This is a genomic window from Nonomuraea recticatena, assembly GCF_039533245.1.
GTDB lineage: Bacteria > Actinomycetota > Actinomycetes > Streptosporangiales > Streptosporangiaceae > Nonomuraea > Nonomuraea roseola.
Map to the genome: position 1 here is coordinate 337,138 of NZ_BAAATE010000001.1, position 226,156 is coordinate 563,293.

206 protein-coding genes and 2 riboswitches (2 of these 208 running past the window's edge) are annotated in these 226,156 nt (G+C 70.7%); of the genes, 92 read left to right on the forward strand and 114 right to left on the reverse strand.

Going from position 1 to position 226,156, the window contains the following annotated elements:
* Positions 1 to 115: the 5' end (the start) of a hemerythrin domain-containing protein gene (locus tag ABFX50_RS01550; protein WP_346142589.1), read on the reverse strand. Its footprint begins 515 nt before the window's first position; only the first 115 of its 630 coding nucleotides appear in the window; its start codon is at positions 113 to 115; its stop codon lies off the left edge, out of view.
* Positions 116 to 185: 70 nt separating this feature from the next.
* Here ABFX50_RS01550 and ABFX50_RS01555 point away from each other — a divergent pair, with 70 nt between their 5' ends.
* Positions 186 to 995, forward strand: coding sequence for a MarR family winged helix-turn-helix transcriptional regulator (locus tag ABFX50_RS01555; RefSeq protein WP_346142591.1), 810 nt, complete (start codon positions 186 to 188; stop codon positions 993 to 995).
* Positions 996 to 998: 3 nt separating this feature from the next.
* On the opposite strand, the gene ABFX50_RS01560 is transcribed toward ABFX50_RS01555, so the two are convergent.
* The 12 genes from ABFX50_RS01560 to ABFX50_RS01615 form a co-directional block, all read right to left on the reverse strand.
* On the reverse strand, positions 999 to 1,919 hold the full coding sequence (locus ABFX50_RS01560; RefSeq protein ID WP_346142592.1) for a hypothetical protein: 921 nt from the start codon (positions 1,917 to 1,919) through the stop codon (positions 999 to 1,001).
* Positions 1,916 to 2,506 (reverse strand): hypothetical protein, encoded by a 591-nt coding sequence (locus ABFX50_RS01565; protein WP_346142594.1) that lies wholly within the window; start codon positions 2,504 to 2,506, stop codon positions 1,916 to 1,918. The genes ABFX50_RS01560 and ABFX50_RS01565 overlap by 4 nt, the downstream gene beginning before the upstream one ends.
* A gap of 61 nt (positions 2,507 to 2,567) precedes the next feature.
* The gene (locus tag ABFX50_RS01570) at positions 2,568 to 5,489 is read right to left on the reverse strand and encodes a hypothetical protein (protein WP_346142595.1); all 2,922 of its coding nucleotides are present in this window, start codon (positions 5,487 to 5,489) and stop codon (positions 2,568 to 2,570) included.
* Between the two features lie 318 nt (positions 5,490 to 5,807).
* Complete coding sequence (locus ABFX50_RS01575) at positions 5,808 to 6,200, reverse strand: pilus assembly protein TadG-related protein (RefSeq protein WP_346142597.1); 393 nt, start codon at positions 6,198 to 6,200, stop codon at positions 5,808 to 5,810.
* Between the two features lie 14 nt (positions 6,201 to 6,214).
* Positions 6,215 to 6,604: a TadE/TadG family type IV pilus assembly protein gene (locus ABFX50_RS01580; protein WP_346126128.1), complete on the reverse strand. Its 390-nt coding sequence runs from the start codon at positions 6,602 to 6,604 to the stop codon at positions 6,215 to 6,217.
* Positions 6,601 to 6,993 carry a TadE/TadG family type IV pilus assembly protein gene (locus tag ABFX50_RS01585; protein WP_346142599.1) on the reverse strand — a complete coding sequence of 131 codons (393 nt, stop codon included), beginning with the start codon at positions 6,991 to 6,993 and terminating at the stop codon, positions 6,601 to 6,603. Before ABFX50_RS01585 ends, ABFX50_RS01580 begins: the two co-directional genes overlap by 4 nt.
* 164 nt (positions 6,994 to 7,157) lie before the next feature.
* Complete coding sequence (locus tag ABFX50_RS01590) at positions 7,158 to 7,391, reverse strand: hypothetical protein (RefSeq protein WP_183650312.1); 234 nt, start codon at positions 7,389 to 7,391, stop codon at positions 7,158 to 7,160.
* Positions 7,391 to 8,311: a type II secretion system F family protein gene (locus ABFX50_RS01595; RefSeq protein ID WP_183650315.1), complete on the reverse strand. Its 921-nt coding sequence runs from the start codon at positions 8,309 to 8,311 to the stop codon at positions 7,391 to 7,393. Before ABFX50_RS01595 ends, ABFX50_RS01590 begins: the two co-directional genes overlap by 1 nt.
* Positions 8,304 to 9,161 carry a type II secretion system F family protein gene (locus ABFX50_RS01600; RefSeq protein ID WP_346142601.1) on the reverse strand — a complete coding sequence of 286 codons (858 nt, stop codon included), beginning with the start codon at positions 9,159 to 9,161 and terminating at the stop codon, positions 8,304 to 8,306. The genes ABFX50_RS01595 and ABFX50_RS01600 overlap by 8 nt, the downstream gene beginning before the upstream one ends.
* Complete coding sequence (locus ABFX50_RS01605) at positions 9,161 to 10,459, reverse strand: TadA family conjugal transfer-associated ATPase (protein WP_183650321.1); 1,299 nt, start codon at positions 10,457 to 10,459, stop codon at positions 9,161 to 9,163. Before ABFX50_RS01605 ends, ABFX50_RS01600 begins: the two co-directional genes overlap by 1 nt.
* Complete coding sequence (locus ABFX50_RS01610; protein ID WP_346142604.1) at positions 10,456 to 11,190, reverse strand: hypothetical protein; 735 nt, start codon at positions 11,188 to 11,190, stop codon at positions 10,456 to 10,458. Before ABFX50_RS01610 ends, ABFX50_RS01605 begins: the two co-directional genes overlap by 4 nt.
* Position 11,191: 1 nt before the next feature.
* Positions 11,192 to 11,869, reverse strand: a complete 678-nt coding sequence (locus ABFX50_RS01615) for a hypothetical protein (protein WP_183650327.1) — start codon at positions 11,867 to 11,869, stop codon at positions 11,192 to 11,194.
* Positions 11,870 to 12,107: 238 nt separating this feature from the next.
* On the opposite strand from ABFX50_RS01615, the gene ABFX50_RS01620 reads away from it, so the two are divergent.
* Both ABFX50_RS01620 and ABFX50_RS01625 read left to right on the forward strand, forming a co-directional pair.
* The gene (locus tag ABFX50_RS01620) at positions 12,108 to 12,329 is read left to right on the forward strand and encodes a hypothetical protein (RefSeq protein ID WP_183650329.1); all 222 of its coding nucleotides are present in this window, start codon (positions 12,108 to 12,110) and stop codon (positions 12,327 to 12,329) included.
* Positions 12,330 to 12,409: 80 nt separating this feature from the next.
* On the forward strand, positions 12,410 to 16,930 hold the full coding sequence (locus ABFX50_RS01625; protein ID WP_346142606.1) for an FtsK/SpoIIIE domain-containing protein: 4,521 nt from the start codon (positions 12,410 to 12,412) through the stop codon (positions 16,928 to 16,930).
* On the opposite strand, the gene ABFX50_RS01630 is transcribed toward ABFX50_RS01625, so the two are convergent.
* A complete protein-coding gene (locus tag ABFX50_RS01630) occupies positions 16,927 to 18,282 on the reverse strand; it encodes a hypothetical protein (protein WP_346142608.1) in 1,356 nt (451 codons plus the stop codon). The two genes, ABFX50_RS01625 and ABFX50_RS01630, sit on opposite strands and share 4 nt — an antisense overlap.
* The gene (locus tag ABFX50_RS01635; protein WP_346142610.1) at positions 18,282 to 18,662 is read right to left on the reverse strand and encodes a hypothetical protein; all 381 of its coding nucleotides are present in this window, start codon (positions 18,660 to 18,662) and stop codon (positions 18,282 to 18,284) included. The genes ABFX50_RS01630 and ABFX50_RS01635 overlap by 1 nt, the downstream gene beginning before the upstream one ends.
* Before the next feature lie 88 nt (positions 18,663 to 18,750).
* Here ABFX50_RS01635 and eccB point away from each other — a divergent pair, with 88 nt between their 5' ends.
* Positions 18,751 to 20,172 carry a type VII secretion protein EccB gene (eccB, locus tag ABFX50_RS01640; protein WP_346142612.1) on the forward strand — a complete coding sequence of 474 codons (1,422 nt, stop codon included), beginning with the start codon at positions 18,751 to 18,753 and terminating at the stop codon, positions 20,170 to 20,172.
* A gap of 265 nt (positions 20,173 to 20,437) precedes the next feature.
* On the opposite strand, the gene ABFX50_RS01645 is transcribed toward eccB, so the two are convergent.
* The 6 genes from ABFX50_RS01645 to ABFX50_RS01670 all read right to left on the reverse strand — a co-directional run bounded on the left by ABFX50_RS01645 (position 20,438) and on the right by ABFX50_RS01670 (position 25,036).
* Positions 20,438 to 21,190, reverse strand: a complete 753-nt coding sequence (locus ABFX50_RS01645) for a hypothetical protein (protein ID WP_346142613.1) — start codon at positions 21,188 to 21,190, stop codon at positions 20,438 to 20,440.
* A 2-nt stretch (positions 21,191 to 21,192) separates the two neighbouring features.
* On the reverse strand, positions 21,193 to 22,263 hold the full coding sequence (locus tag ABFX50_RS01650) for a hypothetical protein (protein WP_346142615.1): 1,071 nt from the start codon (positions 22,261 to 22,263) through the stop codon (positions 21,193 to 21,195).
* A 47-nt stretch (positions 22,264 to 22,310) separates the two neighbouring features.
* A complete protein-coding gene (locus tag ABFX50_RS01655; protein WP_346142617.1) occupies positions 22,311 to 23,819 on the reverse strand; it encodes a hypothetical protein in 1,509 nt (502 codons plus the stop codon).
* A 24-nt stretch (positions 23,820 to 23,843) separates the two neighbouring features.
* Positions 23,844 to 24,275, reverse strand: a complete 432-nt coding sequence (locus ABFX50_RS01660) for a hypothetical protein (protein ID WP_183650352.1) — start codon at positions 24,273 to 24,275, stop codon at positions 23,844 to 23,846.
* 78 nt (positions 24,276 to 24,353) lie between these two features.
* Entirely contained in the window at positions 24,354 to 24,713 is a 360-nt protein-coding gene (locus tag ABFX50_RS01665; RefSeq protein WP_183650355.1) for a WXG100 family type VII secretion target, read from the reverse strand.
* Positions 24,714 to 24,724: 11 nt separating this feature from the next.
* On the reverse strand, positions 24,725 to 25,036 hold the full coding sequence (locus ABFX50_RS01670) for a WXG100 family type VII secretion target (RefSeq protein WP_183650359.1): 312 nt from the start codon (positions 25,034 to 25,036) through the stop codon (positions 24,725 to 24,727).
* Between the two features lie 328 nt (positions 25,037 to 25,364).
* On the opposite strand from ABFX50_RS01670, the gene ABFX50_RS01675 reads away from it, so the two are divergent.
* The gene (locus ABFX50_RS01675) at positions 25,365 to 26,726 is read left to right on the forward strand and encodes a hypothetical protein (protein ID WP_346142619.1); all 1,362 of its coding nucleotides are present in this window, start codon (positions 25,365 to 25,367) and stop codon (positions 26,724 to 26,726) included.
* Positions 26,727 to 26,730: 4 nt separating this feature from the next.
* Positions 26,731 to 27,432: a hypothetical protein gene (locus ABFX50_RS01680; RefSeq protein WP_346142621.1), complete on the forward strand. Its 702-nt coding sequence runs from the start codon at positions 26,731 to 26,733 to the stop codon at positions 27,430 to 27,432.
* On the opposite strand, the gene ABFX50_RS01685 is transcribed toward ABFX50_RS01680, so the two are convergent.
* Entirely contained in the window at positions 27,429 to 27,872 is a 444-nt protein-coding gene (locus ABFX50_RS01685) for a YbaB/EbfC family nucleoid-associated protein (protein WP_183650368.1), read from the reverse strand. The genes ABFX50_RS01680 and ABFX50_RS01685 overlap by 4 nt on opposite strands.
* Before the next feature lie 588 nt (positions 27,873 to 28,460).
* Between ABFX50_RS01685 and ABFX50_RS01690 the strand changes: the two genes are divergently transcribed.
* From ABFX50_RS01690 to ABFX50_RS01705, 4 genes are read left to right on the forward strand one after another with little or no spacing between them, the layout of a single operon-like run.
* The gene (locus tag ABFX50_RS01690; RefSeq protein WP_183650371.1) at positions 28,461 to 28,736 is read left to right on the forward strand and encodes a hypothetical protein; all 276 of its coding nucleotides are present in this window, start codon (positions 28,461 to 28,463) and stop codon (positions 28,734 to 28,736) included.
* Positions 28,737 to 28,744: 8 nt separating this feature from the next.
* Positions 28,745 to 29,605, forward strand: a complete 861-nt coding sequence (locus ABFX50_RS01695) for a hypothetical protein (RefSeq protein WP_346142623.1) — start codon at positions 28,745 to 28,747, stop codon at positions 29,603 to 29,605.
* Positions 29,602 to 29,988 (forward strand): YbaB/EbfC family nucleoid-associated protein, encoded by a 387-nt coding sequence (locus ABFX50_RS01700; RefSeq protein ID WP_346142624.1) that lies wholly within the window; start codon positions 29,602 to 29,604, stop codon positions 29,986 to 29,988. The genes ABFX50_RS01695 and ABFX50_RS01700 overlap by 4 nt, the downstream gene beginning before the upstream one ends.
* Before the next feature lie 12 nt (positions 29,989 to 30,000).
* Positions 30,001 to 30,315 (forward strand): YbaB/EbfC family nucleoid-associated protein, encoded by a 315-nt coding sequence (locus tag ABFX50_RS01705; protein WP_346143032.1) that lies wholly within the window; start codon positions 30,001 to 30,003, stop codon positions 30,313 to 30,315.
* Positions 30,316 to 30,446: 131 nt separating this feature from the next.
* On the opposite strand, the gene eccD is transcribed toward ABFX50_RS01705, so the two are convergent.
* The gene (gene eccD / locus ABFX50_RS01710; protein ID WP_346142626.1) at positions 30,447 to 31,919 is read right to left on the reverse strand and encodes a type VII secretion integral membrane protein EccD; all 1,473 of its coding nucleotides are present in this window, start codon (positions 31,917 to 31,919) and stop codon (positions 30,447 to 30,449) included.
* A gap of 20 nt (positions 31,920 to 31,939) precedes the next feature.
* Between eccD and eccCa the strand changes: the two genes are divergently transcribed.
* The 3 genes from eccCa (at position 31,940) to ABFX50_RS01725 (ending at position 37,538) form a co-directional block, all read left to right on the forward strand.
* A complete protein-coding gene (gene eccCa / locus ABFX50_RS01715; RefSeq protein ID WP_346142628.1) occupies positions 31,940 to 35,911 on the forward strand; it encodes a type VII secretion protein EccCa in 3,972 nt (1,323 codons plus the stop codon).
* A gap of 179 nt (positions 35,912 to 36,090) precedes the next feature.
* On the forward strand, positions 36,091 to 36,396 hold the full coding sequence (locus ABFX50_RS01720; protein ID WP_183650389.1) for a hypothetical protein: 306 nt from the start codon (positions 36,091 to 36,093) through the stop codon (positions 36,394 to 36,396).
* A complete protein-coding gene (locus ABFX50_RS01725; protein ID WP_346142630.1) occupies positions 36,393 to 37,538 on the forward strand; it encodes a WXG100 family type VII secretion target in 1,146 nt (381 codons plus the stop codon). The genes ABFX50_RS01720 and ABFX50_RS01725 overlap by 4 nt, the downstream gene beginning before the upstream one ends.
* Here the strand turns inward: ABFX50_RS01725 and ABFX50_RS01730 are convergent.
* From ABFX50_RS01730 to ABFX50_RS01750, 5 genes are all read right to left on the reverse strand, one after another.
* Entirely contained in the window at positions 37,535 to 38,494 is a 960-nt protein-coding gene (locus ABFX50_RS01730; RefSeq protein WP_346142632.1) for a hypothetical protein, read from the reverse strand. The two genes, ABFX50_RS01725 and ABFX50_RS01730, sit on opposite strands and share 4 nt — an antisense overlap.
* The gene (locus ABFX50_RS01735; RefSeq protein ID WP_346142634.1) at positions 38,491 to 38,871 is read right to left on the reverse strand and encodes a hypothetical protein; all 381 of its coding nucleotides are present in this window, start codon (positions 38,869 to 38,871) and stop codon (positions 38,491 to 38,493) included. The genes ABFX50_RS01730 and ABFX50_RS01735 overlap by 4 nt, the downstream gene beginning before the upstream one ends.
* A 100-nt stretch (positions 38,872 to 38,971) precedes the next feature.
* On the reverse strand, positions 38,972 to 41,071 hold the full coding sequence (locus ABFX50_RS01740) for a protein kinase domain-containing protein (RefSeq protein WP_346142636.1): 2,100 nt from the start codon (positions 41,069 to 41,071) through the stop codon (positions 38,972 to 38,974).
* Between the two features lie 108 nt (positions 41,072 to 41,179).
* Positions 41,180 to 42,319: a type VII secretion-associated serine protease mycosin gene (mycP, locus tag ABFX50_RS01745; protein ID WP_346142638.1), complete on the reverse strand. Its 1,140-nt coding sequence runs from the start codon at positions 42,317 to 42,319 to the stop codon at positions 41,180 to 41,182.
* A 130-nt stretch (positions 42,320 to 42,449) separates the two neighbouring features.
* The gene (locus ABFX50_RS01750; RefSeq protein WP_183650405.1) at positions 42,450 to 42,722 is read right to left on the reverse strand and encodes a WXG100 family type VII secretion target; all 273 of its coding nucleotides are present in this window, start codon (positions 42,720 to 42,722) and stop codon (positions 42,450 to 42,452) included.
* Positions 42,723 to 42,843: 121 nt separating this feature from the next.
* Here ABFX50_RS01750 and ABFX50_RS01755 point away from each other — a divergent pair, with 121 nt between their 5' ends.
* The 4 genes from ABFX50_RS01755 to ABFX50_RS01770 all read left to right on the forward strand — a co-directional run bounded on the left by ABFX50_RS01755 (position 42,844) and on the right by ABFX50_RS01770 (position 47,918).
* The gene (locus ABFX50_RS01755; RefSeq protein WP_346142640.1) at positions 42,844 to 43,563 is read left to right on the forward strand and encodes an SDR family NAD(P)-dependent oxidoreductase; all 720 of its coding nucleotides are present in this window, start codon (positions 42,844 to 42,846) and stop codon (positions 43,561 to 43,563) included.
* Between the two features lie 48 nt (positions 43,564 to 43,611).
* Positions 43,612 to 45,357, forward strand: a complete 1,746-nt coding sequence (locus ABFX50_RS01760) for an acetyl/propionyl/methylcrotonyl-CoA carboxylase subunit alpha (RefSeq protein WP_346142642.1) — start codon at positions 43,612 to 43,614, stop codon at positions 45,355 to 45,357.
* A 72-nt stretch (positions 45,358 to 45,429) separates the two neighbouring features.
* Entirely contained in the window at positions 45,430 to 46,788 is a 1,359-nt protein-coding gene (locus ABFX50_RS01765) for a hypothetical protein (RefSeq protein WP_346142644.1), read from the forward strand.
* A gap of 158 nt (positions 46,789 to 46,946) precedes the next feature.
* Entirely contained in the window at positions 46,947 to 47,918 is a 972-nt protein-coding gene (locus ABFX50_RS01770; RefSeq protein ID WP_346142646.1) for a pentapeptide repeat-containing protein, read from the forward strand.
* 8 nt (positions 47,919 to 47,926) lie between these two features.
* On the opposite strand, the gene ABFX50_RS01775 is transcribed toward ABFX50_RS01770, so the two are convergent.
* Entirely contained in the window at positions 47,927 to 49,321 is a 1,395-nt protein-coding gene (locus ABFX50_RS01775) for an NAD(P)H-quinone dehydrogenase (RefSeq protein WP_183650417.1), read from the reverse strand.
* Positions 49,322 to 49,452: 131 nt separating this feature from the next.
* On the opposite strand from ABFX50_RS01775, the gene ABFX50_RS01780 reads away from it, so the two are divergent.
* Entirely contained in the window at positions 49,453 to 49,944 is a 492-nt protein-coding gene (locus ABFX50_RS01780; protein WP_183650420.1) for a gamma-glutamylcyclotransferase family protein, read from the forward strand.
* A gap of 63 nt (positions 49,945 to 50,007) precedes the next feature.
* Here the strand turns inward: ABFX50_RS01780 and ABFX50_RS01785 are convergent, their stop codons facing one another.
* Positions 50,008 to 51,300 carry an MFS transporter gene (locus ABFX50_RS01785; protein WP_312895645.1) on the reverse strand — a complete coding sequence of 431 codons (1,293 nt, stop codon included), beginning with the start codon at positions 51,298 to 51,300 and terminating at the stop codon, positions 50,008 to 50,010.
* Positions 51,301 to 51,411: 111 nt separating this feature from the next.
* On the opposite strand from ABFX50_RS01785, the gene ABFX50_RS01790 reads away from it, so the two are divergent.
* Genes ABFX50_RS01790 through ABFX50_RS01805 form a run of 4 tightly spaced genes read left to right on the forward strand, consistent with a single transcriptional unit; the run spans position 51,412 to position 56,108 of the window.
* Positions 51,412 to 52,371 carry an Lrp/AsnC family transcriptional regulator gene (locus ABFX50_RS01790; RefSeq protein ID WP_346142649.1) on the forward strand — a complete coding sequence of 320 codons (960 nt, stop codon included), beginning with the start codon at positions 51,412 to 51,414 and terminating at the stop codon, positions 52,369 to 52,371.
* Positions 52,368 to 53,672: a M20/M25/M40 family metallo-hydrolase gene (locus ABFX50_RS01795; protein WP_346126169.1), complete on the forward strand. Its 1,305-nt coding sequence runs from the start codon at positions 52,368 to 52,370 to the stop codon at positions 53,670 to 53,672. Before ABFX50_RS01790 ends, ABFX50_RS01795 begins: the two co-directional genes overlap by 4 nt.
* Before the next feature lies 1 nt (position 53,673).
* The gene (locus tag ABFX50_RS01800; protein WP_183650431.1) at positions 53,674 to 54,468 is read left to right on the forward strand and encodes a purine-nucleoside phosphorylase; all 795 of its coding nucleotides are present in this window, start codon (positions 53,674 to 53,676) and stop codon (positions 54,466 to 54,468) included.
* 20 nt (positions 54,469 to 54,488) lie between these two features.
* Positions 54,489 to 56,108 carry a phospho-sugar mutase gene (locus ABFX50_RS01805; RefSeq protein WP_346143034.1) on the forward strand — a complete coding sequence of 540 codons (1,620 nt, stop codon included), beginning with the start codon at positions 54,489 to 54,491 and terminating at the stop codon, positions 56,106 to 56,108.
* Between the two features lie 4 nt (positions 56,109 to 56,112).
* On the opposite strand, the gene ABFX50_RS01810 is transcribed toward ABFX50_RS01805, so the two are convergent.
* The 6 genes from ABFX50_RS01810 to ABFX50_RS01835 all read right to left on the reverse strand — a co-directional run bounded on the left by ABFX50_RS01810 (position 56,113) and on the right by ABFX50_RS01835 (position 61,368).
* The gene (locus ABFX50_RS01810; protein ID WP_346142652.1) at positions 56,113 to 56,937 is read right to left on the reverse strand and encodes a MerR family transcriptional regulator; all 825 of its coding nucleotides are present in this window, start codon (positions 56,935 to 56,937) and stop codon (positions 56,113 to 56,115) included.
* 60 nt (positions 56,938 to 56,997) lie between these two features.
* Complete coding sequence (locus tag ABFX50_RS01815) at positions 56,998 to 57,603, reverse strand: PH domain-containing protein (RefSeq protein ID WP_346142654.1); 606 nt, start codon at positions 57,601 to 57,603, stop codon at positions 56,998 to 57,000.
* A complete protein-coding gene (locus ABFX50_RS01820; protein ID WP_346142656.1) occupies positions 57,600 to 58,670 on the reverse strand; it encodes an adenosine deaminase in 1,071 nt (356 codons plus the stop codon). The genes ABFX50_RS01815 and ABFX50_RS01820 overlap by 4 nt, the downstream gene beginning before the upstream one ends.
* A gap of 161 nt (positions 58,671 to 58,831) precedes the next feature.
* Positions 58,832 to 59,191 carry a cupin domain-containing protein gene (locus ABFX50_RS01825; protein ID WP_183650439.1) on the reverse strand — a complete coding sequence of 120 codons (360 nt, stop codon included), beginning with the start codon at positions 59,189 to 59,191 and terminating at the stop codon, positions 58,832 to 58,834.
* 4 nt (positions 59,192 to 59,195) lie between these two features.
* Positions 59,196 to 59,828 carry an AMIN-like domain-containing (lipo)protein gene (locus tag ABFX50_RS01830; RefSeq protein ID WP_346142658.1) on the reverse strand — a complete coding sequence of 211 codons (633 nt, stop codon included), beginning with the start codon at positions 59,826 to 59,828 and terminating at the stop codon, positions 59,196 to 59,198.
* A gap of 130 nt (positions 59,829 to 59,958) precedes the next feature.
* On the reverse strand, positions 59,959 to 61,368 hold the full coding sequence (locus ABFX50_RS01835) for an MFS transporter (protein ID WP_346142660.1): 1,410 nt from the start codon (positions 61,366 to 61,368) through the stop codon (positions 59,959 to 59,961).
* 87 nt (positions 61,369 to 61,455) lie between these two features.
* Here ABFX50_RS01835 and ABFX50_RS01840 point away from each other — a divergent pair, with 87 nt between their 5' ends.
* Positions 61,456 to 61,830: a MarR family transcriptional regulator gene (locus ABFX50_RS01840; protein ID WP_183650445.1), complete on the forward strand. Its 375-nt coding sequence runs from the start codon at positions 61,456 to 61,458 to the stop codon at positions 61,828 to 61,830.
* Positions 61,831 to 61,936: 106 nt separating this feature from the next.
* On the forward strand, positions 61,937 to 62,755 hold the full coding sequence (locus tag ABFX50_RS01845; protein WP_346142662.1) for an MOSC domain-containing protein: 819 nt from the start codon (positions 61,937 to 61,939) through the stop codon (positions 62,753 to 62,755).
* Positions 62,756 to 62,830: 75 nt separating this feature from the next.
* Here ABFX50_RS01845 and ABFX50_RS01850 read toward each other — a convergent pair whose 3' ends face one another.
* The 6 genes from ABFX50_RS01850 to ABFX50_RS01875 all read right to left on the reverse strand — a co-directional run bounded on the left by ABFX50_RS01850 (position 62,831) and on the right by ABFX50_RS01875 (position 69,688).
* Entirely contained in the window at positions 62,831 to 64,108 is a 1,278-nt protein-coding gene (locus tag ABFX50_RS01850) for a thymidine phosphorylase (RefSeq protein WP_346142664.1), read from the reverse strand.
* Positions 64,109 to 64,110: 2 nt separating this feature from the next.
* Positions 64,111 to 64,506 carry a cytidine deaminase gene (locus ABFX50_RS01855; RefSeq protein WP_183650449.1) on the reverse strand — a complete coding sequence of 132 codons (396 nt, stop codon included), beginning with the start codon at positions 64,504 to 64,506 and terminating at the stop codon, positions 64,111 to 64,113.
* Positions 64,503 to 65,801, reverse strand: a complete 1,299-nt coding sequence (locus ABFX50_RS01860; protein WP_346142666.1) for an ABC transporter permease — start codon at positions 65,799 to 65,801, stop codon at positions 64,503 to 64,505. Before ABFX50_RS01860 ends, ABFX50_RS01855 begins: the two co-directional genes overlap by 4 nt.
* Positions 65,798 to 66,940, reverse strand: coding sequence for an ABC transporter permease (locus ABFX50_RS01865; RefSeq protein ID WP_346142668.1), 1,143 nt, complete (start codon positions 66,938 to 66,940; stop codon positions 65,798 to 65,800). Before ABFX50_RS01865 ends, ABFX50_RS01860 begins: the two co-directional genes overlap by 4 nt.
* Positions 66,937 to 68,529, reverse strand: a complete 1,593-nt coding sequence (locus tag ABFX50_RS01870; protein ID WP_183650453.1) for an ABC transporter ATP-binding protein — start codon at positions 68,527 to 68,529, stop codon at positions 66,937 to 66,939. Before ABFX50_RS01870 ends, ABFX50_RS01865 begins: the two co-directional genes overlap by 4 nt.
* A gap of 85 nt (positions 68,530 to 68,614) precedes the next feature.
* Positions 68,615 to 69,688 carry a BMP family lipoprotein gene (locus tag ABFX50_RS01875; protein ID WP_346142671.1) on the reverse strand — a complete coding sequence of 358 codons (1,074 nt, stop codon included), beginning with the start codon at positions 69,686 to 69,688 and terminating at the stop codon, positions 68,615 to 68,617.
* Between the two features lie 316 nt (positions 69,689 to 70,004).
* On the opposite strand from ABFX50_RS01875, the gene ABFX50_RS01880 reads away from it, so the two are divergent.
* The 3 genes from ABFX50_RS01880 (at position 70,005) to ABFX50_RS01890 (ending at position 72,711) form a co-directional block, all read left to right on the forward strand.
* Positions 70,005 to 71,858, forward strand: a complete 1,854-nt coding sequence (locus ABFX50_RS01880; RefSeq protein ID WP_346142673.1) for a Xaa-Pro dipeptidyl-peptidase — start codon at positions 70,005 to 70,007, stop codon at positions 71,856 to 71,858.
* 296 nt (positions 71,859 to 72,154) lie between these two features.
* Positions 72,155 to 72,442 carry a type II toxin-antitoxin system Phd/YefM family antitoxin gene (locus tag ABFX50_RS01885; protein WP_192779756.1) on the forward strand — a complete coding sequence of 96 codons (288 nt, stop codon included), beginning with the start codon at positions 72,155 to 72,157 and terminating at the stop codon, positions 72,440 to 72,442.
* Positions 72,439 to 72,711: a type II toxin-antitoxin system RelE family toxin gene (locus tag ABFX50_RS01890; protein WP_346142675.1), complete on the forward strand. Its 273-nt coding sequence runs from the start codon at positions 72,439 to 72,441 to the stop codon at positions 72,709 to 72,711. Before ABFX50_RS01885 ends, ABFX50_RS01890 begins: the two co-directional genes overlap by 4 nt.
* Positions 72,712 to 72,916: 205 nt before the next feature.
* Here the strand turns inward: ABFX50_RS01890 and ABFX50_RS01895 are convergent, their stop codons facing one another.
* On the reverse strand, positions 72,917 to 74,149 hold the full coding sequence (locus ABFX50_RS01895; RefSeq protein ID WP_346142677.1) for a M20 family metallopeptidase: 1,233 nt from the start codon (positions 74,147 to 74,149) through the stop codon (positions 72,917 to 72,919).
* Between the two features lie 438 nt (positions 74,150 to 74,587).
* Between ABFX50_RS01895 and ABFX50_RS01900 the strand changes: the two genes are divergently transcribed.
* Complete coding sequence (locus tag ABFX50_RS01900; RefSeq protein WP_346142678.1) at positions 74,588 to 75,973, forward strand: peptide ligase PGM1-related protein; 1,386 nt, start codon at positions 74,588 to 74,590, stop codon at positions 75,971 to 75,973.
* On the opposite strand, the gene ABFX50_RS01905 is transcribed toward ABFX50_RS01900, so the two are convergent.
* Positions 75,945 to 76,154 carry an SCO4848 family membrane protein gene (locus ABFX50_RS01905; RefSeq protein ID WP_246452027.1) on the reverse strand — a complete coding sequence of 70 codons (210 nt, stop codon included), beginning with the start codon at positions 76,152 to 76,154 and terminating at the stop codon, positions 75,945 to 75,947. The two genes, ABFX50_RS01900 and ABFX50_RS01905, sit on opposite strands and share 29 nt — an antisense overlap.
* Positions 76,155 to 76,225: 71 nt before the next feature.
* Here ABFX50_RS01905 and ABFX50_RS01910 point away from each other — a divergent pair, with 71 nt between their 5' ends.
* On the forward strand, positions 76,226 to 77,362 hold the full coding sequence (locus tag ABFX50_RS01910; protein WP_183650469.1) for a D-alanyl-D-alanine carboxypeptidase family protein: 1,137 nt from the start codon (positions 76,226 to 76,228) through the stop codon (positions 77,360 to 77,362).
* Here ABFX50_RS01910 and ABFX50_RS01915 read toward each other — a convergent pair.
* Both ABFX50_RS01915 and ABFX50_RS01920 read right to left on the reverse strand, forming a co-directional pair.
* Positions 77,356 to 78,285, reverse strand: coding sequence for a YihY/virulence factor BrkB family protein (locus ABFX50_RS01915; protein WP_346142680.1), 930 nt, complete (start codon positions 78,283 to 78,285; stop codon positions 77,356 to 77,358). The two genes, ABFX50_RS01910 and ABFX50_RS01915, sit on opposite strands and share 7 nt — an antisense overlap.
* Before the next feature lie 120 nt (positions 78,286 to 78,405).
* Positions 78,406 to 79,629, reverse strand: coding sequence for an amidohydrolase family protein (locus tag ABFX50_RS01920; protein ID WP_346142682.1), 1,224 nt, complete (start codon positions 79,627 to 79,629; stop codon positions 78,406 to 78,408).
* Between the two features lie 59 nt (positions 79,630 to 79,688).
* On the opposite strand from ABFX50_RS01920, the gene ABFX50_RS01925 reads away from it, so the two are divergent.
* Positions 79,689 to 80,192: a MarR family transcriptional regulator gene (locus ABFX50_RS01925; protein WP_221241182.1), complete on the forward strand. Its 504-nt coding sequence runs from the start codon at positions 79,689 to 79,691 to the stop codon at positions 80,190 to 80,192.
* A gap of 98 nt (positions 80,193 to 80,290) precedes the next feature.
* On the opposite strand, the gene trpS is transcribed toward ABFX50_RS01925, so the two are convergent.
* A complete protein-coding gene (gene trpS, locus ABFX50_RS01930) occupies positions 80,291 to 81,298 on the reverse strand; it encodes a tryptophan--tRNA ligase (RefSeq protein WP_183650478.1) in 1,008 nt (335 codons plus the stop codon).
* A 14-nt stretch (positions 81,299 to 81,312) separates the two neighbouring features.
* Positions 81,313 to 82,623, reverse strand: coding sequence for a hemolysin family protein (locus ABFX50_RS01935; protein WP_346142685.1), 1,311 nt, complete (start codon positions 82,621 to 82,623; stop codon positions 81,313 to 81,315).
* 105 nt (positions 82,624 to 82,728) lie between these two features.
* On the opposite strand from ABFX50_RS01935, the gene galE reads away from it, so the two are divergent.
* Positions 82,729 to 83,688 carry a UDP-glucose 4-epimerase GalE gene (gene galE, locus ABFX50_RS01940; RefSeq protein WP_346142686.1) on the forward strand — a complete coding sequence of 320 codons (960 nt, stop codon included), beginning with the start codon at positions 82,729 to 82,731 and terminating at the stop codon, positions 83,686 to 83,688.
* A gap of 47 nt (positions 83,689 to 83,735) precedes the next feature.
* Positions 83,736 to 83,858 carry a hypothetical protein gene (locus ABFX50_RS01945; RefSeq protein ID WP_344835448.1) on the forward strand — a complete coding sequence of 41 codons (123 nt, stop codon included), beginning with the start codon at positions 83,736 to 83,738 and terminating at the stop codon, positions 83,856 to 83,858.
* A 102-nt stretch (positions 83,859 to 83,960) separates the two neighbouring features.
* On the opposite strand, the gene ABFX50_RS01950 is transcribed toward ABFX50_RS01945, so the two are convergent.
* The 3 genes from ABFX50_RS01950 to ABFX50_RS01960 all read right to left on the reverse strand — a co-directional run bounded on the left by ABFX50_RS01950 (position 83,961) and on the right by ABFX50_RS01960 (position 88,131).
* Positions 83,961 to 84,776 carry a COG1361 family protein gene (locus tag ABFX50_RS01950; protein WP_346142688.1) on the reverse strand — a complete coding sequence of 272 codons (816 nt, stop codon included), beginning with the start codon at positions 84,774 to 84,776 and terminating at the stop codon, positions 83,961 to 83,963.
* 243 nt (positions 84,777 to 85,019) lie between these two features.
* Positions 85,020 to 85,994 (reverse strand): malate dehydrogenase, encoded by a 975-nt coding sequence (locus tag ABFX50_RS01955; protein WP_183650489.1) that lies wholly within the window; start codon positions 85,992 to 85,994, stop codon positions 85,020 to 85,022.
* Positions 85,995 to 86,049: 55 nt separating this feature from the next.
* Positions 86,050 to 88,131 (reverse strand): serine/threonine-protein kinase, encoded by a 2,082-nt coding sequence (locus ABFX50_RS01960; RefSeq protein WP_346142690.1) that lies wholly within the window; start codon positions 88,129 to 88,131, stop codon positions 86,050 to 86,052.
* A gap of 217 nt (positions 88,132 to 88,348) precedes the next feature.
* Here ABFX50_RS01960 and ABFX50_RS01965 point away from each other — a divergent pair, with 217 nt between their 5' ends.
* On the forward strand, positions 88,349 to 89,479 hold the full coding sequence (locus ABFX50_RS01965) for a saccharopine dehydrogenase family protein (protein ID WP_346143036.1): 1,131 nt from the start codon (positions 88,349 to 88,351) through the stop codon (positions 89,477 to 89,479).
* Positions 89,480 to 89,496: 17 nt separating this feature from the next.
* Here ABFX50_RS01965 and ABFX50_RS01970 read toward each other — a convergent pair whose 3' ends face one another.
* Together ABFX50_RS01970 and ABFX50_RS01975 are read right to left on the reverse strand one after the other, a co-directional pair.
* Positions 89,497 to 90,528 carry a polysaccharide deacetylase family protein gene (locus ABFX50_RS01970; protein ID WP_346142692.1) on the reverse strand — a complete coding sequence of 344 codons (1,032 nt, stop codon included), beginning with the start codon at positions 90,526 to 90,528 and terminating at the stop codon, positions 89,497 to 89,499.
* A gap of 282 nt (positions 90,529 to 90,810) precedes the next feature.
* Positions 90,811 to 91,662, reverse strand: a complete 852-nt coding sequence (locus tag ABFX50_RS01975; RefSeq protein ID WP_346142694.1) for an SDR family NAD(P)-dependent oxidoreductase — start codon at positions 91,660 to 91,662, stop codon at positions 90,811 to 90,813.
* A 472-nt stretch (positions 91,663 to 92,134) separates the two neighbouring features.
* On the opposite strand from ABFX50_RS01975, the gene ABFX50_RS01980 reads away from it, so the two are divergent.
* Positions 92,135 to 93,058, forward strand: a complete 924-nt coding sequence (locus tag ABFX50_RS01980; RefSeq protein ID WP_346142696.1) for an RNA polymerase sigma-70 factor — start codon at positions 92,135 to 92,137, stop codon at positions 93,056 to 93,058.
* An 82-nt stretch (positions 93,059 to 93,140) separates the two neighbouring features.
* Here the strand turns inward: ABFX50_RS01980 and ABFX50_RS01985 are convergent, their stop codons facing one another.
* From ABFX50_RS01985 to ABFX50_RS01995, 3 genes are read right to left on the reverse strand one after another with little or no spacing between them, the layout of a single operon-like run.
* Positions 93,141 to 94,358 carry an NADP-dependent isocitrate dehydrogenase gene (locus ABFX50_RS01985; protein WP_183650500.1) on the reverse strand — a complete coding sequence of 406 codons (1,218 nt, stop codon included), beginning with the start codon at positions 94,356 to 94,358 and terminating at the stop codon, positions 93,141 to 93,143.
* A 51-nt stretch (positions 94,359 to 94,409) separates the two neighbouring features.
* A complete protein-coding gene (locus tag ABFX50_RS01990; protein WP_346126198.1) occupies positions 94,410 to 94,703 on the reverse strand; it encodes a DUF3017 domain-containing protein in 294 nt (97 codons plus the stop codon).
* Positions 94,700 to 95,821: a citrate/2-methylcitrate synthase gene (locus ABFX50_RS01995; protein ID WP_183650505.1), complete on the reverse strand. Its 1,122-nt coding sequence runs from the start codon at positions 95,819 to 95,821 to the stop codon at positions 94,700 to 94,702. The genes ABFX50_RS01990 and ABFX50_RS01995 overlap by 4 nt, the downstream gene beginning before the upstream one ends.
* Before the next feature lie 181 nt (positions 95,822 to 96,002).
* On the opposite strand from ABFX50_RS01995, the gene ABFX50_RS02000 reads away from it, so the two are divergent.
* A complete protein-coding gene (locus ABFX50_RS02000; RefSeq protein WP_183650508.1) occupies positions 96,003 to 96,644 on the forward strand; it encodes an FHA domain-containing protein in 642 nt (213 codons plus the stop codon).
* Here the strand turns inward: ABFX50_RS02000 and ABFX50_RS02005 are convergent.
* Both ABFX50_RS02005 and ABFX50_RS02010 read right to left on the reverse strand, forming a co-directional pair.
* A complete protein-coding gene (locus ABFX50_RS02005; RefSeq protein ID WP_346142699.1) occupies positions 96,565 to 97,728 on the reverse strand; it encodes an anhydro-N-acetylmuramic acid kinase in 1,164 nt (387 codons plus the stop codon). The genes ABFX50_RS02000 and ABFX50_RS02005 overlap by 80 nt on opposite strands.
* Before the next feature lie 6 nt (positions 97,729 to 97,734).
* Positions 97,735 to 99,258, reverse strand: coding sequence for a glycoside hydrolase family 10-like protein (locus ABFX50_RS02010; protein ID WP_346142701.1), 1,524 nt, complete (start codon positions 99,256 to 99,258; stop codon positions 97,735 to 97,737).
* Between the two features lie 140 nt (positions 99,259 to 99,398).
* Between ABFX50_RS02010 and ABFX50_RS02015 the strand changes: the two genes are divergently transcribed.
* Genes ABFX50_RS02015 through murQ form a run of 3 tightly spaced genes read left to right on the forward strand, consistent with a single transcriptional unit; the run spans position 99,399 to position 102,614 of the window.
* Positions 99,399 to 100,805, forward strand: coding sequence for a glycoside hydrolase family 3 protein (locus ABFX50_RS02015; RefSeq protein ID WP_346142703.1), 1,407 nt, complete (start codon positions 99,399 to 99,401; stop codon positions 100,803 to 100,805).
* Positions 100,802 to 101,662 (forward strand): MurR/RpiR family transcriptional regulator, encoded by an 861-nt coding sequence (locus tag ABFX50_RS02020; RefSeq protein WP_312895647.1) that lies wholly within the window; start codon positions 100,802 to 100,804, stop codon positions 101,660 to 101,662. The genes ABFX50_RS02015 and ABFX50_RS02020 overlap by 4 nt, the downstream gene beginning before the upstream one ends.
* Before the next feature lie 58 nt (positions 101,663 to 101,720).
* Complete coding sequence (gene murQ / locus ABFX50_RS02025) at positions 101,721 to 102,614, forward strand: N-acetylmuramic acid 6-phosphate etherase (protein ID WP_346142705.1); 894 nt, start codon at positions 101,721 to 101,723, stop codon at positions 102,612 to 102,614.
* A 10-nt stretch (positions 102,615 to 102,624) separates the two neighbouring features.
* On the opposite strand, the gene ABFX50_RS02030 is transcribed toward murQ, so the two are convergent.
* The gene (locus ABFX50_RS02030) at positions 102,625 to 103,476 is read right to left on the reverse strand and encodes a bifunctional methylenetetrahydrofolate dehydrogenase/methenyltetrahydrofolate cyclohydrolase (protein ID WP_346142707.1); all 852 of its coding nucleotides are present in this window, start codon (positions 103,474 to 103,476) and stop codon (positions 102,625 to 102,627) included.
* An 80-nt stretch (positions 103,477 to 103,556) separates the two neighbouring features.
* Between ABFX50_RS02030 and ABFX50_RS02035 the strand changes: the two genes are divergently transcribed.
* Genes ABFX50_RS02035 through cobM form a run of 3 tightly spaced genes read left to right on the forward strand, consistent with a single transcriptional unit; the run spans position 103,557 to position 105,876 of the window.
* Positions 103,557 to 103,940 (forward strand): pyridoxamine 5'-phosphate oxidase family protein, encoded by a 384-nt coding sequence (locus ABFX50_RS02035; protein WP_346142709.1) that lies wholly within the window; start codon positions 103,557 to 103,559, stop codon positions 103,938 to 103,940.
* Complete coding sequence (gene cbiE / locus ABFX50_RS02040) at positions 103,937 to 105,133, forward strand: precorrin-6y C5,15-methyltransferase (decarboxylating) subunit CbiE (RefSeq protein WP_346142711.1); 1,197 nt, start codon at positions 103,937 to 103,939, stop codon at positions 105,131 to 105,133. The genes ABFX50_RS02035 and cbiE overlap by 4 nt, the downstream gene beginning before the upstream one ends.
* A complete protein-coding gene (gene cobM, locus ABFX50_RS02045) occupies positions 105,130 to 105,876 on the forward strand; it encodes a precorrin-4 C(11)-methyltransferase (RefSeq protein ID WP_346142713.1) in 747 nt (248 codons plus the stop codon). Before cbiE ends, cobM begins: the two co-directional genes overlap by 4 nt.
* Here cobM and ABFX50_RS02050 read toward each other — a convergent pair.
* Positions 105,867 to 106,916 (reverse strand): cobalt-precorrin-5B (C(1))-methyltransferase, encoded by a 1,050-nt coding sequence (locus ABFX50_RS02050; protein WP_346142715.1) that lies wholly within the window; start codon positions 106,914 to 106,916, stop codon positions 105,867 to 105,869. The genes cobM and ABFX50_RS02050 overlap by 10 nt on opposite strands.
* Before the next feature lie 20 nt (positions 106,917 to 106,936).
* Between ABFX50_RS02050 and ABFX50_RS02055 the strand changes: the two genes are divergently transcribed.
* Positions 106,937 to 107,662: a cobalt-precorrin-6A reductase gene (locus ABFX50_RS02055; protein WP_346142717.1), complete on the forward strand. Its 726-nt coding sequence runs from the start codon at positions 106,937 to 106,939 to the stop codon at positions 107,660 to 107,662.
* A gap of 14 nt (positions 107,663 to 107,676) precedes the next feature.
* On the opposite strand, the gene ABFX50_RS02060 is transcribed toward ABFX50_RS02055, so the two are convergent.
* From ABFX50_RS02060 to ABFX50_RS02070, 3 genes are read right to left on the reverse strand one after another with little or no spacing between them, the layout of a single operon-like run.
* On the reverse strand, positions 107,677 to 109,242 hold the full coding sequence (locus ABFX50_RS02060) for a precorrin-2 C(20)-methyltransferase (protein WP_346143038.1): 1,566 nt from the start codon (positions 109,240 to 109,242) through the stop codon (positions 107,677 to 107,679).
* Between the two features lie 5 nt (positions 109,243 to 109,247).
* Complete coding sequence (locus ABFX50_RS02065) at positions 109,248 to 109,868, reverse strand: precorrin-8X methylmutase (RefSeq protein WP_346142719.1); 621 nt, start codon at positions 109,866 to 109,868, stop codon at positions 109,248 to 109,250.
* Entirely contained in the window at positions 109,865 to 111,127 is a 1,263-nt protein-coding gene (locus ABFX50_RS02070) for a precorrin-3B synthase (RefSeq protein ID WP_346142721.1), read from the reverse strand. Before ABFX50_RS02070 ends, ABFX50_RS02065 begins: the two co-directional genes overlap by 4 nt.
* Positions 111,128 to 111,184: 57 nt before the next feature.
* A riboswitch (cobalamin riboswitch) is annotated at positions 111,185 to 111,310 on the forward strand.
* A 108-nt stretch (positions 111,311 to 111,418) separates the two neighbouring features.
* On the opposite strand from ABFX50_RS02070, the gene cobN reads away from it, so the two are divergent.
* Positions 111,419 to 115,081 (forward strand): cobaltochelatase subunit CobN, encoded by a 3,663-nt coding sequence (gene cobN, locus ABFX50_RS02075; protein WP_346143040.1) that lies wholly within the window; start codon positions 111,419 to 111,421, stop codon positions 115,079 to 115,081.
* On the opposite strand, the gene ABFX50_RS02080 is transcribed toward cobN, so the two are convergent.
* Genes ABFX50_RS02080 through ABFX50_RS02105 form a run of 6 tightly spaced genes read right to left on the reverse strand, consistent with a single transcriptional unit; the run spans position 115,036 to position 120,733 of the window.
* The gene (locus ABFX50_RS02080) at positions 115,036 to 116,481 is read right to left on the reverse strand and encodes a cobyrinic acid a,c-diamide synthase CobB (RefSeq protein WP_346143042.1); all 1,446 of its coding nucleotides are present in this window, start codon (positions 116,479 to 116,481) and stop codon (positions 115,036 to 115,038) included. The two genes, cobN and ABFX50_RS02080, sit on opposite strands and share 46 nt — an antisense overlap.
* Before the next feature lie 8 nt (positions 116,482 to 116,489).
* Positions 116,490 to 117,092 (reverse strand): cob(I)yrinic acid a,c-diamide adenosyltransferase, encoded by a 603-nt coding sequence (gene cobO / locus ABFX50_RS02085; protein ID WP_183650542.1) that lies wholly within the window; start codon positions 117,090 to 117,092, stop codon positions 116,490 to 116,492.
* Position 117,093: 1 nt separating this feature from the next.
* Complete coding sequence (locus ABFX50_RS02090; RefSeq protein WP_346142723.1) at positions 117,094 to 119,169, reverse strand: VWA domain-containing protein; 2,076 nt, start codon at positions 119,167 to 119,169, stop codon at positions 117,094 to 117,096.
* Positions 119,166 to 119,765, reverse strand: a complete 600-nt coding sequence (locus ABFX50_RS02095) for a histidine phosphatase family protein (RefSeq protein ID WP_346142725.1) — start codon at positions 119,763 to 119,765, stop codon at positions 119,166 to 119,168. Before ABFX50_RS02095 ends, ABFX50_RS02090 begins: the two co-directional genes overlap by 4 nt.
* A gap of 5 nt (positions 119,766 to 119,770) precedes the next feature.
* Positions 119,771 to 120,532: a CbtA family protein gene (locus ABFX50_RS02100; protein WP_346142727.1), complete on the reverse strand. Its 762-nt coding sequence runs from the start codon at positions 120,530 to 120,532 to the stop codon at positions 119,771 to 119,773.
* Positions 120,533 to 120,541: 9 nt separating this feature from the next.
* The gene (locus tag ABFX50_RS02105) at positions 120,542 to 120,733 is read right to left on the reverse strand and encodes a CbtB domain-containing protein (RefSeq protein ID WP_183650554.1); all 192 of its coding nucleotides are present in this window, start codon (positions 120,731 to 120,733) and stop codon (positions 120,542 to 120,544) included.
* A gap of 31 nt (positions 120,734 to 120,764) precedes the next feature.
* Positions 120,765 to 120,893: riboswitch (cobalamin riboswitch) on the reverse strand.
* A 104-nt stretch (positions 120,894 to 120,997) separates the two neighbouring features.
* On the opposite strand from ABFX50_RS02105, the gene ABFX50_RS02110 reads away from it, so the two are divergent.
* Genes ABFX50_RS02110 through ABFX50_RS02120 form a run of 3 tightly spaced genes read left to right on the forward strand, consistent with a single transcriptional unit; the run spans position 120,998 to position 126,830 of the window.
* Positions 120,998 to 125,110, forward strand: a complete 4,113-nt coding sequence (locus ABFX50_RS02110) for a glycoside hydrolase family 38 N-terminal domain-containing protein (RefSeq protein WP_346142729.1) — start codon at positions 120,998 to 121,000, stop codon at positions 125,108 to 125,110.
* On the forward strand, positions 125,107 to 125,892 hold the full coding sequence (locus ABFX50_RS02115) for a DUF7158 domain-containing protein (protein WP_346142730.1): 786 nt from the start codon (positions 125,107 to 125,109) through the stop codon (positions 125,890 to 125,892). The genes ABFX50_RS02110 and ABFX50_RS02115 overlap by 4 nt, the downstream gene beginning before the upstream one ends.
* Entirely contained in the window at positions 125,892 to 126,830 is a 939-nt protein-coding gene (locus tag ABFX50_RS02120) for an ROK family protein (RefSeq protein ID WP_346142731.1), read from the forward strand. The genes ABFX50_RS02115 and ABFX50_RS02120 overlap by 1 nt, the downstream gene beginning before the upstream one ends.
* Here ABFX50_RS02120 and ABFX50_RS02125 read toward each other — a convergent pair.
* From ABFX50_RS02125 to purN, 3 genes are all read right to left on the reverse strand, one after another.
* Positions 126,790 to 126,972, reverse strand: a complete 183-nt coding sequence (locus tag ABFX50_RS02125; RefSeq protein WP_346142733.1) for a hypothetical protein — start codon at positions 126,970 to 126,972, stop codon at positions 126,790 to 126,792. The genes ABFX50_RS02120 and ABFX50_RS02125 overlap by 41 nt on opposite strands.
* Positions 126,973 to 127,137: 165 nt before the next feature.
* Positions 127,138 to 128,670: a bifunctional phosphoribosylaminoimidazolecarboxamide formyltransferase/IMP cyclohydrolase gene (gene purH / locus ABFX50_RS02130; RefSeq protein ID WP_346142735.1), complete on the reverse strand. Its 1,533-nt coding sequence runs from the start codon at positions 128,668 to 128,670 to the stop codon at positions 127,138 to 127,140.
* Positions 128,667 to 129,290 carry a phosphoribosylglycinamide formyltransferase gene (gene purN, locus ABFX50_RS02135; protein ID WP_183650568.1) on the reverse strand — a complete coding sequence of 208 codons (624 nt, stop codon included), beginning with the start codon at positions 129,288 to 129,290 and terminating at the stop codon, positions 128,667 to 128,669. Before purN ends, purH begins: the two co-directional genes overlap by 4 nt.
* A 76-nt stretch (positions 129,291 to 129,366) precedes the next feature.
* Between purN and ABFX50_RS02140 the strand changes: the two genes are divergently transcribed.
* Positions 129,367 to 129,786, forward strand: coding sequence for a hypothetical protein (locus ABFX50_RS02140; protein WP_346142737.1), 420 nt, complete (start codon positions 129,367 to 129,369; stop codon positions 129,784 to 129,786).
* Here ABFX50_RS02140 and ABFX50_RS02145 read toward each other — a convergent pair.
* The 3 genes from ABFX50_RS02145 to sucC all read right to left on the reverse strand — a co-directional run bounded on the left by ABFX50_RS02145 (position 129,783) and on the right by sucC (position 133,726).
* Entirely contained in the window at positions 129,783 to 131,369 is a 1,587-nt protein-coding gene (locus ABFX50_RS02145; protein ID WP_346142739.1) for a cell division protein PerM, read from the reverse strand. The two genes, ABFX50_RS02140 and ABFX50_RS02145, sit on opposite strands and share 4 nt — an antisense overlap.
* Before the next feature lie 300 nt (positions 131,370 to 131,669).
* Positions 131,670 to 132,545 (reverse strand): succinate--CoA ligase subunit alpha, encoded by an 876-nt coding sequence (gene sucD, locus ABFX50_RS02150; protein ID WP_183650574.1) that lies wholly within the window; start codon positions 132,543 to 132,545, stop codon positions 131,670 to 131,672.
* Positions 132,545 to 133,726 (reverse strand): ADP-forming succinate--CoA ligase subunit beta, encoded by a 1,182-nt coding sequence (sucC, locus tag ABFX50_RS02155; RefSeq protein ID WP_183650576.1) that lies wholly within the window; start codon positions 133,724 to 133,726, stop codon positions 132,545 to 132,547. Before sucC ends, sucD begins: the two co-directional genes overlap by 1 nt.
* Positions 133,727 to 133,946: 220 nt before the next feature.
* Between sucC and ABFX50_RS02160 the strand changes: the two genes are divergently transcribed.
* From ABFX50_RS02160 to ABFX50_RS02180, 5 genes are all read left to right on the forward strand, one after another.
* Positions 133,947 to 134,780, forward strand: coding sequence for a hypothetical protein (locus ABFX50_RS02160; protein WP_346142741.1), 834 nt, complete (start codon positions 133,947 to 133,949; stop codon positions 134,778 to 134,780).
* Positions 134,781 to 135,038: 258 nt separating this feature from the next.
* Entirely contained in the window at positions 135,039 to 135,869 is an 831-nt protein-coding gene (locus tag ABFX50_RS02165; protein ID WP_346142743.1) for a hypothetical protein, read from the forward strand.
* The gene (locus ABFX50_RS02170; protein WP_346142745.1) at positions 135,866 to 136,657 is read left to right on the forward strand and encodes a hypothetical protein; all 792 of its coding nucleotides are present in this window, start codon (positions 135,866 to 135,868) and stop codon (positions 136,655 to 136,657) included. The genes ABFX50_RS02165 and ABFX50_RS02170 overlap by 4 nt, the downstream gene beginning before the upstream one ends.
* Positions 136,658 to 136,766: 109 nt before the next feature.
* The gene (locus ABFX50_RS02175; RefSeq protein ID WP_346142747.1) at positions 136,767 to 137,558 is read left to right on the forward strand and encodes a hypothetical protein; all 792 of its coding nucleotides are present in this window, start codon (positions 136,767 to 136,769) and stop codon (positions 137,556 to 137,558) included.
* 24 nt (positions 137,559 to 137,582) lie between these two features.
* Positions 137,583 to 138,017, forward strand: coding sequence for a nitroreductase family deazaflavin-dependent oxidoreductase (locus ABFX50_RS02180; protein ID WP_346142749.1), 435 nt, complete (start codon positions 137,583 to 137,585; stop codon positions 138,015 to 138,017).
* Between the two features lie 75 nt (positions 138,018 to 138,092).
* Here the strand turns inward: ABFX50_RS02180 and pcrA are convergent, their stop codons facing one another.
* Entirely contained in the window at positions 138,093 to 140,342 is a 2,250-nt protein-coding gene (gene pcrA / locus ABFX50_RS02185) for a DNA helicase PcrA (protein WP_452464366.1), read from the reverse strand.
* A gap of 96 nt (positions 140,343 to 140,438) precedes the next feature.
* Between pcrA and ABFX50_RS02190 the strand changes: the two genes are divergently transcribed.
* Together ABFX50_RS02190 and ABFX50_RS02195 are read left to right on the forward strand one after the other, a co-directional pair.
* Entirely contained in the window at positions 140,439 to 141,140 is a 702-nt protein-coding gene (locus ABFX50_RS02190; protein WP_346142750.1) for a PIG-L deacetylase family protein, read from the forward strand.
* A 93-nt stretch (positions 141,141 to 141,233) separates the two neighbouring features.
* Positions 141,234 to 141,980, forward strand: a complete 747-nt coding sequence (locus ABFX50_RS02195; RefSeq protein ID WP_346142754.1) for an ABC transporter permease — start codon at positions 141,234 to 141,236, stop codon at positions 141,978 to 141,980.
* Here the strand turns inward: ABFX50_RS02195 and ABFX50_RS02200 are convergent.
* Genes ABFX50_RS02200 through ABFX50_RS02210 form a run of 3 tightly spaced genes read right to left on the reverse strand, consistent with a single transcriptional unit; the run spans position 141,922 to position 143,561 of the window.
* The gene (locus tag ABFX50_RS02200; RefSeq protein ID WP_346142755.1) at positions 141,922 to 142,602 is read right to left on the reverse strand and encodes a CPBP family glutamic-type intramembrane protease; all 681 of its coding nucleotides are present in this window, start codon (positions 142,600 to 142,602) and stop codon (positions 141,922 to 141,924) included. The genes ABFX50_RS02195 and ABFX50_RS02200 overlap by 59 nt on opposite strands.
* 9 nt (positions 142,603 to 142,611) lie before the next feature.
* Positions 142,612 to 142,875, reverse strand: a complete 264-nt coding sequence (locus tag ABFX50_RS02205; RefSeq protein WP_183650603.1) for a WhiB family transcriptional regulator — start codon at positions 142,873 to 142,875, stop codon at positions 142,612 to 142,614.
* A 35-nt stretch (positions 142,876 to 142,910) separates the two neighbouring features.
* Entirely contained in the window at positions 142,911 to 143,561 is a 651-nt protein-coding gene (locus tag ABFX50_RS02210; RefSeq protein ID WP_183650606.1) for a neutral zinc metallopeptidase, read from the reverse strand.
* 74 nt (positions 143,562 to 143,635) lie between these two features.
* Here ABFX50_RS02210 and ABFX50_RS02215 point away from each other — a divergent pair, with 74 nt between their 5' ends.
* Positions 143,636 to 144,268 (forward strand): response regulator transcription factor, encoded by a 633-nt coding sequence (locus ABFX50_RS02215; RefSeq protein WP_346142757.1) that lies wholly within the window; start codon positions 143,636 to 143,638, stop codon positions 144,266 to 144,268.
* A 6-nt stretch (positions 144,269 to 144,274) separates the two neighbouring features.
* Here ABFX50_RS02215 and ABFX50_RS02220 read toward each other — a convergent pair whose 3' ends face one another.
* The 4 genes from ABFX50_RS02220 to ABFX50_RS02235 are packed head-to-tail and all read right to left on the reverse strand — an operon-like array spanning position 144,275 to position 148,797.
* Complete coding sequence (locus ABFX50_RS02220; protein WP_346142759.1) at positions 144,275 to 145,750, reverse strand: glutamate-cysteine ligase family protein; 1,476 nt, start codon at positions 145,748 to 145,750, stop codon at positions 144,275 to 144,277.
* A gap of 21 nt (positions 145,751 to 145,771) precedes the next feature.
* Entirely contained in the window at positions 145,772 to 146,908 is a 1,137-nt protein-coding gene (locus ABFX50_RS02225; RefSeq protein WP_346142761.1) for an FAD-dependent monooxygenase, read from the reverse strand.
* A gap of 57 nt (positions 146,909 to 146,965) precedes the next feature.
* A complete protein-coding gene (locus ABFX50_RS02230) occupies positions 146,966 to 147,598 on the reverse strand; it encodes a response regulator (protein WP_183650615.1) in 633 nt (210 codons plus the stop codon).
* On the reverse strand, positions 147,595 to 148,797 hold the full coding sequence (locus tag ABFX50_RS02235; RefSeq protein WP_346142763.1) for an ATP-binding protein: 1,203 nt from the start codon (positions 148,795 to 148,797) through the stop codon (positions 147,595 to 147,597). The genes ABFX50_RS02230 and ABFX50_RS02235 overlap by 4 nt, the downstream gene beginning before the upstream one ends.
* A 112-nt stretch (positions 148,798 to 148,909) precedes the next feature.
* Between ABFX50_RS02235 and ABFX50_RS02240 the strand changes: the two genes are divergently transcribed.
* The 8 genes from ABFX50_RS02240 (at position 148,910) to ABFX50_RS02275 (ending at position 158,973) form a co-directional block, all read left to right on the forward strand.
* Positions 148,910 to 150,439, forward strand: a complete 1,530-nt coding sequence (locus ABFX50_RS02240; RefSeq protein ID WP_346142765.1) for a PspC domain-containing protein — start codon at positions 148,910 to 148,912, stop codon at positions 150,437 to 150,439.
* Complete coding sequence (locus tag ABFX50_RS02245; protein ID WP_183650624.1) at positions 150,429 to 150,638, forward strand: hypothetical protein; 210 nt, start codon at positions 150,429 to 150,431, stop codon at positions 150,636 to 150,638. The genes ABFX50_RS02240 and ABFX50_RS02245 overlap by 11 nt, the downstream gene beginning before the upstream one ends.
* Positions 150,639 to 150,692: 54 nt before the next feature.
* Entirely contained in the window at positions 150,693 to 151,175 is a 483-nt protein-coding gene (locus ABFX50_RS02250) for a (2Fe-2S)-binding protein (protein WP_183650627.1), read from the forward strand.
* Positions 151,172 to 153,562 carry a xanthine dehydrogenase family protein molybdopterin-binding subunit gene (locus ABFX50_RS02255; protein WP_346142768.1) on the forward strand — a complete coding sequence of 797 codons (2,391 nt, stop codon included), beginning with the start codon at positions 151,172 to 151,174 and terminating at the stop codon, positions 153,560 to 153,562. Before ABFX50_RS02250 ends, ABFX50_RS02255 begins: the two co-directional genes overlap by 4 nt.
* On the forward strand, positions 153,559 to 154,401 hold the full coding sequence (locus ABFX50_RS02260) for an FAD binding domain-containing protein (protein ID WP_346142770.1): 843 nt from the start codon (positions 153,559 to 153,561) through the stop codon (positions 154,399 to 154,401). The genes ABFX50_RS02255 and ABFX50_RS02260 overlap by 4 nt, the downstream gene beginning before the upstream one ends.
* Before the next feature lie 103 nt (positions 154,402 to 154,504).
* Positions 154,505 to 155,170 (forward strand): SRPBCC family protein, encoded by a 666-nt coding sequence (locus tag ABFX50_RS02265; protein ID WP_346142772.1) that lies wholly within the window; start codon positions 154,505 to 154,507, stop codon positions 155,168 to 155,170.
* Positions 155,171 to 155,251: 81 nt separating this feature from the next.
* The gene (locus tag ABFX50_RS02270) at positions 155,252 to 157,927 is read left to right on the forward strand and encodes a CDP-glycerol:glycerophosphate glycerophosphotransferase (RefSeq protein WP_346142774.1); all 2,676 of its coding nucleotides are present in this window, start codon (positions 155,252 to 155,254) and stop codon (positions 157,925 to 157,927) included.
* Positions 157,924 to 158,973, forward strand: coding sequence for a glycosyltransferase (locus ABFX50_RS02275; RefSeq protein WP_346142775.1), 1,050 nt, complete (start codon positions 157,924 to 157,926; stop codon positions 158,971 to 158,973). The genes ABFX50_RS02270 and ABFX50_RS02275 overlap by 4 nt, the downstream gene beginning before the upstream one ends.
* Here ABFX50_RS02275 and ABFX50_RS02280 read toward each other — a convergent pair.
* The 4 genes from ABFX50_RS02280 to ABFX50_RS02295 form a co-directional block, all read right to left on the reverse strand.
* Positions 158,958 to 160,004, reverse strand: a complete 1,047-nt coding sequence (locus tag ABFX50_RS02280; RefSeq protein WP_346142777.1) for a sulfotransferase family protein — start codon at positions 160,002 to 160,004, stop codon at positions 158,958 to 158,960. The two genes, ABFX50_RS02275 and ABFX50_RS02280, sit on opposite strands and share 16 nt — an antisense overlap.
* Entirely contained in the window at positions 159,997 to 160,818 is an 822-nt protein-coding gene (locus ABFX50_RS02285; protein ID WP_346142778.1) for a CDP-alcohol phosphatidyltransferase family protein, read from the reverse strand. The genes ABFX50_RS02280 and ABFX50_RS02285 overlap by 8 nt, the downstream gene beginning before the upstream one ends.
* A gap of 123 nt (positions 160,819 to 160,941) precedes the next feature.
* Positions 160,942 to 164,382, reverse strand: coding sequence for a bifunctional glycosyltransferase/CDP-glycerol:glycerophosphate glycerophosphotransferase (locus ABFX50_RS02290; RefSeq protein ID WP_346142780.1), 3,441 nt, complete (start codon positions 164,380 to 164,382; stop codon positions 160,942 to 160,944).
* Between the two features lie 259 nt (positions 164,383 to 164,641).
* A complete protein-coding gene (locus tag ABFX50_RS02295) occupies positions 164,642 to 165,337 on the reverse strand; it encodes a class I SAM-dependent methyltransferase (protein ID WP_346142782.1) in 696 nt (231 codons plus the stop codon).
* 293 nt (positions 165,338 to 165,630) lie between these two features.
* On the opposite strand from ABFX50_RS02295, the gene ABFX50_RS02300 reads away from it, so the two are divergent.
* From ABFX50_RS02300 to ABFX50_RS02320, 5 genes are all read left to right on the forward strand, one after another.
* Positions 165,631 to 166,689 (forward strand): DegT/DnrJ/EryC1/StrS family aminotransferase, encoded by a 1,059-nt coding sequence (locus tag ABFX50_RS02300; RefSeq protein ID WP_346142783.1) that lies wholly within the window; start codon positions 165,631 to 165,633, stop codon positions 166,687 to 166,689.
* Positions 166,686 to 167,717 (forward strand): Gfo/Idh/MocA family oxidoreductase, encoded by a 1,032-nt coding sequence (locus tag ABFX50_RS02305; protein WP_346142785.1) that lies wholly within the window; start codon positions 166,686 to 166,688, stop codon positions 167,715 to 167,717. The genes ABFX50_RS02300 and ABFX50_RS02305 overlap by 4 nt, the downstream gene beginning before the upstream one ends.
* Position 167,718: 1 nt before the next feature.
* On the forward strand, positions 167,719 to 170,304 hold the full coding sequence (locus tag ABFX50_RS02310; RefSeq protein ID WP_346142787.1) for a glycosyltransferase: 2,586 nt from the start codon (positions 167,719 to 167,721) through the stop codon (positions 170,302 to 170,304).
* Between the two features lie 206 nt (positions 170,305 to 170,510).
* Positions 170,511 to 172,094 (forward strand): glycosyltransferase family 2 protein, encoded by a 1,584-nt coding sequence (locus ABFX50_RS02315; protein WP_346142789.1) that lies wholly within the window; start codon positions 170,511 to 170,513, stop codon positions 172,092 to 172,094.
* Positions 172,091 to 173,374, forward strand: coding sequence for a nucleotide sugar dehydrogenase (locus ABFX50_RS02320; RefSeq protein WP_346142791.1), 1,284 nt, complete (start codon positions 172,091 to 172,093; stop codon positions 173,372 to 173,374). The genes ABFX50_RS02315 and ABFX50_RS02320 overlap by 4 nt, the downstream gene beginning before the upstream one ends.
* 2 nt (positions 173,375 to 173,376) lie before the next feature.
* Here the strand turns inward: ABFX50_RS02320 and ABFX50_RS02325 are convergent, their stop codons facing one another.
* Entirely contained in the window at positions 173,377 to 173,979 is a 603-nt protein-coding gene (locus tag ABFX50_RS02325; RefSeq protein ID WP_346142793.1) for an acyltransferase, read from the reverse strand.
* A 153-nt stretch (positions 173,980 to 174,132) separates the two neighbouring features.
* Here ABFX50_RS02325 and ABFX50_RS02330 point away from each other — a divergent pair, with 153 nt between their 5' ends.
* The 5 genes from ABFX50_RS02330 (at position 174,133) to ABFX50_RS02350 (ending at position 178,855) form a co-directional block, all read left to right on the forward strand.
* A complete protein-coding gene (locus tag ABFX50_RS02330) occupies positions 174,133 to 174,816 on the forward strand; it encodes a polysaccharide deacetylase family protein (RefSeq protein ID WP_346142795.1) in 684 nt (227 codons plus the stop codon).
* A 20-nt stretch (positions 174,817 to 174,836) separates the two neighbouring features.
* Positions 174,837 to 176,216 (forward strand): hypothetical protein, encoded by a 1,380-nt coding sequence (locus tag ABFX50_RS02335; protein ID WP_346142797.1) that lies wholly within the window; start codon positions 174,837 to 174,839, stop codon positions 176,214 to 176,216.
* A 10-nt stretch (positions 176,217 to 176,226) separates the two neighbouring features.
* Positions 176,227 to 177,405: an acyltransferase family protein gene (locus tag ABFX50_RS02340; RefSeq protein WP_346142799.1), complete on the forward strand. Its 1,179-nt coding sequence runs from the start codon at positions 176,227 to 176,229 to the stop codon at positions 177,403 to 177,405.
* Positions 177,406 to 177,523: 118 nt separating this feature from the next.
* Complete coding sequence (locus ABFX50_RS02345) at positions 177,524 to 178,249, forward strand: helix-turn-helix transcriptional regulator (protein ID WP_346142801.1); 726 nt, start codon at positions 177,524 to 177,526, stop codon at positions 178,247 to 178,249.
* Positions 178,250 to 178,318: 69 nt separating this feature from the next.
* On the forward strand, positions 178,319 to 178,855 hold the full coding sequence (locus tag ABFX50_RS02350; protein ID WP_346142802.1) for a hypothetical protein: 537 nt from the start codon (positions 178,319 to 178,321) through the stop codon (positions 178,853 to 178,855).
* A gap of 73 nt (positions 178,856 to 178,928) precedes the next feature.
* Here ABFX50_RS02350 and guaA read toward each other — a convergent pair whose 3' ends face one another.
* Both guaA and ABFX50_RS02360 read right to left on the reverse strand, forming a co-directional pair.
* Positions 178,929 to 180,479: a glutamine-hydrolyzing GMP synthase gene (gene guaA, locus ABFX50_RS02355; protein ID WP_379504739.1), complete on the reverse strand. Its 1,551-nt coding sequence runs from the start codon at positions 180,477 to 180,479 to the stop codon at positions 178,929 to 178,931.
* A gap of 51 nt (positions 180,480 to 180,530) precedes the next feature.
* Entirely contained in the window at positions 180,531 to 181,370 is an 840-nt protein-coding gene (locus tag ABFX50_RS02360; protein WP_346142806.1) for an SDR family NAD(P)-dependent oxidoreductase, read from the reverse strand.
* A 68-nt stretch (positions 181,371 to 181,438) separates the two neighbouring features.
* Here ABFX50_RS02360 and ABFX50_RS02365 point away from each other — a divergent pair, with 68 nt between their 5' ends.
* Positions 181,439 to 182,161, forward strand: coding sequence for an SDR family NAD(P)-dependent oxidoreductase (locus ABFX50_RS02365; RefSeq protein ID WP_346142808.1), 723 nt, complete (start codon positions 181,439 to 181,441; stop codon positions 182,159 to 182,161).
* Here the strand turns inward: ABFX50_RS02365 and ABFX50_RS02370 are convergent.
* Together ABFX50_RS02370 and ABFX50_RS02375 are read right to left on the reverse strand one after the other, a co-directional pair.
* A complete protein-coding gene (locus ABFX50_RS02370; RefSeq protein ID WP_346142810.1) occupies positions 182,158 to 183,654 on the reverse strand; it encodes a DUF885 family protein in 1,497 nt (498 codons plus the stop codon). The two genes, ABFX50_RS02365 and ABFX50_RS02370, sit on opposite strands and share 4 nt — an antisense overlap.
* On the reverse strand, positions 183,651 to 184,628 hold the full coding sequence (locus ABFX50_RS02375) for a LacI family DNA-binding transcriptional regulator (RefSeq protein WP_346142811.1): 978 nt from the start codon (positions 184,626 to 184,628) through the stop codon (positions 183,651 to 183,653). Before ABFX50_RS02375 ends, ABFX50_RS02370 begins: the two co-directional genes overlap by 4 nt.
* A gap of 92 nt (positions 184,629 to 184,720) precedes the next feature.
* Here ABFX50_RS02375 and ABFX50_RS02380 point away from each other — a divergent pair, with 92 nt between their 5' ends.
* Genes ABFX50_RS02380 through ABFX50_RS02390 form a run of 3 tightly spaced genes read left to right on the forward strand, consistent with a single transcriptional unit; the run spans position 184,721 to position 187,391 of the window.
* The gene (locus ABFX50_RS02380; RefSeq protein WP_346142812.1) at positions 184,721 to 185,950 is read left to right on the forward strand and encodes an MFS transporter; all 1,230 of its coding nucleotides are present in this window, start codon (positions 184,721 to 184,723) and stop codon (positions 185,948 to 185,950) included.
* Positions 185,951 to 186,649, forward strand: coding sequence for an alpha/beta fold hydrolase (locus ABFX50_RS02385; RefSeq protein WP_346142814.1), 699 nt, complete (start codon positions 185,951 to 185,953; stop codon positions 186,647 to 186,649).
* A 4-nt stretch (positions 186,650 to 186,653) separates the two neighbouring features.
* Positions 186,654 to 187,391 (forward strand): N-acetyltransferase, encoded by a 738-nt coding sequence (locus ABFX50_RS02390; RefSeq protein ID WP_346142816.1) that lies wholly within the window; start codon positions 186,654 to 186,656, stop codon positions 187,389 to 187,391.
* 67 nt (positions 187,392 to 187,458) lie between these two features.
* Here the strand turns inward: ABFX50_RS02390 and ABFX50_RS02395 are convergent, their stop codons facing one another.
* Genes ABFX50_RS02395 through ABFX50_RS02405 form a run of 3 tightly spaced genes read right to left on the reverse strand, consistent with a single transcriptional unit; the run spans position 187,459 to position 191,473 of the window.
* Positions 187,459 to 188,313, reverse strand: coding sequence for a PLP-dependent cysteine synthase family protein (locus tag ABFX50_RS02395; protein ID WP_346142818.1), 855 nt, complete (start codon positions 188,311 to 188,313; stop codon positions 187,459 to 187,461).
* Positions 188,310 to 189,956, reverse strand: coding sequence for an FAD-dependent oxidoreductase (locus ABFX50_RS02400; protein ID WP_346142820.1), 1,647 nt, complete (start codon positions 189,954 to 189,956; stop codon positions 188,310 to 188,312). The genes ABFX50_RS02395 and ABFX50_RS02400 overlap by 4 nt, the downstream gene beginning before the upstream one ends.
* Positions 189,953 to 191,473, reverse strand: a complete 1,521-nt coding sequence (locus ABFX50_RS02405; protein ID WP_346142822.1) for a succinic semialdehyde dehydrogenase — start codon at positions 191,471 to 191,473, stop codon at positions 189,953 to 189,955. Before ABFX50_RS02405 ends, ABFX50_RS02400 begins: the two co-directional genes overlap by 4 nt.
* 55 nt (positions 191,474 to 191,528) lie before the next feature.
* On the opposite strand from ABFX50_RS02405, the gene ABFX50_RS02410 reads away from it, so the two are divergent.
* From ABFX50_RS02410 to ABFX50_RS02420, 3 genes are all read left to right on the forward strand, one after another.
* Positions 191,529 to 193,457, forward strand: a complete 1,929-nt coding sequence (locus ABFX50_RS02410; RefSeq protein ID WP_346142823.1) for a protein kinase domain-containing protein — start codon at positions 191,529 to 191,531, stop codon at positions 193,455 to 193,457.
* 31 nt (positions 193,458 to 193,488) lie between these two features.
* On the forward strand, positions 193,489 to 195,567 hold the full coding sequence (locus tag ABFX50_RS02415; RefSeq protein WP_346142825.1) for a beta-propeller domain-containing protein: 2,079 nt from the start codon (positions 193,489 to 193,491) through the stop codon (positions 195,565 to 195,567).
* Positions 195,568 to 195,633: 66 nt separating this feature from the next.
* On the forward strand, positions 195,634 to 196,086 hold the full coding sequence (locus ABFX50_RS02420; protein WP_346142827.1) for a nuclear transport factor 2 family protein: 453 nt from the start codon (positions 195,634 to 195,636) through the stop codon (positions 196,084 to 196,086).
* A 3-nt stretch (positions 196,087 to 196,089) separates the two neighbouring features.
* Here ABFX50_RS02420 and ABFX50_RS02425 read toward each other — a convergent pair whose 3' ends face one another.
* Together ABFX50_RS02425 and ABFX50_RS02430 are read right to left on the reverse strand one after the other, a co-directional pair.
* Complete coding sequence (locus ABFX50_RS02425; protein ID WP_183650724.1) at positions 196,090 to 197,820, reverse strand: glycerol-3-phosphate dehydrogenase/oxidase; 1,731 nt, start codon at positions 197,818 to 197,820, stop codon at positions 196,090 to 196,092.
* A 34-nt stretch (positions 197,821 to 197,854) separates the two neighbouring features.
* On the reverse strand, positions 197,855 to 198,625 hold the full coding sequence (locus tag ABFX50_RS02430; protein WP_344835549.1) for a DeoR/GlpR family DNA-binding transcription regulator: 771 nt from the start codon (positions 198,623 to 198,625) through the stop codon (positions 197,855 to 197,857).
* A 104-nt stretch (positions 198,626 to 198,729) separates the two neighbouring features.
* Between ABFX50_RS02430 and ABFX50_RS02435 the strand changes: the two genes are divergently transcribed.
* From ABFX50_RS02435 to ABFX50_RS02455, 5 genes are read left to right on the forward strand one after another with little or no spacing between them, the layout of a single operon-like run.
* Positions 198,730 to 199,602, forward strand: coding sequence for an SIS domain-containing protein (locus tag ABFX50_RS02435; RefSeq protein ID WP_346142829.1), 873 nt, complete (start codon positions 198,730 to 198,732; stop codon positions 199,600 to 199,602).
* Positions 199,599 to 200,732: an N-acetylglucosamine-6-phosphate deacetylase gene (gene nagA, locus ABFX50_RS02440; protein ID WP_346142831.1), complete on the forward strand. Its 1,134-nt coding sequence runs from the start codon at positions 199,599 to 199,601 to the stop codon at positions 200,730 to 200,732. Before ABFX50_RS02435 ends, nagA begins: the two co-directional genes overlap by 4 nt.
* Positions 200,732 to 201,610, forward strand: a complete 879-nt coding sequence (locus ABFX50_RS02445) for a 1-phosphofructokinase family hexose kinase (protein ID WP_346142833.1) — start codon at positions 200,732 to 200,734, stop codon at positions 201,608 to 201,610. Before nagA ends, ABFX50_RS02445 begins: the two co-directional genes overlap by 1 nt.
* 8 nt (positions 201,611 to 201,618) lie before the next feature.
* Positions 201,619 to 202,440, forward strand: a complete 822-nt coding sequence (locus ABFX50_RS02450) for a class II fructose-bisphosphate aldolase (protein ID WP_183650732.1) — start codon at positions 201,619 to 201,621, stop codon at positions 202,438 to 202,440.
* A 32-nt stretch (positions 202,441 to 202,472) separates the two neighbouring features.
* The gene (locus tag ABFX50_RS02455) at positions 202,473 to 203,207 is read left to right on the forward strand and encodes a hypothetical protein (RefSeq protein WP_346142835.1); all 735 of its coding nucleotides are present in this window, start codon (positions 202,473 to 202,475) and stop codon (positions 203,205 to 203,207) included.
* An 11-nt stretch (positions 203,208 to 203,218) separates the two neighbouring features.
* On the opposite strand, the gene ABFX50_RS02460 is transcribed toward ABFX50_RS02455, so the two are convergent.
* The 3 genes from ABFX50_RS02460 to guaB form a co-directional block, all read right to left on the reverse strand.
* Complete coding sequence (locus ABFX50_RS02460) at positions 203,219 to 203,629, reverse strand: phosphotransferase (RefSeq protein WP_346142837.1); 411 nt, start codon at positions 203,627 to 203,629, stop codon at positions 203,219 to 203,221.
* Between the two features lie 116 nt (positions 203,630 to 203,745).
* Positions 203,746 to 204,864, reverse strand: a complete 1,119-nt coding sequence (locus tag ABFX50_RS02465; RefSeq protein ID WP_183660218.1) for a GuaB3 family IMP dehydrogenase-related protein — start codon at positions 204,862 to 204,864, stop codon at positions 203,746 to 203,748.
* Between the two features lie 8 nt (positions 204,865 to 204,872).
* Positions 204,873 to 206,357: an IMP dehydrogenase gene (guaB, locus tag ABFX50_RS02470; RefSeq protein ID WP_183650741.1), complete on the reverse strand. Its 1,485-nt coding sequence runs from the start codon at positions 206,355 to 206,357 to the stop codon at positions 204,873 to 204,875.
* Between the two features lie 418 nt (positions 206,358 to 206,775).
* Here guaB and ABFX50_RS02475 point away from each other — a divergent pair, with 418 nt between their 5' ends.
* Together ABFX50_RS02475 and ABFX50_RS02480 are read left to right on the forward strand one after the other, a co-directional pair.
* On the forward strand, positions 206,776 to 207,789 hold the full coding sequence (locus ABFX50_RS02475) for a helix-turn-helix transcriptional regulator (RefSeq protein WP_183650744.1): 1,014 nt from the start codon (positions 206,776 to 206,778) through the stop codon (positions 207,787 to 207,789).
* 28 nt (positions 207,790 to 207,817) lie between these two features.
* Positions 207,818 to 208,195: a DUF5319 domain-containing protein gene (locus tag ABFX50_RS02480; protein ID WP_183650746.1), complete on the forward strand. Its 378-nt coding sequence runs from the start codon at positions 207,818 to 207,820 to the stop codon at positions 208,193 to 208,195.
* Between the two features lie 106 nt (positions 208,196 to 208,301).
* Here the strand turns inward: ABFX50_RS02480 and ABFX50_RS02485 are convergent, their stop codons facing one another.
* The gene (locus tag ABFX50_RS02485) at positions 208,302 to 208,940 is read right to left on the reverse strand and encodes a sigma-70 family RNA polymerase sigma factor (RefSeq protein ID WP_221241973.1); all 639 of its coding nucleotides are present in this window, start codon (positions 208,938 to 208,940) and stop codon (positions 208,302 to 208,304) included.
* Between the two features lie 247 nt (positions 208,941 to 209,187).
* Positions 209,188 to 209,643: a nuclear transport factor 2 family protein gene (locus ABFX50_RS02490; RefSeq protein ID WP_183650749.1), complete on the reverse strand. Its 456-nt coding sequence runs from the start codon at positions 209,641 to 209,643 to the stop codon at positions 209,188 to 209,190.
* Positions 209,644 to 209,748: 105 nt separating this feature from the next.
* Between ABFX50_RS02490 and ABFX50_RS02495 the strand changes: the two genes are divergently transcribed.
* A complete protein-coding gene (locus ABFX50_RS02495; protein WP_346142841.1) occupies positions 209,749 to 210,681 on the forward strand; it encodes a GlxA family transcriptional regulator in 933 nt (310 codons plus the stop codon).
* Positions 210,682 to 210,952: 271 nt separating this feature from the next.
* On the opposite strand, the gene groL is transcribed toward ABFX50_RS02495, so the two are convergent.
* Both groL and groES read right to left on the reverse strand, forming a co-directional pair.
* The gene (gene groL, locus ABFX50_RS02500; RefSeq protein ID WP_346142843.1) at positions 210,953 to 212,575 is read right to left on the reverse strand and encodes a chaperonin GroEL; all 1,623 of its coding nucleotides are present in this window, start codon (positions 212,573 to 212,575) and stop codon (positions 210,953 to 210,955) included.
* A gap of 62 nt (positions 212,576 to 212,637) precedes the next feature.
* Positions 212,638 to 212,949 carry a co-chaperone GroES gene (gene groES, locus ABFX50_RS02505; RefSeq protein ID WP_043623565.1) on the reverse strand — a complete coding sequence of 104 codons (312 nt, stop codon included), beginning with the start codon at positions 212,947 to 212,949 and terminating at the stop codon, positions 212,638 to 212,640.
* 271 nt (positions 212,950 to 213,220) lie between these two features.
* Between groES and ABFX50_RS02510 the strand changes: the two genes are divergently transcribed.
* The 4 genes from ABFX50_RS02510 (at position 213,221) to ABFX50_RS02525 (ending at position 217,757) form a co-directional block, all read left to right on the forward strand.
* Complete coding sequence (locus tag ABFX50_RS02510; protein WP_312895654.1) at positions 213,221 to 214,393, forward strand: class I SAM-dependent methyltransferase; 1,173 nt, start codon at positions 213,221 to 213,223, stop codon at positions 214,391 to 214,393.
* Between the two features lie 161 nt (positions 214,394 to 214,554).
* Positions 214,555 to 216,135, forward strand: coding sequence for a hypothetical protein (locus tag ABFX50_RS02515; protein ID WP_346142846.1), 1,581 nt, complete (start codon positions 214,555 to 214,557; stop codon positions 216,133 to 216,135).
* Between the two features lie 93 nt (positions 216,136 to 216,228).
* On the forward strand, positions 216,229 to 216,465 hold the full coding sequence (locus tag ABFX50_RS02520; protein WP_346142847.1) for a hypothetical protein: 237 nt from the start codon (positions 216,229 to 216,231) through the stop codon (positions 216,463 to 216,465).
* Between the two features lie 218 nt (positions 216,466 to 216,683).
* A complete protein-coding gene (locus tag ABFX50_RS02525) occupies positions 216,684 to 217,757 on the forward strand; it encodes a WD40 repeat domain-containing protein (protein WP_346142848.1) in 1,074 nt (357 codons plus the stop codon).
* Positions 217,758 to 217,763: 6 nt separating this feature from the next.
* Here ABFX50_RS02525 and tsaD read toward each other — a convergent pair whose 3' ends face one another.
* From tsaD to ABFX50_RS02575, 10 genes are all read right to left on the reverse strand, one after another.
* Positions 217,764 to 218,795: a tRNA (adenosine(37)-N6)-threonylcarbamoyltransferase complex transferase subunit TsaD gene (gene tsaD / locus ABFX50_RS02530; protein WP_183650766.1), complete on the reverse strand. Its 1,032-nt coding sequence runs from the start codon at positions 218,793 to 218,795 to the stop codon at positions 217,764 to 217,766.
* Positions 218,788 to 219,219, reverse strand: a complete 432-nt coding sequence (rimI, locus tag ABFX50_RS02535) for a ribosomal protein S18-alanine N-acetyltransferase (protein WP_346131321.1) — start codon at positions 219,217 to 219,219, stop codon at positions 218,788 to 218,790. Before rimI ends, tsaD begins: the two co-directional genes overlap by 8 nt.
* Positions 219,220 to 219,230: 11 nt before the next feature.
* The gene (gene tsaB / locus ABFX50_RS02540; protein ID WP_183650769.1) at positions 219,231 to 219,875 is read right to left on the reverse strand and encodes a tRNA (adenosine(37)-N6)-threonylcarbamoyltransferase complex dimerization subunit type 1 TsaB; all 645 of its coding nucleotides are present in this window, start codon (positions 219,873 to 219,875) and stop codon (positions 219,231 to 219,233) included.
* A gap of 39 nt (positions 219,876 to 219,914) precedes the next feature.
* Positions 219,915 to 220,844 (reverse strand): phosphotransferase family protein, encoded by a 930-nt coding sequence (locus tag ABFX50_RS02545; protein WP_346142850.1) that lies wholly within the window; start codon positions 220,842 to 220,844, stop codon positions 219,915 to 219,917.
* 19 nt (positions 220,845 to 220,863) lie between these two features.
* Entirely contained in the window at positions 220,864 to 221,403 is a 540-nt protein-coding gene (locus ABFX50_RS02550; RefSeq protein ID WP_346142852.1) for a class F sortase, read from the reverse strand.
* An 11-nt stretch (positions 221,404 to 221,414) separates the two neighbouring features.
* Positions 221,415 to 222,113, reverse strand: coding sequence for a hypothetical protein (locus tag ABFX50_RS02555; protein ID WP_346142853.1), 699 nt, complete (start codon positions 222,111 to 222,113; stop codon positions 221,415 to 221,417).
* A 137-nt stretch (positions 222,114 to 222,250) separates the two neighbouring features.
* Positions 222,251 to 222,685, reverse strand: coding sequence for a tRNA (adenosine(37)-N6)-threonylcarbamoyltransferase complex ATPase subunit type 1 TsaE (gene tsaE / locus ABFX50_RS02560; RefSeq protein WP_346131323.1), 435 nt, complete (start codon positions 222,683 to 222,685; stop codon positions 222,251 to 222,253).
* Positions 222,686 to 222,708: 23 nt separating this feature from the next.
* Positions 222,709 to 223,758: an alpha/beta fold hydrolase gene (locus ABFX50_RS02565; RefSeq protein WP_183650781.1), complete on the reverse strand. Its 1,050-nt coding sequence runs from the start codon at positions 223,756 to 223,758 to the stop codon at positions 222,709 to 222,711.
* A complete protein-coding gene (gene alr, locus ABFX50_RS02570; protein ID WP_346142855.1) occupies positions 223,755 to 224,897 on the reverse strand; it encodes an alanine racemase in 1,143 nt (380 codons plus the stop codon). Before alr ends, ABFX50_RS02565 begins: the two co-directional genes overlap by 4 nt.
* A gap of 12 nt (positions 224,898 to 224,909) precedes the next feature.
* Positions 224,910 to 226,156: the 3' portion of an NAD(P)H-hydrate dehydratase gene (locus tag ABFX50_RS02575; RefSeq protein WP_346142857.1), read on the reverse strand. The gene runs 217 nt beyond the window's last position; only the last 1,247 of its 1,464 coding nucleotides appear in the window; the start codon falls outside the window, past its right edge; the stop codon is at positions 224,910 to 224,912.

A 226,156-nucleotide genomic window follows, 5' to 3' on the forward strand; every position in this document is an offset into this window, starting at 1 on the left:
GCAGGCGCCTCGGGTCGTCGTCGAGACGGGCGGTGAGCTTGGCCACGCGCTCCACGTCACGCCTGAGCGCGTCGTGCACCGCGAACATCATCGTCATGTCGAGTCGGTAGGTCATGAGCCGACCATAAATCTCACCTTCCCAACTGTCAACGTTCCAACTATCAACATGCTGATACGATCGGGCCGTGAACCTGTCCGACCTCGTCCAGCTCTCGCTCGGCAACCTGATGCGCCAGGCGTTCACGCTGTTCACGGGCGACTCCCGTTCGCGTGACTTCGTCGCGCTCGACGTCCTCGCCGACCAGGACGGCCTCTCGCAGCAGGACCTGTCCGAGCGGCTCGGCCTCAACAGGACGCTCATGGTGCGGCTCATCGACAGGCTCGAGGAGGCCGGCCACGTCACGAGAGCCCGCAACCCCCTCAACCGCCGCTCCTACGTGCTGAGCCTGACCGACAGCGGCCGCAGGGCGCTCGGCGAGATGCGGGAGGCGGCCTCGGCCCACGACGCCCAAGTCACCGCCGTGCTGACACCGGCCGAACGGCGAAGGCTCAACGAGCTGCTCGGCACGCTCCTGCCCGAGCCCTCACCGCTCCAGAGCACCGAGCACCTCGTCGCGCAGGCGCACTACCGGCTGCGCAGGCTCGGCGACGCGCAGCTGGCCGGCACGGGGCTACGCACCCGGCACTTCGGCCCGCTGGCCGGGCTCGACGCGCTGGCGCCCTGCCCGCAGCAGCAGCTGGCCCAGTACCTCAGGATCACCGAGCCGGCCGCGGCCGAGGTGGTCGAGGAGCTGGTCCAGGCCGGTCTCGTGGTCAGGGGAAGGGACCCGCACGACCGCCGCCGCTACGCCCTGGAGCTCACCGACCTCGGCAGGCAGCGCCTGGAGGAGGCCCGTGACGCGCAGATCACCATCCACGCCCGGGTCCGCGACCTGCTCGGCGGCCCCGAGCCAGAACAGGAGCTGCGCGAGCTGCTGAGGAAGCTCGTCGGGTGAGCGTCACGGCCGCCTGACCGTGCTCTGCACCTCGCCCACCGGCACGTCACGGGTGGCACCCACCTCCACGGGGTCGTAGGCGAACGGCACGACGTCGTCCTCCACCTCGACGGGCCAGACGGTGGTGACCGTCAGCACGTACACCTCGCGCGGCTGGTCGATCGAGGCGCGCAGGTACCGCACGCCGCAGGTGAACTCCCCGCCCCGCTGGTACGGCCGGCCCGACGCCCCGCAGTCCTCACGCACCTCGGCCCTGTCGGACGAGGTGCCCGCGTCGATCTTGATGTCCTCCAGCGACGCGGTGACGGTCGCGCTCATGATGCCGGGGATGGAGGCGGTGACCGAGCGCGTGGTCTCCCCCACACCCTCGAGCCACACCCAGGTCGGCAGGTTGACGTAGCTCTTGACGTCGGGGTTCAGCTTCACCTTCGGCTCGGGCACGGTCAGCGCGGCGCGGGCGATCTCCACCAGCTCGGCCAGCGTGATGCCGGCCGGCGGCGTCGTGCCCGGCGGCACCCATACGAACTGGTCGAGCCCACCCCAGCAGGCCCTGCCTCTCGCGTCGGCCTCGTTGTAGGCGGGCGTCCACCAGCGGCCCGGCTTGCCGATCTTGTCCTTGAACTGCTTGAGGAAGGCCTGGAACTGCTCCTCCGTGCCGTCGGGGTTCATCCTGAACCAGTAGGCCCTGACCTCCTCCTGGGTCCTGAGCATCTGGGAGGCGTCGGGGCCAGGCTCGTACCAGCAGGGGCGTTTGAGCTGGTAGCCGTCCGCCTTGCCGCCCTTGGCGCCGTTGCCGGTGATCACGATCTTGGAGTTCTCGAGGCGGACGCCCGCCGTACGGCCGTCCTGGAAGCCGTCGCCGCGCGGGCCTCCTGGATCGAGCAGCAGCAGACCCGCGGCGGCGACCGAGAACAGGCGGTTCATCTGGAGCACCCTTCCTTGCCGTGCCTGAAGTCCCTGACCCGCCACACCCCGTCGTCGCCCCTGCTCAGGACCATGGCCTGCAGGTAGGCCGCGCGGGTCCACGCGGGCTGGTCCGGTACGGCGACGCCGCCCCTGCCCGACAGCAGGCGCATGCGGGTCTCGTCCACGCAGGCGTTGACCTCGGCGCCGCCGTCCATGATCGCCGTGACGTTCATCGCGAAGACCCTCGCGGTGCCGCGCACCGACCTGTCCTCGAAGCTGAGCACCCAGTCCGTCGCCTCGCGCCCGCCGGGGTCGTCCACCCTCGACAGGTAGGACTCGTCGCCGGTGACGACGGCCCGCCACATGCCCGCGTAGATGTCGGTGAACGCCTTCAGCAGCTCGGCGTGGCGCGGATCGGTGACCACAGGCCTTTCCACCAGCACCTTCGTCTTCGGGCCCACCACGATGGACTCCGTCGCGGCAGGGCCGGCGACCGCCGTCGGAACGGCCTTCGCCCGGCCGGGGGTGAAGGGCCGATCGGCGCCGGCGCTCGTGCAACCCGCCCCGAGCAGGGCGGCGACCACCGGTGCGATCAGCCCTCGCATGCGGATCACGCTAGGGCTTCCCGTCTTTCGCGAGCCATGGAGATGCGGCTTTCGGTATGGGTCACGCTGACGACTCCCTGACCACGTGGATGCGCCACGAGGGCAGCAGCTCGTCGATGAGCGCCTCGGTCTCGGGGGCCATGCCTCCGCCGTAGGGGTGCGAGGAGGACCGCCGCGTCAGGCCCTCGACGACGGCGCGCAGCCGTACCTGGTCGCCGGTGGCGTGGGTGGCGCGCAGCAGGTCGCGCCAGAGGCCCTCGTCGTCGGCGGCCAGCAGCAGCCCCGCCCGTACGGCGGCCACCGCGGCGTCCGCCTCGCCGTGCGCCAGCCTGATCTCGCAGAGCCGGTGGGCGGCGTCGGCGACGGCCGCCGCCACGTCGTACTCCAGCTCGTCGGCGGCCAGCCACGCGTACCTCCCGCGCGGCCTGCCCGCCAGCAGCGGCCCCCTGACCAGGCCGAGCGCCTTCTCCAGCAGGACGGCTCTCGCGCTCTCGTCGCCGTGCGAGCGGCGCACCAGCTCGCGGAAGAGCGTCCAGTCGGTGCGGACCTCCGGGCCGAGCCTGAGCCGTCCTGCCTCGTCGGTGCGCAGGTGCTCCTCTCCCAGCCAGCGCGCGACCCTCGCGATCGTCGCGTCGCGCACCAGCGCCTGCACACCGCGCGGCCACAGCACGCCGCCGAGCACGACGGGGTGGACGCCGCCCTGATGCGTGGCCAGATACACCAGCAGCTCGGTGGCCAGCTCCATGCGCCCCTCCTCCATCGCCTCGGGGCCGACGACCTCGATCGGGCCGAGCAGCCTGATCTCGACGGCGGGCGGGTGGAGCTCCTCCAGGGGCTCGGGCTCGGGCATGGCCTCGCCTTCGTGGCGCTCCGCCGTACCGAACAGGTCGAGCAGGGCCTGGTAGTGGCGGCGGGGCAGCAGCTGCGCGGTCACCTCGAAGCCCAGCTCGGGGATGCGCGCGCGGCCCTCCTCGGTGATCTCCATCGTCCAGGTGGCGTGCGGCACCTCCCCCGTGACCACGAACCCCGCGGTGTCCCTGCGGGCCAGCAGCGCCAGCCTGCGCGCCTCCTCCTGGGTGGGGGCGACGGCGCTGAGCAGGTAGTGGGCCCGGCGCGACTGCCCGTTGACCCGCCCGGTGAGCACCTCCTGGCGAGGCGCGGCGCCCTCCTCCAGCTCCGGCAGGACCTCCGACAGGCTGCCCACGGACCTCACCCGCTCGGGTGCGATGGAGGTCAGCTCCTCGCCGAAGCCGACCAGCGTGACGCGCATCTCGTCGGACCACCTGTTGGTGGCCAGCTCGACGGCCAGCGCGGCCAGGGCGGCGGTGGTGTGCGGGCCGCGGATGTTGATCAGCCCGTGCGCCGCCTCCAGGTCGACGAGGACGCGGCCGCCTCCGTCGGTGCCCAGCGAGACCAGCCCCGGGTACGGCGCGCCGCCCGTCTGCTCCTGCAGGAGCCTGCCCTCGTGCGCGGCCAGCCGCCAGACCTGGCCGCCGTCCTGCGCCTCCCACGGCTCCGGCGCGTCGGGGCTCGGCGGATGGATCCACAGGTCGAGGGTCCTGGGCGACAGGTGGGCGGCGTAGACGGTGGGCGGCACCCTGTTCTGGGCGGCCAGCGCGGAGCCGAGCAGGCGCAGGCCGGTGTCGAGCATGCGGGCCCCCGGGGCGTCGGCGCCGAGACGGAGCGCCACCTCGGCGAGGGCGGCGTCGTCGCGGGGACGGGACAGGCGATGCCCGAAGGCGCGGTGCCAGAGCTGGCGACGCCGCCTGGCTCCGAGGGCGACCAGCAGCCCGGCGGCGGCCAGCGAGGCGCCTCCCAGGCAGTCGACCAGATCCAACCCCGGACTCTGCTCGGCCTGCCGCTCCTCCTCGGCCCGCTCAGCCTGCCGGTCGGCCTCGGCCCGCTCAGCCTGCCGCTCCGCCTCGGCTGCCTCAGCGCGCGCATCCCCCCGAGCCTGCCGATCTTCCTGGCCCTGTTCGTCCTCGCGCGCCCGCTCTGCCGCTTCCTTGACCGCCGCCGCCTTCTCGGCCGCCTCCGCCTCCTCGGCCTTCTCGGCCGCCTCCGCCGCCTTCGCCCGCTCGGCCTTCTCAGCCCGCTCTACCTTCTCAGCACGGTCGGCCTCGGCCTTCTCGGCACGGTCGGCCCGCTCGGCCGGGTGGGGTCGCTCGGTTGTGGTGACGCCTGTCTCGCCGTGACCCGGCTCCGCCGAGCGCGCCTCACCCTCCGACGCCCTCTCGGGCGGTCCAGGATGCTCCTCGAGCGTCTTCTCCCTGGGCTGTCCCGCCGGGACGATGTGCACGTTGATCGCGTCATCCGGCATGTCGAGCACCCACCCGGGCCTGATGAGGTCGGCCATGCGCAGGCGGGCGCCGTCCGGCTGCTCCTTGTACTGGTTCAACTGGAAGATCTCCGGATATCTCCGCCCATCACCCAGGCACTTCTCCGCGATCTCCCACAGGCTCTCGTGATGCCTGCCGTGCGGAGGCTGCACGGTGTAGACCTTCTTCGCCTTGTAGACCGTCGCCTCCTCTAGGACGACCGGCGCCGCATAGGCCACGGCGGTCATCGGGGGACGCGCGGGCGGCGCGGACAAACCGGCGATCGGCACGGCCACCGCCCCAGCCGTGAACAGCAGCAACACCGCCGACACCAGCCGGTTGGCCAGCGCCTGGGTCGCTCCTGACAGGGGCACGCGGGCGGGCATCCCCACCCTGCGGATCCCGCCGTACACCTCGACGATCACACACACGAACAATTGCAGCCAGGCCAGCCAGACCAGCAGCACCATGATCGCCACGACGGTGCTCGTGCCGACGTTGCTGGTCAGAATGTCGATGTCGAGCAGCTCGGGCGAGATCGGCGGTCCCGCCAGCGTCAGCAGCGCGAAGGGCACCCCACCGACGAGCGCCACCAGCACGACGAGCGCTCCCAGGCCGGCCAGGATGTCACCGGGCGTACGCCTGGCCGGGATCCGCACCGGCACCGCGCCGGGCCGCCTCCCACCCCGCCCGCTCCCTGCGGTACCGCCCCCGGGCCCCGCCTCTCTCGGCTTGGCCGGACGGGATGACGAAGGCTCTGTGGCGCTCGCGCGGCTCTCCGGCCGGCCGGCGGGAAGGCCGGTGCTCCACGGGGCGGTGCTGTACGGGCGCTGGGGCGTGGCCTGGTCTGCCGTACCCGCTGGTCGACGGGCAGGGTCGTCCGCGCGCGCGGGCTCTCGGGTCGGCATCGCCTCTCCCTCCTTCGCATCAAGCGTCGTCACCCGCGGGCCGCCGGGCCAGCGAGTGACGAGATTCGGTCTGGTTCAGCGGGCGTCCGGCGCGGCGGTGGCCTGTCCTTCCATCTCCGCGCCGGGAAAGCCCAGCGCGCCGAGGAAGAAGGCCTTCCAGCTGACCCTGACCCAGACCGTCACCTGGGTCTGCGCGCCGCCGACCTGGCAGTCGGCGGGCTTCACTTCGGTGGGCGAGTAAGCACGTACGATCTGTTCGGCGCGCGCGCACACCTCCTCCTGGCTCAGCAGGCGGGCCTGTCCGGTCTGGCGCAGGTACTCCACGTCGACGCGGTCCGCGCCCGCCCTGGCCGCCTGCTCGGCGACGTCCGCGGCGCGCAGCCTCGCGTTGATCGCCGCGCCGCCGTCCACGAGCAGGCCCGCGAGCAGGAACACCACGACGGAGAACAGCACCGTGAACACGGACATCGAGCCGCGCTCGTTCACTCCACCCTCCGGAACTGCTCCAGCGGCACGACCGACATGCCCGACATCTGCTTGACCGCGCCGAATCCCAGGAACTCCAGGTTCAGCTCGCAGGTCACCTCCGCCCTGACCTGCCCGCCCTCCTCCCAGGCGCTCCCTGCCAGCGAGATCCGCGGCGCGTCGCACTGCCCTTCCAGCGCGGCCTTCGCGCTCGCCTCCGCCGCGCCCTCCGCCCCTTCGAGCGTGCGCTGGACCGAGGCGGCCCTGGCGGCGTCCCTCGCCGCGCCGTTCACCTCGCCCTGCGCCTCGACCAGCCGTCCCGCGCCCACGAGGAACAGCAGGAACAGCAGGAAGATCGGCGCCAGCATCACCGTCTCCACAGCCATCGAGCCCCTGTCGGCGTTCATTGACAGTCGTCGCCTCCGTTGTCGGGACGGAAGCACTCCACGGGGCCGCCCGACGTGGCCGTGATCGTGAAGGTCAGCTCGGGGAGCAGCGGGATGACCTGCACGGCGCTGCCCGTCACCGTCACCCAGCGTTCATCGACCCCTCGGGGTACGGCTGTCGCCGCGGCGCCGTCGAGGATGCGGGGACCGATGGCCTTGGCGACGTCCTCGGCCCTGGAGACGGCCTCGTCCTGCCAGCTCGTCGAGTCGAACGGGGCCGACCTGGCGATCCTCGCGCCCTCCCTGGCGGCGGCGTCGGCCACCTGGCGGCCGTGGAACCACAGCGCCACCTGGACGATCAGCAGCACGACGGCGAGGACGACCGGCATGATCATCGCCAGCTCGACCACCGTGGCCCCTCGCTCCCGCGTCCCGCCGCCCACGGCTGCACGCCGAGGGAGGCCGGGCCCCACGGAGGCAGGCTCGGCTCCCTCGCCCACGGATGGAGGACGAGGGCTCCTCCGCACGCCTTCTATGGGAGAGAGGTCGCCGGTCAGGGCAGGTCTGGAGAGGGTCACTCGTTGCCGTCTCCCGAGCCGCCGCCCCCGCCGAAGCTGTTCTGGAGGTCGCTCTGCTTCTGCTCCACGAGCGTCTTGATGAGCGTCGCCAGCCCGAGCGCCACCCCCGCGATGATCGCGGTGATGATCACCCACTCGACGGCGGAGGCCCCACGCGTGGGGGCGGTGCGGGCGCGGTGCACGCGGACCCCCAGGTAGGCGGTCAGGTACACGATCCACGGATGGTTCATCACGACCCCAACATCTTCATAGCGGCGGGAAAACTGAGGAAGATCACGAACCCGGCGCACAGCAGGAGCTGGGCGACGAGCATGGACTGGGACCGCTCCCCTGCCCGCCCCTCGATCTCGGCGAGTTCGCGGCGGCGCAGGGTGGCGGCGCGGGCGGTCAAGGAGGCGCGCACCTTCGCGCCGTCGTCGGCCACCAGCCCAAGAGCGGCGGACAGGTCGCGCAGCTCGTCGACGTTGATCTCCTCGCCGAGCTGGCCGAGCGCCTGCCACGGGGTGATGCCCACGATCCTGGCCCCGCTGAGCGCGTCGCGGATGCGGGACATCGCCCAGTTGGGCGAGTCGCCGCTGACGGAGACGGCCATCATCAGCGCCTCGGGGACGCCGCGTCCTCCCGCGAGGTTCATCGAGACCAGGTCGAGGAAGGCGCCGACCACGTGGCGGAAGTCGCGCCGCTTGGCCGCCGCGTCGCGCCTGATCTGCAGGTCGGGCAGGACGAAGAACAGCAGCGAGACGGCCAGCGCCGCCCAGAAGGGGATGGTCAGCGAGACGCCCCACTCCATCAGCGCCAGCCACCCCGCCAGCAGGGGGAAGGCGAGCAGCCCCGAGGCGGCCAGCAGCGCCTTGGTGGCGAGGAAGCCCTCGAACGAGCGTCCGACCAGCGCCAGGTCGGCCCTGATCGAGCGGACCTCCCAGCCTCTCGCGGCGTAGAGCCTGGCCAGCCGTACGCCGAGGCCGCGGCGGAAGGCGCTGACCTCCTCGTCGGGGAGCACGAGCTGGAGCCTGGGAGCGTCGGTGTCCTCCCTGGCGGCGTCGAGCGCGATGAGACGGGCGACGAGCCCCGGCCTGGCGGGGAAGAGCGCCCTCGTCAGGAGGAACAGTCCGAGCCCGAGCACCCCGCCCGCCAGCACACCCTCAACCATGGGCACCTCCCGTGGGCGCGTCGAGACCGAGCAGCCTGGTCGGCTTGTCGAAGCGGGCCAGCCTGCGCATCCACGCGAACCCGGCCCCGAACAGCCCCGCCACCACCACGAGGACGGCCTGCCCCAGCCACGAGCGGTACTCGGCCACGTAGGAGGGGTTGAAGACGACCAGCGCGGCGGCGAAGCCGAGAGCGGTGAGCACGACGATCTGCACCGATCGGCGGGTGGAGCGGCGCTCGGCCTCGACCCTGCGGCGCATGTCGAGCTCTTCGCGGGCCGAGACGGCAAGGGCGCCGAGCACGTCCCGCAGGCCCGGGCCGCGCAGCCTGGAGTTGAGGATCAGCGCCGCGATGACCAGATCCGCCGAGGGGTCGTCGAGCTCGTCGGCGAACATCCGCAGCGCGTCGGGCAGGGCCATGCGCGTGTGCAGGCGGTCGACCATGGCGCGCAGGTGCGGGCGGAGCATGGGCGCCGCCGCCCTGATGGAGGAGGGGATGGCCTGCTCCAGGCCCGCCGCTCCCGCGATGGTGTCGCGCAGGGACTCGGTCCAGGCCGCCAGCCCCTCCAGCCTGACCATGGCCGCCCGCTCGGAGGCGGCTCCGCCCGACAGCCCTCGCCAGGCGAAGACGAGCAGCGCCGCGCCGACGGCGACGACGGGCCACTGCGTCACCGCGAGGATCACCGTGGCCAGGACCGCCGCGACGGCCGTACGGGTGGACAGGGTGCGCACGAGGTGGCGGGGGGCGGACTTCGGGCGGGGGCGCAGGCCGTAGAGGGAGAGCACGAGCAGGAAGAGGCCGCCGCCTGCGGCGGCGCCCGACAGCAGGGCCAGCGGGTCGATGCCGGTCATCACCAGGCTCCTGGGGCGTAGCCGTGCGGGGCGAGTTCCTCGAGGCAGGAGACGGGCGCGTGCGGTACGGCGGTGCCGTCGGCGCCCGGCGCGAAGATCTCGCTGGAAAGGACGCGCCCGTCGACCCCGTTCACCTCGCGCACGCTGGAGACGAAGCGCCGAAGGGTGCCGCCTGCCGCGTAGTCGTTGCGCTTCTCGATGAAGACCACGAAGTCGATGGCGCCCGCGATGAGCATGTGGGTGGCGTCGATGGGCAGCCGCTCGGCGGCCTGGAGCGCGTAGGTGGAGATGCGGTTGAAGACCTCCATGCTGGAGTTGGCGTGGATGGTGGACAGCGAGCCGTCGTTGCCCTGGGTCATCGCGTTCAGCATGGTGACGATCTCGTCGCCGAGGACCTCGCCGACGATCACGCGCGACGGGTTCATGCGGAGGGATCGGCGTACCAGCTCGGCCATGGTGATCTCGCCCTGTCCCTCGGAGTTGGGCAGGCGCTGTTCGAAGGCGACGACGTTCGGGTGGAGCTCGGGGAACTGGTCGAGGCCGAGTTCGAGCGCGCGCTCGACGGTGATCAGCCGTTCGTGGGCGGGGATCTCGTTGGCCAGCGCCCGCAGCAGAGTCGTCTTGCCCGCGTTGGTGGACCCGGCGATCATGATGTTCTTGCGGGCGGCGACGGCGGCGGTGAGGAAGCGCCCGACCAGCGGGGTGAGCGTGCCGTTGCCCACGAGGTCGGACAGGAACACCTTGCCGAGCCTGGCCCTGCGGATCGACACGGCCGGCCGTACGGTGACGTCCATGACCGCCGAGAGGCGCGAGCCGTCGGGCAGGCGCAGGTCGAGTTGCGGGTTGGCGGTGTCGAACGGCCTGCTGGACAGGCCCGAGTAGGCGGCCAGGATCTGGATGAGCTCGATCAGCTCCTCGTCGGACTCGGCGACGGGCTCGTGGGTGAGCTCCTGGCCGTCGGCGTAGCTGACGAAGACGCGGTCGCAGCCGTTGATGTCGATGTTCTCGACGTCGCCGTCGTCGAGCAGCGGCTGGAGGCGGCCGACGCCGAAGAGCGCGGCGTGGATCCCCGCCGCGAGCGCCTCCTCCTCTTCGAGCGTGGGCGGGGTACGGCCCGAGCCGATCTCTCCCCTGGCGAACTCCTCGAGCACCTGGGAGATCAGCGCGCGGGCGAACTGCCGTTCGTCCTCGCCCGTCATGGCGGGCAGGCCGTTGGCCTGGTCGAGGCGGCGCTGGTGGGACAGGCGGTCGCCGACCTCCTGGCGGAAGCGCTTGACCAGCGAGTGGTCGATGGTCATGGCACCCTCACCTGGGAGGAGAGCCGTCCTGCGAGCTCGCGGGCCGTACGGATGAGCAGGGATCGGTCGAGCCTGCCGCCCCACTGGCCGCGCAGCAGCTCGGCGCCCTTGGGGTCGTGGGCCAGCCCCGCCACGAAGGCGGCCTGTCCTCCCACGATCCTGCGCACCTCGTCGATGGAGGCGCGGTAGGTGCGGGGGTCGGCGATCACGACCACGCCGAGCTGCGGGCCCTTGGGCACGATCGCGAGGCGTTCGCGCAGGTGGGCGACGTGGTCGAGGCTGGCGCGGGTGAACAGCACGAGGAGTTCGGCCTCCGCGATCAGCTCGCCCACCTGGGGGTGGGCGCCGAGCCTGCCGCAGTCGGCCAGCACGTCGGCGCCTGGCAGGCCGGACAGCGCCCTTCCGAGCGGCCCCCACATCCAGGTCAGGCCCGCGGCCTGCTCGCCGTGGGTGAGCCCGGCCAGCACGTCGAGCCCGCCGATGATCTTCTGGGTGTGCTCGTGGATCTGGGCGGGCTCCAGCCCGCGCCTGGCGGTGGCGCCCAGGGTGAGCAGCCCTCTGCCGGGGTTCAGCATGCCGCCGTCGGCGGCGGGCAGCCGGTAGGCGAGGTCTCCGCCCGCCGGGTCGCACTCGGCCAGCAGGACGGCCCGGGGCCAGACCGCGCCGAGCGCGGTCGCCGCGGTGGTGACGCCGGGCGCCCCCTTGTCGGCGGCCAGGATGATCAGCGCCACGTCAGCGCGCTCCCGGCAGCTCGGCCACCGCGATCTCGCCGCCGGAGGCGTAGGCGGCGATCTGCGGCGAGACGGTCGAGTCGACGATGACGGTGATCAGCCCCGCCGAGCCCGTCCTGGTCGGCTCGCCCACGATGTGCACCAGGGCGTTGGGCGCCAGCACCCTGCTCTGCGCGCCCGACGAGCGTCCTGGCACGTGGATGACCTGCACCCTGTCGCCCTCGCGCAGCCCCGCGGGCGCCTGGCCCGGCTTGAGCGCGAGCCCGACCTTGGCCTTGCCAGGGCCGAGCTCCTGGCTCGCGGTCACGGTCATCTGGTCGGTGAGGAGGGTGCCGGGAAGAATGGTCGCCGCGGCGTAGGTCTCGATGACGGCGAACCGCCGCGACCATGCCACATAGGCGACTCCTGTATCGGCAATCTGCACCTCTTCGAGGGCATTGGCGGAGATCTTCTGCCCCCCGCCGATCTGTTGCACGACCCTGATCGCGGAAATGCGATCACCACTGCGCATGACGAGCAGCGTGGTCGCCAGCGCGCCACCGAGAATGAGGAGGACGGCCAGCGCGGCGAGCGCGGGTTTACGCTCGCGCGGGGGCACGGGAAGCTTGCGTGAGGTGCTGCTGGAGAGCACACCTGCGGGCCCTGCCGAGTTCACGGCAGGCTTTTCGCTGGTCCTCATAGGTGGGGGGCTCCCATGATGAATTTGCGGGAATTCAGGCCATTATGTGCATCTGATGACGCCTGACGAGGCCCAAATACGAGGACCAATGCTCCTTTCGCAGGTAGGAGCCTGTCAACCAGACCGGTTAATTAAAGCTGCTTGAATTGACTGCGTATTTGGTGATAGCGACCACATTGGTCACAGAATTCACAGAACTGTCACCCTGAACCTGTTCAAACTGTGGGATGCTTGCCGCATGGCCAGGCACAGCGGGCGCTTCGCCCGGTTTCGCCGTCGCTGGGTCGCGCGTCTCGCCGCGGCCCCCGCCACCTCCTGGACGGTGGGCAGGCTGCACAGGGCGGCCGCCAATCTGGTGGAGGTCACCGCCGAGGTGAACGCCTACGCGGGGCTGCTGGAGGAGAAGGCCGAGGAGCTTCGCGACCGCACGATGGAGGCCGGCCGCCGGCCCCCTTCCTGATACCGGTGTCGTCATCCGGGCGGCGGGCGCCGCGGTCACGCGTTAGCGTGGCGGCCGGTCCGACCCCGGAGGAGCGGCACATGCGGATCATGCTCACCGTCCTCGACGAGCGCGGCGATCGTGACGTCGTGATCGAGGGCGACCCGGGCACCACGGTCGCCAGGGTGGCCGAGGCGCTGGCAGGCCCGCCGGAGGAGCCGCTGGCCAAGGTGGTCCGCCTGTCCAGGAACCGCGCCCCCTACGGCCTCGGCGCCGAGCCCCGCATCCCGCGCCAGCGCGGCGAGACCCGCCTCTCGCCCGACAGGCGAGCGGGCAGGCACACCGGCCACCGCAGAACGAGCGACCCGCCCGCGGCGGCCTCCGACGACGGATGGGCGCACGGAGTCGGCGGTCTGGGCTTCGACGGGCCGACGGTGTGGCGCGACGGCCGTCCCGTCGACCCGAGGGCCCCGGTCAGAGCCGTCCTGCGCAACGGCGACAGGATCACCCTCCGCCCCCACCTCGCGAGCCTGACCCTGGTCGCCGAGCCCGGCGGCGTGGCCGAGGTGCGCGTCGTGGGAGGCCCGCAGGCGGGCTCGGTCCATCGCCTCGGTCTGGGCGTCCACGTGATCGGCGCCGACCCGAGCTGCGCGATCGCCGTACGCGATCCCTCGCTGGCCGCCGAGGCCGCGATCCTCCGCGTGACCCCGGAGTCGATCACGGTCGAACCGCCGAAGAGGAAGCCGCAGGAGCCTCCGCGCAGGAAGGCGAAAGGCCGATACGCCGAGGAACTCGACGAGCTGGCCCTGAGGGACACGCCCCCCATGGGGGAGCCCCCCGAGATCACCCTGGACGGCGAGCCCGTCACCGCGCCCGCCGACTGGCCCGAGCACGCCCTGCTGACGGCAGGCTCCTCGATCTTCACGCTGACCGCCATTGAACCCGCCGACGCGCATCTCGCCCCCCACCCCGACGGCGGGCTGGCCTACAACCGGCCGCCGAGGCTGCGCCGTCCCGATACCGCGCGCAGGTTCGAGGTGCCGCAGGAGCCGAGGCGGGCGGAGACGATGCGGCTGCAGCTGCTGGCCGCCCTGCTGCCCGCGGTGCTCGGCGTGACGATGATGCTGGTCACCGGCCAGTGGTACTACCTGCTCATCGCGCTCATGACACCGCTCATCATGCTCGGCCAGTGGTGGAGCGACCGGCGGCACGGCCGCAAGCAGCACAAGCGCTCCGTCAGGCAGTACAGGGAGGATCTGGCCGCCTTCCGCGAGGAGGTCGAGCAGGCCAGGAGGGACGACGAGCGGGCCCGCAGGGCCGCCGCGCCCGACCCGGCCGAGGTGCTGCTGACCGCCACGGGCCCACGCCGGAGGCTGTGGGAGCGCAGGATCCACGACGCCGACGCGCTCAGACTCAGGGTCGGCCTCGCCGACCTGCCCGCCGACCTGGAGTTCGACCAGCCGTACGAGAGCCCTGTCTGCAGGAAGGTGCCCGTGGCGCTGCCGATGCGACGCCTCGGCGTCGCGGGCGTGACGGGCGGGCGCGAGACGACGGCGGGACTGGTGAGCTGGATGGTCGCGCAGGCGGCCGCGCTGCACAGCCCGCGCGACCTGGCGATCGTGGTGATCTCCGCCGGCTCCGACGCGGAGGAGCGGTGGGGCTGGGCGCGCTGGCTGCCGCACTGCGCCCCGCACGGCGGCGAGGACTGCGTGGTGCTGGTGGGCGCCGACCCCGAGGCGGCCGCCAGGCGGGTGGCGGAGCTGACGGCGCTGATCGACGAGCGGCTCAACACCTCGATCCCCGACTTCGGCAAGGTCCCGACCGGCTGGGACGACCTGGGCGGTCCCGAGACCGACAAGCGGCCCTCCTACGACGAGCGCCCCTACGACGTGCTGGTCGTGCTCGACGGCGCACAGGTGCTGCGCGGGCTGCAGGGGATGCCGCAGGTGCTCAGGCAGGGCCCGCGAGCTGGCGTCTACACGCTCGCGGTGGACGAGGAGCAGCGGCTGCTGCCCGAGGAGTGCGAGACCGTGGCCGCCTGCGGCCTCGACGGCCAGGTACGGCTGCGCGGCGGCGGCCTCGACACGCTGGGCGCCGCCCTGACCGACCAGGTGCCGAACGAGTGGTGCGAGCGGCTGGCCAGAGCGCTCTCCCCCCTTCGCGACGTCTCGCGCGACGACCCGAACGGCAGCCTGCCTGAGGCGGTGCGCCTGCTCGACCTGCTGCACCCGCCCGTCCGGTGGGAGGCGCCGACCACCGAGGCGCTGCTCGGCGTCGGCCCCGAGGGCCCGTTCACCGTGGACCTGGCCAAGGACGGCCCGCACGCCCTGATCGCCGGCACGACGGGCGCGGGCAAGTCGGAGCTGCTCCAGACGCTGATCTGCGCGCTGGCCGCCCGCAACAGGCCCGACCAGCTGACCTTCGTGCTGATCGACTACAAGGGCGGCGCCGCCTTCAAGGACTGCGCCCGCCTGCCGCACACCGTGGGCATGGTCAGCGACCTCGACGGCCACCTCACCCAGCGGGCGCTGACCTCGCTGGCCGCCGAGATCAGGCGCAGGGAGCGACTCCTGCTCGACGCGGACGCCAAGGACATCGACGACTACCAGGGCACGCTGCCACGCCTCGTGCTCGTCATCGACGAGTTCGCCGCGCTGGTCGCCGAGCTGCCCGACTTCGTGGCGGGCCTGGTCGACATCGCGCGCAGGGGCCGCTCCCTCGGCATCCACCTGATCCTGGCCACGCAGCGTCCCGCGGGCGTGGTGACGGCCGACATCCAGGCGAACACCTCGCTGCGGATCGCGCTCAGGGTGACGGAGGCCGCCGAGTCCGCCGACGTCATCGGCATCCCCGACGCCGCGCACATCTCCAAGGCGACGCCAGGCCGCTGCTACGTCAAGCACGTGGCGGTGCAGGCCGCGAGGGTGGGCGGGCGCGCGCCCGGCGACGCGCAGGCGCGGCCGCGCGCGGTGGAGCTCGAGTGGGGGGCGCTGGGCAGGCCGCTGCCGCCCGCGCCTGAACCTCTCGAAGGGCTGGCGATCACCGACCTGGCGATCCTGGCCGACACGATCGCAGCGGCGGCGGAGCGGGCCGATGTTCCCGAGCAGCCGAGCCCGTGGCTGCCGCCGCTGCCCGCGCAGGTCGTCATCGGCGAACCCGAGGGCCTGGAGTTCGGGGTGACCGACCTGCCGTGGGCGCAGCGGCGCCGCCCGCTCGCGCTCGACCTGGAGCGCGGCGGGCACCTGCTGATCGCGGGGGCGGCGCGCAGCGGCAGGTCCACCGCGCTGCGCACGATCGCGGGCGCCATCGCCGCCACCGCGTCGCCCGCCGACGTGCACCTGCACGTCGTCGACTGCGGGTCGGGCGCGATGCTCCCCCTGGTCGCGCTGCCGCACTGCGGCGCGGTCGTCACCCGCGACCAGCTCGACAGGGTCGAACGGCTGCTCGCCAGGCTGCGCGAGGAGGTGGGCCGCAGGCAGCAGCTGCTGGCCGAGGCAGGACACGCCTCACTGGCGGAGTACCGCGCGGCGGGGCACAGGCTGCCGTGGCTGGTGCTGATGGTCGACAGGTGGGAGGGATACGTCGCGGCCTTCGAGGGCTACGACTACGGCAGGCTCACCGAGGCGCTGCTCCAGCTGCTGCGTGAGGGGCCCGCCGTCGGGCTGCGCGCGGTGGTGACGGGCGACCGCTCCGCGCTGCTCGGCCAGGTGTCCACCGTCTTCGACGAGCGGCTGATCCTGCGGCTGGCCGATCCCGCCGACTACGGCCTCGCGGGGCTGCCCGTCAAGGACCTGCCCGCCGCCATGCCGCCGGGCAGGGCGCTGTCCACGAGCGAGCACGGCGTGGTGGAGAGCCAGATCGCCCTGCTCGACCCCGATCCCTCGGGCCCCGCGCAGGTGGCGGCCCTGCAGACGCTCGCCCGCTCCCGTGAGCCGGAGGGCGAGCCCCCGCTGCGGGTCGACGCCCTGCCGATGCGCATCACGACGGCCCAGGCGCTCGAGCTCGGGCCCTCCGGCGAAGGCCCGCTGTGGGCGCTGCTCGGCGTCGGCGGCGACGCGCTGGCTCCGGTGGGCGTGGACCTGCTCGCCCACGGCCCCGGCGCGGTCATCGCGGGGCCCCCACGCTCTGGCCGTTCGTCGGCGCTGCTCACCGCCGCGCGCTCGCTGATCTCCTCGGGCACCCCCGTCGTCGCCGTGGTCCCCCGTCGCAGCCCGCTGCGCGAGCTGGAGGGGGCGCTGGCCGTCCTGGACGGCAACGGCGTGGGCCTGCGCGAGCTGCTGGACGGGCGCGAGCGCTACGTCGTCGTCGTGGACGACGCCGAGCTGATCAACCCCGACGGCCCGCTCGGCACGCTGCTGGAGGAGACCCTCAGAACCGGCAGGGACGGCGAGCACGGCCTGATCATCGCGGGCACGACGGGCGACCTGTCCACCGCCTACAGGGGCTTCGTGGCCGAGACGCGCAAGTCGCGCACGGGACTGCTGCTGTCGGTGCAGAGCCCCGCCGACGGCGACCTGTTCACCGTGCGGCTGCCGAGAGGCGCGGTGGGCGGGCCGCCCGGCAGGGGGCTGCTGGTGACCACCGGCACCGTGACCCCGATCCAGACGGCGCTGCCCGGCTAGATGCCGACCGTGGGACCATCGATCGCGTTGTGGTCGTTGGTGCCCCACACGTCGTCTTCCTCCATCAGCCAGGTTCCGTCTTCTTTCCTCCGCTCCTCCTGACCACCAGGGGCACCCGCGCCCATCGGGGGCATCATCGGCATACCGCCCATGCCCTGCGTGCTCGCGCCCCGCGCGCCCGCCTGGGTGGCCGACCCGTAGCCGCCGGATCCCATGCCCGTGGCGACTCCGGTCCCGTAGCCGGAGTTCGGTCCGGTACTCGTGCCGTTCCCTGTTCCCATGCCGTTCCCTGTTCCCATGCCGTTCCCTGTGCCCATGCCGGTCGGCAGCCCGGTCCTGGGGTCGATGGACTGGTTGTTCGGGAGGGTGTCGACATTCGGCGGCTGGAAGTCGGCCAGGTTGGTGGTGCGCGCGTCAGGTGTGTTCATACCGGAGGTGGGACCGGTGGGGATGTTCGGAATGGTGGTCCCGTTACCGCCTGGAGGAATGTTGGGGTACTGGGAGCCGTCGCCGCCCGGACCCGGGGGTATGCCAGGAATCTTGATTTTGTCGTCGCCGGACCCGGTCCCGCCCGACCCGACCCCGCCCGAACCCGTGCCGCCCGAACCCGTGCCGCCCGAACCCGTTCCGCCGGGGAAGGTGGAGTCCGGCCATGTCCCCGAGGAGCCGCCGTTCCCCGTCCCGAGGCCACCGGCGTTCGGGTCGTAGGAAGGGGTGTCGAAGGTGGGCGTCTTGACCCCGCCCGTGGGGATCGTGGGCGTTTTGATCGGAGGGGGAGGCACACTCGACGGCCCGATGTCCGGAAGATCCTCGCGCACCTCGTCGGGCAGGATGCTGTGAATCCGCTGGAGCTGGTTGTTGATCTCCTGCAGGTTGCGTTTGGCCCGATCCCTGTCCGACTCCCAGAAGTCCCCGCCATCGAAGGTGATGTCGCCGATGCTGTCGTCCCAGGAGGAGCCGTCGTCCCAGCCCCCGAAGCCCTTTCCGTTGTCAGGCATGTTGCCCATGACCGTCTCGCCGATCTGCTCGAGAGCCGTCCCGACGGCGTAGGTCTTGCCCGAGAGATCCCGCACGGTGACGTACAGCGCCCGCAGGGCCTGCTGCGCCTCCACGGACGGCTTGTCGCCCCAGACCTTGGCCATCGCGACAGCCGCGTCCAAGATCACTGTCATGGTGTCCGAAAGGATCTTACTGGCGCTCTTGTAGGCGTTGGCCGCCTTCTCGACACCCCGACGGGCGTCCGGCTGGCTCAGCCCGCTCATCACCGCCGAGGCGTGCTGGACCGTCGGCGTGTCCTTCAGGGTGAACTCACCGTTGACCTTGACCGGGTACTGCTTCGACTTGATGTCCATCAGACGCTCTTCGTGCCCGTGTTGGCCTGTTCGGTCCCGTTGTAGACGCCCGCGCCCGCGCGTACGAGGGAGAGCGCGGTGTCGTACTTCGAGTTGATCTCGCCGTAGACGTACATGATGAAGCGATGAGCCTCGGTGATGGTGTCGAAGACGGCATCACCGGCCTCCCAGCCCTGGTTCGGCGCCGGGTGGGTCACGATACCGCGGGTGCCGAGGTCCTGCATGGAGCCGACCTCCATGCCTCTCAGGCGTTCAAGACCGTCGCCCAGTGCCTTGGCGATGCCCTTGAGCTTGCCTGCGTCGTAATCGATCTCGCCAGGCTTCGGGTCGAGACCGGGCCACCTGTGTTCGACGGCCACCGGATCTCTTGGCTCTGCCATATGCCCACCTCCGTCATCGTGATCTCGACTGTAGTGGAACCTATCCAAGTCGTGTGGAAGTTGGACATAGGCTCCTATGCTGGCCTCCATGCAGACCCGCAAGGATCTCTACCAAGCCCACCGGTTGATGCTGCAACGCATGGGCATGGCCCTGCTCCAGGCCGAGCCGGACGTCGCCGAGTCCCCGATGCGCAGGCAGAACGTCGCGATGTTCTGCGGGCTGCTCATCGCGGTGCTGGTCGTCGCGGGGTTCGGGATCTGGGGTCTGATCAAGCCTGGCAACGCGACCAACCTCACCGATCCAGGACAGCTGCTGGTGGAGGAGAACACCGGCGCCGCGTTCGTCTACAGCCAGGAGCAGCGCAAGCTGCTGCCGGTGGCCAACTACGTCTCCGGACGGTTGCTGCTCGACAGCACCGACGTCCGGGTCCGCAACGTGACCTCCGCGTCGCTGGCGAGCTTCGACCGTGGCCCGACTGTGGGCATCCCCGGCCTGCCTAACTCCCTGCCGCCCAAGGAGAAGCTGGTCAAGGGCCCGTGGTCGGCCTGCGTCATGGACAACACGAACCCGGCCAGCGTCCGCAAGCAGTTCGTGTCGCTGGTGGGCGGCATCGACGTGGGCGGCAGGCCGCTCGGCGGTGACGCGATCGTGGTCGTGGACGCCCGCCGCAACGCCTACGTGATCCTGAACGACACGAAGATGCGAGTGCAGCCGGAGGGTGTGTTGGCGCTGGGGGCCGGCTCCCCCAGGCAGGTGCCCGCCGCCTGGCTGAACGCCATCCCCGAGGGTCCGGACTTCCGTGCGCCGCGCGTCCCCGGCCTGGGCAAGCGGACGAGGGGGCCCGACGGCAGGAGCGCGCGGCTCGGTCAGATCTTCACCACTCCGGGCATCGCGGGCGGTCCTACGAGGTGGTATGTCCTGGTCGCCGACGGTCTGGCGCCCATCACCTCGACCCAGGCGAACCTCGCGCTCTCCGACCCCAAGATCAAGGCGGTGTACGGCAACCGCCCCGCCGAGCCGATCGAGATCGACGCGGCCACCGCCAACAGCAAGCAGACGACGACGCAGAAGCACCTGATGGGCGGCGGCCTGCCCGCCTCGATGCCCAAGGTCATCACGGTGCCGGGAACGTCGCCACTGTGCTCGGTCTACTCGGAGACCGCGAAGGGCTCGGTCAAGGCGAAGCTGACGATCGGCAGCACGATCACCATCCAGCCCCCCGCGGTGACGGGCAGCGAGCAGTTCTTCGACCAGGTGATCCTCCCCGCCGGCGGGGCCGCGCTGGCGGGACTGCTGCCAGGGGAGAACCAGCTGAAGGCCATCAACACCTACGAGCTCATCACCGACCAGGGGCGCAGGTTCCCGCTGCACTCGGCCGACCAGGTCGGCAAGCTGGGCTACGACGCCGCCGATGTGACGCCGGTGCCCACCCACCTGCTCCACTCCATCCAGCCGGGCCCCACCCTCGACCCCGTCAAGGCGCTGAATCCTCTTGTGATCGGCCCGTAGCCGCAAGGAGGGCGCTCGCGCCCCCTGTTCGCGGCCGGCAGGCTCCTGGGCGGACACGCCCTCGGCGGCGTGGCGGCGTCCGGGTGCCCGAGCGAGTGCTGTGGGAACGGCTCTCCGTCGAACCATGATCGCTGAACGAGGGGCTCTCTGGGAGACCGCAGGCAAGGCGAGGGCCGGACGGGTCCAGGCGCCGAAGGTATACGACGTCGGCCGTGACCCGGTGGCCCGGTGGCCCGGTGGCCCGGCCCAGGCAGCGGCCGGGTCGCTACACCGGGAACGAGTCGGGAAGGCCCGTCCCCCCGGGCATGTTCTTGTTGCCGAGTATTTTCGGCGTGAGGCCACCCGAGTTCTTGTCGTACTGGAGCGCGAGACCGTCGAACGAGGGCATCGCCTTCATGTCCTGGAACTTCGCCGCCTGCTTCTGGCTGAGCGTCGAGGCGACCGAATAGATCCCCATGAGTGCGAAGCCTACGATCGTCAGCTTCTTGAGCGCTCCGGTGGAGATACGGCCGATCTGCGGGCCCACGGTGCTCGCGGCCGTCTCTCCCGCCACCACTCCTACCGGGCCTGCCGCCCACGTGGCGCGCATGAACACCGCCAGCGCGAGCATCGCGAGAGCGGAGGTCACGGCGAGGTAGGACCCCGCTTCGACCATCCCCTTGGGCGCGGCGGCGGCATCGCCCAAGCTGTCGCGGTAGAGGCCCTTCTTCTCCCACTCCTCGAGGAACTGGTCCAGGTTCTGCTTGAAGGAGTCCCAGGCGTCGCCCTCCCACTCGGCGCGTTCCTTCAGCTTCTTCTCGAGGTCGGCCAACGACTGGCGCAGGGCGGCGATCTCGGTCGTCTCCCCTCCCTTGTCGGCCGACTGATAGGAGTGCTTGCCTTTGTCCATCGGCTCGATGGGGCCGGCGCAGGCCCCGAACGCCAGCGGAACCGTCGCCGCCCACGCACGCCTGATCCAGATGGCGGCGCCGATCTGGACGCTGATCGCCATCAGGTACCGCTGCAGTGTGTGATCCATGCTCACACCTCGTGGGTCAGAGTCGGCGGGGCGATACCGTCCTGGTCCATCCAGACACCCTCTTCCTCGCGGAGTGCGTAGGTGTCGTTGTCCCTCTCCTTGTCGTCCGTCTGACCACCTGCGCCCATGGGCGGCATCATGGGCATCATCGGCATGCCGCCTGCGCCGCTGACACCGCGGGCGCTCAGGCCCGCGGCTCCGGCGCCCCCGATGCCAGAGCCCGTGCCCGTGCCCGTACCCGTCCTGCCGTACGACGTGCCCGGGTCGCCCGTATAGGTGGTGGGCACCTCGGGGGTGCGCAGGTTCGGCGTCTGCAGGTTCGGCTGCTCGTAGTTCGACAGCCCCGTCGACCTGGGGTCGGGCGTGTTCAGATCGGGGGTCTTGAGTTCCGGACTGTTGAGGTTGGGATCGTTGAGGCCGGGGGTCCTGAGATCCGGGCTGTTGAGGTCCGGGCTGTTGAGGTCCGGGCTGTTGAGGTCCGGGTTCCGCAGGTCAGGAGTCCTGAGATCGGGGGTCCGGAGGTTCGGGTCGGGCTGCCCGGGGTTCTTGAGGTTCGAGTCGTCGAGGCCAGGTACCTTCGGCGTCTGGAGGTCCGGCCTGTCGAAGCCAGGGGAGTTGATCGCCGGCGTCTTCAGATTGGGGTCAGGCGTGGAAGGACCGCCGAGGTTGCCCAGACCATCCGGGTTGCCCATGTTGCCGAGATTGCCCAGGCCGCCGAGATTGCCCACGTTGCCAAGGCCGCCGAGCTGTGAGGGGTCGATCCCGCCGGTCTGCTGGTAGCGGCTGTCGTCATCGGACTTGCGATAGTTGGCGTCGGCCAGCGTCAGCGCGGTCCGCCACGACTTGAGCACCTCCCCGGCCATTCTCGCGGTCTCGACGTCCTGGTCGCGAGCCTGGTCGTGGGCGCTCCCCACCTGCCTGATGGCCAGGGGGTAGTAGATGCTGATGCCGCCCGTCCGCGTGGCGAGCGTGTCAGCCGTACTCGCGTCGTCTTCGAGGCTGCCCGTCGTCGGCTTGAGCTGATCCTTGACGAAACGGATGCCGGAGGAGGGCCTGAAGTTCGCAGTCGACATGTTCGGAATCCCCGACAGGGGATTGTTCGCCGCGTTGGAGGAATCTGTCACGCCTCAGCCGTCCTGCCGATGAGATCCGTGGTCACCTCGTGTGCCGTGTTCCACGGGTCCCGGTCCTCCCGCAGGTCCGTCGAGTACGTGTTCTCCTCGCTCTCACCGCCGCCGATGGTGCCCCCCATGCCGCCCATCGGCATGAACGGCATGCCCGCGCCGAGCCCGCCACGCGTGGCCGCCGAGGTCATCGCGTTCGGGCCGCCGAGGGTGCCGCCGCCGATCACCGAGGGAACGCCAGGCGAGCTGCTCGTCGGCCCGACGAAGGTGTTGGGCATTCCGGGGGTGGTGGTGATGGTGGGCGTCATGGTGGTCGGGACCTGCCCGTACGGCGTCGAGGTCGGCATCGTCGTGGACGGGGGTGTGGTCGGCACGTACGAGGCCGTCTCGGTCTGACGGGAACTGTCGTTCTGGCCGATCACCGCCGGCGCGGTGCCGTCGTCTCCTCTGCCGTCGCCCGTACCACCGCCGGAGCCCGCCCCCGTCTCACCGTTGCCGCCGGGGGCGTTGGGGTCGGTGCCGGGGGCGTTCGGGTCGGTGCCGGGGGCGTTCGGGTCGGTGCCGGGCGGAGTGTCCCCACCAGGTGCGCCACCCGGTTTGTCAGGGTTTGTCGGGGTGGATCCGTCACTGCCACCGCCGCCGGAGCCGGTTCCGGGACCCTGGCCTGGACCTCCGGGACCCTGGCCGGGCCCGCCCGTGCCCGGCCTGTCGGCGCCGCCCGTACCGGGCCAGGTGTTGCCGGTGTCGAAGGTCGGCGATCCGCCGGGGTTACCGCCTCTGAAGGAGGACTGGTACCGGTCAGGGGACGAGTAGTTGGTCTGCTGGTATCCACCGTCCGCACTGGGCGGGGAGGGGATCTCCAGATCGTAGGAGACGTCGGTCGGCAGCAGGCTGTAGAGCCCGGCGATCTCCATGTTGAGATCTTCCAGGATCCGCCGCGCCTGCTCGTTCTGCTTCTCCTTGGCCGCGGCGTTCGGGTCCACGCCGGGCGCTGGGGGCGTGGTCGGCCCAGGGGCCGGAGTGGTGCTGGGCGCCGTGGTCGGAGCGCTGCTGCTGGGAGGAGCGGTCGGGGTGGTGGTGACCGTGGGTTTGGGCCCCGCGCTCGGCTGCGGCGTGGCCGGGGCCGTGGCGGCGTCCACCTTCCTGATGGCCTCAGGGAGGTGAACTGCGCCGTAGGCGTTGAGCTGGTCCGACACCCGCTTCATCTTGGTGGCCAGCTCGTCGCCCGTGGTGTCGAGCTTGTGCAACCCGGCCTGGAAGAGCGCGGCGGTGGGCCCACCCCACATCTCGCTCAGCGCCTTGGCCGCCGAGAGCAGCGACTCCCTGGCCAGACCGACCATCGATGCGGCGCTGGCGTAGGCGTCGGCCGCGCGCACGATGGCAGGGGCGTTGGTGTCGTTCAGCCACCCTTTGATCTGCTCGGCGGACGCGCCCCCCGCACTGACGTCGAGGGCTTCGCACCTGTCGGCGGCTTTGATCTGATAGGTGTTCGACTCGCTGGCCACACTGACCTTCCTCTTGCGCAGGCGTCAGCCGCCGTTGAAGCGGTTGCTCTTCTCGTACTCCACGGCATGGTCCTCGAGGGCCTGCACGACCTTCTCGAACGTCGAGACAAACTTCGCGTAGACCATCTCGAAGCCGACGCCGTTGCCGCCGGGGATGCTCGCTCCGCTCGTGCTCGTGCCGTCGGGACCGCCCGAGCCGACCGCGTTCGCGAACGTGGCCGCGGCGGGCCACGTTCCGATCTCGTCGCGGCTGATCCTGGCATGTCCCTGAACGCTCTCCATCGCCCCGGTCATGAACCGCTCACCCGGGATCGCCGGGCCGCCCATGCCCCTGCCGTTCATCACGGAAAGGACGCCGCGCATTTCCTTGGCGATCGCGCGCATCCGTTCGACGCTGAACTCGACGGTGTTCTCGTCGCCGTTCAGCCCCGGCCACCCGCCGTCAGGTCCTGCCATGATGCCCTTCCATACTCACGACGACGACAAATCCGGCCACCACCGGAAGCGGTGACCGGTAAGCCGACCAGAGCAGCCTCAGTACTGCGTCCACATGGCGGTGTTGTGCCGTTCGGCGATCTGGTAGTTCTCGTTGGCCTGGTTGACGTGCTTCTGGGCTGCCCCCAGCTCGGTGCGCATCTGCTCGGCCTGCCGGGTCCACTCGATCTTCTTCTGCTCGAAGAAGGCCTTAGCGCCACCGGCCCAGGCGTTCTGGTCGCCCGCCTGGTCCTGGCCGTCCCCGGTTCCCAGCACCAGCGCGAGGTCCCGCATGAGGTCGGTGGTGATCTGCTCGAACTTGTTCACCATCGCGACGAGGTCGCCACTGACGACGTCCATCGTCCCGAAATTGACCTTGACGCGGTCGCTCGCACCGACATCGTTGTGCGGACTGGGCATGGCGATCTCTCCTAGCGATTGATGAGGTTCTGGACGAAGGACGCGCCCTTGTTCTCGTCGTCGACGCGCGCGTAGGTCTGCGCGTTCGCGCCGAGCTTCTCGGCGACGCTCTTGAGGTCGTTTCGGACGACCTTCATGTTGTCGTCCCAGCCGATCATGGCCTCGCCGAAGGACTTGGCCGCAGCACCCGCCCAACCTGTCGCAAGGTTCTCACCGGTCAGAATGACGGCCTGGCGGAGACCTTCGATCTCCTCCTCCGCCTTCACCACGAGCAGCATGGCCCGTTCGATCTGGGATGCGCTCGCCTGATAGAACTCCGCCACCAGTACCTCCTGTGCCGTGTGGCTCCGAGCAGAAGCGGCGCCACCCCCGTTACGGCCTCTGCCGTCGATAGACGGGGAGCGATCACCGCATCAAACATCAAAGGGCACATAGGACCCCTGTCGCAACATAATCACCATGCACGCAGATCACAGATCGATCACATTGAGATGGCCCCCCGGCAAACCCGCAGGTAGTCGAATTGCATGCCATTGACCTCCGCTGTCGAGCCCGAGTCAACGCAGACAACGATCGGCCTCTCCTGCTGCCTGGAGTGTCCCGTCTTGAGCTACTGTTTCGGATCACTGAGTGCCGGGGGACGGAGGCCGGGTGAGCGAGCAACGCAGCATGGACAGCCTTCTCAACTGGGGGCTGCCCGCAGAACCTGATCGCTTACGGGACATCGACGACGCTCCACACGGTGGGGGCGACGGTGCCGTGCCGTTCGCCACCGCATCCGCCGATCCGGGAGGCTCGCCGACCGGCGACGCGGGTGACGCGCCCGTCACGGGGCCCACCGCACTCGCTGACGCGGAACCGACCTCCGTCGATCCCGCCCAGTCGGACGAGCCCGCGGACACCGAGCCGGGCTTCGTCGAACCGGAGGCGGCCGAGGGCGACCCCGAGTGGGATCCGTCCGACCGCGACGCGGACGCGGAGGAGGGGTTGGTCGCCGAGTCCGTCGAGGGCAGCGGCGACGCCGACATGGCCGACCTCGAGGGCGGCCTCAAGGACATCGATGACCCCGCCACCGGCGCCGACGACCAGGACGGCGACGGAGGCGGCGGCTCGGGCGAGCAGGACCAGGACGGTTCAGGGGGCGACGGCTCGGACCAGGCCCCGGGCGAGGTGCCCGGGCAGGAGGGCAGCGGCGACCCGACCGCTCCGGGCGGCGAGCAGGGCACCGGAGACGACAAGCCCGGGGAAGGCGACAAGCCTGGCGAAGGCGACAAGCCCGGCGAAGGCGATAAGCCTGGGGACGACAAGCCCGGCGAGGGTGACAAGCCTGGCGAAGGCGACAAGCCCGGGGACGACAAGCCTGGCGAAGGCGACAAGCCTGGCGAAGGCGACAAGCCCGGGGACGACAAGCCTGGCGAAGGCGACAAGCCTGGCGAGGGTGACGGGACCGGTGACGTCCCCGCTCCCGGCGGCGATTCCGGCATCCCCGATATCCCCGCCCCTGGCGGCGGGCCCAGCGGCGGTGGCGGGGGACCCTCCGGAGGTGGCGGGGGACCCTCCGGAGGTGGCGGTGGGCCCTCCGGTGGCGGCGGTGGGCCCTCCGGTGGCGGCGGAGGACCTTCCGGAGGGGGCGGAGGACCTTCCGGGACGGGCAGCAACGGCGACCAGGGCAAGGGCGACCAGGGCAAGGGCGACGGCGCCAACAACGGCGGCTACACCGAGGACAAATACGCCAGCGCCAAGGCCATCAAGAATGTGGCCCACATCGTGATCAACGAGGTCGCCCCCGAGCTGAGGAACGCGTTCAGCAAGGTCACGGGCAACAGGTCCGACCTGCTGATCTTCGGCGTGGCGGGCATCCCGCTGTCGGTGGGGCACGACCGGGCCCGCTCCGCGGCCTCCGACTACCTGACCGGAGGTGTCTCTCTGGTCAACCGTTGGGACACGGCGTTGCAGAAGTCGTCGCTCACCTGGAAAGACGCCGACGACAGCAGCAAGTACGAGAAGGGCTGAGCTCATGGACATGTGGATGGCCATGTACGTCGAGGGGATCGCCAGCAGCACGTTCGCCGCCTACCTCGCGCCGAGCAACGCGGCATTCGCCATCCCCTTGGCCATGGGCGCGCAGACCTGCAGCCCTGACGCGCAGGACACCCTCGCCAACGCGTGGGAGGAGTCGGTAAGCCATATGCGGACGGCGCTCACCGGGCTGGAAAAGGTCGACAAGAACGCCCAGATGCCCAAGGAGTGGAGCGCCGACGACCAGAAGGAGTTCCTCAAGAACGCCAAGGATCTGATCGCCGATGTGAACACCGACATTCGGATCAAGGAGTGCGCGCGTGACGTGTGCAGGGCATGCTCCACGGTGTCCAAGGGCGGAGCTGTCCTGTCGGCCACCGCGGGAACCACGATGCTGATCGCCGCCTACGCGGCCGCCGTGGCGGCGGCGGCACCGATGATCGGCACGCTGGCGAGCCGTATCGGGATGTTGGCGGTCTCCAACGGGGTTCTACGCGTGGTCAGCGGTGCCCTGAGCAAGAAAATGGTGATGATCGGCACTGCGGGCGCTGTCCTCTCGCTGGGCGAGGGATGGCTCCTCACGCAGCAGGCCCAGCTGAACAGCAAGGTCACCAACCCCGAGGGCGGCAAGCCGGACTTCAAGCAGGCGGAGAGCGGCTGGGAGAAGAAGCTGAACGAGAAGCAGACGGCGAAGGCCTAGAGGTCGAGGCGGCGGCGGATCTTGTCGAGCTCGCCCATCACGTCCTCGAACGTCCTGTTGTAGGCGGCCTCGGCGTTCTTCACCTGCTCCAGGGCCGCGTCGGGGTTGCTGATGAACTTCATGGGGTTCTCGTCCTCACCGAACATCTCGCCCATGGTCTCGTTGACCTGCCGCTGCAGGTCGGCCGTGGCCTCCTGGACGACAGCCTTGACCTTGTCCGCCAGCTCCCCCGAGCCCAGCCGCATCGCCTTCGGGTGCAGCTCGAGCATGGTCAGGCCGGCGCTGGTGTACTCGGCGGTGACAAGGCCGTCCTCGTCCTTCGCCTTGCCCACGAGCTCGGCCATGGTCTTCTGGACCTCCTCGACGCGGGAGAACTGCTCTTCCGCGGTCTTGAGGAGCTTGTCAATGTCGAGGTTCGCGAAGTCCCCGAAGTCCTGCACCGGCTACTCCATCCTGGAGGGGCAAACGACCAGCAACGTAGCGGTTGTCGGTTAACTCCGCAATCACGGGCGTTCGGCAAGGTCCCCCTCCGGCGCGATCCGCTTGACGTTCCGGCTGCCGGGGGCGCCCGCCCCCGGCCGCGGAGGGCCTCAAGGACGGTGGCGCCCCTGGCCGGCCCCGCGTGTGCGGGTATGAGTCCGATCGGCTGTTCCGAATCCAATGAATTGGTAATGCTTAACAATTGCCACAGGTACTCACGCGGTAAAAGGTCGATTCCGGCGCGCGCCACTCGGGGCGAAGTTAAGGCTCCGTGAATTCCTTCTTGACGTTGAGCGTCTAAAGGCAGGTCCGGGCGAAACAAAAAATACAATCGCCGCATGCCTGACGTCTTGCCGCCATCTACGAGTGCACCCCCATCTTCTGCGGTCAGTCCTTGCCCGCATACCCCCGCTTGCCCGCCTCCGACGTGTCTCCCGCCGGCCTTGCGCCCCCAGCTGCTCGCCACCTCCGGGAACGTCCCCTCGCGTCCGGTCGACCCCAGCGGGCCCAGTTCCCCCGCCGGCGGGTATGACACACATGCCGGCTTCGTGAGGAAGTTCGCCGGCACCATGGACAGCTCGGCGACCGGTGTCCACACACTCAAGGAGCACACCCCCGTCTTCGAGGGCTGGAACCTGGTCCCGCTCGCGGGCATCCCCATCGTCGGCCTGCCGTTCGTCGGCCGTTTCAACAACATCTCCCACACCTGGCGCGACAGCGCAGGCATCCTCGGAGGAGTCCTGGGCACCGACAGCGGCCAACTGTTCCACGCGGCCGACGTCTACATGGCGGCCGAACGGGCCGCAGCTGTCCCGAAGAAGTAACGGCAGCGATGTCAACCCCACCGAACGAGCCGCCGAAGATCTTCCTTCCCCGCGAGACTCCCCCGCCGGCATCCTCTCAGCAGCTTCACATCGCCAACCGCAGCGGCAACGTGGTGCGCGCCGTCACGGTCCAGCCCACCCCGACCCCGCGCACCGACCCGGGCTTCTACAAGCGCCTGATCAGCGGCCTCAACCCTCTGCGGCAGACCACCAGAGCCGCGATGGCCATGTCCGGGCTCGGGATAGCCGCGATCGCGCTGGACGTGGCGGCCACGCTCAACCTGGGCAACCCGTTCCTGTTCTACGACCGCCGCGAACGGTGGAAGGACATGGCCGGCCTGCTGGAAGGCAACAGGTCCGACCTGTGGCGTTCCTACTTCGACGACATCTCACCGCATTGGAAAGGGCATGCGGTCGAGATGCTCCAGCAGTACATCCGGTTCAACGTCAACGGCCTCTACAGCCAACTCGGCAAGATCTCCGGAGAAATGAGCGGCACCATGCAGTCGCAGTTCAAGGAGGTTTCCGAATACGACCTGTCGGTGTTCGGCCTGTACGCCACCTCGGCACCCATCCTTCGGACGCTGGCCACCATGAGCCTCCATCCCGTCGGCAGAGTGGCGCTGATGACTCAGGTCGGCGTCTTCATGAGCGCGACCGGCAACCTCGTCAAGCAGTTCGCGGACGTCTACTACACCTACGAAGGCGAACTCAACAAGCTGGAACTGAAACTCAACGACCTCAGAGGCGCCTTCTACCGATCCGGCAACCCCGCGATGGGCCCCCGCGATCTCAATATCTCACCCACCATCGGCGACGCCGCCCAGGTGAAGAAGAACTGGATCCCCGCGGGCAAGGAGAGCCCGTGAAAGACGCCGAGGCCTTCGCCCAGGGCAAGATCGGCGATCTCGACGGTCTGATGCGCGAGCTGGACGGCTGGGTCGGCTCCCTGACCGCGGCAATGGGCGACCTGGACGAGCAGAGGCTCGAAGGCACCGACCCCACACAGACGGTGCGCGCCGAAGTAGCGGGCACGGGCCGCCTTCTCACTCTGTCCATCGACAGCCAGAAGCTACGCGATCTCGACCACGTCGAGCTCGCCGAAGCCGTCCAGGAGGCGATCGTCGCCGCCCGGCTCGCCATCGGCGAGCGGCTGACCGATCTCATGCGAGACCTGGCCGGCCCGCAGGTCTCCACGGATGACAGCGACCCCTTGGCCCCCTACATCCAGAACGTGCTGAGGGAGGGATGACCGGTGCAGGAGATGGAAGCCGTCCAGGCGAAGCTCGACGACCTGATGGCACTGGCGGATCGGGCCGATGACATGGTTGACCAGTGGAGTATCCGCGAGTTCACCGCCAGCGCCGACGAGGGCCGCATCGTGGCGACCACCGACGCGCTCGGCAGCCTGCTCAAGCTCGACATCAACCCACTGAGCAGAAGACGGCTGGACGCCGTGGAACTCGCCGACGCGATCCTGACCGCGGTCGTCGCGGCAGAGGAGGCCGCGGCCACGTCCAAGGACGAACTGATGAACGGACTGAGGGCGGCCCAGCGGGCGATCGAGCGTCGCCACTGACGCCGTGGACGACGACCGGGGCCTGCGTCAGAGCCGCCAGGGCAGGCGCAGGACACCCGGAGATCGTGGGCCCGTCGGTCGACCGCGGCCACAGCGATCGATCGACGGGGCTGGGACGACTCTTGATCACATCAGCCTGACAGGCCGCGCACCCACGCGTAGACGTCGAGGACACCGAGTGCGAGCGGGAACAGCGCCGCGATCAACATGAGGTCCACGATGTCACCGGCGCGGCCCCAGAACGGCGACGGCTTGCCCGTGGGCAGCCACATCCCGAGTCCCGCGGCGATCAACGACACCCACAGCAGGCCCACGCCGACGGCGACGGCGGCGATGTCGCCCCTGCCGACGCTCAGCGACAGCCCCAGGGCGGCCAGCCCGCCCAGGCCGGCCACGAGCAACCAGATCCGCTGACCGAGCCCGTGGAAGACCCTGGCCCGCATGATCAGCGTCACCGCGAGGACCACGACCATGATCCTGGCGGCCCAGCCGCCGTCCAGGACGAGAAGGAAGAGCGCGCAGGCCGCCACCAGGCTCAAGCCGGCGATCAGACTCGTCACGTAGGACTGCGCCTTGGCGGTGCGCTCCTTGACCTGCGTGGCGTCGAGGTTCTGGTTGTCGCTGCGCAACTCCTCCGCGCTCGTCGGCATGGTGGGCAGCGGAAGCCTGGCCATCCTGAACGCCAGGGTGGGGAACAGAGGGGTGAAGGCCAGCAGCACGGTGGCCGCTACCGCCGCCACGCCCGCGGCGGGGATGCCCCAGATCATGACGACCGCCGCTCCGATCGCGCCGGTGACCGAGGCGATGGCCGTACCGAGGAATCCAGGCAGGCCGTCGGAGGTCAGCGTGCCGCCGAACGCGGCCACCAGCGCCGTGCAGGCGAAGGCTGCGAGCAGGTTCGGCGCGGCGACGCCCGCGCCTCCCGGCGCGAGCAGGCCCGCGAGGAACCCGTACGGCAGCGCGGCCCACCCGATCGGCGCGCCCACCGCCGAATCGCCGATCGCCCTCGACATGACCGCGCCCGTCACCACCAGCAGCAGCGCGAACACGCCCGCCACGATCGCCCTGATCGTCCACGGCGGCCCCGCGAGGAACAGCGCGAGCGCGCCCCCGACAAGCAGCGCGCACGCGGACGCGGTGCCCGCCAGGCGCGTATGGTCGGGTGTCCACTTGCCCGAGCCGTCCCTGACGCCACCCGCCACCACGTCGGCCACGTCGTCGTAGAGCGCGGTGGGCAGCACCGCTTCCCGCGGTCTCAGATAGAGCACCTCGCCGTCGAGTACGCCCAGCGCGCCGAGGCTCTGACCGATGTCGAGCGGGGGGCCGCCAAGGCGCTGCAGCATCCAGCCCGAGGACGCCGCGGCGTCGCCGCCCACTTCGTCCATCGCACGAAGCAGACCGGGCAGAACGTGCGGCAGCGGGATGTCCGCGGGCAACGCGAGATCGGCTCGTCTGCGCGGTCCCACGATTGTGACGTGGCACAGGGCCGGAATCGGAGCGGGCATCTGCGCGAGAGCGCCCTGCTGCATCGGGCCTTGAGGGGATGGTCCATGAGCAAGCGACTTCACAGAATGAACATATCGGGCAAGCGGAACGACCCGCATTGATGGTAAGAAATTGCCGTGTGAGCATCGTCATTGTGCGACGGCCCGAACGCCGTGCCAGTCCCAAGCCACCGCGTGGCGAGGTTCTGCTGGAATCTCCACCCGAGATCCCCGAGGTCCAGGGCCAGGGCTTCATGATGATCCTGACCTATCTGCCGATGATCGCAGGTGGCGCGGCGATGGGGCTGATGTTCACGGCGGGAGGCCACTCCAGCCCGCTCATGTACGTCGCCAGCGGCCTGTTCGCCTTCTCCATGGTGGGCATGACCCTCGGCCAGCTCGGCAGGCAGTCGGGCGAGCGCAAGCAACGGCTCAACGGCCTGCGCCGCGACTACTTCCGTTACCTGTCGCAGGTGCGCAGGAAGGCCCGCAGGGCGGCCAAGCAGCAGCGGGAGGCCCTGGAGTGGAGCGGCCCCGCACCCGACTCGCTCTGGTGGATCGCGATGGGCCCGCGCCTGTGGGAGCGTAGGCAGCGCGACCCCGACTTCGGCACCGTACGTCTCGGCACCGGCGTCCAGAAGCTGGCCATCCAGCTCGTCCCACCGGATTCCAAGCCCGTCGAGGACCTCGACGCGCTGACCGCCGGCGCGCTGCGCAGGTTCGTCAGGGCGCACGCGACGGTGTCCGAGCTGCCCGTCTCCGTGGCGCTCGGCTCCTTCGCCCGCATCAAGCTGTCGGGTGACCGCCAGGCGGTCCGTGACCTGGTCAGAGCGATGATCGCGCAGATGGTCGTCTTCCACTCGCCCGACGACCTGCGCATCATGATCTGTGCCGGCAAGGAGTCGATGCCGCACTGGGACTGGGTCAAGTGGCTGCCCCATGCTCTGCATCCCGAGCAGTCGGACCTGGCGGGCCAGGTGCGGCTGATGGCGGACGACCTCGCCGAGCTCGACCGGCTGGTCGGCGGCGACCTGAAGGAGCGGGCCAGGTTCAAGCCTGGCGCGCCCGCGGACGCGCTGCCGTACCACGTGGTGGTCGTGGACGGCGGGTACGTCCCGCACGACTCCCAGCTCGGCATGGACGCCATCCAGGGCGTGACCGTGATCGACCTGTCCGACGCCGCGGGAGTGGTGGAGGAGAAGGCGATGCTACGGCTGGACATCCAGCGCGACGCCTTCCACATGATCAAGCTCGACCACACCGGCAAGGCGACCAACACCCGGCTCGGCGAACCCGACGCGCTCGACTACCTGAGGAGCGAGGGCCTGGCCAGGCAACTGGCACCTCTCAGGCTGTCGTCCGCCGCCTCGGGCGGCGAGGCGCAGGACGTCCTCTCGATCAACACCACGCTCACCGACCTGCTCGGCGTGGGCGACCCGACCAGGCTCGACACCGAGCAGACGTGGCGGCCCCGCGCGGGCCGTAACAGGCTGCGGGTGCCGATCGGGCTGGGCGCCGACGGCCGCATGGTCGAGCTCGACATCAAGGAGTCCGCGCAGGGCGGCATGGGTCCGCACGGCCTGGTCATCGGCGCCACGGGGTCAGGCAAGAGCGAGCTGCTGCGCACGCTGGTGCTCGGCCTCGCTGTCACGCACTCCTCGGAGATCCTCAACTTCGTCCTGGTCGACTTCAAGGGTGGCGCGACCTTCCTCGGCCTCGAGTCGCTCTCGCACGTCTCCGCGGTCATCACCAACCTCGAAGACGAGCTGCCGCTGGTCGACCGCATGCACGACGCCCTGCACGGCGAGATGGTCCGCCGCCAGGAGCTGTTGCGCTCGGCGGGGAACTACGCCTCGCTACGCGACTACGAGCGGGCCAGGGAGCAGGGCGCGGACCTGGCGCCGCTGCCCACGCTCTTCGTCGTGCTCGACGAGTTCAGCGAGCTGCTGTCGGCCAAGCCCGAGTTCATCGACCTGTTCGTGATGATCGGAAGGCTTGGCCGTTCGCTCGGAGTCCACCTGTTGCTCGCCTCACAGCGTTTGGAAGAGGGGCGGCTGCGCGGCCTGGACACCCATCTGTCCTACCGGATCGGCCTGCGCACCTTCTCCGCCATGGAGAGCAGGGTCGTGCTGGGGGTCGCCGACGCCTACGAGCTGCCGTCCGCGCCCGGCAACGGTTACCTCAAGTTCGACACCACCGGCATGACGCGGTTCAAGGCCGCCTACGTCTCGGGCCCCTACACCGCTGACCCCTACCAGGCAGCCACCTCCTCGGGCAGTGGCCCCGTCCGCGAGGTCGTGGAGTACAGTCCCGCCTTCGTCCCCATCCCCGTGGTGGAGAAGCCGTCGAAGGAGCTGGAGCCGTCGGAGGACAAGACGTCGCAGACCAGCCTGCTCGACATCATGGTGGACCGGCTGCGCGATCGCGGCCCCGCCGCCCACCGCATCTGGCTGCCGCCGCTCGGCCAGCCGCCGACGTTGGCGCAGCTGCTGCCGCCGCTGTCGGTCACGCCCGAGCTCGGCCTGACGACCACCGGCTGGGCGGGGCGCGGCAGGCTCCACTCCGTCATCGGCATCATCGACAAGCCCTTCGAGCAGCGGCGCGACCCGTTCTGGCTGGACCTGTCCGGCTCGTCGGGACACGTCGGCGTGGCGGGCGGCACGCAGAGCGGTAAGAGCACGGTGCTCCGCACGATGATCGCCAGCATGGCACTCACCCACACCCCGCGCGAGGTGCAGTTCTACTGCCTCGACTTCGGTGGTGGGGCACTCGCGAGCCTCGACGGGCTCCCGCACGTGGGCGGCGTCGCCAGCCGCCTGGACGCCGACAGGGTCCGCCGTACGGTCGCCGAGATCGCCTCCCTGCTCCAACAGCGGGAGCGGATGTTCGGCGACAACGGCATCGACTCGATCGCCTCCTACCGCAGGATGATGGCCGAGGGCGAGATCGAGGGCGACGGCTGGGGCGACGTGTTCCTCATCGTGGACGGCTGGCTGACCGTCAGGCAGGAGTTCGAGTCGCTGGAGCCGACGATCACCGACCTGGCCGCGCGGGGCCTCGGTTATGGCATCCACATCGTGGCCGCCACCAACAAGTGGTCGGAGTTCAGGCCCGGCATCCGCGACCTGTTCGGCACCAGGATCGAGCTCAAGCTGGGCGACGCCTACGAGTCGGAGATCAACCGCAAGTCGGCGCTCGCCGTACCGGAGGGGGCTCCAGGACGCGGCCTCACCAAGGAAGGCATGCACTTCCTGTCCGCGCTGCCCAGACTCGACGGCGTGCAGAACGCCGAGGACGTCTCGGTGGGCCTGCGCGCGCTCGTGCAGGCGGTCAGGGAGGCGTGGCAGGGCCCTCCTGCGCCCGAGGTGCGGCTGCTCCCCTCGGTGCTGCCCGCCGAGCTGCTGCCCGGCCCCGACGAGACGGGACGGAAGGTCATCCCGGTCGGCATCGACGAGGCCACGCTCGCGCCCGTGCTGCTCGACCTGGAGTCCGACCCGCACTTCATCGTCGTCGGCGACACGGAGAGCGGCAAGTCGAATCTCCTGCGCCTCATCGCCGAGAGCGTGGTGGCCAGGCAGACTCCGCGCGAGGCGATGATGATCGTGATCGACTACCGCAGGTCCCTGCTCGACTCGGCGGCCACCGAGCACAGAATCGGCTACGCGGCGTCGAGCACCGCCGCCGCGGAGCTGATCAATGACGCCCGCCAGGCGCTGCTGAAGCGCCTGCCACCCGCCAACCTGACGTCCGAGCAACTGCGATCGCGCAGCTGGTGGCAGGGGTCCGACCTCTACATCGTGGTCGACGACTACGATCTGGTCGCCACCTCGAACAACCCCCTCGCGCCACTGGCCGACCTACTCCCGCAGGCCCGCGACATCGGCCTGCACCTGATCATGTCCCGACAGATGGGCGGCGTCGGCAGAGCGATGTTCGACCCGATCATCACCAAGATCAAGGACATGGCCAGCCCGGCGTTGGTCATGTCGGGCAACAGAGACGAGGGCTATGTCTTCGGAAACATCCGCCCGCAGCCGCTGCCGGTCGGCCGAGGCTTCTACGTCGACAGGAAGGCGGGCGCGCGACTGACGCAGACCGCCTACCTGCCATGATCGCGAGCCGGCGGGGCCGTGAACGTGTGCGCACGTCACCGTCCTGCCTGGCCCGCTCCTCGACCAGCTGCTCGGGTAGGGCGGGAGACGGCTCGTCGACCCGTCATCGCAAGCGCGACAAACTACCTGGCCGCTATGCTCGATCTTGTCCGTTTGAGCATCTCCGGGAGGCGTGGCCGGTGGCTGGTCTTGATGTCCACTTCCAAGCACTGGACGAGTGCGCGAGGGCGGCGAAGAACGCGAGCAAGGCGCTCGTGCCCGGCGACATGATGTCGCCCAGGAAGCTGCCACCGCTGCCGGGCAAACTGACCGACTCCACCGTCTTCGGCAGGCTCGACAACTCCCAGAGCCTGGCGATCGACATCGACAAGATCTGGCGTGATGTCCTCGGGACGGATCTCGGGCTGGCCAGAAGCAAACTGGGAGGCGTCGAGCGAGCGCTCGACAAGGTCGAGACGAACATCCGCGCGGCGGACAAGCCATGAGCGGCGCGACGCCGGGCGTCGACAAGCTGGACGCGCTCATCCACAAGGTGAACTGTGATCCGGCGGCCATCCGCACGATGGCCCAACAGTGGCGTGCGATCGCGAGCGAGGTCCTCGATGAGACGGGCAAGCTCGGCAAGGCCGTCACCGAGGTGGACAGGACCTGGCACGGCGACTCGGCCAACTCCTTCCAGAGCTACATGCAGAACTACGGCAAGGCGGGTGACGGCCTGCACGACGCGTTGGCGGGCTGCGCGAACGCGGTGGAGACGCTGGCGGGGACCCTGGAAACCGCCGAAGGCAAGGTCAGGTGGATCCGCGAGGACCTCATCACGCGGGCGGGACGGTATCGGGATGAGTGGGCCAAGCTGAACCCCGACGACCCGCAAGGAGTCAACAAGGGACTGGAGGAGATGGGCAAGAAGGCCGTCTCCGACGCCGAGGGCTGGGTCTCCAAGGCGAACACCGCTCTCAGCGAGGCCAAGACGGCCCTGACAGACGCGCTGAAGCTGAGGACGGTCACATACGAGAGCATCGGAGATCCTCTCCTGCGTGATTTCGTTCCCACCGACAACCGCACCACGTTGCAGTGGCGGCCCACGGATCTCAGCAGGTCCACCGAGCTGGCCGGGGCGAATCCGGCCGGCGGTGGCGGCGGTGGAGGAGCGGGGTACGGCGCAAGCGGAGGGTACGGCGGAGGCGGAGGCGTCTCCTCAGCGGGTGACGTGCCCGCCCCCCGCGCCCAGGTGGTCGAGTGGATCAAGGAAGCGCTGAAGGTCATCAGATCGCCGGAGATGGCCGGGATCATGCGCTCGCGCGGCATCGACGTGAGCGACCTCGACCCCAACGATCCCAAGGACATCGAGCGGATCTGGACGATCATCCATCACGAGTCAGGCGGCAACCCCAGCGCGATCAACAACTGGGACATCAACGCCAAGAACGGCGTGCCGTCACAGGGGCTCATGCAGACGATCCCGCCCACCTTCAACACCCACGCCCTGCCGGGGCACAAGCAGATCCTCGAGCCGGTCGACAACATCATCGCCGGCGTGCTCTACACCTACAAGAGATACGGTGACCTGGCCCATCACCCCGGCATCGCCTCCCTGGAGCGCGGCGGCGGATACCGGCCCTACTAGCGGCCAGGCAGCCATCCAGGCGGGAAGATCAGCGCCCGCAGGCCGTGTCCCTCGAGCTTTCCCTCCCACTCCTCGGGAGTGGTGGCGATCTGGCCGTCGACGCCGTCGGACAGGTTGTAGGCGGGCGTGTAGCCGAGCCCCGAACCCGCCAGTCGGGCGAACAGCTCCGTGACACGGCTGGACGGCAGGTTCCGCATCGGGAACTTGGCGGCATCGTAGCCCAGGACGTAACCGGTGTTGCCGGTCCAGATCCGCAGGAACTCGGCGGCGTTCTCCTTCGCCGGGCCGACCGGCTGACCGTGGGAGAGGTTGACCATGGCCTTGATGCCGACGGAGCCGCTCGCGTAGGCGACGCCGTCCACCGTCGCGTAGACGAGCGTGGTTAGTGCGTAGGCGGGAAACCCCGCGCTGAAGATCCTGGTCGCGTTCGCCCCGAAGAGGGCCTTGAGCAGCCGCGCCGTTTTGATCAGTTTGACGATCCTGACCGTGGCCACGACGTACAACCACGTCGTCATCGGCTGGAACATGACCATCCACACCAGCTGCAGCAGCTCGTTCTCGACCTCGGCGAAGCGGCGGCGCACGTCGTCGACGAGCTTGGCGTAGGCCGTGCACACGCAGGCGACGACCCGCAGGTCGGCCACGAAGGCGGCGGGCAGCGGCCTGATGTTGGTGTTGTAGACGGTGGCGAAGGAGTCGATCCCCGCTCCGGCGTTGTTCTTGACGACCGAGGCGTAGGCCTGGTCGGCACGGTGGGCGAGCCCGTTCCTAGGGTCCTCTCCGCCGTCGAGCGCGTCGGCGAGCTTGTTGAGGGACCGCGCGGCGCTGCGCAGCTTCTCCGGCGAGATCTCGGGGGCGACCACCCCCGCCCACACGCGCAGACCCACCAGCGTGCCGGCCGTGCCTGCCATGAACGCCATCATCAGCCGGTTGACGGGGAGGGCGGCGGCGATCACGGCAGGGGGCCCTTCGGCGTGAGGTCCTCGAGATCCTTCGGCCCGTAGACGGGAATGTCCTTGATCGTCAGATCGTCGGCGCTGGCCCAGTCGGCCACCGCCACGTTGTCCCGCATGGTGGTCAGCTTCTCGCCGACGTCATCGTAGGCCTCCCCGAACTGGCCGAGCAGCCCGAGCGTCTCGGCCTGCTTGGGCCGGTACCACGCTACGAACTGCTTGTCCGTCTCCTCCCCGATCGGCCAGTGCCCGAGCTCTTCCAGTTCCCTGACCGCCTGCGCCACCGCGGCGCGGAGGTCGGCGCCGATGTCCCTGAAGGCCGCGGCGGCGACGGTGTGGAGGTGGGCTAAGTCGAGGTCCAAAGATGGCTGTTCGCGCACAGAGTCTCCTGCGAAATGAATCGGGCGGATCACGCCTTTCGGTCATGATCCGCCCGATTCATTTCACCGAAGTTATCTGTGGTTACTTCCGCGTATCAGGTCATCCGCAGTTGTCAAAGCCAGAGCTGGTGCTGCCCTGAGCCGTGCTGCCGGAGAACTTCACGCAGCTGCCCTTCCCGTACGCCTTGGCGACCGCGTAGTACTTGTAGTCGCCGCTGTCGGTGGTAGCACCCTTGCCCTGAACTTCGAGGGTCGCGCTGACACGGGTCAACTGGCCGATGTTGGCGGTCTTCATCGTGACCACGCAGTTGTAGCCGGTGCTGTTGTTGTACAGCTGGTAGGTCGTGCCACCGGCGAAGGCCTGCTGACGCTGCACGTAGAACCCGCCACCGCACGCCTGGGCCGGCGTGTAGGGGTTGGTCTTCTCAGCGGGCGGCTCCGAAGGCTTCGTCGGAGTCGGAACCGCGGTCCGCGTCGGCGTCGGCGTCGGCTTGGGCTTGGGCTCGGCGGGCTTGGTCGGCTGCGGCTCCACACTCTTGGTCGGCTTGGGGTCGGCCGGCTTCGTCGTCGAGGGCGCCACGGTGGGCTGTTCAGGCTTGGGAGTCGGCGTGGGAGTCGGGGTCGGGGTCGGGGTGGGCTCCGGCTCCGGAGTCGGCTTCTTCTCCGGCTCCTCAGTGGGCTTCTTCTCCGGCTCCTGAGTCGGCTTCTTCTCCGGCGGAGATTCGGGCTCGCCCTCCCTCGTCTTACTGGGCTTCGCCTCCGGCTTGGGCGTCGGCTCGGCCGTCACCGTGACGGTGGGTGCCGACGAGGGGACCGGCGCGACCGTCGTGGGCGGCACGGCGATGTTCTGGGTCGGCACCGGCACCGGCGAAGGGACCGAAGTCAGTTCGGGCTGGGGCAGCAGGCTGTTCGGGTCGTCGGTCGGCAGCTCGAACGGCATGACGTCGGTCGACTCAGGTCCTGGCGTCTTGGCCCATGGGACCGTCACCTTGGCCTGGCCCTGCTGTGTGCCCGGGGGCTGCGGCTGTGAGACACCGCTGCCCGTGTCAGTGGCCGGCACGTCGCCCTTGGGGCTCGGCACGGACTCGGCGAGCTGCTTGCCCTCGGCCGCGACCGTGTTCAGGGTCGTGCTCGCATAGCGGTTGGCGCCCCACAGGCCGAGCGCGGAGATCAGCACGACCGCCGCCAGCGCGGCGACCAGGCCGATGGGGAACGGCCTGCGGGCAGGCGGCGGTCCCTGCGCGGGTACCGAGACGATCGGGTGAGGGCCGTGCGACGGCTCCTGCGGAGCCTCGGCCGGCGGCGGGCCCCATGCCGGGGCCGCGGCCTGCACGGGCGCCGTCTCGACGGGATCGGGCTCGGGGGTCCGGTACATCGGCAGCCTGAGCGTGCCCTCCAACGGCGGCGAAGGGTCAGGAACGATCACCGCGGGCGTGCCGGCGACCAGCTTGTCGGAGTTCTTGTCGCCAAGGAGCTGCAGCAACGCGGTATAGGTGGTCGGCCGCGTCGCCACCTCCTTCGACAGCGCCGCCACCACGACCCTGCGCAGAGGCTGAGGCAGCGGGCCGACATCGGGCTTCTCGTTGAGTACGGCCTGCGCCTCGTGCTCGAAGGGAGCGCGTCCCGTGGCGGCGTACACCACGGTCGCCGCCCACGAGAAGACGTCCGAGGGCGGGCCGTACCGCAGTTCCTTCAGCTGCTCGGGCGAGCGGTAGCCGAGCTCGCCCGCGGGCTCGCCGATCGCCGCGTCGGTCACCCTCGGGCCGTCCGGCCCGAGGATCACGTTGTGCGGGGTGAGGGCCCTGTGGGTCACGCCCGCCAGGTGCGCGGAGGTCAGCGCGGTGAGCACACCGACTGCCACCCGCTCCAGCGCGTCACCGCTGAGCGGGCCTTCAGCCTCGACGGTCTGGGCCAGGCTGCGGCCCTCGACGTGCTCGCGCACCACGTAAGGCCGGCCGTCCACGACGCCCACGTCGTACACGCGGGCCACATAGGAACTGGAGACGCGCTTGACGCTGCGCAGCCGGTCCAGGGTCTCGCTGTCATCCGCGGACTCGCCCGTCAGCGGCTTGATGACACGCAGTTCTCCGTCATCGGAGTCGCGCCCCAGGTACACCACGCCGCGCGGGCCCTCGCCCAGGCGTCCAACGATGGCGTAGTCATCAAAGCGCTCAGGGTCTCCTGGCGACACGGCGTCCATGACCCACCTTTCAACGACAAATGATGATCAGAGCACATTGAACCAAATCCGCCCCATGCGTCACGAGAGTTTCGGGACAGATCCTTACAGTTCACCGTCAAGTCGTAATCAATTAGGGCGTCCGGGGCGCCATCCCCTGCGCCTGCCCAGCGGCACGACCAGCCGCGCGGCCAGGATCACGCCCGCGAGCACCAGCGCGCAGGACGCCACCATCCCCGCCACGGTGATCGCCCGCCAGTCGACGGCCGGCGTCTTGGCGATGGCGCTCTCCGGCAGCGGGGGCGGTAGCGGAGGAGCCAGCTCCACCTGCTGGGACGGCAGCACCGCGGTGACCGCGAGCAACGGGTTGACGACGCCCGCACCCGTGCCGTTGCCGAGCGCGCCGTCGGCGGTCACCTCGACGCGCCGCCTTACCTGCTCCTGGTTGAGCTTGGGATAGCGAGAGCGAACCAGCGCGACCACCCCCGCCACGTACGGCGCGGCGAAGCTCGTCCCTCTCAGCTCGTCCATGAACAGCCCACCCGGCCACGTGCTGGTGATCTCCTGGCCCGGCGCCATGACGGCCACGTTGGACTTGGTGTTGGAGAACTCCGAGCGCTGGCCCTCGGGTCCCACCGAGCCCACCGAGAGCACACCCTCGTAGGCGGCGGGGAACTCCTTCTTCTCCTTGTCGCTGGGAGCGGAGTTGCCCGCGGCCGCGACGATCACGATGTCCTTGGACAGGGCGTAGTTGACGGCCGCCCTCAGATCGGGCTGGTCGGTGGTCTGGGTGGAGATATTGATCACGTCGACATTCATGTCGGCCGCTGCGGTGATGGCCTTCACGAGGATGGCGACGTCGCCCGTCGACTTGTTCGTCTGCTTGAGTGACACGAGCGTGACGGCGGGGGCGACGCCGTGGAAGGGAAAGTCGCTGCGGTACCTGCCCGCGATGATGCCCGCCACAGCGGTGCCGTGGCCCACGCAGTCGCCGTTGCCCGTGAAGCTGTAGTCGATCTCCTTGCGGAGCGGGATCAGCGGATGCTTCGAGTCGACACCGCTGTCGATCACCGCCACGGTGACGCCTTCGCCCCTGGTGAGCGGCCACACCCTCCGCGCGTCCATGCGGGTCTGGGCCCACGGTGTGGAGATCTCCGTCAGGCCCGGTTCGGGCTCGGGATCGCATCTGGCGGGGGCGGCTTCGGCGGCGAGCGGCACGAGCGTGATTGTCATCGCCAAGTTGACGGCGACAAAGACCCTTCCGATCATGGCGCCAGAGCCTAGCTTGTCCCGATATCAGACCAAAGTCCGTTCCCTCGAAGCTCGCCCGGCGTCAGCATGGTCCGGAAGTTCCCGGCCCGGCGCCCATTGAGGGAGCCGGGCCGGACGAAGGAGGGTGTCAGCGGGTGGCCGACTCGATGTTGCCGCGATAGGTGTTGATCACCCGGGCCGCTTCCTGCAGCTCCTCCGACATCCGCTGGAAGGCGGCCCTGTAGCTCTGCCACGCGCCGCCGAACCTGTCGGCCCCAGGCCCCGTCCACGCGGTGCCGACCTTGGCCGCCTCGCGGTCCAGCGCCGCCATGGTGCTGCGCACCGCCTCGGCCTGCTGGGTGAACTGGGTGGCCATCTGCTGCATCTCCGCAGGGTTGCCACCGAGCAAGTTGTGCGTCATGCGCTCCTCCAGATTCGACCGACGGGCGCCCTCACGATAGGCAGGCAACCCCGGCATCGCCCCGGGTTATGCCGAGCGGCTATGGTCGCCCAGAGGATTGTTCGGATAAAGGGGGACAACCATGCGCGAGGTTGTGGTCACCGGCGGAGGAACCGGCATCGGCTTCGCCATCGCCGCCGCGTTCGCCGGGAAGGGCGACAAGGTCACCATCACCGGCCGGCGCGAGCAGGTCCTGAGAGAGGCCGCCGACAAGCTGGGCGCGTCGTACGCCGTCTTCGACGCCGCCAGCCCCGTCGCCGTGCAGGAGGCGCTCGCCCACCTGCCCGCGACGGTCGACGTGCTGGTCAACAACGCGGGCGGCAACACCAACCTCGACCGGCAGAAGATCGAGAACGACCTGAAGGACCTGGCCGAGGCCTGGTGGGCGAACCTCAACGCCAACCTGATGTCGGCGGTCCTGGTCACCACCGCGCTGCTCCCCCGCCTGTCCAAGGGCGGCAGGATCGTCTCCATCGGCTCCATCGCCGCCCGCGGCACCGGTTCCGGCTCGTACGGCGCGGCCAAGGCCGCCATGGAGTCGTGGACCGCCGACCTGGCGGCCGAGCTCGGCTCCAAGGCGACCGCCAACGTCGTCGCGCCGGGCCTCGTCGTCGACACCGAGTTCTTCCGCGGGCGCCTCACGCCCGAGGGTGTCAGGCACCGCGTCGAGAGCACCCGCAACGGCCGCGCGGGCACACCGGACGACATCGCCGAAACCGTCCTGTTTCTGGCCTCCCCGGGTGCGGGCCATCTCACGGGGCAGGTCCTCCACGTGAACGGCGGCGCCTACCTCGGCAGGTAGCCGCCCCTAGACTCCTTTGCAGACCTGGTCGAGAAGGGAAAGACGTCGGTGCGGAAAGTTCTGATCGCCAATCGTGGCGAGATCGCCGTGCGGATCGCCAGGGCGTGCGAGGACGCCGGGCTCGCCAGCGTCGCCGTCTACGCCGAGCAGGACCTCGACGCGCTCCACGTCAGGGTCGCAGGCGAGGCTCACGCGCTCGGCGGCCGGTCGCCGGCCGAGACCTACCTCGACATCGCCAAGCTGCTGCGCATCGCCGCCGAGACGGGGGCGGACGCCGTCCACCCCGGTTACGGCTTCCTCGCCGAGAACGCCGGCTTCGCGCAGGCCGTCATCGACGCGGGCCTGACCTGGATCGGGCCCCCGCCCTCCGCCATCGCCGCGCTCGGCGACAAGGTCCAGGCCAGGCACATCGCGCAGAAGGTCGGCGCGCCCCTGGTCGCCGGCACCAAGGACCCGGTCGCGGGGGTCGAGGAGGTGCTCGCGTTCGCGAGCGAGCACGGCCTGCCCATCGCGATCAAGGCCGCGTACGGCGGCGGCGGCCGCGGCATCAAAGTCGCCAGGACGCTCGAGGAGATCCCCGACCTCTACGAGTCGGCGGTGCGCGAGGCCGTCACCTCCTTCGGCCGCGGCGAGTGCTTCGTCGAGCGCTACCTCGACCGGCCCCGCCACGTCGAGACCCAGTGCCTGGCCGACACGCACGGCAACGTCGTCGTGGTCAGCACCCGCGACTGCTCCCTGCAGCGTCGCCACCAGAAGCTCGTGGAGGAGGCTCCCGCCCCCTTCCTCACCCCCGAGCAGGTCGAGACCCTCTACACCAGCTCCAAGGCCATCCTGCGCGAGGCCGGTTACGTCGGCGCGGGCACCTGCGAGTTCCTCGTCGGCCAGGACGGCACGATCTCCTTCCTCGAGGTCAACACCCGCCTGCAGGTCGAGCACCCCGTCACCGAGGAGGTCGCGGGCGTCGACCTGGTGCGCGAGATGTTCCGCGTCGCCGACGGCGAGCCGCTGGGCTACGACGATCCGCCGCTGCGCGGTCACTCCATCGAGTTCAGGATCAACGCGGAGGACGCGGGCAGGAACTTCCTTCCCGCTCCCGGCACCCTGACCGCGATGCGCGCCCCCTCGGGCCCCGGCGTACGGCTCGACTCCGGCTACGAGGCGGGGATGACCGTCCCCCAGACCTTCGACTCGCTCATCGCCAAGCTCATCGTGACGGGGCGCACCCGCACCGAGGCGCTCGAGCGCTCCCGCAGGGCGCTGGCCGAGTTCGAGATCGACGGCATGCCGACGGTCCTGCCCTTCCACAGGGCCGTGGTCGCCGACCCCGCCTTCACCTCCGAGCCGTTCTCCGTCCACACGCGGTGGATCGAGACGGAGTGGGGCGGTGGCGTGGCGCCGTACTCGGGGGCCGTCGAGAGCGCCGAGCCCGCGGCGAGGGAGAGCGTGACCGTCGAGGTCGGCGGCAAGAGGCTCGAGGTGGTGCTGCCCGCGGGGTTCGCCGCGTCGGCGCCCAGGCCCACGGCGGGCAGGCCGTCGCGCAGGAGGGCGGGCGGCGCCAAGAAGGCGGCGGCCGGAGGCGACACGCTGGTCAGCCCGATGCAGGGCACGATCGTCAAGGTCGTGGTCGCCGACGGCGACACCGTGGCCGAGGGCGACACCATCGTCGTGCTCGAGGCGATGAAGATGGAGCAGCCGCTGACGGCGCACAAGTCGGGCACCGTCACGGGGCTGGCCGCGACCGTCGGGCAGACCGTCACCTCGGGGGCGGCCATCTGCGAGATCAAGGGCGCGTAGCGGGTAGGTTCGGAGGAGAGGAACTTCGCTGACCGCTCATTCGTCCTTAAGGACGAAGGAGGCTTGCTGCCAATGACCCATCCGCTGCGCCGGACGACGGCCGCGATCGCGGCACTGATCGCCGGTCTGTTCGCCGTTTTCGCGCTCTCGCCGGCCGCGTACGCCGCGGCCCCACCCGACGCCGCCTCAGTGATCTCCACCTGGAAGGGCGGGGACCCCCTCTTCGTGCAGTCAGGTTCGCCGCTCAGCTCCGACGAGCAGTCGGGGATCCGCGACGCGCTCAAGGGTGCCGACAACAAGGTCTACGCCGTGGCACTGCCCGACAACACGGTGCAGGAGTCAGAGCTGGGCGCCTATTTCACCTCGTTGGGCAAGGCCCTTGACGCGGCCGGCCGCCCGCTCGCCACCATTGCGGTGCTCGACGGCAAGACCCTCTTCGCCTCCTCCAGCCAGGTGAAGCAGAACTACGTCACCCAGATCGCCAAGCTCTCGGTCAACGCCAACCCCGGCGACGTCGTGGCGGGCATGGAGGACTTCACCAACCGCATCGACCTCGCCGTCGCGGGCAAGCGCTCGGCGCTCAACTCCGGCAGCAGCGCGGGGAGCGAAGGCTCCGGCACCGGCGCGCTGGTCGGCCTCGGCGCCCTGGCCCTGGTCGGCGGTGGCGGTTACTTCCTCTACTCCAAGAACAAGAAGAAGAAGCTCGAGGCCAGGCGCCAGGCCGAGCTCGCCGCGGTCAAGACCACGGTGGAGGAGGACGTCACGAAGTTCGGTGAGGAGATCACCGAGCTCGACAGCGACGTCAGGCTGGCAGGCGCGGGCGGCCAGAACATCACCGAGTGGCAGACCGCCCTCGACTCCTACGAGAAGGCCAAGGCACAGCTGGCCTCCGTGCAGCAGGCCGAGCAGGTCCGCGACGTCACCACGACGCTCGAGGACGGCCGTTACGCGCTGGCCGTGGTGAAGGCCAGGGTCAACAACCAGCCCGTCCCCGAGCGGAGGGCGCCCTGCTTCTTCAACCCGCAGCACGGTCCCTCGGTCCGCGACGTGCGCTGGGCCCCTGCCGGCGGCGCGCCCCGCGAGGTGCCCGCCTGCGCGGCCGACGCCATGGCGGTGGAGGGCGGTTACGACCCGCAGACCCGCCAGGTCATGGTCAACGGCCAGTACCGTCCCTACTACGACGCCGGGCCTGCCTACCAGCCCTACGCCTACGGCTACTACGGCGGCTTCGGCGACGTCATGACCATGATGTTCGTCGGCACCATGATGGGCAGCATGCTCGGCGGCGGCTTCGGCATGGGCGGCTACGGCGCCGGCTACGCCGACGCGGGCGCCGGTGACTTCGGCGGCGACATGGGCGGCGGCGGCTGGGGCGACATGGGCGGCGGCGGTGACTTCGGCGGTGGCGACTTCGGTGGCGGTGACTGGTAGCCACCCCCGCCTCCTGTCCTGAACGGAAGGGCCCCGGTGACTTCACCGGGGCCCTTTCGTCGTCCACGGCTCCCGGGCAGCGCGACGGGCCGCCGCGTTTGTAAGCTGAGGGCAAGATCCCGTCTGGCGGACCCATGGGCCAGCGTCAAGGAGGCCCTGTGCGCCGTCTGCTCCCCCTCACGCTCATCGCCGTCCTCACGGCGCTGCCCGCGCTGGTGTCCGTGGTCGTGACCACGCCGGCCGCGCACGCCCAGGCGGGGCCCTGCAGGGCGGCCGACAGGGTGAACCTGCGCGGGGCCGACTTCACCAACGGCCGCAGGTTCCCCGCCTCGTTTCGCTGCGCCGACCTCACGGGTGCGAAGCTCGACGGCGTCGACCTCACCCAGAAGGACCTGACGGGGGCCATCCTGCGCAAGGCCTCCATGAAGCAGACCGACCTCGGGCAGGTCACCGCGAAGTACGTCGACTTCAGGCAGGCCGACCTGCGCGGAGCCGACCTCGTGCAGATGCACGGTGACTACGCCGACCTGCGTGGCGCCAACCTCATCGACGTGGGCGCGACGCAGGTGCGCTTTCCCAGGGCCAACCTGAGCGGCGCCAAGCTCACCAGGGCCTATCTCGGCCAGGCCGACCTGACGCTCGCCAAGCTCGTCGACGCCGACCTCGTGGACGCCGAGCTCGGCCAGGCCAAGGCTCGCAGGGCCGACTTCACCAGGGCGAAGCTGCACGAGGCTCAGATGATCTCGATCGAGGCGCCCAACGCCGTCTTCCGCGACGCGGACCTGCGGGAGGTGCGCTTCAGCTCCGCGGAGATGGACGGGGCCGTCCTGATCGGGGCCGACGTCCAGGACGCCGACTTCACCTTCGCCGACGACCTCGATCTGACCGGCGCCCGCGGCACGCCGAAGAACGTCCCCGACGACGCGAAGGGCCTCGCCTCGCCCTCGCCCTCACCTTCACGTGATGCGACGGCTGAGTGGCCCGCCGCCTTCGACCCTCCGTCCACGCAGTCGGGGCTTCCCACCATCTCGCTGGGGTTGCTCCTGGTGGTCGTCGGCTCGGTCGGCCTGCTGGTCACCCTCACCCTGTGGGCCGCGGCGGCCCGCCGTCCTCCGCCCTACCGCGCCTGAGCGTGGCGTCAGATGCCGATGGCGGCGGTCGGCTGCATCAGGCGGCGCGCCGCCTCGGTGATGGAGCCGGACAGCGACGGGTAGACCGCGAAGGTGTGGGCCAGCTGGTCGACGGTGAGCCGCTGCTGCACGGCGACCGACACCGCGAGGATCAGCTCGGAGGCCCTGGGAGCCACCACGACGCCACCGAGCACGATGCCGGTGTGCGGGCGGCAGAACAGCTTGATGAAGCCGTCGTTGAACCCCTGCATCTTGGCCCTGGCGTTGGTCGACAGCGGCAGCTTGACGACGTTCGCCTCGATCTCGCCTGCCTCGATCTGCTTCTGCGACACGCCGACGGAGGCGATCTCGGGGTCGGTGAAGATGTTGGAGGCGACGGTGGCGAGGCGCAGCGGCTGCACCGCCTCGCCGAGCGCGTGCCAGACCGCGATGCGGCCCTGCATCGCGGCGACGGAGGCGAGCATGAGCACGCCCGTGCAGTCGCCGGCGGCGTAGACGCCGGGGGCGGAGGTGCGCGACACCTTGTCGACCTGGACGAACCCGCCCCTGTCGAGGGTCACCCCTGCCTCCTGCAGCCCGAGGCCCGAGGTGTTGGGGACCATGCCGACCGTCATCAGCGCGTGAGAGCCCTCGGCGGTGCGCCCGTCCTCCAGGGTCACCACGACCCCGTCCGCGGTGCGCTTGACCGACGAGGCGCGCGAGCGGCCCATGACGTTCATGCCGCGCCGCCGGTAGACCTCTTCCAGCACCTCCGCCGCGTCGGCGTCCTCGTTGGGCATCATGCGGTCGCGGGAGGAGACCAGCGTGACCTCGGAGCCGAGAGAGCGGTAGGCGCCGGCGAACTCGGCCCCCGTGACACCGGAGCCCACCACGATGAGGTGCTCGGGCAGCTCGTCGAGGTCGTAGAGGTGGCGCCAGGTGAGGATGCGCTCGCCGTCGGGCTCGGCGCCCGGCAGGATGCGCGGCGTGGCGCCGGTGGCGACGATCACGACGTCGGCCCTGATCGTACGGTCACCCGCCCTGACCACCTGCGGGTCGACCAGCCGGCCACGGGCCTTGATGATCTCGACGCCCTCGGCGGCGACCCGCGCGCCGATGTCGGCGGACTGCGCCTGGGCCAGCTCCTTCACCCGCTTGTTGACCAGCGGCATGTCGACCTCGGCCGAGCCCGCGTCGCCGTCGGCCCCGCCCGAGTAGTGCACGCCCAGCGAGGGCGCGTCGAGCAGCGCCTGCTTACGGACGGAGGTCGCGATCATCGTCTTGGACGGCACGCAGTCGGTCAGGACGCACGCGCCGCCTGGGCCGTCCTCTTCGACCATCGTGACCTGCGCACCCAGTTGCGCGGCCACCAGAGCCGCCTCGTAGCCGCCTGGTCCGCCACCGATGATCACGATCCTAGTCACGTGTCCCATTGTCCCGCATATGGAGAGGCGACAACGAACCGGTCCCCGCCCATGGCGATCGGAACGACGTCGGCGCTCCCAGGCGTGGCAGGATGGCGCGGTGGTGAGCACCACTTGGCGAGGAGTGTGAAATGGGACGACTTCCTGATTCGCCGCAGAATACGGGCGGAACCAGGCTCTACGCGGCCTATGGCTCGAACATGGATCCCAAACAGATGGCCATGAGAGCCCCCCACTCCCCCGTGCGGGGCGTGGGCTGGCTGCAGGGCTGGCGCCTGACGTTCTGCGGTGAGGACGCTCGCTGGGAGGGCGCCCTGGCCTCGATCGTGGAGGACCCCGACGAGCATGTCTTCGTCGTCCTGTACGACGTGCCCGAGTGGGACGAGTCGTCTCTCGACCAGTGGGAGGGCGCCAGCCGCGGTCTCTACCACAAGGTGCGGCTGCGCGTTCACACGCTCGACGGCGACGTCCTCGCCTGGTTCTACGTGCTCGACAGCTACGAGGGCGGCCTGCCCTCCGCGCGCTATCTCGGCATCCTGGCCGACGCGGCGGAGGTGGCGGGCGCTCCCGACGACTACGTCAAGGGCCTGCGCGGCCGTCCCTGCAAGTCGCTGGGCAGCTGACGTCGCGCGCCACGGTGCGCCTGGCCGTGTCCCGGGCGCACCGCATGATCAGCCGAGCGTCGATCAGCTCAGCGGCTGGTCCTTGGTCTCCTTCAGCGCGAAGACGTAGACCAGCGTGGAGACCAGCGCCAGGGCCGACATGTACCAGGGGAAGAGCCCCGAGTTTCCCGCGTCCTTGAGCGCGGTGCCGATCAGCGGCGCGGTGCCACCGAAGATCGCGACGGTCAGCGAGTAGGGGAAGCCCGCGCCCGACGCCCGCACCCTGGTCGGGAAGAGCTCGGAGTTCACCGCCGCCGAGATCGAGGTGAAGCAGCCGAGGAAGACCATGCCGATGAGCTGGATGGTCAGCAGGCTGCCGAAGGAGTTGGACAGCGCGCCGAGCATCGGCACCGGCAGCAGCGTGAAGGCCAGGCCGAAGGCGATCAGCATGGGCCTGCGGCCGATCCTGTCCGACAGCATGCCGAGCAGCGGCTGCAGCACCATGAAGAAGAGCAGGGAGATGGTGCCGACCTGCAGCGACATGGCGGGATCGAAGCCCACGTTCTGCTGGGCGTAGGTCGGCAGGAACGTCGTCCACGTGTAGTAGGCGACGGTGCCGGCCACGGTGATGCCGACGATCATGGCGGCCTTGGTCGGGTAGCGGACCAGGAACTCGAAGAGCTTCGGCCGTTCGGCCCTGCCCTCCTGGATCTCCTGCGACACGGCCGAGGTCTCGTCGGCGCCCTTGCGGATCCACAGGCCGACGAGGCTGATCACCGCGCCGATGACGAACGGGATGCGCCAGCCGTAGGAGGACATGTCGGCCTTGGACAGCATCGTGGCCAGCAGGGCGGCCAGGCCCGAGGCGAGGAGCTGGCCGATGGTCGTGCTGACGTACTGGAAGCTCGAGAACAGGCCGCGGCGGCCTGGAGGGGCCGACTCCACCAGGAAGGTGGTGGCGGCGGCGAACTCGCCGCCGACCGACAGGCCCTGGATGAGCCTGGCGAGCGTCAGGATGATCGGGGCCAGCACGCCGGCCGCCGCGTAGGTCGGGGTGACGGCCAGCAGCAGCGAGCCCGCGCCCATGAGGATGATGGTGAAGGTCATGGCGGCCTTGCGGCCGAACCTGTCGGCGAAGGAGCCGACCAGGAGCCCGCCGAGCGGTCGCATGAAGAATCCCACCGCGAAGATCGCGAAGGCGCTCAGCACGGGGACGAGGGGGTTGTCGTTCTCGGGGAAGACCTGGCTGGAGAAGTAGACGGCCAGGAACGAGTACGCGTACCAGTCGTACCATTCGACGACGTTGCCGACGCTTGCTGCCAAAAGCTGACGGCCCCGACTCCGGGGGATGCCGAGCGGCGAGCTGGTGATGGTCACCAGGGGGCTCCTTTGCTTCGGGTGCGGTGATGGCTTACTGTGCATCCGGACGACCGAAACAGTCAAATATCTATCAACATATTTACAAATCCGACATGGGGTCAGCTCGAGGTGGATGTTCTCGACCGGCGGCTTGTCGCCGCTCTGCAGGTCAGCCCGCGCGCGTCCTGGGGCGAGATCGGCAGGGCGGTGGGTGAGCACGAGCGCACGGTCGCCAGACGGCTTCAGCGGCTGATCACCGACGGCGCGGTCCAGGTCACCGCCATCTACGACGACCTGCGCTCGGGGCACGGCCGACCCGTCCACCTGCACGTCCAGGTCAGGGCGGGCATGTCGGCCATGGTGGCCGACGCGCTGGCCTCCAGGCCCGACACCCGCTCGGTCTACTCGGTGACCGGCGCGGCCGACATCGGCGCCGAGCTGGTGGCGCCCAGCAGGGCCGCGCTGCACGAGATCCTCAACGTCGAGGTGCACGGCATCGACGGTGTCGCGGGCACGCAGACGCAGGTGGTGCTGCACACCTTCCGCACGGTGGCCGAGTGGCACGCGCCGTACCTCACCGACGAGGAGATCGAGCTGCTGCGCCCGCCGCTGCCCGACGTCGTCCTGCCCGACCAGGACGGCCTGTCGCCGCTGGAGAGCGAGGTCGCCGAGCTGCTCGTCGCCGACGGCAGGATCGGCTTCACCTCGATCGCCGAGAGGACCGGTATCTCGGTGCCCACCGCCAGGCGCAGGGTCGCCTCGCTGCTGGAGCGGCGGGTGCTGCTGCTGCGGGCCGAGGTCGAGCCCTCGCTGCTCGGCCTGGACGTCGAGGCGCAGCTGTGGCTGCGGGTGCGCCCCCACGGCCTCGACCAGGTCGGCGAGACGCTGAAGAGACACCCGGGGGTCCGCTACTGCGCGGCCACCTCGGGCACCTACACCATGCTCGTCCAGGTGGCGGTGGCTCACGAGGCCGACCTCTACCGCTTCCTGACGGAGGTCGTCGGTCCCCTGGACGACGTGACCGACGTCAACGTCACCCTCATCACCCGGGCCTACAAGCGCGGGTTCCTACGCAAGGAGCACTCATGACCCCCGCCGAACTGGAAGTCGCCGAGCTCTGCGCCGAGCTGATCCGGGTGGACAGCAGCAACTACGGCGACGGGAGCGGCCCTGGCGAGCGCGCCGCCGCCGAGGTCGTCATGGCGCGGCTGTCCGAGGTCGGCGTCGAGGCGCACTACAGCGAGAGCGCCCCAGGCAGGGGCAACGTCGTGACCAGGATCGAGGGCAGCGACCCCTCGCTGCCCGCGCTGCTGGTCCACGGCCACCTGGACGTGGTGCCCGCCAACGCGGCCGACTGGAGCGTGGACCCGTTCGCCGGTGAGATCCGCGACGGCTACATCTGGGGCCGCGGCGCGGTCGACATGAAGGACATGGACGCGATGATGCTCGCGGTCCTGCGCCAGATGGTCCGCGAGGGCAGGCGTCCTCGCAGGGACATCGTGTTCGCGTGGGTCGCCGACGAGGAGGCCGGCGGCGTCTACGGCGCCAAGTACCTCACCGCCAACCACCGTGAGCTGTTCGACGGCGTCACCGAGTCGATCAGCGAGGTCGGGGGCTACTCCCTCGAGGTCGACCCCGACCTGCGCCTCTACCTCATCGAGACCGCGCAGAAGGGCCTGTCCTGGATGCGCCTGGTCGCCGACGGCACGGCGGGCCACGGCTCGATGCTCAACTCCAGCAACGCCGTGACCGAGGTGGCCAAGGCCGTGGCCCGCCTGGGCTCCCACGAGTGGCCGCTGACGCTCACGCCCACCGTGCGGCAGTTCCTCACCGAGGTGTCGGACGCCTTCGGCCTGCCCTTCGACCCCGAGAACCCGGCCCCCGTGCTGGACAAGCTGGGCCCGCTGGTCCGCTTCGTCGGCGCGACGCTGAGCCACACCACCAACCCGACCATGCTGAGCGCCGGGTACAAGGCCAACGTCATCCCCGGACAGGCCGAGGCGGTCGTGGACGGGCGCTTCCTGCCCGGCTACGAGGACGACTTCTTCAAGACCGTCGACGAGCTGCTCGGCCCGAACGTGCGCCGCGAGTTCGTGCAGCACGACATCGCGCTGGAGACGACGTTCGACGGCGCGCTGGTCGAGTCGATGATCGCGGCGCTGAAGGCGGAGGACCCGACCGCGCGGGCGGTGCCGTACTGCATGTCGGGCGGCACCGACAACAAGACCTTCTTCGCCGACCTCGGCGTGCGCGGGTTCGGATTCGTGCCGCTGCGCCTGCCCAAGGACATGGACTTCGCCGGCATGTTCCACGGCGTGGACGAGCGGGTCCCCGTCGAGGCGCTGCAGTTCGGCGTGCGGGTCCTCGACAGGCTGCTCCTAAACTACTGAGATGACCTATGTTCAGGCCCAGGAGGCCGCCGCCGCCCTGAGGAAGGCCACCGAGCTCGACGTCTTCGACGTGGCGCTCGTGATGGGGTCGGGCTGGGTGCCCGCGGCCGACGCGATCGGCGACACGCTCGTCGAGCTTCCGGTGACGGACCTTCCGGGCTTCAACCCTCCGGCGGTGGCCGGCCACGCGGGAAGGGTCCGCGTCGTGCGCACCCCCTCGGGACGGCACGCGCTGATCTTCCTGGGCCGCACCCACCTGTACGAGGGGCTCGGCGTCGACCCCGTCGTCCACGGCGTGCGCACCGCCCTGGCGGCCGGCGTGCGCACGGTCGTGCTGACCAACGCGGCCGGCGGCCTGCGCCCCGAGACGCAGAACGTCGGCGACCCCGTGCTGATCAGCGACCACATCAACCTGACCGGCGCCAACCCGCTGACCGGCGCGACCTTCATCGACCTCACCGAGGTCTACTCCAAGCGCCTGCGCGCCCTGGCGACCCAGGTGGATCCCTCGCTGGCCGAGGGTGTCTACGTGGCCTTCCGCGGCCCGACCTACGAGACGCCCGCCGAGATCCGCATGCTGCGCACGCTCGGCGGCGACATGGTGGGCATGTCCACGGTCCTCGAGGCCATCGCGGCCCGCGCGGGCGGCGCCGAGGTGCTCGGCATCTCGCTGGTCACCAACCCCGGCGCGGGGCTGGTCGGTGAGCCGCTCAACCACGAGGAGGTCCTCGAGGTCGGCCGCGCGACCGCCACCAGGATGGGCGCCCTGCTGGCCAAGGTGGTCGACAGGCTGTGAGCAGCGAAGCGGGCGCGACCATGAACACGAGCGCGAGAGAGCTCGCGCTGGCCTGGCTGGCCCAGGACCCCGACCCCGACACCAGGGCGGAGCTCTCCGCGCTCCTCGACGACCCTGAGGCGCTCCAGGAGCGCTTCGGGGCCAAGCTGGAGTTCGGCACGGCAGGCCTGCGCGGCGAGCTCGGGGCCGGCCCCAACCGGATGAACCGCGTCACCGTCATGCGGGCGGCGGCGGGCCTGGCCACGGTGCTCGGCCCCGGCCGGCACGTGGTGATCGGCTACGACGCCAGGCACAAGTCCGACGTGTTCGCCCGCGACACCGCCGCCGTGCTCACGGGCGCGGGGCTGCGCGCCTCGATCCTGCCGGGGCCGCTGCCGACGCCGGTGCTCGCCTTCGCCGTCAGGCACCTCGGGGCCGACGCGGGCGTCACGGTGACCGCCAGCCACAACCCGCCCCGCGACAACGGCTACAAGGTCTACTGGCGCGAAGGCTCGCAGATCGTGCCCCCTGTCGACAGCCAGATATCGGCCGCGATCGACGCGGCAGGACCTGTCGACCAGCTCCCCCTCGGCTCCTTCGAGGTGCTCGGCCCCGACATCGTCTCGGCCTACCTTGAGGCCGTCACCCGGCTGCCGCTGGGCGAGGAGCGCGACCTGCGCGTCGTCTACACCCCGCTGCACGGCGTCGGGGCGACGGTCTTCGGCGCGGCCATGCGGAATGCGGGCTTCCACGCCCCCGTCATGGTCGAGGAGCAGCGCGAGCCCGATCCCGACTTCCCGACGGTGGCCTTCCCCAACCCCGAGGAGCCCGGCGCGATGGACCTCGCGCTGGCCCTGGCGGCCAAGGTGGAGGCCGACCTCGTGCTGGCCAACGACCCCGACGCCGACCGGTGCGCGGTGGGCGTCCCGCTGGGCGACGGCACCTTCAGGATGCTGACCGGCGACGAGGTCGGTGGGCTGCTCGGCGAGCACGTGATCGCCCACACCTCCGGCGACCGGCTGGTGGCCACCACGATCGTCTCCTCGTCCCTGCTCGGCCGCATCGCCCATGCGTACGGCGTGCGGCACACCGAGACCCTCACCGGCTTCAAGTGGATCATGCGGGCGGGCGAGGGCCTGATCTACGGCTACGAGGAGGCGCTCGGCTACAGCGTCGGCGGCGCGCACGGCCTGCCCGTCCACGACAAGGACGGCATCGGCGCGGCCCTCACCGTGGCGGGCATCGCGGCGACGGCCAAGCTCGTCGGCCGCACGCTCCTCGACCTCCTCGACGACCAGGCCAGGCGCTACGGACTGCACGCCACCTCGCAGCTGTCCTTCCGCGTGGCGGACCTCAGTCTGATCTCCGACGCCATGGCGAGGCTGAGGGCCGCGCCCCTCGCGACCCTGGGCGGCAGGAGCGTCGAGGCGCGCGACGACCTGGCCGTCGGAGTGGGCGGGCTGCCGCCGACCGACGGCCTGCGCTACCGCCTGGCGGGCGGCGCGCGGGTGGTGGTGCGTCCTTCAGGCACCGAGCCCAAGCTCAAGTGCTATCTGGAGGTCGTCGTCCCTGTGACGGGCGAGGTGGCGGGGGCGCGCGCCGCCGCGGCGGCCGAGCTCGAGGCTCTCAAGGCGGATCTCGGGGCGGCCCTCGGCCTCTGACGCGTCAGGGTTTCGCGATCTCTATCTGCAGCTCGTGCACCCACTCGTCCAGGTCGGGCGGGCAGTGCAGGGACACCTCGCGGGCCAGGCCGAGCGCCTGGTAGCCGTTCTCCTCGATCCAGTGGGCGAGCGTCTGGAAGGTGGGGCCGACGCTCTCCATCGGCCCTCGGTGGATGATGGTGGCCGCGGCCTCGATGGGGGGCAGGTCCACGACGTCGAAGTCGTGGGCCTTGCCGTCGCCGATGTCGAGGTTGACGGGGAAGGTGGCGTGCACCAGCACCGTGCCGTCGTCCTCCGGCAGGTAGTAGGCGATGCCGGGCCCCTGCATCGGCACGCGCGCCGCCTCCAGCCTCTCGCAGATCTGCCGGTAGAGCGGCTGGATGACGGGGCCGATGTCCTCGGTGTCGTAGCTGGCCGCCCTGGCGCTGAGCTGGGCCACCCTGACCGGGGCGACCCTCTTCACGATGACCTCGTCGGTCCCCATGACACCCTCTCTTTCGATCGTCCTGAGCCTCGCCTCCACCCCTCGCAACCTGGTGAGGTCGGCGTTGATCCGCGCCTCCAACTGGGCGCGGCGCAGCCGTACCATGCCGTGCAGTTCCTCGGCGCTGACCTTGTCGTCGAGGATCGCGCTCACCTGGTCGAGGGTGAAGCCGAGATCCTTGAGCGCGACGACGCGGTTGAGCCTGGCCAGCTGTCCCGCCTGGTAGGAGCGGTAGCCGGTGACGGGGTCGACGTGCGCGGGGCGTAGCAGGCCGATGGCGTCGTAGTGGCGCAACATGCGCACCGACACGAGGCCCAGCCTGGCGAAGTCTCCGATGCTGAACATGACTCCCCCAGGTCTACGGCCTCACACGGTGTCAGGGTCAACGCCCCCGGCGTGAGGCGGTCAGGCGAGGACGGCGACGGCCACGAGGACCAGGGCCGCGGCGCAGGCCGCGAGGGCGTCGGGGGCCCAGGCGACGCGGACGTCACCGGGCTGCTCGCGGCGGCGCTTGGCGTTCTCGGCCCGTTCGGCGATCTGCTCGGCGACCCAGTCGGCGTGTGTCTTGCCCGCCATCGCCTCCTGCGCCGCCCGCTCTCCCTTGGAGAGCACGGGCTCGGTCTGGTAGCGCCCGCGCTGGGCTCGGGGATGGCCTCGGCGGTTCGCCCTGGCGCGTTCGCGCGCCGAGGCCTGCGGGGTCCAGGCGTGCAGGACCTTGTCACCGTGCGAGATGTTGATCGTGTGCGACACCTGCACGTCGTCGACCGACGCCCACGGCAGGAACGTGGTCCGCAGCGGGTTGCGCACCCGCAGTCCGTCGTCGGCCACCACGGTGGCGGGACGCAGCGCCGTGAGGTAGACAAGCGCGGTCAGCACGCCCAGGATCGCCCCCGCCACCAGCGACGACTTGCCGCTGTAGCGCAGGGTCAGGTCGAAGGCGTTGAACAGGACGAAGGCCACCCAGATCCAGCCGAGCACGAAGGCGGTCGACCCACGGAAGGTCTGCTTCATGCTTGCCACTTGAGCTGCGCGAACCCCGGTTTGATCACGCCGTTGATGAGCGCGAGCCGCTCGTCGAAGGGCAGGAAGGCCGACTTCATCGCGTTCACGGTGAACCACTGCAGGTCGTCCCAGCCGTAGTCGAAGGCCTCGACCAGCTTGGCGAACTCCTCCGACACGCTCGTGGAGCTCATGAGCCTGTTGTCGGTGTTGACGGTCACCCTGAAGTGCAGGCGGCGCAGCAGCCCGATCGGGTGCTCGGCGATCGAGGGCGCGGCCCCCGTCTGCAGGTTGGAGGTCGGGCACATCTCCAGCGGGATGCGCTTGTCACGGACGTAGGCCGCGAGCCTGCCGAGCTTGGCGGTGCCGTCCTCGGAGGCGGAGATGTCGTCGATGATGCGCACGCCGTGGCCGAGCCTGTCGGCGCCGCACCACTGGATGGCCTGCCAGATCGACGGCAGCCCGAACGCCTCGCCCGCGTGGATGGTGAACTGCGCGTTCTCCCTCTGGAGGTACTCGAACGCGTCGAGGTGCCTGGTGGGAGGGTAGCCCGCCTCGGCTCCCGCGATGTCGAACCCGACCACGCCGACGTCCCTGTAGCGCACGGCCAGCTCGGCGATCTCCATGGAGCGCGCCTGGTGCCGCATGGCGGTGAGCAGTGTGCCCACCTTGATGCCGGGGACCTGCCCGAACCCCTCCAGGACCGCTTCCACGACCTGGTCGAGGCTGAGGCCCGTGGTGGTGTGCTGCTCGGGGGCGTAGCGGACCTCGGCGTAGACGACGCCGTCGGCCGCCAGGTCCTCGGCGCACTCGGCGGCCACCCTGACCAGCGACTCGCGGGTCTGCATGACGCCGACGGTGTGGTCGAAGGTCTCGAGGTAGCGCACGAGCGACCCTGAGTCGGAGGCCTCTTCGAACCACTGCCTGAGGTTGTCGGGGTCGGTGGTGGGCAGCCGGTCGTAGCCCGTCTCGCGGGCCAGATCGACGATCGTCTCCGCCCGCAGACCACCGTCGAGATGGTCGTGGAGCAGCACCTTCGGCGCCCGGCGGATCTCGTCAGGGGTGGGTCGCTGGCTCATCTCGTCATCCTACCGCCACCAGCAAAAACACCGATCTTGCAAAGATTGCCAGAAAACCCCGCGAATCTCGTCGCCCCCTGGGGATCCGTCGCCTGGAGGTCGCGGGTTCCGCACCGCGATATGGGACCCCCTTGGCGATCGGGGGCCTGGCTCGCTCGGGGTTACTCGTCGGGGTCGCGGTTGGCGGTGTCGGGGGAGAACGCCGGCAGGCAGACCGCGACGTACTCGGCGCCCTCGGCGCCGACGCTGTAGCGGATCTTCTCGCCGGGCTCGGACACGAACGACTGGCCCGCCGAGACCTCGGTCGTCCCCTCGGCGTGCTCGATCACGACGCTCCCGCGCAGCACCACCGTGTACTCGGTGAACTCGGGCGTCTGCGCGGGCTCCTCCCAGCCGGGAGGCGCCGTCATGTGCGCGATGGAGACCGCCTCGTCACCGCTGTTCACGCGGCCGATGTGCTCGTCGATGACCTTGCCGCCCGGTACCGGGATCCGGGTCACTCCCTCGATCTTTCTCACCACGTGCTCAGTGTGCCACGTCGATCACGAGGCGGTGAGGAGAGGTCAGCTCGGCCACCGAGAACGGCGCGCGGTGGTCGAGCACGAGCCCGACGCCGACCACGCCTTCGAAGTCGCCGGTCTTCACCACGTTCTGTACGTTGCCGAGGCTCGCCTGGAAGATCGGGCCGCCGGTCCAGGTGGGCTTCCCCTCGTCGGTGTGGGCGTTGGCGGGCTTGAGCGTGACTTGGAGGTAGGCGCCGCCCCGCACGTCGATCGGCTCGCCCGAGCCGTCCTGGACCAGTTCGTCCACCCACCTGACGCTGTAGCTCGTGACGTCGCCGTCGAGGTCGATCACCACCCTGTCGAGCGGGCCGTGGTCGGCGAACCTGACCGTCTTGACCAGGACGGGCTCGCCCGGATCCCCCTCGACCTCGACGTCCTTGGTGCCGGTGGGCACGGGGAGCGCCGTGCCCGCCTGCCCGGGGGACGAGGAGGCGCCGCCCGGGCTGGGGCTCGTCCCGGTCACGCCGGGATGGGCCGCGCCGGTCGTGCCGGCGCCGCTGGACGACGAGCCCGCCCCGCCTGGTGCCTGGTTCGGCCCGCAGGCCACCAGGACGGCGAGGCAGCTCACGAGAGCGCCGACGCGCGAAAGCCGCATATCTCGTAGGTTCCCTGCTCGTGGAGGGCTCATGCGCCTGGCCGCCGAGCCATGCCGAACAGGCCTGTGACCGGCCGCACGCGCGAAGGCGCCGGGCCCCTCGGAAGGGAGACCGGCGCCCCGCGGCGAATCAGACCGTCTCGAGGACCTTGTCCTGGTCGCGCTCGACCGCGGGAACCCTGCGGAAGTTCAGCCCCGTGGCCGAGACCAGCAGCCCGACCACCGCCAGGATCAGCGGCACCATGATCGAGCTCTTGAGCGAGTCGATGGTGATGGCGCCGTCCGCGCCCGAGGTCAGCACCGCGGTGACCACGGCCAGCACGACGGCCCCGCCGACCTGGCCCGAGGTGTTGAGCATGCCCGAGGCCAGACCCTGCTCGTCGTCGTGGACCCCGTTGGTGGCCTGGATGTTGAGCGAGGGGAAGGACAGCGCGAACGCGATGCCCAGCAGCACCATGCCGGGCAGGACCAGCCCGCCCATGCTCGGGTTCTCGTCGATGCCGAGGAAGAAGGCGTAGCCTCCGGCCAGCGCGGCGGCGCCGATCACGATGAGCCTGGCGGTGCCGAACCTGTCGGCGAGGTCACCCATCTTGGTGGAGGTGATCGCCACCAGCAGGCCGGCGGGCAGGAAGGCGAGCGCGGTCTGCAGCGCCGACCAGTGCAGCAGGTTCTGGAAGTACTGCATGGCGGCGAACTGGAAGCCGATGTAGGAGCCCATCAGGATGACCAGTCCCAGGTTGGCCCTGACGATCGGGGCCGAGCGCAGCAGGCCGAGCCGTACGAGCGGGTGCTTGACCCTCAGCTCGGTGAAGACGAACAGGCCGAGCAGCGCGAAGGAGAGCACCAGGGAGCCGATCGTGCGCACCGACAGCCATCCGACCTCGGGCGCCTGCACGACCGTGAAGACCAGCAGCAGCATCGAGGCGGTGATGAGGACCGCGCCGACCAGGTCGTAGCCGCCTCCTGCCCGCTCCTCCTTCACCTTCGGCAGCACCTTGAGCGCGGCGACCAGCGCGATGATCGCGACGGGCACCGGCATCAGGAAGGTCCAGCGCCAGCCCAGCTCGGTCAGCAGGCCCGACAGCACCAGCCCGAGCGAGAAACCACTGGCCCCCGAGGCGGTGAAGATGCTCAGCGCCTTGTTGCGGGCGGGTCCTTCAGGGAAGGTCGTCGTGATGATCGACAAGGCGGCCGGCGCGGTGAAGGCCGCGGCCATGCCCTTCACGAAGCGGGCGGCGATCAGCAGCGCGCCGTCGTCGACGATGCCGCCGATCAGGGAGGCTGCCGCGAAGACCGCCAGCGCGGCCAGGAACACCCTGCGCCGGCCGAGAAGGTCGGCGGTCCTGCCCCCGAGTAGCAGAAGACCGCCGTACCCCAGTACGTAACCGCTGACAACCCATTGCAGAGAAGAAGGAGAAAGGCCCAGGTCCGCCTGGATGGAGGGCAGCGCGACACCGACCATCGACACGTCCAGGGCGTCAAGGAACATCACAGCTGAGAGCACGACGAGCGCGCCCCATCGAGCAGAAGTGGAGGACATGAAGACAAAGACTACATGCATCTGCATCTAATGCAACAGAATTTAATGCAGTTGCATAGGAGTTGACCGGATGGTATTCTCCGCGACATGAACGACGAGGCCGTGGTCGCTGCCTGGCACGACGTCCTGGCCAAACACGCGAAGACCCTGTGCGCCCTCGAGCGCGAGCTCGGCGACAAGTACGACCTGGGGGTCAGCGAGTTCGAGGTGCTCGACCGCATCGTCTCCAACGAGTGCAGGAAGTTCCGCGTGCAGGAGCTCGCCGACGAGGTGCACCTGAGCCAGAGCGCCCTGTCTCGCGTCGTCGCCCGCCTGGAGAAGGGCGGCCTGGTCACGCGCGGGGTGTGCGACATGGACCGCAGGGGCGTGTTCGTCTGCATCACCGACGAGGGCCGCGCCCGTCACGCCGCCGCCCTGCCGGCGCATCGCGCCGTCCTGAGCGCCGTCTTCGCGCCCGCCTGACACCTCACAGGCGTCGCGCCGTGGCCCGGGAGAACACCTGTCCGAGCGACACAGGACAGGCCCGTTCCTCCAGAATGGTCATGACACGCTGACGCGAGGAGGACGGATGGGCGAGATGCTGGGCACCGTGGAGGTTCTGCGCCGGTACCCCGTGAAGGGTCTGCTCGGCGAGGAGATCCCCGCCGTTGACGTCGCGGCGACCGGTCTCACGGGCGACAGGGGCCTCGCCCTGGTCGACGCCGAGACCGGCAAGGTCGCCAGTCCCAAGAACCCGCGCGTCTGGCGTGGCATGCTCGCCCTGTCCGCCGCCATCGACTCAGGCGGGGTCCGCGTGAGCCTGCCGGACGGCGAGAGCGTCCGAGCCGGCGATCCGCACGTGGACGAGGTGCTCTCGCGCGCCCTCGGCAGGAAGGTGACGCTCACCTCGACACCCCCCGAGAAGGCGGCGCTGGAGCGGGCGGTGCCCGAGGAGGTGCTCAGCGAGGGTGTGACGGCACGGGTGACCGTCCAGGAGAGCGTTCTGGGCGCGGGCTCGCCTCCCGGCACGTTCTTCGACTACGCGCCGCTGCACCTGGTGACCACCTCGGCCATCGCCGCCGCGGGCGTGGAGGCGGTGCGCTACCGCCCCAACCTCGTCATCCGTACGGCAGGCGAGGGCTACGTCGAGAACGGGTGGGCGGGCGCGGAGGTCGCGGTGGGCGAGGAGGTCGTGCTGCGGGTGACCGTGCCGACGCCGCGCTGCGCGGTTCCGACGCTGGAGCACGGCGCGCTGCCCCGCGACACCTCCGCCCTGCGCACGCCCGCCGCGCACAACCTGGTCGAGCCGCTGCCGGGCTACGGACCACGCCCGTGCGTCGGCGTCTACGCGGAGGTGCTGCGCCCCGGCCGGATCACGTCAGGCGATCAGGTCCGCCTCCTCGACTGACGCGGGCAGGCGCCCTGCCTCGCACGCCGACGTCCGCCTGCCGTCGGGGACGGACGGACGTCAGCGCCGCGCCGATCAGGCCGTGACGCGCTCGATCACCAGGGGCAGCAGGGCGGGGTCGCTCGCGGGGCCGACCTCGTAGGCGCCTTCCAGCGCCGCCAGAGCCCTGTCGAAGCGCGCGGTCTCGTCGGCGTGCAGCGTCATCAGCGGCTGCCCCTCCCGCACCAGGTCTCCCGGCTTGGCGTGCAGCATGACGCCCGCGCCGAACGACACCGGGTCCTCCTTGCGCGCCCTGCCGGCGCCCAGACGCCAGGCCGCGAGCCCCACGCCGTAGGCGTCCAGCCGGGTGAGCACCCCTGAGGCGGGACACGAGATGGTCATCGTCTCCGCCGCCCTGGGCAGGACGCCGTCGGGGTCGCCGCCCTGGGCGGAGATCATCCTGCGCCATGCGTCCATGGCCGAGCCGTCCTTCAACGCCTCGGCGGGATCCCTGCCCGAGACGCCGGCGGCGTCGAGCATCTCCCTCGCCAGCCGTACCGTCAGCTCCACCACGTCGGAGGGTCCGCCGCCGGCGAGCACCTCGACCGACTCGGCGACCTCGAGCGCGTTGCCCACCGCGAGGCCCAGCGGCCTGTCCATCGCCGTCAGCAGCGCGACGGTGCGCACGCCCGCGTCGGTGCCGAGCGCCACCATCGTGGTGGCCAGCTCCCTCGCGTGCGCGACGTCCTTCATGAACGCGCCCGAGCCGACCTTCACGTCGAGGACCAGCGAGCCGGTCCCCTCGGCGATCTTCTTGGACATGATCGAGGAGGCGATCAGCGGGATCGACTCGACCGTGCCCGTCACGTCGCGCAGCGCGTACAGCTTCTTGTCGGCCGGCGCGAGGCCCGAGCCCGCCGCGCAGACGACGGCGCCCGCGCTCCGCAGGACCGAGAGCATCTCCTCGTTGGACAGCGAGGCCCGCCATCCAGGGATGGACTCCAGCTTGTCCAGCGTGCCGCCGGTGTGACCGAGGCCGCGCCCCGACAGCTGGGGGACGTACGCGCCGCAGGCCGCCACCAGCGGGGCGAGCGGAAGCGTGATCTTGTCTCCGACGCCGCCCGTGGAGTGCTTGTCCGCGGTGGGCCTGTCGAGCGCCGACCAGTCCATGCGCTCGCCCGTGCGGATCATCGCCTGGGTCCAGTCGGCGATCTCGCGCCTGTCCATGCCGTTCAGCAGGATCGCCATGGCCAGCGAGGACATCTGCTCGTCGGCGACCTCCCCGCGGGTGTAGGCGCCGATCACCCAGTCGATCTGCTCGGTGCTGAGCGCGCCCTGGTCGCGCTTGGTGACGATGACCTCGATGACGTCCATGCTCAGGCCCCCCTGGACAGGTCGTCGGGACCGAAGGCGTACGGCAGGACGTCGCCCATCCGCCTGGGCCCGTCGGGCGTCTCGACCAGCAACTCCTCGCCGCCGAACTCGTAGAGCAGCTGGCGGCAGCGTCCGCACGGCATGAGCAGCTCGCCGTGGCCGTCGACGCAGGTGAAGGCGACCAGGCGCCCGCCGCCCGAGGCGTGCAGCGCCGAGACCAGGCCGCACTCCGCGCACAGGCCGAGGCCGTAGGAGGCGTTCTCGACGTTGCAGCCGGTGACGACGCGCCCGTCGTCGACCAGCGCCGCGGCGCCCACGGGGAACTTGGAGTAGGGCGCGTAGGCGTTCTGCATGGCCTGCGCGGCCTGGTCGCGAAGGGCGTCCCAGTCGATGCTCAATGCTGCTCCCCTCGGCGGTAGCGCACGCCGTCGGCCTTGGGCATCCGCAGGCGCTGCGAGGCGACCAGGAGGACCAGGAGCGTCAGGACGTACGGGGTGATGACGACGAGCTCGTTCGGCAGCTGGTCGACGGTCATCCACAGCCACATCAGGACGACCACGCCGCCAGCGGCGAAGGCCATGACGGTGTACTCCTTGGCGCCCGCGACAGCAGCGGCGGGCGTCTCGCGCCGCGACGAGAGCAGGCGCCTGATCCTGGTGCCGACATAGATGAGCAGCAGGATCGCGCCGAACAGGAAGAGGCTGGTCACGGCCGCTTTACTGCGCAGCTGCAGGCCGTCGGCGTAGCCGAACAGCGAGGCTCCCGCGGCGAGGCCGCCTGGACGCCAGTTGCCGAAGATCATGGCGGCGAGGCCGATGAAGCCACGGCCCTGAGTCTGGCCCTCGACGTACTTGGTGGTGAAGAAGACCAGGAACACGCCGCCGAGCCCGGCCAGCGCGCCGGAGATGACGGTCGCGACGTACTTGGTGAGGTAGACGTTGACGCCCAGCGACTCGGCCGCCCACGGGTTCTCGCCCGCCGAGCGCAGCCTGAGGCCGAACGCCGTCCGCCAGAGCACGAAGTAGGTCAGCGGGATCAGTGCGACGGCCACGATGACCAGGAGGCCCACGTCGTGGGTAAGGCCGCGCAGGATGCCGGCGACGTCGGAGATCAGGAACCAGTGCGTGCTCTCCAGGCTGCCGAGCCAGTCGGGCCCCGAGGAGAACAGCGGCAGGCTGACCTCCGGAGCCTTGGACGACAGCGCGGGAGAGCCGGTGATGCCCGCTCCAGCCTCGGCGGCCGGGGTGCCCTCGGCGTACAGGACCTCCGACAGGAACCTGGTGACCCCGGGCCCCAGCAGGTTGATCGCGACGCCGCTGATGATGTGGTCGACGCCGAAGCCGACGGTGGCGATGGCGTGCAGCAGCCCGCCGATCGCGCCCGCGGCCAGCCCCGCCACCAGCGCGGCCTGCCAGCCCCACTGGTAGCCGGCCCAGCCGGCGAACCAGGTGCCGAGCACCATCATGCCCTCGAGGCCGATGTTGACGACGCCGGCCCGCTCGGCCCACAACCCGCCGAGGCCGGCCAGCCCGATGGGCACGGCCAGCACCAGCGCGACCTGGAAGGTGCTGGAGGAGGTGATGTCCACCTTCCCCGTGACGACCCTGACCAGGGAGAGCACCAGGATCAGCACCGCGACGGCGATGAGCGTCAGATGATACTTCCTGACCCTGCGAGCATCCAGAACGCTCATGCGCCCACCTCTACGCGGTTGGTCGTGGCCAGCTGGCGCGCGGCACGACGTTCCTCCTGGCGCAGCGCCATCCTGCCGGTGATCTCGTTGGCGATGACCACCAGCAGCACGATCGTGCCCTGCATGATCATGATGACCGAGGGCGGCACGTCGGCGAACTGCAGCGGCCCCTGCGCTCTGTCGAGGAAGCCGAACAGCAGCGCGGCGACCGCGATGCCGACCGGCTTGTTACGGCCGAGCAGTGCCACCGCGATGCCGAGGAAGCCGAGACCCGCCGTGAAGCCCGAGCCGAAGTTGTGGGTGCGCCCTAGTATCTCGGGCAGGCCGATCAGACCGGCGATCGCGCCGGAGAGCACCATCGCGGAGATGACCATCTTCTTCGGCCTGACGCCCGAGGCGAGCGCGGCGATGGAGTTGAGGCCGCTGGCCTTGACGTCGAAGCCGAAGCGGGTGCGCTCCAGCACCACCCACAGCACGATGCCGAGCACGATGGCCACGCCGAGGAAGCCCCACAGGCCCGCGCCCCTGGGAGCGGGCAGGCCGAACATCGTGAACACGAAGTTGAAGTTGGGGAACCAGCCCGTCTCGGGGATGTCGGCCGTCTGGGTCGTCAACTGGCCCTCGGGTCGGGGTCCCTGGAACGGGCCGCGCACCAGGAAGGCGGAGAGGCTGAGCGCGATGTAGTTCAGCATGATGGTCGAGATGACCTCGTTGACGCCCCTGCCGACCTTCATGAGGGCGGGGATCAGCGCGTAGAGGCCGCCGACGGCCGCCGCCACCACGATGATGACCGCGATCTGGATCGGCGCGGGAGCGGTGAAGGTCGCGCCCACGTAGGCGGCGCAGATGGCCGCGATGCGGTACTGACCCTCGACGCCGATGTTGAAGAGGTTCATCCGGAAGCCGACGGCCACCGCGAGACCCGCGATGAACAGGGGCACCGCCCTGTTGATCACGGTGGCGATGCCGCTGACCACGGAGGTGGAGTTCGAGCCGAAGTCGAAGAACGCGCCGAAGGCGGCGACGGGATCGGCTCCCGCGGCGAGAATCGCCACGCTGGAGATCGCCAGCGCCAGCACGATGGCGACGACCGCGCCGCCCACCGTCAGCAGCAGGCGATTGAGCCCTGCGGGCATCATGACCCTTCCTCGGTGATGGCGCCTGTCATGTAGCCGCCGAGCTGCTCTGGGGTGATGTCCGCGGGATCGAGCTCGGCGACCAGACGGCCCCTGAAGATCACCTGGACCGTGTCGGAGAGACCGATCAGCTCGTCGAGGTCGGCCGAGATCAGCAGGACGGCAAGCCCTGCGGCCCTGGCCCGGCGCAGGTGGTCCCAGATGGCCGCCTGAGCGCCGACGTCCACGCCTCTGGTCGGGTGGGCGGCGATGAGGAACGACGGCTCGCCGCTCATCTCCCTGCCGACGATCAGCTTCTGCTGGTTGCCGCCCGACAGGGCCAGCGCCAGCGTCTCGACGCTCGGCGTGCGCACGTCGTAGTCCTTGACGATGCGCTCGGTGTCGGCCTTGGAGGCCTTCCTGTCGATCCAGATGCCCTTGCGGGCGGGCTTCCTGGTCTGGTGGCCGAGCACTCTGTTCTCCCAGAGCGAGGCCTCCAGGAGCAGGCCCTGACGGTGCCGGTCCTCGGGGATGTAGCCGATGCCCGCCTCGCGGCGCCTGAGCGTGGTCCACGCGCTGATGTCCTCGGCGCCGAGCGTGATCCGGCCGTGCGCCTGGCGCATGCCCATGATCGCCTCGATCAGCTCGGACTGGCCGTTGCCCTCGACTCCCGCGATGCCGACGATCTCGCCCTTGCGGATCTGGAAGGAGACGTCGTCGAGCAGGAGGCGCTTGCCGTGCAGGAACTCGCGCAGGTCGGCCCCGCGGGGCAGCGGGCGGAAGCCTTCGGCCTCCATGGTGAGCCCCTCGACGCGGAGCTCGACCGTGTCGGTGACCGTGGACTCGCGGGTCTCGGGGGTGGGCAGCTCGCTGCCCACCATCATCTCCGCGAGCTCGCGGGCGCTGCCGACCTGGCTGCGGGGTACGGTCGCGACCGTGGTGCCCCTGCGGATCACGGTGATCTCGTCGGCGATGCTGAGCACCTCGTCGAGCTTGTGGGAGATGAACAGGACCGTCAGACCCTCGGCCTTGAGCTCGCGCAGGTTCTCGAAGAGCTCGTCGACCTCCTGTGGCACGAGCACCGCGGTCGGCTCGTCGAGGATGAGGATGCGGGCGCCCCTGTAGAGGACCTTGAGGATCTCCACACGCTGACGGTCGCCGACGCCGAGATCCTCGACCAGGCGGTCGGGGTCGACGCGCAGTCCGTGGGCCTCGGCCAGCTCCCTGATGCGCCTGCGCGCGCCCGCCGCGTCGAGGAAGCCGGCGGTCGTGGGCTCCGCTCCGAGGACGATGTTCTCGAGCACGGTCAGGTTGTCGGCCAGCATGAAGTGCTGGTGGACCATGCCGATGCCGGCCGCGATCGCGTCGCTCGGCGTGCGGAAGCTGACGTCCTGGCCGTTCACCCTGATCTGGCCCTCGTCCGGCTTCTGCATGCCGTACAGGATCTTCATCAGGGTGGACTTGCCGGCGCCGTTCTCACCGCAGATGGCGTGGACGGTGCCTGCCTCGATGGTGATGCGGATGTCATGGTTGGCGACGACGCCGGGAAAGCGCTTGGTAATGCCCTCCAGCTCGACGGCGGGTTTCGCCGGGGCGAGGGTGTCCGAGCTCATACGGTCTCCTGGAGAGCCGGGATAGAGCGAAGGCCCGGGGGGAGCGCCCCCGGGCCCTCAATGTCCTCTTGGGTGTTGTCCCAGACTACGGCTTGCTCGGAACGGTGATCTCCCCGTCCACGATCTTCTTCTTGGCGGCGTCGACCTGCTCCTTGATGTCGTCGATCTCGCCACCGGTGGTGGACAGGCCCACGCCGTCGACCTTGAGGTCGTAGACGTCGTTCTTGCCGCCCTTGGCGCCGCCCTGGAAGGCCTTGATGAACTGGAACACGCCGACGTCGACGCGCTTGATCATCGAGGTCATGATGACCGCCTGGAGGTCGGCCTCCTTGACCGTCAGCCGCTGGTCGGAGTCGACGCCGATGGCCTGCTTCTTGGCCGCGGCGGCGGCCTGGAAGACACCGGTGCCGGAGTCGCCCGCGGCCTGGTAGACGATGTCCGCGCCGTCCTGGTACATCTTCTCGGCCGCGATCTTGCCCTTGTCGGGGGCCTTGAAGCCGCTGAAGTCACCGTCGGGGGTGAGGTACTTGACGTCGACCTTGGTGTCGGGCTTGGTCGCCTTGACACCGGCAGAGAAGCCCGCCTCGAACTTCTTGATCAGGTCGTTCTCGACGCCGCCGACGAAGCCGACGTGGCCGGCCTTGCTCTTCAGCGCGGCCGCGACGCCCGCCAGGTAGGAGCCCTGCTCCTCGGCGAACAGCAGACCCGTCACGTTCGGGGCGTTGGAGGCGGAGTCGACGACCGCGAACTCGATGTCCGGGTACTCCTGCGCCGCCTTCTTGATGTCCTCGCCGTAGGCGAAGCCGACACCGATGATGGGGTTGTAACCCGCCTCGGCCAGCTGACGCAGCAGCTCGCCGCGGTTGGAGCCGTCACCCGCGGGGCTGAGGTCCTTGATCTCGGCGCCGAGCTCCTTCTGAGCCTGCTCCAGACCCGCGTAGGCGGCGTCGTTGAAGGACTTGTCGCCGCGACCGCCGACGTCGAAGGCGAGTCCGACCTTCAGCCCGCTGGCCTTCGCCGGCTCGCTGGCGGCACCCGTGCTCGGAGCCGCGGAGCTGCCTGCAGACGTGTTTCCGCCACCACCACATGCCGCGGCCGCCATGAGCATGGCACCAGCGACGGTGCCGACCGCAATCCTGCCGAATCGCTTGCTGAGCAAGTCGACTCCTTCCATTTCCCCGCCGTCCAACCTTCATCGCACGCGCGAAGAAACGCACGGCAACCCTGCACGGAAGATAGTTGTTTGGCCAGGACAGACCAAACCGGCACACAGGTCCGCAACCGCTCCGTTATCGACATCAGTCGCGTCTGTGACCTGGGAGCGGCGTCGAGGTGGCCTGACCTGCAGCTTATGTGCTCGCATAACCCGCCTCAACACACCTTTACCGAAGTTTGCCCCAAGTCAAGATCTTGCCGTCAAGCCGAAGATTTCGTTGTATGGCTAGAAATTTCGTATACCACCTGGAGCGCCCCCCATGCGCATGATCGTCATCCCGCTCACCGCCGCGTTACTCGCGGCAGCGGGCGCCGGGCCCGCCTTGTCCACCACCACGGGCCCGACCCAGCCCATCTACTCCCGCGCCGATGCGATCAAGCAGACCGTCTTCGTCGAGGTCGAGGGGGTCGACAGCGACCGCGACGGCAAGAACGACAGGGTGGCCGCCGACTTCCTGCGGCCCAAGGAGACCGAGACAGGGCTCAAGGTCCCGATCATCATGGAGTCGAGCCCCTACTACGCGGGCATCGACGGCACCATCCCCAACCACAAGGTCGACGTCGACGAGAACGGCAACCCGCTCCCGGGGGTGCTCGCCGCCGAGACCAAGACCGCGGTGGAGACCTTCCCCGGCTACTACGACAACTACTTCGTGCCCCGCGGCTACGCCGTGGCCAGGGTCGAGAGCCTGGGCAGCGGCAGGTCCACCGGCTGCCCGACCGTCGGCGACGCGCAGGAGAGCGCGGGCCCGAAGGCCGTCATCGACTGGCTGAACGGCAGAGCCAAGGGCTTCGACGCGGCGGGCAACCCGGTCAGCGCCCCGTGGTCCACCGGCAGCGTCGGCATGATCGGCGTCTCCTACAACGGCACGCTTCCCAACCAGGTGGCCGCCACCGGCGTCGAAGGACTCAAGACGATCGTCCCCATCGCGGCGATCTCCTCCTGGTACGACTACTACCGCGCCAACGGCGGCGTCCTGGCGCCCGGCGGGTACCAGGGCGAGGACGTCGACGTCATGGCGAAGGCCGTCCTCACCAGAGCGGGCAAGGAGATCTGCGCTCCGGTGATGGACGAGTTCACCGCCACGCAGGACCGGATCAGCGGCGACTACAGCGACTTCTGGGCCGCCCGCGACTTCCTCCACAACGCCGACAAGGTCAAGGCGAGCGTCTTCCTCGTCCACGGCCTCAACGACTGGAACGTCAAGACCAAGCAGGCCGCCCAGTGGTGGGAGGCGCTCAGCCGTCGCGACGTCCCGCGCAAGATCTGGCTGCACCAGGGCGGGCACGCCGACCCGTTCAACGTCAGGACCGTGGAGTGGCTGCGCCAGCTGCACCTCTGGTTCGACCATTGGCTCCACGGCATCGACACGGGCATCATGAACGAGCCGCGGGCCGACGTGGAGATCGGTCCAGGACAGTGGGGCCAGCACGCCTCGTGGCCGCTGCCCGGCGCCCACCCCGTGAAGCTCTGGCTGGGCTCGTCCTCCCGCCTGGGCCTGCTGCCGAGGCCGCTCTCCTCCCGCGAGTCGTTCGTCGACCAGAAGACCCGCACGGCCGAGCAGCTGGTCGAGTCGGCCCCCTCCCCCGACCCGAACCGCCTGGCGTACCTGACCTCCGCGCTGCCGACCGACGTCCGGATCTCCGGCACGCCCAGCGTCTCCGTGCGGGCCTCGCTGAAGGACGGCGCCTCGCCGTACCTGACGGCGCTGCTGGTGGACTACGGCACCGACACCAGGGCCAACGGACGCCTGGTGAACACCGGCCAGACCTACTGCTACGGACAGGCGGTGCCGGGTGAGAGCGGCTGCACGTCGCTGTACCGGCACGGGACGGCGTCGGCGCCTTACAAGATCGTCTCGCGTGGCTGGATCGACGTGCGCAACAGGCACAAGGCCGACAACACCCAGCCGATCAAGCCGGGCAGGGCATACACCTTCCGCTGGGACTTCCAGGCGCAGGACTACGTCTTCAAGAAGGGACACAAGATCGGCCTGGTGCTGATCTCCACGGACCACGACTACACGCTGCGCTACCCGGAGGGAACCAAGGTCGAGGTCACCCCCGGCCTGTCGTCCCTGGAGCTGCCTGTCGTCTTCGGCCGCCTCTCCTGACGGCTCCCCCGCTCACGGGCGCGGCCTCGCGCTGAAGGGCTCGGACTCCCTCACGGGGGAGTCCGAGCGACCTTCCTGCCCCGGCCGTCACGCTTCCGAACCTTGTGAGCGCCCTTCCGCATGGACAAGCGTCACTTCACGAGGTCTCCCTGACTCTTCTGCCAATTCAGCATCCGTCTCGTCGACGAATGGCAGCGCTCTGAGTCGCCCGGGCATCGTCAGAAACCTCTCCAGAAGTCGCCACCGTCTAGCCGGAGCTTTGGCCGATATTCGGGCCAGGAGGGTATTCTTGGCAGATGGAAATCATTCCGATCAGCGAAGCGAAGGACCGTCTGACTGAGCTTGCCGACAGAGCCGCTCGCGAGCACGATCACTTCACACTGACCCGGAACGGGCGGCCGCACGCCGTTATCGTCTCCGTGGCGGAATGGGAGTCCTTGCAGGAGACGCTGGAGATCCTCGCCGATCCAGAAATGCGGGCTGACCTGGTCGAAGCCGCGGCCGCTGAGGCTCGAGGCGATGTGACCACCGAGGAGGAGATGTCCGCCATCATGGCGGCCCGCCTCGGCAAGGCGAGCGCGTGAGCGACCGCTACACCATCCTCCTGGACCCACCGGCCCGCCGCGCGCTCGCCTCCGGTCTCCCCGAGTCCGTGGCGGCAGCAGCCTGGGAGCTGATCACCGGCGCTCTCGCGCGGGAGCCATGGCGGGTTGGCAAACCCCTTCAAGAGCCGTACGACGGATTGCATGTCGCCAGGCGGGGGACCTATCGCATTGTTTACCGGATCGATGAGGACAAGCACACCGTGGCGATCCAGACGATCAAACACCGTCGAGACGCCTACCGCCCATAGCGGTCCGCGCGCCGCATTGCGGCTGACTCGTGGTCGCACCCGAGATACTCCTCGGCCAGGCATTCCGATCCACCCCGACGGGCGCGACGACCGGGGGTCAGGGGGACGGAAGTCTCCCTGGCAGGAGGCTTGGGGAGCTTGGCTCCCCCCATCTGAGGAGTCCGAGCCCCCGACGCGCGAAGCGCGCCGAGCGAGGCCCGTGTCGTCAGATGAGCTCGGCCAGCGGTTCGGCGACCTGGCCCGGACGGTGACCCTCCCACAGGGCCGTCAGCGCCGTGGCCGCCATGAAGCGCACGCCGTGCCCGATGGCGCTCTCGTCCACGTCGAACGTGCCCTGGTGGATGTCGTGGTCGAGGCCGCCCGGCGACCTGGTGCCCAGGCGGGCGAAGGCTCCGGGGATCGACTCCAGGTACCAGGCGAAGTCCTCCCCGCCCAGCGACTGCTGCGTGGGGACCACCGCGCCCGCGCCGAGGGCGCGCTCGGCGGCCTCGGCGAGCATCTGGACGCTCTCCTCGTCGTTGACGACCGGAGGGACGCCTCGGGAGTAGTCCATGGTGGCCTCGACGCCGTACGCGCTCGCGACCGACTCCAGCAGCGCCTTGATGAGGTCGGGCGCCGCGTGCCAGGCCGCCTCGTCCAGGCAGCGGACGGTGCCCTCGGCGATGCCGTCGTCGGGGATGGCGTTGGCGGCCGAGCCCGCCTCCACGCGCCCCCACACCAGCGACAGCGAGGAGCGGGGGTCGACCCTGCGCGAGAGCGCGGCGGGCAGTTCGGTGAGGATCTTGGCGAGGGCGAAGACGAGGTCGGCGGTCAGGTGCGGGCGGGCCGTGTGGCCGCCGGGCCCGCTGACCCTGATGGCGAGCTTGTCGCAGGCCGAGGTGATGGGGCCGGCCTTGAGCCCGACCTGGCCGACGTCGACCCTGGGGTCGCAGTGCAGGCCGAAGATGCGGTCGACGCCGCTGATGCCGCCGTGGGCCATGACCTCGAGCGCCCCGCCGGGCAACTCCTCGGCGGGCTGGAAGAGCAGGCGCACCCGGCCTGGCAGCAGGCCCTCGCGAGCCTGCCTGGCCAGGAACATCGAGGTGCCGAGCAGGATCGTGGTGTGCACGTCGTGACCGCAGGCGTGGCAGACGCCCTGCACGGTCGAGCGGTAGGGCACGTCCTTCTCGTCGGGCAGGGCGAGGGCGTCGATGTCGGCGCGCAGCGCGATCGTCGGGCCGTCGCCGCTGCCGACCTCGCAGATGAGGCCGGTGCCGCGCGGGAGCACGGAAGGGTGCAGACCGGCCGCGGTGAGGCGGTCGGCGATCTTCTGGGTCGTACGGTACTCGGCGAAGGCGAGCTCAGGATGCATGTGCAGGTCGCGGCGGAACGCCACCAGATCCTGCTCGTTCTCCGCCAGGAACGCGTCGAGTTCCCCCCGCAGCTCACGTCCCCGCATTGCTCACCGTCCCGTCACGTGCGACAACGCCGTCGCACGGCTCATTGCGCCGTCTTTCCCTGTGCGATCACGCGATTCAGCTGCCCGGTCGGGGAAGCTGCCCGGTGAAGCGAATGCCACACACCCGCGTGCACCGGTGTCAGAGATCAGCGGGGTTGGCCATAAGCCCGATGGCGATGCCATCGACTGTATCTCCCCCGCCGCCCCTCTCGCGGACAACTACACCAAAAGTTGGGCTGGGGCATGCCCGTAACCGCAGGTCGTCACGGTACGTGAGCGGTTACCTGGTCCGGAAATAGTCACAACGGATCATTAAATTGTGACCCGATGTCGCTACCCCCAAACGTTGACCCCGTTCCAAATCCTGTTACCTCCGGTCCTGGTCATCACACTGCCGCGATGCATGCAAGTGAGAAGAATGCGTGTTTCACTCACTATATGATCACTAATATCCCGTTCGGGGAGAAGCATGCACGGTTGAGCATCTTCGAGCCGAGCGAGGGGACCCTGGTGGTCGTACCCTCGCTCTCCCTGCCGCAGGATGAACTCCGCCGCATCAAGGCAGCAAGGTGCTACGAGGAGCGTCTGCTCTTCCTCCTGCTGACCCTGCGGGAGCCGGGGATCTCGGTGGTCTACCTCTCCTCCGTGCCGATCCATCAGGAGATCGTCGACTACTACTTCGGCTTCCTGCCCGACCCGGACGACGCGGCCAGGCGGCTGCACCTCATCACCGTCGACGACCCGCACAGCCAGCCCCTCACCAGGAGCGTGCTGGACCGACCCGACGTGGTCGAGCGGATACGCGGCGTCATCGGCGACGACGCGTGGCTGGTGCCGTTCGTGATGAGCGACCTGGAGGAGGAGCTCGCCGCGTCACTCAACGTCCCCATCTACGGTCCGGCCATGTCGCTGGCCTACTACGGCTCCAAGAGCGGGGCCCGCGAGATCGGCACCGAGGCCGCGGTGCCGATGGCGCGCGGATTCGGCGACCTCTACACGATGGCCCAGATCGAGGACGCGGTGCTGTCGCTGCCGGGCGAGCGCGTCATGGTCAAGCTGAACGACGGCTACTCGGGGCTGGGCAACGCGATCGTGCCCAAGCACGACTGGAGCCGCACGGAGTTCTCGGCGGGCGCCGACGAGACCTGGACCGGCTTCGCCGCCAAGCTGGCCGAGCGGGGAGGGGTGGTCGAGGAGTTCATCGAGCACCGCCCGCTCTACTACCCCAGCGCGCTGGCCAGGATCACCCCAGGCGGCCACTACGACGTCGTCGCCACCCATGACCAGGTCCTGGACGGCCCCGTCTACCAGGGCTGCACCTTCCCCGCCAGGCCGGAGTACCGCGCAGAGGTCAGCGCGTCGGCCGAGAAGATCGCTGGACTGCTCGCAGGGCGCGGCGTGGTCGGCCTGTTCGGCATGGACTTCTTCGCGATGAAGACGGACGCGGGCTACGCGGCGCTGCTGTGCGAGGTGAACCTGCGCATCGGCGGCACCACGCATCCCTTCGGGGCCGCGCTGCTCACCACGGACGCCACGTACGACCCCTCGACGGGGCTGCTGATGCGCGGGGCGCAGCCGAAGTACTACACGGCCACGGACAACTGCTCGGCGGGGTGCCTGGCCGGCCGTACGCCTGGGGAGGTGGTGAAGATGGTCGAGGGGCTTGGCCTCGGCTTCGACCCCGTGCGCAGGACCGGCAACGTCCTGCACCTGCTCGGCGCCATCCCCGAGCACGGCAAGCTGGGCTTCACCACGATCGGCGACTCCAGGGAGGAGGCCGACGAGCTGCACGGCATCACTCGCCGCGCGCTCTGCGGCGACTGAGGCCTCGCCAGCCGATCAGCGCCAGCGCCACCCCCAGCACCAGGTTGACCGCGATCAGTATGCCGTGGACCACGTAGAAGCCCGTCGAATGCCCGTCGGCGAGGTTGAACCCAAGGTTGATCCACTCGAACATCATGAACGCGCCAACGATGATCAAGAATCCGGCGATCTTTCTCGACATGCTCATCTCTCAGTTTCCGGGCGGGTAGTGACGCCTCATGCGCTATGTGACGAAGCTACGCTGAGGTCGCTATGGGGACGAAACTGGTGCCGGTCGTGGCACTTCTCGCCGCGGTCGCTCTGGCAGGGCCCGCCTTCGCCGACCCGCCCGCCGTACCGGTGTTGGGGGGTGATCAGCTGGCGAGCAAGGGCCTGGTGGCGCCAGAGGGGGTGAAGGCGCCGCCGAAGACGAAGGCGACGTCCTTCGTCGTCGCCGACGCCGAGACCGGGCAGGTGCTCGCGGCCAGGAACCCGCACGGCCGCTTCCTGCCCGCCAGCACGCTGAAGGCGCTCACCGCGCTCAGCCTCATCCCCAAGCTCGACAAGAACCTCAAGATCAAACCCAGCAGGACGGCTGTCAACCAGGAGGGCAGCGCGGTCGGGCTCTCGGTCAAGACCACCTACACGGTCGACGACCTGTTCAAGGCGCTCATGCTCAGCTCGGGCAACGACGCGGCGATGGCGCTGGCCGAGGCGAACGGCGGGCTGGGCACGACGCTCGCCGACATGAACGCCGAGGCCAAGCGGCTGCAGGCCAACGACACGGTGGCCAAGACACCGAGCGGCCTGGACAAGCCCGGGCAGAGCAGCTCGGCCTACGACCTGGCGCTCATCGCCCGAGCGGGCCTGGCCAACCCCGACTTCCGCAGGTACGTCAGCCTCAAGTCCTCGCGCTTCCCCGCGCCGAAGGGCTACTACGAGATCGGCAACCACAACAAGCTGCTGTGGCGTTACAAGGGCATGGTCGGCGTCAAGAACGGCTGGACGTCCAAGGCGCTCGGCAGCTTCGTGGGCGCGGCCACGCGCGACGGTCACACGATCATCGTGACGATCATGCGGCATGAGGGCTACTTCTGGGAGGAGGTCGAGGACCTGCTCGACTGGGGGTTCGCGGCGCGGGCCAAGGGCCGTCCCGTGGGCAGGCTCGTGGACCCGCTGCCCGTACAGCCCGCCACCGAGCAGGTGAACACCACGGCGACGCCGTCGCCCGCGGCTTCCACGCGCGGCGCGCCCGTGCTCGACGCCGCGGCCTCGTCCCAGACCGGCACCAGCCGCATGGTCGGCTCCGTGGTCGTCGGCGCGGGTTTGCTGGGCGGCCTCGGCTGGCTCCTGTACGGCGTCCGCAGGCGCAGGGCGACCAGGCGGGCGGACGCCGAGGCCGATCAGTAGCTCCCGTCGGACGGCAGCGGCGTCGGAGAGGGCGGCGGGGTGAGCCCTGAGGTGGTGGTCCACGCGGCCACGTAGAGCGTGAGCCGCGCGGAGAAGTTGATCCACAGCAGCAACCCCGCCGTCACGGCGAACGTGCCGTAGACGGGGTTGCTCAGCGTGGTCGACAGCAGCAGCGTGGCCACCTGCTTCAGCACCCCGAACCCCACGGCTCCGAGCAGCGCCCCCTTGGCCAGCGTCCTGAACGGGCGGGCGGGCCTGGCCACCCAGCCCAGCACGATGAGGAACATCACCCAGTCGGCGCCGACGCTGCCCAGCAGGCCGACCCCCGCGAGCGTGAGCTTGGCGCCCAGCGAGGTCTCGACGCCGAGGAAGGTCGCCACGGTCGTCGTGGCCTGGGTGGCGAAGCCGCCGACCAGAGCCGAGACGATCATGGTCAGGCCCAGCATGATCAGCGTGGCCAGGTCGCGCAGCTTGCCCAGGAAGAAGTTGAGCGGCGGCGTGGTCGTCATCGAGATCTCGCGCAGCGCGCCGCGCAGCGCGTCGATCGCGCCCAGCCCCGCGTACAGCAGGCCGATCAGGCCGATCACGCCCGCGCTCGTCCTCGCCTGGGCGATCTGGTCGAGATTGAGCTGGTCGACCAGGCCGGGCAGCTGCTCGGCGATGGACTTCCTGAGCGCCTCCGAGATCTCGGGGCGCTCGGTCAGGACGTAGCCGAACACCGCGAAGGCCAGCGCGATGATCGGGAAGAGCGACAGGAACGCGAAGTACGTCACGGCCCCCGCGAGCCTGTCACCGTTCTGCAGCTGGTAGCGCTGGACGGTCCTGATCACGTGATCGACCGGGTGCCAGCGCACCCTCGACCGTTCGGTCGTCCGGCGCACCCGTTCCTTGACCGCGCTGACCCGGTCGACCCATGTGCTCATGACGAAAGCTTCTACCCGATCCCGCCCGGATACGGCAGGCGGCAGGGCCCTGTCGTGGCGAATCCATCCGTCCCGCGCGCGCTCCGGCCCCGCCCGGCCTGCCGCCGCACGGCGGCTGCCTCACCCGGCGACCAGCATGCCGTCCCGCTTCAGGACCCGGCCCGCCACCAGCACCGTGTCGACCGCGCTGGTGTCCGCGTTGAGCACCACCGCCCCGATCAGGTCCTGCGCACCGGCCATCGAGGGCGAGGAGGCCCGCAGGAGCTGCAGGTCGGCCTGCTTGCCGACGCGCAGCGATCCGGTGACCTCCGCCAGACCCACCACCTCGGCCCCCTCGATCGTCGCCATCCGCAGCGCGTCGCGGGTGGTGAAGCCCAGCCCCGCCGCGTCGGCCCTGCCCCGCTCCAACGCATGGACGGCCCGCATCATCGCGAACATGTCGCCTGGACCGCTGGTCACCGCGTCGGCGCTGAGCGAGGCAGGAACGCCTGCCGCCCTCGCCCTGCCGGTGACGGGATACCCGATCGCCAGCGCCATCTCGCTGAACGGCGAGACCGACACGCTGCCGCCGCTGCCAGCGATCCGCTTGAGGTGCTCGTCGGTGTAGTGGTTGGCGTGGATGTAGGTGGTACGAGGGGCGCCGAGGAAGCCGTGCGCGTCGAGGAAGTCCAGGCCGCGCCCGGCGCTCTCGACGCCGTGACCCCCCATGTGGACGCTCACAGGGACGTCGAGCTCCCTGGCCAGCCGCCATTCGCCGGCCGCCCGCTCGAGGTCGCCGAACTCGGGGCCGAACGCGGCGACCGCCATGCTCACGAGGTCTCCGGTGAGCGCCTCCCGGATGCGGCGTCCCTCGGGCGCCATCAGGCTCTTGTCCGCTCCGCCGTGACAGAAGCCGAAGACGGCCCTGACGCCGGAGGCGGTGAGCGCGTCGACGGCGGCGTCGGTGTGCTCGGGCGTGAACTGCACGTGTGACCAGTCGAGCAGGGTCGTGATCCCGCCGTGCAGGCACTCGCGCACGCCCGCCGCGATCCCCGCGTGGACGTCGTCGGGGGTGAGGCGCGGCGCCAGCTCGCCGAGCACGTGGGCCACGTAGTCACCGAGCGTGGTGTCGGGGGCGACAGCCCTGATCGCCGCCTGCCAGGTGTGCCGGTGGCTGTCCACGAACCCCGGCAACACGATCATGCCGGTCGCGTCGATCACCTCGATCCCCTCCGCGCCCAGGTCAGGCCCGACCGCGGCGATCCTTCCCGCCGTGACGAGCACGTCGACCTCGCCGAGCACGACGGGCTGCGGCTCGGTGTCGATGACGAGGCCGTTCTTGACGATCCATGAGTTGTTGTTCATTCGAAAAGCTTAAAAAAAAGCTTTTCAGAAAGCAATATGGATGCCGGTATCCTCGGAACGTGAACCAGGACGAGGTCGATGGGCTGGTGCCCCGCTGGCGGGAGGCAGGGCTCGCGCCGTCGCTCATCGCCAGCCTGGAGCTGAGCAAGCGGATGTCCCGCGTCAACGGGCTGTTCGAGCAGGCGGTGAAGGCCGAGCTGGCCGAGCTCGGGCTGACGTACGCGGAGTTCGACGTGCTCGCGGCGCTCGCCCGTACAGGGCCGCCACACCGGCTGAAGCCGAGCGAGCTGGCCCGCGCGCTCTTCCTGACCTCGGGCGGCACGAGCAACGTGCTGCAACGCCTGGCGGCCGCAGGCTACGTCGAACGCGAGGACGACAAGGGCGACGCCCGCAGCCGCTGGGTCCAGCTCACCGCCGAGGGCCTGCGCGTGGCGCACCTGGCTCTCGAGGGCTCCAGCCGCGCCCACACCGAGGCGATGGCCGGAGTTCCCGAGTCGACCCTCCGGCACGCGGCCGACGCTCTGCGCGAACTCACCCTGGCCCTGGGCCGCCGAGTCCGCTGACCACCCAGGGACCGCGGCCCTGCCCAGGGTCCGGTGAGCGAGTCGACGGATGACGCGCCCCCTGTGGGCGGCGCGTCATCGGAGCGGCCGGAGGTGGATCAGAAGGCGCGCGGCAGGAAGCCCACGCGGTCGCGAACCTGCGCCATGGTCTCGCGGGCCACCGCGCCCGCGCGCTCGGCGCCGATGGCCAGGAGCCTGTCGAGCTCGGCCTCGTCGGCGAGCAGCTTCTCCGTGCGCTCCCTGATCGGCGTGAACGATTCGACGACGACCTCGGCGACGTCCTTCTTGAAGGTGCCGTAACCCTGGCCCTCGTAGCGCGCGACCAGCTCGGCGATCGGAGTGCCGCTCAGCGCGGACTGGATGCGCAGCAGGTTGGAGATGCCCGGCTTGTTCTCCTCGTCGAACAGCACCTCCGAGCCCGTGTCGGTGACCGCGCGCATGACCTTCTTGCGCAGCGGCCCCGGCTGCTCGAGCACGTCGAGGATGCCGGCGGGCGAGGAGGAGGACTTGGACATCTTCGCCGTCGGGTCCTGGAGGTCGGTGATCTTCTCGACCTCCTTGAGGATGTACGGCTCCGGCAGGGTGAAGGTGTCGCCGAAGCGGTGGTTGAAGCGCTGGGCGAGGTCGCGGGTGAGCTCGAGGTGCTGCTTCTGGTCACCGCCGACGGGCACGCTGTTGGCCTGGTAGAGCAGGATGTCGGCGGCCTGCAGGATCGGGTAGGTGAACAGCCCGACGCTGGCCGCGTTCTCGCCGTACTTGGCCGACTTGTCCTTGAACTGGGTCATGCGGGCGGCCTCGCCCATGCCGGACAGGCAGATCAGCACCCAGGCCAGCTCGGTGTGCTCACGCACGTGCGACTGCACGAAGACGGTGGCGCGCTCGGGGTCGAGCCCGGCGGCGAACAGCTGCGCGGCGGCCACGCGGGTGCGGCGGCGCAGGTCGGCGGGGTCGGTGGGCACGGTGATCGCGTGCAGGTCGACCACGCAGTAGAAAGCGTCGTGCGTCTCCTGCAGCGTGACCCACTGACGGACCGCACCCAGGTAGTTGCCCAGGTGGAAGGAGTCCGCGGTGGGCTGGATGCCGGAGAGTACGCGAGGTCTGGCCATAGCCCGTAATTGTGTCAGGAATCCGGCTCAGGCGGCGACTCGATCAGCGTCCGGCGTTTCACCCTCACTCTGGAGATCCTGCGCCCGTCGAGCTCGGTGACGGTCAGGTCGAAGCCTGGGATTTCGACCTTCTCTCCGACGGCGGCCAGGTGCCCGAGGCCCGCCAGCACGAAGCCGCCCAGCGTCTCGTAGGGGCCGTTGGGCAGGTTGATGCCGGTCTCGGCGGCGAAGTCGTTGAGGTTGGTCAGGCCGTCGAGCTCGACCTCGCCCGCGGGCAGCGGGACGGGCGGCTCCTCGATGTCGTACTCGTCCCTGATGTCGCCGATCAACTCCTCGACCAGGTCCTCCAGGGTGACGATCCCCGCGGTGCCGCCGTACTCGTCGACGACGATGGCCAGGTGGTGCCCCTCGTCGCGCATCTCCGACAGCGTGGTGAGCAGGCGCTTGGAGGCGGGAACGAACTTGACAGGACGGATGGGCACGAGCCGGCTGATCGGCTCGATCTGCCCGGTGAGCACGGGGTCGAGCAGGTCCCTGACGTGGACGAAGCCCGCGATCTCGTCGTAGGAGCCGCGGTAGACGGGAAAGCGGGAGTGCGGCAGCGTCGCGGCCAGCACGGCGGCCTCGGCCAGCGGCGTGTCGGCCTCCATGAACTCCACCTCGGTGCGGGGCAGCATCACCTCGCGCAGCTGGCGCTTGCCTGCGGAGAACACCTCGGCGATGAGGTGCCGTTCGTCGGCCGTCAGGTCGGTGTGGCCGACGACCATGTCGCGCAGCTCCTCGGTCGTCATCTCCTCCCTGTCGGCGTGGGGGTTGCCGCCGAGCAGCTTGACGACGCCGTCGGTGGACTTCGACAGGGCCCAGATGACGGGCCTGGACAGACTGGCCAACCGGTCAAGGAAGGGCGCGACGACCAGGGACAGCCCCTCGGCCCGCTGCCTGGCCAGGCGTTTGGGCGCGAGCTCGCCGAGCACCAGCGACAGGTAGGAGATGGCCAGTGTCACCAGGACCAGCGCGACGGGCTGGGCGAGTCCTTGGGGTAGCCCCCAGCTCACGAGGGTAGGTTCGAGCTCGCCGGCCAGCCTGTCGGCGCCGAAGGCGGCCGACAGCATGGTGGCCACCGTGACGCCGATCTGCACGGCCGACAGGAAACGATTGGGGTCCTGGGCCAGCTTCGCGACCCTGGCGCCCCTGCGTCCTCGCTGTTCGAGCTTTCGGATCTGGCTCTCCCGCAGGGAGACCAGGGCCATCTCCGCCGCAGCGAAGAAGCCGCCGATCAGGATGAAGAGCAGGACGATGGCGCTATTGGCCGCAACGCTGTTCAACGAAGTGCTTTCGACGTAGTGATCTGCCAGCGTACCCGGCTCCAACCAGTCAGGCCGAGTATGCTGAAGCCGTACAAAATCAAACATGAACAAACAGAGGTGAACATGAAGCTTCTCGTCACGGGAGGCGCCGGGTACATCGGCAGCGTCGTCGCCGCGCAACTCGTCGAGGCGGGGCACGAGGTGACCGTCCTTGACGACCTGTCCACCGGGCACGCCGACGCCGTGCCCGCCGGCGCCCGGTTCGTGCACAGGTCCATCACCGAGGTCGGCGACGCGCTCGACGGCGTGGAGGGCGTCCTCCACTTCGCGGCCAAATCGCTGGTCGGCGAGTCGGTGGAGAAGCCGGGGCTCTACTGGGCGCACAACCTCGGCGGCACGCTGGCGCTGCTGGACGCCATGCGCTCGCACGGCGTGTCGCGCATCGTCTTCTCCTCCACCGCCGCGACGTACGGCGAGCCCGAGCGCTCGCCCATCCTGGAGAGCGACCCGACCCGCCCGACCAACCCCTACGGCGCCTCCAAGCTCGCCGTCGACACCGCGCTGACCGCCTACGCCGGGCTGCACGGCCTCGGCGCGGTGAGCCTGCGCTACTTCAACGTCGCGGGCGCCTACACCGCCGCCGACGGCCGTGTCCTCCGCGAGCGCCACACCGTCGAGACTCACCTCATCCCCAACGTCCTCAAGGTCGCCACCGGCGAGCGCGAGTCAGTCAGCGTCTTCGGCACCGACTACCCGACGGCCGACGGCACCTGCGTGCGCGACTACATCCACGTCGCCGACCTCGCCAGGGCGCACCTGCTCGCGCTGTCCGCCTGCACCCAGGGCGAGCACAAGATCTACAACCTGGGGAGCGGCACCGGCTTCTCCGTCCAGGAGGTGATCGAGGTCTGCCGTGAGGTCACCGGGCATCCCGTCCCCGCGGTGGTCGGTCCCCGCCGCGCGGGCGACCCCGCCGTGCTGGTCGCCTCCTCCGACAAGATCCAGCAGGAGCTGGGATGGAAGGCCGAGCGCGCCTCGATCCGGGACATCGTGGCGGATGCCTGGAATGCGCTCACCCGATGAGCCAAAATATGCTGAGATAGCGAAATGTGAGGACCTTTTCACAGAAGGTGTTGTTCGCTCTCGCGATCGTGCTCGGCTGCAGCCTGACCGCCGCCGGGGTGGTGTTCGCCACGACGGAGCCCACCTCGGCGACCAGGCAGGCGCCCACGTGCGCGCCCAAAGCCAGCTGAAAGCGTGCTCCTGCCCTGACGCGGGCCCTGGCAGGTCTCTCGCCCCCTCCTGCGCGCCTCGGCCGCGGACTGTTCGTCACCGTCAGCGTCGTCCTGCTCCGGTCAGCGCACGGCGATGCGCATCCTGGCCTGGTTGTCGGCGGGACGGCGGTCGCCCAGCCGTGACGAGCGCACGACGGCCGTGGTCTCCAGCGGCCTGCGCGGGGCGCGGAAGGCGAGGGTGAAGCGCACCTTCCGCCCCGACGCCACGCGGCCGAGCGCGCACACCACCTGACCCGCGCCACCGCCGCATCTCGCGCCCTCGGCCGCCATCAGCCGCGCGCCGCCCGTCGTGAAGGAGACCTGGGCGTCGCGCACCGCCCGAGGGCCGCGGTTGCGGACCGTGGCCGCCATGGACAGGCGCCGTCCCCGTTCGGGACCGCTCGTGAGCCGCACCCCCAGATCCGCTCCCGGGTCCACGCGCGTGCCGAGCGTCACGTCGTTGTCCAGCGGGTCGCCGTCCTCGACCGCGGAGGAGATGTGCGCGGTCAGGCGCAGCGGACCTCGCGCGCCCGACCTGACGATCCCGTGGATCGTCACCCCTCCGTTCGCTCCCACGATCACGTCCGTCTCCGAGGGGCAGATCACCTCGCTGACCGTACGGCCAGGGCGGCACGTCGCCACGTCGACGCCCAGGACGTCCACCTCCGGAGGCACGTTCACCCTCAGCACGGGAAGCACGGCGTCGCCGGGGCCGTCGTTGCGCACCTGGACCCTGTAGGTGATCAGCTGTCCTGGCTGGGCGACGGACGGGCTGGCCGACACCGTCACGGACAGGTCGGCCCTGCCCCATTCCTCGTCGGCTCGCGCTGCTGTCTGGCCTGCCAGCACCGCCACACCGACCATGCCGGCGAGTACCCTCGCCGGTACGCGTCCCATGCCCACCAGTCCCCCGTAGCCTCGGTTCCGGCCGCCCATTCTTCCGTCCTGACCTGGGCAAACAGCTCCACCGACACGCACGGTCCCGAACCCGGGCGATCTTCGTGGCGGCCCCTGGACGACGTCGGGGCCCAGCGGGACGTCCTCGACGTACCCGGGCGGGGCGAGCGGGCTCTCAGACCGCGCTCAACGCACGAAGGCGGGGCCCGGTCATGGGCCCCGCCTTCGCCGTAGGAGAGTGAGCTAGATCAGACCGAGCTCACGCACCGCGTCGCGCTCCTCGATCAGCTCGGCCACCGAGGCGTCGATGCGCTCGCGGGAGAACGCGTCGATCTCCAGACCCTGGATGATCTCCCACCTGCCGCCGACCGAACGGACGGGGAAGGAGGAGATGATGCCCTCGGGCACGCCGTACGAGCCGTCGGACGGGATCGCCGCGGAGGTCCAGTCGGTGCCGTTGACCCAGTCGTGGACGTGGTCGATGGCCGCGTTCGCCGCGGAGGCGGCCGAGGAGGCGCCACGGGCCTCGATGATCGCCGCGCCGCGCTTGGCGACGGTCGGGATGAAGGTCTCGCGCAGCCACTCGGGGTCGACCTGCTCGGCGGCGACCTTCCCGCCGACCTCGGCGTGGAACAGGTCGGGGTACTGGGTGGCCGAGTGGTTGCCCCAGATGGTCATGTTCCTGATCTCGGTGACCGGCACCTGGAGCTTGGCGGCCAGCTGCGACAGCGCGCGGTTGTGGTCGAGGCGGGTCATGGCGGTGAAGCGCTCGGCCGGGACGTCGGGCGCGTTCTGCTGGGCGATGAGCGCGTTGGTGTTGGCCGGGTTGCCGACCACCAGGACCCTGATGTCGTCGGCGGCGTGGTCGTTGATCGCCTTGCCCTGGGGGCCGAAGATGCCGCCGTTGGCGCCGAGCAGGTCGCCGCGCTCCATGCCGGCCTTGCGCGGCATGGCGCCGACCAGCAGGGCGACGTTCGCGCCCGCGAAGGCGACGTTGGGGTCGTCGGTGATCTCGATGCCGGACAGCAGCGGGAAGGCGCAGTCGTCGAGCTCCATCGCGGTGCCCTCGGCCGCCTTCACCGCCTGCGGGATCTCCAGCAGGCTCAGCTTGACCGGGACGTCGGCGCCCAGCAGCTGGCCCGAGGCGATGCGGAACAGCAGGGCATAACCGATCTGTCCGGCGGCTCCGGTGACGGTTACCTTGACGGGCGCGGCCATGGCCTTCCCCTAACTCAGAAGAATCGAATCGTGACGTCTGGATGTTACTCGCTCGTCATCCACAGGGTTCCATCACGGGTACCCTCAGGTCCGCCCTGAAGTCGACATTGCTGAAATGGGTGGCGACGAGCTGGCCGATCACGTTGTTCGTGATGAGCTCGGAGATCGCGCCCTTGACGGCCTCGCAGGTGCGCACGTCGCCCTGCTTGATGCCGACGGCGTAGCGCTCGTCGCTCAGCGTGGCGCGCAGGATCCGGTAGCGGGCGTTCTCCCTGTTGGCGAAGCCCGCCAGCAGCAGGTCGTCGCCCGAGACCGCGTCGACCTTGCCCGCGGCGAGCAGCCTGATGCAGTCGGCGTAGTTCTCCGCGGTGACGGTGACCATGTCGACCATCTTCTGCACCTTGCCGACAGCGGTGCTGCGCTGGTCGCACAGCTTGCGGCCCTTGAGGTCGGCGGGCTTGAGGATCTTGCTGTCGCCGTCGCGCACGAGCACCGCCTGGTGGGCCACGATGTACGGCCCCGCGAACAGCAGGTCGCTGTCGTCGATGGAGTAGGTCGCCACCACAAGGTCGACCCGTCCGTCGGTCAGCGCGTCGGCCCTTTCGTCCCTGGGCAGGACCACGAAGGTGATGCCGCGCTCCTCGACGCCGAGCGCCTTGGCCACGCGCTTGGCCACGTCGATGTCGAAGCCGGAGAACGACCCGTCGGCCATCTGGTAGCCGACGCCGGGGACGTCGCCCCTGACCCCGATCGTGATCTTGCCGGTGGCCGCCGCCCTGTCGGCGACCGAGTCGCCGATGGGCGTCGGGTCGGGGCTGCGCTGGCTGCCCAGCGCGATCGGCCAGCCGTACTGCACGGCTGCCACCGCGAGCGCGGCGACCAGCAGCAGGGCGAGGATCAGCGCCACCCACGGCGTCACGGGCCTGCGGCGCCTGGCGGGAGGGACGGCGGTCGGCGGCTGGCTCAGGTACCGCTGCTCGCTCATGGGCTGCTGCACGGGCCCCGACTGCCCGCCGGGCGCCAGGTACTGGTCGGGCATGGAATGCCGGCTGGGCACGGCGTGCTGACCGGAGGCCGCGTGCGGATGGGCAGCCGGGTGCGGGTGGGCCGGCGTGTGCTGGTCGGCTGCCGGGTGCGGGCCGGCCTGCGCGTGCTGGTTGGGCACGGGCCGCAGCGCCTGGGCGGGGCGCTGGGCGGGCGGGCCCGTCGGTGCCTGCGCCCCGGACGGCTGGGCCGCGGTCGCGGGGAGGCGCGTCATCGGCGTGGTGTCGTCGCTGGCGATCTTCACGCCCTCGCTGAGGACGGCCGTGGAGGCGCTCGCCGTACGGGCCGGGTGACCGAGCAGGCGCAGCAGGATCTCGTCGGCCGAGGGCCGCTCTCGGGGGTCCTTGGCCAGCGCGGCGGCGGCCACCCCGCGCAGCGGCTCGGGCAGCGCGCTGACGTCGACCTCGTGGTTGAGGATGCGGTTGAGCACCACCGCGATCGAGTTGCCCTCGAAGACCGTCACACCCGTCGCCGCGTAGGCGATCGTCGCCCCCCAGGCGAACACGTCGGTGTAGGGCCCGATGTCGTCGCCCGCGATCTGCTCGGGCGCCATGTAGGCGGGCGTGCCGATCGCCCTGCTGGTGATCGTGCCCGTGGAGTCGATGATCCGCGCGATGCCGAAGTCGACCACCCTCGGCCCGTCGGCCGCGATGAGCACGTTGTCGGGCTTGAAGTCGCGGTGGACGATCGAGGCCTGGTGGATCGCGGTCAACGCGGTCGCGGTGCCGATCGCCAGCCGCTCGAGCGCCTGCCCCGACAGCGGCCCGTCGCCCTCGACGACGTCCCTGAGCGAGAGGCCGTCGATGTACTCGCTGGCGATGTACGGCGTGTTGCCCTCGAGATCGGCCTCGACCACGCGGGCCGTGCAGAACGAGGCCACCCGCTCGGCGGCCTTGAGCTCCCTCGCGAAGCGTGACCTGGCGATCGTGTCGCCGCTGAACTTCACGTGCAGCAGCTTGATCGCCGCACGCTCCCCCTGGCTGTTGGTCCCGAGGTAGACGATCCCCTGACCGCCCTCCCCGATGCGCCCGGACAGCGTGAACGAGCCCAGCTGGCTGGGATCGCCCGCCATCAACGGCGCGATCTGCGGCATGCGTCATCCCCACGTTGGCTTCTGCCTGACGACGCAAACTTTACGACGCTCAGGAACCTCCCAGGGAACCGTTAACCGTTCGTGACGTCACAGTTGGTCACGACACAGCCCCACGGCAAAGGCGTTTCATCACACCTCGTAGGCCTCGGAGTCATCGCCCGCGTCAATCGGCACCCCTGCCGCAGAGCTCTCGTCACGAGCGCCACAGAATGACATTCTGGAGCGCATGTACGACATCGTGCTGTTCGGAGCGAGCGGGTTCACCGGCGCGCTCACCGCGGAGTATCTCGCCGAAGCCGTGCCGCCCGGTTGCCGGTGGGCGCTGGCCGGGCGCGACCGCGCCAAGCTGGAGGCGCTCGGCCACGACGTCCCCCTCCTGCACGCCGACGTCGACGACCCCGCCTCCCTCGCCGCCCTCGCCGAGCAGGCGCGCGTGGTCGCCACCCCCGTCGGCCCCTACATCAGGTACGGCGAGCCGCTCGTCAAGGCGTGCGCGCGGGCCGGCACGCACTACGTCGACCTGACGGGCGAGCCCGAGTTCGTCGACAGGATGTTCGTCCGCTACGACGGCATGGCCAGGAGCACCGGCGCCAAGATCGTGCACGCGTGCGGCTTCGACTCCATCCCCTACGACCTCGGGGTCCTCCACACCGTCGACCAGCTGCCCAGCGGTGTCCCGCTCAAGGTCAGCGGCTTCGTCAGGAGCAACGGCAGGGCCTCGGGGGGCACCGTCCACTCCGCGGTGACGGCGATGTCCAGGGTCAGGCAGATGGCCGAGGCGGGCACGCAGCGCCGGTCGGCCGAGATCCGCCCGAAGGACCGCAGGGTCAGCTCCCTGCCGGGCGGGCTGCGCTACGTCGGCGGATGGGCGCTGCCCATGCCCACCATCGACCACCAGATCGTCGCCCGCTCGGCCCGCGCGCTCGATCGCTACGGGCCCGACTTCACCTACCGCCAGCACTTCGCGGTCAGGCGGCTGCCCACGGCGCTGGCACTGGCGGCGGGGGCGGGCGCGCTGGCCGTACTCGCCCAGATCCCCCCTGCCCGCGACTGGCTGATCGGCAGGATCGACGCGGGCGAGGGCCCGACGGCCGAGCAGCGCGCCAGGAGCTGGTTCAAGGTCACCTTCCTCGGCGAGGGAGGCGGCGCGCGGGTGGTCACCGAGGTCTCGGGCGGAGACCCCGGCTACGGCGAGACGGCCAAGATGCTCGCCGAGTCGGCGCTCTGCCTGGCCTTCGACGACGTGCCCGAGGTCGCGGGCCAGCTCACGACCGCCGTCGCCATGGGCAGACCGCTCATCGACCGCCTCCACCGCGCGGGCATCTCCTTCACCACCCTCCAGGCCTGAACCCGGATGGGCCGCCTCTAGTACGGCAGGGCCCGCGCGGCGAAGTCCTTGCGCAGGAAGGGCGCCTTGAACTTGGGGTAGGCCACTGTCGTGGGATCGCCGTCGGAGGTGTAGCGCTGGTCGGCGTTCTGGTTCAGCCAGTCGAGCCACGCCGTCGAGCAGAACTGCGCGCAGTCACCCTTCTTGTCCATGGCCCTGATCCTCGGGATGCCGAGCGGGTCGAAGTTCTTGTTGAACGGCGCGGGCGCCGGCGTGTACCCGGCGAGGAAGACTCCCGCGTGGTTGTAGGCGACGTCGCCGCTCTTGCCGCTGCGCGCCCAGTCCTTCTTGCGCGGCTGGTTGCCGTACGGCAGGGCGAGCGTGACGGGCGGCGCGCCGTCGAGCGCGGTGACCAGCTTCTGGCCCGCCGCGATCTCGTCGGCCACAGCCTTCTGCGGCTTGCCCGACAGGCTGTGGTGGTCGCGGGTGTGATTGCCGATGTCGAAGCCGTTCTGCTTCAGCCACAGCATCATCTGCGCCTGCTCCTCGGGCGCGGTCTTGCCGAACATGTCGCCGGTCACGTAGAAGGTGGCCGCGGCACGGAATCCGGGGTTGCGCTTGGCGACGTCCTGCAGGATCTGGACGGCGGTGCCCTGCTTGGGCTGGCCGAGCTCGTCCAGCGTGAGCTGCGAGGGCGAGGAGTCGTCGAAGGTCAGGACGACGGCGTGCTTGCCCGCCGGAATGTCGATCTTGCCGGTGGTGTACTCGGCGGCGGTGACGGGCACGTACCCGTCCTTGGCCAGGCGTTCGAGATCGGCCCTGAACTGCGCGGGGGTGCGGTCGTCCTGGGTGGTGGGCTTGTCGACCACCCGGTGGAACATGATCACGGGGATCTGGCCGAGCTCGTTGGCCTTCACCTTGGCCGCCGCCGCCACCTTGGCGGCCTTGGCCTGCCGCGTCGCCGCCGCGGTGTCCACCTTCGGCTTGGCGACCGTGGTGTCGGTCCCCGCACCGCCACAACCGGCGGCCAACGCGCCGATCACTACCAACCCTGCACCCAGCACCCGCATGAGAACCCCCGGAGATCGACTACGGAGTGCTCTTACCCCGATACACCATGTGAACGGCTCTTGCGTCGGTATGAAATCCGTCAGGCTCTCATGACATGCGAAAGGGCCGCCCTTGGACGGCCCTCGGACAAGGCAAGACGGTCATGAGCCGTACGGCCGGCGCCGGCCGTACGGCTCACGCGCTCACGACCACGAGCAGGGGAGCCCAAGCCACAGCCTGGGGGCGTGCATCGCGCAGGGAGGAACGACGAGGCTCAGGGCTCGAGAAGCTCGGACCGGGGGTCACCGATCTTCTTGATCGAGGTTGCCGTGGGCCTCGGCCGAAAGGTCCTGCCAGTCGGCCCAGGTCTTGAGCCGGTCGGCGTAGACCTGCTGGAGCATCGGGTAGAAGCCCAGCCCGAAGAGCACCCGCAGGGGCGGGTTGTCGGAGTCGACGATCTTGAGCAGCGCCTGGGCCGCGGCGACCGGGTCGCCGGCGGGCTGCTTGCCCGCGAACCCCGCGAGGCGCTGACGGAGGCCGTCGTAGATCGGGTTGGTCTCGGCCAGGTGGCCGTTGTTGAGTACATCGGGGTTCTTGCCGGACCTGGTGGCGAAGCCGCCGGGCTCGATGATGGTCACCTTGATGCCGAAGTCGGCGACCTCCTGGGCGAGGGCGTCGTTCAGGCCTTCCAGGGCCCACTTGGAGGCGTGGTAGGCGCCGCCGAGCGGCATCGAGAAGAGGCCGGCCGCCGAGGACAGCTGGATGATGTGTCCCGCGCCCTGCTCGCGCAGGTGGGGCAGCGCGGCCTGGATCACCCACACCGCGCCGAACAGGTTGGTCTCCATCTGGTCGCGCAGTTGCTGCTCGGTCAGCTCCTCGATCGCGCCGATCTGGGCGTAGCCGGCGTTGTTCACGACGACGTCGAGACGGCCGAAGTGTTCCTTGGCCCGCTTGACGCTGTCGAAGACGGCGGCCCTGTCGGTCACGTCCATCTCCAGCGGGAGCACCGCGTCGCCATGGGCGGCGACCAGGTCGTCGAGGCTTCCGGCGTTCCTGGCGGTCGCGGCCACCTTGTCGCCGCGGGACAGGGCGGCCTCGACGAAGTTACGGCCGAGGCCGCGGGACGAACCGGTGATGAACCAGACCTTGCTCATGATGTCTTCCCCTTCTTTCCTGCGGTGGCGGTTTTCCTCGTTGCCGTGTTCGGCTGCCACACCCCCTAGACGAGGCAGCCCGGCGAAGATGTGAGCCCCGCCGAGTGTGACCTGCGTCTCCCCCGCGCTCCTGGCATGGCCGTCGAAGGCGGCCACCGAGCGGGCAGCGGTGGCGGTCGTCCGGTCGTGGGCCGGCGGGTGGCCGAGCTCGTCTCGGGCTTCGTCCCAGGTGGCGCCGGCGATCCGCGCCGACCGCCTGCCCATCGATGTCACAGACGGCTGGGCTGTCTCGTCTCGGGTGGTGGAGACACACCGATGCGGGTCCTCAGGCGCCGGCCGGGCTGCCCGCCGGGGAAGCGGCAATGATAGGGATGACCGGAAGGCGTGGATTGTCCAACGCCAAGGTCGAGCGGAAGCTCGGCCGGCAGCCGCGCCACCTTTCGTGGCTGCAGGGGTTCAAGGAGGAGCCGGCGTGACCCGCACCGAGGAGTTCCAGGAGCTGCGCCCGCTGCTGTTCTCGATCGCCTACCGGATCCTGGGCAGCGTGAGCGAGGCAGAGGACGCGGTCCAGGAGACCTGGCTGCGCTACGAGGGCTCCCCCGCCGAGCCCAGGTCCGCCAAGGCGTTCCTGTCGGCCACGGTGTCCCGGATCTCGATCGACGTGCTGCGCTCGGCCCGCGTCCGGCGGGAGGAGTATGTCGGGCCGTGGTTTCCCGAGCCGCTGCTGGCCGACCCTTACGAGGATCCTGAGCGGTCGGCGGAGCTGGCCGACTCGGTGTCGATGGCGGCCCTGTTGCTGCTCGAGCGGCTCAGCCCGCTGGAGCGCGCGGTCTTCGTGCTGCGGGAGGTGTTCGCCTTCAGCTTCCGGGACATCGCCTCGGCGGTGGAGCGGTCGGAGGCGGCATGCCGCCAGCTCGCGGTGCAGGCGCGCCGCCACATGGACGAGGGCAGGCCCCGCTTCGAGGCCGACCGGCGCGAGCGCGACAGACTCGCCGTGCGCTTCTTCGACGCCATGAGGGAAGGGGACGTCGACGGGCTGCAGGAACTGCTGGCCGCCGACGTGCACATGGTCGGCGACAGCGGCGGCAAGGCCCCGCAGCTGGCCCGCCCCGTCATCGGCCTCGAGAAGGTGACCCGGATGCTCGCCGCGTTCATCCCGATGCTCGCCAGAACCGGCGGCATGATGGAGCTGCACGAGGTGAACGGCCAGCCGGGCGGGATCTTCCGCGACCGCGACGGCAGGGTCCTCAACACCTGGGCGCTCGACATCCTCGACGGGCGGATCCAGACGATCCGCACGGTGAACAACCCCGACAAGCTCGGCCACCTGGGCCCGGTGGGGGACGCCTGGGCGACCCTCCGCGAGGTGACCGAGGCCCGCCGGTCCGCGGACTGACCGCAAGAGGCCCTGAGACGGCCCCGGACATGCGAAACGGCCCCTACCTCGCGGAGAGACCGCGGGTAGGGGCCGTGTTCGACTAGAGAGACATCTTCTTCTTGAGGTTCTCGTCCAGCGCCGCCAGGAAGTCCTGGGTGGTGAGCCACTTGGCGTCGCCGCCGACCAGCAGGGCCAGGTCCTTGGTCATCTGACCGCTCTCGACGGTCTCGACGCAGACCTCCTCCAGCTTCTCGGCGAAGTCGATCACCGCGGGGGTGTTGTCGAGCTTGCCGCGGTGCTGCAGGCCACGGGTCCACGCGAAGATCGACGCGATCGGGTTCGTGGAGGTGGGGTTGCCCTTCTGGTGCTCACGGTAGTGACGGGTCACCGTGCCGTGAGCGGCCTCGGCCTCGACGGTCTGGCCGTCTGGGGTCATGAGGACGGAGGTCATGAGGCCGAGCGAGCCGAAGCCCTGCGCGACGGTGTCGGACTGGACGTCGCCGTCGTAGTTCTTGGCCGCCCAGACGTAGCCGCCCTCCCACTTCATGGCCGCGGCGACCATGTCGTCGATGAGGCGGTGCTCGTAGGTGAGCCCGGCGGCGTCGAAGTCGGCCTTGAACTCGGTCTCGAAGACCTCGGCGAAGATGTCCTTGAAGCGGCCGTCGTAGGCCTTCAGGATCGTGTTCTTCGTGGACAGGTAGACGGGGTAGCCGCGGTTGAGGCCGTAGCGCATGGACGCGCGGGCGAAGTCGCGGATCGACTCGTCCAGGTTGTACATCGCCATGGCGATGCCGGGGCCGGGGAAGTCGTACACGTCGATCTCGATCGGCTCGGAGCCGTCCTTCGGCGTGTAGGTGAGGGTGAGGGTGCCCTCGCCGGGGATCTTCAGGTCGGTGGCGCGGTACTGGTCGCCGAAGGCGTGACGGCCGACGACGATCGGCTTGGTCCAGCCCGGCACCAGGCGCGGCACGTTCGACATGATGATCGGCTCGCGGAAGATGACACCGCCGAGGATGTTACGGATGGTCCCGTTCGGGGACTTCCACATCTTCTTGAGGCCGAACTCCTCCACCCTGGCCTCGTCGGGAGTGATGGTCGCGCACTTGACGCCCACCCCGTACTTCTTGATGGCGTTGGCGGCGTCGATGGTGACCTGGTCATCGGTGGCGTCACGGTGCTCGATGCCGAGGTCGTAGTACTTCAGATCGACGTCGAGGTAGGGAAGGATCAACTGGTCCTTGATGAACTGCCAGATGATCCGGGTCATCTCGTCGCCGTCAAGCTCGACGACGGGGCCCTCTACCTTGATCTTGGGCATGCGTATGGTTCCCCTTCGTGAAAATATGGGTTGAGGTTATCTGAGGCGTGGTCACCGGCCGAAAAGGGCCAGGAGTTGCGCCTTCAAGTCGGGGTACTCGAGGAAGAGCGCGGTGACGACCAGCGCAGCTCCGAGCACCGCCAGCGTGGGAGCGTCAACGTTCTTCGTGCGTACGGCAAGCGCCCCGCCGTACCCTGCGAAACGAACGGCGGCCGCCACCAGGAGCACCGCTCCCAGCGCGAACCCGCCCCACTCGGCGTCGACCAGGAAGATCGCGAGCACGCCAAGAACCGCACCCGCCATCACCAGCGGGTACGGCCCCCAACGCTCAGCGGTTCGGTTCATCGCTCGTCAATAGGCTTCCACTTCTGTTCACGCTCTCCGATGTACTCACTGTCCGGCCGGATCAAACGGTTGTCCGCGTGCTGCTCGATCACGTGCGCGGTCCATCCGGACATGCGGCTGATCGAGAAGACCGGCGTGAACAGGTCGGTCGGGATGCCAAGGTAGTGGTAGACGGTGGCGGCGTAGAAGTCGACGTTGGGATAGAGGCTCTTGGTCTCGAAGACGACCTCCTCCATCTCCTTCGACATCCGGTAGTACGTGTCGTCGCCCGACCCGGCGGCCAGTTCCTCCGACATCTTGCGCAGGTGCGTGGCGCGGGGGTCCTCGGTCTTGTACACGCGGTGGCCGAAGCCCATGATCTTCTCGCCCGCCGCCAGCTTGTCGCGCACCGACTGGGCCACCTGGGACGGGTCGAGCGACTCCAGCGTCTTCATGACCTGCTCGTTCGCGCCGCCGTGCAGCGGGCCCTTCAGGGTGCCGATCGCGGCGACGATGGCCGAGTGCATGTCCGACAGGGTCGCGGCGCAGACGCGGGCGGCGAACGTGGAGGCGTTCATCGTGTGGTCGGCGTGCAGGACCAGGCAGGCGTCGAAGATCTCTACCTGGCGCGCGGTGGGCCGCTCCCCCGTGACCTGCAGCAGGAAGTTGCCCGCGATGCTCAGGTCGGGATCGGGGTCGGGAAGGCTCCCGCCCGAGCGCGCGGCGTGGTAGCGCGCGACAAGGAGCGGCTGCTGGGCGGTCAGGCGGGCGGCCTTGCGCAGGTCGGCCTCGGCCTCGATGGAGTCGCGGTCGGGGTCGTCGGCGCTGGCGAGGGAGACGAGCGTGCGCAGCGCCTCCATCGGTTTCTGCTTCTCGGCCACCTCGGAGATGTTGGCCGAGACCAGAGCGCCCAGCTCGCGACCCCTGACGAGCTCGGCGCCGTAGGCGGCCAGCTCGTCACGGGTGGGCAGCTTTCCCCGCTGCAACAGGTAGGCGGTCTCTTCGAACGTCGCGCGGCCCGCCAGGTCATGGATGTCGTATCCACGATAGAAGAGGCGACCGGCCTTGCCGTCGATGTCACTCAGCGCTGTGGACGCGGCTACGACATCGGCCAGGCCTTTTGTGGGCTTGTCCGCCATGTGTGTTTCCTCCGCTTATCTTCGTCCGAAGTCTACCCGTGAGCAGGTAAAACCGTCCGCAGAGGTCCAGACCAATTTCACGCCGGATTCTCCTTATGGCAAAGGCGATTCCGCATCCCTTCGTTTGGGTAAGCCGGAGCTGTAGTTACAGTAACGGCGGGCTACCTGGGGAGGAACTGCCGTGGAGGGGCCCTTCATACGCATCGAGGACACTGGCGAGGTGGTCCCGTTGCGTCCCGAGATCACGACCGTGGGGAGGGGCCGGGGCGTCGACATCCGGCTGACCGATCCAAGCGTGTCTCGGCTCCACGCTGAGTTCGTACGGCGCGGGCCGTACCTGTATGTCGTTGATCTGGGCCTGTCCCGCAACGGCACGCGGGTGAACGGGAGGCCGATCGCCCGGAGGGTCCTTGACGACGGCGACGTCGTCTCCTTCGGCGCGGCGCGCGGGCGCATCGGAGGAGTGCCACGAGAGGACTTCACACCGGAGGTCGAGCTCCGCAGGGCTGCCGCGCCCGAGCTGACCAGGCGAGAGGTCGACGTGCTCACGTCGCTGTGCAGGCCGGCCCTGTCGGACGAGGCGTTCGTCGCCCCCGCCACGGCGCGCGAGATCGCCGACGACCTGGTGGTGACCGAGGCCGCGGTCAAACAGCACCTGCTCAGGCTTTACCAGAAGTTCAGAATCCCTGAGGGCACCAACCGCCGCACGCGGCTGGCCAACGAGGTGGTGGCGCTCGGGCTGGTCAGGCCGACGCCGGTGGTGCCGCCCCAGCGTTCTGGAACGTCCCAGGAGAGCCAGCCCGCGGGTCGCCGAGCCTCCTGACCCGAACGGCGACCGGTGCTTCGGCGAGGGGTTCCGGCAGCCTGAGTGGTCCGGATCCCGGAGTGATGGTGCCGAGCACGCGCGGGCCCGACGCGCCCGTGCAGCTCGGCACCGTGGCCGCGAGACCGTGCGCGGTCAGCCAGCCGAACAGGGAGAAGGCGATGGCCTCCTTGGCGTCCGAAGGGATGCCGAGGGCGTCGCTCGGCACCAGCCGTGCCTTCGTCATGGCGGCGAGCATCCGCATCAGCGCCGGGTTGCGCACGCCGCCGCCCGACACGATGACGGTGTCGAGCGCGTGCCTGTCGATCTCGGCGGCGACCGTCCTGGCGGTCAGCGCGGTCAGCGTCGCCACGAGGTCGGCCTGCGGCAGGTCCGAGGTGACATAGCCGGGGGTGAACAGCTCCTTGCCCGTGGTCTTGGGCGGGTCCTGCCGGTAGTACGGCTCGGCCAGCAGCTCGGCGAGCAGCCGCTCGTCGACCGTGCCCGCCTCCGCCAGCGCGCCGTCCCTGTCGTACGGCGGGGCCGCCGCGTCGATCAGCGCGCAGGCGGGGCCGGTGTCATAGGCGGTCTCCGGCGTGGTGAGGTTCGCGATGCCGCCCAGGTTGAGCGCCCCGCCCCTGCCCTGCACTCCCTTGATGAGGAGCTGGTCGAGGTAGGAGACGAGGGGCGCGCCCTGCCCTCCTGCCGCCACGTCCCGCACGCGCAGGTCCGACACCACGGGCAGGCCGGTGCGCTCGGCGATCCAGGCGGGCTGGCCGAGCTGCAGCGTGCCGTGGACCCGTCCGTCGGAGACCCAGTGGAAGAGGGTCTGGCCATGCGAGCAGACCAGGTCGGCCGGGCCCGCCGAGAGCGCCGCCTCGGCGAAGGCCTGGCCGATGAGCGTGTCGAGCGCGCACACCTCGCCCATCGACACCGTCGCCGGCGGGAGTGCGGCCTTGACGCGGGCTCTCAGCTCGGCCGGGTACGGCCTCTCACCGGTGTGGGTGATCACTCCGGTGAGCGTGCCGTCCTCCATCGACCAGTCGACGATCGCGCTGTCGATGCCGTCGTGGGAGGTGCCTGACATGAGGCCGAGAACCCGCATACGGACCTACCTGACCTGTCGTCCGCGGCTGGGGCGGCTGGTCCTGCTGACCCTGTCGACCGCCACGGCGTAGTAGTGGTCACCCTTCTTACCCTCGGCGTCGGTCCAGCGCACGAGCCTGTCGCCGGGGATGACCGCCACGAGGTGACGGGCGTCGTCGAAGGCGTCAATCTCGTCGGCGGACCTGAAGATCGCGAACAGGAAGGGCTCGTGCCTGCCCGTCGCGACCAGGTGCAGTTCCACACCGCCCTGGACCCTGCGCACGTGGGCGATCACCGGCCGATGGGGCTTCTCGCCGTCGGCCAGCCTGGGCAGCAGGGGCGGGAGCGCGGGCCGCTGGTAGTGGTCGCGCACCGCGGTGCTGATCGAGCCGATGCGGTCGGCGCGCAGGTCGTTGGCGTTGTACCAGATGTCGCCGCCGATCTGCGGGTGCGACCTGTTGAGGGTCAGGTGCTTGGACAGCTCGGCGGGGTCCTGCCACTGCGGCGCCTGCGCGGGGTCGCCCGCCTTGTAGGCGGCCTGGCCGATCCAGAGCATCGTGCCGGTGCCGTCGGCCACGTTCGACCACCACGGGACGAGCTTGGAGTAGTCGGCGGGCGGCTGGCCGATGTACCAGTAGAGCTGGGGCGCGATGTAGTCGAGCCAGCCCTTCTTGACCCAGCCGCGGGTGTCGGCGTGCAGGTTGTCGTAGGACTGGCCGCCGTTCGTCTCCGAGCCGAGGGGGTCGCTGGCCTTGTTGCGCCAGATGCCGGAGGGGCTGATGCCCCACGCCACCTCGGGCTTGGCCTCGCGCACCCGCTGCTGCATCTCCGAGACCATCAGGTCGACGTTGTTCCTGCGCCACGTGGCCAGGTCGGGGAAGCCCGCGCCGTACGTGGCGAAGGTGGCCGCGTCGTCGAAGGCGGTGGTGTTCGTCGGGTAGAAGTAGTCGTCGAAGTGCAGGCCGTCGATGTCGTAGCGGGTCAGCGCGTCGAGCATCGCGTCCTGGCAGAACTTCCGGACCTCGGGGATGCCCGGGTTGTAGTAGAGCTTGCCGCCGAAGGGCAGGATCCACTCGGGATGCTGCCTGCCCGGGTGGGAGGGGTGCAGCTTGGAGGGGTCGGCCTGCATGGAGACCCGGTAGGGGTTGAACCACGCGTGGAAGGTGAGCCCCCGCTTGTGCGTCTCCTCCACGGCGAAACCGAGCGGGTCGTAACCGGGGTCCTGCCCCTGCACGCCGGTCAGATACTGCGACCACGGCTCGTACGGCGACGGCCAGAAGGCGTCAGCGGTCGGCCTGATCTGCACGAACACCGAGTTGAGCTTGCGCGAGACCGCCAGGTCGAGCCACGCCAGGTACTCCGCCTTCTGCTGCTCGGCGCTCAGCCCCGGCTTCGACGGCCAGTTGATGTTGACGACGGAGGCGATCCACATGCCGCGCATCTGTCGCAGCGGCGGCACGTAGTCGGGCTCGGCGAAGGCGGGCAGCGGGACGACCGAAGCGGCCGCGGCCAGAGCGAGACCCTTCAGGACGGTCCTTCTCGTGGGCATGGGGGGCGCCTCTCGGGGGGAGGTGGTTGTGTTCGAGGGCGACGATGGCAGAAAATTACCTTCAGATCAATAATCATGAAGGAAAATGCCGCCATGAGCAGACACCACTGTTTGGTCATGAGGCCCATGAAGGAGGTCTCGTGACTGACCTGTATCGACTCGCCATGGCGGTACTCCAGCCAGGCTTCGAGGGGACCACCGCCCCCGACTGGCTGAAGAAGGCGCTTTCCGACGGGCTCGGCGGGGCCGTGCTCTTCGCCCGCAACGTCTCCCCCGGCACCGCGGGACTGGTGGCCGAGCTGCGGGCGGAGAACCCCGCGGTGGTGGTCGCCATCGACGAGGAGGGCGGGGTCGTCACCAGGTTGGAGGCCCGCGAGGGCAGCTCCTTCCCCGGCAACAGGGCGCTCGGCGTGGTCGACGACGTGGCGCTGACCGAGCGGGTGGGCCGGCAGATCGGACGGCTGCTCGCCGAGACGGGCATCACACTCAATTACGCCCCCTCGGTGGACGTCAACGCCAACCCGGCCAACCCGGTGATCGGCATCCGCTCCTTCGGCCCGACCCCCGAGCTGGTCGCGCGCCACTCCGTGGCCTATGTCAAGGGCGTGCAGGCGGCGGGCGTGGCCGCCTGCGCCAAGCACTTCCCAGGACACGGCGACACCGTCGCCGACTCCCACCTGGAGCTGCCGACCGTGCACGCCTCGCTCGACCAGCTCTGCGCCCGCGACCTGCCGCCCTTCGAGGCGGCGATCAGGGCGGGGGTGCGCTCCGTGATGTCGGCGCACCTGCTGATCCCCGCGCTCGATCCGGAGGGGCCCGCGACGCTCAGCCGTACCATCCTGACCGGGCTGCTGCGTGAGGAGCTGGGCTTCGACGGGATGGTGGTCACCGACGCGATCGAGATGAAGGCCGTCGCGGCGATGTATCCCCCCGGTGAGATCGCGGTGCGCGCGCTCAACGCGGGCGTCGACGCGATCTGCGCGGGCCTGGTCACCGCGGAGGGCCTGTACGAGATCCGCGACGCGATCGTGGCGGCCGTCAGGGACGGCTCGCTGCGGGAGGAGCGTCTGGCCGAGGCCGCGGGCAGGGTCCTGGCCCTCTCGGAGTGGCACCGCGCGCAGCGGTCCGAGGTGGAGGCCGACGACGGGGCGGGGCTCGAGGCGGCGCGCAGGGCGCTCACCATCACGGGCGAGGCCAGGCTGACCACCGCGCCGCTCGTCGTGGAGGTCAACACCAGGCACAACCAGGCCATCGACCCCGACACGCCCACCGGGCTCGCCGCCGCGCTCGGCGAGCTGCTGCCGGGCACCACGCGCGTCGGCAAGCTCCCCTCCGAGCTGGGCGACCAGCCTGTGGTGCTGGTCATCCACGACGCGGCGCGCCACCCGTGGGTGCGGGAGACGGTGGCGGAGGCCGTACGGCGCCGCCCCGATGTGATCGTCGTGGAGACGGGCATCCCCGCCGAGCCCGCGGGCGCCACCTACATCGCCACGAACGGCATCTCCAAGGTCTCGGCCAAGGCGGCGGCCCAGTGGCTGACCCGATGAACGAGCCCGTGAACCCCGTCCTGCAGGTGCGGGCGGTGCTCCCTTCGCTCACCCCCGCGGCCCAGGCCATCGCCAAGATCATCCTGGATGACCCCGGCGTGGTCGTGCGCAGCACGATCACGGAGTTCAGCGCCGTCTCCGGCACGAGCGAGGCGACGATCGTGCGCACCGCCCGCGCGCTCGGCTACTCCGGCTACTCCCAGCTCCGCTTCGCGCTGGCGGGAGCGGTGGCCAGAGAGACGCCCGAGCGGCTGGTGCCGGGCGACCTCGGCCCCGACGACCCGCTCACCGACGTGATCGCCAAGGTGACCAGGGCGGAGGTCGACGCGCTGTCCGACACCGCCGAGCAGCTGGTGCCCGAACAGCTCGGCGAGGTGGTGGCGGCGATCGCCGCCGCGCGCAGGATCAACGTCTACGGCGTCGGCGCGTCGGGCCTGGTCGCGGCCGACCTGGCGCACAAGCTCATGCGCATCGGCCTGTCCAGCCATCCCTTCAGCGACGCGCACCTCGCGCTGACCAGCGCCGCGCTGCTGCGCGAAGGCGATGTCGTGGTGGCGGTGAGCTGCTCGGGCGAGACCACGGACGTGATCGTGCCGACCAGGACGGCGAAGGAGTCCGGCGCGCTGGCGGTGGCCATCACCAACAACCCCCGCTCGTCGCTCGCCCAGGTGGCCGACCACGTGCTGGTGTCGGCGGGGCGGGAGACCGCCTTCCGTCCTGGGGCGCTGGCCAGCAGGATCAGCCAGCTGCTGATCGTGGACTGCATCTTCGTCGGGCTCGCCCAGCGCACCTTCGACAGCTCCGAGACGGCTCTGCGGGCGACCAGGGAGGCGCTCAAGGTTTTCAGAACCCGATGAAGGAAATTTTCATCTATAGTCTTTGCTGATTAGATTTTCGCCATTCCACGGGGGAATCATGTTGCGCGATCTCGTCACCGAGCAGCAGCTGCCCGGCCTCGACGATCTCGACGGGCTCAGCACACTCGACCTGGTCAGGCGCATGGGCGAACAGGACGCGCTGGTCCCCACCGCGGTGGCGGGACAGTCGGCGCGGATCGCCGCCGCCGTGGACGCCGTCTCCGCGCGGATGCGGGAGGGCGGCAGGCTGATCTACCTCGGAGCGGGCACGGCGGGGCGCATCGGCATGCTGGACGCCAGCGAGTGCGGCCCCACCTTCGGCACGACGCCCGAGGAGGTGTTCGCGCTGATCGCCGGTGGCCCCTCGGCCTTCGCGGTGGCCGTGGAAGGGGCGGAGGACTCCGCCGCGCTCGCCGTCTCCGACCTGACGGAGGTCTCCCTGTCGGCCGCCGACGCGGTGGTGGGCATCTCGGCCAGCGGACGCACGCCGTACGCGGTGGGCGGCGTGCGGCACGCCAGGGCCCTGGGCGCGATGACCGTCGGGGTGGCCTGCAACGAGGGCTCCCCGCTCGGCGAGGCCGCGGAGATCGCCATCGAGGTGGTGGTGGGGCCCGAGTTCCTGACCGGCTCGACCAGGCTCAAGTCGGGAACGGCGCAGAAGCTGGTCTGCAACATGATCTCGACGTTGACGATGGTCAGGCTCGGACGCACGCACGGCAACCTGATGACGCACCTGGTGGCCTCGAACGAGAAGCTGTGGGCGCGCGCGCACGACCTGGTCTCGTCGATCACGGGGCTGCCGGACGCGGAGGTCGAACCCGCGCTGCAGGCGGCGGAGGGCTCGGTGCCGACGGCGGTCATCATGCTGCTGACCGGCGCCGACCCCGACCAGGCCCGCGAAGCCCTCGCCCGCACGTCGGGCAACCTCCGCGAGGCGCTGCGCTCCTTCTGATCCCGTACGGCTAGGCGAGGGAGCGCTCGGCCGCCTCCACCACGTTGGACAGCAGCAGGGCGCGGGTCATGGGGCCCACGCCGCCGGGGTTCGGGGTGAGGAAGCCCGCGACCTCGGCCACGTCCGCCGCCACGTCACCGGCGATCTTGCCGTCGACCCGCGACACGCCCACGTCGAGCACCGCGGCGCCCGGCTTGACCATGTCGGCCGTGATGAGCCCTGGAACCCCTGCCGCCGCCACGACGACGTCGGCGCGGCGCACGTGCGAGGCCAGGTCGGCGGTGCCCGTGTGGCAGAGGGTCACGGTGGCGTTCTCGCTGCGGCGGGTCAGCAGCAGGCCGAGCGAGCGCCCCACCGTGATGCCGCGCCCGACGACCACGACGTCGGCGCCCTTCAGCGGCACGCCGTACTCCTGGAGCAGCAGCACGATGCCGTGCGGCGTGCACGGCAGCGGCGCGTCGACCATGTGCACCAGGCGGCCGAGGTTGACCGGGTGCAGGCCGTCGGCGTCCTTGGCGGGGTCCATGCGCTCGAGCAGGGCCATGGTGTCGAGGTGCCTGGGCAGCGGGAGCTGGACGATGTAGCCGGTGCACGAGGGTGAGGCGTTGAGCTCGTCGAGAGCGCCCTCGACGTCGGCCTGGGAGGCGCTCTCCGGCAGGTCGACGCGGATGGAGGCGATGCCGACCTCCGCGCAGTCGCGGTGCTTGCCCGCCACGTAGATCTGGCTGCCGGGGTCGTCGCCGACCAGCACGGTGCCGAGCCCCGGGACGACGCCACGCTCCTTGAGCGCGGCCACCCGCGTGGTGAGGTCCGCCTTGATCTTGGCCGCGGTGGCCTTGCCGTCGAGTTTCGCTGCGCTCATGTCCCCCATCCTTCCAGAACGTCCCCGTGGGCCGGTCGCTACGCTGGCCCGTGCACGAGAAACGGACGGAAGGGGCGAAGGTGGATCTGGCCGCGCGGGGAGCGGAGTTCGCCGCATTCTGGCGGGAGCGGCACCTGTGCACGCTGACCACGGTCCGCCCCGACGGCACACCCCATGTGGTGCCGGTGGGCGCGACGCTCGACCTGGAGGCGGGGATCGCCAGGGTCATCACGTCGGGTCGCTCCCACAAGGCCCGCCTGGTCGCCGGCGGCGCCCTGGTCGCGCTCTGCCAGGTCGACGGGCGGCGCTGGTCCACCCTCGAGGGGACGGCCGTGCTGCGCACCGAGCCCGACCAGGTCGCCGACGCCGAGGCCCGCTACACCGCCCGCTACAAGCCGCCGCGTCCCAACCCCGACCGCGTGGTGATCGAGATCACGATCACGAACACCCTGGGCAACGTGTGATCACCGTCGTCGGCGTGGGCGCCGACGGCTGGGACGGCCTCCCGCCCGCCGCGAGGCAGGCGATCTCCGAGGCGGCCGTGCTGGTCGGCTCGGCCCGCCAGCTCGACCTCGTGCCCGGGACCGGCGCCAGGAAGGTGCGCTGGCCCTCGCCGCTGCTGCCTTCGCTGCCCGGCCTCGTCTCCGAGCCCGGCACCTGCGTGCTGGCCAGCGGCGATCCGATGTTCTTCGGCATCGGCGCGACGCTGGCTGGGACGGTCGGCCCGGAGAACCTGCGCATCCTGCCGCATCCCTCCAGCCTCTCGCTGGCCTGCGCGCGGCTGGCATGGCCCGTCGAGGAGACGCCGGTCGTCAGCCTCGTCGGCCGTCCGCTCGACGCGCTGCGCGCTGCCGTGCTGCCGGGGCGCAGGCTGCTGGTGCTCACGGCCGACGGGCAGGGCCCCGTCCAGGTGGCGGAGCTGCTGCGAGAGCACGGCTACGGCGCGAGCGTCCTGCACGTGCTGTCACGGCTCGGCTCGGCGGAGGAGTCACGGGTGACGGGCCTCGCCGCCGCATGGGAGGCCAAGGGCGAGGAGCTGAACGTGGTCGCCGTCGAGTGCGTGGCCGACCAGGGGACCGTGCCGCTGCCGCTGGTGCCGGGGCTGCCCGACGACGCCTTCGAGCACGACGGGCAGCTCACCAAGCGCGAGGTGCGCGCGGTCAGCCTGGCGCGTCTCGCGCCGCTGCCCGGCCAGTCGCTGTGGGACGTCGGCGCGGGGGCGGGCAGCGTCGCGATCGAGTGGATGCGCACCCATCCGTCATGCAGGGCGGTCGCGGTGGAGAGCCGCCAGGATCGCGCGGCCAGGATCGCGCGCAACGCCGCCGCGCTCGGCGTGCCCGGCCTGCGGGTGGTCACGGGCAGGGCGCCCGAGGCGCTGGAGGGACTGCCGACGCCCTCGGCGGTGTTCGTCGGCGGGGGCGCGACCCTCCCCGGACTGCTCGAGACCTGCTGGGCCGCCCTGCCGCGGGGCGGCAGGCTGGTGGCCAACGCCGTCACGCTGGAGTCGGAGTCCGTCCTGACCGGCTGGTACGGCAGGCACGGCGGCGACCTGGTCCGCCTGTCGGTCAGCAGGGCCGCCCCCGTGGGCGGCTTCACGGGCTGGCGGAGCATGATGCCGGTGACCATCTGGACAGCGACCAAGGAGAGCCGCACGTGACCGTCCACTTCATCGGCGCGGGCCCCGGCGCGGCGGATCTGATCACGCTTCGCGGCCTGCGGCTGATCGAGTCCTCCCCCGTGTGCCTGTACGCCGGTTCGCTGGTGCCAGGCGAGCTGCTGGAGTCGTGCCCCCAGGGCGCCCGCCTGGTCGACACGGCGAACCTCACGCTCGACGAGATCGTCGCCGAGCTCGCCGCCGCCCATGCCCAGGGGCTGGACGTGGCCAGGCTGCACTCCGGCGACCCTTCGGTGTTCAGCGCGATGGCCGAGCAGATGCGGCGGCTGGACGCGATCGGCGTGCCGTACGAGGTGGTGCCGGGGGTGCCCGCGTTCGCCGCCGCCGCGGCGACGCTGGGCAGGGAGCTGACCGTGCCAGGCGTCGGGCAGACGATCATCCTGACCCGCACGTCGGCACGGGCCACCCCGATGCCGCCGGGAGAGGACCTGACGACGCTCTCGGCGAGCGGCGCCACGATGGTGCTGCACCTGGCCGTCCAGCGGATCGCGCAGGTGGCGCAGGAACTCGTGCCCGGTTACGGGGCCGAGTGTCCCGTGGCGGTCGTGGCCAGGGCCAGCCGCGAGGACGAGCTGGTCATCAGGGGCACGCTCGCCGACATCGCCGCCAAGGTGAGCGAGGCGGGCGTGGTCAGGACCGCGGTGATCGTCGTGGGCAGGGTGCTGACCGCCACGCACTTCCCTGACAGCCACCTCTACTCCGCCGAGCGATGCCGTCAGCCGTGACGGCCCACGATCGTCCCCGCTCTGTCGATCACCACGACGTCCACCTCGACGGGCGCGCCGCGCAGCACTCCCGCCGCGGTGGCGTGGGCCCGCTCGGCCACCAGGTCACCCAGCGGCTCGCCCGCCTCCTCGGCCAGGCGCAGCGCGTGCAGGGCGGTGTTGGCGCCCCTGATGCGCTCGGCCAGCTCCGGCGCGGCGACCAGCCCCGCCAGCAGGCCCAGGTTCACCTGCGAGCGGCCCGAGTGCAGGTCGAGGTGGCCGTCGGCGAGCTTGGACAGCTTGCCCACGCCGCCCGCGATCGTCAGCCTGGGCACGGGGTGGCGGCGCAGGTACTTCAGCACCGCCCCCGCGAAGTCGCCCATGTCGAGCAGCGCGTCGTCGGGCAGGCCGTACAGCTCGGCCGCCACGCGCTCGGAGGTGCTGCCCGTGCACCCCGCCACGTGCGTACGGCCTGCGGCGATGGCCACGTCCACGCCCCTGCGGATGCTGTCGATCCAGGCCGAGCACGAGTACGGCACGACGATGCCCGTCGTCCCGAGGATCGACAGCCCGCCCAGGATGCCGAGCCTGGGATTCCAGGTGCGCCTGGCCAGCTCCTCACCGTGCTCGACGGAGATCTCCACCACGACGTCGCCGTGGCCGCCGATGGCCGCGATGTGCTCGGCCATCATGCGGCGGGGCACCGGGTTGATGGCGGGCTCCCCCACCTCCAGGGGCAGGCCCGGCTTGGTGACCGTGCCCACGCCCCGGCCCGCCGCGAACGTGACGCCGGCGCCGGGGGCGGCCTGCCGTACGGTCGAGGTGATCAGCGCGCCGTGCGTCACGTCGGGGTCGTCGCCCGCGTCCTTGACCACCGAGGCCGAGGCGAAGCCGTCGCCGAGCGACTCCCTGGCCAGCGCGAACGCCGGACGCTGGCCCTTGGGCAGGGTGATCGTCACAGGGTCGGGGAAGTCGCCGGTGAGCAGCGCCGTGTAGGCGGCCGCCGTCGCGGCGGTCGCGCAGGCGCCGGTCGTCCAGCCATGACGCAGTGGCGTGGTCATGCTTCGAGGATGGGGGACGCATGCGGAGGGTTCTGATCCTGGGCGGAACGGCGGAGGCGCGCGCCCTCGCGGCGGAGCTCTCCGGACGGGTCCACGTGGTGTCGTCGCTGGCGGGACGGGTGCGCGATCCCCGGCTGCCGGTGGGCGAGGTCCATGTCGGCGGTTTCGGCGGGGCCGAGGGGCTGGCGGCGTGGCTGTCCGCAGGGCGGATCGACGCGGTCGTGGACGCCACGCATCCCTTCGCGGCCAGGATGACCGCCTCGGCCGTGGAAGCCTGCCGTACCACCGGGACGCCCTTGCTGGTGCTGCGGCGGCCGGGATGGGCGCACAGGCCGGGATGGCGGCAGGCCGGCTCCCTGGAGGAGGCCGCGCGCCTGCTGCCCTCGGTGGGCAGCAGGGTGTTCCTGACGACGGGACGGCGGAGCATGCCGGTGTTCGCCGGGCTGACCGACCTGTGGTTCCTGGCCAGATCGGTCGATCCCCCCGAGCCACCCATTCCCCGAAATTTCCTGATACTGCTGGCGCGCGGTCCGTACACGGTCGAGGGTGAGCGGGAGCTGATCCGCGCTCACGGGCTCGACGTGCTGGTCACCAAGGACAGCGGCGGCGCCCTGACGGTCGCCAAGCTCGACGCCTTCGAGGAGGCGGGACTGCCGGTGGTCGTGGTCCGCAGACCGCCGCTCCCCGAAGGCCTGGTGGCCGTGGAATCCGTGGCGGCCGCCGCGGAGTGGGTCCACGCGGTGTAGCAGGTTCCGGGGGTTCACGCCGGGTAGCGGCGCGGGGTGTAGACGGTGCCGCCGTCCGTCGCACGGGTGGTGGAGGAGCCGATGATGAGCAGGCAGCGCATGTCCACCTGCGAGGGGTCCAGCTCGCCGAGCGTGGTGACGGTGATCGTCTCCTGCGGGCCCCCGACGTCGCGGCCGATCACCACGGGGGTGGCCGGGTCGCGGTGCTCCATGAGCAGGTCGCGGGCGGCCCCCACCTGCCAGGTACGGCTGCGCGAGGCGGGGTTGTAGATCGCCAGCACCAGGTCGGCCCTGGCCGCGGCCCGCAGCCGGTCGGCCACCACCTCCCACGGCTTGAGCAGGTCCGACAGGGAGACCACGCAGTAGTCGTGCCCGAGCGGCGCGCCTGCCCTGCTCGCCACGGCGTGCGCGGCCGTCAGCCCGGGGACGATCCGCACGGGGACGCCGGGAAAGTCCTCCGCCGCCTCCAGCACGGCGCTCGCCATCGCGAACACGCCGGGGTCGCCCGAGGAGACGACGGCCACCCTGCGGCCTTCGCGGGCCAGCGACAGGGCGTGCGCGGCGCGCTCGGCCTCGACCCTGTTGTCGGTGCGGTGCCGGATCTGGCCCGGCCGCTGCGGCACCCTGTCCACGTAGGGGCCGTAACCGACCAGGTCGGTCGCCTCGGCCAGCACCTGGTGGGCCTCGGGGGTGAGCCACTGCTCGCCGGCGGGCCCCAGCCCGACCACGGCCACCCCCGCCCAGTCCCCCTCGCCACGCCCCTCGTCGCGGCCTGTGGAAAGCCCCGACGTTTCGTCGCGGCCTGCGGAAAGCCGCGGCTCGTCGCGGGTGCCGTCCGCGGAGAGCGCCGGCAGGTCGGCGCGCCTGCTGCCGCTGGGCAGCATCGCCAGGGAGAAGTAGGGAACGCTCGCAGGATCCACGTCCTTCAGGCGCTCGATCCGCTGGTTCGCCGTGGTCGCCCGCTCGACGTACCAGGCCTCGTCGAGCCGCCCGGCCTCCGCCAGGGCGTCCCTGACCTTCTCGAACGTCCGCCCCAGCTTGAGCACCGCCACCGAGTCCGCGCTCCTCAGCTTCTCGGCGATCACCTCGGCGGGAAGCGTGCCAGGCAGGACGGTCAGCGTCTCCTCGTGCTCCACCAGCGGACGCCCCAGCACCGCGGCGGCCCCCGCCACCGACGTGACCCCCGGCACCACCTCGGTCTCGTAGCGATGGGCCAGCCGCTTGTGCATGTGCATGTAGGAGCCGTAGAAGAGCGGATCGCCCTCGCACAGCACCACCACGTCCCTGCCCGCGTCGAGATGGGCCGCCAGCCGGTCGGCGCACTCGGCGTAGAAGTCGTCGAGCGCGCCCTGGTAGCCGCCGGGATGGTCGGTGCTCTCCGTGGTCAGCGGATACTTCAGCAGCTCCTCGGCCTGCCCCTCCCGCATGTACGGCAGCGCGATCGAGCGCGCGATGCTCCTGCCGTGCCTGGCGCTGTGATAGGCGATCACGTCGGCCTGGCCGATCAGCCTGGCCGCCTTTACCGTCACCAGCTCGGGATCGCCAGGCCCCAGGCCCACGCCGTACAGCCGTCCCGCCACCGTGTTCACTCCCGCTCACTGGCGATCGCGTTGACCGCGGCCGCCGCCATCGCACTGCCGCCCCTGCGGCCGTGCACCACCAGATACTCCAGGCCGCTGCTCGCCAGCGCCTGCTTGGACTCGGCCGCGCCGATGAAGCCCACGGGGATGCCGAGCACCGCCGCGGGCCGTCCCGCGCCCTCCTCGACCAGTTCGAGCAGCCTGAACAGGGCCGTCGGCGCGTTGCCCACCGCGACCACCGCGCCGTCGAGCCTGTCGCGCCACAGCTCCAGCGCCGCCGCGCTGCGCGTGGTCCCCATGCTCTCGGCCAGCGCGGGGACGCTCGGATCGCCGAGCGTGCAGACCACCTCGTTGTCGCGCGGCAGGCGGCTCCTGGTCACGCCGGAGGCGACCATCATGGCGTCGCAGAGGATGGGCGCGCCGTCCCGCAGCGCCCGCCTGGCGTCGGCGACGACCTTCTCCGAGTAACCGAGGTCGGCCACCAGGTCGGTCATGCCGCAGGCGTGGATCATGCGAACGGCCACCTGCGCGACGTCCTGCGGCAGACCGCTCAGATCGGACTCCGCACGGATGGTGGCGAACGAGCGCCGGTAGATCTCGGCGCCGTCACGGATGTAGTCGCTCACATGTCCCCTCTGGTCTCTGTCTTCTCTGTCTTCCTGCCGTGCCCGACCCGGTAGCCGGTCGGGGTGGCGACCACGTCGGCGACCTCCCCCTTCGGGCGCCCGCACCGCCGCTCACACCCGGCCCAGTGAACGAGGACATCGTCGGGGACGGCCGGCGTGGACGGCTCTCGTGTGCCCATGGCCCACCGCCTGGCATCACCTTGGACGTCGGCGAGCGACTTGGCGCACCCGGGACTCCCTGTGCAGGCGCTGAGCCCCGCCCAGGCAGTGCCGGACCCGGTGACCAGCCCCACCGTGGTGAGCTCGTCGGCGACCCGCTCGACGTCCTCGGGACGGAGGTCGGGAAGGACGGCCGTCCGCCAGGGCGTGACCCGCACCTCGTCGGCCACGTCGGCCAGCGCCCTGGCCTGGTCCGCGGAGAGCCGTCCGAGCGGGACCACCACCTCCAAAGCGACCCGCCCGTCCCGCTGCGGGACCACCCGCGCGTCCGGCGCCCGTAAGCTCGCGATCTCCCGGGAGGGACCGCCCGGTGACCCGCCCTCGTCCCTCGACGCGGCCGGCCCGCCGTGGAGCAGGCGGGAAGCGAGCAGGGCGGGGCCGTCGGGGAGGTCACCGACGCGCCAGGCCGTGCCGCCGGACAGCTCGAGGAAGGCCGAGGCGGCCGCGAGCATCGACGGGACCACCTCGTCCACGAGCACCGGGATCCCGGCCGTCGCCCCGCCGAGGTGGAGGAGGCCGCCGGAGGGCGAGGTGGCCAGAAAGGTCACGTCGGCGCCGATGGAGAGCAGGTCGCCCGTGCCGTCGTCGAGGGCGAAGAGGAACCGGCCCGACAGCCCGGTCAGCTCAGGGCTCGCGCACAGCCCCCGGTCCAGGGCCGTGACCAGCGGACGCACGTCCACCAGAGACGCCTCCACCCGCCCGGCCAGCGGCGAGGCGAGGATGTTGCGCACGCGCTCGTGCGTCTCCGACGGCAGCAGCCCCACTGCGGCGATCCGAGCGGCGAACGCCCCCGCCTCCGTCGCCGATGGAGCGTCGGCGGGGGGAAGGCCTCTGAGCTGGAGGTTGGCGCGGGAGGTCAGTTCGATGACGCCCGAGCCCAGCTCGGCGGAGCAGGCGGCCACCTCTCGCAGCTGGGTCGCGGACAGCGCGCCGCCCGGGATGCGGATGCGGGCGAGGGCGCCGTCCGCGGCGGTGTGGACCTGTAGCGCCCCTGGACAGGCGTCAGGGCGCACATGTCCGTAAAAGTCGGCTATGTCCACGGGGAGGATGGTAACCCGTCCAAAACCCTCTAGGCTGATCGCAGACGAGGGCGAACGGAGGAAGCCGGTGCGATGCCGGCGCGGTCCCGCCACTGTAACCGGGGAGCGAACCCCACCGAAGGCCACTGTCCGGCGACGGACGGGAAGGCCGGGGTGAGCGTCGATCCGGAAGCCAGGAGACTCCCGCTCTCGTGACACCCGCGACCGGGGCGAGGACCCCGAGGGAGGAGTTCCGCCGTGTCCGAGGCGACCCCCGAAACCCCGTCACAGGCGACCCCCGACGCCCAGACCCTGGTGCTGTTGCTCTCCACCTCCGACACCGACCTGCTGAGCGCCAGGGCGAGTGGCGCCGCGTACCGGCTGGGGAACCCCGCACGGCTGACACCCGAGGAGCTGCCCGCGCTCGTCGAGGGCGTCGACCTGGTGGTGGTGCGGCTGCTCGGCGGGCGCAGGGCGTGGGAGGAGGGCCTCGACCGGCTGCTCGCCGGCCCCAGGCCGGTGGTGGTGCTGGGCGGGGAGCAGGCGCCTGACGCCGAGCTGATGGAGCTGTCCACGGTCAGCGGCGGCACGTGTGCCGAGGCGCACGCCTATCTCGCCCACGGCGGCCCCGGCAACCTGGCCGAGCTGCACGCCTTCCTGTCGGACACGGTGCTGCTGACCGGGCACGGGTTCGCCGCCCCCGAACCGACGCCGACGTGGGGCCTGCTCGACGAAGAGCCCCGATCCGCCGCCGGCCTCCGCGAGGGGGGCGGTGCGGAGCGGCCCGTGGTGGGGGTGCTCTACTACCGGGCGCATCATCTGGCAGGGAACACCGCATTCGTCCGCGCTCTCTGCGAGGCGATCGAGGAGGCGGGCGGGCGCGCGCTGCCCGTCTTCTGTTCCTCGCTGCGTACGGCGGAGCCCGAGCTGCTGTTCGTGCTGGGACAGGCCGACGCGCTGGTGGTGACCGTGCTGGCGGCGGGGGGCAGCAGGCCGGCGACCGCAGGAGCCGGTGGCGACGACGCGGCGTGGGACGTCGGCGCGCTGGCCGAGTTGGACATCCCCATCCTGCAGGGCCTGTGCCTGACCACGAGCAGGCAGGCGTGGGAGGAGAACGACGACGGCTTGTCCCCGCTGGACGCCGCCTCGCAGGTGGCCATCCCCGAGTTCGACGGCCGGATCATCACGGTGCCGTTCTCGTTCAAGGAGGTGGATGAGGACGGCCTGACCGTCTACGTGGCCGATGCCGAGCGCGCGGCCCGCGTGGCAGGCACCGCCGTACGGCATGCGAGGCTCAGGCACGTCCCGAACGCCGACAAGAAGCTCGTGGTGATGCTGTCGGCCTACCCGACCAAGCACTCGAGGATCGGCAACGCGGTCGGCCTCGACACCCCCGCGAGCACCGTGAAGCTGCTGGCCAGGCTGGCGGAGGCGGGCTACGACCTGGGCGAGGGCCTGCCCGGCGTGGCAGGGCAGGACGGCGACGCGCTGATCCACGCCCTCATCGCTGCGGGCGGGCAGGACCAGGACTGGCTGACGGAGGAGCAACTGGCCGCCAACCCCGTGCGCATCCCCTCCGCCACCTACCTCGAGTGGTACGGCACGCTCCCCGAGGAGCTGCGCGAGGCGATGGAGCGGCACTGGGGCCCGCCGCCCGGCGAGCTGTTCACGCACGAGGGCGACATCGTCCTGGCCGCGCTCAGGGCGGGCAACGTCGTGGTTATGGTGCAGCCGCCCCGGGGGTTCGGCGAGAACCCGATCGCGATCTACCACGACCCCGACCTGCCGCCGAGCCACCACTACCTGGCCGCCTACCGGTGGCTGTCGGCGGAGTTCGGGGCGCACGCGATGGTGCACGTCGGCAAGCACGGCAACCTGGAGTGGCTGCCGGGCAAGTCGGCGGGGCTGTCGGCGGCGTGCGGTCCTGACGCGGCGCTGGGCGATCTGCCGCTGGTCTACCCGTTCCTGGTGAACGACCCCGGCGAGGGGACGCAGGCCAAGCGGAGGGCCCATGCCGTCCTGGTGGACCACATGGTGCCGCCGATGGCCCGCGCGGAGACGTACGGGGACATCGCCAGGCTGGAGCAGCTCCTCGACGAGCACGCCTCGATCGCCGCGATGGACCCGGCCAAGCTGCCCGCGATCAGGGCGCAGATCTGGACGCTGATCCAGGCCGCCAGGCTCGACCACGATCTGGGGCTGGCCGATCGCCCGCACGACGCGGAGTTCGACGACTTCCTGCTGCACGTGGACGGCTGGCTGTGCGAGGTGAAGGACGCGCAGATCCGCGACGGCCTGCACGTGCTCGGCGCCGCCCCCGAGGGCGCGACGCGGGTGAGCCTGGTGCTGGCCATGCTGCGCGCCCGCCAGATGTGGGCGGGCGCGCAGACACTGCCGGGGCTCAGGGAGGCGCTGGGTCTGGCCGAGGACGGCAGCGCGGGCCTGGGCGACGTGGACGCCGCCGAGGAGAGCGCCAGGGCGCTGGTCGAGGGCATGGAGGCCAGGGGCTGGGACCCCGCCGCCGCCTCCGAGGTGACCGAGTCGATCCTCGGCACGACAGGGCCTGCCGGCCTCTCCGAGCGGGATCCCACGCTCGGAGGAAAGCCGGGGGCGGGGCGGGAGACGGTGACGCGGATCCTGGAGTTCGCCGCCACCGAGGTCGTCCCCAGGCTGGCCAGGACGACCGACGAGATCGACCACCTCCTGCACGCGCTCGACGGCGGCTACGTCCCGGCAGGGCCCAGCGGCTCCCCGCTGCGCGGCCTGATCAACGTCCTTCCGACCGGCAGGAACTTCTACTCGGTCGATCCGAGGGCGGTGCCGAGCAGGCTGGCGTGGGAGACGGGCCAGGCGATGGCGGAGTCGCTGCTGGCCCGCTACCGCGCCGAGACCGGCGAGTGGCCGAGCTCGGTGGGGCTGTCGGTGTGGGGCACCAGCGCGATGCGCACGGCGGGCGACGACGTGGCGGAGGTGCTCTCGCTGCTCGGCGTGCGCCCGGTGTGGGACGAGGCGTCGAGGCGGGTCACCAGGCTCGAACCCGTGCCGCTGGAGGAGCTCGGCCGTCCGCGCATCGACGTGACGGTCCGCATCAGCGGCTTCTTCCGCGACGCCTTCCCGCACGTGGTGGCCATGCTGGACGACGCGGTGCGCATGGTGGCCGCCCTGGAGGAGCCCGCCGAGGACAACCACGTGCGCGCCCACGTCGCCGCCGACCTGGCGGGACACGGCGACGAGCGCAGGGCCACGATGCGCGTGTTCGGCTCGCGCCCCGGCGCGTACGGCGCGGGCCTGCTCCCCCTCATCGACAGCCGCAACTGGCGCGACGACGCCGACCTGGCCGAGGTGTACGCGGTGTGGGGCGGCTTCGCCTACGGCCGCGACCTGGACGGCGTGCCCGCCCGCCAGGACATGGAGAGCGCCTACCGCCGTATCGCGGTCGCGGCGAAGAACATCGACACCCGCGAGCACGACATCGCCGACTCCGACGACTACTTCCAGTACCACGGCGGGATGGTGGCGACCGTACGGGCGCTGACGGGCCGCGCCCCCGCGGCCTACGTGGGCGACAGCACCCGCCCCGACGCCGTGCGGACGCGCACGCTGTCGGAGGAGACCTCGCGGATCTTCAGGGCGCGGGTGGTGAACCCGAACTGGCTGGCCGCGATGCGCCGCCACGGCTACAAGGGCGCCTTCGAACTGGCCGCGACCGTCGACTACCTGTTCGGCTACGACGCCACCACCGGCGTCATCGCCGACTGGATGTACGACAAGCTCACCGAGGCGTACGTGCTCGACCCCGAGAACAGGGAGTTCATGGAGCGGTCGAACCCGTGGGCGCTGCACGGGATCGCCGAGCGCCTGCTGGAGGCCGCCGAACGGGGGATGTGGGAGCACCCCGACCCTGACGTGCTGCGCGACCTGCAGGAGGCCTACCTCAAGGCGGAGGGCGACCTGGAGGACGACACCAGCCGCTGAGCGGCGCTCGGCGTGCCGGCCCAGTGCAGGTGCAGGTAGGAGGCGGTCAGGAGCGGGTCGCCGTGGCCGTCTCCGCCGCCCTCCCACCGGAAGAGCGGCTCGCCGTCCGTGGTCACGGCCGTCCGGTGGAACTCGTGCCCCCTGTACGGCTCGCCCGCGCGGGTGAGCAGCGAGTCGCGGGTGGCGACGGCGTCGCGGTAGCCGAGGGTGAGCCTGGGCGTCATTTCCGCCTTCGCCGGGATTTTTCCGCACATGGTGTGGTCGTCGAGGCTCTCGCACAGGTACAGCAGCCCCGCGCACTCGACCGCGACAGGGCCGGGGAAGGCGGCGATCCGCCGCTTGAGCGGCTCGTTGGCGGCCAGGTCGGCGGCGTACATCTCGGGGAAGCCGCCGCCGATCACGACGCCCGCCGTCCCCTCCGGCAACGCCTCGTCGCGCAGCGGATCGAAGGTCGCCACCTCGGCCCCTGCCGCCTGGAGCAGCTCGGCGTGCTCGGCGTACCCGAAGGTGAACGCCGCGCCCCCGGCCACCGCGACCACCGGCCCGCTGCCGCGACCGCCTCGCGGCGCACCGGCCGAGGCCTCCGCCCGGCTGCCCCCGGGCACGTGCCCCGCAGCCTCGGGCACGCCCCCCGCAGCCTCGGGCACGCCCCCCGCAGCCTCGGGCATGCCCCCCGCAGGAGTGGCCAGCGCCTCGCCCGGGCTCCACGGCCGTCCGGGCAGCGCGGGAGCCGTCCGCGCGAGTCGTACCAGCGCCTCCAGGTCGCACGAGCGGGCCACCAGTTCGCCCAGCCTCTCCACCGCCGCCACCGCCTCGGCCTCACGCTCGGCGGCGGGGATCAGGCCCAGATGGCGCGAGGGCGTGGAGACGGCGTCGTCGCGTCGCAGCGCGCCCATGACCCGCACCCCCGCCGCGGCCAGCGCCGACCGGCACAGCTCCTCGTGCCGGTCGGAGCCCACCCTGTTGAGGATGACGCCGCCCACCCGCACGCGAGGGTCGAAGGTGGCGAACCCGTGCACGACGGCCGCCACCGACCTGCTCTGACGGGCGGCGTCCACCACGAGGACGACAGGGGCGTCCAGCAGCCTGGTGACGTGCGCGGTCGAGGCGACATCGGTGTCGCCCCTGCCGTCGAACAGCCCCATCACGCCCTCGACCACGGCGAGGTCCGCGCCGCGGGCGCCGTGCAGGAACAGCGGCCGCACCGTCGACTCGCCGGTCAGCCACGGGTCGAGGTTGCGGCCAGGCCGTCCGGTGGCCAGCGCGTGGTAGCCGGGGTCGATGTAGTCGGGGCCCACCTTGTGCGGCGAGACCCGCAGCCCGCGCGCCCGCAGCGCCGCCATGAGTCCCGTCGCCACGGTCGTCTTGCCGCTGCCCGAGGCGGGCGCGGCGATCACCAGGCGCGGCACTACCACTCGATGCCCTTCTGTCCCTTCTGGCCCGCGTCCATGGGGTGCTTGACCTTGCCCATCTCCGTCACCAGGTCGGCCACCGCGAGCAGCTTCTCCGGCGCGTCCCTGCCGGTGATCACGACATGCTGGCCGCCGGGACGGCCCGCGAGCGTCTCCACCACCTCGTCCAGGTCCAGCCAGCCCCACTTGAGCGGGTAGGTGAACTCGTCGAGCACGTAGAACCTGTAGGTCTCCCCCGCCAGGTCGCGCTTGATCTGCTCCCAGCCCTCGCGGGCGTCGGCGGCGTGGTCGTCCTCGGTGCCAGGACGCTGGATCCACGACCAGCCCTCGCCCATCTTGTGCCAGGTGACGGCGCCACCCTCGGCCGAGTCGCCGAGCACGCGCAGCGCCCGCTCCTCGCCGATGCGCCACTTGGCCGACTTCACGAACTGGAACACCCCGATCGGCCAGCCCTGGTTCCACGCGCGCAGCGCCATCCCGAACGCCGCCGTCGACTTGCCCTTGCCAGGGCCCGTGTGGACGATCAGCAGCGGCCTGTTCCTGCGCTGGCGGGTGGTGAGCCCGTCGTCGGGGACGATCTCCGGCTTGCCCTGCGGCATGTCAACCGGCCTTCCTGTAGTCGCGGATGAGGTCGTCCATCCCGTCGAGCGGGACGAGGTGGGCGCGCAGCCTCGCCGCGAGGCGTCCTGCCAGGCCCAGCCGTACGGGGCCGCTCTCGCAGTCGACGACGACGGCGGCCGTACCGGTGAGCAGGGCCGCGGCGCGGCCCACGTCGCCGCCCGAGGTGGCGCGCCCGTCGGTCACCACCACGAGCAGCGGTCTGCGGTCGGGGTCGCGCAGCCGCTCCACCCTCAGCATCTCGGCCGCGCGGGCCAGGCCCGCCGCCAGCGGGGTGCGCCCGCCCGTGGGCAGCGCGCGCAGCCGCGCCGCGCCCGCCTCGACCGACGAGGTCGGAGGGAGCGCCACCTCGGCGGCGGCGCCCCTGAAGGTGACCAGGCCGACCTTGTCGCGCCGCTGGTAGGCGTCCAGCAGCAGGCTCATGACGGCGGTCTTGACGGTGGTCATCCGCCTGCGGGCGGCCATGGAGCCGCTGGCGTCGACGACGAAGAGCACGAGGTTGCCCTCCCTGCCCTCCTTCACCGCCTCGCGCAGGTCCTCTCCTCGGACGAGCAGGCCGGGCCCGGTGCGTCCGCGCTCGCGCTGGTACGGCGCGGCGGCGGCGATCGTGGCGGTGAGGTGGAGCGAGCGGAGCGGGCCCTCGGGAACGCGCGCGCCGGTGGTGCGGCCGTGCGGGGTGCGCGCCCTCGACCGCCGCCCCGAGGCGCCGTCGCCGAGGCCGGGCACCTTCAGCCACGGCACCCGGTACGGCGCCGCCACACCCGCCACTTCCCCGCCCCCCTCGCCGGAGTCCTCCTCTCGGGGGGCTTCCGGTCGGGAGGGTCGGTCGCGGGAGGGTCGGTCGCGGGAAGACGCCTCCTCGCCGCCGGATCCGACGGCGTCGGCGCCACGCCGGTCACCCGAGCCGTCGCGCCCGCCCGACCCGTCGGAACCGTCCGAGCCCTCGGGCCCCTCAGCGCCCCGGGAGTCGTCGGGGCCGTGGGCGCCGTCGGGGTCTCGGGAGCCTCCTGGGCCGTCGTCGTCAGGGTTCTCGTCGTCAGGACTCTCGTCGCCGGAGGTCCTGGCCAGCAGGTCCTCCAGCAGCTGCTCGTCCAGCCCCGGCGCGTCGAAGGGGTCGCGCCTGCGCCGGTGCGGGAGCGACAGCCTGGCCGCCACCCGCACGTCCTGCGTGGTCACCACCGGTGAGCCCCGCCACGCCGCGTGCGCCACCGCGGCGTGCGCGGTGACCAGGTCGGCCCTCAGCCCGTCCACCTCGAAGGCCGCGCACACCTCGGCGATCTGGCGCAGCCTCGCGTCGGGCAGCTCCACCGAGGCCAGCCGCTCCCTCGCCGCCGCGATCCCCTCGGCCAGCGCCGCCTCCTGCGCGGTCCATCCGGCGGCGAAGCCGTCGGGGTCGGTGTCGTGGGCCATGCGCCGCCGTACCACCTCGGCCCGCTCGGCGGGGTCGCGCGAGGCCCGCACCTCGACGGTGAGCCCGAAGCGGTCGAGGAGCTGGGGACGCAGCTCGCCCTCCTCCGGGTTCATGGTGCCGACCAGCAGGAACCTGGCCGCGTGCCGGACCGAGACGGCCTCGCGCTCCACGTAGCAGGTGCCCAGGGCCGCCGCGTCGAGCAGCAGGTCCACGAGGTGGTCGTGCAGGAGGTTGACCTCGTCCACGTAGAGGACGCCCCTGTGGGCGGCCGCCAGCAGTCCTGGCTCGAACGCCTTGACGCCCTCGGTCAGCGCCCGCTCCAGGTCGAGCGAGCCGACCAGGCGATCCTCCGACGCGCCCACCGGCAGCTCCACCAGCGAGGCCGACCTGGTGACGGCCTGCTCGCCCGGCTCGTGCGGCCCGTCGGGGCACTGCGGGTCGGGCAGCAGCGGGTCGCAGGCGAAGCGGCAGCCCGCCAGCACGTCCACGGCGGGCAGCTGGGCGGCGAGCGCCCTGACGATGGTCGACTTGGCCGTGCCCTTCTCGCCCCTCACGAGCACGCCGCCCACGCGGGGCGAGACGGCGTTGAGCACCAGCGCCAGCTTGAGATCGTCGAGCCCGACGACGGCGCTGAAGGGATAGGTCACGAGGCGGCCTTTCGGTTGACGTATCCGATCCGCCACCCCTCGCGGGCGGCGGACAACTGGGTGAGGGAGAGCGGTGCGAGGTCGAAGGGGGCAGGATCGGCCCCGAGCGCGTGGCCGAGCGCGGCCCTGATGGCGCCCACGTCACAGACGACGACCGCCCTCCCCCGGCCGCCGCTCGCGCTTCGGCCGGCGCCGCTGTCGCCTTCCTGCTCGTACCGCTCGTCCAGCCAGCGCGCGACCCTCTCCGCCGCCGCCGAACGCGACTCGCCGCCGTGCGGCGCGGCGTCCCGGTCGGCCAGCCAGCGGGCGAAGGACTCGGGCTCCCGCACCGCGACCTCCTCGTACGGCAGGCCGGACCACCTGCCGTGGTCCTGCTCGGCCAGCGCCGCCACGACCACGGGCTCGAAGCCCATCGCCACCGCCGTCTCCCACGCCGCCCGTGCGGGCGACACGAACGCCGGCCCCGTCCCGAAGGAGCCGAGTGAGGCCGTGAGGCGCGCCGCCGCCTCCAGGCTCGACGGGTCGGCGCCCTCACTCCCCGAGGGGAAGCGCGCGCCGCGCATCCCTGGCGTGGAGGCGTGCCGGACGAACAGCACGCCGGTCAGCCGACCCGTGCCTTCGCGCGCTCGCCCGCCAGCGCGAACAGCGCGCCGAAGGCCGCCCAGAAGACCAGCTGGGTGCCGAGGGAGGCGACCCTGAAGTCCCAGAGCAACGAGGCGGGAAAGCCCGAGGGCACCTCGTCCACGGTGGGCAGCAGCACCCACGCGGCCACCACGGGGACCAGGAAGCACACGCCGCCGACCAGGCCGCGCGCCCACACCTCCTGGACGGTGACCCTGCGGGCGGCCGCGACGCCGATCGCGACGGAGGCGAGCCCGACGGCGACCATCACCACGTAGAGCAGGGTCCTGGCGGTGATGGTCTCCGGGTCGCCCACCGCGGGCGGGTTGGCCGGATATTTCAGGAAGGGGATGAGGACGATGGCGCCGAAGGCGGTCGCGGCGGCGGCGATCGCCAGCAGGGGCTCGGAGCGGGGTCCCACGCGACCGCGCAGCCCGGCGAAGGCGAGGGCGAACACGCCGCCCACCGCCACGCCGTACAGGCCGGTCGCGAGGAAGAGCCCGGCGCGCTGCACCGGCCTGCCGACCACGGCTCCCTCGCCGTGGTCATGCTCCGCCGGCGCCCCCGCCTCGTGCGAGTGCGGGGCCGACGCGCCGTCGCCGGGGGCGGCCGCCGCTGCGGCCTCCTCCAGCGCGATGGCGCTGTCGATGTGCGGCTCACCGGCGAGGAAGGCGAAGCCTCCGGCGACGAGTCCCGCGAGCAGCCCGACGAGCAGTCCCCTGACCAGCAGGGTTCTGATCACGGCCGGGCCTCAGTGGCACGGCACGCCGAGCAGGTGACGCCCGTCGTGCATCAGCTCGTGCAGGAACGTACCGGTCTGCGAGATCGCGCCGTTGTCCATCAGGACGAGGTAGGCGAGCAGCATCAGAACGGGCACGGCCAGCAGCCAGCGCGCAAGACGGTGGAGCGGAATCGGGTTCGCAGACGTGGACAGACCACTCATGTAGAGCCTCCTCAGGGATGACGCGTCCCGCTAGGTGAGGTCGCAGCGGTCAGGTGACCTGGCTCCCGAGGTTGTGGCCCCGGATACAGTGGCGCGTCCGCACCGGCATCTCACCGGATTTCCCCTGATTCGCCGCGAAATCTCCCGGAACGTATCTCTTCCTCCGGATCTCGTCAACATCGACGGCGCTTATGACAACGTTGCCATTGATCTTCCGAAGACCTAGGGTGACGGCGACAGAGCCCCGCTCCCAAGGGAGAGTCAGTGCCCGCACGTCTGTTGTCAGCCGAGTCGACCGACCTGTTCGTGGGGACGGAGGCACAGCCCCATCAGGTGTTGCGCGTCACCGCCGAGCAGGGCGAGCGCGAGGCCGAGGTGGTGGTGCGCGGCGAAGGGGTGGCCGTGGCGGGCCGCGCGGTGGTGCCGGGCGGGAACGCGACCGTCGTCGTCGAAGTCCCGCTGGCGGTGAGCGCCCTCCTGGGCTCGACGGTGCCGTGCGCCGTCTCCGCGGGTGACAACACTCTCACCGTGGACGTCACGGTCGAGGAGCCCGGCTGGACGATGCACATGGTGTCGCACTTCCACTACGACCCCGTGTGGTGGAACACACAGGCGGCCTACACCAGCCCGTGGGAGTTGCTCTCCGGCGACGCCACCACCAGGCCGCTGTGGGAGGGCAACGCTTTCGCGCTGGTCGAGGCGCACCTGGCGCTGGCCGAGCGTGACCCCGACTACAAGTTCGTGCTCGCCGAGATCGACTACCTCAAGCCGTTCTTCGACCTCCACCCCGAGCGCAGGACACAGCTGCGCCGCCTCATGGCCGAGGGCAGGGTCGAGCTGATGGGCGGCACCTACAACGAGCCCAACACCAACCTGACCGGCGCCGAGACCACGATCCGCAACATCGTCTACGGCATCGGCTACCAGCGCGACATCCTCGGCGGCGTGCCGCGCACCGCCTGGCAGCTCGACTCATTCGGCCACGACCCGCAGTTCCCCGGCTACCTCGCGGCGGCCGGACTGACCGGCAGCGCGTGGGCGCGCGGCCCCTTCCACCAGTGGGGCCCGATCAACAAGAACTTCGGGCAGGCGCACGCCGACGCCACGCTCATGCAGTTCCCCAGCGAGTTCGAGTGGATCTCCCCCTCTGGGCTCGGCGTCGTGACGCACTACATGCCCGCCCACTACTCGGCGGGCTGGTGGATGGACTCCTCCGCGACGCTGGAGGAGGCGTGCCGGGCGGTCCACGAGCTGTTCAGGGCGCTGAAGCCGGTCGCGGCGACCAGGAACGTCCTGCTGCCCGTCGGCACCGACTACACCCCGCCGAACAAGTGGGTCACCGAGATCCACCGGTCATGGGCCGAGCGCTACGTCTGGCCGCGGTTCGTGTGCGCGGTGCCGCACGACTTCTTCGCCGCGGTCCACGCCGAGGCCAGCGCCTTCAGCCCCCAGACGCGCGACATGAACCCGGTCTACACCGGCAAGGACGTCTCCTACATCGACACCAAGCAGGCCCAGCGCGCCGCCGAGGTGGCGGCGCTCGACGCCGAGCGGCTGGCCGCCTTCGCGTCGCTGCTCGGCCTTGGCCGCTACCCGCACGTGGCGATGGACAAGGTGTGGCGCCAGCTGGCCTACGGCGCGCACCACGACGCGATCACCGGCTCGGAGTCCGACCAGGTCTACCTCGACCTGCTCACCGGCTGGCGCGAGGCCTACGACCTGGCCGCGGACGCCCGCGACAGGGCCCTCGACGCGCTCGTGGCCCGGGTGGAGGCCGACGGCCGCGCCGTGGTGGTCGCCAACACGCTCTCCTTCGCCCGCGACGGCGTGGTCCGCGTGCGGCTGGAGCCGGGGCTGCGCGTCGACGCCCCTTCGGTCGCCGAGGACGGCACGCAGGTCTTCCTGGCGAAGGACGTGCCGTCCATGGGCTGGAGGAGCTTCCCTGTCGTCGCGGGTGAGGCCGAGGGCTGGACCTCCGTCGAGGGCCACACCATCGAGAACGGCCAGTGGCGTCTCACCGCCGACCCCGCGCGCGGCGGCGCCCTCACCTCCGTCCTGCGCGAAGGGCGCGAGCTCCTCACCGGGCTCGGCAACGAGCTGCGCCTGTACGACGAGTACCCCCAGCACCCCGACATGGGCGAGGGCCCATGGCACCTGATGCCCACCGGCCGCGTCGCCGCATCGGGCGACACCACCGCCGAGGTCAGGGCGCAGACCAGCCCGCTCGGCGCTCGCCTGGTCGTCACCGGCGCGCTCGGCGAGCTCACCTACGAGCAGACCGTCACGCTCGTCGCCGACAGGGTCGAGTTCGCCACCCGCGTCCTCGACTACTCGGGTGCCGACCGGCTGCTACGCGTGCGCTTCCCCGCCCACGTCCCCGGCGCGCTCCCCGTCTCCGACGTGGCCGGCGCGGTCGTGGGCAGGGGCTTCGCGCTGCCCGACACCGACGCGGCGGAGCATCCCTGGACACTGGACAACCCGGCCAACACGTGGTTCGGCCTGTCCTCCACCGCCAGGGTGGATCTCGGCGGCGCGGGGGCGCGCGCGATCGGCGTGGCCGAGATCGTCGCCGCCTCCGAAGCCGCGGCTCCCGAGGCCCGCGACCTGGTCGTGGCGCTGGCCAGGGTCGGCGTCACCGCGACCACCTCGACGGCGTCGGGCAGCAGGTACGGCTGGCTCGCCGTCGACTCCAACCTGCCCGACGTCCGGATCGTCCTGGGCGGGCCCGACGTGAACCCCCTGGCCGCCGAGCTGCTCGCGCGCAGCGACCCCGCCTACCTCGACGCGCTGAAGTCAGGCGCGAGCAGGGTGTGGGTGCCCGCGGAGCGGCCGCTGACCGAGGTGTGGCGGCCCAGCGCCGACCTGCGCGACGTGCGCGCGCTGCCCGCGCTGATCGTGGCCGACCCCGGCGACCCGCTGCTGGACGGCGCGGTCATCCGCGCCACCTGCCCGCTGGGCGAGGAGGTGCTGGAGGACAGGACGGTCGCGCTGCTCACCTACGGCCTGCCGGGCTTCGCCGTCGATCCCTCGGGGGCGCTGCACCTGTCACTGATGCGGTCGTGCACGGGGTGGCCCTCGGGGGTGTGGGTGGACCCGCCGCGCCGTACGACGCCTGACGGGTCGGGCTTCCAGCTCCAGCACTGGACGCACGAGTTCTCCTACGCGCTGGCGGCAGGCGACGGCGACTGGCGCGCGCTCGCGCTCCCCTCGGCGGGGCAGGAGTTCATCACCCCGCTGCTGCCGCGCGTGGTCTCCGCGCAGGACGGCGACCTGCCGCCCTCGCACTCGCTGCTGCGCGCGGACCCGCCTCGCGAGGTGCTGTTCAGCACGGTCAAGGCCACGGGCAACCCGCTGGCGCACGGCACGACGGCCTCCGGGGACGGCGTGACGATCAGGCTCGCCGAGTCCACGGGGCTGGGCACGAGCGCCGCGCTGCACTCGCCCGTGCTCGACCTCGGCGGCCTGACCACGTCGGACCTGCTCGAGACCCCCGGCGAGCCCGCCGACCCTGGAGAGCTGCGGCTCGCGGGCTCCGAGGTCGCCACCTTCCTGACGCCCGCGCCGCTCCACACGGAGGGCGAGGAGCTGGGCATGACCGCCGAGCTCGCCCAGCCCGTTCACAGCCGCTACTGGCTGCACAACAAGGGCCCCGCGCCGCTCGGCTACCTGCCCGTGAGCATCGCCGCCTCCCCCGGCCTGGTCACCTCGCGCGAGCCGTTCGAGCTGGACGTCGTGCTCTCCTCCCACCTGGTCGACACCGCCCACGAGGGCGTGGTCACCGTGGACCTGCCCGACGGCTGGAGCGCCGCCCCCGCGCGGCGCGTGTTCCGCCTCGAACCGGGGGGCCACGTCCGCTTCCCCGTCACCGTCACCCCCGGCCAAGGAGCGGGAGACGGCCTCCACTTCGTCGCCGTCCGCACCGACACGGACGGGCAGCTCGTCGAGGACGTCGTCACGGTCGCCCTCGGCGACGCCCCCGAGCTGCCCGCACCGATCGCGACCGTCCCCGAGGACGGCGTGGCCGCCCAGGGCGCCGAGAGCGCGCGGGCCCTGCCCACGGGGCTGACCGTCACGCCCGTCACCGAGTCGCTCTCCCTGCGTCCCGGCGACACGACCGCCCTGGTCGTACGGCTGGCGAACACCACGGCAGGGACCATCAGGGGCGAGGCGCAGCTGGCCTCGCCCTACGGGACGTGGGAGCTGCTCCCCTCGGTCATCCAGGCGTTCACCGTCGCGCCCGGCTCCGAGGCGGAGGTCCGCTTCCCCGTCACGGTCCCCGCCGACGCCGCCGAACTCCGCTCGTGGGCGCTGGCCAAGGTCATGTGGTTCGGCCGCTGCCAGTACGCTCCCGCCGTCCCCCTGGAGGTCACCCGATGATCGGGCTCGTCGACGGCCAGGCCGTCCCCCACGACGTCCTGGACACCCGGCTCCGCGACCTGAGGCGGGGCCCGCTTCACGCCGCCCTGCCCGTCCCCGGCAGTTCGGAGGAGCGCCAGATGGCCCGCTGGGTCACCCAGGTCATCCTGACCGAGGTGCTGTGCGAGCGGGAGGCGCTGTCCAGAGGGCTCGCTCCGCTGGAGGGTCCGCCGCTCGACCGGCTCGCCGCCGTCGAGCTCGGCTCCATCAACGCCGCCGCCTACAACGGCAGCCCGTGGGTGCGGGCCGTCCACCAGGCCGTGACCGCCTCGGCCGAGGTGCCCTCCGCCTGGTCGTCCGCCCCTCCTCCGCCCGCCCCCGCGCTCCACCGGGTACGGCACGCCCTCTTCGCCGACCTGGCGGAGGCGGCGGCCGCGACACCGGCCGACCTGGAGCCGCTCGGCGCGATCCCGCTCGGCTCGCTGCCGTCGGCGATCGCGCAGGCGGTACGCGGCACGCCGTACGGCACGCTCGCAGGGCCCGTCCGCGACGCACTCGGCTGGCACGTCGCCCTCGCCGAACCCGCGCCCCTCGCCCCGGAGCCCACGGCCCTTGGGCCCGCCGCTCCGCGGTCCTCTGCTTCGGAGCCCACGGCTCCGGCGTCCGCCGACCTCGTGGCCGCCGCCAGGAGGCGGGTCTTCGTCCAATGGCTCGACGTGCAGCGCGCCACCCGCGTGCGGCTCGTCCACGGCCTCGAACATCCTGGCGACCCCCGCCAGCCCGACAACCACCACAAGCACTGATGACTCACGTACTCGCCATTGACATCGGCGGCACCAAGCTCGCCGCGGCCCTCGTCGACCGTTCGGGCGCCGTCCTGCGCTCCTCCACCGTGCCCACCCCGCGCGAGGACGTCTTCGGCGCCCTCGCCCTGCTCATCACCGAGGTCGTCGCCGACGGCCCTGCTCCCCTCGCGGTCGGCATCGGCTGCGCGGGCCCGCTCAACCTCGCCTCCGGCACGGTGAGCCCCGTCAACATCACCAGCTGGCGGGAGTTCCCGCTGCGTGAGCGGGTGCGGGAGCTGACCGGCCTGCCCACCGTGCTCGCGGGCGACGCCCAGTGCTTCGCGCTGGGCGAGCACTGGCTGGGCATGGGCGGCGAGAGCGCGTCCATGCTGGGCATCGTCGTGTCCACCGGCATCGGCGGCGGCCTGGTGATCGGCGGAGCGCCGCTCCTCGGCCCCACGGGCAACGCCGGACATGTCGGTCACATGACCGTCAATCCTGACGGCGACCCGTGCCCCTGCGGCAGCAGAGGATGCGTGGAGAGCTACGCCAGCGGTCCGAACCTGGTCCGATGGGCCCTGGCCAACGGCTGGACGGCGGGTCCCACGCCGGACGGCGCGATGCTGGCCAGGGACGCGGCCTCGGGGCACCCCGTGGCGCGGGCCGCCTTCGAGAGAGGCGCCCGCGCGCTGGCCGCGATGATCGTCTCGACGGCGGCCGCCATCGAGGTCACGCATGTGGTGATCGGCGGCGGCGTCGCCAACGCGGGCCCTATGCTGTTCGACCCGCTGGAGCGGGCGATGGACGAGCTGACGGGCTTCGCCTTCGTCAGAGCCGTCGAGATCCGCCGCTCGAAGCTGGGAGTGCAGGCCGCTCTGGCGGGGGCCGCCAAGCTGGCGTGGTCGAGCGGGGTGGCTACTGCCGCTCCGCCGCCTGCGCCTCACGACGCTCGATGATCCGCCGGGTGTAGGGGATGACTTCCACGACCTTCGCCCCGAGGAAGGCGCCCGCGAACGCGAGCAGGATGAGAACGAAGGGGCTCGTGGAGAGCCCGTTCAGGGTCACGAAAACCTGCAGCATCGCATCGAACAGCGGCATATGCGGACTCCGGGGGAAGAATCAGGCGGGAAAGCACTCACCTTAACCGGCGTCTCAGGATGCTCGGAGCGCTTTACACCTCCCCCTTCCGCCACTGTCCTGTCCCCTTGTCACGGCCACCGCTCTGTGCAGAAGCGGTGAGCGGCGGCCGTGGCCTCCTCTGGATCAATGGAAGAAGTGGCGGGTGCCGGTGAAGTAGAGGGTCACCCCGGCCTTCTCGCAGGCCGCGACGACCTCGTCGTCCCTGATCGAGCCGCCCGGCTCGACGATGGCCTTCACGCCCGCCTCGATGAGCACCTCGGGCCCGTCGGCGAAGGGAAAGAAGGCGTCGGAGGCGGCCACGGAGCCCGCCGCCCGCTCGCCCGCGCGGGTGACCGCGAGGCGGCAGGAGTCGACGCGATTGACCTGACCCATGCCGACGCCGACCGTCGCCCCTGCCGAGGCCAGCACGATCGCGTTGGACTTCACCGAACGGCAGGCCCTCCAGGCGAAGTCGAGCTCCTCCAGCAGTTCGGGCGAGGCGGGCTCGCCCGTCTTGAGCTCCCACGCGGCAGGGGCGTCGCCCGGCGCGTCGATCCTGTCGGCGGTCTGCACCAGCAGGCCGCCGTCGATCCTGCGGAACTCGGTGGTGTTGGACGGCCGGTCCGCGCAGCGCAGCAGGCGCAGGTTCTTCTTCTGGGTCAGGACGGCCAGTGCCTCGTCGGCGAACGCGGGAGCCACCACGACCTCGGTGAACACCTCGGCGATCTGCTTGGCCAGCTCGACGCTCACCTCACCGTTGACCGCGATGACGCCGCCGTAGGCCGACACGGGGTCGCAGGCGTGGGCCTTGCGGTGCGCCTCGGCGACGTCGGAGCCGACCGCGATGCCGCAGGGGTTCTGGTGCTTGATGATCGCGACGCACGGGTCCTCGAAGTCCCACGCGGCCCGCCACGCGGCGTCGGAGTCGAGGTAGTTGTTGTAGGACATCTCCTTGCCGTGCAGCTGCTCGGCGTTGGCGAGGCCGCCGCTCTCCGAGACGAGGAGCGCGGCCTGCTGGTGCGGGTTCTCGCCGTAGCGCAGGACGCTCTTGAGCCGCCCCGCCGCCCCGGCGAAGTCGTTGTCGCCGGTGTAGGTCGAGGAGAACCAGTTGGCCACGGCCACGTCGTAGGCGGCGGTGTGCGCGTAGGCGCGCCCCGCCATGCGCCTGCGCTCCTCGAGGGTGAACCCGCCCTGCTCCAGCGCCTGGTAGATCTCGCCGTAGGAACCGGTGTCGACGACGACGGCGCAGGTGGCGTGGTTCTTGGCGGCGCCGCGGATCATCGCGGGCCCGCCGATGTCGATCTGCTCGACGCACTCGGCGTCGGAGGCGCCCGAGGCCACGGTCTCCTGGAACGGGTAGAGGTTGACGACCACGAGCTGGAACGGGTCGATCTCCAGCTCCTCGAGCTGGGTGACGTGGTGCGGCTTGGTGAGGTCGGCCAGCAGTCCCGCGTGGACGCGCGGGTGGAGCGTCTTGACCCTGCCGTCGAGGCACTCGGGGAAGCCGGTCAGCTGCTCGACCTTGGTGACGGGCACGCCGTACGAGGCGATGGCCGCCGCGGTGCCGCCGGTCGAGACGATCTCCACCCCCGCGGTGTCGAGCGCACGGGCCAGCTCCTCCAGCCCGGACTTGTCGTACACCGCGATCAACGCGCGCCGGATGGCAATGCGGCTCACTTCTTCATTCCTCCAGATCCGAGGCGGACGGTACGGCCGGTCACGGTCCAGCCCTCACGGACCATCCGGCCGACAGTGTCGACGAGCAGCCCTCGTTCGACGGTCTTGATGCGCTCGTGCAGCAGGTGCTCGTCATCTCCGTCGAAGACGCGCACCGCCTCCTGAGCGACGATGGGCCCGGTGTCGACGCCCGCGTCGGCCAGCATGACCGTGCAGCCGGTGACCTTGACGCCGTGGGCCATGGCGTCACGCACGCCGTGCGCGCCTGGGAAGGAGGGCAGCAGCGCGGGATGGGTGTTGAGCACGGGGAAGGATTCGAGGGTGGGCGCCCCGAGGATCTTCATGAATCCGGCCGCCACCACCAGGTCGGGCTTGTACGCGGCGATCCGCGCGGCGAGGGCGGTGTCCCAGTCGGCGCGGGAGCCGTACGAGGAGAGTTTCTCCACGAAGGTCGGCACGCCCGCCCGCTCGGCTCTGGCCAGCCCCTCGATGCCGTCGCGGTCGGCGCCGACCGCCACGATCGCGGCTCCGTACGACGGATCTGCAACGGCATCCAGAAGGGCCTGTAGGTTGGTTCCAGAGCCGGAGACGAGAACCACAAGCCGACCTGCCTGGGACACAGGCGCACTCCATTCACATGCTTGGGTGGGGCTGCCAGGGTATCTGTTCCTCGTCCGGCAACGCAGAGGAGGTCAGGTGACGACACCGGTGCAGGCACCGGGCGGTCAGCAGCTCGCGGAGTCGGCGGGCCGCAGGGCGATATGGCTGTCCGTCGCGGCGCTGGCCATGACGTTCATGCTCCCGCTCGCGGGGCTGGTCATGGCGGTCTTCGCGCTCATCGCGGGGATCAGGGCACTGCCGATCCTGCGCGGAGCCGGCAGGTCGACGGGCGTGGCGGTGGGCGGCATCGTCGTCTCCTCGCTCTCGTTGATGCTCTCGGCGGGCGCGACGGCCATGCAGCTCTACCTCATGGACGAATACTCCGTCTACCAGGAGTGCATGAGGGGCGCGGGCACGGTGGCCGCCAAGGAGGCCTGCTTCTCGCAGTTCAGGGACGCCGCCGCGGCCAAGCTGCCGCCCGGCGTGATCGACGTCCTCGGTTCGGTACAGCCCTAGTCGTCCCGGTCCCACGCGTACGGGTCGAGATAGATGACGTGGCCTCCGCGGTCGTCCGACTCGTCGACGATGTCGCGGCGCGGCTGCCTGGGCGTGTCGGGGCGCTGTGGGCCCGACGCGGGCGAGAGCGCCTCGGCCGCCGCTGAGGCGTGCTCGTCCTGCCAGTCGTCGCGGATCACCGGGATCGGCTGGGTGTCGGCCTCCGTGGCGTCCATCCAGTGGCCCGGCAGCGCCTTGCCCTCGGACTCGGCGAGGCCGACCTTGCTCGCCGCCTTGGCGATCACCGCCCCCGCCTTGCGGGCGGTGTTCAGCTTGCGCGCGATCGGGCCGCGCCCTCGCGCGCCCTGGTAGAGCAGCCACCAGTTCGCCAGGCCCGCCGAGATGCCGGCGGCGACGCCCACCTCCAGGCAGACCGACAGCGCCACCTCCCAGGGCGAAGGGCCGACGGCCGCCAGCCTGGCCCCGCCGATCGGCCCGCCCGACAGCGCCGCGAGCAGCCCCGCCGCGAGCCCGGTGGTGACGCCGGTGACGAACCCCCACAGCGGCGCGGCCTCGTACGACGGAGAGGGCGCGATCCTGACGACCACCACACCCGCCGCGGCGCCCGCCGCGAACGGCAGCGCGATGACCGCCATCATCAGCGCGGGCACGGGACCGCTGTCGGGCAGCGCGCCGAGCAGCGGCAGCGTCGGCACGTAGCCGAGCTGCACGCCGGTGGGCGCGACGAGCGTGCCCGTGCCCACCGCGAAGCCCGGCCCCGCGATGTAGGACATGCCCCAGATGACGGCGTTGAGCAGGTAGAGCCCCTGGACCAGCAGGAGCAGCAGCCCGCCGACGAAGCCGGGGGCCAGGCCGTCGGTCAGCTCGCGCACCTGCCCGAAGTTGACCACGACGGCGACCAGCACCAGCAGCAGGCCCGACACCAGCAGCAGCGCGACGGCGACCGCCGTGCCCACCGTGACCGCCCGCACCCGCTCGGGCAGCAGCCGCAGCATCGAGCGCCACGACCCGATGGTCCGCGCGGTGGCCAGCACGCCCGCCAGGAACGCCAGCACGAAGTGGCTGAGCAGCGCCTCGCCGATGAACGGCTGGGTGATCTCGTTCCTGGCCACCAGCGCGATCAGCCCGGCCAGCAGCGCGTACGGCGCGGCCAGCGAGATCCCCGCCTGCGCCACCAGCACCAGCTGCGCCCTGCGGCGCGCGTTGGCCTGCTCCTTGGGGCTGTTCTTCGGCAGCCTGGCCGGCAGCCTCAGCCTGAGGTCGGCATCGCGCGCCATCCACCGCGCCGCCCTGTAGAGCAGCACGGAGGGCAACACCATGAGGCCCAGCGGCAGCAGCCCGAGCTGGCCTCCAGGCCAGGAGAAGCCGGCGTGGTGGGCCGCCAGCCAGATCTGCGCCGCCGTGCGGAACACCCCGGGCAGGCCCGTTCCGAGCGCTCCCCTGGGCGCCGCGATCCATCCGACCAGCGTGAGCGTGATGAGGACGGCCAGCCCGACGCCCAGAGTGGCGGCCGCGGCGAGCATCCCGGAGACGGGCAGGGGCCGCCTCGTCTCGTCGTCGTCCCCGGAGATCTTGCTGAGCACAGTTCGGGGGGCTGTCCGGAGTTGGTCGAGAAGGGCCGTCACAGTGCTCGATGTTCTCAAGTTTTCAGTCAAGAACCCCGCAGCCGCGCCGGATCTTCACCATGATCCTGTACGGCTGCCCGCGCCCTGCCCCCCAGTCAGGGCCGGGACAACAGCGGCCCCCAGGGACTCGAAGAGATCGGCCGACGACCCTGACGTGACGGCGGGCGGCGGAGTCGGCTGCAGTGGCGTGGAAGACGGAACGGCCACCGGGTGACCCCGGTGGCCGTTCCGTGCTGCGCCGTACAGGCAGGCAGAGATCTAGCGGGACTGCATGATCTCGCGCATCAGGCGGGCGGTCTCGGAGGGGGTCTTGCCGACGCGGACGCCGACCTTCTCCAGTGCCTCCTTCTTCGCCTGCGCCGTGCCCGCGGAGCCGGACACGATCGCGCCCGCGTGACCCATCGTCTTGCCCTCTGGAGCGGTGAAGCCCGCCACGTAGGCGACGACCGGCTTGGTCACGTGCTGCTCGATGTAGGCCGCGGCCCGCTCCTCCGCGTCGCCGCCGATCTCACCGATCATCACGATCGCGTCGGTGCCCGGGTCCTCCTGGAAGGCCTGGAGCGCGTCGATGTGCGTGGTGCCGATGACGGGGTCGCCGCCGATGCCCACGGCCGTGGAGAAGCCGAAGTCACGCAGCTCGTACATGAGCTGGTAGGTCAGCGTGCCCGACTTCGACACCAGGCCGATGCGGCCCGCGGTGGTGATGTCGGCCGGGATGATGCCGGCGTTGGAGGCGCCGGGCGAGGCGATGCCGGGGCAGTTCGGACCGATGATGCGGGTCTTGTTGCCCTTGGAGACCGCGTAGGCCCAGAAGGCGGTCGTGTCGTGGACGGGAACGCCCTCGGTGATGACCACGCAGAGCGGGATGCCCGCGTCGATCGCCTCGATGACCGCGTCCTTGGTGAAGGCGGGAGGCACGAAGACGACGGAGACGTCGGCCCCGGTCTGCTCCATGGCCTCCTTGACGGTGCCGAAGACCGGCAGGCCCTCGTGCACCGTGCCCGCCTTGCGGGCGTTGACGCCGCCCACGACGCGGGCGCCGGAGGCGAGCATGCGGCGGGTGTGCTTGGTGCCCTCACCGCCGGTCATGCCCTGAACAATGATCTTGCTGTTCTCGGTCAGCCAGATAGCCATTACGCACCTACCGCAGCGAGCTCGGCGGCGCGCTTGGCCGCGTCGTCCATCGTGTCAACCAGCTCGACGCCCTTCAGCGCTGCGTCGTGCAGGATCTGGCGCCCCAGCAGGGCGTTGTTGCCGTCGAGGCGGACGACCAGCGGGCGGGTCACGGCCTCGCCGCGCTCCTCCAGCAGCTTGAACGCCGAGACGATGCCGTTGGCGACGGCGTCGCAGGCGGTGATGCCGCCGAAGACGTTCACGAAGATCGACTTCACCGCGGGGTCGGAGATGATGATCTCCAGGCCCGCGGCCATGACCTCGGCGCTGGCGCCGCCGCCGATGTCGAGGAAGTTGGCCGGCTTGGGCTTGCCGGGGAAGGCCTCGCCCGCGTAGGCGACGACGTCGAGCGTGGACATGACCAGGCCCGCGCCGTTGCCGATGATGCCGACGTTGCCCTCGAGCTTGACGTAGTTGAGGTCCTTCTCCTTGGCCTTGGCCTCGAGGGGGTCCTCCGCCGCCTTGTCCTCGAACGCGGCGTGGTCGGACTGGCGGAACGTGGCGTTCTCGTCCAGCGTGACCTTGCCGTCGAGCGCCTTGACCTGGCCGTCGGCCGACAGGATCATCGGGTTGACCTCGACGAGCGAGGCGTCCTCGTCGACGAAGCAGCACCACAGCTTCTCGATGAGCTCGGCCGCGCCGTCCAGGGACTTCTCGGGAAGACCGCCGGCGACGGCGATCTCGCGCGCCTTGGCGCGGTCGATGCCCGTCAGCGCCGAGACCGGCACCTTGGCGACCTTCTCCGGTGTGTTGTGCGCGACCTCTTCGATGTCCATGCCGCCGGCGGCGGAGCAGATGGCGAGGAAGGTACGGTTCGCGCGGTCGAGCAGGAAGGAGAAGTAGTACTCCTCCGCGATCGCGCTCGCCTCCTCCACGAGCACCTTGTGGACCGTGTGGCCCTTGATGTCCATGCCGAGGATGTCTGTGGCCTTCGCTACGGCGTCGGCGGCGTCGTCGGCGACCTTGACGCCACCGGCCTTGCCGCGGCCCCCGGTCTTGACCTGGGCCTTGACGACAACGCGGCCCGTCAGCTGCTCGGCAGCCGCACGCACCTCCTCCACGGTGTGCGCGACGATGCCGCGCGGCACCGGGATGCCGTAGTCCGCGAAGAGCTCCTTCGCCTGATGTTCGAACAGGTCCACGAGGGTCCGTCCTTGCTTGTTCGACTGATGTACGACGGCCCGGGCCCACCCCGTGTGCCGGGCGTTTCCGCCAAGGAAGCCTAGTCCCAAGCTTGAGCTGCCCAGGTCATCGGGTCGCAGATATCTCTTGCCTGCTACACCAGTGTGCGGTAAATCGCCCGATTGTCCCCTTCTGGATCTAGGATGTCCCGCACATCTGACCGAAGGGGCACACACCGACATGAGGCGTTTGATCGCCGCCGCCGCGCTCACGGTATCCGTGGTCGCGGTCGCCACCCCCGCTTTCGCACACACGGCCCCCGCCTCCGCGGCGCCGAAGAATCCGGTCGAGGCGCTCAAGAAGCAGTTCGTCGCCGGTCACGGCGTCAGGATCTCCGAGACCTCCACCATGACCACCGACGGCAAGTCCTCGGGACCCGTCGGCCGGATGACCGGCGTGCTGGAGTTCGGCAAGTCAGGCGTCGTCTCCTCTGACCTCACCCGGCGCAGCAAGGGCGTCACCGTCAAGCCCGACGACGAGTTCGCCGCCCTGTTCAGCCCCACCCGGTACGTCAGCGTCAAGGGCCAGACGTACGCCAAGGGCGGCATCTACGCCACCGACCTGCCCGAGGGCAAGAAGTGGGTGCGCGTCCCCGGCACGCCCGAGGCCAGCCTGTCCGGCAGCCAGATGATCAACATCTTCGACACCACGGTGCTCAAGACCGTCCTCAAGGGCGCCAAGAGCGTGCGCGGCGGCGTCTACAAGGGCGCGATCACGCTGAGCGACCTGAGCAAGGCCTCCGGCGGCTCGGCGGTGAAGGGCAAGTTCGGCAAGATCAAGATCGCCTACGCGGTGACCCTGAACGCCAAGCAGCTCGTCACCAGGGTGACCAGCGAGGCCAAGATGGACTTCGGCCTGCTGGGCGTCATGAGCATGACCGCGGACACCCGCTTCACGGCATGGGGCAGCAAGGTCTCGATCGTCGCCCCGCCCGAGGCCGAGGTGGTCGACGCCGCCGACCTCGACAGCGAGGTCCCCGACCTCCCCAGCGTCCTCACCGAGGCCACGCAGTAACACCCCCCTGACGGCCCGGCGCCCCCGACGGGACCGCCGGGCCGTCAGGCTGCGCCCACAACCCCGCAGGAACGACCGGCTGACGGCGGCGGGGGGCTCTGCACGAAAAGTTCACGAAGCGTGCGCGTGATCTCCCGGCTTTCGTAATCTGTGGTCGGCAGGCTCGCGCCCATACAAGCCCGACTCGTCTCCGAGACGCCCTTGTGATCTTCGATTGAAAAGATCGTCCTCCCCCTCCAGACGTTGAAGGAAACCTGCATGAGAAAAATTCTCGTCGGCCTCGCCCTCACGACGGGTGTGGCGCTCATCGCCGCCCCCGCGGCGCAGGCGGCGCCGAAGGCCGACCCGGTCAAGTCGCTCAAGGCGCAGTACGTGCCGGGCAAGGGCGTCAAGACCTCTTCCACCATCCGGATGTCGATCTCCGGCGACCCGGTCATCACCGCCCGCGAGAGCGGCGTCACGGCGTTCGGCAAGTCGGGCGTGGCCGCCAGCGACCGCACGACCAAGTTCCACCTCGACCCGGTCATCGTCGCGGCGCTCGAGGACGAGGAGGACGGCCAGTCGCTCAAGGACCTGGTACGCACCCCCACCAGGGTGATCAGCGTCAAGCAGTGGAGCTACATGTCCGGCGGCCTGGTGGCGAGCACGCTGCCCGAGGGCAAGACCTGGGTGCGCACGCCCAACGCGGGCGACAGCCTCGGCGGCCCGAAGGTCGACCTCTTCGCCTCCGGCACCCTCAAGACCCTGCTCGCCAACGCCTCCTCCTACAGGAACGGCGTGGCCAAGGGCACCATCAAGGTCTCCCAGCTGCCGGGCAGGCCCTTCGGCGCCAAGGCGGGCCAGAAGGTCAGCTGGACGCTGTGGATCGACGCCAAGGGCCTCGTGAGCCGGTTCGCCACCAAGCTCTCCGTGCCCTTGGGCAGGGGCGAGACGATGGACTTCACCGCCGACGAGAGGTTCACCGGCTGGGGCTCCAAGGTCACCGTCACCGCGCCGCCCGCCGCTGACTGGATCGACTCCAAGGACCTCGACGAGGAGCTGCCCGACGTGCCCGGCATGCCCGACGCGCTGACCGAGGCCGCCGGGTGAGGCGCGCTCTCGTCGGCCTCGCTCTCACCACCGGCGTGGTCCTCGTCACCGCGCTTCCGGCCCAGGCCGCGGCAGGCCCGGATCCGGTGAAGGTGATGGAGGCCCAGCTCTCCGCCAAGAAGGGCGCGGAGGTGGCCTCCGCCACCTCCATGAGCGTCGACGGCAAGCTGATGATCAGCTTCAAGGAGAAGGGCAAGGTCCAGCTCGGCAAGGGCAGCGACCTGACCTTCAAGGGCGATCTCGGCCCCGCCATCTACGGCGCCATGGCCCCCGAGGACGTCTACCTGATCTCGGCGCTGACCGAGACCTCACGGGTGATCACCGTCGGCAAGGAGAGCTACGTCTCCGGCGGCCTCGTCCGTAACGCGCTGCCCACCGGGATGACCTGGCTGCGCTTCGACAAGCCCGTCGACTCTCCTGGCGCGCCGCCGATCGACATCCTGGCCACCGGCACGCTCAAGACGCTGCTCGCCGGCGCCGCTCCCAAGGGCGGCGTGGCCAAGGGCACGATCTCGGTCGCCAAGCTGCGCTCGGTGGCGCCCAGGCTGCGGACCTTCGCCACGAAGGGCAACGTGTCCTGGACTGTCCAGTTCGACGCCAAGGGCCTGGTCAAGCGCTTCAGCGCCACCCTGCCCTCCGTCGACGGCGTCTCGATCAAGACCGAGACGCGGGTCAGCCGATGGGGTTCGGTCACCGTCTCCCCTCCGCCCGGCGACCAGGTGTTCGACGCCGACGCCCTCGGTGAGTCGGTCCCGATCCCGGACCCGATCGCCGAAGCGAACAAGTAGGACGTGTGCGCGTCGAACGGGCGGCCGGTCATGGCCGCCCGTTCGGCGCTTCACCACAGCCGCCAGGTCATCGGCTCCCCTCGCTCACTCCGTACCTTCAGGACCCCCCATGAAGCCACTCCTCATCGCCCTCGCGCTCGCCACCGCCGTCCCCGCCCAGCCCGCCCCGAAGCCCGACCCTGTCAAGGTGCTCGACGATCAGATCGAGCCTGGCAGGGGCGTCACCATCTCCGTCGTCACCCGTGTCAGGACCGACGGCAGGCACTACCTCACCGCCAGGACCACCAGGGTCGCCGGGTTCCGCAAGGGAGGGTCCGTCGACGTCGACGACTCGACCACGATGTACTCGCCGCTCGGGAACGAGCACATGGACGACGAGTTCCGCTTCCCCACGCTGCTCATCAGGGCCAAGGGCAAGAGCTACACCTCGGGCGGCCGCCTGATCGGCCATCTTCCGCTGGACAGGAAGTGGGTGCGCCACCACTACCCCGAGAGGAATCTCGCGGACGTCACGGTCGACCTCTTCCGGCCCGGCACGCTGCGGGCGCTGCTCGCCACCGCCACCTCCCGCACCTCCAGCACCGCCAAAGGCCTCATCCACGCCGCCAAGATCCCCGGACGGCCCCTGGGCGGATCCCGGCTGAACCGCGAGAAGGTGGCGTGGGCCCTCTGGTTCGACGCCGAGGGCAGGGTCACCCGCATGACCACCAGGATCTCGGAGCAGACGAACGACCACGAGCTGGGCATCACCTCCGACCTGCGCTTCACCGGGTGGGGTGCCAAGGTCACCGTCGAGCCGCCGCCCGCCGACCTGGTCATGGAGGCGGACGACCTTCCCGAGCTCGAACTCCCGGGTGAGGCGGCCATGAAGCTCGCCGAAGCTCTTCCTGAGGAGAACTGAAGTCCGGGGCTGCACGATGACGCCATGAACGCAGACGTCACCGACAGCCCCGACCGTTCGGTCGCCGAGCATGTGCGCCGCTATCTCGACACCGACGGCGAGGACGGATTCCTCGAAGGCGGCGTGACCAACCTCATCCTCACCACCGTGGGCAGGAAGAGCGGCACGCGCCGCCGTACCGGGGTGTTCTTCGGCCGGGACGGCGAGCGCCTCGTGCTGGTCGCGTCCGGCAGCGCGCTCGGCGCCCCCACGCTGCCCGACTGGTATCTCAACCTGCTCGCCAACCCCGAGGCCGAGGTGCAGGTGCGCGCCGAGCGGTTCGCCGTGCGCGCCCACACCGCGACGGGCGCCGAACGCGACAGGCTGTGGCGGCTCATGACCACCCTGGCGCCGCTGTACCACCGGTACGCGGCCACCGCCAGGCAGGAGATCCCGATCGTCGTCCTGGAAAGGGTCTGAGCGCCGTGGCCGCCCTTCCATGATCTGGGCGGCGCCGTCGCCGTGACGCCGCCGCCCGTGCTCAGGACGGGCCTGTCAGAGCTTCTCCAGCGGTGCGTAGGCGAGGAGCAGGGTCTTCTCGCCGCCACTCCCGAAGTCGATCTTCACCTTGGTCTTCTCCGCCACGCCGTCGACCGACACGACGGTGCCGAGGCCGAACGCGTCGTGGGTGACCCTGTCGCCGGGATTCAGCGACGGCACCTGCTTGCCGCCGGGCTTGCGAGCCGGTGTCGGGCTCTCCTTGCGGGACGTGGCCGCGCTCCACGCCGACTTCTCCGGGTCGGTGCGCCACTCGATGAGCTTGGCAGGCACCTCGTTGACGAAGCGCGAGGCGGGGTTGAACGACGGGGAGCCCCACGAGCTGCGCACCGCCGCCCTGGTGATGTAGAGGCGCTTCTCCGCGCGGGTGATGCCGACGTAGGCCAGGCGGCGCTCCTCCTCCAGCTCCTTCGGCTCGCCCAGGGAGCGGATGTGCGGGAAGACGCCGTCCTCCATCGCGGTGAGGAAGACCACGGGGAACTCCAGGCCCTTGGCGGTGTGGAGGGTCATCAGTGTGACCACGCCCTGGCCGCCGTCGCCCTCGGGGATCTGGTCGGCGTCGGCCACCAGGGAGACCTGCTCGAGGAACTCCACGAGCGTGCCCTCGGGGTTGGCCTCCTCGAACTCGGAGGCGACGGAGATCAGCTCGTTGAGGTTCTCGAGGCGCGACTCGTCCTGCGGGTCCTCGGAGGCCTCCAGCTCGGCCCGGTAGCCGGTCGACACGAGGATCTCCTCGGCCAGCGCCGAGGGCGGCATGCCCTCGGCCTTGCCGATCAGGTCGTCGACCATCGCGACGAACTCGCGGATGGCGTTGAGCGACCTGGTCGCCATGCCGTACGCCTCCTCCGCCCTGCGCAGCGCCTCCCAGAAGGAGATGCGCTCACGCGAGGACAGCGCCTCGACCATCGCCTCGGCGCGGTCGCCGATGCCGCGCTTGGGCACGTTGAGAATGCGCCGCAGGGAGACCACGTCGTTGGGGTTGGCCAGCACCCGCAGGTAGGCCAGCAGGTCCTTGACCTCCTTGCGCTCGTAGAAGCGCACGCCCCCGACCACCTTGTACGGCAGGCCGGTGCGGATGAAGATCTCCTCGAACACGCGGGAGGCGGCGTTGGTGCGGTAGAAGACCGCGACGTCGCCGGGGCGCACGCCCTCCTCGTCGGTGAGCTTGTCGACCTCCTGGGCGACGAACATCGCCTCGTCGTGCTCGTTGTCGGCGACGTAACCGACGATCTTCGGCCCGTCGCCCTGGTCGGACCACAGGTTCTTCGGCTTGCGCGACTCGTTGCGCGAGATGACCGAGTTGGCGGCGGCCAGGATGTTCTGGGTGGAGCGGTAGTTCTGCTCGAGCAGGATCGTGCGCGCGTCGGGGTAGTCGCGCTCGAACTCCAGGATGTTGCGGATCGTCGCGCCGCGGAAGGCGTAGATCGACTGGTCGGCGTCGCCGACCACGCACAGCTCCGACTGGTCGGCCCCCGACCGCACCGGCTCGCCGTCGACGGTGGTCAGCTGGGGCCGCCCGACCAGCTCCCTGATCAGGATGTACTGGGCGTGGTTGGTGTCCTGGTACTCGTCGACCATCACGTGCCTGAAGCGCATGCGGTAGTGCTCGGCCACCTCGGGGAAGAGCTGGAACAGCACCACGGTGTTCATGATGATGTCGTCGAAGTCCATCGCGCCGGACTCGGTCAGCTTGAGCTGGTAGGCCTTGTAGGCCTGCGCGAGCGTCTTCTCCAGGTGTGAGCCCGCCCTGTCGATCGCGCTCTCGTAGTCGATCAGCTCGTTCTTGAAGTTGCTGACCTGGGCGGAGAACGAGCGCGGCGGGTAGCGCTTGGGGTCGAGGTCCATCTCGCGGCAGACCATCGCCATGAGCCGCTGGGAGTCGGCCTGGTCGTAGATGGAGAAGCTGGAGGGGTAGCCGAGCCTCTTGGCCTCCTTGCGCAGGATGCGCATGCAGGCGCTGTGGAAGGTCATCACCCACATGGCCTTGGAGCGGGGGCCGATCAGCCTGTCGATGCGCTCCTTCATCTCCTTGGCGGCCTTGTTGGTGAAGGTGATCGCGAGGATCTCACCCGGGTGGACCTCGCGCTCGGCCAGGAGGTAGGCGATGCGGTGGGTGAGCACCCGAGTCTTGCCTGAACCCGCCCCCGCGACGATGAGCAGGGGGCTGCCGTGATGGATCACGGCCTCGCGCTGCTGCGGGTTGAGGCCGTCGAGCAAGGGGTGGTCAACAGAGACTTGGGTGGGCACGGACCTAGGGTAAAGCGCGCCACCGACAAACGCGTCCAGGAATGCCTCGCGGCCCTTCCAGGTTCCGAGAACGGACCCCCTTCGTAAGGAGAGAACATGGAGATCACCCGAGTCCTGGTGGTGACCGCGCACCCCGACGACGTCGACTTCGGCGCCGCGGGCACGATCGCGCAGTTCGTCGACAAGGGCGTCGAGGTGACCTACCTGCTCGTCACCTCGGGTGACGCGGGAGGCAACGAGCGCGAGGTCGACGGCGAGGGCATGGCCGAGCTGCGCAGGGCCGAGCAGGCCGAGGCCGCCAAGGCGGTCGGCGTCACCGACGTGCGGTTCCTGTCCGGCTACCGCGACGGCAGGGTGGAGCCCACGATCGAGTTGCGGCGCGACATCGCCAGGGTGATCCGCCAGGTGCGCCCCGAGCTGGTGATCACCAGCACCCCCGAGCGCAACTACCAGTTCATCGGCCCCAGCCACCCCGACCACCGCGCCGTCGGCGGCGCCACGCTCGACGCCGTCTACCCCGACGCGCGCAACCCCTATGCCTACGCCGAGCTGGCCGACCTGGAGGCGTGGACGGTCGGCGAGGTCTGGCTGCTCGGCGGCGCGAGCCCCAACCACTTCGTGGACATCACCGACACGATCGACCGCAAGATCACCGCGCTCACCGCCCACGCGAGCCAGGTCGGGCACCGTGAGGGCTTCGAGGAGTTCGTCCGCGAGCGCTGGTCGGGCATCGCGCTGAAGGCGGGCCTCGGCGAGGGCCGCTACGCCGAGGCCTTCCAGGTCGTTCCCACCGCCTGACCAGCGCCTGACCCGTCTGGCCGACCGCCTGACCCGCCGCTCCGGACCCGCCGCTCCTGACCCTCGGATCGTCTCCCCTGTAGAACCTTCCGCATGGGACTCACGCTCACCCCCGCGCTCGTCGCCGTCGTCGTCCTGCTCGCCGTCGCGGGCGCGGTCGTGGCGGGGCTGGGCGGGCTGGGGCACGCCCGCGCCGTCCTGACCGCCTGCCTGCGGGCGGCGGTCCAGCTGGGCGCCGTCTCGCTGGTGATCGCGTGGGTCGTCGGCGCGCCACCGGGCGTCGCCGCCTTCCTGCTGGTCATGTACGGCGTCGCCACCGTCACCGCGGGCCGCAGGATCGCCAAGGAGCGCCCCTGGCCCGCCGCCCTGCCCATCGCGGCGGGCACGTTGCCCGTGCTGATCGCGCTCTTCGGCACCGGCGTGGCCCCCATGCGGGGCATCACGCTCATCCCGATCGCGGGGATCCTGCTCGGCGGCTGCCTGACCGCCACCGCCCTGGCAGGCAGGCGCGCCGTCGACGAGCTGCGTCAGCGCAGGGGCGAGGTCGAGGCCGCGCTCGCCCTCGGACTGCTCGACAGGGACGCCAACCTGGAGATCTGCCGCCCCGCCGCCGCCCAGGCGCTGGTGCCCGCGCTCGACCAGACCAGGACCGTCGGCCTGGTCACGCTGCCCGGCGCGTTCGTCGGCATGCTGCTGGGCGGCGCGCAGCCACTCGAGGCGGGCGTCGTCCAGCTGGTGGTGCTCGTGGGGTTGCTGGCCGCCGAGGCGATCGCGGTGCTCGTCACGGTCGAGCTGGTGGCGCGGGGGCGATTCGGGCGAACAGGTATCCGAGCGAGTTAGTCGCCAGGTGCAGCATCGAGGGGGCCAGCAGGCCGCCCCTGCGGCGCAGCTCGCAGAACAGCACGCCGGCCGCGGTCGTGGAGAGCACCCCGCCGACCACGACCTTGGTGACATCCGTGCTCCCCGAGGCCAGCTCGCCGAGAGCGGGATTGGCGCGGGCCAGCTCCATCGCGGGCAGGATGTGCCAGAGCCCGAACAGCGCCGACGAGAGCGCCGTGGCCGCGGCGGTGCCGTGGTCGCGGCGCAGCATGCCGTACAGGGCGCCTCTGAAGCCGACCTCCTCCAGCAGGACCGTGCCCACCGGCACCTGGAGCAGCGCCGCCTCCAGCAGCTCGGCCCTGGACAGCGACAGCGCCCGCTCGTCGTGGAAGAGCGGGCGGGTGCGCGGGATGGCGATGCCCGCGGTGTAGCCCGCGGCCACGATCGCGGCCAGCGCGGCGCCCGTCCTGGCGCCCTTCAGCCCACGGGTGAAGCCGATCTCCTCCCACGACAGGCCCGAGCGCCGGGCCATCGCGACGAGCGCGCCGGTGGCGACGGCCGAGGTCAGCGGCGCGAGTCTGGGGGCGACACGGTTGTTGACGACGTTGGCCGCGACGAGCACGGCGAGGGAGCGAAGCAGCACCCCTTGAGGCTATGCGCTGCGCTGCCGCCATCCGGCGGGAAAGCGCAGCCGTCTGCGTTCCTGGGGGGTGAGCCCTCCCCAGATCCCCTCGGTCTCCCCCGACCGCACCGCGTAGGCCCTGCAGTCGTCGAGCACCTGGCAGCCCGAGCAGACCGCCTTGGCCCGCGCCTCCTGGACAGGAGACGGCGCGGGAGGAAAGAAGAGGTCGGGGTCGCTGGTCCTGCAGGCTCCCCGCCGCAGCCAGCTGATCTCTCTGACGTTCCCCAATGGCATGCGCCCAAGCTAGACCGCGAAGCCAGGGGCCCGCATCACCCTTGCGACGTACATGCGCCTACACCGTTGTTGTATCCCGTCGCGAACGAGCGCTGCCGCTGGGCGGCGGTGCCGTGCGCGTCGGGCCTGAACCAGTCGTCGGTGGGGTCGCCCGCGGCCTCGAGGTTGAGCAGGAGCTCGGTGTCGTCGCCCTCCTCGGCCTCCAGCACGCCCGCGCGCACCAGCCCCGCCAGCGCCCCTCCCGCGTAGCAGTCCGCCTGGAGCTCTCTCTGCACGTTGAGCGCGAACTCGGTGCCCAGCTGCGCCTGTACGGCATGCCCGATCTCGTGCGGAATGATCAGATAGGTCGAGCCGTCGCCCATCTCGTTCCAGAAGGCCGCCATCCAGTCGACGTCGTAGGCGATGAAGTGCCCGTCCTGGCAGTAGAAGGCGTTGTTGGGCACGGCGGGCTGTCCCCCGCACGAAGGACCGCCCTCACCCCTGTAGGCGACGAAGTCCGTGACCGGCTCGTAGGTGCGGCCGAGCGCCTCGAACTGCGCCTTCCAGAACGCCTCGGTGTGCACGCGCGCCAGCCGTACGTCCTCCTCGAAGGTGTCGCCCTCGCGGCCGCGGGTGGAGGCGGCGGGCCCACCGCACGCGGTCAGCAGGAGGACCAGCAGCGCGGCGAGCGATCTGCGGAGGGTCATTCCCTCATTTTGCCCGGGAGGCCGGGGACACACGCCCCGAGACGGGGACCGGGGGCCGGTGGGACGATCAGCGGATGATCAGGGTTCTCATCGCGGACGACCATCCGGTCTTCCGCTCAGGACTGCGCGGCCTGCTGTCCGCGCTCGACATCGAGGTCGTCGGCGAGGCGAGGGACGGCGCCGAGGCCGTACGGCTGGCGGCCGAGCTCCAGCCGGACGTCGTGGTCATGGACCTGCACATGCCTGGCGGCAACGGCGTCGACGCCACGCGCACGCTCACCAGGGTGAGCCCGGGGATCGGGGTGCTGGTGCTGACCATGTTCCACGACGACGACTCGGTGTTCGCCGCGATCAGGGCCGGGGCCAGGGGCTACCTGCTGAAGGAGGCGGGCGTGGAGGAGATCTCCCGCGCCGTGCAGGCGGTCGCGGCGGGAGAGGCGATCTACGGCCCCGGGATCGCCAAGCGGGTGCTCGGCTTCTTCGCGGGCATGGCCGAGCCGTCGCGCGCGGCCTTCCCCGAGCTGACCGAGCGGGAGCGGGAGGTCCTCGAGCTGATCGCGCAGGGCCGCAACAACACCGAGATCGCCTCGCTGCTGTTCCTCAGCTCCAAGACCATCAGGAACCACGTGTCGAACATCTTCATGAAGCTGCACGTGGCCGACCGCGCCCAGGCCATCATCAGGGCCCGCGAGGCCGGACTCGGCTGACCTCCGTCAGACGTCCCAGGCGTGGACGGGCTCGTTGGCGTGCATGCGCTCGATGTAGGCCAGCGTCATCCTGCGCAGCGCCTCCTGTCTGCCCTCGGGCCCGTCGCCCCCGTAGGCCGCGACGGCCTCCACCTGCCAGGTGGAGCCCGTCCTGCCGGTCAGGCAGCGGCCCTCGATCACCCCGAGCAGCCGGTCGGCGACGCTTCTGTCGACGCCCCACCGCGACAGCCCCTCGGCCGCCATCGGCAACAGCCTGCGCAGCACCAGCTCGGCCGCGGGCACCTCGCCGAGCCCTGGCCAGTAGAGCCTGGCGTCCAGCCCGTGCCTGGCCGCGCTCGCCAGGTTCTCCTCGGCGGTGCCGAAGGCCATCTGGCTCCACACGGGGCGCTCGGCGTGGGGCAGCACCTTCATGAGGCCGTAGTAGAAGGCCGCGTTGGCCGCGACGTCCAGCACGGAGGGCCCCGCGGGCAGGACCCTGTTCTCCACGCGCAGGTGCGGCGTGCCGTCCACGACCGCGTAGACCGGCCTGTTCCACCGGTAGACGGTGCCGTTGTGCAGGGTGAGCTCGTCCAGCGAGGGGATCCGTCCCGCCGCGAGCTCGGCCGTGGGGTCCTCCTCCGAGCACAGCGGCAGCAGCGCGGGGAAGTAACGGACGTTCTCCTCGAACAGGTCGAAGACGCTGGTGATCCAGCGCTCGCCGAACCACACGCGCGGCCGTACGCCCTGCGACTTGAGCTCCTTCGGGCGGGTGTCGGTGGCCTGCTCGAACAGGGCGATCCTGGTCTCCCTGTGCAGCTCCTTGCCGAACAGGTAGGGCGAGTTGGCCGCGATGGCGACCTGGGGGCCCGCGATGGCCTGCGCGGCGTTCCAGTGGGCGGCGAACGCCTCGGGGCTGACCTGGAGGTGCAGCTGCACGCTGGTGCAGGCGGCCTCGGGGGTGATGCTGTCGGCGTAGGTGTCGAGGCGTTCGACGCCCTCGATGCACAGGTGCAGGTCCTCGCCTCTGGCGGCGAAGATCTGCTCGTTGAGCAGCTTGTAGCGGGGATTGGCCGACAGCGTGCCCTCGTGGGTGTCCTCCTGCCTGAGCGTCGGCAGGATGCCGATCAGGACCAGGTGGCCGCCCTCCGAGCGGGCGCGCTCCTCGGCGTGGTTGAGCCTGGCGCGCACCGACTCCTCCAGGCGGAGCGCGCCGTCGCCGTCCAGTCCCTGAGGGGCGATGTTGATCTCGACGTTGAACTGGCCGAGCTCGGTCGCCCAGTCGGGCTGGGCGATGGCCGCCAGCACCTCGGCGTTGCGCATGGCGGGGTCGCCCCGCGAGTCGACCAGGTTGAGCTCGATCTCCAGCCCGGCCAGCGGCCGGTCGAACTCGAAACGCGACTCCCGCAGCATCTGAGCGAAGACGTCGAGATTGCGCCGCACCTTCTCCCGATAGTTACGGCGGTCTTCCCTGCTGAACACGACGACCGGCACGTCTTTGCCCATACCTGGGAATGTCGCACGGGACTAGTAGTCCTTCAAGGACAGCCTGCCCACGACCTCACCAAAAACCTCCCCCCGATACTCCTCACCGGCCTGCTGGGCCTCCACGCGCGCCTTGTTGGTGAGGGCGAGCTCCTGGTTGCCCCTGACGTAGTCGCGCAGCTCCCGTTCGTAGGCGGCGAAGGCGGCGGTGTGGTCGCCACGGGCCGCGGCGAGCTCGCCTGCCAGCACGTACGCGCCCACCATGGCCATGCTGGTGCCCTGCCCCGACAGCGGCGAACCGCAGTAGCCCGCGTCGCCGAGCAGCACGACCCTGCCGCTGGACCAGCTGTCCATGTGGATCTGGGCCATCGCGTCGAGGTGGAAGTCCTCGGCCTTCCCCATGTGCTCGAGCAGCTCGGGAAAGACCCATCCCGCGCCGCCCATCCTGTCCCGCAGGATGCGCTTCTGCGCCTCGACGTCGCGGTGGTCGAAGGCGATCGGCTCGGACTCGAAGCCCATGTAGACCCGCGCCTCGCTGTTGCCGCGCACGCTCATCACGCCGCCGCCCCAGCCGGTGCCGGGCATCTGGTGGAAGACCTGCCAGCGGTCGAGGCCGAGGATGTTGGGCGCGGTCCACACCGACAGGTAGGTGCCCAGGTGGCGGATGAAGCGGCTCTCGGGGCCGAAGACCAGCCCGCGGGTGTTGGAGTGCAGCCCGTCCGCGCCCACCACCACGTCGAAGGTACGGCGCAGCCCGCTGTCGAAGGTGACGTGCGCTCCCCTCCCGTCCTGGACGATCTCCTTGATGGAGTCGCCGAAGAGGTAGCCGACCTCGCCCGCCGCCTTGGCGAGGATCTGGCTGAGGTCGTCGCGCAGGATCTCGATGTCGGGGCCGGCCAGCTCGCCGCCGGTGAACGTGTGCTCCTCCGAGCGGTAGACCTCGTTGCCCTCGCCGTCCACCATGGACATGCCGCGCATCTCGACGCGGTGCGCGCGGATCTCCTCCAGCAGGCCCATGCGCGCCGCCACGTCGAGGGCGGGCCCGCGCACGTCGATCGCCTGGCCTCCTGGCCTGAGGCCGTTCGAGCGCTCCACGATCGTGACGTCGAAGCCGTGCCGCGTGAGCCAGTAGGCCAGAGCGGGTCCGCCGATGCTCGCGCCGGAAATCAGAATGTTCATGTCAGGCAGACTGGCCGCGGGCCCGCACCGCCCACGCACCGGTCGCTGACCGGCAGGTCACACCAGACGGCGGGCGGTGGCCCAGCGCGACAGCTCGTGCCTGTTCGACAGCTGGAGCTTGCGCAGCACCGACGACACGTGCGTCTCCACGGTCTTGACCGAGATGAACAGCTCCTTGGCGATCTCCTTGTAGGCGTAGCCGCGCGCGATGAGGCGCAGCACCTCGCGCTCGCGCTGGGTCAGGGAGTCGAGCTCGGGGTCGATGGAGGGCGCCTCGCTGGAGGCGAAGGCGTCGAGCACGAACCCGGCCAGCCGGGGGGAGAACACCGCGTCGCCGTCGGCCACCCTGCGGATCGCGTCGGTCAGCTCGCGCCCGCTGATGTTCTTGGTGACGTAGCCTCTGGCGCCGCCCCTGATCACGCCGATCACGTCCTCGGCGGCGTCGGAGACCGACAGCGCGAGGAAGCGGACCTGCGAGCCGGAGCCGAGCACGCGGCGCAGCACCTCCTGGCCGCCACCGCCCGGCATGTGGACGTCGAGCAGCACGACGTCGGGTTCGAGCGTGGCGATCGCCTTCACCGCCGACTCGACGTCCTCGGCCTCGCCCACGACCTGGATCGAGTCGCCCAGCTCGGCGCGCACGCCCGATCGGAACAGCCGATGGTCATCGACGATCAGCACGCGAATCATTTCTCCACCTTCATCGTCAACATCACTTCCGTGCCCTCACCGGGCTCGGTACGCACCCTGGCGTTGCCGCCGTGGCGTTCCATCCTTCCGATGATGGACTCCCTGATCCCCATGCGGTCCAGGGGTACCTCGTCCAGATCGAAGCCCTTGCCCCGATCCTTCACGAAAATGGTGACTTCTTCACCCTCCACCTCCGCATAAACGGAGATGACCGGGCTTTCGGAGTATTTGGCCGCGTTGACCATCGCCTGGCGAGAGGCGTTGAGCATGGCTCCGAGCCTGCCGCCCGAATCGAGCTCGGTGTCGCCCACGCAGACGACCTCGATGGGCACGCCGTGCGAGTCCTCCTCCTCGGCCGCGATGCGCCGTACGGCGGCGGCGAGCGTGGCGTCGGCGTCCTGCGCGGGCTGGTAGAGCCAGTTGCGCAGCTCCCGCTCCTGCGCGCGGGCCAGCCTGGTGACCTCGCGCGGGTCGTGCGAGACCCGCTGGATCAGCGTGAGGGTGTGCAGCACGGAGTCGTGCACCATCGCGGCGACCTCGGCCCGCTCCTCCTGCCTGATGCGCTCGCGCCGTTCGAGCTGCAGCTCCTTCCACAGACCCGCCAGCCACGGCGCCGCGATGACCGCGATGCCGCCGACCACCACGGCGGTGAACAGCAGCCCAGGCCTGGCCGCCTGCCACTGGCCCTCCGCGACGAGGAAGCCGATCGCGCCGATGACCACGAGGACGACGCCGAGCAGCGTGCGCACGCGGTTCTTCCGCATGCCCTTGGTGGCGCCGCTGACCCACGTCTTGCGCCGTTCGGGATCGGCCTGCTGCCAGAGGATGAGCGCGCCGATGCCGCCGACGGCGAACGGCAGCATGCCGATGCCTCCCTGGGCGGCGCCGGTGAGCCAGCCGAAGGCGGCCAGCGCCACGCCGATCGCCGTGAAGGCGGCCAGCTGGCTCCAGTCGCGGGCCGGCGGCGGACCCTCCGCCTGTCTGCGCGGCGTGATCATCCACAGCACGGCGTAGGCGGCGATGCCCACGCCGTCCACGACGCTGAGCAGCACGAAGCTCAGCCGGATCACGATCGGATCCAGCTTGAGCTGGGCGGCGAGGCCCTGGGCGACGCCGCCGACCAGCCGACCCTCCATGGAACGGGTCAGCCGGGGAAAGGGCGCGTCGTCTGTCTCGCGCAGAGTCTGTTGGTCAGCCATAACATGGCCATAGTCACACGTCGCGGACGTGCCGGACATCAGGGAGCAGCCCCAGGGTCTCCTCAGGGGAGTCCCGGATGCGCATCCTGGCCTTCCGCGCCACGATGGTGCCATGACCGAAGCACCGCCCACCGACCAGGCAGCCCCGCCCCGCGTGCTCAAGCGCAGCGGCGAGGGCCGGATAATCACTGGCGTGTGCGCGGGGCTCGGCCGCTACACGCGCATAGATCCGGTGGTCTACCGGATCGGTTTCGCCATGCTGGTGCTCGGCTCCGGCATCGGGTTGTTCCTCTACATCGCGGCCTTCCTGCTGATGAAGGAGTCCAACGGCCGCCCTGGCCACGTCGAGACGTGGACCAGGCGCGACTTCGACGCCGAGACCGTGTTCGCGCTGCTGACCGGCGTCGCGGGGTTCGGCCTCATCATCAACATCGCCACGGTGTGGCTGGGCACCGGCACGCTGGTGGTCGCCACGCTGATGGCGATCACGCTGCTGACCGCGCACGCCCGAGGCCTCGACCTGCCCGCGCTGGCCCGCTCGCTGCCCGAGCGGCTCAACCGCAGGACCGAGCCGATCGCGCCCGAGCCCGTCGTCACCGGACCGATGCCGGTACGGCCGCAGCAGCCCGCCGTCCGCAGGGAGCCGGCTCCCATGCGGCACGAGCCGCCCGCCGTCCGCCACGAGCCTCGCCCCGAGGCCATGCCCTCCATGGAGAGCGCGGCCTTCAACGCCTCCGCGCCTTCCGAGCCGGAGGCCGAGGCGCCCACCCGGGTGAACGAGGTGCCCGAGGCTCCCACGAGGGTGAACGAGGAGCCCGAGGCTCCCACCAGGGTGAACCAGGCGCCCGGGATCCCTACGAGGGTGAGCGAGGCGCCGGTGGCGCCGCTGCCCCCTCTGCCCTCCTACGGCGAGCCGTTCGCGCCGCGCGGCCCCTACCAGCCGCTCGATCCCCGCAGGCGGGCCGGCTACTCGCCCTATGACCTGAGCCACTACGGCGAGCAGGTCCCCACCCCCCGCCCCAGGCGACGCAGGTCGTTCACAGGCGCGGTCACCGTCCTGCTCGCAATGATCGTTGGAGGGATCGTCGTGGCGGCCCAAGCCACCTCTGGATCCGCCACCCCCAGCCTCACCGCCGTGGGTGGTGCCATGCTCATCACCGTCGGCGCAGGGCTGCTGGTGGCCACCTGGTTCGGCCGTGGCGCCGGGCTCGTCGCGCTGGGCACCGTCCTGGCCCTGGTCATCGGGGCGGGCCTGATGTTCGGCCATCTGCCGAGGAAGATCGGCAGCGCCACGTGGAGCCCGACGAGCGTGGCCGAGTCGGCCCGTGTCTACGAGGTGGGCATCGGCGACGGCACACTCGACCTGACCGAGCTGGAGCTCCCTCCGGGTGCCAAGACCACTTTCAGGGCCACGCTGTCGGTCGGCGAGCTCGTCGTCATCGTGCCGCCGACGGCTCGGGTGGAGGTGCACGCGACCTCCAGGGTGGGCGACATCTCCATCGGTCAGTCCGTCGAGGGCGGCACCGACCTCAAGGTGAACAGGGTGCTCGAACCCGAGGTGAGACCCGAGGGCGCGGTGCCGACGATCGTGCTGAACCTCAAGGGCGGCGTCGGCGACCTGGAGGTGCGCGTTGGCGCGTGAGACGAGCCCGGAGCGGCAGCGGCTGCTGCACAGGACCGACTGGATGGCCCTGCTCAGCGGCATCCTGTTCGTGGTCCTCGGCATCCTGCTGGTGAGCGGTGTGATCAGTGACGCGCTGCTGCTCTGGGCGCTGCTCGTCGGCGGCCTGGGGTTCGCAGGGGTGATAGCCATCGTCGCGAGGTCCGTCAGGCGCTTGTGACCGATCGATTCATAGGCGTACGTTCGAATCACCCCCGCTATTGAGGGAGGACGTATGCCTCGAATCGCTGTCACCGTCGACGGAATCCGATACGAGGAGGACGTGGAGCCCAGGCTCCTCCTCGTGCACCTTCTCCGAGACCGGCTGGGCAAGACCGGCACCCCCGTCGGGTGCGACACCAGCAACTGCGGCGCCTGCACGGTCATGCTCGACGGGAAGAGCGTGAAGAGCTGCTCGGTGCTGGCCGTACAGGCCGACGGCAGCGACGTCGTCACGATCGAGGGCCTCGCGACCGCGGGGACCATGCACCCCATGCAGCGGGCCTTCCACGAGGAGCACGCGCTCCAGTGCGGCTACTGCACGCCTGGCATGGTCATGGCCGCGATCGACCTGCTCAGGGAGGACCCCGACCCGTCGGAGGAGACCATCAGGCACGGCCTGGAGGGCAACCTCTGCAGGTGCACGGGCTACTGCAACATCGTCAGAGCGGTACGGCGGGGCGCCCAGAGCATGGGGCAGGCGGTGACGACGCCATGACCGAAGAGCTCGACGCGGGCGTGGTCGCCCAGCAGATCGCCGAGAGCGGGCAGCTGTCGGAGCCCGACAGCACCCGCGAGGTCGGCAGGGCGCGCAGGCGCAAGGAGGACGCCAGGCTGCTGGCCGGGCGCACCACCTGGACCGACAACATCCAGCTTCCCGGGCTGCTGCACGTCGCCTTCAAGCGCAGCCCCATGGCCCATGCGCGCATCGTGGGCGTCGACGTCTCCGCCGCGCGCGACATGCCGGGCGTGGTCGCCGTCTTCAGCGGTCAGGACGTCGCCGACGAGCAGGGCAGCCTGCCGTGCGCGTGGCCGGTGACCGAGGACATCGTCATCCCGGACCACCCGCCGATGGCCGTGACGGAGGTCCGCTACCCGGGCGAGGCCGTCGCCTGCGTGGTGGCCACCGACCGCTACCTGGCGGCCGACGCGCTGGACGCGATCGACGTCGACTACGAGCCGCTGCCTCCCGTCCTCGACATGGCCGAGGCGCTCACCGAGGCGAGCCCGAAGGTGCACGAGAGCGGCAACCGCGCCTTCACCTGGACCTTCGCCCAGGGTGACATCGACGCCGCCTTCAGGGACGCGCCGGTGCTCATCGACCGCACCTACGTCCAGCAGCGGCTGATCCCGACGGCGATGGAGCCGAGGGCGGTCGTCGCCACCACCGACGGCGAGTCCTTCACGCTGTGGTCCTCGACCCAGATCCCGCACGTGCTGCGCGTGATGCTGGCGCTGACCACCGGCATCCCCGAGCACAGGCTGCGCGTGGTCGCCCCGGACGTGGGCGGGGGGTTCGGCTCCAAGCTGCAGGTCACCGCGGAGGAGGTGCTCTGCCTGCTGCTCACCAGGAGGCTCGGCAAGCCGGTCAAGTGGACCGAGTCGCGCTCGGAGGGCAACCTGACCGTGCACCACGGCCGCGACCAGGTCCAGCACATCGCGCTGGCCGCCGAGACCGACGGGCGCGTCAGGGGCGTGAAGGTCGAGCTGCTCGCCGACATGGGCGCCTACCTCATGCTGGTCACGCCGGGCGTGCCGCTGCTCGGGGCCTTCATGTTCAACGGCATCTACAAGATGGACGCCTACAGCTTCGACTGCACGGGCGTCTTCACCACCAAGATGCCGACCGACGCCTACAGGGGCGCCGGCCGTCCCGAGGCGACCTACGCCATCGAGCGGGTCATGGACGAGCTGGCGGCCGAGCTGAACCTCGACCCCATCGAGGTGCGCAGGCGCAACTGGATCAGGCACGAGGAGTTCCCGTACACCACGATCGCGGGACTCACCTACGACTCCGGCAACTACGAGGCGGCCACCGAGAAGGCGCTGTCGCTGTTCGGCTACGACAAGCTGCGCGCCGAGCAGTCCGACAGGCGCGACAGGGGCGACCCCGTCCAGCTCGGCATCGGCGTCAGCACCTACACCGAGATGTGCGGCCTGGCGCCCAGCAGGGTGCTCGGCTCGCTCAGCTACGGCGCGGGCGGATGGGAGCACGGCTCGGTGCGCATGCTGCCCACGGGCAAGGTCGAGGTCGTCACCGGCACCTCGCCGCACGGGCAGGGCCACGAGACCGCCTGGAGCCAGATCGTGGCCGACTCGCTGGGCGTGCCGTTCGACGACATCGCGGTCGTCCACGGCGACACCGCGATCTCGCACAAGGGCATGGACACCTACGGCTCGCGCTCGCTGGTGGTCGGCGGCATGGCCGTCCTGCGGGCGTGCGAGAAGGTGAAGGAGAAGGCGAGGAGGCTGGCCGCGCACACGCTGGAGTGCTCGCCCGACGACCTCGAGTTCTCCCAGGGCGCGTTCAAGGTCAAGGGGACGGAGTCGAGCAAGACGATCCAGGAGCTCGCGCTGGCCGCCTTCGCCGCGCACGACCTGCCCGAGGGGGTGGAGCCCAGGCTCGACGCCGACGCCACGTTCGATCCCGAGAACTTCTCCTTCCCGCACGGCACCCACCTGTGCGCGATCGAGGTCGACACCGAGACGGGCATGGCCAGGATCCGCAAGTACGTGGCGGTGGACGACGTCGGTCACGTCATCAACCCGCTGATCGTCGAGGGTCAGGTGCACGGCGGTCTCGCCCAGGGCATCGCGCAGGCGCTGTACGAGGAGGCCGTCCACGACGCCGAGGGCAACCTGCTCACCACGACGATGGCCGACTACCTGATCCCCACGGCCGCGGACCTGCCCGACTTCGTCACCGACAGGACCGAGTCGCCGGCGACCTCCAACCCGCTCGGCGTCAAGGGCGTCGGGGAGGCGGGCACCATCGCCTCCACGCCCGCCGTCGTCAACGCCGTCGTGGACGCCCTGCGCCCGCACGGCGTGCACGACATCCAGATGCCCTGCACGCCCGAACGGATCTGGAGGGCCATCCGATGATCCCGGCCCAGTTCGACTACCTCAGGCCAGGCTCGCTGCAGGAGGCGAGCGAGGCGCTGGCCTCGGACGAGGAGGCGAAGGTGCTGGCGGGCGGCCAGTCACTGCTGCCGCTGCTGCGCCTGCGCCTGGCCTACCCCTCGCTGCTGGTCGACGTCAGCCGCCTGGAGGAGCTGACCGGCATCCTCGACGAGCGCGACCACGTCTTCATCGGCGCGATGGCCACCCATGACGAGGTGCTGCGCTCGCCCGCCGTCATCGCGGGCTGCCCGCTCGTGGCGCTGGCCGCCGCCACCGTCGCCGACCCCGCCGTACGGCACCGCGGCACCTTCGGCGGCTCGCTCGCCCACGCCGACCCCGCCGGAGACCTGCCGGCCGTGGCCCTCGCGCTGGAGTGCGTGATGGTGACCTCCACCAGGCAGATCCCCGCGGCCGACTTCTTCCTCGACTACCTGGAGCCGGCGCTGGAGCCTGGCGAGATCCTGGTCGGGGTGAAGGTGCCCAAGCTCGGTCCCGGCTGGGGCTTCCACTACGAGAAGTTCCACCGCACCGCCCAGGCCTGGGCGATCGTCGGCGTGGCCGCGGCGGTCCGCCGGGCCAACGGCTCGATCCAGGAGGCCAGGATCGGGCTGACCAACATGGGCCCCACTCCGGTGCGCGCCCGCGCGGTCGAGAGCGCGCTGCAGGGCGTCGAGCTGGGCGAGGCCGTACGGCAGGCGTGCGCGGAGGCGGCCGAGGACACCTCGCCCACCTCCGACCTGCACGCCCAGGCCGACTACCGAAGGCACCTGGCCCAGGTGCTGACTCACAGGGCGGTGAACGCGGCCGCGGGCAGGCCCTGACGTCGCGTGGGCGTCCCTCAGGGGACGCCCACAACCCACGGGGTGGTCAGCGGAGGCCCCAGGCGCGAGTCTGGGACCACAGACAGGCGGAAGGAGCGGATCAATGGCGATGCGGTTCGAGCACGAGTTCACGGTCCCTGTCCCGGTCGAGCAGGCGTGGGCGGCGCTGCTCGACGTCGAGCGGGTGGCCCCGTGCCTGCCGGGGGCCACGCTCGACATCGTCGAAGGCGAGGAGTTCACCGGCAGGATGAAGGTGAAGGTCGGCCCCATCACCGTCACCTACAGGGGCACCGCCCGCTTCGAGGACGTCGACAAGGACGCCTACACCCTCACGCTGCAGGCCTCGGGCAAGGAGGCGCGCGGTTCCGGCACCGCCAGCGCGTCGGTCACCGCGCGCCTGACCCCCGCGGGCGACGCGACCGCGGTGCGGGTGGAGAGCTCGTTCAACGTCACGGGCAGGCCCGCGCAGTTCGGCAGGGGCGTCATGGCGGAGGTGGGCGGCAAGCTGATCGACAGGTTCGCGGAGAACCTGGCCGAGCTGCTGGGCGAGAGCCAGTCCGAGGAGCGCCACCTCGCCGCGGTGCCCGAACTCGACGAGGAGGACGCCAGGCCGAGCGGCACCCTGCGCACCTCGCTCACGCCCGACGAGGAGGCGCTCGACCTGCTCGCGATCGCGGGTACACCGCTGCTCAAGCGGGTGGCCCCGGTCGCCGGAGCGATTGCTGGGCTTCTGTTCCTTGTATGGCTGATCAGGCGTATTGTCCGGTAAAAACCAACTCAAGTAGGGACACACCACCGGTCCTGAGGGAATGTCTGACCTCGAGCATCGAGATCTCGGGGGAGAACAGGCATGCCGGAGTGCACCGTTGTCGTGATCGCCTACAACGACGCCGACCGCCTGCCGAGGGCCGTGCGTTCCGTGCTCGACCAGACCCTCCACGACCTCGAAGTAGTCATCTCCGACGACGCGAGCACCGACGACACGCCGAGGGTCGCCGCCGAGCTCATGCGCGCCGACCCCCGCGTGCGCTACGTGCGGCGGGCGGTCAACTCGGGCGGCTGCGGCGCGCCGCGCAACGAGGGGCTCGACGCTGCGCTGTCGCCGTACGTCCTGTTCCTGGACAGTGACGACACCCTGCCCAGGCACGCGTGCAAGAGCCTGCTGACCGAGATCGAGCGGACGGGGGCCGACTTCGTCTCGGGGCAGATCTCCAGGGTGTTCGAGCCTGGCGGGCGGCGGCAGCGGTACTACCCCTACCTGTTCAGGAAGCGGAGGGTCGTCGAGGGGATCCGCGAGGAGCCGGAGCTCTTCCTCGACTGCTTCTGCACCAACAAGCTCTTCGACGTGGAGTTCCTGCGCCGCAACGCGCTGCGCTTCCCCGAGGACATCCACTACGAGGACCACGTCTTCGGCGCCGAGATGTACGCCGTGGCGCAAAGGTTCGCGGTGGTGCCGTGGGTGGTCTACCACTGGCACAGGGCGCCGGCGACCGGCTCCATCTCGCTGAGCATCAAGGAGATGGACAACGTCCGCCACAGGATGGAGGCCGCCAGGCGCAGCGACGCCATCCTGCGCGAGCACGGGTGCGACGACCTCGTCCCCGACAGGCAGCGCCGCTTCCTGCGCCAGGACCTGCGGGTCTACCTCAACCCGATGCCTTCGCGCGACCTGCTGTGGGCCAAGGAGTTCGCCTCGGTCGTCAGGCCGTACCTGGAGCAGGTGCCGGAGGAGGTGATGGAGCGGATCGACCCGATGGTCAAGGTCTGCTGCCATCTGATCCTCTCCGACCGGATCGAGGAGCTGAGGGTCGCGGCCAGGTCGCTGAACGGCCCCATGGCTCCGCCGCGCGTGGCGACCGTGCGCGACGGGCGCACCTACTGGGGCCCCACGCCCTCCCCCGGCCTGGACATCACCAGGTTGCGCATGGCCGAGCTGCCCTACACCGCCTCCAGGCTGCGGCACGAGGTGGTCGAGGCCGTGAGCCAGGGCACGCGGCTGCGGCTGTCCGTCCGTACCTACGACCCCTTCGGCGTGCTGCGCGACTGGACGGCCTCCCTCAGGTGCGCAGGCATCACGGTGCCGATGGAGGTGCGCCCGTCGGCCGATGGCGGCTACGAGAGCGAGGTCACCGTCGACCTGGCGAAGCTGCGCGGGCGCTGCGACCCGCGCATCGCCTTCACCAGGCCCGACGGGCTGACCACCTCCGACCGGCTGATGGCCGACCCCACGATGGAGGCGATCGACCTCGGCCACGTGCGGGTCACGGCAGAGGGCCCGGCAGGGCTGCTGCGCCTGAGCCCGAAACGCACCCCGCGTGTGGCGCTGGCCAGGGTGAAGCGCTCCGTCCTCAGGAGGCTGAGCAACCCGAAGATCAAACTGAAGGTGTACAAGGCGCTGATCAGGGTAGTCCCGCCGCGTAGGGATCTCGCGCTGTTCGAGGCCGACTGCGGTAAGGGATACACCGGCAGCCCGCGCGCCGTCTATGAGGAGGTACGGCGCCGCGGGCTGCCGGTGAGCGCGGTCTGGTCGGTCGCCCGCGGACGCGTCTCCTTCCCGCGAGACGCCGCCCTGGTACGGCGCGGCAGCTGGCGCTACGTCTGGACCATGGCCCGTGCGGGCATCTGGGTCGACAGCCACGGCTTCCCCCTCGACTACCCCAAGCCGCGCGGCACCCGCTACCTGCAGACCTGGCACGGCCAGGGCATCAAGTCGATCGGCTTCGACGCCCCCGACCTGCGCGCCGACTTCCCGGGACCGCGCGAGCAGTGGCGCAGGGCCGTCGCCAGGTGGGACGCGCTCATCTCCCCCAGCGCCGAGTTCTCCCGCTACTTCGTGCCTGCCCTCGGCTACTCGGGTCCCGTCCTGCGCTACGGCTCGCCGCGCTGCGACGCCCTGGTGCACGGCAGGATCCCCGCCGGCCTGCGCGAGCGCCTGGAGCTCCCGCCCGACCGCAAGATCCTGCTCTACGCGCCCACCTACCGCGACGGCGCGAAGAGCTCGGGCATCTCGGTCAGGGTCGACCTGGAGGCGCTGGCCGACGCGCTGGCCGAGGAGTGGGTGCTGCTGCTGCGCACGCACCCGGTCGAACGCTTCAGGGTGCCCCAGCACGTGCGCCACTTCGTCAGGCCCGTGGGGTCGTACTCGGAGATCAACGACCTGATGCTGCTGTCCGACGCGCTGCTGACGGACTACTCCTCCGTGATGTGCGACTACGCGGTGACGGGCAAGCCGATGCTGTTCTTCATCGACGACTGGGACGAGTACCGGCTGACCGAGCGCGGCGTCAACACCGACCTGCCCGCCATCGCGCCGGGGCCGTGCGTCACCACCGACGCCGAGCTGATCGAGTGCCTGCGGAACCTGCCCGCCGTCCACGCCTCCTTCGCCGACAAGTACGCCGCCTTCCACCGGTTGTGGTGCGAGGACGAGCGCGGCGACGCCTCGGCCAGGGTGGTGGAAACGTTCTTCTCGGCGCCGCCGACCCCGAGGGTCCCCTCGCGGCCCTTCCTGCGGGGGGCGCGGTGAACAGATCACTGGTCTTCGCGTGCATGGACGCCGACACGCTCGGCGGGATCCAGCAGGTCACCCACACCCTCGCCCAGGGACTGGCGGGCCGCGGCTACGACGTGCACGTGATCGGCCTGCACAGAGCGGCCGACCCGTTCCGCTACGTCTCGAGGCCGCTCTACCGGCAGCACGTGATCAACAGGTCGTCGCGGCCCTCCCGCTTCGAGAGGCGCAGGCTGGACAGGGTGCTCGGGCGGATCGGGCCGGGCTTCGCCGTCCTCACCTCGCCAGGGGTGGTGTCGCGCCTGTCAGGACGGCTGCCCGGCAGGATGCGGCTGATCGGGCAGTACCACGGCTCCTACGCCCACGCGCGCATCTGCTCGCACCTGGGCGCCATCAGGCGGCACTACGGGGAGCTCGACCAGGCGGTCTTCCTCAGCGAGGACGACGCGTGGCTGTTCTCCGAGCACGCGCTGCTGCCCAACACGTGGTCGCTGCCCAACCCCCTGACGATCTGGCCCGGCGCGATCTCCTCGCTGGAGGCGCCCAGGGTGCTGGGTGTGGGAAGGCTGGCGGGCGTCAAGCGGTTCGACCGGCTGATCAGCGCCTTCGCCATGGCCTCTGCGCCGCCGTGGGAGCTCCACCTGATCGGCGACGGCCCCGAGGAGGAGCGGCTGCGCGCGCACGCCCGCCGCGAGGGCGTCGAGGACAGGGTGGTGTTCAGAGGGCGCCTGCCGGCCTCGGGCATGTCGCGGGAGTACCTGGCCGCCTCGATCGTCGCGCTGTCGAGCGAGCACGAGGGACTGCCTCTGGTGATGCTGGAGTCGGCCGCGCACGGGGTGCCCTCGGTCGCCTTCGACGTCTCGGGCGGCGTGCGCTCCGCCGGCGGGCTCCTGGCCCCTCCAGGTGACGTGGCCGTCTTCGCCGACAGGCTCGACACGCTGATGCGCTCATACGACGAGCGGCGGCGCCTCGGCGCCGCCGCTCGGGCCAGGGCCGAGACGTTCGGACTCGAACGCGTCCTCGACCGCTGGGAACAGCTCTTCGCTCACATGACGCGCTGAGGCAGCTCCGACTCGGCGCGCTGCTGCGGAAGCCCAGCCAGCGCGAGCTGTCCCGAGGTCAGCAGCGCGGGAACGGGGCCCTGCTCGCGCAGCCTGTTGATGCGGTCGCGCATGAGCTTGCGCATGCGTGCGCCACGCCGCTTCTGCATGGTCTTCTGGAACTTCAGCATGTGCTCCTTGGCGGCCTTCGGCGCGCCCGACAGCTCGTAGCCGTGGTCCTCGAGCCTGTCACCGAGCGCCTGCTCGGCCAGCCTGATCTCCCAGCTGTCCAGGCGCTTGGCCCAGCTGCCCACCCGCGCCCTGGTGACCTCGCCGTGCGTGTTGCTGTGCCACACCTTGTGGACGGGCACCGCGTGGCTGGCGGCCTCACGCGGCGAGCACATCGCGGGGTCGTAGTCCTCTTCGAGGAAGTGGCAGAGCTTCTTCAGCTCCGTCGACGGGTCGTCGGTCAGGTCCTCGTAGCGCAGCTCGTAGTAGCTGTCCTCAGACATCGTCTTGCGCAGCCTCTTGCCCGCGTCGATCGCCTCGGCCCACGTGGAGATGGCGTGGAAGGAGTTGAGCGTGTACCAGGGCATCTCCTTCAGGGAGGCGACGCAGTCGCGGCCGTCCCTGATGAGGTGGATGAACTGCGCGTCGGGGAAGAGCCTGGTCAGCATGTCCACCTGCTTGACGTAGCTCGGACGCTTGTCGCCCCACCTGGGCTTGCCGAAGCGGTCGGAGTACATCTTGAAGGTGGTGCCGACCACCGAGCCGAGCGAGCCGGGGCCCTCGACGACCTGCCGGATGTAGTCGTCCTTGTCGATGCCGAGCTCGCGGAACTTCGTGCTGCGGTCGCCGGCGATGTACTCGGCGAGCGCGCGGCGCCGCTCGGCGATCCGCATGTCGCCGAACGTGCGGCGCTTGTAGTAGACGGGGACCAGGAACCTGGTCTCCGGCGGCACCGCGAGCCTGGGATGCGAGCTCAGCATGAGCTGCAGCATCGTGGTGCCCGAGCGTGGACAGCCAATGACGAATACCGGCCTGTCAGACATTTGGTGAACCCCCGATTAGCGCGTGCTCTCGACTCTCCTGCGGCTTGGGCACCGCGGCGTTGCGGCGAGTGAAGAGCCACATCCGATAGACAAGGAAGATCTCGTTGGCCAGGAGCAGGATGCTGGCGACCGCCGTCACGGGGATCAGCGCCGCCTGCCCGATCAGCGGCGCCACCACGAAGACCGCCGCGTGGAACTCGATACCGCTGATCAGGTGAGACCTGACCCTGCGGCGGGCCAGGGAACGGTTGAAGCGCCTGAGCGGGCCCCTCGACCGCCTCGGCGCCGGCACGCGCGGCGCCTGCGGCACCTCCGTCAAGCTGGGCGCGAGCCCTTCCCTGATCGTCTCCCTGACCCGCTTCATCTGCGGTGCGTTGACGTACCTGAACAGATCGAGGACGGCCACCGTCGCGCCCAGCAGGATGAAGTCCACGCTTCCCGTGGCCGCGTACTGGCCGTAGGCCAGTCCCGCGGCGCAGCAGACCACCCTGATCCTGTCGCCCACGTAGTCGAGCCACAGGCCGAACGGTGTCCCCGTGCCCTTCAACCTGGCGATCTTGCCGTCGACGCAGTCGATCATGAAGCTCAGGTAGAAGAGCGCCGCGCCCGCGGCGAGCTGGTTGGCCCCCAGGCACACCGCCGACCCCATGCCCAGGATCAGAGAGAAGACCGTGAGCGCGTTGGGCGTGATCTCTGTGTGGTTGGCCACGAACATCGCGACCCGGCAGGCGGCCGGGTCCACGAAGTACACGGTCCACCAGGAGTCTCTCCGCTTACGTGTCGCGTAGACGTCATCGAGCGAATAGGTCCTCATGGATTCCAGCATGGCGACGCGGTGTTGCCCTTCGATTACTCTCTGGAACTATTGGAGAATGTCCATGCCGCTTCTTGACTCTCTCCCCACCTGGCATTGCCTAGGTAGATCGATTGGAGCCTTCTATCCGAACATTCCGGTCGAGATGATGCGGTCCACCACTCTCTCGGAGGCCCTGCCGTCGTCGTGCGGACAGTAGGCGTCCACGAAGGACCTGTACTTGCCCGCGAACGCCTCTTCGACGTGCCTGAGGCCCGCTATCGCCTCGATCACCTGGTCCGACTCCTCCACGATCGGCCCAGGAGCCTCGGCCTCGAAGTCGAAGTAGAAGCCGCGCGCCTCATCCCTGTAGGTCGCGAGGTCATAGGTGAAGAAGATCATCGGTCGGCCCGTGTTGCAGTAGTCGAACATCGCCGAGGAGTAGTCGGTGACCAGCACGTCGGAGATCAGGTACAGCTCGGCGATGTCGGGGTAGTGGGTGACGTCGATCGCGAAGTTCCCCTCGGGGAAGGCGGGCCTGTCGGTCACCAGGTAGTGGGCGCGCACGAGGAAGACGTGGTCGTCCCCCAGCGCCTTCCTGGCGCGCTCGAGGTCGAGCTCCAGGTGGAAGAGGCGCTTGCCCACCCCCACGTGCTGGTCGTCACGCCAGGTGGGCGCGTACAGCACCACCTTCTTGCCAGGCTCGATGCCGAGACGCCTGCGCACGGCCTGCGCGCGCTCCTCGCGGTCGGCCGCCTTCAGCAGGTCGTTGCGGGGGTAGCCCACCTCCAGGACCTCGCCTCCGTAGTCGTAGGCGCGGCGCATGATGGTGGTGGCGAAGGCGCTGGGCGAGACCAGGAAGTCCCACAGCGGCACGTCCTCCTTGATCCACTTGAAGGTCTCCGCCCGCCTGAACGGCGTGACCTTCAGGTCGTAGCCGAGCCGCTTGAGCGGGGTGCCGTGCCACGTCTGCATGTACAGCTGGCCCGCGGGCTTGCCCGGGATCTCCCGCTGCGACCAGTTGCTGACGACGAGCCCCGCGGAGCTGCGGACCTCGTGGTGGCGGCGCGAGCCCTTCATGACCACCTCGGCGCCCTCGGGCGTGGCGAACTGGCCGTCCCTGGAGACCCACACCAGCTCCGCGCCGACGTCACGGCGGCGCAACTCCTCGAAGACGGCCCTGGGGTTGCAGGAGAACTGCCTGCCCTCGTAGCTGTCGAAGAGCACGAGGTCGCGCTTCAACGGCAGGGAGCCCGTCCTCTCCCGCAGCAGCCGCTGGGCGTACCTGCCGCGCTCGTCGGGGCCCAGCGCCACGCGTGAGCGCAGCGCGAGCGCCTCCCCCTCCTGCGAGGTCACGCAGAAGTCGTGCGTTCCCGCGACGTGATACTCCGACAGCGAGCCGATCGTCGTGGGCCCCACCCTGAGGGGGACCACCCCGTCCTCGACCTCCATGAGGAGATCCCACAACCCGCTCGCCAGCGGGAGCTCGCCGCCCTGCGACGGCAGCTGCGCCACCGCCAGCCGCGCGTGGAAGCGAGCCCCCTCCCACTCGAGCGGCACCGTCCTGGTCTCCGTCGAACGGCGGCGGCACACCAGCAGCCTCTCGGGCCGCGCGTCCTGGACGTGCTCGCCGGACAGGACGAGACGGCCCTCGGCGTCCCATTCGAGCGTGTCGACGATCGGGCGCGTCTCACGCCAGGTGGCGACGAGGAATCCGTACCTGGTCACCTCCACCGCCAGCTCGGCGCCCGACGGCGTGATCCACCGCGCCGCCACCCCGTCAGGGCTCGCCAGGCGCGAGGACGCGCCGCCCGCGGCCACGACGATCTCCCAGCGCGGATCGTCGCCGTGCGGGTCCCGCAGCAGCGACTCATAGGGGATCACGACGTCGAAGGCGCCCTCGGCGTCCAGCTCGACGGGGATGGACAGATCGCCTGCGCCGCTCAGGACGACCTCGGCCGCGCCGCCCGAACGCGAGCCGATCCTGCAGCTCAGCTCGAATCCCGACGCGCCCGCCACAGCCCGGTCCACCACGGCCACAGGGGTGCTCATCCTGATCTGGAAGCGCTGCCCCCTCGTCCTCGGCGGGACGCGCATGCGCAGGTCGCTGTCGAGCCACACGTCGACATGGCCGTGGACGGGGCCCGAGATCCTGCTCGACCGCTGAAGCCCGTGCGACTCCACCGTGACCCAGAGCTCCCAGTTCCCCGGTCTGCGCAGGAGCCGATCGCCGAAGTTGATCCGCGCCCTGAAACCCGACCAGTCGTAGCAGACCGCGGCGTGCCCTGCTCTGGCCGTCACGTCGGGGCGGGCGGCCCGCTCGCTCGTCAGCTCGATCACGTCGGCGGTCTTCGCGTTGCGCAGCTCCAGCCGCAGCTCCGACGAGCCAGGGTCGGTCATCTCCAGCCGGTCGATGTAGGCGAACCCCTCGATCACCAGGCCGCCCTCCTCCCAGCAGGCCCTGTCGACCCTGGTGTGGAGCTCCAGCTCCTCGTCGACCTCGTACAGCCTGGCCGGCACCTTCACCTTGCGGTCGCCGAAGAAGGGATAGGTCAGGTACAGCTTCGGACGGAAGACGCCCTTGCGTACCCCCTTCACCGTGGGCAGGCCCTCGCGTTCGAGGCCGAAGACCTCGCGCAGCGCGTCGACCCTGCGGTGGCGCGCCAGATACAGCTTGACCCGGTCCGCGACGGGCAGCGCCATGAGCTGGTCCACGCCGGCGGCGGCGAGGAAGGGCCGCACCCGGTCGAGCGCCGCCTCGCGCTCGTCCTGCTGCATCGAGGTGACCGCCTCGACGGCGATCATCACGTCCGCCTCGAGTATCTGCGTGTCGAGCCCGGGCAGGAGTTCGGGCAGGTGGGCGGCCACCACCGCCCGCAGCTCCTCCAGCGCGTCGAAACGGGCCCGCAGGTTGCCGAGCTCCGCGCGGTTCTGCGTCGTGGACAGCTCTCCGCGGTCGCGCCTGCGCCACAGGTAGACGACGTCGTCGAGGACGTCGACCGTCTCCGCGTGCACGTGGGCGGCCACGGCGAGCGCGACGTCCTCGTAGATGCCGGCGGGGAAGCGGAAACCCCTCGACTCCCAGAACGAGCGCCGGTACACCTTGTTCCACACCGTGCGGTCGCGCAGCAGTTGAGGGTGGTGGCGCACGTGGGTGCGCCGCACCGCAGGAGGCAGGGCCTTGTCGTGCAGCCACGAGGGCACCTCCTTGCCCGCCGACAGGCGGCGCACGGCACCGCAGGCGAGGTCGGAGCCCGTGCTCTCCAGGGACCCGACCAGCGCCTCGTAGGCGCCGGCCGGCACGATGTCGTCGCCGTCGGCGAAGGTCAGGTACCTGCCTGCGACCCGGTCGAGCCCCGCGTTGCGGGCCAGGCCAGGACCTCGGTTCTCCTGCTGGATCAGCTGGAACCTGCTGTCCCTCGCCACCCTGGCCTTCGCGATGACGGCGCTGTTGTCGGTGGAGCCGTCATCGACCAGGAAGACCTCGATGTCGGAAAGCGTCTGCGTGGCAATGGATTCCAGACATTCGTCGAGATAGTGCTCCACGTTGCAGAAGGGCACAACGATGCTCAAGATCGCGGACATGCGGACACTCCTCAGGGAAATGACATGACTACTACGGCGGATTCGGGGCTGCCGTCGCGGGCAGTCGTGCTACGCCATCCGGCTGCGAAAAGGAAATACGGAAAAGAATGGCGGGACAGAAGGCGGCAGGAAAGCGCCGGCTCATTACCGGCGAGCGGAACGACGGCATTCACGGTGACCGGCTCCGCGAATGGACGGGCCGGCCCGGCGGCATGGGCAGGGGAAACCATGTTCATCCGTGGTCCTCCCTTTCGCGGCGTCAATACGAGCGCGCTTCGGCCATCAGGGAGATTCCCGGCAGGCGGCCGACAGGCAGAATCCGCTCCGACCACACGACCGCGCCGAGCACGCCGTTCACCAGGGGAGACGGCTCCTCCAGGCCGCGACAGGCGCCCTTGCGCCCGCGCCACCGGAGGGCCGGCCGCAGCAGCACGTTCCAGCTCCACATCCGCTCGATCGTGAGTCCGGCGTCGAGCAGGAGCATGGACAGGGAGTCCCTGGTGTAGCGGCGCTCGCGGCCGAGGGCGACGTCGCGCGCCGACCACAGCCGCATGTCACACGGCACGGCGATCAGCGCGGTCCCTCCGGACCTCAGCAGCCTGTTGATCTCGGTGGCCGCCGCCGCGTCGTCGTCGATGTGCTCGAGCACGTCGAAGGCGACGACCAGGTCGAACTCGTCCGAGGGCAGGGGCAGGTTCCTGATGTCACCCCACATCGCGTCCACGCCCCTGGACCGGGCGTGGTCGACCGCCGCCTCCGAGCAGTCGACGGCGAGGGCCTGCCAGCCGTGATCGACGAGAACCCGCGTGTTGCCGCCGCCCGCCGCTCCGAGATCCACCGCACGACCCGGTGTGCCGAGGCGGCGCAACCGCCGGGCGAGGAGGGCCCGTCGCTCGCGGTGCCACCAGTTGCGGTCTTCGAGACGCATCGCCCGGTCGATTTCGACGGCATCCATCTTTACTCCCTGTAGCCGCTTCTCGTCCTCGGCATTCTGGTCGCGTCACCGGCTGCGGACGTCTCGTTGAACAGCAGCAGGAATCAGCCCTGGCAGTTCTTTACCTGACGGGATCGGCCATCGGCGAAGGGAGTCAACACCGGGCAAATTTCTGTCCACCGAAAGGCAACGGCACCGGCCCGGGCGAGCGCTGGGTTTACAGTCGCTCTCTGGTTCCAAGCCATTTATCCGCTCGGACGGGGAGTGCCCCTGTGCATAATCGGCAAACGGCGCCAATTCCACTTGCACAGCCTGTGATCGGCGAGGCGGAAATAGCGGCGGCCGTGCGCGTGCTACGCAGCGGCCAGGTCGTCCAGGGCCCAGAGGTGGCCGCCTTCGAGCACGAGTTCTCCTCCATGGTCGCGGACAGGCACTGCGTCGCCGTCAACTCGGGCACCTCGGCACTTCACCTGACCCTCATGGCGCTGGGCATCGGCCCTGCCGACGAGGTCATCGTGCCCTCGTTCACCTTCGCCGCCACCGCCAACGCGGTGCGGCTCGTCGGCGCCGATCCGGTCTTCGCCGACATCGACCCTGCCACCTACTGCCTGGCGCCCGACGCCGTCGCGGCGGCGATCAGCCCGCGCACCGCGGCCATCATGCCCGTCCACCTGTACGGCCACCCCGCCCCCATGGACGACCTCCAGGCCCTCGCCGACCGGCACGGCCTGGCCATCGTCGAGGACGCGTGCCAGGCCCACGGCGCGGCGCTGGACGGCAAGCCCGCGGGCTCCTTCGGCGCGGCAGGCTGCTTCAGCTTCTACCCGACCAAGAGCATGCACGCCCTGGAAGGCGGCATGATCGCCACCGCCGACGCGAACCTGGCCCGCAGGCTCCGTCTCCTGCGCAACCAGGGCATGGAGGCGCGCTACGCCAACGAGATCGTCGGCGCGAACCTGCGCATGACCGACGTGGCCGCCGCCATCGGCAGGGTGCAGCTCGAGCAGCTGCCCGGATGGACGGAGCGGCGCGTCAGGAACGCCAAGAGTCTCGACGCTCGCATCACCGCGCTGCCGGCGCCCTTCGTGGCTGACGGCGCGACGCACGTCTACCACCAGTACACGCTTCGGGTGCCCGGCGAGCGCGACCGCTTCCAGCGGCGGCTGTCGGAGCTGGGCGTGGGCAGCGCGGTCTACTACCTGACCCCCGTCCACCGGCTGAGGCCTTACCTGCCCGAGCACGGGCACTTGGCGCTCCCCGAGACCGAGTGCGCGGTCGCCGAGGTGGTGTCGCTGCCGGTGCACCCGTCGCTCACGCCCGCCCAGCTCGACCGCGTCGCCGAGGCGGTCAACGAGGCGGGGAGCCTGCTGTGAGCCGAGGAAGGACGCTGCGCGCCGGGCTGATAGGGCTCGGCGCGATGGGGCGCCACCACGCCCGCGTGCTGACGGGGCTGGAAGGGGTGTGCCTGGCCGGCGTCAGCGACCCACTGGCCTCGAAGATCGCGCCCCTCCCCGGCGTCCCCCTCCTCAACGACCTCGACGACCTGCTCACCCTCGGCATCGACTACGCCGTGGTGGCCACCCCCACGGCCACGCACGAGGAGGTCGGCCTGCGCCTGGCCGCCGCCGGCGTCTGCGCCCTGATCGAGAAGCCGCTGGCGCACACGGTCGACGCCGCGCACCGGCTCGTGACGGCCTTCCGTTCACGCGGGCTGGTGGCCGCGGTGGGTCACATCGAGCGCTTCAACCCCGCGCTGCTCAGCCTCCGCGACAGGCTGGAGGCGGGCGAGCTCGGCGAGGTGTTCCAGGTCGCCACCCGCCGCCAGGGCCCCTTCCCCAACCGGATCACCGACGTCGGCGTGGTCAAGGACCTGGCCACCCACGACATCGACCTCACGAGCTGGGTCACGGGACAGGACTACCTGTCGGTGTCGGCCCGCACGATCTCCAGGAGCGGGCGGGCCTACGAGGACATGGTGGCCGTCGTCGGCCAGCTCGAACGGTCGGCCGTCGCCAACCACCTGGTCAACTGGCTGAGCCCGCTCAAGGAGCGCTCCACGATCGTCACGGGCGACCTCGGGTGCTTCGTGGCCGACACCCTCACCGCCGACCTCACCTTCTACTCCAACGGAGCCGGTCACACCGAGTGGGAGGCGCTGAGCACCTTCAGGGGCGTCTCCGAGGGAGCCATGATCCGCTACGCGATCCTCAAGCGGGAGCCCCTCCAGGTCGAGCACGAGCGGTTCCGCGACGCGGTGCTCGGCCTGCCCGCCGACATCGTGACGCTCGACCACGGCCTTCGCACGGTGGCGGTGTCCGTCGCGGTGCTGCGCTCCGCCCACGAGGGCGTGACCGTGCACCTGAGCGACCACCACCGCCTCGAGACACAGAAAGCGCACTGACATGCCATCACCTGCCGCCCGGCCCCGGCTCGCCGTCATCGTGGGCAACGCCATCACCGGTGACTCCAGAGTCCAGAAGACCGCCCTCGCCGCGGCCCGCGACGGGTGGGAGGTCACGCTCGTCGGGCGGGCCGCCGGCGGTGAGACCGAATACTCGTCGTTCGGTCCCGTACGGGTCATCAGAGTCGCCGTCGACGACGTCATGCGTAAGCACGCGTGGGTGAAGCGCCGGCGGCGGGGCCTGCGCGCCAGAATCATGCAGTGGGGCCTGCCCGACGAGAGGGCTTTGGCCCGCTACCGGACGGCGCACCGGGTGTGGGTCAGGGAGCAGCGCGCCCACATCGGCTGGACCTACAGCGCGGGAGCGAGCGGCACCCTGTCCCGCCACACCAGGCGGCTGTGGATCCGCCTGGGCAGGCACGTCCACCAGGCGCGCGTCCGCGCCTTCAGGTGGGAGCGCAGGCGCAGCCGCAGGAAGCACACGCCGGTCGGCGAGTGGCGCAGGGACATGCCCGAGCTCATCGACCTCGAGCTGGCCTTCGGGGCGGTCCTCGACGACCTGCGGCCCCATGTGATCCACGCCAACGACATCACGATGATCGGCGTGGCCGCCCAGAGCGCCGCGCGGCTGCGCTCGCGCGGATTCACCTGCCGGTGGCTCTACGACGCCCACGAATACGTCAGGGGCGCGGACTGGCACACGGAGCTCAGGACGAGCGCCTATCACGACCTGGAGCGGCAGTTCATCGGCAGGGCGGACGCCGTCGTCACGGTCTCTCCCGAGATCGCCGAGGTGCTGCGGCGGCAGTATCACCTGCCCTCCACGCCGCTGGTCGTGCGCAACACGCCGATCAGAGAGGCCGTCGGGCGTGGTGAGAGCTCCGCCAGCGTCCGCGCCGCCTGCGGTCTCGGCCCCGACACGCCCCTGCTCGTCTACTCGGGCTGGATGGACAGGGACCGCAGTGTCGACACGGCCGTCGCCTCGCTGACCTCGCTGCCCCACGTCCATCTGGCGATCGTGTCGGGACGGAAGAACGCGGTGCTCAGGGAGCTGCTGGAGCTGGCCGAGCGGATCGGCGTCAGCGATCGCGTCCATGTGGTCCCCTACGTGCCGCAGGCCGACGTCGCCGACTACCTCTCCACCGCCGACCTGGGTCTGATCTGCTCGAAGCGGCTGCCGAACCACGAGATGGCGCTGCCGACCAAGCTGGCGGAGTACCTGCACGCGGGGCTCGCGCTGGTGGTCAGCGACGTGCGCACCGTCGCCACCTACGTCAACGCCCACGGGGTGGGCGAGGTCTTCTCCTCGGGAGACGTGCCCGCCTTCGCCGCCGCCGTACGGCGTGGCCTGTCGAGGAAGAAGGAGCTGGCCGAGAACATCTCCGAGGCCATACTCAAGGAGCTGTCGTGGGAGTACCAGTGCTCGATCCTGCTGCAGCTCTACCGCGACCTGTCGGGTCTCACCCCGCCCCCGCCCTCCTCGGTCGTGCCGTGGGACGCGCGTGAGCGGATGGGGAGCGTGACGGACGGCGGCTGGACCCCGCTCCGCGCCACCCCGATCAGGCTCGGCCTCGGCCCCGCGAACCACTCGGGCCAGCTGGCCGCCTTCGCGCAGGCCATCAGCAGGGAGCGCGGCGACGTCTCGATGGAGGTCGTGATGCTGAAGCGTCCAGGCTCTCCCTTCGACTATCCCGCCGACCACTACCTCGACCCCGCGGCCTTCGGGCGCAGGGAGACGCAGATCGCGCAGATCCAGCGGACCCTCGGCCGCTACACCCACCTGCTGGCCGACGCCTTCCTGCCGATCCTGGGCAGGCTCAACGGCGAGCACGTGGACGGCGACCTGCCCGCGCTGCTCAGGGCGGGCATCAAGGTCGCGCTCCTCGCCCACGGCAGCGAGGTCCGCCACCCCCTGCGGCACATGGAACGGCACGAGCACTCGCTGTTCCACGACGCCCCCGAGGAGGTGGTGAGGCGGCTCACCGCGGTCACCGAGCACAACCACAGGATCGCGAGGGAGTGTGGGCTGCCCGTCTTCGTGACCACACCCGATCTCCTGGACGACCTGCCACAGGCGATATGGGCGCCGCTGGTCGTGGACGTGAACGCCTGGGCCTGCGACGCGCCCGTGATGCGCAGGAGCAGGCCCAAGGTGCTCCACGCGCCGTCCAAGCGGTGGACGAAGGGGACCGCGCGTATCCTTCCCGCGCTCACCGGCCTGCACGAGCGTGGCGTCATCGACTTCCAGCTGGCCGAGAACGTCTCCTGGTCGCAGATGCGCGCGCTGGTGCGGGAGGCCGACATCGTGGTCGACCAGTTCGCCATCGGCAGTTACGGCACCTTCGCCTGCGAGGGGATGGCAGCGGGCAAGCCCGTGATGGCCTACCTGTCGGAGAGCGCCTACGGCAGCGGCGTGCCCGTGCCGCCCATCGTCAACGCCACCGTGGACACGATCGGCCCCGCCATGGAGCGCCTGCTGGACGACAGGGACGCCACGGCGCGGATCGGGGTCGAGTCCGCGGCCTTCGCCCGCGCCTACCACGACGGCACCCAGACCGTCAGGGCCCTGGCCGGGTTCCTGCGGTGACCATCACAGCTCCCACGAGGGCCGCGCGTTCGGCCAGGCCCTCGTGGGCCAGGTGCGCCACGGCCCGCCGGGTCGGCGCGAGCACCAGGCCGGCCGCGTGGCCGGTCAGGTGTGACGCGTCGCGGCCGTGCGCCGACCACGCGACGCCGGCAAAAGATCACATCAGCAACGAAGTGCCACCATTCAACTTCGGAGAGTAGCGCAACATGCAAGCGGACGTCAGCGTGATCATCGCGGTCTACAACACCATGCCGTACCTGACGGAATGCCTGGACTCGGTCGTCTCGCAGACCATCGGGCCCGACCGGATGCAGGTCGTCGCCGTGGACGACGGCTCCACCGACGGCGGCGACAAGGAGCTCCAACGCTTCGCCGAGCTGTATCCGGGGTTGTTCACCGTGCTCACGCAGGAGCACTCGGGAGGCCAGGCCCAGCCGAGCAACAGGGCGCTGTCCATGGCCACCGGCAGGTACGTCTTCTTCCTCGGAGCCGGCGACCACCTCGGCCCCGAGGCGCTCGAGCGGCTGGTGTCGGCCGCCGACACCTACGACTCGGACGTGGTGCTCGGCCGTACCATCGGGGTGAACGGCAGGAACGTCAGCCGGGCCGTCTACGAGAGCACCAGGCCGGAGATCACGCTCGACGACTCGCCGCTGGCGTGGGCGCTGTCCAACAACAAGCTGTTCCGCAGGGAGCTCGTCGAACGGCACGGGCTGCGCTTCCCCGAGCACATGCCGCTCTGGAGCGACCAGCCGTTCACCCTCGAGGCCTGTGTCCGGGCCCGGCGGATCAGCGTCCTGGCCGACTACGACTACTACTACGCCGTGCGCAGGGACGACGCGAGCGACGTCGGCTCCAGGACCCCGCACCTGACCAGGCTGCGGTGCACGGCGGAGGTCATGAAGTCGGCGGCGTCGCTGATAGAGCGGGGGACGGGCAGGGACACCGTGCTGAGGCGGCACTTCACGTGGGAGCTGTCCAAGCTGCTCGACCAGGACTTCCTCACCCTGGAGCCCGAGCGGCAGGACGACGTGTGCGCGGGCGTGGGCGCTCTGGCCGAGGCCTACCTCACCCCTGGCATCGTCGCCAAGCTCGACCGCACGCGCAGGGTGAAGCTCCTGCTGGCACAGGTGGGACTCGCCGACGAGCTGAGGGAGCTCATCCGCCGCGAGCGGGACGGCGTCGGGTCGGCGGTGGTCGTCACGGGAGACGGCGTCTACGAGGCGCTGCCCGGATTCGGCACCCTGCCGAATCACCACTTCGCGCTGCCGGGCAGCGCGGCGGGGCTCCTGCGGATCGACGACGTCGTCCGCGACGAGGACGGCATCCTGACCGGGCGCCTCCCGCTGGTCGGCGCGTCCTCGGTGCGTGTGGCCTTCCTTCCCGTGCGCAAGGGCAGGAGCCAGGACGAGGACATCACCGGCTGCTACAAGCTCGCCGAGGGCCACGTGCCGCCGTTCGCCGAGCCGGTCGCCGCCGAGCAGCACGACGACCACCTCGCGATCAAAGTCCACGTCCCGTACGCGTCGCTGACGAAGTCCAGGGCCGACCGCGCGAAAATCTTCGTCCCCCGGCTGTACGTCAGGGTCGCGAACGTGACCTACCAGCTCCCCCTTCCGCAGCTTCCAGGGCCGTCGACCTCTGTCGTCCGGTGGCGCGGAGGAAAGGCCTTCCGGATCACGCTCGGCGACGACTCGCAGGGAAATCTGAAGATCTACGTCAGCAGGATGTCGCGGCTCAAGGCGGTAAGGCGGGCGCTGCGCCGCATGCGGAGAAGGAAGCACTCATGAACGTGTGCGTCGTCGGTCTCGGGAAGATCGGCCTCCCGCTCGCGGTGCAGTTCTGCGGCAAGGGCCACCGGGTCGTCGGTGCTGACGTGGACGAGCGCGTCGTCGACCTGGTCAACGCCGGCGAGGAGCCGTTCCCCGGCGAGAAGGACCTGGACGTCAGGCTGAAGGAGGCGGTGCACAGCGGCCTGCTGTCCGCCACCCGCGACACGACGGCGGCCGTCGCCGGCAGTGACGTGGTCGTCGTGGTGGTGCCGCTCTACGTGGACGCCGAGGGCGCGCCCGACTTCGCGTCGATGGACGCCGCCACCCAGGCGGTCGCAAGGGGCCTGCGCCCCGGCACGCTGGTCAGCTACGAGACGACTCATCCCGTCGGCACCACCAGGAACAGATGGGGTCCCATGCTGGAGTCGGGTTCGGGGCTGACGGCCGGCCTCGACTTCCACCTGGTCTTCAGCCCCGAGCGGGTGCTGACCGGCAGGGTCTTCGCCGACCTGCGGCGCTATCCCAAGCTCGTGGGCGGGATCTGCGAGCGGTCGGCCGAGCACGGGGTGGCCTTCTACGAGTCCGCTCTCGACTTCGACACCCGTCCCATGCTCAAGAGGCCCAACGGGGTCTGGGATCTCGGCTCCACGGAGGCCGCCGAGCTGGCCAAGCTGGCCGAGACCACCTACAGGGACGTCAACATCGCACTGGCCAACCAGTTCGCGCGGTTCGCCGCGCGCCGCGGCATCGACGTGGCGCGCGTCATCGAGGCGTGCAACACCCAGCCCTACAGCCAGATCCACCAGCCCGGCATCGCCGTCGGGGGGCACTGCATCCCGGTGTATCCGCAGATCTACCTGTGGGGCGACCCCGATGCGAGCGTGGTGCGCGCCGCGAGGGAGGCCAACGCCGCGATGCCCGCCTACGTCGTCGGCATGCTGGAGGCGGCCTACGGCGAGCTGTCGGGCGCGCACGTGCTCGTCCTCGGCGTGGCCTACCGCGGAGGGGTGAAGGAGAGCGCCTTCTCCGGCGTGTTCCCCACCGTGGCGAGGCTACGGGAGCTGGGGGCCACGGCGTACGTCGCCGACCCGCTGTTCTCCACCGGGGAGATCGCGGCCATGGGGCTGAAGCCGTGGCAGGGCGAGCCCGTCACGGCGGCGATCGTGCAGGCCGACCACCTGGAGTACCGCCTGCTCGGCGCGGAGGACCTGCCCGGCGTGCGGGTGCTGGTCGACGGGCGGCGGGTGACCGCGCCCGAGCGGTGGCGGGGAGTGCGGCGCCTGGTGATCGGCGCCTAGTCTCAGGGGCGTTCGCTGAGCCGGTCGGCGCGGTCGCGGACGTAGGTCAGCCCCGTCTCGGGGCAGACCCACACGTCCGCCTCGCCGTCCTTGGCCTCCAGGCGGACGCCCGCCCTGCCCACCCAGCCGATCCTCTTCGCCGGGACCCCCGCCACCAGGGCGTAGTCGGGCACGTCCCTGGTCACGACGGCCCCTGCGGCGACCATGGCCCAGCGGCCCACCCGCACCGGCGCCACGCAGACGGACCTCGCTCCCAGCGACGCGCCCTCCTCGACGACGACGCCGACGGCCGTCCAGTCGTCGCCGCCCTTCACCTGGCCGTCGGCGCTGACCGAGCGCGGATTGCGGTCATTGGTGAGGACGGCGGCGGGCCCGACGAAAACACCGTCGGCCAGCGCGGCCGGTTCATAGACGAGCGCGTAATTCTGGATTTTCACGTTGTTTCCGAGTCGCACCCCTGGCCCGACATAAGCGCCCCGTCCCAGAACGCAGCCGTCGCCAAGACGCGCGTTCTCTCGCACCTGGGCGAGATCCCACACCCTGACCCCAGACCCGATCTGCGCGCTTTCGTCCACCTGGGCGGTAGCGGCGATTCTGTTGTCCATGGGTCGCCATTTCTCCCGTGCCGGTTCTTGCCGGAATTCAGGCTAGTCGAAGCTCGCTCGCCCGCCCCCGAGGCAGCCGTCCGCCGACCCGGAGCCGTCCGGAATGCGGCACCATGGACGAGATGTGATTCCCCTCGTCGCTGGAGGCGCCGGATGTTGGTGCGTGGACTCGTCCTCGCTGGAGCGATCGTGGCGCTGCTGCCGGCGCTCCCCGCGCAGGCCGCCCCCAAGGTCGACTGCGCGAAGGTGAAGTGCCTGGCCCTCACCTTCGACGACGGCCCAGGCCCTGCCACTGGAACGCTCCTGTCGACGCTCGGGAAGAACAAGGCCAAGGCCACCTTCTTCCTCATGGGCAAGCACGTGGAGCTGCGGCCCGCGCTCGTGAAGCGCATGGCCCGCGAAGGCCACGAGATCGGCAACCACACCTGGTCCCACCCCAGCCTCCCCACGCTCTTCGACGAGGAGATCACCCAGGAGCTGAGGGCCACCCAGGAGGCGATCTCCTCGCTCACCGGCAGGACGCCCCGGATGTTCCGCCCGCCGTACGGGAACACCGACGACAGGGTGCGGGAGCTGGCGGGAGACGAGGGGATGGCGCAGGTGCTGTGGACCGGCACCACGCTCGACTGGAAGCTGCGTGACCAGAAGAAGATCAGGTCGGCGGTTCTCCGGCTGGCCAAGCGCGACGGCGTCATCCTCATGCACGACGTGGTGCCGCAGACCGTCCAGGTGATGCCCTCGCTGATCAAGGAGCTGAAGAAGCGCGGCTACCACCTGGTGACGGTGTCGACCCTGCTCAAGGGGCGTAAGCTCACCCCTGGCACGACTTACCCGTAGATCCCTGGACAATATCGCGTGTGACGGTCGAACGTTCCACGGCGAGGACATTCCTCTTCATCCAGATCGTGCTCCTCCTGTGGTGGGCCGCCTTCTACCCTGGTCTGTTCAGCCGCGACTCCGCGCTCTACCTGACCCACACCCTCGAAGGGCCGTGGGTCAGCGACCACTCGGTCCTCTACGACGCGCTGTTGTGGCTGAGTGTGAAGGCCACGGGCGAGGTCGGCGTCGTGACGTTCCTGCAGACGACCGCCATGGCCGCGGCCATCGCCTTCCTCGCCCAGGAGCTCAAGCGCCTCGGAGCGCCGCGCCTGCCGACGACGATCGCCGCCGTGCTGCTGCCCTTCGCGCCGCCGTTCGGGGCGTTCGCGGTGACGTTCTGGAAGGACGTGCCGTTCACCGCCTGCGTCATCGCCATCACCGCCGTCACCGCGCGCATCGCCAAGGACAGAGGGCCGACCAGAGCGACTCTGGTCGGCCTCGGCGCGGCCATGCTGGGCGCCGGGCTGTTCAGGGCCAACGGGTTCCTGGTGGTGGCGATCATGGTCGTGGTGCTGCTGGTCATCGGGAAGGGCGCGAGGGCGCGGCTGTCCGCGACAGGCCTGGTCGCGGTCGGCGTGCCCGTGCTGCTGACCCACCTGGTCCTTCCGCAGGTGGGCATCGTGCCGCCGTCGCGCACGTTCGTCTACCACACCGCCTACGGCGACATCGCGGTCGCGTGGAAGGAGCGCACGGACCTGTTCACCACGCAGGACGTGGCGCTGATGGCCGAGATCGCCCCCCTGGAGCGCTGGTGGAGGGGGGCCAACTGCAACACGATCAACCCACTGATCTGGCGCGAGGACTTCGACTGGCGGCGCTCCGACGAGCTGGCCCCGCAGGTGATGGCGCTGTGGCAGCGCATCCTGATGGAGGCGCCCGACCAGGTGATCAAGACGCGGCTGTGCAGAGGGGCGATCGCCTGGCGTCCGGGAGCCGACCGGTGGTCGGAGGGCGGCGAGACCTACCACTTCTCACACCGGTGGTTCACGTGGGAGTACGTCGGCCCCTACGCGATCGAACGCCACCCCGAGCTGGAGAGCTTCAACCTGAGCCCGCTGTCGGCGCCGCTCAACGACCTCGCCACCCGGTGGCTGTGGGCCTCCTACGAGCCCGACCTCGACTGGCTGGTGTGGCGGGGGCCGATCTGGTGCTACGCCTCCTACCTGGCGCTGGCGGTCGCGGCCTGGCTGCGGGGCAACCGGTGGGTGTTCGGGATCGCGGCCGCGATGATCGGCCAGCAGACGGCGGTCCTCGCCAACATCTCCGCCCAGGACTTCCGTTACATGGCCTCACCCATCTTCATCGGCTTCCTCATGCTTCCCCTGCTCGTCCGCTTCTGGCGCGCGGGACGCGGGTAAACTCCGCGGAATGACAAGACGGCTGGCGTGGCTCGACGCCCTTCGTGGCGTGGGCGCGACGGCCGTCCTCGTCGAGCACCTCAACTACCACTTCCTCGACGGGCTGCGGCCCCGCTGGATGAACCTCGGGATCTACGGGGTCCTGGTGTTCTTCCTCGTCAGCGGCTACATCATCCCCGCCTCGCTGGAGCGCAGGGGCGAGGTGAAGGCGTTCTGGATCAGCAGGCTGTTCCGCCTGTACCCGCTCTACCTGCTGGTCATCGTGATCACGCTGGCGCTGGCGCCGCTGCTGCCGTTGCGCGGCGACGCCGACTTCTTCGCCCATCTCACGATGCTCATGGAGGTCACGGGCTCGGCGGGACTGGTCGAGCCGATGTGGACGCTCTCCTACGAGATGGTCTTCTACCTGCTGGTCACGGGCCTGTTCGTGGCCGGGGTGCACCGGCGCAGCGGACTGTTCGCGCTGGCGTTCGCGGCGCTGGCGAGCCTGGTCGCCTTCACGATGCCGCGCGAGAGCCACCTGCTCGACGGCCCGTGGGCGCCCCTGGTGGTGCTGGCCGTGGTCGCGGCCGGCCTCGGCTGCGTCCTGTACGGCTCCCGCTCCCTGCGTACGGCAGGCGGGGTGGCGCTGGCCGTCCTGGCCGTCGCGCTCATCTGGATCGGCAGCAGGGAGACCTGGCAGGGCGCGATGATCCTCTCGGTGATGTTCACCGGGACCGCGATCTACCGCTGGCAGCACGGCCAGAGCTCGGGCCTGTGGCCGGTGGCGGGGGTGGCGACGCTGATCGTGGTGGTGCCGTTCCTCAAGCCGGTGACCTTCAACGGCCTCACGAACCTGGCCACGATGGGGCTGGCCGCGGCCACGTTCGCGCTCTTCTTCGCCCTGCGCGAGCGAGCCCTGCCGCGCGTGCTCGCCTGGCTCGGCCTGGTCAGCTACTCGGTCTACCTCGTGCACGTGCCGCTGCTCAAGCTGGCGCTGCTGGTGCTCGGCGACACCAGGCTGCTGCCGTGGCCCGTCCAGCTCGCCCTCGCCCTCACGCTGTTCGCGCTGATCCTCGGCGCGAGCTGGCTCACCTACCGCTTCGTCGAACTACCCGCCCAGCGGTACGGCAGGCGGCTGGTCAGCAGGTCAGCGGGTGGCGTCGGAGAGCTCTCCCGACCGCGCGACACACGCACTGTGTCGTCGTGACCAGTCGGTGAGCGTCGATCAGGGCCGCTGCCGCCGTCGGGGGACGAATCAGACAGGTCAGAATGGGCACGCATGATCCCGCCGCCGGTGCGGCGGGCGCGGTCGGCGAAGGAGGCGTGTGGACGAGAGCGTGTCGTTGGCCCAGCTTGCCCATCGGCTGGAGGAGGTGGTGGGCGAGCTACGCGGCATCCCCGTCGACGTCGAGCGCCTGGAGGACAGCGAGCTCGTCCGGCAGCAGATCGCCCAGGCCGCCCGCACGGCCCGAGAGCTGCGGGCCATGCACCCGGTGGGCTCGCCCGAGAAGGGCCGCCAGGAGCAGCAGAGCAGGCGCAGCGTGCTCGACGCCCTGCAGCAGGGCATGCAGATGCGCACGATCATCCACGCGAGCGTGTTGGACGACCCCCGCAAAGCGGCTCGGATCAGGGAGCTGCACGCCGCCGGTGACCTGCACAGGGTCGTCGACGAGCCGGTCCAGCAACTGCTCATCTTCGACCGCGCGGTGGCCTTCCTCCGCATCACCCCCGTCGCCTACTCGCCCGGCGCCCTGGTGATCAGGCAGCAGAGTCTGATCGCCACCCTCATCGACCTGTTCGAGCAGACCTGGGCCAAGGGCAGAGAGGTCACCGAGCAGGCGCACCGGCTGACCCCTCGCGAGCGCGAGGTGCTCGCCCTCATCGCCGAAGGGCGCTCCAACAGCGCCGTGGCCCGCTCCCTGTCGATCACCGAGGCGGCCGTCGGAAAGCACGTGGCCAGCGTGTTCGCCAAGCTCGAACTTCCCGCCACCGAGGACGACAACCGGCGGGTGCTGGCGGTGCTGGCCTACCTGCGCGGCACGGCGAGGTAGTGCCAGGCCTACCTCGGCCTAGCCCCAGCCCCCATGCGGCCGCGAGCCGGCGCGGACTTCAATGAGGCCATGCAACGAATGACTGGATTGCTGGTCGGCGCGGTCTTCGGCGCGGTGTTCGTCGTCGTCAACGCGCAGAGCCCGCTGAACACCGTGACCGTGAACCTCCTGCGGGTGGCCGCCTGCCTGGCGGCCGCCGGCGTGCTCGCCATGTGGATGGTCATCGCCAGGAAGGAGCGGCCCGCCGCGGGCTCGCGGCGGAACATGTTCAGCCGCGGTTACCTGATCGTCGTCGCCGCCGAAGCGATCCTGCTCTTCGGCGGGATCCAGGTGCTGGCCGCCTGGGAACGTCCTGAGCAGACCAACGTGGCCTGGGTGGCGTTCGTGGTCGGCGTGCACTTCATCGCGTTGGCGCCGATCTGGAAGGACTGGGGCATCGCCGTACCCGGGGTGGTTCTCACGCTGCTCGGCGGCGTCGGTCTCGTGCTCGCGTCGACGGCCGCCGTGTCGTGGGTGCCGATCGTCAGCGGCGTGCTGTCCGGCGCCGTGCTCCTGGCCGGGGCCGTCACCTTCGGCTGGCGCAACGTGGCGGCGGGGACGGCCTAGGCGGGCGGCCTGCAGAGACGCGAAAGGGGAGAGCCGCGGAAGGCGATTCCGCGGCTCTCCCCTTTCGTGACCGCTACTCCCACTCGATCGTGCCGGGCGGCTTGCTGGTCACGTCGACCACCACCCTGTTGACCTCTCGCACCTCGTTGGTGATGCGGGTCGAGATGCGCGACAGCACGTCGTAGGGCACCCGCGCCCAGTCCGCCGTCATCGCGTCCTCCGAGGTCACCGGGCGCAGCACCACCGGGTGACCGTAGGTGCGGCCGTCGCCCTGGACGCCCACCGAGCGGACGTCGGCCAGCAGCACCACGGGGCACTGCCAGATCTCGCGGTCGAGCCCCGCCCTGGACAGCTCCTCACGAGCGATGGCGTCGGCCTCGCGCAGGATGTCGAGGCGGTCCTGGGTGACCGAGCCGATGATGCGGATGCCGAGCCCCGGCCCGGGGAACGGCTGACGCCAGACCATCGCCGCCGGCAGGCCGAGCTCCTCGCCCGCCCTGCGCACCTCGTCCTTGAACAGCGTGCGCAGCGGCTCGACCAGCGAGAACTGCAGGTCCTCCGGCAGGCCGCCGACGTTGTGGTGCGACTTGATGTTGGCGGTGCCCGTGCCGCCGCCCGACTCGACCACGTCGGGGTAGAGGGTGCCCTGGACGAGGAAGTCGACGGGGCCCTCGGACATGATGGCGCGCTGCTCGTCCTCGAAGACGCGGATGAACTCGCGACCGATGATCTTGCGCTTCTCCTCGGGGTCGGTGACCCCGTCGAGCGCCTTGAGGAAGCGGTCGGCGGCGTCGACGACGCGGAGCTTGACCCCCGTGACGGCGACGAAGTCGCGCTCGACCTGCTCCGCCTCGCCCTTGCGCAACAGGCCGTGGTCGACGAAGACGCAGGTCAGCCGGTCGCCGATGGCGCGCTGGACGATCGCGGCGGCCACCGCCGAGTCGACGCCTCCCGACAGCGCGCAGATGGCGCGGCCCTCGGGGCCGATCTGCTGCTGGACGGCGGCCACGGCGTCCTCGACGATGTTGAGCATCGTCCACGAGGGACGGCAGCCCGCCGCGTCGAGGAAGTGCTTCAGCACGGCCTGGCCGTGGTCGGAGTGGAGCACCTCGGGGTGGAACTGCACGCCGTACAGGCCCTTGCCCGGGTGTTCGAAGGCGGCCACGGGCGTCTCGTCGGTGGCGGCGGTGACGGTGAAGCCCTCGGGCGCCGCGGCGACGCTGTCGCCGTGGGACATCCAGACGGTCTGCTTGGCGGGCAGACCCGAGAAGAGCACACCCTCCATGCCGACGCGCAGCTCGGTGCCGCCGTACTCGGCGATGCCGGTGCGGGCCACCTCGCCGCCCAGAGTCTGGGCCATGGCCTGGAAGCCGTAGCAGATGCCGAAGGTCGGCACCCCGGTCTCGAACAGGCCGACAGGAACGGCCGGCGCGCCCTCGGCGTAGACGGAGGAGGGGCCGCCGGACAGGATGATCGCCTTCGGCTTCTTGGCCAGCATCTCCTCGACCGGCATCGTCGAGGGGACGATCTCGGAGTAGACGTGGCACTCGCGCACTCGCCTGGCGATGAGCTGTGCGTATTGCGCACCGAAGTCGACCACGAGCACTGTGTCGAATTCAGACACCGAGAAAACCCCCAAGCAGGTGAATGCGGTGCTCCCAGTGTATCCGGACCGCTAGGGGCGAGGCTCGCCGTCGGGCGGCTCGGGAAGCAGGCCCGCCAGCAGGGCCGTCGTCTGCTCGCGCAGGCAGTCGTCGTAGCCGGGATGGGTGAGGACGAGGAAGTGCTCCTGCCTGATGGCCTCGACGGTGGCGTCGGCCACCTCGGCTGGCTCCATGCCCTTCTCCAGCATCCCGTCGAGCCACTCCTGGGAGGTGAGGTCGTCGCGGGTGCGGGCCACGACCAGGTCGGCAGGCCTGACGCGCTCGGAGCGGCTGATGCCGGTGCGGACCCCTCCCGGGCACAGCGCGGTGACGCGCAGCTTGGAGCCGATCTGCGCCAGGTCGAGGGCGAGGGACTGCGAGGCGGCGAGGGCGGCGTACTTGGTGACCGCGTGACCGCCGGTGTTGGCGCCCGCGAACAGCCCCGCCACCGAGACGGTGTTGACGATGTGCCCCTCGGTGCCCTGCTCGATCATGCGCGGCACGAACTCGCGGATGCCGTGCAGCACGCCCCAGAGGTTGACGCCGAGCAGCCAGGCGACGTCCTCCTCCGTGCGGGTCCAGATCCTGCCGCCCTGGAAGACCCCCGCGTTGTTGCACAGCACGTGCACCGCGCCGAGTTCGCCGAAGGCCCTGTTGGCCAGATGCTGGACGGCGGGCGCGTCGGAGACGTCGGTGATCTGGGTGAGCACCTTGACCCCCGAGATCATCGCGGCCGTCTGGGACAGGCCGCGCGGATCGACGTCGGCGAGCATCAACGACATGCCCTCCGCGGCGAACCGCACCGCCAGCGCCCTGCCGATGCCACTCGCCGCGCCCGTCACCACCGCGATCCTGCCGGAGAGCTCTCGCACCCCGCCCCTCCCTAGCGCTCGCTTGAATCTGACGTTAGCGTGATCCGCGTCGCGTGGAAAGGACACGAATGAGCGCGGTAATCGTTACCGGCGGCGCCTCGGGCATCGGCAGGGCGTGCGCGCTCGCGCTGGCGGAGGCCGGCCGTCCGGTGGCGATCTGGGATCTCGACGGCCCCGCGGCAGGGAAGGTCGCCGACGAGGCGGCCTCCACGGCCCTCGGGCTTCGGGTCGACGTCACCGACTCCTCCGCCTTCGACCAGGCGATCGCGGCCACCCGCGACGCGCTCGGCCCGATCGGCGGGCTCGTCCACGCGGCGGGCGTCGCCCACCCGACGGCCGTGTCCGACCTCACCGAACAGGCGTGGGACTTCGTGCTCGACGTCAACCTGCGCGCCCAGGCGCTGCTGACCAAGGCGCTGCTCCCCCGGCTGCGCGAGGTGGAGGCGGCCGCGATCGTCGGGATCTCCTCGATCGAAGGCCTGGTGGGACAGGCGTTCATCCCCGCCTACTGCGCCTCGAAGGCGGGGCTGCTCGGCCTGACCAGGTCGATGGCGCACGAGCTCGCCCCGATCAGGGTGAACGCGGTCTGCCCCGGATACATCGACACTCCCCTGCTCGCCGGGGCGGCAGGGGGGCTCGTCGAGACGTTCAAGGGCAGGGCCCTGACCAACAGGCTCGGCAGGCCGGAGGAGGTGGCCGCAGCGGTGCGCTTCCTGATGAGCGAGGAGGCCTCCTTCATCACCGGCACCCACCTGGTGGTCGACGGCGGCGCCACCGCCGTCGACCGCTAGCCCAGCGCGCGGGAGAGCAGGCCGAGCGGCGGCGAGCCGAGGTCGAGCATCGCCTGGTGGAAGCGGAGCAGGGAGAATCCCGCTCCCCACTGCGAGCGCGCCTCCTCGCGCAGGTCCTGGATGAGCAGCTTGCCCCAGGTGTAACGGCCGTAGGTGGGGTCGAAGGTGGCCCTGCGCGCCTCGGACAGCGCCGCGGGCCCCGCCAGATGGGTGTCGCTCTCGAAGCGGCGCGCGCCCTCCTCGACCGTCATCTGCCCGGTGTGCACGCCGATCGCGCAGGCCAGCCTGGTGACCCTGATCAGCGCCTCGAGCCACACGCCGATCTCGAAGCGCGGGTCGTGGGCCTCGAAGCCCTCCTCGACGCACAGCTCCTCGCCGTAGTGGGCCCAGCCCTCGACGAACGACATCGACAGCAGCAGCCGCCTGACGTCGGTGCTCACGTGACGCAGCGCGCGGCCGTGGGAGAAGTGCCCGGGAGCCACCTCGTGCACGTTGATGGCGGGCAGCGTGGTGTCGCTGAAGACCTCGAGCCACTCCTCCTGCTCGGGAGCGGGCCAGGAGGAGTCCGGCGGGGTGATGTAGTACCAGGAGGGACCCTCGGGCTCGCCGGGCGCGTTCCACGCCATCATCGCCATGCCCCAGCGCCGCGACTCGGGCGCCAGCCCGACCAGGCACTCGCCGTCGTGGTAGGGCACGAGGTCCTTCTCGCGGGCGAACGCGATGGCCTTCTCCGTGCCGACCCTGGCCGCCTCGATGACGCCGTCGGCGTCGGGGTGGCGCTTGACCAGCTCGCGGGCCACCCCGAGCGGCGGCCTGCGCTCCTCACCCAGCTTCGCGCACGCCTGCGCCAGCAGCGAGTGGAGGCGGTCGCGCTCGGCGTCGGCGCGCTCGGCGAGCCTGCCGAGATCGACGGGCAGCCCCTCCGCGGCGCCCATCAGCCTGGCCAGCGCCTCGCCGCCGAGCGCCGCGTCGGGGTCGCCGACCGCGGCGGCCCGCTCGACGTGCGCGACCAGCCGCGCGTGGCCCGTCAGCGCGTCGTCGTCGGAGACGGCCGCGGCCAGACCCTTCACCGCGCCGAGCAGCGAGGTGGCGACGGGCGCCGCCACGGCGTCGAGCGAGCTGATCGCGTGCTCGACCGCCACGGGCCACCGCGCCAGGTGCGCCGTCCTGGCCGCCTCGCGCTCGGGCGCGGGCGCGTAGTCGCGGTCGTAGCAGGCCAGGTCGAGGTTGGACAGGTGGAAGAGCGGGTTGCGCCTGTGCAGCTGGAGTTCGCCGAACACGACCTTCGCCGCGCCCTCGAAGACCTCCAGGTGAGCGGCGTCGTAGGGGTCGGCGGGCGCGGGGCCCTCGCCGACCCGCGCGAGAGCCGCGGCCACGCCCTCGGGCGAGAGGTCCTGGACGGTGCCGTCGTACTCGTGCCTGCCGCCGCTCTCTCTCGCGTCGGCCTGGTTGAGGTCGAGCACGGCCCGCAGCCTGGCGTCGAGGTCGGTCATGTGGAGTCCCTTTCGATGAGCTGGAGTGTCCAGACGTCTACGTCGCCGCAGGCCATGCCGCGAACGAGCCGGTCGATCAGCGTGGCCATCCTGGCAGGCGCCGCCGACAGATCGGGCCTGACCGTGCTCAGCCTCGGCCGGGTCAGCCGGGCGAGGGGCAGGTCGTCGCAGCCGATCACCGCCACGTCGCCCGGCACGCGCAGCCCCGCGTCGTGGAGAGCGGCCAGCAGCAGCATCGCGTACTCGTCGTTGTAGGCGAACACGCCCTCGCCGCCCTTCAGGCCCGCCACGAAGGCAGCCGCCTCGGCCTCGTCGAAGGCCAGGTCGACCGCCGTGACGGGGACGCCGGCCGACCGCGCTCCGCGTAGCCTGGCCAGCCCCATCTCCCTGAGGCCCTCCTCGCGGGGCACCACCGCCACGACCGGGTCGCGGCCCCGCTCCGCCAGATGCCGTACGGCCAGCGCGCCCACCCCCTCGTGGTCGGTGAGCAGCGAAGGGACGTCGTCCACCGGCGCGTGTCCCATGCCGATGATCGCCTTGACCCCCGCCGACCTGAGCACCTCGATGCCCGCCCTGGTCAGCCTGCTGGCGTCGGCCACCACGGCGGTGGGTCTGAGCTCGGCCCAGGCCTTGGCCGCCGCGACGCCCTTCGTGCGGCGGGCGCCGTACTGGACCATGGTGTAGCCGCGCCCGCCCAGCTCCTTGTCGAGCTCCTCCAGCAGGCCGGTGGCCAGCGGCCCCTGCGGGATGTCCGGCACGGCGACCAGCACCACGCCGCTGCTGCCCGTGCGCAGCGTGCGCGCTCCCGCGTGCGGGACGTACCCGAGCCGTTCGGCCGCGTCGCGGACGCGTGACCTGGTCTCCTCGCTGATCCGGCTGCCCGGCCGGTCGTTGAGCACGTAGGAGACGGTGGCCTGGGAGACGCCCGCCGCTCGGGCGACGTCCATGCTCGTGGCGGGCCTGTTGCCGCTCATCACATCCAGAACATTCCTCTTGTCAGCTGCGGTCACTCGATGCTATCCAGTGCTTATACGTATAACCACCCCCCATCAAGTCAGGAGTCGCCATGGTCCCCACCACTGGCGTCCGCCGGGACGGCATGCCGAAGCTGCTCACCGTCCTCGGCGCGAGCAACGCCGTCATGTACGCGCTCTACATGGGCGTCGGCGGCCTGCTCGTGCAGACTCAGATCGCCGACATCGACCCCGCCAACAAGGTCGCCAACGTGGGCCTGGTCGCCGGGGTCAGCGCCGTCTTCGCGACCGTCTTCAACCCGATCGGCGGCACGCTCTCCGACCGGACCACCCGCTCACGCTGGGGCAGGCGCAACCCCTGGATCCTCGGCGGCGCGATCGCCGCGCTGGCCACGATGCTGCTGATGAGCCAGGTCTCGACCGTCCCGATGATCCTGCTCGGCTGGTCACTGGCGCAGGCCATGATGAACCTCTACCAGGCCGCGCTCACCGCGATCATCCCCGACCGCGTCCCCGAGCAGCGCAGGGGCACCGCCTCCGCCGTCCTCGGCGTCGCCACCTCCGTCGGCATCGTCTTCGGCACCCAGGTCGCCGTCTTCTTCGTCGGCGACGTCTCGCTCGGCTACCTGGTGTACGGCTCGGCGGTCGTGCTCGGCGCCCTCCTGGTGGTCTCCCTCACCCACGACCCCCGCCCCGGCGAGTACGAGGTGGCGGTCAAGCCCAAGCGGTCGATCGCCGACTTCCTGTCCGCGCTGGGGCACCGCGACTTCCTGTGGGTCTTCATCGGGCGCAGCCTGATGGTGCTCGGCTACTTCATGGTCCTGATGTTCATGCTCTTCATCTTCCAGGACCACATCGGCATCCCGAAGGACGAGGCGCCACAGGCCGTCGCCACCGCGACACTGGTCTCGACGATCTGCGCCGTGCTGGCGACCGTGGTGTGCGGTCCGCTGTCGGACCGGCTCGACAGGCGCAAGCTCTTCGTCACCGTCGCGGGCGTCGTCACCGCCGTGTCGATGGCGCTGCCGCTGCTGTGGCCGAGCTGGACCTCGATGCTGATCTACAGCGCCATCCACGGCGCGGCCTTCGGCGCCTACGGGGCCGTGGACATCGCCATCGTGACCCTCGTCCTGCCCAGCAAGGACGACGCCGCCCGCGACATGGGCATCCTCAACATCGCGAACGCGGGGCCACAGATGATCGCCCCGTTCATCGCCTCGGCCATCATCGGGCTCGGCGGGTACTCCTCGCTCTGGCTCGTGGCCATGGTCATCTCACTCATAGGGGCGGTCGCCGTCCTGCCGGTCAAGGGAGTCAGGTAAATGCAGCTGCACACGCGCGAATGGGGCACAGGCGAGCGGGTCGCGGTGCTGATCCACGGCATCATGGCCAGCTCGGAGTGCTGGTGGCGGGTCGGGCCCGCGCTCGCCGAGCGCGGCTACCGGGTGATCGCCGTCGACCTGCCAGGACACGGCGCCTCGCCCAGGGCGGAGAGCTACCCGGTGGAGCTCATGGCCTCGTCGGTGCTCGAATCGGTGCCGTCCGCGCCCGCGCTGGCGATCGGCCACTCCCTCGGCGGCCTGACGCTGGCGGCCGCCGTCGACAGGCTCCTGCCGGACAAGGCCGTCTACTCCGACCCCGCCTTCAGGATGCCCGTGCTGGAGGGCGGCGTGGCGGTGACCGACGGCTTCGCGGCGGCCAAGGACTGGACGGCCGAGCAGATCGCGGCCATGCACCCGGGCTTCTCCGCCGAGGAGGTGGCGGTCGAGGTGGAGATGCTCAAGGGCTGGGACCCGCGGACCGCGCTCGCCCTGGGCAAGGTGGTCGGGATCGACTTCACGCCCGCGCCCGTGGTTCCGTCTCTGGTGCAGATCGCGGACCCGAGCTTCCTCGTCGCGCCCGCCTTCGCCGAGGAGTTGCGGGAGCGGGGCTTCGAGGTGCGGATCGTGAAGGGCGCCGAGCACACCATCCACCGCCACCTGTTCGACGACTTCCTGAGCGGACTCGACGGATATATCTAGACCTATGACGATCCGCATCACCACCCTGGCCGAGCGGCCCGACCTGGCAGATTCCCTGTGGCAGATGCCCCACTCGTGGCCGGAGTTCATGCTCAACGACCCCATCGCCGGGCTCTACTTCAACCGCTCCCTCACCACCGACTTCGCCGAGTACCTGGTGGTGGCGGTGGACGAGGAGGGGGCCCTCGTGGCCAGGGCGTTCTCCATCCCCTTCGAACGGCCCGAAGGAGAGCTGCCCGACGACGGATGGGACGCGGTGGTGCGGTGGGGCGCGGACACCCGCAGGAGGGGCGCCCGCTCCACCGCGATCTCGGCGCTCGACATCACCATCAGGACCGACCTGCTGGGCGGCGGGATGTCGGGCAGGATGCTCGCCGCGATGCGGGACAACGCCGCGAGACTCGGCTTCAGCGAGCTGCTCGCGCCCGTGCGCCCGAATCAGAAGCATCTGGAGCCGCGCGTCCCGATGGCGGAGTACGCCTTCAGGACGCGCGACGACGGCCTGCCGTACGACGCATGGTTGCGGGTGCACGTGCGGGCGGGAGGGAAGATCATCAAGGTGGCGCCGAGGTCGATGGTGGTGCCGGGCACGCTGGCCGAGTGGCGGCAGTGGACCGGCCTGCCCTTCGACGTCTCAGGCCAGGTGGAGGTGCCCGGCGCCCTGGTGGCCGTCCACTGCGACGTCGACCAGGACCACGCCGTCTACGTGGAGCCGAACGTGTGGGTCAGCCACCCTCTGTGATCTGCTCGAGGATCCGCGGGCCGCCTCGCTCGGCAGCGTGAGATCGACGGGGGCCGTGCTACGGCATTCACCGGCTCGCGGGTATTCCGCCGATCACGGTCACGATCAGCCCGCCCTTCATGCGCTCGGCCAGCCTGAGCCCCGCGACCAGAGCGGTGCCCGAGGCGTCGCCCACCGGATGCCCCGTCACCTCGGCGATCGTGCGCGCCGCCGCCCTGCTCTCCTCGTCGGGCACCGGGATCACCCTGTCGACCAGCTCGCCCCTGAAGCCCGGCTCGACCCGCGGCCTGCCGATCCCCTCGATCCGCGAGGGCATCCCCGTCGCGTAGTCGGCGGCGTCGAGGGTCCAGCCGGGGAAGTACGCGGAGTTCTCGGGGTCGGCCACGGCCACCCTGGTGCGCCTGCCGAGCGTGGCCGAGGTGGCGCCGGTGTTCGCGCCGACCACGACCCAGTCGGGCTCGACCTGCGCCAGCAGCTCGTCGGCGAGATCGTGCTCGGCCGCGCGGCCGAACTGGTCGAGGAAGTGCCCCTCGATCTCGCGCGCCGCCTCGTAGATCGCCAGCGGCGGCGTGACGAACCTGCACTCCCCGCCCAGCTCCTCCACCCTGCGCGCCCGCTCCTCACTGCGCTGCCCCGGCATCACCACGACGTACGGCAGGCCGAGCCGCCTGGCGAACCACGCCTGCGCCACCGCGGCGTTGCCTCCTGTCGCCTCGACCACGGTCGTCCCCTCGGTGACCAGCCCTTCGGCGATCGCCTGGCGGAACAGTGCCCTGGCGTGCCTGTGACGCATGGTGCCGGTGGGATGGGCCGACTCGTCCTTCATCAGCACCGTGACGGGCCCGCCCCCGGGGAACTCCACCAGCGGGGTCGGCTCCTCCTGCTCCTCCAGCAGGGCCAGCGCCCATGCCTTCCAGCTCATGACAGCACCTTCAGCCTGAGCGCCCCTGGAGCCGCCTCGGGAACGGCCGGCCGTACCGGCGCGACCGGCGAGAGCGTCACGTACGGCGAGCCGGGGGCGGGCCTGGGGTCGGGCTCGCCCGCGTTCGGCCAGAACGACATCGCCCGCTCGGCCAGCGCGGTGATGGTGAGCGAGGGGTTGACGCCGAGGTTGGCCGAGACCGCCGAGCCGTCCACGACGTGCAGGCCGTCGTAGCCGTACATCCGGTGGTAGGGGTCGATGACGCCGCTGTCAGGGGAGTCGCCGATGGCGCAGCCGCCGAGGAAGTGCGCGGTGGCGGGGGTGTCGAACAGGTCGAGCCACGACCCTCCGGGCACTCCGCCGATCTCCTCGGCCGCGTGCCGTACGGCCTGGTGGCCCGCGGGGATCCAGGTCGGGTTCGTCCCGCCCTCGCTGCGCAGGCCGAGCAGCGATCTCCTGGTGGTGATGGCGTCACCGTTGGCCTGCATGACCAGGGCGATGAGCGTCCGCTCCGACCAGCGGCGCAGGTTCAGCAGGCGCAGCGCGGTCAGCGGGTCGCGGGCCACCTGGCGGGCGAAGCCGCGCAGGCGCGAGCCGTCGCCGTCGACCAGCAGCGTGCGCAGCAGGCCCATGGCGTTGGAGCCGTCGCCGTAGCGGACGGGCTCGATGTGGGTCCGCGCGTCGGGGTGGATCGAGGAGGTGATCGCGACGCCGTGGTTGAGCTTGTCCCCTTCGGCGGAGAGCCGCTCGAAGCCGAGCAGCGCCTCGGAGTTGGTGCGGGTCATCGCGCCCAACCGCGGCGAGAGGCCGGGCAGGGTGGTCGCCTTCAGCCGGTGCAGCAGGCGCTGGGTGCCGTACGTGCCCGCCGCGAAGACCACCTGCCCGGCCCTGAACGTACGGCGCCGCCACGGCGCCCCCGTGCGGTGCGCCGTGACCAGGTAGCCGTCGCCGTCGGGCCTGACCGAGACGACCGTGCACTCGGGATAGACCTTCGCCCCCGCCCGCTCGGCGAGGTGGAGGTAGTTCTTCGTCAGCATGTTCTTGGCGTTGTGGCGGCAGCCCGTCATGCACTCGCCGCACTCGACGCAGCCGTCGCGCAGCGGGCCCGCCCCGCCGAAGTACGGGTCCTCGCCGCCCTTGCCGAAGTAGACGCCGACGGGCGCGGGCCTGAAGGTGCCGGCGACGCCCATGCGCGCGGCGACCTTCTTCATGACCTCGTCCGCCCGGGTCAGCGTCGGGTTCACGACCACGCCGAGCATGCGTCTGGCCTGGTCGTAGTAGGGCGCGAGCTCGGCCTTCCAGTCGGTGATGCGCGCCCACTGCGGATCGAGGAAGAACGGCTCGAGCGGCTCGTAGAGCGTGTTGGCGTAGACGAGCGATCCGCCGCCCACGCCCGCTCCCGCCAGCACCATGACCCTGGTGCCCTTCGGGCCGCCCAGCACGTGGATGCGCTGGATGCCCTTGAGCCCGAGCCACGGCGCCCACAGGAAGTCGCGCGCCCGCCACGACGTCTTCGGCAGCGTCGACTCGTCGAACCTGCGGCCTGCCTCCAGGACGCCGACCCTGTACCCCTTCTCCGCCAGCCGCAGGGCGGAGACGCTTCCGCCGAAGCCCGAGCCGACGACCAGGACGTCGAAGCTCACTTGAGCCGCAGCTTCTTCATCGTCTTGAGCAGCCCCGCCAGCACGTCGGCGTACTTCTCGTACGGCATGCCCATCGGCGGGTCGAAACCCAACCATGACGCCTGGGTGGCGATGTTCTGCACCTCGGTGAACTTGAGCAGGCCCTCGACGCCGTGCCTGCGGCCGAGGCCCGAGGCCTTCATGCCGCCCATGGGCGCGTCGTAGGAGGCGTAGGCCGCGCCGTACCCCTCGTTGATGTTGACGGTGCCCGCCTTGACGCGCGCGGCGAGCGCCCGGCCCCGCGCCGGGTCACCCGTCCACACCGAGGCGTTGAGCCCGTAGATGGTGTCGTTGGCCAGCGCGACGACCTCCTCCTCCGTGGAGTAGGGGTAGAGGCTGACCACGGGGCCGAAGGTCTCGTTGCGGCACAGCGCCATGTCGTCGGTGACGCCGGTCAGCACGGTCGGCTCGTAGAACAGCGGGCCGAGGTCGGGACGGGCCCTGCCGCCCGTCAGCACCTTCGCGCCCTTGTCCACCGCCTCGGTGACGTGCGCGACGACGCCGTCGAGTTGACGCTTCGAGGTCAGCGAGCCCATCTGGACCGACCAGTCGCGCCCGGCGCCGAGCTTCATCGCCTCGACCTGGCGCACCAGGCGGTCGGCGAAGGCGTCGAAGATCGACTCGTGCACGTAGAGCCGTTCGATGGAGATGCACAGCTGGCCCGCGTTGGTGAAGCAGGCGCGGATGGCGCCCTGGGCGGCCACGTCGAGGTCGGCGTCGTCCAGCACGATCATCGGGTTCTTGCCGCCGAGCTCGAGCGAGCAGCCGATGAGCCGCTTGGCCGCCTCCTCTGCGATCTTGCGTCCGGCCTTGGTGGAGCCGGTGAAGGCGACGTAGTCGGCGCCGTCCATGAGCGCGTCGCTGATGTCGGCGGGCTCGCCGAGCACGACCTGCCAGATCTCGCGCGGCATCCCGAGCTCGACCAGCAGGTCGATGGTCCACAGCGTGGACTGGGAGGTCTGGGTGTCGGGCTTGTGGACGACCGCGTTGCCCGCCAGCAGCGCGGGCACGACGTCGCTCACGCCCAGCGAGAGCGGGTAGTTCCACGGCGAGATCAGCGCGACCACGCCCTTGGGGTGGCGCAGCTCGACGACCCTCGTGGCCACGGGGAAGATGCCCTTGCGCGCCTTGGGCGCCAGCAGCCCGGCGGCGCGGCGGGCGTAGTAGAGCGCGCAGCCCGCGACGTCGAGCACTTCCTCGAAGGCGTGCCTGCGGGCCTTGCCCGTCTCGCGCTGGACGATGTCGAGGATCTCCGCGCGCCGGTCGAGGATCGCGTCGTGCAGGCGCAGGAACGGCCTGGCGCGCTCGGCGGCGGGCAGCGCGGCCCACGCCTCCTGCGCGGCGCGCGCCCGCTCGTGCGCAGCGCGCACGTCGTCGGCCGTGGAGACCGGCATCGCGGCCATGGATTCGCCGGTGAAGGGATCGATGATCTCCTGGGTTCTCCCGCTGGAGACGACGTGGCTCAGGCTGTGCGGCATACCTCGAAGAATATTCGGTGGCTCAACCGTTATCGCGGCCCTGGAGAATTCGGTCATGGCGCCCTTCAATCCGCTCAGATCAGGAGACCCCGCACGGCTCGGCGGTTACTCGCTCGTGGGCAGGCTGGGCGAGGGCGGCCAGGGCGTCGTCTACCTCGCCACCGACCCGGCGGGCGCCCACGTGGCGATCAAGTGGCTGCGTCCAGGCGACGCCGTCAGCACCGAGCGGTTCCTTCGCGAGGTCGAGGTGGCCAGGCGGGTGGCCGCCTTCTGCACGGCGCAGGTGCTGGCGACGGGCTCCGAGCTCGACAGGCCCTACATCGTCAGCGAGTACATCGAGGGCCCCACCCTGCAGCGGGTCGTCCAGGAGCAGGGCCCGCGCTCCGGGCCCGCGCTGCACCGCCTGGCCATCGCGACCGCCACCGCCCTGGCCGCGATCCACCAGGCGGGGATCGTGCACCGCGACTTCAAGCCGGCCAACGTGATCATCGCGCCCGACGGCCCCCGAGTGATCGACTTCGGCATCGCCAGGGCGCTGAACGCCACGTCGACGATCACCTCCTCGCCCGTGGGCACGCCGTCGTTCATGGCTCCCGAGCAGTTGCTCGGGCATCAGGTGGGCCCTGCCGCCGACATGTTCACCTGGGCGTGCACGATCGCCTACGCGGCCTCGGGGCGTCCCCCTTTCGGCAGCGACACGATGCCCGCGGTGATCAACAGGGTGCTGAACGCGCCGCCCGACGTCTCGGAGCTCGACGAGCCGCTGCGCGAGGTGGTGCACGCGTGCCTGTCGAAGGATCCCTCGCTGCGTCCCACGGCCGAGCAGGCCATCATGCGGCTGCTGCGGCAGCAGCCCGGCCATCACGGAGCGCCGCAGGGGCCGTTCCATGCCCCCGAGTTCCGCTCCACGATCCACCCGCCGCCGCGGCGGAAGAGGACGGGGCTGGTGGTCGGGCTGTCCGCGGGGGCCGCCGCGCTGCTGGTCGTGGTGGCCGCCGTGGTGGTGCCGTGGGGGCGCCTGGTCGACCTCGCGGCGGACTCGCCGACCGTACGGACCGGTGAGCGCACGCCCTCCCCCACGAAGAGCGCCCGGATCACGCCCAGCCCCACGGCCAGCCCGTCCAGGCAGCGGCTGCTCGGCACGCAGGCCACCGTCTACGAGCGACCTGGCGACCCGATCAGGCTCACCAGCTACGAGGTCTACGACAAGAAGGCCAAGGAGTGGGTGAACTACGCCAGGAAGGGGCTGACCGGAAGCTTCTCCCGCTACGAGGACAACTGGGAGACCCTGCTCTCCCCCGACGGGCGCCTGCTCGCCGAGCGCGGCAAGGACTACACCTCCGACAAGTACGACGCCATCTTCATCACCGACAAGCGGACCGGCAGGAAGACGACCGTCAAGACCGTGAAGGAGCCGCTGATCAGCAGCATCCGGGCGTGGTCGAACGACGGCTCCAAGATCCTGCTCAACATCGAGCGCTCCAAGGGCGACGAGTGGCTCTACCCTGGCTTCGCCATCGTCGACGTGGCCACGGGCAAGCTCGCCATGGCCGACGTCCCTGGCACCACGGAGAACTCCTTCGGCTGGGACGGCCGCGGCGAGGGCGTGGTCAACCAGTACGGCTCGGACCTCAGGTTCTTCGACGCCTCGGGCAGGAGGCTGCGCGACGTGCGCGACATCGGCGACCTGCCGGCCGGGACCCTGGACATCTTCTCCCCCTCGGGCGCGAGCTTCGCCACGGAGTGCCCCGACGGCGAGCTGTGCGTGTGGGACAGCCGCACGGGCGAGCGGCTGCGCATGATCTCCACCTCCTGCGACAAGCTCCTCGGCTGGTACGACGAGACCCACCTCTACTGCTGGGAGCTCGACAACGCCGCCAAGGACAGGATCGAGGTCATCGACTTCACGGGAAAGGAGATCCGCACGCTGGTCGACATCCCCGACGGCGTCGGATACAGCCCGACCTTCACGAGAACCCCGTGAACCGTTCGGAGCGGGCACGCGTGTAGGGAGCATGAAGACGTTGATCCGGACGGCACTGACCGCCGCGGCCCTCGCGACGGCGACCGCCGCCTGCTCCTCATCCGTCACCGCGCCACCGGCGGCCGCTCCGCTCGACCTGAGCGACGTGAAGCTGGTCTCCTACAACGGCTGCGACGACATGCTCTCCGGGTTGCGCGAGAACACCGCCAAGAGCGTCACGGAGTGGGGGCTCGGCGGCCCCCAGATCATGTACATGGAGCGCGCGGACATGGCGGGCAAGGCCGTGCCCGACGCGTCGCGGGACAACGCGGGCGCGGCCGAGCACTCGACGACGAACGTGCACGAGCAGGGCGTCGACGAGCCCGACCTGGTCAAGACCGACGGCAAGAGGGTCATCACGGTCAGCAACGGCAAGCTGCGGGTCATCGACGCCGCGACCAGGAAGGTCACGGGCACGCTCGAACTGGCCAAGGAGAAGTGGGTCGCGGGCGACCTCCTGGTGTCGGGCGACCGGGCGCTGGTGCTGTTCAACGGCGGCGGCATCCCCTTCGGCGCGGTCGCCAAGCGCGCCTTCGCGCCCCAGGGCGGCCCGCAGTACGCGCTCGTGGACCTCTCCGCCGAGCAGCCCAAGCTGCTCGGCACCATCGAGCCGAACGGCATGCACGTGGACGCCCGCCTGGTGGGCTCGACGGTACGGCTGGTCGTGCGCAGCCAGCCCGACATCGTCTTCCCCCAGGCTCGCGAGGACGTGTCGAGCGCCGAGCGGCTGAAGGTCAACCAGGACGTCGTCCGGCGAGCCCCCCTCACCGCGTGGCTGCCGAAGTTCACGATCACCGGCGCGGCGGGCCCGTCCCGCGAGGAAACGGTGCCGTGCGAGCGGGTGAGTCACCCGGAGAACTACACGGGCACGTCGCTGCTGACCGTCCACTCGATCGACCTGACGCAGGACCTGGCTGCCTCGGCGGCCAACCCGATCAGCGTCGCGGCCGACGGCGACACCGTCTACGGCACCGGATCCAGCCTGTACGTGACCAGCAACCCCCGCTGGTGGTTCCCCGTCCCCGTCGACCCCCCGGTGATGGACACCCCCGTGGAGCCCGCGCCCTCGGCGACCGCCTCGGCCCCTCCCGCCTCCACCTCCACCTCCGGCACCTCCGGCACCTCCTCGGGCTCCGGCCTGGCGCCCGCCGAGGAGCCGACCTCGTCCGACCCCTCGCCCGCCGTCCCGCCCACGGAGCCGGTGGCGCCCTCCAGCTCCCCCGTCATCCCGCCGGAGGAGACCGAGGTCCACCGCTTCGACATCAGCCGGCCCGGCGCGCCGAAGTACGTCGCCTCTGGCAAGGTGCCCGGCAGGCTGCTGAACCAGTACTCGATGTCGGAGCACGAGGGCAACCTGCGCATCGCCACCACCCTGGCCGACCAGAAGACCAGCTCGAGCGCCGTCTACGTGCTGCGCGCCGACACCCTGGCCAGGCTCGGCGAGGTCGGCGGCCTCGGCAAGGACGAGCGCATCTACTCCGTCCGCTTCATCGGCCCTGTCGGCTACGTCGTGACCTTCAGGCAGGTGGACCCCCTCTACACCCTCGATCTGCGCGACCCTGCCGCCCCCAAGGTCACGGGCGAGCTCAAGATCACCGGGTACTCGGCCTACCTCCACCCCGCCGGCGACGGCCGTCTCATCGGGCTCGGGCAGGAGGCCAGCGAGAAGGGCAGGACGCTCGGCACCCAGGTCTCGCTGTTCGACGTCAGCGACCCGGCCGCGCCCCGGAGGCTGTCGCAGCTGTTCCAGAAGGACTCGGGCTCCGAGGCCGAATGGGACCCGCACGCGTTCCTGTACTGGCCCAAGACCGGCGCCGCCGTCATCCCGGTGAGCAGCTACCGCGAGAACCAGACCGACTCGGGGGCGATGGTGCTGAAGATCTCCGACACCGAGGTCACCAAGGTCGGCACCATCACGCACCCGAAGATCAAGGAGGGCGACCACAGCTTCCAGCCCGGCATCCAGCGCTCGATGGTGATCGGCGACTCGCTGTGGACGCTCTCGCAGGCGGGCATCAAGGTCAACGACCTGAACACGCTGGACGAGCAGTCCTGGATCCCGCTCAGCTGATCATAACCAGGGGTTATGGCAGCAGGTCTTGGACAGCATCGGGGCGCGCTTCCCATGATGCTGTCCATGACCTCTTTCCCCACCGGGCTCGGCGCGCTCGTCCTCGGCTCGCTGCTGCTTCTCACCGGCTGCTCCAGCGCGCGGGAGAGCGCGGGAAGCGCGACCACGCCGAGCGCCGCCGCCTCTGCGCAGGCCGTCCAGGGTGTCGGGCGGGAGGCCATGGCCTACGTCGACGCGGTCAACGGCGGCGACCTCGACGCGCTCGTGGCCTCCTTCGCCGAGGACGCGCAGATCGTGGACGTGTCGCGCAGCATCCGCGGCCGCGCGGCCATCAGGGAGTGGGCCTCGAACGAGGTCATCGGCGGCAGGCTCACGGTGCTGTCGATCGCACAGGAACGCCAGGACGGTCAGAGGCTACTGGTGCGGTGGGCGCCGGGCGGTTCGGACGGCTGGCGCGCCCACTACGACTTCACCTGGGCGAACGGCAAGATCGTCAAGGCGGACCTGCAGTACGCGTGACCCTCAGGTCGGCAGCGCGACGGGCACGATCTCGGGGGCGCCCAGGCGGATCGCGTCGGCCTCGTGATCGGTGTCCTGCTCCTGGGACAGCCGCTCGGCCTCCACCCGCTTGGTGAAGTACTCGACCTCCCTCTTCACCTGGTCGCCGTCCCACTCCAGCGGCCCTGCCAGCAGTTCGGCGGCCTCCTGCGCCACGGCGAGCCCGCGGTGGAAGGTCTCGATGGAGATGTGCGTGCGCCTGGTCAGCACGTCGTTGAGGTGGCGGGCCCCCTCGTGGCTGGCGGCGTAGACGATCTCCGCGCGGAGGTAGTCGTCGGCCCCGTTGAGCGGGCGGGCCAGCGAGCGGTCGTGCTCGACCAGCTCGAGCACCTCCTCGATGAGCGAGCCGTAGCGCTGGAGCAGGTGCTCGATGCGGGCCACGTGCAGCCCCGAGTTGTGCGCGAGCCGGTGACGGGCGTTCCACAGCGCCTGGTAGCCCTCGGCCCCCGCCAGCGGGATCCTGTCGGTGCAGGAGCGGGGCACGCGCTGGTCCAGCCCGTGCGCCACGGCGTCGACGGCGTCCCTGGCCATCACCCTGTAGGTCGTGTACTTGCCACCGGCGATCATCACCAGGCCCGGCACGGGGTGGGCCACCACGTGCTCGCGCGACAGCTTGGAGGTCTCCTCGGACTCACCCGACAGCAGAGGGCGCAGGCCCGCGTAGACGCCCTCGACGTCGTCCCTGGTCAGCGGCACCGAGAGCACCGCGTTGACGTGGTCGAGCAGGTAGTCGATGTCGACCTTGGAGGCGGCGGGATGGGCCTTGTCGAGGGTCCACTCGGTGTCGGTGGTGCCGATGATCCAGTGCCTGCCCCACGGGATGACGAACAGCACGGACTTCTCCGTGCGCAGGATGATGCCGGTGAGCGAGTGGATGCGGTCGCGCGGCACCACCAGATGGATGCCCTTGGAGGCGCGGACGTGGATCTGCCCCCGCCCGCCGACCAGCTCCTGGATGTCGTCGGTCCACACCCCCGTGGCGTTGACGACCTGCCTGGCCCTGATCTCGACCTCGGTGGAGTTCTCCAGGTCGCGCACGCGCACCCCGGTGACCCGCTCGCCCTCGCGCAGGAAGCCGACCACCTGGGCGCGCGGCGCCACGAAGGCGCCGTAGGCCGCCGCGGTGCGGAGCATGGTCATCACGTAGCGGGCGTCGTCGACCTGCGCGTCCCAGTACTGCACGGCGCCGGTGAAGGCGGTGCGCTTCAGCGCGGGGGCCAGGCGCAGCGCCCTGCTCCTCGACAGGTGGCGGTGCCCCGGCACCCCTCTGGACATCCCCGAGGCGAAGGCGAGCGTGTCGTAGAGCGCCACCCCTGCCCCGACATAGGGACGCTCCCAGCCGAAGTGCGTCATCGGGAAGAGGAACGGCACCGGCCGTACGAGGTGGGGGGCGATCCGCTGCAGCAGCAGCGCGCGCTCCTGCAGCGCCTCCCTGACGAGTTCGAAGTTGAGCTGTTCCAGGTAGCGCAGGCCGCCGTGGATCAGCTTGGACGAGCGAGAGGAGGTGCCCGAGGCGAAGTCGCGCGCCTCGACCAGCCCGACGGACAGGCCGCGGGTGACCGCGTCGAGCGCGACTCCCGCGCCGACCACGCCGCCGCCCACGACGACCACGTCCAGCTCTCGTTCCGCCATCGCGGCCAGCGCGGCCGATCTCTCGGCGGGGCCGAGCCGGGCGGATCCGATGTTCGCCGTCATGACTTCGAACGTACCCGCTTTCGGACGGCACGCCTCACGCGCGGATCACCTTCACGCCCGCCTCGCTGAGCCGGCCGACGTGCTCGTCCGGGAGCCGTTCGTCGGTCACGAGCGTGTCGATCCTGTCGATCGGGCAGATCCTGGCGAAGGCACGCCTGCCGACCTTGGAGGAGTCGGCCACGACGACGACCTGGGCGGCCCTGCTGATGAGCAGGTTGTTGACCGAGGCCTCACCCTCGTGGTGCGCGGAGGCGCCGAGCTCGACGTCGATCGCGTCGACGCCGAGGAAGGCCACGTCGAGCGTCACCTGCTCGAGCACGCCTCCGGCCAGCGGCCCGATGAGCTCGTAGGACTGCGGCCTGGCCACCCCGCCGGTCACGACGATCTTCACGTGCTGGCGGACGGTGAGCTCGGAGGCGATGTTGAGCGCGTTGGTGACGATCGTGAACCCGGCCTCCAGCGTGGAGCGGGTGGCGAGGGAGCGCGCGAGCTCGGAGGTGGTGGTGCCGCCGTTCATGCCGATCACGGCGCCGGGAGAGACCAGCTCGGCCGCCGCGGCGGCGATGCGGTGCTTCTCGTCGGCGTGCCTCGCCGTCTTGTAGCGCAGCGGCAGGTCGTAGCTGACACTCTGCGCGACCGCGCCCCCGCGCGTGCGCATGAGCATCTGCTGCTGGGCCAGTTGATCGAAGTCGCGGCGGATCGTTGCGGTGGAGACGTCGAGCGCTTCGGCAGCGTCCTCGACCGAGAGCCGTCCCTCCTGCGCGAGCAGTTCGAGAATCGAGTTCCATCGGTCATAACGGCTCATGAAGGCAAGCGTGGCACAACCGAGGACCGAACGACCAGCACTGCACAGTCGTGCTCTGTTCTGATATAAAAAGAGCAGAAACAAACACAATCGGGAGGAATGCCTTGACCACCCACACGGAGGCCGAGATCGCGTCCCAGCCCAGCTGCTGGCAGCGCGCCGTCGAGAACATCCCGGCCGACGCCCTGCCCCAGCCGGGCGAGCGGGTCGCCGTCGTCGGCTGTGGCACCTCCTGGTTCATCGCGATGGCCTACGCCACGCTGCGCGAGCAGGCGGGGCTGGGCGAGACCGACGCCTTCGCCGCGTCGGAGGCGCCGCTGGGCCGTTCCTACGACAGGGTGCTCGCGCTGACGCGCTCGGGCACGACCACCGAGGTCCTCGACCTGCTCGGCAGGGTCGACGCCAGGACCACGGCCATCACCGCGGACCCGAACACCCCCGTCATGACGCTGGCCGACCAGGTCATCGTGCTCGACTACGCCGACGAGCGGTCGGTCGTGCAGACCCGCTTCGCCACCACCCAGCTCGCGCTGCTGCGCGCCAGCCTCGACGAGGACCTCACCAGGGCCATCGCCGACGCCTCCGAGGCCGTCGCCGCGCCGCTGGCCCCCGAGCTGGTCGAGGCCGAGCAGTTCAGCTTCCTCGGCGCCGGCTGGTCCGTCGGCCTGGCCCAGGAGGCCGCGCTGAAGATGCGCGAAGCCTCCAGGTCGTGGACCGAGGCCTATCCCGCGATGGAGTACCGCCACGGCCCGATCAGCATCGCGGGCCCCGGCCGCGTCACCTGGATGCTCGGCACCGCGCCCGAGGGCCTGCGCCAGCAGGTCGAGGCCACCGGCGGCACGTTCTTCGAGACCTCGCTCGACCCGATGGCCGAGCTGATCCGCGCCCAGCGGGTGGCAGTCGCGCGCGCCTTCGCCCGCGGACTCGACCCCGACGAGCCGATGCACCTCACGCGATCTGTGATTCTTTCTTCATGAGCCTTACTCTCGCCGACGCCCGTATCGCGACCCCTGAGGGAGTTCACGACGGGTGGCTGACCATCGAAGACGGCCGCATCACGCATGTGGGCCACGGACCCGCCCCCCGAACGGGCCACAGCCTGGCCGGACGACTCGTCGTCCCCGGCTTCGTCGACATCCACAACCATGGCGGCGCGGGCGGGTCCTTTCCGACTGGTGAGCAGGACAAGGCGCGTGACGCTGTCGCGCTCCACGAGAGACACGGCACCACCACGATGGTCGCCAGCCTGGTGACGGGGTCGGTCGAGGACATCGCCTCGGCCACCTCCTCCCTCGCCGACCTGTGCGACGACGGGATCCTCGCGGGCATCCACTTCGAGGGCCCCTACATCTCCAAGGCGCGCTGCGGCGCCCATGACCCCAAGCTGCTGCGCCGTCCCGATCCCGGGGAGTTCGGCGAGCTGGTCAAGGCGGGGCGTGGGCACGTGCGCATGCTGACCATCGCCGCCGAGCTGCCGGGCGCGCTCGACACCATCCGTACGGCGGCGGCCGACGGCGTCATCGCCGCCCTCGGTCACAGCGACGCCACCTACGAGCAGACGATCGCCGGCATCGACGCGGGCGCGCGGGTGGCCACCCACCTCTACAACGCGCTGCCCCCGCTCGGCCACCGCACGCCCGGCCCCATCGCGGCGCTGCTCGAGGACGAGCGCGTCACCATCGAGCTGATCAACGACGGCGTGCACGTCCACCCCGCCATGCTCCGCCTGGCCTACACCGTGGCAGGCCCCGAGCGCACGGTGCTGATCACCGACGCGATGGCGGCCACCGGCATGGGCGACGGCACGTACGTGCTCGGCTCGATGGAGGTGAGCGTCAAGAACGGCGTCGCCCGACTGGTCGAGGGCGGCTCGATCGCCGGCAGCACGCTCACCATGGACGTCGCCTTCCGTCGCGCCGTCCAGCAGGTCGGCCTCTCGCTGGCCGAGGCGGTCGAGGTCTCCTCGCTCACGCCCGCCCGCGTGCTCGGGCTCGACGACACGATCGGCTCGATCGCCGTGGGCAAGGCGGCCGACCTGGTCGTCATGAACGACTCTCTCGAGGTCGCCGGCGTCATGCGGCGCGGCGCCTGGATCACGGAGCCCTGATGATCCTCACCGTCACGCTGAACGCCGCCCTCGACGTCACCTACCAGGTGCCCGACGCCGACTGGGACGGGGTGAACCGCGTCTCAGCGGTGCACAGGCGTGCCGGTGGCAAGGGCGTCAACGTCGCGCGGGTGCTCGCCGCCCTCGGCCGCGAGGTCGTGGTGGCGGGCCTCGCGGGCGGTCCCACGGGCCAGGCCATCAGGGCCGACCTCGACGCGGCGGGCCTGCCGTCCGCGCTCACCCCCATCGGCGGCGACTCCCGCACCACGCTGGTGGTCCACTCGGGCACCACGGCCCTGTTCAACGAGCCGGGCCCCGAGGTCACCCCCGCCGAGCTCGACCGCTTCCTGTCCGACTTCCTCGAGCTGGCGAAGCGCGCCGAGGTCGTCGTGGTCTCCGGCAGCCTGCCGAGAGGCGTCCCCTCCGACTTCTACGCCACCCTCGCCGACCTGTCCGAGGTCCCCACGATCGTCGACGCCGACGGCGAGCCGCTGCGCCACGCGCCGAAGGGCCGCCCCACGATCGTCAAGCCCAACAAGGACGAGCTGGCCCGCGCCTTCCCCGAGGGCGGCGCGCAGGCGCTCATCGCCAGGGGCGCGGGCTCGGTCGTGGTCTCCATGGGCGAGGACGGCCTGCACGCCATCACCCCCGAGGGGACGTTCAGGGCGCGCATGCCGTACAGGGTCGAGGGCAACCCGACCGGCGCGGGCGACGCGCTGGTGGCGGGGCTCGCGCTGGGCCTGGCCGACGGCTCGCCCTGGCCCGAACGGCTGCGTAGGGCCGCGGCGCTGGGCGCCGCCGCCGTCGCCGCGCCGGTGGCGGGCGAGTTCGACCGCGACGTGTTCGACGCCATCCACCCGCAGATCGTCATCGCTTAAGGAGCACCATGCCTCTCGTCGGCATCGCCGAGATCGTCCACCACGCGAAGGCAGGAGTCGGCGCGTTCAACGTGATCCAGCTGGAGCACGCCACCGCCATCGTCGCGGGCGCCGAGGCGGCCGGCGCGCCCGTGGTGCTCCAGATCAGCGAGAACGCCGTCCGCTACCACGGCGCCCTCGAGCCCGTCGCGCTCGCCTCGCTCGCCGTGGCCAGGCGCGCGGCCGTGCCCGTGGCCGTCCACCTCGACCACGCCACCGACAGGGCGCTGGTCGAGGAGGCCGTCTCGCTGGGCCTCGGCTCGGTGATGTTCGACGCCTCCGCGCTGCCCGACGAGGAGAACGTCGCGGCCACGGCCGAGGTCGTCGCCCACTGCCACGCGCACGGTGTCTGGGTGGAGGCCGAGCTGGGTGAGGTCGGCGGCAAGGACGGCGTGCACGCTCCCGGGGCCCGCACCAAGCCGCACGAGGCCGTCGACTACGTCGCCCGCACCGGCGTGGACGCCCTGGCGGTCGCCGTCGGCACCTCGCACGCGATGACCACCAAGGACGCCGTGCTCGACCTCGCGCTGATCGCGGAGCTGGCCGCCGCGGTGCCGGTGCCGCTGGTGCTGCACGGCTCCTCGGGCGTCTCCGACGACAACCTGCGCGACGCCGTACGGCACGGCATGAAGAAGATCAACATCGCCACGCACCTCAACAAGGCGTTCACGGGAGCGGTCCGCGAGTACCTGGCCGGCGACCCCAAGGTGGTCGACTCCCGCAAGTACCTCAAGGCCGGGCGCGACGCCGTGACCCGCGAGGTCACCCACCTGCTCGGCGTGCTGGGCTGAACCCGCAGGCGGCGGCGTACGTGTGAAGGGGCATGCGCCTGCTCGCCTTCCTGGCCGTCCTCGCCGGATTCCTCCTGGTCCCCGCGGGTGCGGCCTGCGCCTGCAGCTGCGCGCCCTTCGAGCCCCGCACGGCGGTGGGCGACGCGGCCTCGGTGTTCACGGGGACGGTCACCGGCCTGCGGCAGCTCCCCGGCTCGCCGCTCGGGCCGAGGCCGCCCTTCGTGGTGACGTTCGCGGTGGACCAGGTCTACAGGGGTGAGCGGCAGGCCACGGCCGAGGTGGCGACCAACGCCGACTCGGCCTCCTGTGGCTACCGGTTCACGCGGGGGACGCGCTACCTCGTGTTCGCCTCCGACGGGCCGATGGGCAGCGGGCTGTTCTCGACGGATCCGGGCACCAGGCTGTACTCCTCGCTCTGCTCGGGGAACGTGGTGCTCAGGCCAGGGAGCGGCCCTCTGCGCAGGGGCGACGAGGCCGGGTCGCCGAAGGGCTCGGAGCGGTCCCTCACGAAGGAGCTGCTCACCGTCCTCGGACGCCCGACGCCCGCCGGCGAGCTCCCCGCATCGTCTCCCGCGGCGTCTGTCGCGGCGTCTGTCGCGGTGGCTCCGGCCGCGTCTCCGGCGGTGTCTCCGGCGGCGGCGGAGGCCGGGCGGGAGGGCGGCCAGGTCTGGGGGCCGGTCATGAGCGGCGCGGCCCTGCTGGCGGCGGCCGCGGCGGTGGCGTGGCTCTCGGCGAGACTGACGGCGAGGCGTAGGCGCACCCGCTGACCTGCGCCCTGTCAGGAGTCCAGCGCTCGCAGCACCCGCTCGACCTGCCGTCCGAACGTGCCCGGCGGGTTGCGCGGCTCGCGCACCCGCGCGGCCAGCTGAACCACCTGCCATGGCCGCTCGGGCACGCCGTCGAGGACCCTGGCGGGCACCGCCTCGTGCATCGCCCCGAGCGCCCCGGCCAGACCCTTCAGGTGCGCCTGTCCGAGCGTCAGGCCCCGCAACGGCGTCCCTTCCAGCCTCGACATCACCACCACGCCGGGCTCCAGGGCGATCGGCTCGGGCGCGAGGCCAGGCGCGTGTTCGGCCAGCAGGGTCAGCGCCAGCCACTCTCGCTCCGCCGCGCCCTGCGCCCCGTCGGTGAACCGTTTGGTGACCACCTCGCCCACCACCGAGACCGCATGCGTGTTCCGAAGATCCATGGCGGGGGATTCTAGGTGCAGGGACGAGGCGTTCGACCGCGCGCGTCACCGGTTCCTCTCAGACGACGAGACCCGCACCGCGTACGGCGGTGCGGGTCTCGCTGGGTTCGGGAGGGTCAGCGCTGGACGGGCGCCACGACCACCTCGACGCGCTGGAACTCCTTGATGTCGGAGTAGCCCGTGGAGGCCATGGTCCGCTTGAGCGCGCCCATGAGGTTCATCGAGCCGTCGGCCACGCTGGAGGGCCCGTGCAGGATCTGCTCCAGGGTGCCGACCGTGCCGAACTCCACGCGGCGCCCGCGCGGCAGGTCGGGGTGGTGCGCCTCCGAACCCCAGTGGAAGCCGTGGCCGGGGGCCTCGGAGGCCCTGGCCAGCGGCGAGCCCACCATCACCGCGTCGGCGCCGCAGGCGATGGCCTTGGCGATGTCGCCCGAGGTGCCCATGCCGCCGTCGGCGATCACGTGGACGTAGCGGCCGCCCGACTCGTCGAGGTAGTCGCGGCGCGCCGCCGCCACGTCGGAGATCGCCGTGGCCATCGGTACGGCGACGCCGAGCACGTTGCGCGTGGTGTGCGAGGCCCCGCCGCCGAAACCGACCAGCACGCCCGCCGCGCCCGTGCGCATCAGGTGCAGCGCGGCCGTGTAGGTGGCGCACCCGCCGACGATCACCGGCACGTCGAGCTCGTAGATGAACTGCTTGAGGTTGAGCGGCTCGGCCTTGCTCGACACGTGCTCGGCCGAGACCGTCGTGCCGCGGATGACGAAGATGTCGACGCCCGCGTCGATGACCGTCTTGTGGAACTGCACGGTGCGCTGGGGCGACAGCCGGACCGCGGTGGTCACGCCCGCGTCGCGGATCTCCTGGATCCTGCGCCCGATCAGCTCCTCCTTGATCGGAGCCGTGTAGATCTCCTGGAGCCTGCGCGTGGCCGCCTCGATGTCGAGGGAGGCGCACTCCTCAAGCAGCGGGCTGGGGTCCTCGTAGCGCGTCCAGAGGCCCTCCAGGTCGAGCGGCGCGAGACCGCCGAGCCTGCCGATCGCGATCGCCGTGGCGGGCGAGACCACGCTGTCCATGGGCGCGACCACGACGGGCAGCTCGAACCGGTAGGCGTCGATCTGCCAGGCGATCGAGACCTCCTCCGGGTCGCGGGTGCGCCTCGACGGCACCAGGCCGATCTCGTCGAGCGCGTAGGCACGGCGGCCGGTCTTGCCGCGGCCGATCTCCACCTGAGTCATCAAAAAAATTACCTTCTGTGATAGTTCGGAGCTTCGACCGTCATCTGGATGTCGTGCGGGTGGCTTTCCTTGAGGCCGGCCGACGTGATCGGCATGAGCTGGCTGCGCTCGTGCATTTCGGGGATCGTGCGGCATCCGGCGTACCACATGCCCTGGTGGAGGCCGCCGACGAGCTGGTAGGTGACGGCGGAGACGGGGCCGCGGTAGGGGACCTGTCCCTCGATGCCCTCGGGGATGTACTTGTCCTCGGAGCTGACCTCGTCCTGACCGTAGCGGTCCTTGCTGAAGGAGGTTCCGCCGCGCTCGCGGTTGCGGACCGCGCCGAGCGAGCCCATGCCCCTGTAGGACTTGAACTGCTTGCCGTTGATGAAGATCAGGTCGCCGGGCGACTCCTCGCAGCCGGCCAGCAGCGAGCCGAGCATGACCGTGTCGGCCCCCGCCGCGATCGCCTTGACGATGTCGCCCGAGTACTGCAGGCCGCCGTCGCCGATCAGCGGGACGCCGGCGGGGCCGCAGGCCAGCGCCGCCTGGTGGATGGCGGTGATCTGCGGGGCACCCACACCCGCGACCACACGGGTGGTGCAGATGGAGCCGGGGCCGACCCCGACCTTGACGGCGTCGGCGCCCGCGTCGATCAGCAACTGCGCGCCCGCGCGGGTGGCGACGTTGCCGCCGATCACGTCGATGCCGTGGCTGTTGGCCTTGACCTTGGCGATCATGTCGCCGACGCCCTTGGAGTCGCCGTGGGCGGTGTCGACGATGATGACGTCGATCCCCGCGTCGAGCAGGGCCTGCGCGCGCTGCTCCGCGTCGCCCGCGACACCGATCGCCGCGCCGACCACGAGGCGGCCGTCGGCGTCCTTGGTGGAGAGCGGGTACTGCTCGCTCTTGGTGAAGTCCTTGATGGTGATGAGGCCGCGCAGCCTGCCCTGACCGTCGACGAGCGGCAGCTTCTCGATCTTGTTGGTCTTGAGCAGCGAGAACGCCTCGTCGCGCGAGACCCCGACGGGCGCGGTGACCAGCGGCATCGCGGTCATGACCTCGCGCACCGTGCGGCTCTGGTCGCTCTCGTAGCGCATGTCGCGGTTGGTGACGATGCCGACGAGCACACCGGCGTCGTCGGTGACGGGCGCTCCGGAGATGCGGTAGGTGGCGCACAGCCGTTCGACGTCGGCGAGGGTGTCGTCGGGCGAGCAGGTCACCGGGTTGGTGACCATCCCCGCCTCGGAGCGCTTGACCAGGTCGGCCTGCTGGGCCTGCTCCTCGATGGACAGGTTGCGGTGCAGGATGCCGATGCCGCCCTGACGGGCCATCGCCACCGCCATGCGGGCCTCGGTCACGGTGTCCATCGCGGCGGAGACCAGCGGGATGGACAGGCTGATGCCACGCGAAAGCCTGGTGGTGGTGTTCGCGTCTCCCGGCGCCATGTCCGAATATGCGGGAACGAGCAACACGTCGTCGAACGTGAGCCCCGTTTCAGTGAATTTGGACATGCCGTGACCCCTCCAGCCGCCATCCCTGCTTGTACGCAGCAAGTTTAGTGGGTGCGGCCAAAAGGATCTGGGCGGGTCTGGAGGACGATGACCCCCACGGTCCGTCGTCCTCCAAGCATCGAAGTGCCGAGGAACCGGGACGGTCGGTGATCCGTCCCGGTTCCCCGGCCACCGGCAGCCTCAGGCGAGGCGCTGGGTGCCACCGAACCCCCCTCCGCGTCCAAGTGGCGGCGCTGCTCGCTGTCAGGGTGCCGACGCTGGGTTAATGCTGCGTTACGCCGTGGCACACCGCAATGTGCAAACGTGCAATTGCACGAAGTTGCACCTGTCGTGGAGGAGTCGTCGCAAGGTCGGGACAGGGCCCTGTCTCCGGGTTATCCTCGCGGCACGCCCGTGTCCCCTCTACGGAGCACAGCACATGCGCAATGACTCCAGCACCATGCCCGACCCGCTCGAGACCCTAGGGCTCGATCCGGCACAAACCGCGCTGTACACGGCGGTGCTGAGACTGCACAGGGCCACCTTGAGCGAGCTCGCGGCAGCCATGGACGGCCCCGTCGAGACCGTGGGGAGGCAACTGAACGATCTCGTGCGGCTGGGCGTCATCGACGAGCAGTCCGGTCACTACCTCGCCCGCCACCCCGCCGCCGCGCTGGGCAGGCTGATCGCCGAGCGCCTCGACCTGCTGGCCGAGGAGAGCCGCCGCATCGACTCCGCGCTCGGCTCCATCCGCCACCTGATCCGCGACTACGACGCCGGGCGCGACTACCAGAGCGGCCCCTTCACCGTCGAGCAGGTCAGCGGCGCCGACATCCTCTACGAGAGCGTCGTCGGCATCGCCGTCCAGTCCCCCACGCCCATGGAGCTGCTCACCGCCATCCCCGACGAACGAACGATGATCGACTTCGCGAGGAAGTTCGCCGACCCGTGGGTCGACGCGCAGCGGCGCGGCCTGCTGAGGCTGCGCGCGATCATCCCCGTGGCGACGCTTCCGCTGCCCGGCGTACGCGACCAGCTCGGCCGCCTCATCGAGACCGGCGGGCAGGTGCGCACCCTCGACAGGGTTCCGAGCTGGTTCATGACCGCCGGCGCGGGCGTGGCCGGCCTGCCCGCCACCTGGGGAGGCAACCTGCCCGACCACGCCTACAACTTCTACGTCGTGCGGGCGCCGATCGTGGTCGGCGTGCTGCGCTCGCTGTTCGAGGAGCTGTGGGCGAGGGCGATGCCGCTGCCGTGGGGGCGCAAGGCCGACGGCGTCGTGCAGGTGCTCAGGCTGGCCGCGCAGGGCATGTGCGACGACTCCATCGCGCGCCATCTCGGGGTGTCGGTGCGCACGGTCCGCGCCAGGTTCGCCGACGCCATGGCCGAACTCGGGGCCCAGTCGCGCTTCCACGCGGGCGTGGAGGCCGCGCGCAGAGGATGGCTCACGTAGAGCCGCCCATCAGTCATATGGTGGGAAGGTGCTGGAAGACGTGCCACCGGATCCGTTCGCGGACGACCCGAACGATCCAAGCTCGGCGTTGGGCGACCTCGACGACGCCGAGCCGCTGACCGCGGCCGAACGCGACGAGGCCATCACCGACCTCGCCGACGTCGAGGTCTTCCGCTCGCTGCTCGAGCCGCAGGGGGTGCTCGGCCTCGTCCTCGACTGTCCCGAATGCTCCGAGCAGCACTTCTTCGACTGGGAGCTGCTGCGCGGCAACCTCCGCCAGATGATCGAGAACGGCCAGCCGCAGGTGCACGAGCCCGCCTTCCACCCCGACCCGTCCGACTACGTGAGCTGGGAGTACGCCAGGGGCTACGTCGACGGCGTCATCGACACCGAGGAACGGCACTGACCGACGTCCTCGACCAGCGCCGCCAGCAGTCTGGCAGCCTGATCCAACCCGGGCGGCGGCTCACCCCGCGACAACGCGTCGAGAAGCGCGTCGCTCTCCTCCTCGGTCAAGCGATCGACTCCAGCTCGGCCATCTGCCGCAACCGGGCCAGCGCCCGGTGCTGGGCGACCCGAACCGCTCCTGGTGACATGCCGAGTACATTACCGGTCTCCTCGGCAGACAGCCCTGACACCACCCGTAGCAGCAGCAACTCGCGCTGGTTGTCGGGCAGCCTGGACAGCAGCCTGCGGGCCTGCTCGACCTCGATGTAGCGGACCACCGTCTCCTCGGGCCCCGGACCCTCGTCGGGACCGTCGGGCAGGTCCTGGGTCGGGACGGCCGAGCGCACCCAACTCCGCAGTGCGTCGGCCACCTTGTGCGAGGCGATCCCGAAGACGAACGAGGCGAACGGACGCCCCATGTCGCGGTAGCGCGGCAGTGCGGACAGAACGGCGATGCACACTTCCTGCGCCACATCATCTGCAATGTGATATTGCCCTGAAACCCTTCCAAGGCGCGCCCGGCAATAGCGCACCACCATCGGGCGGAGCTCCCCGAGCAGAGATTCGATCGCACTGCGATCCCCCTGGACGGCGAGGCTCGTCAGTTCCCGAAGGTCGGACTCATCCGATCGTGCCGGAAGTCTCGACGCTAGCCTTACCCCAATTTTGGCGTCGGCGACGCTTCCCTCGCTCACGTTAGGCATGATGCCCGCACTCATCCTGCCTGTCGTCATAGCGAACGGCTACGGATTGGTCACATTGAGGCGACGATAACGGGCCGTAATCGAGTGACGACACTAAGCCTTTCAGTGTGAGACAATATTTCACGCGATTAGCGGAAATGCACGACACTTGTCAGACTCGTGGACGCTTTACGAACGCGTTCGGTTTACCGGAATAAGGGCCACTTTCGGGCAACTCGCTCTTCTTTGCGGCTCATGCGCATCGCGGCTAGGCGAGAGGGAAGGGCACCCCGCGCTCCGCCTCCGGCCTGGCGCCGTGGATGCGCCGCTCCCCTTCGGTGATCGACACGTCGTTGATGCTGGCCTCGCGCCGCCTCATCAGCCCCTCGGCGTCGAACTCCCACAGCTCGTTGCCGTAGCTGCGCCACCACCGCCCCGAGGCGTCGCGCCACTCGTACTGGAAGCGCACCGCGATCCTGTCGTCGCCGAAGGCCCAGAGCTCCTTGCGCAGGGCGTAGTCCAGCTCCCTGGCCCACTTCCCCGCCAGGAACCTCTCGATCTCCTCCCTGCCCGTGAGGAAGACGTCGCGGTTGCGCCAGACGGAGTCGGGCGTGTAGGCCAGGGCGACCCGCGCGGGGTCGCGGGTGTTCCACGCGTCTTCGGCTGCCTGGACCTTGGCCAGCGCGTCGGTCTCCGTGAAAGGCGGAACAGGCGGACGGGACATGACAAACCTCCAGCCAAGAGGGCACGGGCGCGCCCTGTCATGTGTCCAGGCTTCCAGCGGTGGCCATGCAGCTGCCATGTCCATCGTGACTAGAATCCCTCAGATATGGACATCGTGATCCTGGCCTACCCCGGCGTCCGGCTGATGGACGTGACCGCGCCGCTGGAGGTGTTCGGCACCGCGGCCGGGTTCGGCGCGCCGTACAGGGTGCGGCTCTGCTCGCCGGCGGGCGGGCCGGTGACCACCTCGACCGGCGTCAGTCTGCTGACCGAGCCGCCCGTGACGAGCGCCCACACGCTGGTGGTGCCGGGCTCGCCCGGCCTGCCGGCCCACGGTGTCCGCGGGGAGCTGCTGGAGGCGGTCTCAGCGGTCAGCGCGCGACGGGTGGCCTCCGTGTGCACGGGCGCGTTCGTGCTGGCGGAGGCGGGGCTCCTGGACGGCAGGCGGGCCACCACCCACTGGCGGCACGCCGCGACACTGGCCTCCCGCTATCCCGCGATCGAGGTGGAGCCCGACGCGATCTACGTGTGGTCGGGCGAGGTGCTCACCTCGGCGGGGGTGAGCGCGGGCATCGATCTGTCGCTGGCGATGGTCGAGCAGGACATGGGCGCCGACCTGGCCAGGGAGGTGGCCCGCGATCTGGTGGTGTTCCTGCAACGGCCCGGTGGGCAGTCGCAGTTCTCGGTGGCCTCGCGCACGCCGCGCCCCAGGCACGACCCGCTGCGTGGCCTGCTGGACCAGGTGGCCGCCGACCCCGGGGCCGATCACTCGCTGCAGGCGATGGCCGCGAGGGCGGGCGTCAGCGTCCGCCACCTGACGCGGCTGTTCCACGAGCGCGTCGGCCGCACGCCCGCCGCCTACGTGGAGTCCGTAAGGCTGGAGGCGGCCCAGTCGCTCCTCGACTCGGGCGAGACGGTCACGGGTGCCGCCGCGCGTTCGGGGATGGGCAGCGACGAGTCCCTGCGCAGGGCCTTCCTCCGCCACCTGGGGGTCACCCCCTCGGCCTACCGCGCCCGGTTCAGGACCTCACTCTCGTGACCCCGTCGTGACGGGAGCCCGCCCGCCCCGGCGAAACGAGCCCGCCTTGCCAGGGCAGCGCCATCCTGGGCAGCGCCAGCCCAGACGAAGCGGGCCGGGACAGAGCGGGCCCGGACACAGCAGACCCAGACAGCGGGCCCGGACAGCGGGCCCGGACAGCGGGCCCGGACAGCGGGCCCGGACAGCGGGCCCGGACAGCGGGCCCGGACAGCGGGCCCGGGCAAAGCGAAAGGGCCCGCGCGCCAAGGCGCGGGCCCTTCCACAGACCGATCTAGTGACCGTGGCCGTGACCGTGGCCGTGACCACCGGCGGCCGGGGCCTCGTCCTCGGGCTTGTCCACCACGAGCACCTCGGTCGTGAGCAGCATGCCGGCGATGGACGCGGCGTTCTGCACGGCCGAGCGGGTGACCTTGACCGGGTCGATGACGCCCTGCGCCACCAGGTCGCCGTACTCACCGGTCGCGGCGTTGAGGCCGTGACCGACGGGCAGCTCGGAGACCTTGTGGGTGACGACGTAGCCCTCGAGGCCGGCGTTCTCGGCGATCCAGCGGGCGGGCTCGGCGAGCGCGCGGCGGACGACGCCCACGCCAGTGGCCTCGTCGCCGGACAGACCGAGGTCGTCGAGGTCCTTGGAGACGTGGATCAGCGCGGAGCCACCGCCGGAGACGATGCCCTCCTCGATCGCGGCGCGGGTCGCGGAGATCGCGTCCTCGAGGCGGTGCTTCTTCTCCTTGAGCTCCACCTCGGTGGCCGCGCCGACGCGCAGCACGCAGACGCCGCCCGACAGCTTCGCCAGACGCTCCTGGAGCTTCTCGCGGTCCCAGTCGGAGTCGGACTGCTCGATGGCGAGCTTGATCTCCTTGACGCGGTCCTCGATCGCCTGCGCCTCACCGGCGCCGTCCACGATCGTGGTGGCGTCCTTGGTGACGACGACGCGGCGGGCGCTGCCGAGCACCTCGAGGCCGACCTGGTCGAGCTTGAGGCCGATCTCCTCGCTGACGACCTGGCCGTTGGTCAGGATCGCGATGTCCTGCAGCATGGCCTTGCGGCGGTCACCGAAGCCGGGCGCCTTGACGGCGACGGAGGTGAAGGTGCCGCGGATCTTGTTGGTCACCAGGACGGCCAGGGCCTCGCCCTCGACGTCCTCGGCGATGACCAGCAGCTGCTTCTTGGTCTGGGCGACCTTCTCGAGCAGCGGCAGGAAGTCGGCGATGGAGGCGATCTTGCCCTGGTGGATCAGGATGTAGGGGTCCTCGAGGACCGACTCCATCCTCTCGGGGTCGGTGACCATGTAGGCCGACAGGTAACCCTTGTCGAACTGCAGGCCCTCGGTGAACTCGAGCTCCATGCCCATGGCGTTGGACTCTTCGACGGTGATGACACCGTCCTTGCCCACCTTGTCGAACGCCTCGGCGATCAGCTCGCCGATCTTGGCGTCCTGAGCGGAGATCGTCGCGACATTGGCGATCTCCTTCTTGTCCTCGACCGGCCTCGCGGTGGCCAGCAGCTTCTCGCTGACGGCCCTGGCGGCCAGGTCGATGCCGCGCTTGAGCGACAGCGGGGAGGCGCCCGCCGCCACGTTGCGCAGGCCCTCGCGGACCATGGCCTGGGCCAGGACGGTCGCGGTGGTGGTGCCGTCACCCGCGATGTCGTTGGTCTTGGTCGCCACTTCCTTGGCGAGCTGGGCGCCGAGGTTCTCGTAAGGCGCCTCGAGCTCGACCTCACGGGCGATGGTGACACCGTCGTTGGTGATCGTCGGCGCACCGAACTTCTTGTCGATGACCACGTTGCGGCCGCGCGGGCCCAGGGTCACCTTGACTGCGTCCGCGAGGGCGTTGACGCCACGCTCGAGAGCGCGCCGTGCGTCCTCTTCGAACTCCAGGATCTTCGGCATGGGAAAAGTCCTCTCAGCGTAGAAAGCCCCGGGCACTTGCGGGCCCGGGGCTTTCTCACGGCTTACTTCTCGATGATGGCGAGAACGTCACGGGCGGAGAGCACGAGGTACTCCTCGCCGCCGTACTTGACCTCGGTGCCGCCGTACTTGCTGTAGAGGACGATGTCGCCCTCGCTGACGTCGAGCGGAATCCGCTTGTCGCCGTCCTCGTCCCAGTTGCCGGGGCCCACCGCAAGAACCTTGCCCTCCTGCGGCTTCTCCTTGGCGGTGTCCGGGATGACCAGGCCGGAAGCGGTGGTCTGCTCGGCCTCAAGCGGCTGGACCACAATGCGGTCGCCGAGCGGCTTAACGGGAACCTTAGTGGCGGTCGTCACGATCGGACCTCCCCTTCAGATTTGAATGATCTAGAAGAGGCGACCAGCTGGGCCTGCCGTCGCGGGTGTCAGACCTGCCTCGTCGCACGTTGGCACTCTCGGTATGAGAGTGCCAACACGAAACATATGCAAGCAGGCCCTGCCCGTCAACACGAACCGCCCCGCTCCGCTTAGAGCGTGATTCCGCCGCCTCCCCAATCACCCATCGGGCGACATCTCGCACCTTGCCCCTCGGCCTCGTCCCCGGGTGCCTGCACTAACGTCGTACGGCGTGGACCACGACGCCTTCCTCTCCCTTCTGACGCCTCGCGGGCAGCGAGCACTCGCCGAAGCCGTCGAGCTGATGGGCGCCGATCCCGTCGTGGCCGCCACCAGGATGCGCAGGACCCACGACGCCGACCTCACCTCGGCCGCCCTCACCCAGGCCACGCTCCGCCAACGGGCCGTGGCGAAGTTCGGCGACGACGCGGCGTCGATGTACTTCACCCCTCACGGCGTCGAGCAGGCCACCCGCCGCGAGGTCGCCGAGCACCGCGCCGCCCGCTTCCGTCCAGGGCAGCGCGTCGTCGACGTGTGCTGCGGCATCGGCGGCGACCTGATCGCGCTGGCCAGAGCCGGCTGCGAGGTCGACGCCGTCGACACCGACCCGCTGACCGTGGCCGTCGCGCGCGCCAACATCGACGCGCTCGGGCTGTCGGAGCTGGCCACGGTCCGTACGGCCGACGCCGCCACCGTGGACCCCTCCGGCTACGACGTGCTGTTCGCCGACCCCGCCCGCCGTACGGCCAGGGGCAGGACCTTCGACCCCCACGCCTACTCGCCGCCGTGGCCCGTGGTCCTCGACCTGCTCGGCAGGGCGCCTGCCGCCTGCCTGAAGGTGGCGCCCGGCATCCCTTACGAGTTCGTCCCCGAGGGGGCGGAGGCGGAGTGGGTCTCGCACAGGGGCGAGGTCAAGGAGGCCGTCCTCTGGACCGGGCGCCTCTCGGGCGGCGCGGGCGTCAGGAGGGCGACGCTGCTGCCCGGAGGGAGCACGCTCACCGCCACCGGCGCCGAGGCCGAGGTCGGTCCGATGGGGCGCTTCGTCTACGAGCCGGACGGCGCGGCCATTCGCGCGCACCTGGTGGCCGAGGTGGCAGGCAGGGTCGGCGGCCGCCTCGCCGACCCGATGATCGCCTACATCACCGGCGACGATCCGGTCGACACCGAATGGGCCTCCAGGTACGAGGTGCACGAAGCCATGCCGTTTTCCGTCAAACGCCTGCGAGCCGCCCTCCGCGCACGCCAGGTCGGAAATGCGACTATCAAGAAACGCGCGTCAGCGGTCGACATCGAGCGCTTGCGGCGCGACCTGCGCCTTTCCGGTGACAAATCCGCGGTCGTCATTCTGACCAGGATTATGGACCGCCCTTCGGCGCTCATCTGTACCCCCTCTCGACCTGCGTAAATGACAAATCGGGGCGATACATTGATAATCGCGATCTTTTAAAGTCAGCCCCGAAGGATCTTGATCCAGCTACTAGGGTGGCCGGGCGGGAGTTCTCCCCTAAACGAATCTGAAAACCACACCGCTGCGCGGCATACCGTCGGCGAGTGAAGGAGCTTTCGGTGGATCACTCCAACCACACCACCCTTCTCCAGGCAGGCAGCCAGACCGCCATCTCCGACAGGATGCGCGAGCTGCTAGCGCGCGCCGCCCAGGACCACGTCTACGAACAGCGCACCCAGGGCGCCGTGCTCGACGAGATCCGGCAGCGGCTTGAGGGCATGGAGTGGCTGCTGCGCGAGGTGCGCGAACGGGAGCTCGGCGGCCTCAGCGGCGCGCTCGAGACCGTGAGCGGCCGCCTGGACGACATCACGACCAGGCCGCCGTCATGGGCCGAGGGGCTGGCCCAGCACGTCGAGGCGGTGCGCGACCACGTCGACGCCGTCGGCGAGCAGGTCGGCAACGTCGACGCGCGCGTCGAGTCGGTCAGCGAGCGGGTCAAGCCGGTGATCGAGCTGCCGAGCCTGTGGGCCGACGTCGGCGCCGTGAGCGAGAGCCTTGACGAGGCGCTCAGCCGCCTTCAGTCGGTCGTCGACAGCAGCGAGGGCATCTCCCAGCGCCTGGGCGACTTCGCGGGCAAGCTCGGCCAGCTCAACGCCAGCATGGAGGCCGCGGCCAACCGCTTCACCAGGCTCGACAAGTCGATGGCCGACCTGACCACGCGCACCGAGCGCATCGAGGCAGGGCTGAGCGCCCTGCCCGGTGCCGTCGAGGCCAAGTTCAAGACGGTCGACGAGGCCATGACCGCCTCCACGGAGCTGCTGTCGGCCTCGATCGAGGAGGTCGGCGCCAAGGTCGACGACGCCGAGAGCCGCCTGGCGGGCAGGCTCGACGGCCTCGACGGCAGGGCCGACAGGGTCGAAGGCCGCCTCGTCGCCGTCGAGACCAGGCTCACCAGCGTCGACGGCCGCATCGAGACGGCCGACGGGTGCCTGGCCGACATCGACACCCGTCTCGACGGCGTCGACGGCCGCCTCGGCGGGCTCGACTCCCGCCTGGCAGGCGTCGACCAGCGGCTCGGCGCCGTCGACGGCCATCTCGGCCGACACGACGACCGCTTCGACGGGCTCGACGGGCGCATCGACGGCCGCTTCACCGCGCTCGACGAGCGCATGGCCGGCACGGGCAACCAGCTCGGCGAGACCGCCACCAGGGTCGAGGGCCGCTTCAACGACCTGGGCATCCACCTCGACACGATCGACGAGCGCCTGTCGGAGGTCGAGGAGCGCGTCGTCACCCGTTTCGACGGCCTCGACGCCACGCTCACCGGCATGTCCACCACCGCCGACAAGGCCAGCGAGCACCTCGAGGCCATCGACGACCGAGTGGAGGCCGTCAACCAGCGCGTCGGCCAGCTGCCCGTCACGCTGAGCATCAGCGAGCGCGTCGGAGAGCTGCTCGACACCCAGACGATCGAGCACGTCAAGCGCCTCGACGCGATCGACGAGCGGCTGACCGCCGCGGCGGCCGCGCTCACCGACGCCGTCACGGCCCGGCCCGACCGCGCCGAGCTGGCCGAGAGCGTCACCGGCATCGTCGAGCCCGCCACCACCGACCTCACCAAGCGCCTCGGCGCGCTGGAGGAGACCATGCTCGCCCTGGCCGAGGCGCTCCTGCGCCCGAGCCGCAACACGAAGGACTAGCGGCGACGCCCGGCGGGGTCGCTACGGCGACCCCGCCGAGCGTCCTGCGCCGGCCAGGGAGCCGCGCACGTCAGAGACGGCCGCGTCCTGCCTGTGGTCGACTTCAGAGACGGCAGCGAGGAGCTCGTCGACACGCACGTGATCGCCGGCCCCTCGGCGGCCGGGGGGCACGGCGGCGGCGACGCGGGTCTCACCGACGCCTTTCTCGCCGCCGTCTCCACCGGCGACCCGAGCCTGCTGCGCTCCGACGCCGCGGCGAGCCTGGCCACGCATCGCGTCGTCTGGGCCGCTGAGCGTGCCCGCCTGTCAGGCACGGTGGTCACCCTCTAGAACGCCACCGCCCCCGGCAGGAGCCCCGCATCAGCCGGGTCACGCCGATCGTCGCGCCGGGCACGAGCGCGTGACGGTAGCGCTCACCTTCCCTCTGGACGTGCACGCCGAGCGCCACGCACATCAACACCACGTTAAGCACCCCCGATGGCGCCGGGCAACGCCACGCCTCTCCTGTGACATTGACCCTGACGTCGCCGCCCCTGATCATCGACGATGTGCCCACGCGCCCAGCCGTCGCCGCGGCCTCGCTGATCGCCCTCATGCTCCTCAGCGCCTGCGGCGACCAGCCCTCTGTCGAGCGGGTCTCGCTCGACTTACCCGTTTCCACCCCTGCGGATCTCCCGGCGCTGCAGCCCATGGCGACGCGTCCCGCGCTGGTCCCGACGGGCCCGCCCCGCTTCGTCGTGACGGCTCGGGTGCCGATCGCCTACTTCCCAGAGAACTCCAAGACTGCGATCCAGACCCCGGTGCCGCCCGTCGTCCACGACGCCACGACCGGCGCCTTCATCGCCGACATCCGGCTGCCGCAGGGCGTGCGCGGTTCGTGGCAGCTCGTGGCGGCCGCGCCCGACAACCGCACCTTCCTGCTCTCGGGATGGACCGGCCCGCACTCCGCTCTCCGGTTCTTCCGCGTCCATCTGTCCGAGGACGGACGGCCCGGGCAGCCCGAGCTCGTGCCCGGCTTCGAGGGCGAGGGGAACAACCCCGGCACCGCCCTCGCCCTGAGCCCCGACGGCACCCGGCTCGCCTATGCCACGCCCGTCCTGGGAGGAGGAGCGAAGGTGACGGTGGTCGAGCTAGCCACCGGAGCGCGCCGCGACTGGACCACGCGCGCCTTCTCCATGGTGCCCGGGCTGGCCTGGGCACCGGACGGGCAGCGTCTGGCGCTCGTGGGGGGTGGCTGGGGGCTGGGGGTCCTCGACCCTGCTGTGCCAGGCTCCGACCTGCTCGCCGCCGCACGCCTGGTCAAGCCGGGCAAGGGCCTGTGGTTGCCCCAGTCCGTGGCCTACACCCCTGACGGCGCCGCCCTGGTGTACTCGGCCGGTCACACCGTCGAACGCCTCGCCCTGCGCGAAGGGGCCGCCCCGGAGGTCCTGGCGAGGGTCGCGCTGCCTCCCGACGCGTCGCTGAGCCTCCGGTTCAGTCTCGACGGCACCGGGAGGTACCTGCTCCACACCCACGGCCGGCGCTTCTACCGGGTGGACCTCCAGGACGGCTCGACGACGTCACTGCCCATCGAGGTCCGCACCCACCCGGGTGAGGGCCTGTCGCCCAACGCCGCCTGGTGAGCCGTCTCAGACGTGCACCGTGGTGATGGGCAGCGAGGAGTCGGCGGGGATCTCCAGTGACGAGGGGGCCACGCCCGCCGCGACCAGGTCGGAGCCGAGCGTCGCCACCATCGCCCCGTTGTCGGTGCACAGCCCCGGGCGCGGCACGCGCAGCCGTACCCCCGCCTTGTCGCAGCGCTCCTGCGCCAGCGCCCGCAGCCGCGAGTTGGCCGCCACGCCTCCGCCGATGAGCAGGTCGTGCACGTCGTATCGCTTGCACGCCTGCAGCGCCTTGCGGGTCAGGACGTCCACGACGGCCTCCTGGAAGGAGGCGGCGACGTCGGGGACGTGGATCGACTCGCCCGACGCCTCCCTCGCCTCCACCCAGCGCGCCACGGCCGTCTTGAGCCCGGAGAAGGAGAAGTCGAAGGTGCCGTCGTCGATCTTGCCGCGTGGGAAGGCGATCGCCGTGCCGTTGCCGGAGACGGCGGCTTTGTCGATGTACGGGCCGCCGGGGAAGGGCAGGCCGAGGACCCTGGCCACCTTGTCGAAGGCCTCGCCCGCCGCGTCGTCGACCGTGGAGCCGAGCGAGATGACCTCCTCGGCCACGTCGGGCACCAGCAGCAGCGAGGAGTGACCGCCCGAGACCAGCAGCGCGATGCAGGGCCTGGGCAGCGGGCCGTGTTCGAGCTGGTCGACGGCGACGTGCGCGGCCAGGTGGTTGACGCCGTAGAGCGGCACCCCGAGCCCGAGCGAGTAGGCCTTCGCCGCGGCGACGCCCACCAGCAGCGCGCCCGCCAGGCCTGGGCCTGCGGTGACGGCGATCGCGTCGATGTCGGAGAACTTCACCCCCGCGCCGGCCAGCGCGGCCTCGATGGTCGGCGTCATCGCCTCGAGGTGCGCCCTCGAGGCCACCTCGGGGACCACGCCGCCGAACCTGGCGTGCTCTTCCATGCTGGAGGCGATGGTGTTGGCCAGCAGCGTGTGGCCTCTGACGATGCCGATGCCGGTCTCGTCGCAGGACGTCTCGATGCCAAGGACCAGGGGTTCGTCAGCCATCCAGCTTCCTCTTCATCATGATCGCGTCGGTGCCGTCGTCGTAGTAGCGGCGGCGCACCCCGATCTCCTCGAATCCGAACCGTTCGTAGACCGACCTGGCCCGCGGGTTGTCGGAGCGGACCTCGAGGAAGATCTCCACGGCTCCCCTCCTTCGCGCCTCCGCCAGCAGGTCGGTGAGCAACGCGCTGCCGGTGCCCTTGCTCTGGCGATCGGCCAGCACCGCGATCGTCTGCACGTCGGCCTGGTCGGCGGCCACGGCCAGCCCCGCGTAGCCGATGATCTGCTCGTCCTCGACCGCGACGACGTAGTGCCTGGTGCGCGGCTGGTCGGCCAGCTCTCCGCGGAGCATGCCCTCGCTCCACGCGTCGAGGGGGAAGGTCGCCCGCTCGATCGCCATGACCGCGGGCAGGTCGGCCTCGGTCATCTGCCTGAGCTTCACGCCGTCACCTTTTTCGGTGGCTTGGGCACCACCGCGTCGGGCCTGCGCAGGTAGATCGGCCTGGGCTCGTCCAGCGCGACGCCCGCCGCCAGCCGCTCGGCGGCCAGCGCGGCCATGAACCCGCCATAAGGGTACGGCGGCGCGTCCGTCCGGCCGAGGAAGTCGGGGTAGAGCCCCGCCCCCGCCCCGACGACCGGCAGCCCCTCCACGGGCACGTCGGCGGGCCTGTCGACGAACGGCCCCGCCAGCCTGTTGCGCAGGTCGGCGTAGCGGGCCCAGAAGACCTCCTTGCGCCTGGCGTCGGTGGCCACGAGGAACTCCTGCGTGAGCCCGCTGCCGTAGGCGACGGCGTCGAGACTGCAGATGCCGTAGGCGGGCACGCCCACGGCGGTCGACAGCGCCTGCGCGGTCATCAGGCCGACCCGCAGCCCCGTGTAGGGACCGGGGCCTGAGCCGGCCACGATCGCGGTGACGTCGCGCAGCGCGGCGCCCGCCTCGCTCAGGACCTTCTCGATGGTGGGAACGAGCAGCTCACCGTGGCGGCGGGCGTCGAGCACCGTGGACTCTGCGAGCACCGAGGCGCCGTCGTGCAGCGCGGCGGTGACGGCGGGGGTTGCGGTATCAAAGGCCAGGACCAGCACGAATATCTAGCCTAGTGCGTCGCGGCGGGTGCTGCCCGACTACGACCAACCTGTTCGGTGGCGCAGCCACTCCAGCGCCACCACGCCCTGCGCCCGCTGGAAGGCCCTGACCGTGGGCAGTCCCGGCGGGTCGGGCTGACGGCCGTTCCAGACGAAGAAGCCGGTCAGCCCTGCGAGCACGGCGGTCACGGCGGGGTCGGGAGAGTCGAAGAGGTCCTGCGGCGGCGGCCCTCCCTGCATGCGCACCGAGGGCAGCATGGCCAGGATGTCGATCCACGGGGCTCCGACGCACGCCCACGGCCAGTCCACGACGTACACCTGGTCCTCGGTGAGCAGGAGGTTGTCGGCCCTGAGGTCGGCGTGCACGAGCGTGTCGCCCTCGGCCGCCTCAGCCCAGCCCGACTCCAGCTCGGCCAGCGCGTCCAGGTGGCGCAGCGCCCACGGGTCGAGGCCGGTCGTGTCCTCCTCCAGCAGCCGCCGCCATCCGGTGAAGGCGTCCTTGTGCCTCTCGGCGAACGTCGGCGTCTCGACGGGCGAGGGGGTGAGCCTGGCCGACAACTTGCCGACCGCGTCGAGGACGCGTCGCAGCTCCTCGTCGCGCCACGGCATCGCGGGCGGACGCCCCTCGATGTCCTCGAAGACCAGCGCCACCCAGTCGCCGGTGTCGAAGGAGGTGAGCAGCCTCGGGGCGGGCACGTCGGCGGGCAGGCTCGCGGCGATCGCGGCCTCCCGCCGGTAGGCCGCGATGGAGTCGGGGTTGGGCGAGCTGCCACACGCCTTCACGAAGGCGCGTCGGCCGTGCTCGGTGCGCAGCCGTACGGCCGCCGCGGGAGAGAAACCGCCCGTCTGGGTGACCGCCTCGACCACGCGACCGCCGAGGAAGCCGGCGATCTGGAGGCGCAGGGCCTCTGGCACGTCCTGCCAGGGGAGGCGTACCCCGGCGGCGGGCGGATTGATCTCGTCGTCCATCCGCCCATCATCGCGACTCTCAGGCCAGCTTGACAGGCGACGCGTAGACGATGACGTTGTCCTGGTACTCGTGCCTGGCGTAGTCGAAGATCCCTCCGCAGGTCACGAGCCGCAGCCCCGACTCGGTGTAGACCCGCTGGGCGGGGAAGCGCTCCTTGTTGACCTGCTCCACCGACTCGACCCGGTACTCGGCCACCTTGCCGTCGCTGCGCGTCACCTTGACGACCTGTCCCCTGCGCAGCTGCCTCAGCTTGTAGAAGACCGCGGGCTCCGTCTTGGTGTCGACGTGCCCGATGATCACCGAGGCGCCCTTGTCCCCCGGCACCGCGCTGTGCTTGAACCACCCGGCCAGCTTGGGCTTCTCGTACGGCGGGAGCTCCACCTCCCCGTTCTTGGTCAGCCCGAGCTTCATCAGCGGCGCGTCGAGGTCGATGGCGGGGATGTCGATGCTCTCCGGCACGACGGAGGCCGGTGTGGCCTCCTCCCGCACCTGCAGCGTCCTGCCGAAGACGACCAGCACGAGACCTGTGGCGGCCCCCGCGAGGACCACCCGTGACATCCGAGCCATGTCTAGCTACGGCGGCGCCGGAGCGCCAGGCCGATCCCCCCGGCCAGGGCCAGGCCCAGCAGCACCCCCGCGGGGCCGAACGGAATGCCCGACTCGTCCTCGGCGCCCTTGGCGAACGTGCCACCGCCGCCGGCTCCCGGCGCCTTGGTGGGCACGACGGTCCTGGTCGAGGTGGGCGTGGCCGTGGGCCCTGCCGCGACGACGCGCAGGGTGGCTCTGCCCGTGTCGTTGGTGCCGTCGCACTTGACGCTCACCGCGTAGTTGCCGCGCTTCATGGTGCTGGAGACCTGGGCGTCACCGCGTACCCATGGCACGGGGGCCGGCGTCGCGGTCGTGGTGGGGGTGGCGGTCGGGGTGGGCGGCGGCACGGGGTCCAGCGTGACCGCCGCGAGGAAGGCCTTGGAGGTGGCGGTGCCGCTGTGCTCGGGGCCACCGGTCGGCACGGGGCAGTTGGCCAGGATCCACACCGTGGAGTTGTCACCGGCCGTCACCCTGTCGGGGTTGAGCCTGACATCGATGTTCTGCCTGGTCGTCGTCGTAGCGGTCGCCGTCGCCGTCGCGGTGGCCGTCGCCGTGCCCGTCGCCGTCGTCGTCGTGGTCGCTGTGCCGGACGGCGTGCCGGTCTGCGCCTGCGCCGAGCACCCCGCCACTCCTAACAAGAGGAAGGCCCCCGCGTACGCGACTCGCCTGACCGTGAGCACCGCCGCACCCCACTTCGCCGATATCCATCAGCATCCACCCGAATTGGATGCTGCACCCCACCTGATACCCAGAAAATCTGGGTGAACCCATGACCAAATGATCTCAGTCTTGTGCTGGGGTTGCCGGAGTTTTGGCGTTAGACGGGATCAGACGGCGTGTCGGCCCAGCGAGGACCCACTCCGCGCAGGGTGACCGAGCGCGCCTCGTCGTCGTCGCCGCCCGATCGGGTGATGTGAATCTCGAGTCTTTCGTCCGACAGGCCCTCCACCAGACCCTCGCCCCACTCGACGACGGTCACCGACTCCTCCAGCGAGGCGTCGAGGTCGAGATCGTCGACCTCGAGGTCGCCGCCGAGTCGGTAGGCGTCGACGTGCACCAGCGCAGGCCCGTCGACCAGCGACGGGTGGACGCGGGCGATGACGAAGGTGGGCGAGGTGATGGGGCCCCGCACCTTGAGCCCCTCGGCGATGCCCTGGACCAGCGTGGTCTTCCCCGCGCCCAGCGGGCCCGACAGGATGACCAGGTCGCCGCCCCTGAGCCGGGCGGCCAGCCGTACGCCCAGCGCGCGCATGTCCTCGGTCGTGGCGGCGGCAGTCACAGTTCCACCCTCTTCACCAGGTCGCGCAGGGCCTCGTTGACCACGCCTGGACGTTCGAGCTGGATGAGGTGCGAGGTCTCGGGCACCTCGGTGAGTTGAGCCTTCGGCAGCGCCGCCGCGATCGCCCTGCTGTGCTCGGGCGGCGTCAGCCAGTCTTTCTCCCCGACCATGATCGCGGTCGGCACCCCGTCGAGGACCCCGAGCGCGGACAGCTTGTCGTGGTTCATCAGCGCGGGGTAGAAGTCGGCGATCACCTCGGTCGGCGTGGAGCGGATCATGGACTCCACGAAGTCGACCACGGTCGGGCTGACGTTCTTGGAGTCGCCGAAGCCGAAGTGGCGCAGCACCAGGAAGGCCACGTCGTTGCCCACGTGGCGGGTCTTGTCGACCAGGGAGCCGCCCCTGCCGAGCACGGAGACCGTGGCGGGGGCCACCTTGTGCAGCCCCTTGGCCACCAGCGCGGGCAGGCCGAGGGTGATCTCGGCGAGCTTGCCCGCGCTGGTCGCGATGAGCGCGACGCCGCGGATCCTGTCGCCGAACAGCTCGGGATGACTGTCGGCCAGCGCCATGATGGTCATGCCGCCCATCGAGTGGCCGACCAGCACGCACGGACCCTGCACGAAGGTCTCCAGCACCTCGTAGAGGTCCTCGCCCAGCCGTTCTATCGAGCTGTCCTGCTCGCCTCCGCGCTGCGAGAGGCCGTGGGAGCGCTGGTCCCACAGCAGGATGCGGTAGTCCTCGCGCAGGTCGCGCCGCTGGTAGTGCCAGGAGTCGAGGGTGTGCGTGTAGCCGTGGCAGAAGACGATCGTGACGGGGGCGTCTTCGGGGCCGTCGATCTCGATGTGCAGCGCCACCTCGTCGGAGGTGATGAGCGTGCGCTCCCTGCCCCTCAGCTCGCCGAAGGGCTCGTCGGCCTCGGGGTCGGGCCGCAGCCTGATGCGGCCGACCGCGTAGCGCTTGGCCAGCGCGGCCGCCGCGACACCCGCCGAGGCGGCGCCGACGATCGCGCTCGCGATGCCGACCTTCCGCCGTGTCGTGGTCGTCATGCCTCCACCCCCTGGTACACCCTCGGCACGCGCGCGCCGAGCCTCGTCACGATCTCATGCGTGATGGTGCCGAGGATGTCGGCCCATTCCTGACAGGTCGGTTCGCCGTCCGTTCCAGGGCCGAACAGGACGACCTCGTCGCCGTCGGCCAGGGGGGCGCCACCCACGTCGATCATGAACTGGTCCATGCAGATCCTGCCGACGACGGGTCGGCGCGTGCCTCCGGCCATGACCTCGACCCGTCCCGTGGCGCTCCTGAAGATGCCGTCGGCGTAGCCGAGAGGGACCAGGCCGAGCGTGGTCTCCTCCGTGGTGGTGTAGAGGTGGCCGTAGGAGACGCCCACGCCCTCGGGCACCCGCTTGGCCAGCGCGATCCTGGCGGCCAGCGTCATCGCGGGGCGCAGGCCGAAGTCGCCCTGCTCGGGGAGGGGGCTCAGGCCGTACATGGCGATGCCTGGCCGTACGAGGTCGTAGTGGGTGCGCGGCAGGGTCAGGATCGCCGCGGAGTTGGCGAGGTGCCTGATCACCTGGGAGCCCGCGACTCCCGCCTGCTCGGCCAGCTTCAGCGCGCTCTCGTAGGCGTCGATCTGCAGGTCGATGGAGGTGTGCCCGGGCAGGTCCGCGCAGGCGAGATGGGACCACAGGCCGACGACCTCGACCGCGCCCTCGGCCTGCAGCCGCGCCGCCTCGCGCAGCAGCCCAGGCCATGCGGCCAGGGGCGCGCCGCCCCTGCTCATGCCCGTGTCGGCCTCGAGGTGGACCATGGCCGTCGTGCCCGTACGGCGGGCCGCGGCGGCGATCTCCACCAGCCTGCCCTCGTCGGAGGCCGACAGCTCGATGTCCGCCTCGAGCGCCTCGTCGAGCGGCTCGCCCGGCGTCAGGATCCACGACAGGATCGGGACGCTCACGCCCGCCGCCCGCAGCGCCAGCCCTTCCCTGATGTAGGCGGTGCCGAGCCTGCTCGCCCCGCCCTGCACGACCGCCATGGAGGTGGCGACCAGGCCGTGTCCGTAGGCGTCGGCCTTGACCGCGCCCATCAGCTCGGCGCCGTCCGCCCGTTCCTTGAGCAGCTTGACGTTGTGCCTGATGGCGGTCAGGTCGACCCGCGCCTGCGCGGGCGTCGCCTCACGGAAGCTCATGTTTCCAGTTTGTCAGCTCCGCCGAGCGCCTGAGCGTGATTCACCTCTCAGTGACCGCATCGCGAGGGGGATCGCGGCCGCGACGTCGGCGGCGGTCAGCGGCGCGCCGTCGGCCGCCATGCGGCCCGCCAGTCCGTGCAGGAAGGCGGCGCAGGCCCCGGCGTCGCAGGCGCCGAGCCCTCCCGCCAGCAGCGTTCCTCCCACGCCCGACAGCACGTCGCCCGTGCCTCCCGTGGCCAGCCACGGCGTGCCCGTCGGGTTGACCCTGACCGGCCTGTCCTGCTCGGCGACCACCGTCGTCGACCCCTTGAGCAGCACCGTCACGCCCAGCTCCGCCACCGCCCTGCGGGCGTGCTCGAGCCGCGCCCCCGCCACCCTGTCGGCGGGCACCCCGAGCAGCCGCGACAGCTCACCCGCGTGCGGGGTGATCAGCACCGGCGCGGTACGGCGCAGCAGCCCCTTCTCCCTCGCCACGATCGTCAGCGCGTCGGCGTCCACCAGCACGGGCACATCGGTGGCCAGCACCCTGGCGACCAGCTCGTGCGCCCAGTCGTCGGTGCCGAGCCCCGGACCGACCACCCACGCCTGGACCCGTCCGACGCTCTCGAGCGAGGGGGTCTCCAGCTGCGTGATCACCGCCTCGGGCCAGCTGGCCCGCACCTGGTGCACGGGCGGCGCCGTACCCACGTAGCGGACCATCCCCGCGCCCGCCCGCAGCGCTCCGCCGACCGCGAGGACGGCCGCGCCGGTGTAGCGGTCGCTGCCCGCCGCGACGCCGACCACGCCCCTGCGGTACTTGTCCGACTCCGCGCCTGGCCGCGGCAGTAGGTCGTCGACGTCCTCGGCGGTCATCGCCGCCACGTCGGGGTCGGGCAGGTGGGGGCCGAGGCCGATGTCGACGAGTTCGAGCGCGCCGACGTACGAGGCGCCTGGATCGACGAGCAGGCCGGTCTTGACCGCGCCCATCGTCACCGTCAGATGGGCCCGCACGGCCGTCCCCGCGACGCGGCCCATGCTCGCGTCCACGCCGCTGGGCACGTCCACCGCGACGACCAGCGCCTGGGCGGCGTTCGCCCTGTTCGCCAGCGACGCGTACGGCTCCCGCAGCGCCCCCGTGGCGCCGATGCCCACCAGCCCGTCGACGATGAGGTCGGCCTCGCCCATGTCCTCGGCGACGCGCCCTCCCGCCCGCAGGAAGGCCGCCAGGCCCTCCTCGTGCGTCTTGGAGCCCGCGAGCAGCGCCTCGACGCGCGCGCCCC

Coding starts and splice junctions, on each gene's coding strand:
- ABFX50_RS01560 (WP_346142592.1), bottom strand. CDS start 1,919: ATGAACCGCCTGTTCTCGGTCGCCGCCGCGGGTCTGCTGCTGCTCGAT.
- ABFX50_RS01565 (WP_346142594.1), bottom strand. CDS start 2,506: ATGCGAGGGCTGATCGCACCGGTGGTCGCCGCCCTGCTCGGGGCGGGT.
- ABFX50_RS01575 (WP_346142597.1), bottom strand. CDS start 6,200: ATGTCCGTGTTCACGGTGCTGTTCTCCGTCGTGGTGTTCCTGCTCGCG.
- ABFX50_RS01580 (WP_346126128.1), bottom strand. CDS start 6,604: ATGAACGCCGACAGGGGCTCGATGGCTGTGGAGACGGTGATGCTGGCG.
- ABFX50_RS01590 (WP_183650312.1), bottom strand. CDS start 7,391: ATGAACCATCCGTGGATCGTGTACCTGACCGCCTACCTGGGGGTCCGC.
- ABFX50_RS01595 (WP_183650315.1), bottom strand. CDS start 8,311: ATGGTTGAGGGTGTGCTGGCGGGCGGGGTGCTCGGGCTCGGACTGTTC.
- ABFX50_RS01600 (WP_346142601.1), bottom strand. CDS start 9,161: ATGACCGGCATCGACCCGCTGGCCCTGCTGTCGGGCGCCGCCGCAGGC.
- ABFX50_RS01605 (WP_183650321.1), bottom strand. CDS start 10,459: ATGACCATCGACCACTCGCTGGTCAAGCGCTTCCGCCAGGAGGTCGGC.
- ABFX50_RS01615 (WP_183650327.1), bottom strand. CDS start 11,869: ATGAGGACCAGCGAAAAGCCTGCCGTGAACTCGGCAGGGCCCGCAGGT.
- ABFX50_RS01620 (WP_183650329.1), top strand. CDS start 12,108: ATGGCCAGGCACAGCGGGCGCTTCGCCCGGTTTCGCCGTCGCTGGGTC.
- ABFX50_RS01625 (WP_346142606.1), top strand. CDS start 12,410: ATGCGGATCATGCTCACCGTCCTCGACGAGCGCGGCGATCGTGACGTC.
- ABFX50_RS01630 (WP_346142608.1), bottom strand. CDS start 18,282: ATGGACATCAAGTCGAAGCAGTACCCGGTCAAGGTCAACGGTGAGTTC.
- ABFX50_RS01635 (WP_346142610.1), bottom strand. CDS start 18,662: ATGGCAGAGCCAAGAGATCCGGTGGCCGTCGAACACAGGTGGCCCGGT.
- eccB (WP_346142612.1), top strand. CDS start 18,751: ATGCAGACCCGCAAGGATCTCTACCAAGCCCACCGGTTGATGCTGCAA.
- ABFX50_RS01645 (WP_346142613.1), bottom strand. CDS start 21,190: ATGGATCACACACTGCAGCGGTACCTGATGGCGATCAGCGTCCAGATC.
- ABFX50_RS01650 (WP_346142615.1), bottom strand. CDS start 22,263: ATGTCGACTGCGAACTTCAGGCCCTCCTCCGGCATCCGTTTCGTCAAG.
- ABFX50_RS01660 (WP_183650352.1), bottom strand. CDS start 24,275: ATGGCAGGACCTGACGGCGGGTGGCCGGGGCTGAACGGCGACGAGAAC.
- ABFX50_RS01665 (WP_183650355.1), bottom strand. CDS start 24,713: ATGCCCAGTCCGCACAACGATGTCGGTGCGAGCGACCGCGTCAAGGTC.
- ABFX50_RS01680 (WP_346142621.1), top strand. CDS start 26,731: ATGGACATGTGGATGGCCATGTACGTCGAGGGGATCGCCAGCAGCACG.
- ABFX50_RS01695 (WP_346142623.1), top strand. CDS start 28,745: ATGTCAACCCCACCGAACGAGCCGCCGAAGATCTTCCTTCCCCGCGAG.
- ABFX50_RS01705 (WP_346143032.1), top strand. CDS start 30,001: ATGGAAGCCGTCCAGGCGAAGCTCGACGACCTGATGGCACTGGCGGAT.
- eccD (WP_346142626.1), bottom strand. CDS start 31,919: ATGCGGGTCGTTCCGCTTGCCCGATATGTTCATTCTGTGAAGTCGCTT.
- ABFX50_RS01725 (WP_346142630.1), top strand. CDS start 36,393: ATGAGCGGCGCGACGCCGGGCGTCGACAAGCTGGACGCGCTCATCCAC.
- ABFX50_RS01740 (WP_346142636.1), bottom strand. CDS start 41,071: ATGGACGCCGTGTCGCCAGGAGACCCTGAGCGCTTTGATGACTACGCC.
- mycP (WP_346142638.1), bottom strand. CDS start 42,319: ATGATCGGAAGGGTCTTTGTCGCCGTCAACTTGGCGATGACAATCACG.
- ABFX50_RS01750 (WP_183650405.1), bottom strand. CDS start 42,722: ATGACGCACAACTTGCTCGGTGGCAACCCTGCGGAGATGCAGCAGATG.
- ABFX50_RS01755 (WP_346142640.1), top strand. CDS start 42,844: ATGCGCGAGGTTGTGGTCACCGGCGGAGGAACCGGCATCGGCTTCGCC.
- ABFX50_RS01765 (WP_346142644.1), top strand. CDS start 45,430: ATGACCCATCCGCTGCGCCGGACGACGGCCGCGATCGCGGCACTGATC.
- ABFX50_RS01780 (WP_183650420.1), top strand. CDS start 49,453: ATGGGACGACTTCCTGATTCGCCGCAGAATACGGGCGGAACCAGGCTC.
- ABFX50_RS01795 (WP_346126169.1), top strand. CDS start 52,368: ATGACCCCCGCCGAACTGGAAGTCGCCGAGCTCTGCGCCGAGCTGATC.
- ABFX50_RS01800 (WP_183650431.1), top strand. CDS start 53,674: ATGACCTATGTTCAGGCCCAGGAGGCCGCCGCCGCCCTGAGGAAGGCC.
- ABFX50_RS01805 (WP_346143034.1), top strand. CDS start 54,489: ATGAACACGAGCGCGAGAGAGCTCGCGCTGGCCTGGCTGGCCCAGGAC.
- ABFX50_RS01810 (WP_346142652.1), bottom strand. CDS start 56,937: ATGTTCAGCATCGGAGACTTCGCCAGGCTGGGCCTCGTGTCGGTGCGC.
- ABFX50_RS01815 (WP_346142654.1), bottom strand. CDS start 57,603: ATGAAGCAGACCTTCCGTGGGTCGACCGCCTTCGTGCTCGGCTGGATC.
- ABFX50_RS01820 (WP_346142656.1), bottom strand. CDS start 58,670: ATGAGCCAGCGACCCACCCCTGACGAGATCCGCCGGGCGCCGAAGGTG.
- ABFX50_RS01830 (WP_346142658.1), bottom strand. CDS start 59,828: ATGCGGCTTTCGCGCGTCGGCGCTCTCGTGAGCTGCCTCGCCGTCCTG.
- ABFX50_RS01835 (WP_346142660.1), bottom strand. CDS start 61,368: ATGTCCTCCACTTCTGCTCGATGGGGCGCGCTCGTCGTGCTCTCAGCT.
- ABFX50_RS01840 (WP_183650445.1), top strand. CDS start 61,456: ATGAACGACGAGGCCGTGGTCGCTGCCTGGCACGACGTCCTGGCCAAA.
- ABFX50_RS01845 (WP_346142662.1), top strand. CDS start 61,937: ATGGGCGAGATGCTGGGCACCGTGGAGGTTCTGCGCCGGTACCCCGTG.
- ABFX50_RS01850 (WP_346142664.1), bottom strand. CDS start 64,108: ATGGACGTCATCGAGGTCATCGTCACCAAGCGCGACCAGGGCGCGCTC.
- ABFX50_RS01860 (WP_346142666.1), bottom strand. CDS start 65,801: ATGAGCGTTCTGGATGCTCGCAGGGTCAGGAAGTATCATCTGACGCTC.
- ABFX50_RS01865 (WP_346142668.1), bottom strand. CDS start 66,940: ATGATGCCCGCAGGGCTCAATCGCCTGCTGCTGACGGTGGGCGGCGCG.
- ABFX50_RS01870 (WP_183650453.1), bottom strand. CDS start 68,529: ATGAGCTCGGACACCCTCGCCCCGGCGAAACCCGCCGTCGAGCTGGAG.
- ABFX50_RS01880 (WP_346142673.1), top strand. CDS start 70,005: ATGCGCATGATCGTCATCCCGCTCACCGCCGCGTTACTCGCGGCAGCG.
- ABFX50_RS01885 (WP_192779756.1), top strand. CDS start 72,155: ATGGAAATCATTCCGATCAGCGAAGCGAAGGACCGTCTGACTGAGCTT.
- ABFX50_RS01895 (WP_346142677.1), bottom strand. CDS start 74,149: ATGCGGGGACGTGAGCTGCGGGGGGAACTCGACGCGTTCCTGGCGGAG.
- ABFX50_RS01900 (WP_346142678.1), top strand. CDS start 74,588: ATGATCACTAATATCCCGTTCGGGGAGAAGCATGCACGGTTGAGCATC.
- ABFX50_RS01905 (WP_246452027.1), bottom strand. CDS start 76,154: ATGTCGAGAAAGATCGCCGGATTCTTGATCATCGTTGGCGCGTTCATG.
- ABFX50_RS01910 (WP_183650469.1), top strand. CDS start 76,226: ATGGGGACGAAACTGGTGCCGGTCGTGGCACTTCTCGCCGCGGTCGCT.
- ABFX50_RS01915 (WP_346142680.1), bottom strand. CDS start 78,285: ATGAGCACATGGGTCGACCGGGTCAGCGCGGTCAAGGAACGGGTGCGC.
- ABFX50_RS01920 (WP_346142682.1), bottom strand. CDS start 79,629: ATGAACAACAACTCATGGATCGTCAAGAACGGCCTCGTCATCGACACC.
- trpS (WP_183650478.1), bottom strand. CDS start 81,298: ATGGCCAGACCTCGCGTACTCTCCGGCATCCAGCCCACCGCGGACTCC.
- galE (WP_346142686.1), top strand. CDS start 82,729: ATGAAGCTTCTCGTCACGGGAGGCGCCGGGTACATCGGCAGCGTCGTC.
- ABFX50_RS01950 (WP_346142688.1), bottom strand. CDS start 84,776: ATGGGACGCGTACCGGCGAGGGTACTCGCCGGCATGGTCGGTGTGGCG.
- ABFX50_RS01955 (WP_183650489.1), bottom strand. CDS start 85,994: ATGGCCGCGCCCGTCAAGGTAACCGTCACCGGAGCCGCCGGACAGATC.
- ABFX50_RS01960 (WP_346142690.1), bottom strand. CDS start 88,131: ATGCCGCAGATCGCGCCGTTGATGGCGGGCGATCCCAGCCAGCTGGGC.
- ABFX50_RS01970 (WP_346142692.1), bottom strand. CDS start 90,528: ATGCGGGTGCTGGGTGCAGGGTTGGTAGTGATCGGCGCGTTGGCCGCC.
- ABFX50_RS01975 (WP_346142694.1), bottom strand. CDS start 91,662: ATGAGCAAGGTCTGGTTCATCACCGGTTCGTCCCGCGGCCTCGGCCGT.
- ABFX50_RS01985 (WP_183650500.1), bottom strand. CDS start 94,358: ATGCCCAAGATCAAGGTAGAGGGCCCCGTCGTCGAGCTTGACGGCGAC.
- ABFX50_RS01990 (WP_346126198.1), bottom strand. CDS start 94,703: ATGAACCGAACCGCTGAGCGTTGGGGGCCGTACCCGCTGGTGATGGCG.
- ABFX50_RS01995 (WP_183650505.1), bottom strand. CDS start 95,821: ATGGCGGACAAGCCCACAAAAGGCCTGGCCGATGTCGTAGCCGCGTCC.
- ABFX50_RS02005 (WP_346142699.1), bottom strand. CDS start 97,728: ATGCGGGTTCTCGGCCTCATGTCAGGCACCTCCCACGACGGCATCGAC.
- ABFX50_RS02010 (WP_346142701.1), bottom strand. CDS start 99,258: ATGCCCACGAGAAGGACCGTCCTGAAGGGTCTCGCTCTGGCCGCGGCC.
- ABFX50_RS02020 (WP_312895647.1), top strand. CDS start 100,802: ATGAACGAGCCCGTGAACCCCGTCCTGCAGGTGCGGGCGGTGCTCCCT.
- murQ (WP_346142705.1), top strand. CDS start 101,721: ATGTTGCGCGATCTCGTCACCGAGCAGCAGCTGCCCGGCCTCGACGAT.
- ABFX50_RS02030 (WP_346142707.1), bottom strand. CDS start 103,476: ATGAGCGCAGCGAAACTCGACGGCAAGGCCACCGCGGCCAAGATCAAG.
- ABFX50_RS02050 (WP_346142715.1), bottom strand. CDS start 106,916: ATGACCACGCCACTGCGTCATGGCTGGACGACCGGCGCCTGCGCGACC.
- ABFX50_RS02055 (WP_346142717.1), top strand. CDS start 106,937: ATGCGGAGGGTTCTGATCCTGGGCGGAACGGCGGAGGCGCGCGCCCTC.
- cobO (WP_183650542.1), bottom strand. CDS start 117,092: ATGCCGCAGGGCAAGCCGGAGATCGTCCCCGACGACGGGCTCACCACC.
- ABFX50_RS02105 (WP_183650554.1), bottom strand. CDS start 120,733: ATGAGTGGTCTGTCCACGTCTGCGAACCCGATTCCGCTCCACCGTCTT.
- ABFX50_RS02115 (WP_346142730.1), top strand. CDS start 125,107: ATGATCGGGCTCGTCGACGGCCAGGCCGTCCCCCACGACGTCCTGGAC.
- ABFX50_RS02120 (WP_346142731.1), top strand. CDS start 125,892: ATGACTCACGTACTCGCCATTGACATCGGCGGCACCAAGCTCGCCGCG.
- ABFX50_RS02125 (WP_346142733.1), bottom strand. CDS start 126,972: ATGCCGCTGTTCGATGCGATGCTGCAGGTTTTCGTGACCCTGAACGGG.
- sucD (WP_183650574.1), bottom strand. CDS start 132,545: ATGGCTATCTGGCTGACCGAGAACAGCAAGATCATTGTTCAGGGCATG.
- ABFX50_RS02160 (WP_346142741.1), top strand. CDS start 133,947: ATGAGGCGTTTGATCGCCGCCGCCGCGCTCACGGTATCCGTGGTCGCG.
- ABFX50_RS02165 (WP_346142743.1), top strand. CDS start 135,039: ATGAGAAAAATTCTCGTCGGCCTCGCCCTCACGACGGGTGTGGCGCTC.
- ABFX50_RS02175 (WP_346142747.1), top strand. CDS start 136,767: ATGAAGCCACTCCTCATCGCCCTCGCGCTCGCCACCGCCGTCCCCGCC.
- ABFX50_RS02180 (WP_346142749.1), top strand. CDS start 137,583: ATGAACGCAGACGTCACCGACAGCCCCGACCGTTCGGTCGCCGAGCAT.
- ABFX50_RS02190 (WP_346142750.1), top strand. CDS start 140,439: ATGGAGATCACCCGAGTCCTGGTGGTGACCGCGCACCCCGACGACGTC.
- ABFX50_RS02195 (WP_346142754.1), top strand. CDS start 141,234: ATGGGACTCACGCTCACCCCCGCGCTCGTCGCCGTCGTCGTCCTGCTC.
- ABFX50_RS02205 (WP_183650603.1), bottom strand. CDS start 142,875: ATGCCATTGGGGAACGTCAGAGAGATCAGCTGGCTGCGGCGGGGAGCC.
- ABFX50_RS02210 (WP_183650606.1), bottom strand. CDS start 143,561: ATGACCCTCCGCAGATCGCTCGCCGCGCTGCTGGTCCTCCTGCTGACC.
- ABFX50_RS02215 (WP_346142757.1), top strand. CDS start 143,636: ATGATCAGGGTTCTCATCGCGGACGACCATCCGGTCTTCCGCTCAGGA.
- ABFX50_RS02220 (WP_346142759.1), bottom strand. CDS start 145,750: ATGGGCAAAGACGTGCCGGTCGTCGTGTTCAGCAGGGAAGACCGCCGT.
- ABFX50_RS02225 (WP_346142761.1), bottom strand. CDS start 146,908: ATGAACATTCTGATTTCCGGCGCGAGCATCGGCGGACCCGCTCTGGCC.
- ABFX50_RS02230 (WP_183650615.1), bottom strand. CDS start 147,598: ATGATTCGCGTGCTGATCGTCGATGACCATCGGCTGTTCCGATCGGGC.
- ABFX50_RS02235 (WP_346142763.1), bottom strand. CDS start 148,797: ATGGCTGACCAACAGACTCTGCGCGAGACAGACGACGCGCCCTTTCCC.
- ABFX50_RS02240 (WP_346142765.1), top strand. CDS start 148,910: ATGACCGAAGCACCGCCCACCGACCAGGCAGCCCCGCCCCGCGTGCTC.
- ABFX50_RS02250 (WP_183650627.1), top strand. CDS start 150,693: ATGCCTCGAATCGCTGTCACCGTCGACGGAATCCGATACGAGGAGGAC.
- ABFX50_RS02255 (WP_346142768.1), top strand. CDS start 151,172: ATGACCGAAGAGCTCGACGCGGGCGTGGTCGCCCAGCAGATCGCCGAG.
- ABFX50_RS02260 (WP_346142770.1), top strand. CDS start 153,559: ATGATCCCGGCCCAGTTCGACTACCTCAGGCCAGGCTCGCTGCAGGAG.
- ABFX50_RS02265 (WP_346142772.1), top strand. CDS start 154,505: ATGGCGATGCGGTTCGAGCACGAGTTCACGGTCCCTGTCCCGGTCGAG.
- ABFX50_RS02270 (WP_346142774.1), top strand. CDS start 155,252: ATGCCGGAGTGCACCGTTGTCGTGATCGCCTACAACGACGCCGACCGC.
- ABFX50_RS02280 (WP_346142777.1), bottom strand. CDS start 160,004: ATGTCTGACAGGCCGGTATTCGTCATTGGCTGTCCACGCTCGGGCACC.
- ABFX50_RS02285 (WP_346142778.1), bottom strand. CDS start 160,818: ATGAGGACCTATTCGCTCGATGACGTCTACGCGACACGTAAGCGGAGA.
- ABFX50_RS02290 (WP_346142780.1), bottom strand. CDS start 164,382: ATGTCCGCGATCTTGAGCATCGTTGTGCCCTTCTGCAACGTGGAGCAC.
- ABFX50_RS02295 (WP_346142782.1), bottom strand. CDS start 165,337: ATGGATGCCGTCGAAATCGACCGGGCGATGCGTCTCGAAGACCGCAAC.
- ABFX50_RS02310 (WP_346142787.1), top strand. CDS start 167,719: ATGCCATCACCTGCCGCCCGGCCCCGGCTCGCCGTCATCGTGGGCAAC.
- ABFX50_RS02315 (WP_346142789.1), top strand. CDS start 170,511: ATGCAAGCGGACGTCAGCGTGATCATCGCGGTCTACAACACCATGCCG.
- ABFX50_RS02320 (WP_346142791.1), top strand. CDS start 172,091: ATGAACGTGTGCGTCGTCGGTCTCGGGAAGATCGGCCTCCCGCTCGCG.
- ABFX50_RS02325 (WP_346142793.1), bottom strand. CDS start 173,979: ATGGACAACAGAATCGCCGCTACCGCCCAGGTGGACGAAAGCGCGCAG.
- ABFX50_RS02330 (WP_346142795.1), top strand. CDS start 174,133: ATGTTGGTGCGTGGACTCGTCCTCGCTGGAGCGATCGTGGCGCTGCTG.
- ABFX50_RS02340 (WP_346142799.1), top strand. CDS start 176,227: ATGACAAGACGGCTGGCGTGGCTCGACGCCCTTCGTGGCGTGGGCGCG.
- ABFX50_RS02350 (WP_346142802.1), top strand. CDS start 178,319: ATGCAACGAATGACTGGATTGCTGGTCGGCGCGGTCTTCGGCGCGGTG.
- ABFX50_RS02365 (WP_346142808.1), top strand. CDS start 181,439: ATGAGCGCGGTAATCGTTACCGGCGGCGCCTCGGGCATCGGCAGGGCG.
- ABFX50_RS02370 (WP_346142810.1), bottom strand. CDS start 183,654: ATGACCGACCTCGACGCCAGGCTGCGGGCCGTGCTCGACCTCAACCAG.
- ABFX50_RS02375 (WP_346142811.1), bottom strand. CDS start 184,628: ATGAGCGGCAACAGGCCCGCCACGAGCATGGACGTCGCCCGAGCGGCG.
- ABFX50_RS02380 (WP_346142812.1), top strand. CDS start 184,721: ATGGTCCCCACCACTGGCGTCCGCCGGGACGGCATGCCGAAGCTGCTC.
- ABFX50_RS02385 (WP_346142814.1), top strand. CDS start 185,951: ATGCAGCTGCACACGCGCGAATGGGGCACAGGCGAGCGGGTCGCGGTG.
- ABFX50_RS02390 (WP_346142816.1), top strand. CDS start 186,654: ATGACGATCCGCATCACCACCCTGGCCGAGCGGCCCGACCTGGCAGAT.
- ABFX50_RS02395 (WP_346142818.1), bottom strand. CDS start 188,313: ATGAGCTGGAAGGCATGGGCGCTGGCCCTGCTGGAGGAGCAGGAGGAG.
- ABFX50_RS02405 (WP_346142822.1), bottom strand. CDS start 191,473: ATGCCGCACAGCCTGAGCCACGTCGTCTCCAGCGGGAGAACCCAGGAG.
- ABFX50_RS02410 (WP_346142823.1), top strand. CDS start 191,529: ATGGCGCCCTTCAATCCGCTCAGATCAGGAGACCCCGCACGGCTCGGC.
- ABFX50_RS02415 (WP_346142825.1), top strand. CDS start 193,489: ATGAAGACGTTGATCCGGACGGCACTGACCGCCGCGGCCCTCGCGACG.
- ABFX50_RS02420 (WP_346142827.1), top strand. CDS start 195,634: ATGACCTCTTTCCCCACCGGGCTCGGCGCGCTCGTCCTCGGCTCGCTG.
- ABFX50_RS02425 (WP_183650724.1), bottom strand. CDS start 197,820: ATGACGGCGAACATCGGATCCGCCCGGCTCGGCCCCGCCGAGAGATCG.
- ABFX50_RS02430 (WP_344835549.1), bottom strand. CDS start 198,625: ATGAGCCGTTATGACCGATGGAACTCGATTCTCGAACTGCTCGCGCAG.
- nagA (WP_346142831.1), top strand. CDS start 199,599: ATGAGCCTTACTCTCGCCGACGCCCGTATCGCGACCCCTGAGGGAGTT.
- ABFX50_RS02445 (WP_346142833.1), top strand. CDS start 200,732: ATGATCCTCACCGTCACGCTGAACGCCGCCCTCGACGTCACCTACCAG.
- ABFX50_RS02450 (WP_183650732.1), top strand. CDS start 201,619: ATGCCTCTCGTCGGCATCGCCGAGATCGTCCACCACGCGAAGGCAGGA.
- ABFX50_RS02455 (WP_346142835.1), top strand. CDS start 202,473: ATGCGCCTGCTCGCCTTCCTGGCCGTCCTCGCCGGATTCCTCCTGGTC.
- ABFX50_RS02460 (WP_346142837.1), bottom strand. CDS start 203,629: ATGGATCTTCGGAACACGCATGCGGTCTCGGTGGTGGGCGAGGTGGTC.
- ABFX50_RS02465 (WP_183660218.1), bottom strand. CDS start 204,864: ATGACTCAGGTGGAGATCGGCCGCGGCAAGACCGGCCGCCGTGCCTAC.
- guaB (WP_183650741.1), bottom strand. CDS start 206,357: ATGTCCAAATTCACTGAAACGGGGCTCACGTTCGACGACGTGTTGCTC.
- ABFX50_RS02475 (WP_183650744.1), top strand. CDS start 206,776: ATGCGCAATGACTCCAGCACCATGCCCGACCCGCTCGAGACCCTAGGG.
- ABFX50_RS02485 (WP_221241973.1), bottom strand. CDS start 208,940: ATGCCTAACGTGAGCGAGGGAAGCGTCGCCGACGCCAAAATTGGGGTA.
- ABFX50_RS02490 (WP_183650749.1), bottom strand. CDS start 209,643: ATGTCCCGTCCGCCTGTTCCGCCTTTCACGGAGACCGACGCGCTGGCC.
- ABFX50_RS02495 (WP_346142841.1), top strand. CDS start 209,749: ATGGACATCGTGATCCTGGCCTACCCCGGCGTCCGGCTGATGGACGTG.
- groL (WP_346142843.1), bottom strand. CDS start 212,575: ATGCCGAAGATCCTGGAGTTCGAAGAGGACGCACGGCGCGCTCTCGAG.
- tsaD (WP_183650766.1), bottom strand. CDS start 218,795: ATGGCTGACGAACCCCTGGTCCTTGGCATCGAGACGTCCTGCGACGAG.
- rimI (WP_346131321.1), bottom strand. CDS start 219,219: ATGACCGAGGCCGACCTGCCCGCGGTCATGGCGATCGAGCGGGCGACC.
- ABFX50_RS02545 (WP_346142850.1), bottom strand. CDS start 220,844: ATGGACGACGAGATCAATCCGCCCGCCGCCGGGGTACGCCTCCCCTGG.
- ABFX50_RS02550 (WP_346142852.1), bottom strand. CDS start 221,403: ATGTCACGGGTGGTCCTCGCGGGGGCCGCCACAGGTCTCGTGCTGGTC.
- tsaE (WP_346131323.1), bottom strand. CDS start 222,685: ATGCGCGCGCTGGGCGTACGGCTGGCCGCCCGGCTCAGGGGCGGCGAC.
- ABFX50_RS02565 (WP_183650781.1), bottom strand. CDS start 223,758: ATGACGACCACGACACGGCGGAAGGTCGGCATCGCGAGCGCGATCGTC.
- alr (WP_346142855.1), bottom strand. CDS start 224,897: ATGAGCTTCCGTGAGGCGACGCCCGCGCAGGCGCGGGTCGACCTGACC.